General features: G+C 74.4%; 180 protein-coding genes and 1 pseudogene (2 of these 181 running past the window's edge). 46 read left to right on the forward strand and 135 right to left on the reverse strand.

Going from position 1 to position 230,686, the window contains the following annotated elements:
- Positions 1–142: the final stretch of an HAD family hydrolase gene (locus B9L22_RS01565; RefSeq protein WP_086148979.1), read on the forward strand. The gene continues 833 nt to the left of window position 1, outside the view; only the last 142 of its 975 coding nucleotides appear in the window; its start codon lies beyond the left edge, outside the window; the stop codon is at positions 140–142.
- 44 nt (positions 143–186) lie between these two features.
- Here B9L22_RS01565 and htpX read toward each other — a convergent pair whose 3' ends face one another.
- From htpX to B9L22_RS01720, 31 genes are all read right to left on the reverse strand, one after another.
- Positions 187–1,071 carry a zinc metalloprotease HtpX gene (gene htpX, locus B9L22_RS01570; RefSeq protein ID WP_086148980.1) on the reverse strand — a complete coding sequence of 295 codons (885 nt, stop codon included), beginning with the start codon at positions 1,069–1,071 and terminating at the stop codon, positions 187–189.
- A 232-nt stretch (positions 1,072–1,303) separates the two neighbouring features.
- A complete protein-coding gene (locus B9L22_RS01575) occupies positions 1,304–2,716 on the reverse strand; it encodes an FAD-dependent oxidoreductase (RefSeq protein WP_034653179.1) in 1,413 nt (470 codons plus the stop codon).
- 216 nt (positions 2,717–2,932) lie between these two features.
- Positions 2,933–3,406 (reverse strand): LpqN/LpqT family lipoprotein, encoded by a 474-nt coding sequence (locus B9L22_RS01580; protein ID WP_051876672.1) that lies wholly within the window; start codon positions 3,404–3,406, stop codon positions 2,933–2,935.
- Between the two features lie 131 nt (positions 3,407–3,537).
- Positions 3,538–3,810 (reverse strand): WXG100 family type VII secretion target, encoded by a 273-nt coding sequence (locus B9L22_RS01585; protein ID WP_021482523.1) that lies wholly within the window; start codon positions 3,808–3,810, stop codon positions 3,538–3,540.
- Positions 3,811–3,945: 135 nt separating this feature from the next.
- The gene (locus tag B9L22_RS01590; RefSeq protein ID WP_086148981.1) at positions 3,946–8,415 is read right to left on the reverse strand and encodes an FtsK/SpoIIIE domain-containing protein; all 4,470 of its coding nucleotides are present in this window, start codon (positions 8,413–8,415) and stop codon (positions 3,946–3,948) included.
- Positions 8,416–8,518: 103 nt separating this feature from the next.
- The gene (locus tag B9L22_RS01595) at positions 8,519–9,220 is read right to left on the reverse strand and encodes a hypothetical protein (RefSeq protein WP_043654136.1); all 702 of its coding nucleotides are present in this window, start codon (positions 9,218–9,220) and stop codon (positions 8,519–8,521) included.
- Positions 9,217–11,010, reverse strand: a complete 1,794-nt coding sequence (locus B9L22_RS01600; RefSeq protein WP_086148982.1) for a serine/threonine-protein kinase — start codon at positions 11,008–11,010, stop codon at positions 9,217–9,219. Before B9L22_RS01600 ends, B9L22_RS01595 begins: the two co-directional genes overlap by 4 nt.
- Positions 11,007–12,707: an FHA domain-containing protein gene (locus B9L22_RS01605; protein WP_086148983.1), complete on the reverse strand. Its 1,701-nt coding sequence runs from the start codon at positions 12,705–12,707 to the stop codon at positions 11,007–11,009. Before B9L22_RS01605 ends, B9L22_RS01600 begins: the two co-directional genes overlap by 4 nt.
- Positions 12,704–13,561 (reverse strand): PP2C family serine/threonine-protein phosphatase, encoded by an 858-nt coding sequence (locus B9L22_RS01610; protein WP_021483309.1) that lies wholly within the window; start codon positions 13,559–13,561, stop codon positions 12,704–12,706. Before B9L22_RS01610 ends, B9L22_RS01605 begins: the two co-directional genes overlap by 4 nt.
- The gene (locus B9L22_RS20665) at positions 13,558–15,180 is read right to left on the reverse strand and encodes an RDD family protein (RefSeq protein WP_086148984.1); all 1,623 of its coding nucleotides are present in this window, start codon (positions 15,178–15,180) and stop codon (positions 13,558–13,560) included. Before B9L22_RS20665 ends, B9L22_RS01610 begins: the two co-directional genes overlap by 4 nt.
- The gene (locus tag B9L22_RS01620; protein WP_086148985.1) at positions 15,177–17,678 is read right to left on the reverse strand and encodes a transglutaminase family protein; all 2,502 of its coding nucleotides are present in this window, start codon (positions 17,676–17,678) and stop codon (positions 15,177–15,179) included. Before B9L22_RS01620 ends, B9L22_RS20665 begins: the two co-directional genes overlap by 4 nt.
- Entirely contained in the window at positions 17,678–19,021 is a 1,344-nt protein-coding gene (locus tag B9L22_RS01625; protein WP_233139585.1) for a DUF58 domain-containing protein, read from the reverse strand. Before B9L22_RS01625 ends, B9L22_RS01620 begins: the two co-directional genes overlap by 1 nt.
- An 83-nt stretch (positions 19,022–19,104) precedes the next feature.
- Positions 19,105–20,079, reverse strand: coding sequence for a MoxR family ATPase (locus tag B9L22_RS01630; RefSeq protein ID WP_061269450.1), 975 nt, complete (start codon positions 20,077–20,079; stop codon positions 19,105–19,107).
- 47 nt (positions 20,080–20,126) lie between these two features.
- The gene (locus tag B9L22_RS20670) at positions 20,127–26,141 is read right to left on the reverse strand and encodes an Ig-like domain-containing protein (RefSeq protein ID WP_304441578.1); all 6,015 of its coding nucleotides are present in this window, start codon (positions 26,139–26,141) and stop codon (positions 20,127–20,129) included.
- A gap of 354 nt (positions 26,142–26,495) precedes the next feature.
- A complete protein-coding gene (locus B9L22_RS01640) occupies positions 26,496–27,500 on the reverse strand; it encodes a polyprenyl synthetase family protein (RefSeq protein WP_034652106.1) in 1,005 nt (334 codons plus the stop codon).
- Positions 27,501–27,565: 65 nt separating this feature from the next.
- Positions 27,566–29,335 (reverse strand): NADH-quinone oxidoreductase subunit NuoN, encoded by a 1,770-nt coding sequence (gene nuoN, locus B9L22_RS01645; protein WP_086148987.1) that lies wholly within the window; start codon positions 29,333–29,335, stop codon positions 27,566–27,568.
- Entirely contained in the window at positions 29,332–31,002 is a 1,671-nt protein-coding gene (locus B9L22_RS01650; protein WP_086148988.1) for an NADH-quinone oxidoreductase subunit M, read from the reverse strand. The genes nuoN and B9L22_RS01650 overlap by 4 nt, the downstream gene beginning before the upstream one ends.
- Before the next feature lie 13 nt (positions 31,003–31,015).
- Positions 31,016–33,046, reverse strand: a complete 2,031-nt coding sequence (nuoL, locus tag B9L22_RS01655) for an NADH-quinone oxidoreductase subunit L (RefSeq protein ID WP_228485244.1) — start codon at positions 33,044–33,046, stop codon at positions 31,016–31,018.
- Positions 33,047–33,059: 13 nt separating this feature from the next.
- The gene (gene nuoK / locus B9L22_RS01660; RefSeq protein ID WP_086148989.1) at positions 33,060–33,359 is read right to left on the reverse strand and encodes an NADH-quinone oxidoreductase subunit NuoK; all 300 of its coding nucleotides are present in this window, start codon (positions 33,357–33,359) and stop codon (positions 33,060–33,062) included.
- Entirely contained in the window at positions 33,359–34,237 is an 879-nt protein-coding gene (locus B9L22_RS01665; RefSeq protein WP_081599926.1) for an NADH-quinone oxidoreductase subunit J, read from the reverse strand. Before B9L22_RS01665 ends, nuoK begins: the two co-directional genes overlap by 1 nt.
- Before the next feature lie 47 nt (positions 34,238–34,284).
- The gene (gene nuoI, locus B9L22_RS01670) at positions 34,285–35,016 is read right to left on the reverse strand and encodes an NADH-quinone oxidoreductase subunit NuoI (protein WP_086148990.1); all 732 of its coding nucleotides are present in this window, start codon (positions 35,014–35,016) and stop codon (positions 34,285–34,287) included.
- Positions 35,009–36,421: an NADH-quinone oxidoreductase subunit NuoH gene (gene nuoH / locus B9L22_RS01675; protein ID WP_086148991.1), complete on the reverse strand. Its 1,413-nt coding sequence runs from the start codon at positions 36,419–36,421 to the stop codon at positions 35,009–35,011. The genes nuoI and nuoH overlap by 8 nt, the downstream gene beginning before the upstream one ends.
- Complete coding sequence (locus tag B9L22_RS01680) at positions 36,418–39,102, reverse strand: NADH-quinone oxidoreductase subunit G (protein ID WP_086148992.1); 2,685 nt, start codon at positions 39,100–39,102, stop codon at positions 36,418–36,420. Before B9L22_RS01680 ends, nuoH begins: the two co-directional genes overlap by 4 nt.
- Positions 39,102–40,469 carry an NADH-quinone oxidoreductase subunit NuoF gene (gene nuoF / locus B9L22_RS01685; RefSeq protein ID WP_086148993.1) on the reverse strand — a complete coding sequence of 456 codons (1,368 nt, stop codon included), beginning with the start codon at positions 40,467–40,469 and terminating at the stop codon, positions 39,102–39,104. The genes B9L22_RS01680 and nuoF overlap by 1 nt, the downstream gene beginning before the upstream one ends.
- Positions 40,466–41,350 (reverse strand): NADH-quinone oxidoreductase subunit NuoE, encoded by an 885-nt coding sequence (nuoE, locus tag B9L22_RS01690; RefSeq protein ID WP_076403192.1) that lies wholly within the window; start codon positions 41,348–41,350, stop codon positions 40,466–40,468. Before nuoE ends, nuoF begins: the two co-directional genes overlap by 4 nt.
- A complete protein-coding gene (locus tag B9L22_RS01695; protein WP_074808817.1) occupies positions 41,347–42,726 on the reverse strand; it encodes an NADH-quinone oxidoreductase subunit D in 1,380 nt (459 codons plus the stop codon). Before B9L22_RS01695 ends, nuoE begins: the two co-directional genes overlap by 4 nt.
- Entirely contained in the window at positions 42,723–43,499 is a 777-nt protein-coding gene (locus B9L22_RS01700) for an NADH-quinone oxidoreductase subunit C (protein ID WP_086148994.1), read from the reverse strand. The genes B9L22_RS01695 and B9L22_RS01700 overlap by 4 nt, the downstream gene beginning before the upstream one ends.
- A complete protein-coding gene (locus B9L22_RS01705) occupies positions 43,496–44,047 on the reverse strand; it encodes an NADH-quinone oxidoreductase subunit B family protein (protein WP_086148995.1) in 552 nt (183 codons plus the stop codon). Before B9L22_RS01705 ends, B9L22_RS01700 begins: the two co-directional genes overlap by 4 nt.
- A 57-nt stretch (positions 44,048–44,104) precedes the next feature.
- Complete coding sequence (locus B9L22_RS01710) at positions 44,105–44,467, reverse strand: NADH-quinone oxidoreductase subunit A (RefSeq protein ID WP_021481795.1); 363 nt, start codon at positions 44,465–44,467, stop codon at positions 44,105–44,107.
- Positions 44,468–44,588: 121 nt separating this feature from the next.
- The gene (locus B9L22_RS01715) at positions 44,589–45,890 is read right to left on the reverse strand and encodes a geranylgeranyl reductase family protein (RefSeq protein WP_233139588.1); all 1,302 of its coding nucleotides are present in this window, start codon (positions 45,888–45,890) and stop codon (positions 44,589–44,591) included.
- Positions 45,891–46,283: 393 nt separating this feature from the next.
- Positions 46,284–46,979, reverse strand: a complete 696-nt coding sequence (locus B9L22_RS01720; RefSeq protein WP_086149607.1) for a demethylmenaquinone methyltransferase — start codon at positions 46,977–46,979, stop codon at positions 46,284–46,286.
- A gap of 63 nt (positions 46,980–47,042) precedes the next feature.
- Here B9L22_RS01720 and B9L22_RS01725 point away from each other — a divergent pair, with 63 nt between their 5' ends.
- On the forward strand, positions 47,043–48,410 hold the full coding sequence (locus tag B9L22_RS01725) for an isochorismate synthase MenF (RefSeq protein ID WP_085388432.1): 1,368 nt from the start codon (positions 47,043–47,045) through the stop codon (positions 48,408–48,410).
- Positions 48,411–48,604: 194 nt separating this feature from the next.
- Here the strand turns inward: B9L22_RS01725 and B9L22_RS01730 are convergent, their stop codons facing one another.
- The 6 genes from B9L22_RS01730 to B9L22_RS01755 form a co-directional block, all read right to left on the reverse strand.
- Positions 48,605–50,254 (reverse strand): S1C family serine protease, encoded by a 1,650-nt coding sequence (locus tag B9L22_RS01730; protein ID WP_086148996.1) that lies wholly within the window; start codon positions 50,252–50,254, stop codon positions 48,605–48,607.
- A gap of 95 nt (positions 50,255–50,349) precedes the next feature.
- Positions 50,350–52,236, reverse strand: a complete 1,887-nt coding sequence (gene menD / locus B9L22_RS01735; protein ID WP_086148997.1) for a 2-succinyl-5-enolpyruvyl-6-hydroxy-3-cyclohexene-1-carboxylic-acid synthase — start codon at positions 52,234–52,236, stop codon at positions 50,350–50,352.
- A complete protein-coding gene (locus tag B9L22_RS01740; RefSeq protein WP_086148998.1) occupies positions 52,233–53,231 on the reverse strand; it encodes an o-succinylbenzoate synthase in 999 nt (332 codons plus the stop codon). Before B9L22_RS01740 ends, menD begins: the two co-directional genes overlap by 4 nt.
- 71 nt (positions 53,232–53,302) lie before the next feature.
- Complete coding sequence (locus B9L22_RS01745) at positions 53,303–54,022, reverse strand: DUF1345 domain-containing protein (RefSeq protein ID WP_051028631.1); 720 nt, start codon at positions 54,020–54,022, stop codon at positions 53,303–53,305.
- A 34-nt stretch (positions 54,023–54,056) separates the two neighbouring features.
- Positions 54,057–54,668, reverse strand: a complete 612-nt coding sequence (locus B9L22_RS01750; RefSeq protein ID WP_051028633.1) for a TetR/AcrR family transcriptional regulator — start codon at positions 54,666–54,668, stop codon at positions 54,057–54,059.
- A gap of 32 nt (positions 54,669–54,700) precedes the next feature.
- Entirely contained in the window at positions 54,701–56,194 is a 1,494-nt protein-coding gene (locus B9L22_RS01755; RefSeq protein WP_086148999.1) for a PLP-dependent aminotransferase family protein, read from the reverse strand.
- 66 nt (positions 56,195–56,260) lie between these two features.
- On the opposite strand from B9L22_RS01755, the gene B9L22_RS01760 reads away from it, so the two are divergent.
- Together B9L22_RS01760 and B9L22_RS01765 are read left to right on the forward strand one after the other, a co-directional pair.
- Complete coding sequence (locus tag B9L22_RS01760) at positions 56,261–57,190, forward strand: DMT family transporter (RefSeq protein ID WP_086149000.1); 930 nt, start codon at positions 56,261–56,263, stop codon at positions 57,188–57,190.
- Between the two features lie 23 nt (positions 57,191–57,213).
- Positions 57,214–58,221 (forward strand): 1,4-dihydroxy-2-naphthoyl-CoA synthase, encoded by a 1,008-nt coding sequence (locus tag B9L22_RS01765; protein ID WP_086149608.1) that lies wholly within the window; start codon positions 57,214–57,216, stop codon positions 58,219–58,221.
- A gap of 10 nt (positions 58,222–58,231) precedes the next feature.
- Here the strand turns inward: B9L22_RS01765 and B9L22_RS01770 are convergent, their stop codons facing one another.
- On the reverse strand, positions 58,232–58,489 hold the full coding sequence (locus B9L22_RS01770) for a hypothetical protein (RefSeq protein WP_034655574.1): 258 nt from the start codon (positions 58,487–58,489) through the stop codon (positions 58,232–58,234).
- A gap of 131 nt (positions 58,490–58,620) precedes the next feature.
- Positions 58,621–59,691 carry a DUF3048 domain-containing protein gene (locus B9L22_RS01775; RefSeq protein ID WP_143317007.1) on the reverse strand — a complete coding sequence of 357 codons (1,071 nt, stop codon included), beginning with the start codon at positions 59,689–59,691 and terminating at the stop codon, positions 58,621–58,623.
- 95 nt (positions 59,692–59,786) lie between these two features.
- Here B9L22_RS01775 and B9L22_RS01780 point away from each other — a divergent pair, with 95 nt between their 5' ends.
- Positions 59,787–61,127 (forward strand): AMP-binding protein, encoded by a 1,341-nt coding sequence (locus B9L22_RS01780; protein ID WP_086149002.1) that lies wholly within the window; start codon positions 59,787–59,789, stop codon positions 61,125–61,127.
- 80 nt (positions 61,128–61,207) lie between these two features.
- Positions 61,208–62,077 carry a 1,4-dihydroxy-2-naphthoate polyprenyltransferase gene (locus tag B9L22_RS01785; RefSeq protein ID WP_086149003.1) on the forward strand — a complete coding sequence of 290 codons (870 nt, stop codon included), beginning with the start codon at positions 61,208–61,210 and terminating at the stop codon, positions 62,075–62,077.
- A gap of 85 nt (positions 62,078–62,162) precedes the next feature.
- On the opposite strand, the gene B9L22_RS01790 is transcribed toward B9L22_RS01785, so the two are convergent.
- Complete coding sequence (locus B9L22_RS01790) at positions 62,163–62,549, reverse strand: DUF4229 domain-containing protein (protein ID WP_086149004.1); 387 nt, start codon at positions 62,547–62,549, stop codon at positions 62,163–62,165.
- A gap of 31 nt (positions 62,550–62,580) precedes the next feature.
- On the opposite strand from B9L22_RS01790, the gene B9L22_RS01795 reads away from it, so the two are divergent.
- On the forward strand, positions 62,581–63,045 hold the full coding sequence (locus B9L22_RS01795; protein ID WP_086149005.1) for a PLD nuclease N-terminal domain-containing protein: 465 nt from the start codon (positions 62,581–62,583) through the stop codon (positions 63,043–63,045).
- Positions 63,046–63,250: 205 nt separating this feature from the next.
- On the opposite strand, the gene ccsB is transcribed toward B9L22_RS01795, so the two are convergent.
- The 6 genes from ccsB to B9L22_RS01825 form a co-directional block, all read right to left on the reverse strand.
- On the reverse strand, positions 63,251–64,282 hold the full coding sequence (gene ccsB / locus B9L22_RS01800; RefSeq protein WP_086149006.1) for a c-type cytochrome biogenesis protein CcsB: 1,032 nt from the start codon (positions 64,280–64,282) through the stop codon (positions 63,251–63,253).
- Positions 64,279–66,207 (reverse strand): cytochrome c biogenesis protein ResB, encoded by a 1,929-nt coding sequence (locus tag B9L22_RS01805; protein ID WP_086149007.1) that lies wholly within the window; start codon positions 66,205–66,207, stop codon positions 64,279–64,281. The genes ccsB and B9L22_RS01805 overlap by 4 nt, the downstream gene beginning before the upstream one ends.
- Before the next feature lies 1 nt (position 66,208).
- Positions 66,209–67,003 carry a cytochrome c biogenesis CcdA family protein gene (locus B9L22_RS01810; RefSeq protein WP_061269149.1) on the reverse strand — a complete coding sequence of 265 codons (795 nt, stop codon included), beginning with the start codon at positions 67,001–67,003 and terminating at the stop codon, positions 66,209–66,211.
- Between the two features lie 56 nt (positions 67,004–67,059).
- Entirely contained in the window at positions 67,060–67,623 is a 564-nt protein-coding gene (locus tag B9L22_RS01815; protein WP_086149609.1) for a TlpA disulfide reductase family protein, read from the reverse strand.
- A 211-nt stretch (positions 67,624–67,834) separates the two neighbouring features.
- Positions 67,835–68,506 (reverse strand): histidine phosphatase family protein, encoded by a 672-nt coding sequence (locus tag B9L22_RS01820; RefSeq protein WP_086149008.1) that lies wholly within the window; start codon positions 68,504–68,506, stop codon positions 67,835–67,837.
- A gap of 71 nt (positions 68,507–68,577) precedes the next feature.
- On the reverse strand, positions 68,578–69,105 hold the full coding sequence (locus tag B9L22_RS01825) for a MarR family winged helix-turn-helix transcriptional regulator (RefSeq protein ID WP_082774794.1): 528 nt from the start codon (positions 69,103–69,105) through the stop codon (positions 68,578–68,580).
- Between the two features lie 162 nt (positions 69,106–69,267).
- Between B9L22_RS01825 and B9L22_RS01830 the strand changes: the two genes are divergently transcribed.
- Entirely contained in the window at positions 69,268–69,819 is a 552-nt protein-coding gene (locus B9L22_RS01830; RefSeq protein ID WP_009862579.1) for a YceI family protein, read from the forward strand.
- Between the two features lie 120 nt (positions 69,820–69,939).
- On the opposite strand, the gene B9L22_RS01835 is transcribed toward B9L22_RS01830, so the two are convergent.
- Both B9L22_RS01835 and B9L22_RS01840 read right to left on the reverse strand, forming a co-directional pair.
- The gene (locus tag B9L22_RS01835) at positions 69,940–70,614 is read right to left on the reverse strand and encodes a redox-sensing transcriptional repressor Rex (protein ID WP_021482510.1); all 675 of its coding nucleotides are present in this window, start codon (positions 70,612–70,614) and stop codon (positions 69,940–69,942) included.
- Between the two features lie 56 nt (positions 70,615–70,670).
- Complete coding sequence (locus tag B9L22_RS01840; protein WP_232322615.1) at positions 70,671–70,961, reverse strand: glutaredoxin family protein; 291 nt, start codon at positions 70,959–70,961, stop codon at positions 70,671–70,673.
- A gap of 49 nt (positions 70,962–71,010) precedes the next feature.
- Between B9L22_RS01840 and B9L22_RS01845 the strand changes: the two genes are divergently transcribed.
- On the forward strand, positions 71,011–71,883 hold the full coding sequence (locus B9L22_RS01845; RefSeq protein WP_076403236.1) for an HAD family phosphatase: 873 nt from the start codon (positions 71,011–71,013) through the stop codon (positions 71,881–71,883).
- A 94-nt stretch (positions 71,884–71,977) separates the two neighbouring features.
- On the opposite strand, the gene B9L22_RS01850 is transcribed toward B9L22_RS01845, so the two are convergent.
- Together B9L22_RS01850 and B9L22_RS01855 are read right to left on the reverse strand one after the other, a co-directional pair.
- Positions 71,978–72,076, reverse strand: a complete 99-nt coding sequence (locus B9L22_RS01850) for a 30S ribosomal protein bS22 (protein WP_003792170.1) — start codon at positions 72,074–72,076, stop codon at positions 71,978–71,980.
- 185 nt (positions 72,077–72,261) lie between these two features.
- Positions 72,262–73,488 carry an acetoin utilization protein AcuC gene (locus B9L22_RS01855; protein WP_086149009.1) on the reverse strand — a complete coding sequence of 409 codons (1,227 nt, stop codon included), beginning with the start codon at positions 73,486–73,488 and terminating at the stop codon, positions 72,262–72,264.
- Between the two features lie 199 nt (positions 73,489–73,687).
- Between B9L22_RS01855 and B9L22_RS01860 the strand changes: the two genes are divergently transcribed.
- On the forward strand, positions 73,688–75,064 hold the full coding sequence (locus tag B9L22_RS01860) for a TrkH family potassium uptake protein (RefSeq protein ID WP_086149010.1): 1,377 nt from the start codon (positions 73,688–73,690) through the stop codon (positions 75,062–75,064).
- 173 nt (positions 75,065–75,237) lie between these two features.
- Positions 75,238–75,942: a TrkA family potassium uptake protein gene (locus B9L22_RS01865; RefSeq protein WP_043655776.1), complete on the forward strand. Its 705-nt coding sequence runs from the start codon at positions 75,238–75,240 to the stop codon at positions 75,940–75,942.
- Between the two features lie 458 nt (positions 75,943–76,400).
- Here the strand turns inward: B9L22_RS01865 and B9L22_RS01875 are convergent, their stop codons facing one another.
- Positions 76,401–76,991 (reverse strand): transcriptional regulator, encoded by a 591-nt coding sequence (locus tag B9L22_RS01875; protein ID WP_086149012.1) that lies wholly within the window; start codon positions 76,989–76,991, stop codon positions 76,401–76,403.
- Positions 76,992–77,068: 77 nt separating this feature from the next.
- Here B9L22_RS01875 and B9L22_RS01880 point away from each other — a divergent pair, with 77 nt between their 5' ends.
- Complete coding sequence (locus tag B9L22_RS01880; protein WP_086149610.1) at positions 77,069–78,394, forward strand: MFS transporter; 1,326 nt, start codon at positions 77,069–77,071, stop codon at positions 78,392–78,394.
- 57 nt (positions 78,395–78,451) lie between these two features.
- Here B9L22_RS01880 and B9L22_RS01885 read toward each other — a convergent pair whose 3' ends face one another.
- From B9L22_RS01885 to B9L22_RS01990, 21 genes are all read right to left on the reverse strand, one after another.
- Entirely contained in the window at positions 78,452–79,144 is a 693-nt protein-coding gene (locus B9L22_RS01885; RefSeq protein ID WP_086149013.1) for a hypothetical protein, read from the reverse strand.
- A gap of 280 nt (positions 79,145–79,424) precedes the next feature.
- On the reverse strand, positions 79,425–81,434 hold the full coding sequence (locus B9L22_RS01890; RefSeq protein WP_086149014.1) for an Ig-like domain-containing protein: 2,010 nt from the start codon (positions 81,432–81,434) through the stop codon (positions 79,425–79,427).
- Entirely contained in the window at positions 81,431–83,680 is a 2,250-nt protein-coding gene (locus B9L22_RS01895) for a glycoside hydrolase family 127 protein (protein ID WP_086149015.1), read from the reverse strand. Before B9L22_RS01895 ends, B9L22_RS01890 begins: the two co-directional genes overlap by 4 nt.
- A 212-nt stretch (positions 83,681–83,892) precedes the next feature.
- Positions 83,893–86,469 carry an immunoglobulin-like domain-containing protein gene (locus B9L22_RS01900; RefSeq protein WP_143317009.1) on the reverse strand — a complete coding sequence of 859 codons (2,577 nt, stop codon included), beginning with the start codon at positions 86,467–86,469 and terminating at the stop codon, positions 83,893–83,895.
- Between the two features lie 122 nt (positions 86,470–86,591).
- The gene (locus tag B9L22_RS20370; RefSeq protein WP_158097130.1) at positions 86,592–91,529 is read right to left on the reverse strand and encodes a family 43 glycosylhydrolase; all 4,938 of its coding nucleotides are present in this window, start codon (positions 91,527–91,529) and stop codon (positions 86,592–86,594) included.
- Positions 91,530–91,759: 230 nt separating this feature from the next.
- On the reverse strand, positions 91,760–94,174 hold the full coding sequence (locus tag B9L22_RS01915) for a family 43 glycosylhydrolase (RefSeq protein ID WP_086149017.1): 2,415 nt from the start codon (positions 94,172–94,174) through the stop codon (positions 91,760–91,762).
- A gap of 152 nt (positions 94,175–94,326) precedes the next feature.
- On the reverse strand, positions 94,327–97,224 hold the full coding sequence (locus tag B9L22_RS01920) for a family 43 glycosylhydrolase (RefSeq protein ID WP_086149018.1): 2,898 nt from the start codon (positions 97,222–97,224) through the stop codon (positions 94,327–94,329).
- Between the two features lie 156 nt (positions 97,225–97,380).
- Positions 97,381–101,559: a beta-L-arabinofuranosidase domain-containing protein gene (locus B9L22_RS01925; protein WP_086149019.1), complete on the reverse strand. Its 4,179-nt coding sequence runs from the start codon at positions 101,557–101,559 to the stop codon at positions 97,381–97,383.
- 223 nt (positions 101,560–101,782) lie between these two features.
- Positions 101,783–105,664, reverse strand: a complete 3,882-nt coding sequence (locus B9L22_RS01930) for an alpha-L-arabinofuranosidase C-terminal domain-containing protein (RefSeq protein ID WP_158097131.1) — start codon at positions 105,662–105,664, stop codon at positions 101,783–101,785.
- A 263-nt stretch (positions 105,665–105,927) separates the two neighbouring features.
- Complete coding sequence (yjfF, locus tag B9L22_RS01935) at positions 105,928–106,905, reverse strand: galactofuranose ABC transporter, permease protein YjfF (RefSeq protein ID WP_086149613.1); 978 nt, start codon at positions 106,903–106,905, stop codon at positions 105,928–105,930.
- A gap of 83 nt (positions 106,906–106,988) precedes the next feature.
- Entirely contained in the window at positions 106,989–108,047 is a 1,059-nt protein-coding gene (locus tag B9L22_RS01940; protein ID WP_086149020.1) for an ABC transporter permease, read from the reverse strand.
- On the reverse strand, positions 108,044–109,582 hold the full coding sequence (locus B9L22_RS01945) for a sugar ABC transporter ATP-binding protein (RefSeq protein ID WP_086149021.1): 1,539 nt from the start codon (positions 109,580–109,582) through the stop codon (positions 108,044–108,046). The genes B9L22_RS01940 and B9L22_RS01945 overlap by 4 nt, the downstream gene beginning before the upstream one ends.
- A 235-nt stretch (positions 109,583–109,817) precedes the next feature.
- Entirely contained in the window at positions 109,818–110,837 is a 1,020-nt protein-coding gene (locus B9L22_RS01950) for an ABC transporter substrate-binding protein (protein WP_031315144.1), read from the reverse strand.
- 381 nt (positions 110,838–111,218) lie between these two features.
- On the reverse strand, positions 111,219–112,727 hold the full coding sequence (gene araA, locus B9L22_RS01955) for an L-arabinose isomerase (protein WP_021479858.1): 1,509 nt from the start codon (positions 112,725–112,727) through the stop codon (positions 111,219–111,221).
- Positions 112,728–112,852: 125 nt separating this feature from the next.
- A complete protein-coding gene (locus B9L22_RS01960) occupies positions 112,853–113,611 on the reverse strand; it encodes an L-ribulose-5-phosphate 4-epimerase (RefSeq protein ID WP_086149022.1) in 759 nt (252 codons plus the stop codon).
- The gene (locus B9L22_RS01965; RefSeq protein WP_086149023.1) at positions 113,608–115,269 is read right to left on the reverse strand and encodes a xylulokinase; all 1,662 of its coding nucleotides are present in this window, start codon (positions 115,267–115,269) and stop codon (positions 113,608–113,610) included. Before B9L22_RS01965 ends, B9L22_RS01960 begins: the two co-directional genes overlap by 4 nt.
- A gap of 113 nt (positions 115,270–115,382) precedes the next feature.
- Entirely contained in the window at positions 115,383–116,435 is a 1,053-nt protein-coding gene (locus tag B9L22_RS01970; protein WP_034655503.1) for a LacI family DNA-binding transcriptional regulator, read from the reverse strand.
- Between the two features lie 35 nt (positions 116,436–116,470).
- A complete protein-coding gene (gene proC, locus B9L22_RS01975) occupies positions 116,471–117,346 on the reverse strand; it encodes a pyrroline-5-carboxylate reductase (RefSeq protein WP_086149024.1) in 876 nt (291 codons plus the stop codon).
- A 79-nt stretch (positions 117,347–117,425) separates the two neighbouring features.
- A complete protein-coding gene (locus B9L22_RS01980) occupies positions 117,426–118,166 on the reverse strand; it encodes a hypothetical protein (RefSeq protein ID WP_143317014.1) in 741 nt (246 codons plus the stop codon).
- A 151-nt stretch (positions 118,167–118,317) separates the two neighbouring features.
- Positions 118,318–121,494: a family 43 glycosylhydrolase gene (locus B9L22_RS01985; RefSeq protein WP_086149026.1), complete on the reverse strand. Its 3,177-nt coding sequence runs from the start codon at positions 121,492–121,494 to the stop codon at positions 118,318–118,320.
- Between the two features lie 511 nt (positions 121,495–122,005).
- Positions 122,006–122,542 carry a potassium channel family protein gene (locus tag B9L22_RS01990; RefSeq protein WP_086149027.1) on the reverse strand — a complete coding sequence of 179 codons (537 nt, stop codon included), beginning with the start codon at positions 122,540–122,542 and terminating at the stop codon, positions 122,006–122,008.
- Between the two features lie 84 nt (positions 122,543–122,626).
- Here B9L22_RS01990 and B9L22_RS01995 point away from each other — a divergent pair, with 84 nt between their 5' ends.
- Positions 122,627–124,090 (forward strand): DNA repair protein RadA, encoded by a 1,464-nt coding sequence (locus tag B9L22_RS01995; protein ID WP_086149028.1) that lies wholly within the window; start codon positions 122,627–122,629, stop codon positions 124,088–124,090.
- 72 nt (positions 124,091–124,162) lie between these two features.
- Here B9L22_RS01995 and B9L22_RS02000 read toward each other — a convergent pair whose 3' ends face one another.
- On the reverse strand, positions 124,163–126,625 hold the full coding sequence (locus tag B9L22_RS02000) for a VWA domain-containing protein (RefSeq protein WP_198947178.1): 2,463 nt from the start codon (positions 126,623–126,625) through the stop codon (positions 124,163–124,165).
- Positions 126,626–126,817: 192 nt separating this feature from the next.
- Here B9L22_RS02000 and disA point away from each other — a divergent pair, with 192 nt between their 5' ends.
- Both disA and B9L22_RS02010 read left to right on the forward strand, forming a co-directional pair.
- Positions 126,818–127,903 (forward strand): DNA integrity scanning diadenylate cyclase DisA, encoded by a 1,086-nt coding sequence (disA, locus tag B9L22_RS02005; protein ID WP_034654928.1) that lies wholly within the window; start codon positions 126,818–126,820, stop codon positions 127,901–127,903.
- A gap of 37 nt (positions 127,904–127,940) precedes the next feature.
- On the forward strand, positions 127,941–128,663 hold the full coding sequence (locus B9L22_RS02010) for a class I SAM-dependent methyltransferase (protein ID WP_086149029.1): 723 nt from the start codon (positions 127,941–127,943) through the stop codon (positions 128,661–128,663).
- Positions 128,664–129,214: 551 nt separating this feature from the next.
- On the opposite strand, the gene B9L22_RS02015 is transcribed toward B9L22_RS02010, so the two are convergent.
- A complete protein-coding gene (locus tag B9L22_RS02015) occupies positions 129,215–133,867 on the reverse strand; it encodes a discoidin domain-containing protein (RefSeq protein ID WP_233139599.1) in 4,653 nt (1,550 codons plus the stop codon).
- A gap of 640 nt (positions 133,868–134,507) precedes the next feature.
- On the reverse strand, positions 134,508–135,347 hold the full coding sequence (locus B9L22_RS20135; RefSeq protein WP_086149030.1) for a hypothetical protein: 840 nt from the start codon (positions 135,345–135,347) through the stop codon (positions 134,508–134,510).
- Positions 135,348–135,575: 228 nt separating this feature from the next.
- Between B9L22_RS20135 and B9L22_RS02025 the strand changes: the two genes are divergently transcribed.
- Complete coding sequence (locus B9L22_RS02025) at positions 135,576–136,472, forward strand: A/G-specific adenine glycosylase (RefSeq protein ID WP_086149616.1); 897 nt, start codon at positions 135,576–135,578, stop codon at positions 136,470–136,472.
- Positions 136,473–136,479: 7 nt separating this feature from the next.
- Here B9L22_RS02025 and B9L22_RS02030 read toward each other — a convergent pair whose 3' ends face one another.
- The 4 genes from B9L22_RS02030 to B9L22_RS02045 form a co-directional block, all read right to left on the reverse strand.
- Positions 136,480–138,453 (reverse strand): glycoside hydrolase family 127 protein, encoded by a 1,974-nt coding sequence (locus B9L22_RS02030; protein WP_086149617.1) that lies wholly within the window; start codon positions 138,451–138,453, stop codon positions 136,480–136,482.
- A 110-nt stretch (positions 138,454–138,563) separates the two neighbouring features.
- A complete protein-coding gene (locus tag B9L22_RS02035) occupies positions 138,564–139,454 on the reverse strand; it encodes a carbohydrate ABC transporter permease (RefSeq protein WP_086149031.1) in 891 nt (296 codons plus the stop codon).
- 1 nt (position 139,455) lies between these two features.
- Positions 139,456–140,466, reverse strand: coding sequence for a carbohydrate ABC transporter permease (locus tag B9L22_RS02040; protein ID WP_086149032.1), 1,011 nt, complete (start codon positions 140,464–140,466; stop codon positions 139,456–139,458).
- Positions 140,467–140,617: 151 nt separating this feature from the next.
- Positions 140,618–141,895 carry a sugar ABC transporter substrate-binding protein gene (locus tag B9L22_RS02045; RefSeq protein ID WP_233139600.1) on the reverse strand — a complete coding sequence of 426 codons (1,278 nt, stop codon included), beginning with the start codon at positions 141,893–141,895 and terminating at the stop codon, positions 140,618–140,620.
- On the opposite strand from B9L22_RS02045, the gene B9L22_RS20140 reads away from it, so the two are divergent.
- The gene (locus B9L22_RS20140; RefSeq protein WP_198947236.1) at positions 141,888–142,145 is read left to right on the forward strand and encodes a hypothetical protein; all 258 of its coding nucleotides are present in this window, start codon (positions 141,888–141,890) and stop codon (positions 142,143–142,145) included. The two genes, B9L22_RS02045 and B9L22_RS20140, sit on opposite strands and share 8 nt — an antisense overlap.
- Before the next feature lie 110 nt (positions 142,146–142,255).
- Entirely contained in the window at positions 142,256–143,287 is a 1,032-nt protein-coding gene (locus tag B9L22_RS02050; RefSeq protein ID WP_086149034.1) for a LacI family DNA-binding transcriptional regulator, read from the forward strand.
- Here the strand turns inward: B9L22_RS02050 and B9L22_RS02055 are convergent.
- Together B9L22_RS02055 and B9L22_RS02060 are read right to left on the reverse strand one after the other, a co-directional pair.
- Positions 143,280–143,915 carry an amino-acid N-acetyltransferase gene (locus tag B9L22_RS02055; protein ID WP_086149035.1) on the reverse strand — a complete coding sequence of 212 codons (636 nt, stop codon included), beginning with the start codon at positions 143,913–143,915 and terminating at the stop codon, positions 143,280–143,282. The two genes, B9L22_RS02050 and B9L22_RS02055, sit on opposite strands and share 8 nt — an antisense overlap.
- Positions 143,916–143,940: 25 nt before the next feature.
- Entirely contained in the window at positions 143,941–144,891 is a 951-nt protein-coding gene (locus B9L22_RS02060; RefSeq protein WP_086149036.1) for a sugar-binding transcriptional regulator, read from the reverse strand.
- Positions 144,892–145,121: 230 nt separating this feature from the next.
- Here B9L22_RS02060 and B9L22_RS02065 point away from each other — a divergent pair, with 230 nt between their 5' ends.
- The 5 genes from B9L22_RS02065 to B9L22_RS02085 all read left to right on the forward strand — a co-directional run bounded on the left by B9L22_RS02065 (position 145,122) and on the right by B9L22_RS02085 (position 151,482).
- On the forward strand, positions 145,122–146,870 hold the full coding sequence (locus tag B9L22_RS02065) for a glycerol-3-phosphate dehydrogenase/oxidase (RefSeq protein WP_061266713.1): 1,749 nt from the start codon (positions 145,122–145,124) through the stop codon (positions 146,868–146,870).
- Positions 146,871–147,059: 189 nt separating this feature from the next.
- A complete protein-coding gene (locus tag B9L22_RS02070; protein ID WP_233139602.1) occupies positions 147,060–147,806 on the forward strand; it encodes an MIP/aquaporin family protein in 747 nt (248 codons plus the stop codon).
- A 136-nt stretch (positions 147,807–147,942) separates the two neighbouring features.
- Positions 147,943–149,460, forward strand: a complete 1,518-nt coding sequence (glpK, locus tag B9L22_RS02075) for a glycerol kinase GlpK (protein ID WP_021482287.1) — start codon at positions 147,943–147,945, stop codon at positions 149,458–149,460.
- 151 nt (positions 149,461–149,611) lie between these two features.
- On the forward strand, positions 149,612–150,121 hold the full coding sequence (locus tag B9L22_RS02080) for a pyridoxamine 5'-phosphate oxidase family protein (RefSeq protein WP_086149037.1): 510 nt from the start codon (positions 149,612–149,614) through the stop codon (positions 150,119–150,121).
- 53 nt (positions 150,122–150,174) lie between these two features.
- Positions 150,175–151,482, forward strand: a complete 1,308-nt coding sequence (locus B9L22_RS02085; protein WP_198947180.1) for an alpha/beta fold hydrolase — start codon at positions 150,175–150,177, stop codon at positions 151,480–151,482.
- Positions 151,483–151,546: 64 nt separating this feature from the next.
- On the opposite strand, the gene B9L22_RS02090 is transcribed toward B9L22_RS02085, so the two are convergent.
- Complete coding sequence (locus tag B9L22_RS02090; RefSeq protein WP_143317016.1) at positions 151,547–153,109, reverse strand: hypothetical protein; 1,563 nt, start codon at positions 153,107–153,109, stop codon at positions 151,547–151,549.
- 298 nt (positions 153,110–153,407) lie between these two features.
- On the opposite strand from B9L22_RS02090, the gene B9L22_RS02095 reads away from it, so the two are divergent.
- On the forward strand, positions 153,408–156,035 hold the full coding sequence (locus B9L22_RS02095) for a LuxR C-terminal-related transcriptional regulator (protein ID WP_086149039.1): 2,628 nt from the start codon (positions 153,408–153,410) through the stop codon (positions 156,033–156,035).
- A gap of 12 nt (positions 156,036–156,047) precedes the next feature.
- Here B9L22_RS02095 and B9L22_RS02100 read toward each other — a convergent pair whose 3' ends face one another.
- Positions 156,048–156,662 (reverse strand): hypothetical protein, encoded by a 615-nt coding sequence (locus B9L22_RS02100; RefSeq protein WP_021483189.1) that lies wholly within the window; start codon positions 156,660–156,662, stop codon positions 156,048–156,050.
- Between the two features lie 283 nt (positions 156,663–156,945).
- Here B9L22_RS02100 and B9L22_RS02105 point away from each other — a divergent pair, with 283 nt between their 5' ends.
- Positions 156,946–157,896, forward strand: a complete 951-nt coding sequence (locus tag B9L22_RS02105; RefSeq protein WP_086149040.1) for a hypothetical protein — start codon at positions 156,946–156,948, stop codon at positions 157,894–157,896.
- 138 nt (positions 157,897–158,034) lie between these two features.
- Entirely contained in the window at positions 158,035–159,429 is a 1,395-nt protein-coding gene (locus B9L22_RS02110) for a hypothetical protein (RefSeq protein WP_086149041.1), read from the forward strand.
- Positions 159,430–159,501: 72 nt separating this feature from the next.
- On the opposite strand, the gene csrA is transcribed toward B9L22_RS02110, so the two are convergent.
- The 32 genes from csrA to B9L22_RS02270 all read right to left on the reverse strand — a co-directional run bounded on the left by csrA (position 159,502) and on the right by B9L22_RS02270 (position 186,948).
- Positions 159,502–159,741: a carbon storage regulator CsrA gene (gene csrA, locus B9L22_RS02115; RefSeq protein WP_086149042.1), complete on the reverse strand. Its 240-nt coding sequence runs from the start codon at positions 159,739–159,741 to the stop codon at positions 159,502–159,504.
- A 69-nt stretch (positions 159,742–159,810) separates the two neighbouring features.
- The gene (locus B9L22_RS02120) at positions 159,811–160,662 is read right to left on the reverse strand and encodes a hypothetical protein (RefSeq protein ID WP_143317018.1); all 852 of its coding nucleotides are present in this window, start codon (positions 160,660–160,662) and stop codon (positions 159,811–159,813) included.
- Positions 160,634–162,679: a flagellar biosynthesis protein FlhA gene (locus B9L22_RS02125; RefSeq protein WP_233139788.1), complete on the reverse strand. Its 2,046-nt coding sequence runs from the start codon at positions 162,677–162,679 to the stop codon at positions 160,634–160,636. The genes B9L22_RS02120 and B9L22_RS02125 overlap by 29 nt, the downstream gene beginning before the upstream one ends.
- Before the next feature lie 127 nt (positions 162,680–162,806).
- Complete coding sequence (locus B9L22_RS02130; protein WP_086149045.1) at positions 162,807–163,940, reverse strand: flagellar biosynthesis protein FlhB; 1,134 nt, start codon at positions 163,938–163,940, stop codon at positions 162,807–162,809.
- Positions 163,940–164,692, reverse strand: coding sequence for a flagellar biosynthetic protein FliR (locus B9L22_RS02135; protein ID WP_043657044.1), 753 nt, complete (start codon positions 164,690–164,692; stop codon positions 163,940–163,942). Before B9L22_RS02135 ends, B9L22_RS02130 begins: the two co-directional genes overlap by 1 nt.
- 6 nt (positions 164,693–164,698) lie before the next feature.
- Positions 164,699–164,974 (reverse strand): flagellar biosynthesis protein FliQ, encoded by a 276-nt coding sequence (gene fliQ, locus B9L22_RS02140; RefSeq protein WP_021482560.1) that lies wholly within the window; start codon positions 164,972–164,974, stop codon positions 164,699–164,701.
- A 2-nt stretch (positions 164,975–164,976) separates the two neighbouring features.
- Positions 164,977–165,819 (reverse strand): flagellar type III secretion system pore protein FliP, encoded by an 843-nt coding sequence (fliP, locus tag B9L22_RS02145; RefSeq protein ID WP_076403290.1) that lies wholly within the window; start codon positions 165,817–165,819, stop codon positions 164,977–164,979.
- Positions 165,816–166,427, reverse strand: coding sequence for a flagellar biosynthetic protein FliO (locus B9L22_RS02150; RefSeq protein ID WP_086149046.1), 612 nt, complete (start codon positions 166,425–166,427; stop codon positions 165,816–165,818). Before B9L22_RS02150 ends, fliP begins: the two co-directional genes overlap by 4 nt.
- Positions 166,428–166,432: 5 nt before the next feature.
- On the reverse strand, positions 166,433–167,137 hold the full coding sequence (gene fliN, locus B9L22_RS02155) for a flagellar motor switch protein FliN (RefSeq protein WP_034652790.1): 705 nt from the start codon (positions 167,135–167,137) through the stop codon (positions 166,433–166,435).
- Between the two features lie 3 nt (positions 167,138–167,140).
- A complete protein-coding gene (locus tag B9L22_RS02160) occupies positions 167,141–168,040 on the reverse strand; it encodes a flagellar motor switch protein FliM (RefSeq protein ID WP_233139603.1) in 900 nt (299 codons plus the stop codon).
- Positions 168,041–168,106: 66 nt separating this feature from the next.
- The gene (locus tag B9L22_RS02165) at positions 168,107–169,000 is read right to left on the reverse strand and encodes a flagellar motor protein MotB (protein ID WP_086149047.1); all 894 of its coding nucleotides are present in this window, start codon (positions 168,998–169,000) and stop codon (positions 168,107–168,109) included.
- Positions 169,000–169,773 (reverse strand): motility protein A, encoded by a 774-nt coding sequence (locus tag B9L22_RS02170; protein ID WP_021483317.1) that lies wholly within the window; start codon positions 169,771–169,773, stop codon positions 169,000–169,002. Before B9L22_RS02170 ends, B9L22_RS02165 begins: the two co-directional genes overlap by 1 nt.
- Positions 169,774–169,776: 3 nt before the next feature.
- Positions 169,777–170,088 (reverse strand): flagellar FlbD family protein, encoded by a 312-nt coding sequence (locus B9L22_RS02175; RefSeq protein WP_034652796.1) that lies wholly within the window; start codon positions 170,086–170,088, stop codon positions 169,777–169,779.
- A gap of 217 nt (positions 170,089–170,305) precedes the next feature.
- Positions 170,306–171,487 carry a flagellar hook protein FlgE gene (locus B9L22_RS02180; protein WP_086149048.1) on the reverse strand — a complete coding sequence of 394 codons (1,182 nt, stop codon included), beginning with the start codon at positions 171,485–171,487 and terminating at the stop codon, positions 170,306–170,308.
- Positions 171,488–171,502: 15 nt separating this feature from the next.
- Complete coding sequence (locus tag B9L22_RS02185; protein ID WP_233139604.1) at positions 171,503–171,991, reverse strand: flagellar hook capping FlgD N-terminal domain-containing protein; 489 nt, start codon at positions 171,989–171,991, stop codon at positions 171,503–171,505.
- 13 nt (positions 171,992–172,004) lie between these two features.
- Complete coding sequence (locus B9L22_RS20605; RefSeq protein WP_086149049.1) at positions 172,005–173,573, reverse strand: flagellar hook-length control protein FliK; 1,569 nt, start codon at positions 173,571–173,573, stop codon at positions 172,005–172,007.
- An 11-nt stretch (positions 173,574–173,584) separates the two neighbouring features.
- Positions 173,585–174,301, reverse strand: a complete 717-nt coding sequence (locus B9L22_RS02195) for a C40 family peptidase (protein ID WP_086149050.1) — start codon at positions 174,299–174,301, stop codon at positions 173,585–173,587.
- 2 nt (positions 174,302–174,303) lie between these two features.
- On the reverse strand, positions 174,304–174,738 hold the full coding sequence (locus tag B9L22_RS02200; RefSeq protein WP_043660553.1) for a flagellar FliJ family protein: 435 nt from the start codon (positions 174,736–174,738) through the stop codon (positions 174,304–174,306).
- Complete coding sequence (locus B9L22_RS02205; protein WP_233139790.1) at positions 174,738–176,021, reverse strand: FliI/YscN family ATPase; 1,284 nt, start codon at positions 176,019–176,021, stop codon at positions 174,738–174,740. The genes B9L22_RS02200 and B9L22_RS02205 overlap by 1 nt, the downstream gene beginning before the upstream one ends.
- Before the next feature lie 95 nt (positions 176,022–176,116).
- Positions 176,117–176,767 (reverse strand): FliH/SctL family protein, encoded by a 651-nt coding sequence (locus B9L22_RS02210; RefSeq protein WP_086149052.1) that lies wholly within the window; start codon positions 176,765–176,767, stop codon positions 176,117–176,119.
- Positions 176,757–177,878, reverse strand: a complete 1,122-nt coding sequence (gene fliG / locus B9L22_RS02215; RefSeq protein ID WP_086149053.1) for a flagellar motor switch protein FliG — start codon at positions 177,876–177,878, stop codon at positions 176,757–176,759. Before fliG ends, B9L22_RS02210 begins: the two co-directional genes overlap by 11 nt.
- Entirely contained in the window at positions 177,875–179,503 is a 1,629-nt protein-coding gene (fliF, locus tag B9L22_RS02220; protein WP_034652806.1) for a flagellar basal-body MS-ring/collar protein FliF, read from the reverse strand. Before fliF ends, fliG begins: the two co-directional genes overlap by 4 nt.
- A 2-nt stretch (positions 179,504–179,505) precedes the next feature.
- On the reverse strand, positions 179,506–179,835 hold the full coding sequence (fliE, locus tag B9L22_RS02225) for a flagellar hook-basal body complex protein FliE (protein ID WP_086149620.1): 330 nt from the start codon (positions 179,833–179,835) through the stop codon (positions 179,506–179,508).
- 5 nt (positions 179,836–179,840) lie between these two features.
- Positions 179,841–180,233 carry a flagellar basal body rod protein FlgC gene (locus B9L22_RS02230; RefSeq protein WP_021482578.1) on the reverse strand — a complete coding sequence of 131 codons (393 nt, stop codon included), beginning with the start codon at positions 180,231–180,233 and terminating at the stop codon, positions 179,841–179,843.
- Position 180,234: 1 nt separating this feature from the next.
- Entirely contained in the window at positions 180,235–180,579 is a 345-nt protein-coding gene (locus B9L22_RS02235; protein ID WP_021482579.1) for a flagellar basal body protein, read from the reverse strand.
- 232 nt (positions 180,580–180,811) lie between these two features.
- Positions 180,812–181,129, reverse strand: a complete 318-nt coding sequence (locus B9L22_RS02240; protein ID WP_051028518.1) for a hypothetical protein — start codon at positions 181,127–181,129, stop codon at positions 180,812–180,814.
- A complete protein-coding gene (gene fliS / locus B9L22_RS02245) occupies positions 181,119–181,541 on the reverse strand; it encodes a flagellar export chaperone FliS (RefSeq protein WP_021483132.1) in 423 nt (140 codons plus the stop codon). The genes B9L22_RS02240 and fliS overlap by 11 nt, the downstream gene beginning before the upstream one ends.
- Before the next feature lie 26 nt (positions 181,542–181,567).
- Positions 181,568–182,944 carry a flagellar filament capping protein FliD gene (fliD, locus tag B9L22_RS02250; protein ID WP_143317021.1) on the reverse strand — a complete coding sequence of 459 codons (1,377 nt, stop codon included), beginning with the start codon at positions 182,942–182,944 and terminating at the stop codon, positions 181,568–181,570.
- Positions 182,945–183,055: 111 nt separating this feature from the next.
- Complete coding sequence (locus tag B9L22_RS02255; protein ID WP_085388479.1) at positions 183,056–183,913, reverse strand: flagellin; 858 nt, start codon at positions 183,911–183,913, stop codon at positions 183,056–183,058.
- A 230-nt stretch (positions 183,914–184,143) separates the two neighbouring features.
- Positions 184,144–184,998, reverse strand: coding sequence for a flagellin (locus B9L22_RS02260; RefSeq protein ID WP_086149055.1), 855 nt, complete (start codon positions 184,996–184,998; stop codon positions 184,144–184,146).
- Positions 184,999–185,121: 123 nt separating this feature from the next.
- A complete protein-coding gene (locus B9L22_RS02265) occupies positions 185,122–185,994 on the reverse strand; it encodes a flagellin (protein ID WP_086149056.1) in 873 nt (290 codons plus the stop codon).
- Positions 185,995–186,147: 153 nt separating this feature from the next.
- A complete protein-coding gene (locus tag B9L22_RS02270; RefSeq protein WP_086149057.1) occupies positions 186,148–186,948 on the reverse strand; it encodes a sigma-70 family RNA polymerase sigma factor in 801 nt (266 codons plus the stop codon).
- Between the two features lie 205 nt (positions 186,949–187,153).
- On the opposite strand from B9L22_RS02270, the gene B9L22_RS02275 reads away from it, so the two are divergent.
- From B9L22_RS02275 to fliW, 4 genes are read left to right on the forward strand one after another with little or no spacing between them, the layout of a single operon-like run.
- Positions 187,154–187,642 carry a flagellar protein FlgN gene (locus B9L22_RS02275; RefSeq protein WP_021483253.1) on the forward strand — a complete coding sequence of 163 codons (489 nt, stop codon included), beginning with the start codon at positions 187,154–187,156 and terminating at the stop codon, positions 187,640–187,642.
- 12 nt (positions 187,643–187,654) lie between these two features.
- A complete protein-coding gene (flgK, locus tag B9L22_RS02280) occupies positions 187,655–189,076 on the forward strand; it encodes a flagellar hook-associated protein FlgK (RefSeq protein WP_086149058.1) in 1,422 nt (473 codons plus the stop codon).
- 29 nt (positions 189,077–189,105) lie between these two features.
- Complete coding sequence (flgL, locus tag B9L22_RS02285) at positions 189,106–189,978, forward strand: flagellar hook-associated protein FlgL (protein ID WP_021483277.1); 873 nt, start codon at positions 189,106–189,108, stop codon at positions 189,976–189,978.
- Positions 189,978–190,343 carry a flagellar assembly protein FliW gene (gene fliW / locus B9L22_RS02290; RefSeq protein WP_021483278.1) on the forward strand — a complete coding sequence of 122 codons (366 nt, stop codon included), beginning with the start codon at positions 189,978–189,980 and terminating at the stop codon, positions 190,341–190,343. The genes flgL and fliW overlap by 1 nt, the downstream gene beginning before the upstream one ends.
- A 217-nt stretch (positions 190,344–190,560) precedes the next feature.
- Here the strand turns inward: fliW and B9L22_RS02295 are convergent, their stop codons facing one another.
- The 12 genes from B9L22_RS02295 to B9L22_RS02350 all read right to left on the reverse strand — a co-directional run bounded on the left by B9L22_RS02295 (position 190,561) and on the right by B9L22_RS02350 (position 202,008).
- Complete coding sequence (locus B9L22_RS02295; RefSeq protein WP_086149059.1) at positions 190,561–191,049, reverse strand: hypothetical protein; 489 nt, start codon at positions 191,047–191,049, stop codon at positions 190,561–190,563.
- A 31-nt stretch (positions 191,050–191,080) separates the two neighbouring features.
- Positions 191,081–191,443 (reverse strand): response regulator, encoded by a 363-nt coding sequence (locus B9L22_RS02300; RefSeq protein WP_021482435.1) that lies wholly within the window; start codon positions 191,441–191,443, stop codon positions 191,081–191,083.
- Positions 191,440–191,910 carry a chemotaxis protein CheX gene (locus B9L22_RS02305; RefSeq protein ID WP_043658113.1) on the reverse strand — a complete coding sequence of 157 codons (471 nt, stop codon included), beginning with the start codon at positions 191,908–191,910 and terminating at the stop codon, positions 191,440–191,442. Before B9L22_RS02305 ends, B9L22_RS02300 begins: the two co-directional genes overlap by 4 nt.
- Entirely contained in the window at positions 191,907–192,290 is a 384-nt protein-coding gene (locus tag B9L22_RS02310) for a response regulator (protein WP_021482437.1), read from the reverse strand. The genes B9L22_RS02305 and B9L22_RS02310 overlap by 4 nt, the downstream gene beginning before the upstream one ends.
- On the reverse strand, positions 192,287–193,099 hold the full coding sequence (locus tag B9L22_RS02315) for a protein-glutamate O-methyltransferase CheR (protein WP_021482438.1): 813 nt from the start codon (positions 193,097–193,099) through the stop codon (positions 192,287–192,289). Before B9L22_RS02315 ends, B9L22_RS02310 begins: the two co-directional genes overlap by 4 nt.
- The gene (locus tag B9L22_RS02320; protein ID WP_086149060.1) at positions 193,096–194,148 is read right to left on the reverse strand and encodes a chemotaxis response regulator protein-glutamate methylesterase; all 1,053 of its coding nucleotides are present in this window, start codon (positions 194,146–194,148) and stop codon (positions 193,096–193,098) included. The genes B9L22_RS02315 and B9L22_RS02320 overlap by 4 nt, the downstream gene beginning before the upstream one ends.
- A gap of 64 nt (positions 194,149–194,212) precedes the next feature.
- Complete coding sequence (locus B9L22_RS02325; RefSeq protein ID WP_086149061.1) at positions 194,213–195,820, reverse strand: methyl-accepting chemotaxis protein; 1,608 nt, start codon at positions 195,818–195,820, stop codon at positions 194,213–194,215.
- 47 nt (positions 195,821–195,867) lie between these two features.
- Positions 195,868–197,484, reverse strand: a complete 1,617-nt coding sequence (locus B9L22_RS02330; protein WP_086149062.1) for a methyl-accepting chemotaxis protein — start codon at positions 197,482–197,484, stop codon at positions 195,868–195,870.
- Between the two features lie 56 nt (positions 197,485–197,540).
- Positions 197,541–197,954, reverse strand: a complete 414-nt coding sequence (locus tag B9L22_RS02335) for a chemotaxis protein CheW (protein ID WP_061266653.1) — start codon at positions 197,952–197,954, stop codon at positions 197,541–197,543.
- On the reverse strand, positions 197,951–200,302 hold the full coding sequence (locus B9L22_RS02340) for a chemotaxis protein CheW (protein WP_198947220.1): 2,352 nt from the start codon (positions 200,300–200,302) through the stop codon (positions 197,951–197,953). Before B9L22_RS02340 ends, B9L22_RS02335 begins: the two co-directional genes overlap by 4 nt.
- Positions 200,303–200,483: 181 nt before the next feature.
- On the reverse strand, positions 200,484–200,699 hold the full coding sequence (locus B9L22_RS02345) for a hypothetical protein (RefSeq protein ID WP_043653789.1): 216 nt from the start codon (positions 200,697–200,699) through the stop codon (positions 200,484–200,486).
- Positions 200,700–200,751: 52 nt separating this feature from the next.
- Positions 200,752–202,008: a hypothetical protein gene (locus tag B9L22_RS02350; protein WP_086149064.1), complete on the reverse strand. Its 1,257-nt coding sequence runs from the start codon at positions 202,006–202,008 to the stop codon at positions 200,752–200,754.
- A gap of 162 nt (positions 202,009–202,170) precedes the next feature.
- Between B9L22_RS02350 and B9L22_RS02355 the strand changes: the two genes are divergently transcribed.
- Complete coding sequence (locus B9L22_RS02355) at positions 202,171–203,241, forward strand: hypothetical protein (RefSeq protein WP_086149065.1); 1,071 nt, start codon at positions 202,171–202,173, stop codon at positions 203,239–203,241.
- A 22-nt stretch (positions 203,242–203,263) separates the two neighbouring features.
- Here the strand turns inward: B9L22_RS02355 and B9L22_RS02360 are convergent, their stop codons facing one another.
- Positions 203,264–204,760, reverse strand: a complete 1,497-nt coding sequence (locus B9L22_RS02360) for an XRE family transcriptional regulator (protein WP_086149066.1) — start codon at positions 204,758–204,760, stop codon at positions 203,264–203,266.
- Positions 204,761–204,876: 116 nt separating this feature from the next.
- On the opposite strand from B9L22_RS02360, the gene B9L22_RS02365 reads away from it, so the two are divergent.
- The 3 genes from B9L22_RS02365 (at position 204,877) to B9L22_RS02375 (ending at position 208,253) form a co-directional block, all read left to right on the forward strand.
- Positions 204,877–206,817 carry a phosphoenolpyruvate carboxykinase (GTP) gene (locus B9L22_RS02365; RefSeq protein ID WP_086149067.1) on the forward strand — a complete coding sequence of 647 codons (1,941 nt, stop codon included), beginning with the start codon at positions 204,877–204,879 and terminating at the stop codon, positions 206,815–206,817.
- A gap of 126 nt (positions 206,818–206,943) precedes the next feature.
- Positions 206,944–207,585 carry a PRC-barrel domain-containing protein gene (locus B9L22_RS20145; protein WP_086149068.1) on the forward strand — a complete coding sequence of 214 codons (642 nt, stop codon included), beginning with the start codon at positions 206,944–206,946 and terminating at the stop codon, positions 207,583–207,585.
- Positions 207,582–208,253 carry a hypothetical protein gene (locus B9L22_RS02375; RefSeq protein WP_086149069.1) on the forward strand — a complete coding sequence of 224 codons (672 nt, stop codon included), beginning with the start codon at positions 207,582–207,584 and terminating at the stop codon, positions 208,251–208,253. Before B9L22_RS20145 ends, B9L22_RS02375 begins: the two co-directional genes overlap by 4 nt.
- Positions 208,254–208,257: 4 nt before the next feature.
- Here the strand turns inward: B9L22_RS02375 and trpS are convergent.
- Positions 208,258–209,392, reverse strand: a pseudogene (gene trpS, locus B9L22_RS02380) (tryptophan--tRNA ligase).
- A gap of 208 nt (positions 209,393–209,600) precedes the next feature.
- On the opposite strand from trpS, the gene B9L22_RS02385 reads away from it, so the two are divergent.
- The gene (locus B9L22_RS02385; RefSeq protein WP_369824782.1) at positions 209,601–210,473 is read left to right on the forward strand and encodes an SMP-30/gluconolactonase/LRE family protein; all 873 of its coding nucleotides are present in this window, start codon (positions 209,601–209,603) and stop codon (positions 210,471–210,473) included.
- A 16-nt stretch (positions 210,474–210,489) separates the two neighbouring features.
- On the opposite strand, the gene B9L22_RS02390 is transcribed toward B9L22_RS02385, so the two are convergent.
- Together B9L22_RS02390 and B9L22_RS02395 are read right to left on the reverse strand one after the other, a co-directional pair.
- Positions 210,490–211,344, reverse strand: a complete 855-nt coding sequence (locus B9L22_RS02390) for a fumarylacetoacetate hydrolase family protein (RefSeq protein WP_086149070.1) — start codon at positions 211,342–211,344, stop codon at positions 210,490–210,492.
- Between the two features lie 38 nt (positions 211,345–211,382).
- Positions 211,383–212,387, reverse strand: a complete 1,005-nt coding sequence (locus tag B9L22_RS02395) for a C-terminal binding protein (RefSeq protein WP_086149071.1) — start codon at positions 212,385–212,387, stop codon at positions 211,383–211,385.
- Positions 212,388–212,457: 70 nt separating this feature from the next.
- On the opposite strand from B9L22_RS02395, the gene B9L22_RS02400 reads away from it, so the two are divergent.
- Both B9L22_RS02400 and B9L22_RS02405 read left to right on the forward strand, forming a co-directional pair.
- A complete protein-coding gene (locus B9L22_RS02400; protein ID WP_086149072.1) occupies positions 212,458–213,270 on the forward strand; it encodes an SDR family NAD(P)-dependent oxidoreductase in 813 nt (270 codons plus the stop codon).
- 48 nt (positions 213,271–213,318) lie between these two features.
- The gene (locus tag B9L22_RS02405; protein ID WP_086149073.1) at positions 213,319–213,651 is read left to right on the forward strand and encodes a nuclear transport factor 2 family protein; all 333 of its coding nucleotides are present in this window, start codon (positions 213,319–213,321) and stop codon (positions 213,649–213,651) included.
- A gap of 187 nt (positions 213,652–213,838) precedes the next feature.
- Here the strand turns inward: B9L22_RS02405 and B9L22_RS02410 are convergent, their stop codons facing one another.
- Genes B9L22_RS02410 through B9L22_RS02425 form a run of 4 tightly spaced genes read right to left on the reverse strand, consistent with a single transcriptional unit; the run spans position 213,839 to position 218,407 of the window.
- Positions 213,839–214,654, reverse strand: a complete 816-nt coding sequence (locus B9L22_RS02410; protein ID WP_086149074.1) for an SDR family NAD(P)-dependent oxidoreductase — start codon at positions 214,652–214,654, stop codon at positions 213,839–213,841.
- A 20-nt stretch (positions 214,655–214,674) separates the two neighbouring features.
- Entirely contained in the window at positions 214,675–215,940 is a 1,266-nt protein-coding gene (locus B9L22_RS02415) for an enolase C-terminal domain-like protein (protein ID WP_233139607.1), read from the reverse strand.
- On the reverse strand, positions 215,937–216,734 hold the full coding sequence (locus tag B9L22_RS02420) for an SDR family NAD(P)-dependent oxidoreductase (RefSeq protein ID WP_086149075.1): 798 nt from the start codon (positions 216,732–216,734) through the stop codon (positions 215,937–215,939). The genes B9L22_RS02415 and B9L22_RS02420 overlap by 4 nt, the downstream gene beginning before the upstream one ends.
- A complete protein-coding gene (locus tag B9L22_RS02425; protein ID WP_086149076.1) occupies positions 216,731–218,407 on the reverse strand; it encodes a hypothetical protein in 1,677 nt (558 codons plus the stop codon). Before B9L22_RS02425 ends, B9L22_RS02420 begins: the two co-directional genes overlap by 4 nt.
- Positions 218,408–218,555: 148 nt before the next feature.
- Here B9L22_RS02425 and B9L22_RS02430 point away from each other — a divergent pair, with 148 nt between their 5' ends.
- The 9 genes from B9L22_RS02430 to B9L22_RS02470 all read left to right on the forward strand — a co-directional run.
- Entirely contained in the window at positions 218,556–219,245 is a 690-nt protein-coding gene (locus tag B9L22_RS02430) for a GntR family transcriptional regulator (RefSeq protein ID WP_086149077.1), read from the forward strand.
- Between the two features lie 61 nt (positions 219,246–219,306).
- Positions 219,307–219,909, forward strand: a complete 603-nt coding sequence (locus B9L22_RS02435) for a HEAT repeat domain-containing protein (RefSeq protein WP_086149078.1) — start codon at positions 219,307–219,309, stop codon at positions 219,907–219,909.
- A 162-nt stretch (positions 219,910–220,071) separates the two neighbouring features.
- Entirely contained in the window at positions 220,072–221,136 is a 1,065-nt protein-coding gene (locus tag B9L22_RS02440; RefSeq protein WP_086149079.1) for a GNAT family N-acetyltransferase, read from the forward strand.
- A gap of 448 nt (positions 221,137–221,584) precedes the next feature.
- Positions 221,585–223,855: a peptidase C14 gene (locus tag B9L22_RS02445; RefSeq protein ID WP_198947181.1), complete on the forward strand. Its 2,271-nt coding sequence runs from the start codon at positions 221,585–221,587 to the stop codon at positions 223,853–223,855.
- Between the two features lie 86 nt (positions 223,856–223,941).
- Positions 223,942–226,161 (forward strand): peptidase C14, encoded by a 2,220-nt coding sequence (locus B9L22_RS02450; protein ID WP_198947182.1) that lies wholly within the window; start codon positions 223,942–223,944, stop codon positions 226,159–226,161.
- 411 nt (positions 226,162–226,572) lie between these two features.
- Complete coding sequence (locus tag B9L22_RS02455; protein WP_086149080.1) at positions 226,573–227,994, forward strand: Gfo/Idh/MocA family protein; 1,422 nt, start codon at positions 226,573–226,575, stop codon at positions 227,992–227,994.
- A 103-nt stretch (positions 227,995–228,097) separates the two neighbouring features.
- Complete coding sequence (locus B9L22_RS02460) at positions 228,098–229,372, forward strand: sugar ABC transporter substrate-binding protein (protein WP_034652420.1); 1,275 nt, start codon at positions 228,098–228,100, stop codon at positions 229,370–229,372.
- A gap of 73 nt (positions 229,373–229,445) precedes the next feature.
- Entirely contained in the window at positions 229,446–230,402 is a 957-nt protein-coding gene (locus B9L22_RS02465; RefSeq protein WP_081895826.1) for a carbohydrate ABC transporter permease, read from the forward strand.
- Positions 230,399–230,686: the 5' portion of a carbohydrate ABC transporter permease gene (locus B9L22_RS02470; RefSeq protein WP_232422954.1), read on the forward strand. The gene runs 633 nt beyond the window's last position; only the first 288 of its 921 coding nucleotides appear in the window; it begins with the start codon at positions 230,399–230,401; its stop codon lies off the right edge, out of view. The genes B9L22_RS02465 and B9L22_RS02470 overlap by 4 nt, the downstream gene beginning before the upstream one ends.

A 230,686-nucleotide genomic window follows, 5' to 3' on the forward strand; every position in this document is an offset into this window, starting at 1 on the left:
CGTCGCGAACGCGCACCCCGACGTGCTCGCGGCGGCGACCGACCGCACGGGCTCGAACGACGACGACGGCGTCGCGCGCGTCCTGCTCGACGCCGTGGAGGCCCTGCGCCACGCACCCGGGAGGACGTCGACGGCCCGCTGAGCGCGGCCACCGGGCTCCAGGCCCCGCACTCCGGGGCGCGCCGGTCAGTGGTACGTGATGCCGCCGTAGCCCGGGCCGTGTCCGGCCATCGCCTCGAGACGCTTGACGCGCTCCGCCATCGGCGGGTGGGTCGCGAACATCTTGCCGACGCCCGCGCCCCGGAACGGGTTGGCGATCATGAGGTGCGAGACGTCGACGAGGTCGCGGTTCTGCGGCAGCGGGGCGCGCTGCGTCCCGGCGTCGAGCTTGCGCAGCGCGGACGCGAGCGCGAGGGGGTCGCCGGTGAGCTTCGCGCCGTCCTCGTCCGCGTCGTACTCGCGCGTGCGCGAGATCGCGAGCTGCACGAGCATCGCCGCGATCGGCGCGAGGACCACCATGGCGATCGCCGCGAGCGGGTTGCCGCCGCGGTCGCGATCCCCGCCGAAGATCAGCAGGAACTGCGCGAGCGACGTGATGACCCCGGCGAGCGCGCCCGCGACCGACGACGTGAGGATGTCGCGGTTGTACACGTGCATGAGCTCGTGCCCGAGGACGCCGCGCAGCTCGCGCTCGTCGAGGAGGCGCAGGATGCCCTCGGTGCAGCACACGGCCGCGTTCTTCGGGTTGCGACCCGTCGCGAACGCGTTGGGCGCCTGGGTGGGCGAGACGTACAGGCGCGGCATCGGCTGGCGCGCCTCGGTCGAGAGCTCGCGCACGATCCGGTACATGGCGGGCTGCTCGAGCTCGCTCACCGGGCGCGCGTGCATCGCGCGGATGGCGATCTTGTCGGAGTTCCAGTAGCCGTAGAACGTCGTGACGAGGCCGATGCCGACGAACACCCACAGCAGGTTCGCGCGCGCGCCGAACAGGGCCCACAGGCCCAGGACGATGGCCCACATGACGCCGAACAGGCCTGCCGTCTTGAGACCGTTGAAGTGCTGACGCCCCACGCTGTGCTCCCTTCCGCGCCCCGGGCCCGCCCGCGCGGTGTGCCGGGCGCCCGACGGGCGCCGACCCTGCCGACGCCCACCTGGATGAACGCCCGAGGCGACCGTCCCGTTCCCGGGCGGGGCGACGGCGTCGGGCACCCGCGGCGAGGGAGGCCCCGGACCACCCCCGGGACGACGACGGCGCCCCACCCGGTGCGGGTGGGGCGCCGTCGGGCGTGCGGCCGGGGCCGGGTCAGCCGGCCTGCGACTGGCCGCGCGCGACGCGGATCATGTCCTCGCGCGGCACGACCTTGATGCGCTCGCGTCCGTGCGGCTCGCCGAGCGAGCGCTCGTAGGCGTCCAGGAGCTCCCAGCCCGACCACTCGATCGGGTCGACGCCGCGCTCGCGCAGGAAGTCCAGGACGGCCTCGGGCTCGCCGAGCGGTGCGACGCGGCCCGCCGTGAGGTCGGCCGCCGCGACGTCGCCGCCGTCGCCCGCGCCCGTGACGTCCTCGACGAGGTGCCGGACGGTCTCGGACGCGTCGGACTTCGTGTGCCCGATGAGGCCCACGGGACCGCGCTTGATCCAGCCCGTCGCGTAGACGCCGGGGAGGTGCTCGCCGTCGATGTCGACGACGCGGCCCTCGCGGTTGGGGATGACGCCCTTGAGCTCGTCGAAGGGGATCTCCGGGAGCGGCGAGCCGAAGTAGCCGACCGCGCGGTACACGGCCTGGACGGGCCACTCGTGGAACTCGCCCGTGCCGGACACCGTGCCGTCGCCGTTGAGGCGCGTGCGCTCGGTCCGCAGCGCCTCGACCTTGCCGTCGCCGAGGACGGCCGACGGCGCGTGGAGGAAGTGCAGGTGCAGGCGGCGCGACGCCGTGTTCTCGCTCGGGTCCTTGAGGGTCCAGTCGGTGAGGGTCTTGACGACCTGCTTCGTCTGGTTCGAGGAGCTGATGGCGGCCATCGAGCCCTCGTCGAACTCGAAGTCCTCCGGGTAGACGATGACGTCGACGTCCGGGACGTGGCCCAGCTCGCGCAGCTCGAGCGGCGAGAACTTGGCCTGCGCCGGGCCGCGGCGGGCGAAGACGTGCACGTCGGTGACCGGCGACGCCTTGAGCGCCTCGTAGACGTTCTGCGGGACCTCGGTCGGCAGCAGGTCGTCCGCGTGCTTGGCGAGCACGCGCGCCACGTCGAGCGCGACGTTGCCGGCACCGAGGACCGCGACCTGCTGGGCCTCGAGCGGCCACGTGCGCGGGACGTCGGGGTGGCCGTCGTACCAGGACACGAAGTCCGCCGCGCCGTAGGAGCCCGGGAGGTCGATGCCCTCGATGGGGAGCGCCGCGTCGCGGATCGAGCCGGTCGAGAAGATCACCGCGTCGTAGTACTGGCGCAGGTCGTCCAGCTTGAGGTCGACGCCGTAGTCCACGTTCGCGAGCAGGCGGATGTCGCCGCGGCTCAGCACCTTGTGGAGCGCGACGATGATCTGCTTGATGCGCGGGTGGTCCGGCGCGACGCCGTAGCGCACGAGGCCGAACGGCGCGGGCAGGCGCTCGAACAGGTCGATGCTCACGTCGAGGTCGGTCTTGGACAGGATGTCCGCGGCGTAGATCCCGGCGGGACCAGCGCCGACGATCGCGACGCGCAGTGGACGGATGCTGCTCACAGGACAGGGCGCCTTCCGGTCGAGGACGGGGGTCTCTCCCGCGCGGCCGACGGGCCGTTCCGCGTCGACCGGTGGGTACCGGCCGCAGGAGACCTCTCGATTGTACGACTGGGGTGAGGGTTGCCTCACTCGGGCCCTCTCCTCCGTGACCAGCCTGACACCGGTCTCGCCTGCTGGATACCCCGTCTTGCGGTCCGGGCGAATGTAACGCCGGGGTCAGCGGTCGACGCGGAGGCTCTCCTGGACCGCGCGGATCTCCGCCGCGGCCCACGGGTGCTGGGTCAGCGTGCACGTCCCCGTCGTCTGCACGAGGTCGGCCACGGGGCCGCGCGGGACCACGACCGTGCGCACCGCCTGCACGAGGACCGTGCCCCCGCCCCCCTTGAACGACGCCTCCAGCCAGCGCCCCGGCAGGCCGTCGACGTCCACCTCGCCGCCGTCGAGCTCGCGCAGTCGCGGCATCGGCCGGAGCTTGCGGAGCACCTCGGCGTGCGCGTCGTCGAGCGTCTGCTCCGCCCGGATCCGCGACACCGTGACGATGACGTTCGGGTTGAACTCCCCCGGGTCGACCTCGCGGCCGAGCGCGAGCGGCAGGCCCACGTGCGGGAGCGGGACCCACCTCTCCGGCGCGACCACGCGCACCCCGACGGGCGCGGGGAAGTCGTCGCTCGGGTAGCGCAGCTCGGTCATGCGTCAGGTCCTCTCGTCGGGGGTGGGCGCCACCGGGCGCGTCAGCAGTCTCGCACCCGAGCCCGGGCGCGCGTACGCCGAGGGCGCGGGACCCTCTCGGGGTCCCGCGCCCTCGGCGGAGCTCAGCCGGATCAGCTGTTCGAAGCCTGCTCCTGCTGCTGCGCGTTCTGCGTGGCCTTCTGGCCCGCGTCCGTCAGCGTCTGCGCGACGTTGTTCAGCTGCGTCTGCGCGGCCGGCCAGTCGCTGCCCTTGAACTGCTGGGCGTCGGGGCCCTCCCACGGCACGCTCTGGATCTGGGAGTTCAGGTTCTGCATCGTCGTCCGGATCTCGTCCGCCTTCTGCTGCAGCGTCTGACCGAGCCCACGGAGCTCCTCGACGTTCGCGCCCCACATGCCACCAGCCATGGTGTTCTCCTTCTGTGTCTCGACCCCCACCCTGCGTGGACGTCGTCCCGTTGTCGATGGCAGTACTCAACCATCGGCCCACGAGCGCCGTCGATGGGGAGGTGTCCCCATGAGGTGCCCGTGGTCGTCACGTCGCTACCGCGGGAGCGCGACGTGCAGCTTGCGCGCCCTGCCCGAGACCACGAGGAAACCGCGTCCCGGCGGGAAGTCCGCGCGGCGGATGCGGCCCAGCCCCGTCCCGAGCAGCGTGTCGCCGTCGAGGTCGCCGGGCGTCAGGAGCAGGCCGGTGCGGCCCGCCTTGAACGGCTGCGCGATCGCCCACGCCTGGCCCCACGTCGAGGACTCCGCCTCGCCCACGACGAGCTGCTCGGCCCGCGTGGCGGCCCGCACGAACGCGACGAGCGGCTGCTCGGCCGGGGTGCCGGTGAACTCGGTCACCGACTCGACCAGCACCGTGAGCGTGCCCGGGCGCAGCGACCCGCCCTCGATCGCCTGGGTGAGCGTCTCGAGGAGCGTCACGACCTCCTCGGGCGACGTCGCGACGGTGTCCCACGCGTCGAGCGCCGAGATGCTCGTGCGGCGCGGCGAGAGGTACACGACCCGGCCCGCGCGCGCCCGGCGCACGGCCTGCGCGATGGTGACGAGCGCCGTCGTGCGGCCGCCCCCGGGAGGGCCGGAGAGCATGAACGTGCCGCGCGCGGGGAGCCCCACGGGCGCGATGTCGAGGTCGTCGAGGCCGATCGTCGGGCGCCCGCCCGTGACCTCGGGCAGCGACTCGAGCGCGAAGCCGTCCGGCAGCCGCTCGACGCCCGGCGCCTGCGGGATGCCGAGGCGCGTCATCGCGTCGCGGAGCTTGCCGAGCTCGCGCGCCTGGAGCGCGACGTTCGGGTCGCCGCCGAGCACCGCGACCTGGACCTCGTTCTCGTCGAGGACGCCGCGCCCGGGCGGGGACGTCAGCGACAGCACGTCCTTCGGGACGCCGAGCGTCAGGTAGTCGTCCTCGCTCGCGAGGCGCAGCACGAGCCGCTTCTGGATCGTCGAGCCGAGCGACGTCGGGACGGACGCCGCGCGGTCGCCCGCGACGACGACGTGGACGCCGACCTGGCGCCCGTCGGTCGCGACGGCCGTGAACGCGCCCCACACGGGGAACGCGTGCGCGGGCCGGAACTCGTACGACTCGCGGAACGCGCCGATGCCGTCGACCAGCAGCAGGATGCGCGGCTCGTCGGGCGCGCCGGCGAGCCGGCGGTACTCGTCGAGGCTGCCCGCGCGGACGGCGGCGTAGCGGGCGGACCGCTCGTCGACGAGGTCGCGCAGGGTGCGCAGCAGGCGCTGGACGCGCTCCTCGTCGTCGCCCGAGATGACGGCGCCGACGTGCGGCAGGTCCTCGAGCATCCGCAGGCCGCTCGCGCCCGCGTCGATCGCGTACACCTGGACGGGGCCGCCGCGCGCGGTGATGGCGGCCGAGACCGCGATCGTCCGCAGCGTCGCGCTCTTGCCCGAGCCGCCCGTGCCGTAGATCGCCATGTTGCCGTCGCGGTCGGGCTCGTAGAACACCGTCGGCTGGGCCTGGGACTTCGGGTCGTCCTCCACGCCGAGCAGCAGCATGGTGTCGGTGCGGGGGTTGGGCAGGCGCGCGAGGTCGTACGTCGGCGCGAGCTCGGCGAGCCACGGCTTGCGCGGCATCGGGACGGCGGCCTCGGTCGCGGCCCGCGAGATCGTCGCGACGACGCGCGCGATGTCGTTGGGGCCCGGGTCGGTGACCTCCTCGACCTCGGGCTCCGGGAGCTCCCAGCGCACGCCGGTGCCGAACGACATCTCCTGGACGTCGATCCGGGAGCGCTCGGGGCGCGACGTCGTCCAGCCGCCGGCGTAGCCGGTCTGGAACGGGGTGATCCGGCCGGGGCCGGTCTTCACGGCGCCGCGGCCCGGGATCGACGGGTCGAAGTGCGCGGCCATGGGGATGCCGAGGATGTCCGTCGAGTCGTCCTCGTCGGCCATGCGCAGCGCGACGCGCAGGTTCGTGTTGGCGCGCAGGTTGTCCTTGATGACGCCCGCGGGACGCTGCGTGGCGAGGATGAGGTGCAGCCCGAGGGACCGGCCGCGCTGGGCGACGTCCACGACGCCGTCCACGAACTCGGGGACCTCGTTGACCAGGGCCGCGAACTCGTCGACGACGATGAGCAGGCTCGGCGGCGCGTCCGGGTCGCCCGTGCGCTCGAGGGACGCGAGGTCCTTGGCCTTCTTCCGGTTGAGCAGGTGCTCGCGGTAGCGCAGCTCGGCCCGCAGCGACGTGAGCGCGCGGCGCACGAGGTGGGGCGAGAGGTCCGTGACGAGCCCGACGGTGTGCGGCAGGTTCACGCAGTCCGCGAACGCGGCGCCGCCCTTGTAGTCGACGAAGAGGAACGTCACGCGGTCCGGGCTGTGCGCCGCGGCCATGCCGAGCACCCAGGACTGGAGGAACTCGGACTTGCCCGCGCCCGTCGTCCCGCCCACGAGCGCGTGCGGGCCCTGCGTGCGCAGGTCGAGGTAGAGCGGCTCGGTGCCCGAGTGGCCGACGAGCCCGCGCAGGTTGGTCGGCGCCGAGCGCCGCACCGGCGGGGAGCCGTCGCGCGGCGTGAGCGACCCGTTCTCGCGCCACGCGTCGATGAGCCGGCTCGGATCCTCCGCGAGCGCCGTGCCCGCGAGCGCGAGGTAGGAGACCGAGCGCGGGAGGTCGGAGTCGTCGTCGACGGGCGCGCCGACGTCGACCACCGGGGCCAGGATGCGCGCTACCTCGTGCGCCGTCGCGAGGTCCACCGTCTCGCACGCGACGGGGAAGGTCAGGCGCCCGACCCGGACCTCGCCGCTCGTCGCGCCGGCGGAGCCGCCCGGGGTGTCGACGGTGTCCACGAGCACGAACGTGCGGCACGCGGCCGGGAGCTGCTCGACGGACGGCGCGACCCACACGACGTGCACGCCCGCGTCCGCGCCGCGCTCGACGAGGCGCGTGAGGCGCGAGCGGTCGACCGGGGCGTCGTCCTCGACGAGCACGACGACGGTCGGCAGGACCGGCTTGGGGGTGTCCTCCCCCTCCTCGGGGTCGATCGGCCCGCGCAGCTCGGCGTGCGTGCCGAGGTCGGCGCCGCGCAGCTCGACGAGGTCCTCGAGCCGGGACAGGAGCGACTGCGCGGCCCCCGGGTTGTCGGCGAGGTGCTCGCCGCCCAGCGGGCTGTGGGCCGACCCGGTGTGCGGGAGCCACTCGAGCCACTCCCAGTCCGCGCGCGAGCGCTGCGACGTCACGGCCGCGAGCACGAGCTCCGACGGCGAGTGCAGGCCCGCGAGCTGGACCAGCACGCCGCGCGCGACGGCGTCGACCGCGGCGCCCGCCCCCGCGACCCCGAGCGCGCCGTCGGTCCGCAGGCGCGCGACGACCGGGACGCCGGAGATCGTGGCGCACTGCGCGTGCAGCTTCTCGAGCTCGTTCCAGTACTCCGGCAGCGTGTTGTTCTCGTTCGGCTGCTCGAGCTGCGTGCGCGCGGGCGCGGAGCCGAGACCGATCCGGACGGAGAGGAACGCGTCGTGCTCCGGGCGGTGCGTCCACAGCAGGCCGCCGAGGCGCCGCACCGCGTCGACCGTGTCGGCCACCGAGGGCGCCTCGGACAGCCGCACCGCGCGCTCGACCGCGTGCGTGCGGTCGATCGTGTCGCGCATCGCGACGACGGCAGCCTCGAACTGCTCGCGCTGCGCCTTGAGCTTGCGCCGCGCCTGCACCTTCTGGTCGAGGTAGTTGCCGAGCATGAGGATCGGGCTGAGCCCGATGAAGACGATCGACAGGACGTTGCGCGTGACGGAGTAGAGGATCACGCCCATGAGGAGCGGCGCGACCATCGCGAGGTAGGGGAACCGCTGCGGCTCGGGCGGCTGCGGCGGCTTGGGCGCGCGCAGCTTGCGCTCGCCGAAGCGGGCCACGACGCGCGGGGACCGGTTGAACTCCACGACGGGGCTCGTCGGCGCGAGGCTCGTCGTGCGGTGCAGCGCGACGACCGAGACCACGGTCGAGCCGATCGTCACGGTGTCCGCGGACGTGAGCGTCGAGCGCAGCATGCGCTGACCGCCCATGACCAGGCCGTTCGCGGAGTTCGTGTCCGTGATCTCGATCGTCTCGCCGACCGTGATGCGCGCGTGCCGCTTCGACACCTGCGGGTCGCTCAGGCGGATGTCCATGTTGCGGTCGCGCCCGAGGTAGCTCGTGCCGACGGGCAGCGAGAACTCGCGCCCCGCGTCGGGGCCCTCCAGCACGCGCAGCACGGCGACCGCGGCCCCGCGGTCCTGCCCGGGCGAGTCGAACTGCTCGGAGACCCGCACGATCGAGACGGTCGACCCCGAGCGCAGGCCCGCCTCGACGAGGTCGCTCGTCGGCGACAGCACGCGGCCCTGGCCGCTGCCCGACGGCGACGTCCCGACCTGCAGCGTGAGCCGGTCCGGGACGGCGGTGCCCGCGCGCGTCGGGTCGCCCGCGAACAGCGCCTCGGCGACGTCGCGCACCGACGCCGTCGCGTCGGCCGTGACGGCGACGTTCGTCGTGCTGGCGTCGGGGCGGTGCAGCGTGAGCTTGATTCGCACGGGAGTTCCTCGTTCGGGTCCGGGTGGTCAGCGGCGGACGGCGAGCGGTCGACGGGCGCGACCGACCGGAACGCGCGGCGCGCGCTCGCAGGAGCGGGCGGGCTCAGCCGTCGTCGGTCAGGTCGAGCAGGGGCAGGTCGGCCGCCGTCACGAGGCGCGACGCCACGGCGTACTCGACGAGGCGCGCCCGGCGGTTCGTCGCGAGCGCGCCGGGCCCGCCGCGCAGGCCCTTGACGCCGATCCGGTCGAGCTTGTCGCACACGTTGTCGAGCTTGCGGTTGAAGCGCGTCGTCGCCCAGCCGAGCCGGGCCGCCGCCGCGGCGGATGACGGGATCTCCGACAGGCCCGTGCCGTCGCGCCGCAGCATCGGCTCGGCGAGCGCCACGATGAGCTGCTTCTGGCTCGTCGTGAACGTGATCATGCCGATCGTCGTCGCGCCGCCCGCCTCCGGGTCCTCCGAGCGGATCTCCTGGTAGGGCGCGCCGCGCAGCTGCGCGGTGATCTCGTACGTCGTCGGCCCCGCGGTGAACACGATCGACGTCGTCGGGAAGACGATCGGCAGGCGGTTGCCCGGCGAGAGCCACGACTGGACGCCGCCGCCCGAGTCGCACACCGTCGCGGAGATGAGCGACCCGACGTTGGCGAGCCACCAGATACCGCCCTCGTGCGCGATGCGCAGGAAGCGCCGGTGCAGGTACGGGTTGTCCTCGATCGCGAGGTCCCCGTCGCGCCCGATGTCGAACGGGTCGCCGTCGGTGGACGGGCGGAACCACTCGCCGCAGAACTCGACCGCCAGCTCGCTCATGCCGCCTCCCCCGTGACGCACGTCTTCTGCGGCGTGGCCGAGACCTTGCCGTCCCGGTCGACGATGACCTCGATGCAGACCTGCTCGCCGGGCTTGGCCCGGAGCTCGACCGACGTCTTGTCGAAGTTCTCCTTGAACGGCGTCTCCTCGATCGGGTCGATCTTGCGCCACCAGAAGGAGTCGTCCTCGAGCGCCTTGTCCGAGTCGTAGGCCCACGTGAACGTCGCGACCTCGCGCGCCGGGTCGTAGGTGCCGACGAGGTCGTTCACCGGGGGCACGAGGTCGCCGAGGTTGTCCGACGGGACGAAGTCATCGTCGGGCGCGGTCGAGCTCTCGCCGCCCGCGGTGGTCTCCGTGTCGTCCGGCGTCGCGTCGGGCCGCAGGAGGAAGAAGCCCCCGACGGCGACCGCGACGCCGACGACGCCCGCGACCGTCGCCCAGAGCGCGCCGCGGCCGGAGCGCTGCTCCTGCGGGGACGCGTCGTCGGGTACCTGGTCCGGCCCGGCGGTCCGGTGCACGGTGTCCTCGACGGGCGGGGTCCCCCAGCCACCGGGACGCCGCGGGCCGGGGTACAGCCGCGAGGGGTCGGTCAGCTCCGCGACGGGCGCGCCGCTCTGCCCGACGGCGGTCGTCGGCACCGTGCCGGACGTCCCCGCCGAGGGCCCCTGGTCCCACGCGGCGGGCGCGTACGGCACCTGGGGGCGGTACGGCCCCGGCTGCGCGGGCGCGGTGCCCGGTGCGACGGTCTGCCCCGGCCACGCACCGGGCGGGGCGGTGTGCAGCGGGGTCGTCGGCTGCGTCGGACGGCCGGGCGCCACGGGCCCCGCGGACGTCCCGGTCCCGGACGGGTCGATCGAGACGACCTGGCGCAGGCGCGTCCCGGCGTCGTCGTCCGGCTCCTCCTCCTGGACGTGGCCCGAGTCGTCGAGCAGGTCGATCGGCGTCACCGCGTACGACAGCTCGTTCTGGACCTGCTGGAGGGCGCGCGCGAACGCGAGGACCGTCGGGTAGCGCGACGCCGGGTTCTTCGCCATCGCCGTCGCGAGCACGCGCTCGAGCGAGGCCGGGACGTCGGTGCGGCCCGTGGGCGGCAGGGGCGAGCCCTCGATGCGCGAGATGAGGTTCGCGCTCGAGTTCGACCCGCCGGGCACCTCGAACGGCGTGCGCCCGGCGAGCAGCGTGTACGTCGTCGCGGCGAGCGCCCAGACGTCGGTCGCGATGCCGCTGCGCGGGGGCTCCGCGAACGACTCCGGCGGGGACCACGGGATGGACATGCCCTCGGCGCGCGCGGCGTCGTCGACCGTGGACGAGATGCCGAAGTCCGTGAGCGCGGGGTGCCCGTACTCGGTGACGAGGATGTTCGCGGGCTTGATGTCGCGGTGCAGGATCCCGGCGCGGTGCGCCGTCTCGACCGCACCGGCGATCTGGACGGCCGTGCGCAGCGCCTCGGCGACGGGGAGCCGCTCGGTGCGGTAGCGCGCGCCGAGGTTGGGCCGCGAGCAGTACTCCATCGCGAGGTACGGGCGGCCGTCGTCCGCGATGTCCGCCTCGTACATCGTGACGATCGACGGGTGCGTCGAGAGCGTCGCCATGAGGTCGGCCTCGGCGTCGAACGCCGCGCGCTGCGAGTGGCTCGACCACTCGTGCAGCAGCACCTTCACCGCGACGCGGCGGCGCGGGCGCTGCTGCTGGTACAGGAAGACGTCCGAGAACCCGCCCGAGCCGATGAGCGAGACGTACTCGAAGCCGCGGATCTCCGGTGGTGGGGACGGTGCGCGCTTGCTGCTCACCGGATCCCCTCGAACCGCAGGGTCACGCCGTCGCCCAGGTCGGCGACGTCGCCGTCGACGACCAGGACCGGCTCGGACGGGTGCAGGCGCCGCGGCGGCTGGCCGCCGCGCAGGAGCGTGGTCCCGTTCGTCGTCGCCATGTCGCTGACGAGCACGTGCCAGCCCTCGAGCGTGATCTCCAGGTGCGAGCGCGAGATGTCCTGCTGCGGGCTCGGCACCGTGACGAGGCGCGGGAGCTCCGCGGCCTGCGTGCGCGGCGAGCGCGGGCGACGGCCCACGACGACGGGCCGGTCGAGCTCGAGCGTCTGGCCCGTCGAGACCACGACCCGGCCGAGCGGCGGGCGCACGGCGAGCTCGGCGTCGCCGTCGAGCGGGGCGTCGCACACGGCGCACGTGTCGCGCGACGGCGGGTTCGCGTGCCCCTCGGGGCACGTGCGCGCGAGGATCTGCTGCTGCCCCGGTGCGGGCGGCGGGCTGAAGGACGGGACCGGGGGCGGCACGGGTGCGTCCTCGACCGCCGGCTCCTGGGCCGCCGCGCGCAGGTCCGCGATCGCCGACGACAGCACGGTGTGGCCGTCGTGGTCGAGCCCGGCGACGGGCGCGGGCTCGTCGTCGGGCGTGACGGTCGCCGCCCGGTGCGCGGCGGCGGGCGTGGCGCCCGTCCACTCGCGCGGGACGCCCGCGATGAGGCCGTCCGGTGCGGGCGGCGGGGCGGGCACGGGCGCCTCGTCCGCCGGCGGGGCGGGGACGGCCGGGACGGGCGGCGCGGGCGGCACCGTGGCCGACGGCGCGGGCTCGTCGGCCTCGTCCGTCTCGTCGTCCTCCGCGGAGCGGACCGCGGCGTCCTCGACGGTCCGCAGGATGGTGGAGCCCCACAGGTGGGCGTAGTCGTCGTCCTCCTCCGGGGGCGCCTCGGAGACCGGCGCGGCCGGCTCCACGACGGGCGGCGGCTCGACGGCGTCGGGCTGCGGCGCGATCGTCTCCTCCGGGAGCCGGAGCGTCGCCCCGAGACCGCCGAGGACCGTCGTCGCCGACGGCACCGCGGGCGCCTCGGCGAGCGTCGCGGTCTCCGCGGCGGCGTGGCGCGCACCCGGACCGGGCTGCGAGGCCCGGTCCTCGGGGGCGCTCGCCTCCGAGGTGACGAGCCGGTCGTCGTCCGGCCCGGGGTCGGAGCCGAGGTCCTCGCCGCCCGACGCGACGGGCTGCTCGGGGCGCTCGACGAGCGGCCACGCGACCGCGGACGCGAGCACCACGCCCGACTCGAGCGGCACGGAGAGCGCGTCCCCGAGGAGCGGCCCGCCGGGAGGTGCGGGCTCGACGGGCACCACGCCCGCGTCCGCCTGGACGAGCAGCTCGACGACGTCGTCCAGCACCCGCTCCGACCAGGTGGTGACGCCCTCGCCCTCGACCTGGACGCGCTCGCCGCCGTCGAGCTCGAGCGTGACGGAGAGGCGGCCGCGCGCGGCCACGTGGACGCGACGGCCGGTGACGACCGCGACGACGAACGGCGGCACCGTGCGCAGGCTCGAGCCGAACGCGCCCGTGAGGACCTGGAGGACCTCGACGACGCCGGCGTCGGTACCGAGCTGGTCCCACACCTGCTCGACGAGCGCGGGCTCCACCGGTGCGGGCAGCACGACGACCGCGCCGCCGCGCACCACGGTGCGTGCCGTTCCGGTGACGTAGCGCAGCGTCACGTCAGACCCCCGATCTGCAGACGAACATCCCTGGGCAGCGTGTCCTCGTCGACGACCGGACCCGGCGCCGCCACCTGGTCCCGCGGCGTCGTGCTCCCGCCGCTCGTGTCGTCGGACACGCCCGTCGCGTCGACGACGACGACTGTGATGTTATCCCGGCCACCGGCCGCGATGGCCTCGTGGACCAGCCGCTCGGCGGCGGCCTGCGGGTCCGGCGTGGCGAGCAGGACCTCGGCGATCCGCTCGTCGGACAGCTCGCCGGTGAGGCCGTCGGAGCAGACGAGCACGCGGTCGTGCCGCTCGATGGGCAGGTACCAGAAGTCGGCCTGCGGGGCGTTGCGCGAGCCGAGCGCGCGCGTGACGACGTGGCGCCGCGGGTGCGTGAGCGCCTCGGTCGGGGTGAGGAGACCGGCGTCGACCATCTCCTGCACCTCGGAGTGGTCGACGCTCACCTGCTCCAGGCGGCCGCCCGCCAGGTGGTAGGTGCGCGAGTCGCCGACGTTCACGACGAGCCAGTACGGGTTGCCGTCCTGCTCGGAGACGACGACGCCCGTGACGGTCGTGCCGGCGCCGCGCCCCGGCTCGGTGACGATCGCCTGCACGTTCTCCTGCGCGACCGCGATCCGGGTCCGCACCTCCTCGGGCGTGACCACCTCGAGGTCGGCGAGCGGGCGCAGGGCCTCGACGGCCGTCGCGCTCGCGACCTCCCCGGCCTCGTGCCCGCCCATGCCGTCCGCCACGAAGAAGACGGAGCGCGCGGCGAGGAAGCGGTCCTCGTTGAGGAGGCGGCGGGCGCCGCGGTGCGACGCCGCGCCCCAGGCCAGGTGCACCTCGGCGGGCTGGTCGGTGGTCACGAGACTCCCGGGTGGACGACGAGGCGACGGTCGCCCACGTGGATGGTCGCGCCGATGGGGACGCGCACGCGCGTCCCCGGCTCGGCGACGCGGGGCGGGGATCCGGGCACCGAGACGACGGTGCCGTTCGTCGAGCCGCGGTCGGTGAGCCACAGGCCGCTCGGGTCGACGCGCAGCTCGGCGTGCGTCTTGGAGACGGAGCGCGTCGGGTCGTCGAGGGCGACGAGGGTCCACGGGCCGTCGTCGGGCGCCTGGGGGTTGCGGCCCACGAGGGTCGGGCGGTCGACGGTGCGCCGCTCCCCCGACTCGAGCTCGAGGACGACGGCCACGTCGGGCGCGGGGTCCATCGCGCGCACGTCGCGCGCGGACATCCGGGTGCTGTCCCACTCGGGCTCGGCGGCCTCGGGGCCCGCCGCCGGGGTGGCGGACCGCGCAGCAGCCGGGGCGGGCGTCGGCACGGGCGCGGGCGCCGGCACCGCGGCCGGCGGGGGCGCGGCGGGCGGCGGGGCGGACGTTCCGCTCCCGACGCCGGGGACGCCCGTGATGAGACCGCCCTCGGTGGGCGCGGGCGCGGGCGTGGACGGGAAGGCCCACGGGTCCGGCACGGGCGCGGCCGGCACCGCCCCGGACGCCTCGCCCGGGCGGGCCGGCGAGGCGGGAGACGGCGGCGGCGCGAACGACGCGGCGGGGGTCGCGGCCGACGGCGCGGACGGGCGCCCGGCGTCGGGCGCCGGGTACGACGCCGGGTGGCCGCCCGGGGCGGCGGGGTACGCGCCGGGGGCGGCCGGGGCGCCGTACGCCCCGGCGGGGCCGCCCGCCACGAGCGAGGCGACGCCGTCGTACCCCGAGGACGTGGGGGCGACGCCGCGCACGTCGAGCACGAGCGACCGGCCCGCCTTGTCGTGCCAGCCCTGCGACCGGCCGGAGGAGTCGAAGCGCGGGCTGAGCAGCACGACGAGGATCCCGCCCAGCGGCACGACGCCCACGATGATCCAGCGCAGCGCCGCGCGCCCGAACCCGACCGGCCCGCGCGTGCGCGCGTCCACCGTGCGGATGCCGGTCGCGAGGTTGCCGAGCGTCTTGCCCGTCGATCCCTCCCAGAACCAGACGCCGACCCACCACGCGAGCGCGAGCACCGCGGCCACGACGTAGACCACGAGGATCTTGCCGAGCAGCGCGGCGGCCTCGTCCTGGGTCACCGTCTGCACGCTGCCGAGCGGCGCACCCACGACCGCGAGACCCGCCACGAGGACGACGAGCGCGACGACGGCCGGCACGGCCGCGTCGACGAGGTACGCGAGGAACCGGCGGCCGGTCCCGGCGAAGGGCGCGGCGGCGAGGGACGACGGCGACGCCCCGGCCGAGACCGGGACGAAGGCCTTCTGCGTCGCCGCGTAGACCTCGGGCTCGGTCGTCGTGTCCGGCGCCGAGTGCGCGACGGCGGCGTACGGCAGGTCCGGCCCACCGCGGCCCGCGACGGCCTGGACGCCGCCGACCGGCCCGGCCGACGGCGCGGCGACGGGCCGGCCCGTCCGCGGGAACGGCTGACCGCACACCGCGCAGAACGCGGCCCCCGGGGACTGCGCGGACCCGCAGGCGGGGCACGTCACGTCGCTCATGACTCGTCTCCCTGTCGTCTCGACGGCCCCGACGACGACCCTGCCGCCGGGGGCACGGCTCCACCCCGCGCACCGGCGCGGCGGCCGGGCAGCCACCGGCGCAGACCCGCGGAACCGGCGCCCGCACGCACGGACCGCAGCGAGAGCGCGGCGCGCACCCGCGCGCGACGGTTCACGGAGGAGCGTAGCCCTCCGACGACGGAGTCGACGTCCGCCCAGAACGCCTCGATCTCCTGCTCCGTCGGCTCCCCGGTGCCGAACACGGTCGCGTCGGCGCGGTGCGCGAGCGGGATGGTCGCCGTCGCGCCGTACGCCTGCGCGAGCAGCCCGGCGCCCTCGCGGCGCGTCGAGCCGGCGGGGACGGGCGTCCCGAGGTCGGTCGCGGCGTCGAGCACCTCGCGCCAGCCACCGCTCACGCGGTCGACGGGCCGTTCCGCGGTGCGGCGCCGGGCCCGGCGCCGCGCCTTGTAGGCGAGCACGAGCACGACGGGGAGCGCGAGCAGCGCGAGGGGCACGACCACGGCGACGCCGATGAGGACGGCCTGGCCCCAGTCGAACCCGTCGCTGTCGGCCTTCTCCTTCTCCTCGTCGTCGATCTTCCCGGCCTCGGCCTCGGCCGGCTCCTCCGGCGGCTCCGGGTCCTCGAGGATCGGGGGCTTGGGCACCTGGAGGCTCTTCGGCTCGGGCTGGATCTTGTTGTCCTCGTCCGGGATCGCCGTGATCGGCACCCAGCCGTGCCCGACGAACGGCACCTCGGCCCACGCGTGCACGTCGGTCCCGGTCGCCGTGTACGGCTCGCCCGGCTCGAGCGGGTTCTTGTCCAGGTCGGGGTAGAAGCCCATGACGACGCGCGCCGGGATGCCGGCCTGGTTGGCCATGAGCGCGAGCGCGACGGCGAACTGCTCGTCGTCGCCCACCATCTCCTCGTCGGCGAGCAGCGTGTCGATGCGCTCCGCCGAGTGGCCCGGTCGCGACGGCGGCTGCGTGTCCAGCCCGCTCGAGAAGATGCCGCTCGCGACGAGGCCGTCGCGCAGCGCGTAGAGCTGGTCGACGGGCTCGGTCTCCTCGCCCATGAACTGCGCGGCCTTGCCCGCGAGCGACGCGGGCAGCACGCCCTTCGGCGGCGTGGGGACCTGCACCGACTGGTCGATCGCCCCCGCGCGCAGGTCGTCCTCGGTGGGCTCGGCCGTGACGAGCGCGTCGAGCGTGTAGGTGTCGCCCGGGCGCAGCCCGGCGGTCGACAGCGCCGTGCCGGTCGTGCCGTTGTAGTACGTCGTGTCGGCGAGCTCGCGCGCCCGCTCGCCGGTGTAGGTGATGCCTGCGAGCTGGCCGACGTCCGGCACCCACACCCCGGTGTAGTCGCCGACCTGGACGTCGAGGCGCGTCGGCGTGCCGGGCGCGACCGTCGCGATCTCCTGGCCCGCGCGCGTGTAGACGCCCGAGCCGGGCAGCCCGCTCGAGACGTCGTAGACGACGCCGTTGTAGGTGTCGAGCGCGGCGAGGCGGACCTTCGCGCCCGGGGGCAGGCCCCGGACGGTGAACAGCTCGTCCTCGCGCATGTCCTTCGCGTACTTGCGGAACGCCGTGAGCGGGCTGACGTACTGGTGCAGGTCGAGCGGCGGGACGACCGTCTCGCGCAGGACGGTGCGCGGGTCGTCGGGCAGGAGCGCGGGGGCCGCGAACGCCGCCGCGACGCCCCCGACGACGAGCATCGCCGCGCCCGTGCGCACGCGGTGCCACCACAGGCGCCGGGTCGCGGCGCGGCTCGCCTCCGTCGTGATCTGGTGCGCGCCGAGCCGCGCGGCGGTGACGCGCCACCCCGCCCAGAGCAGGCCGACGCCGCCGAGCACGAGGCCCTGTGCGACCGGGTACGCCGCGATGACGGTCCCGAGCAGGATGACCGCCACGAACGCGACGGCCACGGGCACGAGCGCCCACGCGGCACGACGCGCGCGCCACGCGATCGTGCCCGCGAGGAGACCCGTGACGAGCATGAGCAGGTACGGGACGACGGCGAGGTGCGGGAACGAGTGCAGCGGCGGGACGGTCGTGACGAACTCCTTCCAGCCCGTCACCGCCCCCCGCGCGAGGTCGGCGATCGTCGTGAGCGACGGGAGCACGCCCCCGATCGCGTCGGCGGGCAGGGCGAGCAGACCGCCCAGGAGGAGGTACGCGAGGACCGCGACCGGGAGCACGGTGTAGGCCGCCCAGCGCCGCCAGGCGCCGAGCCACGCGACCGCGAGGCCGACGACGGCGCCCCCCGCCGCGGGGAGCAGGTAGCCCGAGGAACCCCAGACGGGACCGAACCCGACGACCGTGGCGCCGAGGACGAGGACGAGCGCGAGCGCGTCGACGGCGCCGAGCACCGTGAGGGCGCGCGGGGTGTCGGCGCCCCGCAGCCGGGTCGTGTTCCGCTGCGACGTGCCGGACGAGGGCGCCGGCGTGCCGACCGGCGTGGCGCGGCGCGAGCCGCGCGTCGTGGTGCTGGGAGCGCTCATCAGTCGTTCAGCCTCCGCAGGGCGAGGGGGAGCTCGCCGAGCTCGCCGATGGTGAGGACGACGAGCTCCGCGATCGCGTGCCGGCTGAGGGACGCGCCGGGCACGCACTGGATCGCCATGACGCGCACGTCCTGCGACAGGCGCGCCGACGCCGCACGGAGCTCCGTCGGGGTGACCCGGCTCCCGACGATGAACGCCACGACGGACGCGTCGGTGATCGTCAGGCCCGCGACGCGCGCGACGTCGACGAGGGACGTGCGCTGCGACTGCGTCTCCACGCGCGCGAGGTCGTCGAGGAGGCGCGTGCGGTGGTCGCCGCGCAGGTTGCCGTCGTTGACGAGGACCGTGACGCCGCGGTCCTCCTTGATCGCCTGGAGCCCGAGGGACCCGCACGCGCTCACGGCGAGCTCGAACTCGTCGTCGTGCGCGTAGTCCTCGGCGCGCGTCGAGAGCAGCACCGCGAGGTGCGAGCGCCGCGTCTCCTCGAACTGGCGCACCATGAGCTGGCCCGTGCGGGCCGTCGTCTTCCAGTGGATGTGGCGGCGGTCGTCGCCGGGCACGTAGTCGCGCAGCGCGTGGAACGACACGTCGGAGTTCGAGATGTCGGTGGTCACGCGGCCCTCGAGGTCCTTGAGGAACCCGGTCGACGAGCCGGACAGGTTCTTGACCCGCGGGTGGACGAAGAGCTCCTCGGGCTCGGTCCACACGACCTCGCGCCGCAGGAGCCCGAGCGGGTCGGCCCGCACGGAGCGCACCGGGCCGACGGAGATGACCGACCGCCGGTGGGTCGGCACGGTGAAGATCTCCTCGTGGCTCCCCTGCGGGCGCAGGCGCGGCACGGGGAACGTCGCCATGCCCTGCCCCACGGGCAGCTCCATCACGGACGGGAGCAGCGGGCGGGCGGAGTCGTTGCGGACGTCGAGCCGGCCCACCGCGCGGTCCCCCACCGTCACGCGCTGCTGCGCGAGGTCGAGCACGACGGCGTACCGGAAGCGCCCGAGCACGAACGCGACGGCCGCGAGCAGCGCGACCGTGAGCAGGACCGCCACGACGAGCAGCTCGAGCCACGACAGCGCGAGCCCGGCCCACCAGGCCGCGACCGTGACGACGAGCGCCGCCCAGCCGAACGGGCTGACGGCGGACGTCACCGGCCGGACCGCCCGCGCGGCGGGCGCGAGCGCACGCCCGACCGGCGCGGTGACCCGCGCGAGGGGTGCGGCCAGGGGGCGGAGCAGCCCGGCGAGGGCGGACCCCGCGCGGGGTGCGCCCGGGCGGCCGCCGCTGGCGGTGCGGCCGGAGCGGGCGCTCGGGCGCCCGCTCGTCGGGCCGGGGGTGGCGTTCATGGGCATGAGCTCTCGGTCGGTGCGGGCCGTCGGTCCGCCGGCGGCGGGACGGCGTGCGGCCGGCGTGCGGGACGCCGGTCGCGTCAGGCGCTGCGGCGCTCCTGCGGCGCCGCGACGTCGGCGAGCAGGCGGCCGAGCACGGCCTCGTTCGTCGCGCCCGCGAACTCCGCCTCGGGGTCGAGCACGAGGCGGTGCGCCCACGTCGGCTGCGCCAGCTCCTTGACGTCGTCCGGCAGGACGTAGTTGCGCCCGTGCGCGGCGGCCCACACCTTCGCGCAGCGCACGAGGGCGAGCGCACCACGGACGGAGACGCCGACGCGCACCTCGGGCGCGTTGCGCGTCTCCTCGGCGAGCCGGGAGACGTACTCGAGCACCGCGCCGTCGACGTGCACCCGCGCGCCGAGCTCGGCCATCTCCGTGACGGCCTGCGTCGTGATGAGCGGCTGGAGCGTCTTGCTCCGGTCGCGGACGGACGCGCCCGAGAGGATCTCGACCGTCGAGGCGTGGTCCGGGTAGCCGATCGACGCCTTCATGAGGAAGCGGTCGAGCTGCGCCTCGGGCAGGCGGTACGTCCCGGCCTGCTCGATGGGGTTCTGCGTCGCGATGACCATGAACGGGCGGCCGACCTCGTGGCCGACGCCGTCGACCGTGACCCGGCCCTCCTCCATGACCTCGAGGAGCGCGGACTGCGTCTTGGGCGAGGCGCGGTTGATCTCGTCCGCGAGGACGATGGACGCGAAGATCGGGCCCTGGTGGAACTCGAACTTCCCCGTCTTCTGGTCGTAGATCGTCACGCCCGTGACGTCGGACGGCAGGAGGTCCGGGGTGAACTGGATGCGGTTGTTCGTGCCCTGGACGCTCGCGGCGAGGGCGCGCGCGAGCGAGGTCTTGCCGGTGCCGGGCGCGTCCTCGAGGAGGATGTGCCCCTCGGAGAGCATGCACGTCAGGGTCAGGCGCACGACGTGCGCCTTGCCCAGGACGGCCTGGCCCACGTTGCCGACGAGGCGGTCGAAGGTCTGAGCGAACCAGGTGGCCTGCTCGGGGGTCATGGTGGTCATTCGTCGCTTCCGTTCGCTGTGCTGTCCGAGGTGGGGCGCGGGCCGCGCTAGTACCACGTCATGGTGTTCGTGCTCCCGATGGTCGTCTCGATCCGCGCCGAGCCGCCCGGCTGGCCGTAGACGCACTGCTGGCCGCCGGAGTAGTTCCCGTTGCCGTCGGTCTGCAGGGCGCGGCCCTGGGCGTCGCGGCTGTAGTTGCCGGACCCGATCTGCGACCCGCCGCCGTAGCACGTCACCCGGAACGCGGTGTTGGCCGGGCCGTCCTTGATGGTGAGGTAGAGCTCGGCGCACGACGAGTGGGTGCAGTATCCCGGCCAGTTGCCGTCGGGGAGCTTGTGGTTGCTCCCCTTGCTCACCGTGAGGACGGGCTCGGGCTTCTTGTCGGACGTCGCCGACCTGCACGTCTCCTTCGCGGCGCCCTCCGTCGGGGTGACCCGGACGCAGATCTCGCGCGTCTCGGAGTAGCCGACCGAGAGGCTCCCGGAGCCTTCCTTCTGGGTGGACTGGACCGCGCCGCGCACCTGCACGGAGTACCCGCGCCCGTTGCCCGCGGTCGACCAGCTGTACGTGATCGAGCGGTCGCCGCCGTTCATCGACACGACCGGCGCCGGGATGGGCCCGTAGGGCGACTCCTCGTTCGCCGTCGCCGCAGCGCCAGGCTCGCGCGCGCCGTCGACCCCCGCGACGGCGCGTACCGCGATCCGGTACGGCTTGCCGTTCGACAGCCCGGCGACGACCTTGTTCGCGCCGAGCGCCTGCCAGCCGCCGCCGGCGTCGTACTGGTAGGTGATCTCGTCGGCCCGCACGCCGTTGCCCGACGCCGCGCCGAACGACAGCTGGATCTCGCCGTTCGTGCCGTTCGCGTCGGCGCTGAGGTTCGACACCGCGCCCGGCTTCGCGAACGCGCGCACCGGGTCCGACGCGGGCGAGAACTCGGCGTCGCCGAGCTTGTCCGTCGCCTTGTTGTGCGCGCGCACCCGGAACGCGTAGCCCGTCGTGTCCGCCGGGACGCCGACCGTCGCGGACGTCGCGCCGCCGGCGGCGGTCGCGGTCTGCACGACGCTCCCGCCCCGCAGCGCCTCGATCGTGTACCGCGTGATCGGTGCGCCGTTGCCGTCCGGGGCGCCCCAGGAGACCTGCATCTGCGACGTGTCGCCGATCGACGTGCGCTGCACCGCCGGCTTGGCGGGCGCCGCCGGCTTGCCCGCGGGCGTCTCGGCCGCCGAGTAGTCGCCCCAGTCCGAGGGGTCGGGGGCGAGGTTCACGGCCTGGGCGCGCACCTTGTACGCGACGCCGTTCTGCAGGCCGTCCCACGTCACCGACGTCCCGGTGAGGGCCGTCTTCTGCACGGCGCCGCCCGGCGGCGCGGGCGAGATCTCGAGGTTGACGGCCTGGATCGGCGAGCGGTCGGTGTAGGTCTTGTTGGTCCAGGTGACCGTGAGGGACTGGTCGCCGAACTCGAGGGTGGGTGCGGCGGGCGGGTCGGGCTTCTCGTCGGGTCGGGCGACGGCGGAGGCCGGGGAGGCGGGTCCGTCGCCGACGGCGTTGGTCGCGTAGACGGTGAAGGTGTACTCGACGTTGTTGGTCAGGCCGTCCAGGGTGCAGGTGGTGGTGCCGCAGGCCTTCTCGTAGCCGTTCTGGGAGCGCACGGTGTAGCCGGTGATGTCGGCGCCGTTGTTGTTCGGCGGGTCCCAGGTGAGCACGACGGTCTTGGAGCGGACCTCGACGACCTGCGGGGTCGAGGGCGCCTCCGGCTTGCCCAGGACCTTGAGCTGGACGCGGCCCTCGACCTCGCGGTCGGGGTCCTTCGTCGCGTCCTGGATCCGGTACCGGACGACCATGACCCCGACGAAGTCGTCGCGCGGGGTGACCGAGACCTGGTCGCCCGCGACGGAGGCGGTGCCCTGCCCCGTCTCCACCACGGCGTCGACGAGGGTCAGCGGCCGGTCGGGGAACGGGTTGGAGTCGTTGGCCAGGACGGGCACGGTGGTGGCCTTGCCCTGGTGAGCGTCGTCGACGGTGTCGGGGTTGGCGCGGGCCAGGGGCCGGGTCGAGGCCACGACGGTCAGGGTCGCGGTGCCCTCGACCGGGGGGTGCTCGCCGTCGGTGACGGTGATCGGGACCTGCACGACCGAGCCCTTGGGCACGTCCGGGGTCGCCTGGGCGCGCAGCGTGGTGCCCTCGACGGACACGGTCACGCCCTGCGCCTGGCCGGTGGCCTTGAAGGTCAGGGGGTCGCCGTCGGGGTCGGTCGCGAAGCGCGCGAGGTCGATCGAGGCCTCCTCGCCCGCCGCGACGTCGAGCGTCGGGGTCGACAGCTCCGGCGGCAGGTTCTCCGGCGGGAGCACCTGGACGGGGATCGTCAGGACGTTTGTCCGGCCCTCCGGGTCGTCCGGGCCCGACCCGTCCGTCACCTCGAACGACACCGACGCCGGGCCGGTGTAGTCCGCGTCGGGCGTGTAGACGATCTCAGTCACGGACGGGACCTGCCGGTCCCCCTCGGTGACCTTGACCTTGTCCTCGGTGGTCAGGCGCGGGGAGCGGCCCTCCACGACGAGCACGTGCTGGGTGAGGTCGATCGGGAGCGACTCCCCCGCCAGCACCTCGAGCTGCGTGCCCGGCCGCAGCGTGGGCTTCTGGTCGGTGAGGCCGGGGACCTTGACGAAGGCCTTGGCGGTCAGGCCGTCGATGTCGGTCGCGGTGTAGGTGATGACCTGGCGGCCCTCGGTGAGGGTGACGGTGAGCTCGCCGTCGGGGGTGACGCTCGCGGTGGTCGCGTCGGTGGTGACGGTGAGCTCGCTCGCGGCGCCGTCGGGGTCCTCGTCGTTGTCCAGGACGGGGACCGTGACCTCGGTCTTGCCCAGGATGTCCTCCACGGGCACGGTGTCGTCGCGCGCGACCGGGGGCAGCAGGGGCGCGTTCGCCGAGACGTTCACGGTGACCGCGCCGGTCGCGCGGGCGCCGTAGGTGTCCTGGATCTGGTAGTAGAACGTGTACGAGCCGTCCTGGTCGGGCGAGGTGAGCACGATGCGGTCGGCCACGACCTCGGCGTCCAGGTCGTGGGTGTCCTCGATCCCGCCCGGGACCAGGCCGACCTGGTCGCCGTCGGGGTCGGTGTCGTTGGCCAGCGCCGCGACCGAGACCGTGCGCCCCGGACGCACCGTCACCTCGTCGTCCACCGCGACCGGCGACTGGTTGCTCTCGCCCGGCCGCGCGATCCCCACCCGCACGGTCCCGGTCGCCGTCGCCCCGCGGGCGTCCAGGACCGTGTACGTGAAGGTGTCGAGGCCCGTCGCGTTCTTGGAGGCCGCGTACTCGAGGAAGCCCTCGACGACGCTCGCCGAGCCCTTCGCGGGCGGCGCCGCCACCCCCGTCACCTGGACGGAGTCGCCGTCGGGGTCGATGCCGTCCAGCGGGACCGCGATGCGCACGCTGGACCCGGACAGCACCCGGGCCTCGATCTCGCGCGGCTGCGGCGGGGCGTTGTCCTCACCGTCACGGATCCGGATCGTGACCTGGGCCGAGTCCTCCTGCCCGTTGACGTCCCGCACCCGGTAGATCGCGTACGCCGTGCCCGCCTCCGAGCCCGCCTTGAACCGCAGCGTGTCCTCCGACACGAACGCCTCACCCAGCGCCGGGTCCACGTCCTGCTCCAGCTCGGGCTGCAGGAACAGCTCCAACCCGTCCGGGTGCGTGTCGTTCTTCAGCACCGGGACCGTCACCACGTCCCCCGCGTGCACCGTCACCTCGTCCGCGACCGCGTTCGGAGGCTGCAACCGCGTCGGCGCCGGCACCGGCACCACCCGCACCTCGCCCACGGCCGACTCCGTGCCGTTCGACACGGTGTAGGCGATGCTGACGGGGCCGTCGAGCCGCCGCAGCTCCGTGACGCGGAGCATCTGGTGCCCCAGGACGGCCACGGAGACGCCCGCGTCCGCCGGGACCGAGACCGACTGGACCACCAGGACGCCGCCCGCCGGGTCGGTGTCGTTGGCGAGCACGTCGACCAGGGTCGAGCCGCCGGTGGGCAGCAGGGCCGTGTCGGTGACGACGATCGGGGCGCCCTCGGCCTCGGACGGCGGCAGGACGTCCACCCGCACCAGGCCCGTGGTCGCGTTCGGGCCGTCGGTCACCTGGTACGTCAGGTCGTAGGAGCGCGGCTCCATCGAGAGGAACGTGAACGTGCCCGCGTCGTAGTTCGGCGTGATCTGCGCCGGGGCCGACTCCGACACCGACGCCAGGCGCAGCTCGTCCCCGTTCGGGTCGGTGTCGTTGCGCAACGGCTCCACCGTCACCGGCTGCCCCGCCGGGACCACCACGTGGTCGCTCACCGCGACCGGCGGCTGCGGACCGGGCACCACGTCGACCAGCAGCTTGCCCTCGAACACGCCGCCCTGACCGTCCGCCACGGTGACCGCGACGATCTTGCGGCCCGTCGAGCCGCCGCCGTCGCGCAGCTCGACCGTGCCGTCGGGGCGCGAGCGCACGTCGTCGCCCGCGACCGTCGCGGCCGCCGACGCGAGGTACAGGTCGTCGCCGTCCGGGTCCTTGAAGTACGGCAGCACCTTGATCGACGCCGTCCCGCCCTGCTCCACCCGGACCACGGGGTCGCCCGTCTGCTCCGGCGGAGCGTTCTCGCCCCAGGGCGAGACGCGCAGCGACACCGAGGCCTCCGCGGTCCCCCCACGGCCGTCGGAGACGGCGTAGCGGAAGGAGCCCTCCCCGGTCGCGTCCTCGGGGACCACGGCCTGGAGCGCGGCGCCGCCCATGATCGTCTGCACGGTCGCGTTCGACGGCGAGTCCCCGACGAGCGACGCCGTCATCACGTCCCCGTCCGGGTCCACGTCGTTGCCCAGCACCGGCAGGATCGTCGTGCGCCCCGGACGCACCCCGAACGCGTCGTCCTTCGGCTGCGGCGGCCGGTTCGGCTGGGACCGGTCCGCGATGAACTGGTCCACCTGCTCGGGGTTCGTCAGCTCCGCGTCGGCCTCCTCGCCCTCGGCCTCCTCGGGCATCTGGACGTCCCAGTCGTCGACCTTCTGGTACTCGTCCGCCGCCATCCACAACGTCCCCGCCGACAGGTCGTTGAGCACGATCACCTGCCGGTTCACCCGGTACTCCAGGCGAGCCTGCGGGTCGATCCCCTCCAGGCGGGTGTCCAGGTCACGGTCGGTGCCCTCGCAGTCACGGACCACCTGGCCGGTCGAGGCCCACGCCCCGTACGTGCACGACCCGAGCTGCACGGGCGCCGCCGGGCGGCCCTCGGCCGCGCGGCGGACCGCGTCGCCGCCGGCGAGCGGCTGCGTGACGAGACCGCGCGACGTCGCGACCACCACGTCGTCGGACGCCGCCGAGGGCTGCTGCAACCGCGCCTCCGCGCCGTCGTCGAGCGCCACGGTGCGTCCGCCGGGCAGCACGAGCTGCGACGCGGAGCGGTCCAGCACGACCGGCTCGTCGCCGACCGCGGTCACCTCGACCTCGGCACCCGACCCCACGGGCAGCGTGGTGGACGCCGGCTCCCCCGAGACCGCGCCGCGCGCCGTCGTGCGGACCGTCCAGAGCGTCCCGGTCGACGGGACCGCGACGAACACCGTGCCGTCCTGCGCGACGACGACGTCCCCGTCGCCCTCGACCTCGACCGTCGGGTCGAGCTCCTCGGCGTCGAACGAGGTGGCGCCGTCGAACGGCAGGACCCACAGCAGGCCCTCCTCACCGTCGAGGATCGCGGTCGTCGCGCCCCCGGAGGCGACCTGCGCCCCGGCCGGCAGCCGCACCTGGCCGTCGAGCTTGAGGTGGGCGACGTCCACGGGCGAGGCGGTCCCGGTGCCCGCGTCCTCGAGGAGCACGCGGCCCGCGTCCTGCTGCACGTCGAACGACGCGCTGCCCGCGTTGAGCGTGCCGTCCATCGCCTGGGACTCGTAGTTGAACCGCCCCACCAGGCCGGCCGACGTCTTCGTCACCCACACGCCCGAGTCGTTGAGGTCCACGTCCGCCGTGGCCTCGCCCTCGGTGAACAGCGCGAGTCCCACCAGCGCCGTGGAGAACACCGACACGGTGCTCACGGACGCGACGGTACGGCGATGCTCACGCAGGCGCGCCAGGAAACCCACAAGTCCTCCGAGGTGCCGGATCGGGAGGCGACCGGTCCCCTTCGCCGGCCCCCTCGATCTCGCACTTGCCAGGCGGCCCCACCGATCGCGCAACCGAGGATAACGGGAGGGCGAGTGAGATCCGACACCCGTCCCATGGGGAGAACTCCCCTCTCGGTCCGCGCGCCCCGGGCCCACCGGCGCGGACCGCCGTCGGGTGTGCCGCTACCGGCCGGGCCGGACGGGTGTCCCGGGCAACCGGCCCGGGCACCGGGACGGCCCCGCGCCCACGGCACCCGCGACCGGAAAGTTCACCCTCTCGGCGGGTCAGGCGGCGCGGTCCGCCAGGGCCTCCGCGAAGGAGCGCAGCGCGTCGCTCACCGGCCCGGGGGGCAGCGTGTCGAGCTCGTCGACGGCGGAGCGGGCCCACCGGACGGCGAGCGCGCGCGTCTCGGCGAGCACCTCGTGTCGGCGCAGCGCCGCGACGGCCGCCGCGAGCGCGGCGTCGTCGGTCAGGTCGGAGTCGAGCAGCTCGACGAGCGCCGCGTCGTCCTCCGTCGCGGTGCCCTGCGCGATGCGCGCGCGCAGCAGGAGGACCGGCATCGTGGGGACCTTCTCGCGGAGGTCGGTGCCGGGCGTCTTGCCCGACTCGTCGCCGGAGGACGCGAGGTCCAGGACGTCGTCGGCGAGCTGGAAGGCGACCCCCAGCCGCTCGCCGTACGCCGCGACCGTCTCGACGACGTCGGCCGGGCAGCCGGCGAACATCGCGCCGAGCCGTGCGGACGTCGACAGGAGCGACGCCGTCTTGTCCGCGAGGACCTCGAGGTAGTGCTCGACGGGGTCGTCGCCCTCGCCCGGCCCCGTGGTCTCGTGGAGCTGGCCGAGGCAGAGCCGCTCGAACGTCCGCGCCTGGATGAGCACGGCCTCCGGGCCGAGCGCCGCCACGGTCGACGCGGCGCGCGCGAAGAGCAGGTCGCCGACCATGATCGCGACGGAGTTGCCCCACACCGCGTGCGCGGACGGCGCCCCGCGCCGCACGGGCGCGGAGTCCATGACGTCGTCGTGGTAGAGCGACGCGAGGTGCGTGAGCTCGACGACGACGGCCGCCTCCGCGACCTCGGGGCGCGTCCCGTCCCCGAGCTCGGCCGCGAGCAGCGTGAGCAGGGGGCGCAGACGCTTGCCCCCGGCGTTCACGAGGTGCCGCGACGCCGAGTCCGCGAGCGGGTCGGCGTGCGCGACGGCGGCCCGGAGCCGGGTCTCGACCTCCGCCAGGCGCTCGGTGAGGGCGGCCGCGAGCTCGGGGTCCGAGATCGGGATCGCGGTGGTCGTCACGGGAGCGGTCCGCTCGCGCGGGCCGCGGGGCCCGGCGGGCGCGGAGGGGACGGGAGGCACGGAGGTCACGGGACGAACTTAACCGCCTCGGCCGCCAGATCGAGAACCGGGGAGGGGAACACACCGAGGAGGAGCACCCCGATCGCGCACACGGCGATCGCCACGGTCGTCGGTCCGGTCGACCGCACGACGGTCACGCCGGTGCCCTCGGAGGCCTCCGCGCCGCCGTCCACGCCGCCGGACGGCGCCGTGAAGAACATCAGCACGATGAGGCGGACGTAGAAGAACACCGCCACCGCCGAGGCGAGCACACCGACCACCGCGAGCACCCACGTGGAGCCGCCGCCCTGCCCGTCGGGGCCGGCGATCGCCGCACCGAACGCGGTGAACTTCGCCACGAACCCGGCGGTCAGCGGGATGCCCGCCATGGAGAGCAGGAAGAGCGAGAAGACGCCGGCGAGCCACGGGCTGCGGCGCCCCAGACCCGCCCACTGGGCGAGGTGGGTGGCCTCGCCGAGCACGGCGACGGGCTCCCGGGACGAGCCGTCCGTGACGTTGTCCGCCGCGTCCGAGCCGTCGGCTCCCCCGGCGCCCGCCCCGACGGTCGCGGGCACCCGCTCGCGGACGGGGGCCGTCTCGCGGACGAGCGTGACGACCGCGAAGGCGCCGACCGTCGCGAGGCCGTAGACGAGGAGGTAGAACACCGTCGCCCGCAGCGAGAGCTGGGAGAACCCCAGGACGCCGACGAGGATGAAGCCCGCGTGGGCGATCGACGAGTACGCGAGGAGCCGCTTGACGTCGGTCTGGACGGCGCCGACAACGGTCCCGACGACCATGGTGAGCAGCGTGACGATCCACAGCGCGACGAACAGGTCCTCGCGCGTGGCCGGCGACGACTGCGCCAGACCGAGGCTCACGACGTACAGCACGCGCAGGAGCGCGCCGAACGCCGCTGCCTTGGTGCACGCCGCCATGAAGCCGGTGATCGGCGTCGGGGCCCCCTGGTAGACGTCGGGGGTCCACGAGTGGAACGGCGCGGCGCCGATCTTGAACAGCAGCCCCGCGAGGATGAGCAGGGCACCGACGACGACCAGCCCGGGCATGCTCGCGAGCGGGCCCTCGGGCGTCGCGAGTGACCGGTACACCTCGACGAGGTCCACCGAGCCGGCGAACCCGTAGACGAGGGCGACGCCGAACACGAACAGCGCGGACGCGAACGCGCCGAGCAGGAAGTACTTGAACGACGCCTCCTGCGACAGCAGACGGCGGCGCCGGGACATCGCGGACAGCACGTACAGCGGGAGCGAGAGCACCTCGAGCGCAACGAACATCACGAGGAGGTTGCCCGTGGCGGGGAAGATCATCATGCCGCCGACGGCGAACAGCACGAGCGGGTAGACCTCGGTCTGCTCCAGCCCCTTGCGCCGCGTGAGGTCCTCGTACGGCGAGCCGGGGACGGCGGCCGCGGACGGCGCGAACGCGTCCTGGCCGGTCGACGTCCGGTCGGCGATCACGAGGATCGCCAGGAACGCGAGCAGCACGACGATCCCCTGGATCGCGAGCCCGAAGGGGTCGATGACCATCGACCCGCCGAGCACCCGCACGCCGTAGGCGGCGCCGTCGGTGCCCTGGACGGCGGGGTCGCGCCACAGCACGACGACGAGCGCGAGCGCCGCGGCGGTCGCGAGCAGGGCCAGCACGACCTGCACCGTGCGCCGGACGCGCGCCGGGACGAACGCCTCGACGAGCACGCCGACGACGCCGGCGCCGAGCACGACGAGGACCGGGGCGAGGTACAGCCAGTCGACCGTGGGGGCCACGAAGGAGTCGTTCACGACTCGCTCCCTTCGTCGGAGCTACGAGTGACGGACGTGCCCGGGCTCGAGGAGGCGACCTGCTCGGTCCCCGCGGCGAACGGGTCGGAGCGCGGCGGGTCCTCGACGCCCGCGACCGCGAGGTCGGAGAGCGTCACCTCCGCGGGCTCGCGCACGAGGTCGAGCGCGGGCGCCGGGTAGAACCCGAGGACGAGGAGGGCGACGAGCAGCGGCGCGACGACCCACTTCTCGCGCGCGCCCAGGTCGGGGAGCCGGTCGAGCCCCTCGCGCGTGCCGCCCGTGAAGATCCGCTGGTAGGTCAGCAGCACGTAGAGCGCGGCGAGCACGACGCCGAGCACCGCGACGAGCGCGGCCCACGGGCTGCGCGCGAACGTCCCGACGAGGACCATGATCTCGCTGACGAACGTCGACAGGCCGGGCAGCGACAGCGCGGACAGGCCCGCCACGAGGAACGTGCCCGCGAGCACCGGGACCACCTTCTGCAGACCGCCGTAGTCCGCGATGCGCTGCGAGCGCTCGGGGTGCCGAGCGACGAGGAAGCCCGCGAGGAGGAACAGGGCCCCGGTCGAGATCCCGTGGTTGACCATGTAGAGCGACGAGCCGGACACGCTGAGCGACGTGAACGCGAAGATGCCGAGCACGATGAACCCGAAGTGCGACACCGACGTGTAGGCGATGAGCCGCATGAGGTCGCTCTGCCCGATCGCCATGAGCGCGCCGTACAGGATCGAGACCACGGCGAGCACGACGACGACGGGCGCCGCCCACCTGCTCGCGTTCGGGAACAGCGGCAGGCACAGCGTGAGCATCCCGAACGTGCCCACCTTGTCCAGGACGCCGACGAGCAGCGTGGACGTCCCGGCCGGCGCGTGCTGCGCGGCGTCGGGCAGCCAGGTGTGCACGGGGAAGAGCGGCGCCTTGATGGCGAACGCGAGGAAGAAGCCGAGGAACAGCAGCCGCTCGATCGTGACCGGCATCGGGTTCTCCGCGAAGTACCCGACGAGGTTCGTCGTGAGGAACGCGTCCTCGGGCCGCGCGCCCGTGGCCGGGTCGATCGGCACCTGGACGTAGAGCGCGATGACGGCCGCGAGCATGATGAGGCCGCCCGCGAGCGAGAACAGCAGGAACTTCACCGCGGCGTAGCGCCGCCGCGCCCCGACGCCGAACCCGCCGATCATGAAGTAGACCGGGATGAGCATGGCCTCGAACAGCACGTAGAAGAGGAACACGTCGCGCGCGACGAACACCGCGACCATGAACGCCTCGAGGAGCAGCACGAGCGCGAGGTAGTGGCGCAGGCGGCGGACGTCGCCGTCCTGCTCCTTCCACGCGGCGAGCACGACGAGCGGGACCAGCAGCACCGACAGCGCGACGAGCGCGAGCGCGACGCCGTCGGCGCCGACCGCGTAGCTCGCCCCGATCTGCGGGATCCAGCGGTACGTCTCGGCGAGCTGGTGGGTACCGGCCGCGGACGTGTCGAACGCGGTGAACGCGCCGACGAGCAGGCCGAGCTCGACGAGCGCCGCGCCGAGCGCGATGCCGCGCACGGCACGCAGCGCGCCCGCACCGACGCCGCGCGTGCGGGCCGCGGCCGTGAGCCACACCGCCGCGGCACCCACCAGGGGCCAGGCGATGAGCAAGGACAACCAGGGGACGGAGGTGGTCATGGGTGTCTCCCTCTCAGCTCGCGGAGCCGGTGGTCAGGGCGAGGACGACGGCGACGACGACCACGAGGCCGCCGAGCATCGTCGCGCCGTACGAGCGCACGTAGCCGTTCTGCCACCCGCGGAGCCACTCCCCCACCTTGCCGACGAGGCCGGCCAGGCCCATCCAGCCGCCGTCGACCATCTCCTTGTCGGCGTAGACGAGCGAGCGCGTGAGGTACTGGCCGGGACGCATGAACACCGTCTCGTTGACGTCGTCCTGGTACAGGTCGCGGCGGGCCGCGCGCGTGAGCACGGAGCCGCGCGGGGCGCGGACCGGGACGCTCGACATCGCGTACTGGCGCCACGCGAGGGCGGCGCCCGCGAGGACGAGCAGGAGCGTCAGCGCGATGAGCGACCAGACGGGCAGCACGGGCTCGTGGTGCTCGGCGTGCCCCGTGACGGGCTCGAGCCACGTGACGAAGCGCGAGCCCGCGGCGAGGATGCCGCCCAGGGCCACCGACCCGACCGCGAGGACGATCATCGGCCACGTCATGAGGCGCGGGGACTCGTGCGGGTGCTGGACGGGACCGTCCTGGGGGCCGAGGCCGTCCACGGAGCCGCTGCCGTCGTTCCAGCGGCGGCGACCGGAGAACGTCATGAAGAACAGGCGCGACATGTAGAACGCGGTGATCCCCGCGCCGAGCAGCGCCACGCCGCCAAAGACCCACGCCCGCCACGGCTCGCCGTCGACGGGGACGAACGCGGCCTCGATGATCTTGTCCTTGCTCCAGAAGCCCGAGAACGGCGGGATCCCGAGGATCGCGAGCCAGCCCATCATGAAGGTGATCCACGTGACCTTCATGTAGCGCGCGAGGCCGCCGAACCGGCGCATGTCGACCTGGTCGTCCATGCCGTGCATGACGGACCCCGCGCCGAGGAACATCCCGGCCTTGAAGAAGCCGTGCGTCACGAGGTGGAAGATCGCGAACGCGTAGCCGATCGGGCCGAGCCCGGCGGCGAGGATCATGTAGCCGATCTGCGACATGGTCGACGCGGCGAGCGCCTTCTTGATGTCGTCCTTCGCGCAGCCGACGATCGCCCCGAAGAGCAGCGTCACCGCACCCACGATCACCACGACGAGCTGCGCCGTCGGCGCGCCCTCGAAGATCGGCGCGGACCGCACGACGAGGTAGACGCCCGCCGTGACCATGGTCGCGGCGTGGATGAGCGCGGAGACCGGCGTCGGGCCGGCCATCGCGTCCCCGAGCCACGCCTGGAGCGGGAACTGCGCCGACTTGCCGCACGCCGCGAGCAGGAGCGCGAGGCCCGTCGCCGTGAGCAGCGCGGTCGAGGCCTCCGGCACGCGGGCGAACACCGTGCTGAAGTCGAGCGCGCCGAACGTCGCGAACATGAGCATCATCGCGACGATGAGGCCGATGTCGCCCACGCGGTTCATGACGAACGCCTTCTTCGCCGCGACCGCGTACGCCCGGTTGTGGTTCCAGAACCCGATGAGCAGGTACGACGCGAGGCCCACGCCCTCCCAGCCGACGAACAGCAGGAGGAACGAGTCGGCGAGGACGAGGACGAGCATCGCCGCGATGAACAGGTTGAGGTACGCGAAGAACCGGCGCCGGTCGCGGTCGTGCGCCATGTAGGCGACCGCGTACACGTGGATGAGCGTCCCGACGAACGTCACGAGGAGCACGAAGGTCAGGGACAGCGGGTCGATCCGCAGCCCGACGGCGAGGTCGAGCCCGCCGGACGCGATCCAGTCGAACAGGCGGTAGTCCACGACGCGCTCGTCGACCGGGAGGCCGAGCATCGACACGAAGAGGACCAGGCCCACGACGAACGCCGCGGCGGACATGAGCACGCCGAACCAGGCGCCCCAGCGGTCGCTGCGGCGGCCCGCGAGCAGCAGGACGGCCGCCCCGACGAGCGGGAGCAGCACGAGCAGCGGTGCGGCGAGGAACGCGCCCGGGACCGTCTCGGTCGCGGGCACGACGTCGGTCGCGGTCAGCAGTCCGCCCGCCGACGGCAGGGCGGGAAGGAGCATCGTCATCGGTGCCGGCCCCTCAGCTCTTGAGCAGGTTGACGTCGTCGACCGAGGCGGACCGACGGGTGCGGAAGATGGACACGATGATCGCGAGGCCGACGACGACCTCCGCCGCCGCGACCACCATGACGAAGAACGCGAGGACCTGGCCGGTCACGTCGCCGTGGATGCGGGCGAACGTGACGAACGCGAGGTTGGTCGCGTTGAGCATGAGCTCGACGCCCATGAACACGATGATCGCGTTGCGGCGCAGGAGGACCGTCGCCGCGCCGATCGCGAAGAGGATCGCGGCCAGCACGAGGTAGTGGGTGAGCTCCATCAGTCCTCTCCTCCCGGGGTCGCGCCGGGCACACGGGACCGGCCCGGGTCGTCGGGACCCCCGACGTCGCCGGCGGGCGGCTCGCCCTCGGGCTGCTCGGCCGTCGCGGCCTGCACCACGCGCTCGTTCGCGTCCTGGGCCCGCAGCGCGGGCAGGGCACGGTGCGGCTCGTGCTCGACGAGCACGTCGCGCTCGGCCTCGAGGATGGTGCCGGCCGAGCGCTCCTGGCCACGGATCCGCAGGATGCGGGACACCGACTCCTCGATGGGCCGCCCCTGCGGGTCGAGGGCCGGCGTGTCCATCGCGTTGTTCTGCGCGTAGACGCCGGGCGCGGCGAGCGGCGTGAGCCGGCCGCCCGACGGCAGGGCCGCGACCTTCGCGTCCGCCTGCTCGCGCTGGCCGACCTTCGGGGTGAGGCGGCGCCGGTGCGTGAGCACGAGCGCCGAGACCGCGGCGGTGATGAGCAGGATGCCCACGACCTCCATCGCGAACACGTAGTCCGCGAAGAGCACGCGCGCGAGCGCCGTCGGGTTCGTCACCGCGTTCGCGGCCTCGAGACCGACCGCGGGCGGGAACGCCGCCTGCGAGACGACGCCGACCAGCACGGCCCCGAGCCCGAGCCCGAGCAGCACGCCGATCCAGCGCTGGCCGCGGATCGTCTCGACGAGCGAGTCCGACGCGTCGACGCCGACGAGCATGAGCACGAAGAGGAACAGCATCATCACGGCGCCCGTGTAGACGACCACCTGGACGACGCCGAGGAACGGCGCCTCCTGCGCGATGTAGAGGATCGCGAGGTCGACCATGACGAACATGACCGCGATGGCGGCGTGCACCGCCTTGCGCGCGAAGAGCAGCGAGAGCGCCGCGAGCACCATGAGGGGGGCGAGGACCCAGAAGAGGACCGCCTCGCCGCCGCCCCCGATCACCGCGCGCCCTTCCGGGCCGACTGACGGGCGGACCGCCCGGACGGCTGCGTGACCCGCCGGACCTCCGGCTCGCGGCCCGCCGGCTCCGGCGGGAGCGTCGGGTCGTCCGGCCGGTGCTCGCGCACCCACTCCACCTGCTCGGCCACCGGGCCGCTCACCTCTCCGCGGTAGTACTCGGTGTCCGACGTCCCGGGCACCATCGGGTGCGGCGCGGAGAGCATGCCCTCGCGCAGCGGCGCGAGGAGATCCTGCTTCTCCCAGATCATGCCCTCGCGCGTCGGACCGGCGAGCTCGTACTCGTTGGTCATCGTCAGCGCGCGCGTCGGGCACGCCTCGATGCACAGCCCGCAGAAGATGCAGCGCAGGTAGTTGATCTGGTAGACGCGGCCGTACCGCTCGCCGGGCGACATGTGGCCGCCGTCGGGCAGGTCGGCGTTGTCCGCGCCCTCGACGTAGATCGCGTCCGCGGGGCACGCCCACGCGCACAGCTCGCACCCGATGCACTTCTCGAGCCCGTCGGGGTACCGGTTGAGCTGGTGCCGGCCGTGGTAGCGCGGCTTGGGCGGCACCTTCTGGCGCGGGTACTGCTCCGTCACGGTCGGCCGGAACATCGAGGAGAAGGTCACGCCGAACCCGGCGACGGGCGCGACGAGCTCGCGAAAGCCCTTCGCCTGCGGGCGGCGGACCTCGTACTCGCCCGGCCGGTCCGGCTTCTGGTCGTCAGCCACGGTCGACCTCCTTGTCGTGCGGTGTGTCGCGGGGGGCACCGGCACCCGGTGCGGACGTCCTGGCCGCGCCCGCGTCGTCGGGCACGAGGGCCCGACGGCGCGGCGAGGGCGGGAGCGACTGGCCGGGCAGCGGCGGGACGGGGAAGCCGCCGGCGAACGCGTCGAACGGCTCGGGCGCGCCCCCCGCGGTGCGCGGAGCGGCGCCGGGTGGCGCCTTCTTCTCGGGCCAGAACCAGACGACGACCACGACGACGAGGGCTATCGCGACCGCGATCCCGATGAACACGCGCAGGTCCACGTCGAGGAACTGGCGCACGGCCTGGGCGACGGCGAGCAGCACGAGCCACGCGAGCGCGAAGGGGATGAGGACCTTCCAGCCGAAGCGCATGAACTGGTCGTAGCGCAGGCGCAGCAGCGTGCCGCGCACCCACACGAAGAAGAACATGACGGCCCAGACCTTGACGAGGAACCAGAGGATGGGCCACCAGCCCTCGTTGAACATCCCGTCGTTGATCGCCGAGAGCGGCCACGGGGCCCGCCACCCGCCGAGGAACAGCGTCGTCGCGACCGCGGAGACGTTGAGCATGTTGATGTACTCCGCGAGGAAGAACCACGCGAACTTCATCGACGAGTACTCGGTCATGTACCCCGACACGAGCTCGCCCTCGGCCTCGGGGAGGTCGAACGGCAGGCGGTTCGTCTCGCCGACCATGGAGATGACGTAGATGACGAACGCCGGCAGGAGGGGGAGGAACCACCACAGCTGCGTCTGCGAGTCGACGATGCGCGAGGTCGACATCGACCCCGCCATGAGGAAGACGGAGACGAGCGACAGACCCATCGCGAGCTCGTAGCTGATGACCTGGGCCGTCGAGCGGACCGACCCGAGCAGCGGGTACGTCGAGCCGGACGACCAGCCGCCGAGCACGATCCCGTACACGCCGAGCGACGCGCACGCGAGGATGTAGAGCGTCGCGACCGGGAAGTCGGTGAGCTGGGCGGGCGTCACGTAGTCCGTGAACGGGATCTGCACCTCGGGCCCGAACGGGATGACCGCGAACACGAGGAGCGCGCAGAACACGGAGATCATCGGCGCGAGCAGGTAGACGAACTTGTCGGCCGCCTTGACGGTGATGTCCTCCTTGAGCAGGAGCTTCATCGCGTCGGCGAGCGACTGCAGCAGGCCGAACGGGCCGTGCCAGTTCGGGCCGGGCCGCACCTGCATGCGGGCGACGACCTTACGCTCGAACCAGATCGCGAACAGCACGCTCGTCAGCAGGAAGACGAGGATGAGGACGGCCTTGACGAGGTACGTCCAGCCGTTGTCCTGCGAGAAGTTCGCCGTGATGCCGGGCACCGCCGGCGTCTCGGTGGCCAGCGCGTGGAGCGCGTGCAGGCCGCTCATGCGCCCTCCCCTCCGTCGGTGGTCCCCGGCTCGAGCCGGACGAGGTCGCCCGGCACCGCGCCGAGCGTGGCGTGCACGGACGACCCCGGCGAGCGCAGCGGCAGCCACACCACGTGGTCGACCATGTCGGTCACCACCACGGGGAGCGTGACCGCGCCCCGGTCGGTGACGACCCGCACGAGCTCGCCGTCGAACACGTCGACCGCAGCGGCCGTGGCCGCCGACAGGCGTGCCACGGGGCGCTTGGCCGTGCCGGCGAGGTACCGCTCGCCGTCCTGGCCGCGCGCGTCGTCGAGCAGGAGGCGCCAGCTCGCGAGGACCGCGGTCCCGGGCGCGACGGCGGGCGGCTCGGTCGCGTCGACCGTGGGCGCCGCGGCGCGCGCGCCGTCCCAGGCGCCGTCGCCCACGAGCTGCTCGAGCTCGGCGCGCACGGCCTCGAGCGTCGGCAGGCCGAGCGGGGCGCCGGCGGCGTCCGCGAGCGCGTCGAGCACGCGGTGGTCGGGCATCGCGGTCGAGGCGAGCGCGGCCGGGAACGGGCGCACGCGCCCCTCCCAGCTGACGAACGCCCCGGCCCGCTCCACGGGCGGCGCCACCGGGAGCACGACGTCGGCGTACTCCGTCACCGCCGAGCGCCGCACCTCGAGCGAGACGACGACGTCCGCCGCCTCGAGCGCGCGGCGCGCGTGCGCCGGGTCGGGAAGGTCGTCGAGCTCAAGCCCGCCCACGAGGACGCCCGCGAGCTGGCCGACCGAGAGCGCGTCAAGCATCTCCCCCAGGTCGCGGCCCGGGGCCGTGGGCAGCCCCGCGGGGTGGTCCTCGGTGGTCGCCGCGCCCCACACGGTCGCGACGTCCACGCGGGCCGCGGCGTCGGCGACCGGGCGTCCGCCCGGCAGGAGGTTGGGCAGCGTGCCCGCCTCGACGCCGCCGCGCTCGCCCGCTCGGCGCGGGACCCAGGCGAGGCGTGCGCCCGTCGCGGCGACCGCGCGCAGCAGCGCGCTGTACCCGCCGGGCGTCGTGGCGAGCCGCTCGCCCACGAGGACGACCGCCCCCGGCTGGCGGAGCGCGTCGCTCGCGTCGGCGAGGACGTCGTCGGTGCCGCTCGCCTCGTCGAGCGTGCGGACCCGGTCGCCCGCGGCGATGCCGTCGAGCCACTCGGCCTCGGTGCCCGGGGCGGCGGGGAGCAGCGTGCCGTGCATGCGCTGCACGCCGCGCGACGCGAACGGCGCCACGGAGAAGACGCGGACCCGGTGCCGCAGCGCGCCCTTGCGCAGGCGCAGGAACGCGACGCCCGCCTCCTCCTCGGCCTCGAGGCCGACGAGCAGGACCGCGGGGGCCTTCTCGAGGTCGGGGAAGGTCACGCCGAGACCCGTGCCGGCGACCGCGTGCGCGAGGAAGTCCGCCTCCTCCGCACTGTGCGCGCGGGCCCGGTGGTCGACGTCGTTCGTGCGCAGCCACGTGCGCGCGAGCTTGGCGTACGCGTAGGCGTCCTCGACCGTGAGCCGCCCGCCCGGCAGGACGCCGACCCCGCCCGCGTCGCGGGCCCGGGTCAGGGCGTCGGCCGCGACCTCGAGCGCCTCGGCCCACGAGGCCGGGCGCAGCTCGCCGCGCGTGACGGTCCCGTCCGGCGCGACCTCGCGGTCGCGCACGAGCGGGTGCGTGAGACGGTCCGGCGCGGACTGCCACGTGAAGGCGAAGCGGTCCCGGTCGGTGATCCACTCCTCGTTGACCAGCGGGTCCTCCCCCGCGAGGCGGCGCAGCACGACGCCCCGGCGGTGGTCGACGCGGATCGCCGACCCGGACGAGTCGTGCTCGGCGACCGACGGCGTCGAGACCAGGTCGAACGGGCGCGACCGGAAGCGGTACGCCGCCCCCGTGAGCGCGCCGACCGGGCATATCTGCACGGTGTTGCCGGAGAAGTACGACGCGAACGGGAGGCCCGCCTCGTCCTCCAGGGCCAGGCCCACCGGGCGGTCGCCGGGCGCCTCGCCCGCGGGCGGCGCGAAGTCGAGCACGGCCTCGTCGAAGCGGCCGATCTGCTGCGCGGCGCCGCGCTTCTGCAGGTCGATGAACGCGTCGCCCGCGATCTCCTGGGAGAAGCGCGTGCACCGCTGGCACAGGACGCAGCGCTCGCGGTCGAGCAGGATCGTCGTCGAGACGGCGATCGGCTTGGGGAACGTGCGCTTGACGTCGACGAACCGGCTCGTCGCGCGCCCGTTGCTCATCGCCTGGTTCTGCAGGGGGCACTCGCCGCCCTTGTCGCACACCGGGCAGTCGAGCGGGTGGTTGATGAGCAGCAGCTCCATGATCCCGTGCTGCGCCTTGTCGGCGACCGGGCTCGTGCGCTGGGTCTTCACCACCATGCCCGGCGTCGCCTCGAGCGTGCACGACGCCTGCGGCTTCGGCATGGGCCGCACGTTGCCCTCGCGGTCGGGCGCCGCGACCTCGACGAGGCACTGGCGGCACGCCCCGGCGGGCTCGAGCAGCGGGTGGTCGCAGAACCGCGGGATCTGGATCCCGATCTGCTCGGCCGCGCGGATCACGAGCGTGCCCTTGGGCACCGACATCTCGATGTCGTCGATCGTGAACGTCACCTGGTCCGCGGGGGCCGGGGGCTTGGCCGCGCCGCCCGAGGGCGCGACGGCCGAGGAGCCGGTGCCCGGGGCGGGGGTCGTGGTCGTCATCAGTGCACTCCTGCCGTCAGGACGCGGGCCGGGCGGGGCGTGTAGTCGAAGAGCGCCGAGGCCGCCGGGTCGAACGGGCAGCGGTGCTCCGTGATGTGCGCCTCGTACTCGTCGCGGAACAGCGCGATGCTGCTCGTGACGGGCGACGTGGCGCCGTCGCCGAGCGCGCAGAACGCGCGGCCCAGGATGTTGTCGCACGTGTCGAGGAGCAGGTCGAGGTCGGCCTCCGTGCCCTGGCCCGCCTCGATGCGCGCCAGCACCTGCTTCATCCAGTACGTGCCCTCGCGGCACGGCGTGCACTTGCCGCACGACTCGTGCGCGTAGAAGTCGGTCCACCGGCTCACGGCCCGCACGACGCACGTCGTCTCGTCGAAGAGCTGGAGCGCGCGCGTGCCGAGCATCGAGCCCGCCGCCGCGACCGACTCGTAGTCGAGCGGGGTGTCGAGGTGCGCGTCGGTGAACAGCGGCGTCGACGAGCCGCCCGGCGTCCAGAACTTCAGCGCCTTGCCCCCGCGCATCCCGCCCGCGAGGTCGAGCAGCTCGCGCAGCGTCGTGCCGAGCGGGGCCTCGTACTGCCCCGGCCGCGTCACGTGGCCGGAGAGCGAGAACAGGCCGACGCCGGCCGAGCGCTCCGTGCCCATCGAGGTGAACCAGTCCGCGCCGCGCGCGACGATCGACGGCACGCTCGCGATCGACTCGACGTTGTTGACGACCGTCGGGCGCGCGTACAGGCCCGCGACCGCGGGGAACGGCGGCTTGAGCCGCGGCTGCCCGCGGCGGCCCTCGAGCGAGTCGAGCAGCGCCGTCTCCTCGCCGCAGATGTACGCGCCGGCCCCGGCGTGGACCGTGACGTCGAGGTCGAAGCCCGACCCGAGCACGTCCTTGCCGAGGTAGCCGGCCTCGTACGCCTCCTCGACCGCGCGCAGCAGGCGGCGGTACACGTGCAGCACCTCGCCGCGCACGTAGATGAAGGCGTGCCGGCACCCGATCGCGTACGACGTGATCGCGACGCCCTCGACGAGCGCATGCGGGCTCGCGAGCATGAGCGGGATGTCCTTGCACGTGCCCGGCTCGGACTCGTCCGCGTTGACGACGAGGTAGCGCGGGCCGCCGTCGGGCGCGGGCAGGAAGCCCCACTTCATGCCCGTGGGGAACCCGGCGCCGCCACGGCCGCGCAGGCCGGACGCCTTGACCGTCGCGACGACGTCGCCCGGGTCCTGCCCGAGCGCGGCGCGCAGGCCCGCGTAGCCGCCGCGGTCCAGGTAGGACGCGAGCGTCCAGGACCGGTCCGCGTCCCACGTGTCCGACAGGACCGGGGTCAGCGGGTCCGGCGCCGGGCGGGTCTCGGTGCTCTGCTGCTCGCTCATGCGTCCGCTCCCTTCGACGGGTCGGGCTTCGTGCCGGGCGACTCGGCCTTGCCGCCGGGGTCGACGTCGGCGTCGGTCGTCGGCTTCCGCTCGGCGCTCGACTGCGCCTCGCCGGCGTCGGGCGCACCGCCGGCGGGGGCGCCGCCGTCCGGGGCCGCCTCCGCGTCCGTCTCGCCGGCCGGGGCGGTCCAGCCGTGCTCGCGCGCGAGCCGCAGGCCGGCGAGGGTGGGCTCGCCCGCGCCGACACCCTCGTCGGCGCGGCCGTCGGGGAAGCCGGCGAGCACGCGGCTCATCTGCTTGAACGTGCACACGCTCGCCGCGCCGCGCGTCGGGGCGACGGGCTCGCCGGCACGGAGCCGGTCCACGACGTCCGTCGCGCTGCCGGGGGTCTGGTTGTCGAAGAACTCCCAGTTGACCATCATCACGGGCGCGTAGTCGCAGGCCGCGTTGCACTCCACGCGCTCGAGCGTGATCGCGCCGTCCTCGGTGGTCTCGTCGTGCCCGACGCCGAGGTGGTCCGACAGCTCGTCGAAGATCGCGTCGCCGCCCATGATCGCGCAGAGCGTGTTCGTGCAGACGCCCACGGTGTAGGTGCCGTTGGGGTGGCGCTTGTACTGCGTGTAGAACGTCGCGACGGCGGAGACCTCCGCCGCGGTGAGCCCGAGCTGCTCCGCGCAGAACAGGATGCCGTCGCGCGACACGTAGCCGTCCTCGGACTGCACGAGGTGCAGCATCGGCAGCAGCGCGGAGCGGGACTCGGGGTAGCGCGCGACGATCTGCGCGGCGTCGGCGGCGAGGCGCGCCGTCGTCTCCGCGTCGTACCCGGGACGGGCGCGCCCGGCGGGCGTCCCGTCCGTCGCAGGTCCGGCGTCGATGGTCATCGGTCCACCCCTCCCAGCACCGGGTCCAGGGACGCGACCGCGACCACGACGTCGGCCACCTGGCCGCCCTCGCACATCGCCGCCACGGCCTGGAGGTTGTTGAACGACGGGTCGCGGAAGTGCGCCCGGTAGGGGCGCGTGCCGCCGTCGGACACGAGGTGCACCCCGAGCTCGCCGCGCGGGTGCTCCACGGTCTGCCACGCCTGCCCCACGGGGACCCGGAAGCCCTCGGTGACGAGCTTGAAGTGGTGGATCAGGGCCTCCATCGAGGAGCCCATGATCTCCTTGATGTGCTCGAGCGAGTTGCCCTGGCCGTCGCTCCCGATCGCGAGCTGCGCGGGCCACGCGATCTTGCGGTCGCCGACCATGACGGGCTGGCCCGCCGTCGCCTCGAGGCGGTCCAGGCACTGCGCGACGATGTGCAGCGACTGGTAGCACTCCTCGAGCCGCAGCACGACGCGGTCGTAGCAGTCGGCGCCCGTCGCGGTCGGGACGTCGAAGTCGTACGTCTCGTAGCCGCAGTACGGGTCGGACTTGCGCACGTCGTACGGGTGGCCCGTCGAGCGCAGCACCGGCCCGGTGACGCCGAGCGCCATGCAGCCCGCGAGGTTGAGGTGCCCGACCCCGACGAGGCGCCCCTTGAAGATGGGGTTGGCGAGCATGAGGTCGCCGAGCTGGCCGAGGTAGCGGCGCACGAGCGGGTCCGCCCGGCGCACCTGCTCGACGAGGTCCGGCGGCACGTCCTGCGCGACGCCGCCCGGGCGGACGTACGCGTGGTTCATGCGCAGCCCCGTGACCGCCTCGAAGATCCGCAGGATCTCCTCGCGCGCGGTGAACGCGATGGTCATGACGGTCGTCGCGCCCATCTCGTTGCCGCCCGTGCCGAGGCACACGAGGTGGGACGCGATGCGGTTGAGCTCCATCATCAGCACGCGGATGACGCTGGCCCGCTCGGGCACGTCGTCCGTGATGCCGAGGAGCTTCTCGACCGCGAGGCAGTACGCCGTCTCCTGGAACAGCGGCGCGAGGTAGTCCATGCGGGTGCAGAACGTGACGCCCTGCGTCCACGTCCGGAACTCCATGTTCTTCTCGATGCCGGTGTGCAGGTAGCCGATGCCGCAGCGCGCCTCGGTGACCGTCTCGCCGTCGATCTCGAGCATGAGGCGCAGCACGCCGTGCGTCGACGGGTGCTGCGGGCCCATGTTGACGACGATGCGCTCCTCGCCGAGCGCGGCGGCCGCGACGGCGCTCTCCGCGATCTCGGCCCAGTCGCCGCCGGACGCCTCGAAGCTCGGGACGCCGGGATCGAAGTCGCCGACGGGCGGACGGGTGGCGTGCGGGGCGCCGCCGGGGGCGCCGGTGGTGTGCGTGCTCACGAGTACGACCTCCTCGTGTCGGGCGGGGGCACGGTCGCGCCCTTGTACTCGACGGGGATCCCGCCGAGCGGGTAGTCCTTGCGCTGCGGGTGGCCCGGCCAGTCGTCGGGCATCTCGATGCGCGCGAGCGACGGGTGGCCGTCGAAGACGATGCCGAAGAAGTCCCACGTCTCGCGCTCGTGCCAGTCGTTCGTCGGGTAGACGGACGTCGTGGTCGGCACGTGCGGGTCCGCGTCGGGCACCGACACCTCGAGCCGCAGCCGCCGGCCGTGGGTGATCGAGGTCAGGTGGTAGACGGCGTGCAGCTCGCGGCCGACGTCGTGCGGGAAGTGCACGCCGCTCACGCCCAGGCTCAGCTCGAAGCGCAGGTCCTGGTCGTCGCGCAGCGCCCGGCACACCTCGACGAGGTGGTAGCGGTGCACGTGCAGCGTCAGCTCGGCGTGCGCGCCGGGCGGGTCGACGACGACGCGCTCGACCGCGGCGTCGAACCGGACGCCGGACGCCTCGAGCACCTCCGTGAGGACGTCCACGACCTCGTCGAACCAGCCGCCGTAGGGGCGGGCGCTCGCGCCCGGCATCGCGACGGGCTGCACCAGGCCGCCGTAGCCGGACGTGTCGCCCGAGCCGTGGACGCCGAACATGCCCTCGCGGACCTCGACGACCTCGAGCGTGCGGGGCGCCCCGGCACCGGTCACGAGGTCGGCCGACCGGGGGCCGTTCACCTCCTCCGGCTGCGGCACCGGCGTGCCGGCGCCGCTCTTCTCGTCCGTCACCGCAGCAGCCCCTTCATCTGGAACGTGGGCGTCGCCTCGAGCGCCGCCGCCTCTGCGGCGCGCGCCGCCTCCTCGCGGTTCACGCCGAGCGGCTCGTGCTGGATCTGGTCGTGCAGCGCGAGGATCGCGTTGATGAGCATCTCCGGCCGCGGCGGGCAGCCGGGCAGGTAGATGTCCACCGGGACGACGTGGTCGACGCCCTGGACGATCGCGTAGTTGTTGAACATGCCGCCGCTCGACGCGCACACGCCCATGGACAGGACCCACTTGGGCTCGCTCATCTGGTCGTAGACCTGCCGCACGACCGGCGCCATCTTCTGGCTCACGCGCCCGGCCACGATCATGAGGTCCGCCTGGCGCGGCGACGCGCGGAAGACCTCCATGCCGAAGCGCGACAGGTCGAACCGCGACGCGCCCGCCGCCATCATCTCGATGGCGCAGCACGCGAGGCCGAAGGTCACGGGCCACAGCGACGCCTTGCGCAGGTACCCCGCGAGGTCCTCGATCGTGGTGAGCAAGAAGCCCGAGGGAGCTTCCTCGATCCCCATGGTGTCTCTCCTAGTTCTCTCGCCGGTGCCCGCCGGGGCCCCCGCTGGGTGCCACCGTCAGTCCCACTCGAGGCCGCCGCGGCGCCACTCGTAGACGAACGGGACGGTGATGAGCGCGAGGAACGCGAGCATCGCCACCAGACCGAACGTCGCGAGCGTCGCGAAGTCGACGGCCCACGGGTAGAGGAAGACGACCTCGATGTCGAAGACGATGAACGTCATCGCGACGAGGTAGTACTTGATCGGGAAGCGCCCGCCGCCGACGGCGTGGGGAGTGGGCTCGATGCCGCACTCGTAGGCGTCGAGCTTGGCGCGGTTGTACCGCTTGGGGCCGATGACCGCGCTCGCGGCGACGCCGCCGAGCGCCAGCACGGCGGCCACGCCCATGAGGACGAGCAGCGGGACGTACGGGTTGGTCATCGTCGACTCCTCGAGTGGGGGCTCGGGACGGGTCTCCCCGGACGACGTCGTCCGGGTCCGCGGTCAGGTGGTGCGAGTGCCGGCGCTGCGTGGTGCGCGGGTGCCGGCCCACCTCGTGGGCTCATGACGATGGCACCACCCTGGTCAGCCCGGCGATGACGCGGTCGACCCAGTCGCCGCCGCGGGGCTCGTAGCAGTCCGACAGGAGCTTGAGGACGAACCGCATGACGACCGGGCGCGGGAGCCCGTAGCGCGTGCAGATCCGCATGATCTCGGGGTGCTCGATGAGCTTCACGAAGTACCGGCCGAGCGTGTAGTAGCCGCCGAGCTCGCGCCGCATGAGGCGCGGGTACGTCTGCAGCGCGCGCTCGCGACCGCCGTCGGTGAGCCGCGCGCGCGACTGGGCGACGACGTCGGCCGCCGCCCGCCCGGCCTGCATCGCGTAGGCGATGCCCTCGCCGTTGAAGGGGCTGACCATGCCGCCCGAGTCCCCGACGAGCAGCACGCCGCGCGTGTACAGCGGCGTGCGGTTGAAGCCCATGGGCAGCGCCGCGCCGCGCACCGGGGCGAGCCGGTTCTCCTCCGTGAACTCCCACTCGGCGGGCGCGTTGCGCATCCAGGTGGCGAACAGGTCCTTGTAGTCGACGTTCGCCGCGGACTGCCGCGCGGGCGTCGAGCTCACCGAGCCGAGGCCGACGTTCGCCGTGCCGTCGCCGAGCGAGAAGATCCAGCCGTACCCCGGCAGGAGGTTCGACTCGCGGGGCGTGCCGTCCCACAGCTCGAGGTGGGACTCCATCCACGGGTCGTCGTGGCGGGGCGTGCGGAAGTAGGTGCGGACGGCGACGCCGATCGGGCGGTCCTCGCGCCGCGCGAGGCCGAGGGCGAGCGCGAAGCGGGACGAGACGCCGTCGGCCGCGATGACGACGGGCGCGCGGTAGGTGACCTCGTCGCCGGCGCGCCGGCCCTTCTCGTCCACGGGGCGCGCCGTGACGCCGACGACGCGGCCCGTGCGCTCGTCGAGGACGGGGCCGGTGACGGCGGTGCGCTCGAGCAGCTTGGCGCCGGTGCGCTGCGCGTGCTCGGCGAGCGTGCGGTCGAACGAGTGGCGCGCGCGGGCCATGCCGTAGCTGGGGTACGACGCGAGGTCCGGCCACGCGAGCTCCCAGGAGCGGCCGCTCGCGACGACGCGCAGGCCGCGGTTGCGGATCCAGCCGTCCTCGGCGCGCGTGGGGACGCCCATGCGCACGAGCTCGGCGACCGCGCGCGGCGTCAGGCCGTCGCCGCAGATCTTGTCGCGCGGGAACGCCGACTTCTCGAGGAGGAGGACGCTCAGGCCCGCGGCGGCGCAGTAGTGGGCGGCCGCGGAACCGGCCGGGCCGGCGCCCACGACGATCACGTCGGCGTCGTCGAGCCTCGCGCCCACCGTGCTCACCTCGCCGTCCCGTCGTCTCGGTCCTCGTGCGGTGCTCCACCGTGACCCGGCTCGGGACACGATGCACCCACAGCCCTTGTGAAGTCGGTCACAATGGACACCGCCACTCTAGTCACTCCGGACGGGAGATGTGTAGCAAGGCGACCCTTCCCTGGGAGATCCTGTGACGAAGGTCCCGGCACCTGCCGACGCCCGACCCTGGGGACGAGGACTCGCGGGCAAGGGGGCCGGCGCCGCGATGGCCTAGCCTCCCGCGCGCCCGCGCCGCCCGGGGCACCGTCGTCCCAGGTCAGCGCCGCGCACGCGTGCCGACGCGACCGCGTGCCGCCGGAGTCGCCGAGAAGGCCCCGCGCGGGACGCGCGCGGCCTCGTCCTGGTGTGGCGTCAGGCCGGGCGCACGCCCCGGTGCAGCGCGACGATCCCGCCGGAGAGGTTGCGGTAGGCGACCTTCTCCCAGCCCGCGCGCAGCAGGAGACGGCCCAGGCCCTGCTGGTCCGGCCACGCGGCGATCGACTCGGCGAGGTACTCGTACGACCCGCCCTCGCGCGTCACCGCCGAGGCGATGCGCGGCAGCGCCTGGACCAGGTACTCCTGGTACAGGACCCGGAACGGCGCCCACGTGGGGGTCGAGAACTCGCAGATCACCACGCGCCCGCCCGGCCGCACGACGCGCAGCATCTCGCGCAGCGCGCCCGCGGTGTCGACGACGTTGCGCAGCCCGAACGAGATCGTCACCGCGTCGAACGTGCCGTCCGCGAACGGGAGCCGCGTCGCGTCCCCGGCGACGAACGGGAGGTCCGGGCGACGCTCCTTGCCGACCTGGAGCATGCCGATGGAGAAGTCGCACGGGACGACGCGCACGCCGTCGTCGGCGAACGGCTCCGAGGACGTGCCCGTCCCGGCCGCCAGGTCGAGCACCTTCTCGCCCGGCAGCGCGCCGACCGCGCGGACCGTCGCCCGGCGCCACGCGCGGTCCTGCCCGAGCGACAGGATGTCGTTGGTTAGGTCGTACCGTGAGGCGATCCCGTCGAACATCGACGCGACCTCGGAGGGCTTCTTGTCCAGGTTGGCACGGGGCATGGCGCCCATGCTTCCACGTCCCCGCGCCCGCGGTCGCACCGCCGCGGCTTACGCTGGGAGGCGATGAGCGCAGAACCGTCGGCCACGGCCGCACAGCCCCACCCGCTGGTCGTGAGGACCACCCGGATCCCCGACCTGCCCGGCGGTCTCGACGCCCTCGTCGACCTCCTTCCGGACACGCGGCCCCTCGCGTGGGTGCGCCGCGGCGACGGGATCGTCGGCTGGGGCGAGGCGCTGCGGCTCGAGACGTGGGGGCCGGGCCGGTTCGCCGACGCCGAGGCGGCGTGGCACGAGACGCTCGCGCGCGCGGTCGTGCGCGACGAGGTGGGCCTGCCCGGCACGGGCCCCGTCGCGTTCGGCTCGTTCGCGTTCGACGACTCCGCACCGGGCGACGACGCGCACGACCCGGTCCGGGCCGGCGGGGTGCTCGTCGTGCCGCGCGTCGTCGTCGGGCGACGCGACGGCCACGCGTGGCTCACGACGGTCGACACCGCCGGCTCCCTGTCCTCCTCCCCCACGGACGCCCTGCGCCGCACGCCGCGCGAGCCCGTGCGCGCGCCGGGCGCGGTGGCCTGGCACGACGGCGCACTCGGTGCCGACGACTGGGCCGCCGTCGTCGCGGAGGGCGTCGAGCGCATCCGCTCGGGCGCGCTGGAGAAGGTGGTGCTCGCGCGCGACGTCGTCGCCCACACGAGCGAGCCCGTGGACCCGCGCTGGCTGCTCGCGCGCCTCGCCTCCGCCTACGAGGCGTGCTGGACGTTCTCGGTCGACGGGCTCGTCGGCGCGACCCCCGAGCTGCTCGTCCGCAGCGAGAAGGGCCTCGTGACGTCCCGCGTGCTCGCCGGCACGATCCGGCGCGGCGGCCTGTCCGACGACGAGGCGCTCCTGCGGGCCGCGCAGCTCGCGCGGTCGTCGAAGGACCTGGAGGAGCACGAGTACGCCGTCCGGTCCGTCGCGCAGGCGCTCGCCCCGTTCTGCTCGTCGATGAACGTCCCCGACTCGCCGTTCGTGCTGCACCTGCCGAACGTCATGCACCTCGCGTCCGACGTGACGGCCGTCCTCGCCCGCGGCGCGAGCGCGCCCGGGGCGTCGGGCGGCGCCGCAGCGGGGCCGACGAGCCTGGCGCTCGCGGCCGCGCTGCACCCGTCCGCGGCGGTGTGCGGGACACCGACGGTCGTCGCGCGCGACCTCATCCGCGAGATCGAGGGCATGGACCGCGGCCGGTACGCCGGCCCCGTCGGGTGGCTGGGCGCCGACGGCGACGGCGAGTGGGGCATCGCACTGCGCTCGGCCGAGCTGTCGGGCACCGACCCGCGCTCCGTGCGGCTCTTCGCCGGGTGCGGCATCGTCGCGGCGTCCGACCCGGCCGCCGAGGTCGCCGAGTCCGAGGCGAAGCTCGAGCCGATGCGCTACGCGCTCGGCGACGCCTGACGTCCCCACCGCCCCGCGTCCGTACCCCGGCGGAAGACCCCCGACGAGAGCCCCCCGGACGACGACGACGAGCGGCCGGCACGGAGATCCGTGCCGGCCGCTCGGTGCGGTGGGCCGCCGGGGCGGGGACGTCCCCGACGGCCCACCGTCCCGCCACGGTCAGAGGAGGTGGCGGGACGGGGTGCGGGGCCGGGTCAGCCCTGGCCGCCGAAGAACCAGTCGAACGGGTTCGGGACGTTGCCCGGGTCGGTCGGGTCACCCTGCTGACCCTGGTCGCCCTGCTGGCCGCCCTGGTCACCCTGGCCGGGGAGCTGACCCTGGCCGTCCTGGCCCGGCGTCTGCCCCTGGCCGTCCTGCGACCCCTGGCCGGTGGTCTCGTCGTCCGCCGGGCGCGTCGCGAGGGTGACGTCGAGCTCGAGCGTCTTGCCGTCGCGGACGACGGTGAGCTTCGACTCGGCGCCCGCGGCCCGCTCGCGCACGAACGCGGTGAGCGACTCCGCCCCGCCGACCGGGTGGCCGTCGATGGCGACGATGACGTCGCCCGAGCGGATGCCCGCGTCGGCGGCCGGCGAGCCGTCGGTGACCTCCTGGACCTCGGCGCCGCGGCGCGTGACGCCGTCGGCCGTCGCGGTCGCGTCGGCGAGCGTCACCCCGAGGAACGCGTGCTCCGCGGTCCCGTTGTCGACGAGCTGCTGACCGATCGTCTTGGCGAGGTTGACCGGGATGGCGAACCCGAGGCCGATCGAGCCGGACTGGCCACCGCCGCTCGACAGCGTCGCGATCGACGACGTGATGCCGATGACCCGGCCCTGCGCGTCGAACAGCGGGCCGCCGGAGTTGCCCGGGTTGATCGCGGCGTCGATCTGGATCGCGTTGGTGACGACGGACGTGCCGCCGCCCTCGCCGGACGCGGAGACCGGGCGGTCGACGGCCGAGACGATGCCGGTCGTGGCCGTGTTCGCGAGGCCGAGCGGGTTGCCGACCGCGAGGACCGACTCGCCGACGGTCACGTCGTCGGAGTCGCCGAGCGTCGCGGGCTGGAGGTCGTCGGGGGCGTCGACGAGCTGCACGACGGCGAGGTCCGTCGCCGGGTCGAGCCCGACGATCTTCGCGTCGAACAGGCGACCGTCGCTGAGCGTGACCTGGACGGTGTCGTTCTCGGCGCCGGACACCACGTGGTTGTTCGTCACCACGTGGCCCTTGTCGTCGATGATGACGCCCGAGCCCTCGGCCCCGCCCTGCGGGGTCTGGACCTGGATCGCCACGACCGACGGCGCGACGGCCTTGGTCACGGCCTCCCAGTCGGGGTTCTGCGACGACGAGTCGGCGACGGGCGCGGCCGACGTCTCGTGCTGCTGGCCGACGTCGGCGAGCGACGCGGAGTCCTGGTCGGCGCCGAACGCGCCGGTGAGGCCGGCGGTGCCGACGCTCGCGAGGAGCGCCGCGGCGGCCGCGGCGCTGACGACCGGCACCCAGGTGCGGCGGCGCTGCGGGGCGCCGCTCTCCCCGGCGGTGGCCGGGGCCGGAGGTGCGGGCGGCGGGCCGAAGCTGCCGGACGGCGCGTGGGCGCCGGGGGCGGACGTGCCCTGCGCGGGTCGCGCGTACGGGTTCGCCGGCGCAGCGGTAGGCGTGTGCCCCGCGGGTGCGGTGGCATGGCCCGTCGGGGCGGGCTGCGGCGTCGTGAGGTGCTGCACGGGGTGCGGCGGGAGCGGCTGCGTCGGGTGGCCGGTCGGGTGCGCCGACGGCTGGGCCGGTGCCTGCTCGCCCGCGGTCGCGGCCGGCAGCGGCTGCGTGGCGTCGGGCGTCGGGACGGGGGTGGGCTCGGTGCCCGGGGTGTTCGTCATGGTGGGCCTCCTTCTTCTGCCCACTACTTCACACCGCCGCGCTTGAACGACGCTTGAACGAACCTGGGAGTCTGCTGCGAGTTTTTCCGCGCCCCTCAGCCGCCCGAGGACAGCCCCGCGCGCACCGCCGCCCGGACGTCGTCCGCCAGGACCAGGCCGTCGCGACGGCGGTCCGCACGCCCGATACGCACCTCGACGACCTGGACGCCGTGGCTCGGCGCCGCGAGCACGTGCCGCAGCGAGGGGACGTCCTGGACGAGCTGGTGGTCCACCCCGTACCCGGCGCACAGCGGCGCGAGGTGCGCGCCGTGCGGCGTCGCGAAGACGCGCTCGAACGTGCGGCGCGCGCCCTCGGACGACTCCCCCAGCGCCCCGGGCTCGAGCCCCGCGAAGATCGCGCCGCCGTCGTCGTTCACGACGACGAGCTGGAGGTCCGCGTGCGGCTCGTCCGGTCCGCGCAGCAGCCCGCCGACGTCGTGGAGGAAGGTGAGGTCGCCGAGCAGAGCGCGGGTGCGCCGGTGGCCACGACCCGTCGCGAGGGCCGCGCCGAGCGCCGTCGACACGGTGCCGTCGATGCCCGCGAGCCCGCGGTTGGCGAGCACGCGCGGGCCGGGCCCGTCGAGGCCGAGCACGAGGCCCAGGTCGCGCACCGGGCTCGACGAGCCGACCACGAGCAGGTCGTCCGGGCCGCCCGCCGCGGCGAGCGCGCGCGCGACGCTCGGCCCGTCGGTCCGGGCCCCGTCGGTCGCCGCCGCGACGACGGCCGCCGCCGCGGCCGACGCCGCCTGCCAGCGCTCGGCCCAGCCCGTGGCGGGCGCGGGCTCGAGCCACCCTGCGGGCACCACGGGGAGCACGGTCGAGGCGTTGCGCGCGGCGTCGGGCCAGGGTCGCGAGCCCGGAGCCACGACGGTCACCGCGACGTCCCCGCGCCCGAGCAGCCGCTGCACCGGGCGCGAGAGCGTCGGCCGCCCCAGCACGACGACGTGCTCCACGTCGTCCGCGAGCGCGTCGACCCCGAGCACGAGCGGGTGCGCGACGACGAGACGCGGACCGCCCGCCGCCCCGGACGACGGCTCGGCGAGCAACGGCCAGCCGCGCGCCTCGGCGAGGTCGCGCGCGACGGGACCCGCGCCGTCGCCCGCGACGACGACCGTCCGCTCGCCGGGCACCGGCAGCGCGACGGGGGCGACCGGCGTGCCGAGCGGCTCCGTGACGTCGCCCGGCGCGACGGCGGTCGGCACAACCGCGGAGGCGGCCGGCACGACGACGACCGGGCGGACACCGGGGAGGTCCGGGTCGGGTGCGGCGGGCGCGGTGGGCCCGGCGAGCGCGGCGTCGGGAGGGGTGCCGGGCAGGCCGACAGGCACGAGCGGCTCGCGGTACGCGAGGTCGAGGTGCACCGGGCCGGGGTGCCCCGAACGTGCGCCCACGGCCTCGGCGAGCGCGCGCGCCGCGACGGCGAGGAGGTCGCGGACCTCGCCCGGGCGGCCGTCGGGCGCCGGGACGTCCGCGGCGAACCGCGTCGCGGGGCCGAAGATCCCGGCCTGGTGGGTCGTCTGGTTCGCGCCCGTGCCGCGCAGCTCGTGCGGCCGGTCGGCGGTGAGCAGCACGAGCGGGACGCCCGTGTGGTGCGCCTCGAGCACCGCGGGGTGCAGGTTCGCGACAGCCGTCCCCGACGTCGTGACGACCGCGACGGGCCGGGGCAGCGCGACGCCGCCGCGCACGAGCGGCCCCGCCCCGCGCGAGAGCCCGACGGCGAGGAACCCGGCCGCGCGCTCGTCGACGCGCACGTGCAGCGTGAGGTGGCCGAGGTCGGCCGCCGCCGCGAGCGCGTACGCGAGCGGGGCGCTGCGCGACCCGGGGGCGAGCACGACGTCCGCGACGCCCTCGAGCGCGAGGCGGTGCACGAGCGCGAACGCGCTGCGCACCGCGGGCGGCTGGGCGTCCAGGCCGTCGAGCAGCGGGTCGGGGGCGGCGCTCATCGCACGCTCCCGGCGGCCACGAGGCCGGCGACGCGGTCGAGCCGCGCGCGCCACCGCCGGTCGGTGCCCGGGTCGGGCGCGGTCGCGGCGAGCGCCTCCGCGCTCGGCGCGGGACGCGTCACGGGCAGGGCCCCGTCGACGGGCACGAGCGGCGCGGCCACGACGTCGGCGGCGAACAGGTTCACGGTCGCGAGGCCGCACGCGTACGGCAGCGCGGGGAGCACGGCGGCGAGCGCGACGCCCGCGGCGATGCCGACCGACGACTCGAGCGCCGACGACACGACGACGGGCAGCCGCACCTGCTCGGCGAGGTCGAGGCACGCGCGCACGCCGCCGAGCGGCTGCACCTTGAGCACCACGACGTCGGCCGCGTCGGCGCGCACGACGGCGAGCGGGTCCTCGGCGCGCCGGATCGACTCGTCCGCGGCGACGGGGACGGCGGTGTCGCCGCGCTGGCCGCGCCGCACGGCCGCGAGACCGGCCACGTCGGGGCACGGCTGCTCGACGTACTCGAGGCCGCCCGCCGCGCGGTCGAGGTGCGGGAGGCGGCGCAGCGCCTCGTCGGGGTCCCAGGCGCCGTTCGCGTCGACGCGCACCCGACCGCCCGGGCCGAGCGCGTCGCGCACGGCCTCGAGGCGCGCGACCTCGGCGTCGAGGGGCTCGAGCGTCCCGTCGGGCCCGCGCTGCGCGACCTTGACCTTGGCGGTGCGGCACCCGCCGGACGCGGCGACGAGCTCCCGGGCGCGGTCCGGCCCGACCGCCGGGACGGTGACGTTCACGGGGACCCGGTCGCGGACGGGGGCGGGCCAGCCGTCGTCGGCCGCCTCGCGCGCGGCACGCAGCCAGGACGCGGACTCGGCGTCGTCGTAGTCCCAGAAGGGCGAGAACTCGCCCCAGCCGGCGTCTCCGCGCAGGAGGACGCCGTCGCGTGCGTCGAGCCCGCGGAACCGGGTGGTGAGTCGGGTGCGGTAGACGACGGCGCGGGAGTCGGGCACGCGCCCAGGCTATGCCACGCGTCGTCGTCGGCCCGCGGCACCGACGCGGGCACGGCCGCGGCGCGCGGCCCTCACGCGTTGACGAGCACCACGACGACGAGCGCGACGATCACGGCGTTGAACGCGAACGCGACGACGGCGTGGGTCGTGACCATCCGGCGCGTGACGGAGTCGAGCACCGTGACGTCGGCGGTCGAGAAGGTCGTGCTCACACCCGCGGCGAGGTACACGTAGTCGGCGTAGGCGCGCGGTCCCTCGCCGGGGAACGCGAACCCGAGGCCGTCGCCGGCCGCGACGTCGCGGCGCGCGTAGTGCACGGTGTGGGACACGAGCACCGCGACCCACGACACGACGATGACCGCGACGCCGAGCACGGTCAGCGCGGGGGCCGCGGCCCACGCGACGCCCTGCGCGAGCGCGAACCCGACGAGCAGCGCCATGACCGCGAACTGGACGGACCACGCCGTCGACCCGCCGCCGAGGAGCAGCGTGCGGACGCGGCCGCGCCCGTCGGGGTGCGCGCGCAGGAGGGCCCGCTCGAGCTCGGGGCCGCGGCGCCCGGCGAACGCGACGCACGTCAGCGTGCAGGAGAGACCGGCGAGCACGACCCACACGAGGAGGCCCGCCGCCACGGGGACGGTCCGGTCGTCGAGGCCGAGCGGGCCCTCCGCGAGGAGCACGACGACCGGGCCGGTCACGAGCGCGACGACGGTCGAGACGAGGGTCCGGGTGGTCTCGGGGACGAGGCGGTCGCGCAGGGCGGGTCGGGCGGTGGACGGGCGTCGGGTCATGGGCCGCGAGGCTACCCGGCGGCGGCGCCCGACCTCAGCGCGGTCCGGGTGCCACGAGCTCGCCGACGAGGCGGACCGCGAGCGCCCGCACGTCGCGGCCCTCGCTCAGCGCGCTCACGGCGGCGCCGTCGACGACCGCGACGAGGAGCGACGCCGCGACGTGGCCGAGGCCCCGCACGGCGAGGAGCTGCGCGACGGCGTCGTCGAGCCCTTGCCGGCCCTTCCCGTAGGCCCGGGCGAGCGCCGGGTAGCGGCCCGCGCCGACGAGGTGCTCGTAGAAGCCCCGCAGCTCGCTCTCCCCGCCGGGCGGCAGGACGGCGTCGACGAGGACGCGCGCGTCCTCCCGGGCCCGGTCCCCGCCGCGTGCCGCGCGCTCCGCGGCGCCGTGCGCGTGCTCCGCCCAGCCGGTGACGATGAGCTCGCCGGCCGCGCCCATGAGGTCGTCGAGGCCGGTGAAGTAGTAGGTGGTGGCCGCGAGGGGGACGTCGGCGCGCGTCGCGACGGCGCGGTGGGTCACCGCCGCGGGGCCGTCCTGGAGGATGAGGTCCGCGGCGGCGCGGACGATCGCGTCCCGGCGCGCGACACCGCGCGCCTGGCGCCGCGGTGCGGGTCGTCGGTCGGCGGTCTCGGTCGGCGTCGTCCCCACCCGCACACCGTAGGGCACCGGCCGCGCGCTCGTCAGGCGGGCAGGCGTCCCGCGCCCGCCGCCCGCAGCGCGTCGACGACGCGCGCGACGTCGGGCTCGCGCACGCGCGCCGTGCCGACGACCACGCCGTGCTCGGTCGGCTCGACGCGCTCGACGCCCGTCCCGCTCAGCGGCTCGACGGGGACGCCGGCCGCGCGCAGCCCGTCGACCGCCGCGTCCTCGGCCGCCGGGCCGGGGAGCGGGACGACGAGGTGGAGACCCGCCGCGACGCCCCCGACCGTGACGCCGGGCAGGGCCTCGCCGAGCGCGGCGAGCAGCGCGCGGCGCCGCCGCTGGTAGACGACCCGGGCCCGGCGCAGGTGCCGCTGGTACGCGCCCGAGCCGAGGAGCGCCGCGAGCGCCGCCTGCTCGGGGACGGACGTGCCGAGGTCGGCGTGGCGCTTCGCCTCGACGAGCGGCCCGACGACGCGCGGCGGCGCGACGACCCAGCCGAGCCGCAGCGCGGGCGACAGGAGCTTGGAGACGGACCCGAGGAGCACGACCCGCTCGGGGTCCAGGGGCTGCACCGACGCGACGGGCCGGCGGTCGTAGCGCAGCTCGGCGTCGTAGTCGTCCTCGAGCACGAGGCGATCCCCCGCGGCGGCCCACGCGAGCAGCGCACGACGGCGCGCCGGGGCGAGCACGACGCCGAGCGGGAACTGGTGCGCGGGCGTCACGAGCGCGGCGCGCGCGTCCTCGGGAAGCAGGTCGGTCCGCAGCCCGTCGGCGTCGACGGGCACGCCTGCGGGCCGGGTCCCCGCGTCACGCAGGAGCTCGAGCGCGCCCCGCGACGACGGGTCCTCGACGGCGACCGTGACGGGCCCTGCCCCTGTCCCTGTCCCTGTCCCTGTCCCTGGCCGTGACCCCGGCCCGGGCGCCACCCGGCCCGCGGCGAGCAGCCGTGCGAGCAGCGCGAGCGCCTGGGCGACGCCGCTCACCACGACGACGTCGTCCGCGGTCACGTGCGCGCCGCGGCTGCGGCGCAGGTGCTCCGCGAGCGCCTCGCGCAGCGCGGGCAGCCCCTGGGGGTCCGGGTACCCGAGGTCGGCGTCCGCGAGCCCGCGGACGCCGTCGCGGACCGCGCGCGCCCACGCCGCCCGGGGGAACAGCGCCGGGTCCGGGGTCCCGACGCTCACGGGCCGGGGGCCCGCCGTGCCGTAACGGGTGCTCCCGGTCCCCGGGCCCCGCGCGGGCGGTGCCCCTCGGAGGGACGGCACCGCGGGGAGCGCCGCGACGACGACGCCCGACCGCGGCCGGGACACGAGCAGCCCTTCGCCCACGAGCACGTCGACCGCCGTCGTCACCGTGCCGCGCGAGAGCCCGAGCGCGACGGCCGCGTCCCGGCCCGACGGCAGGACCGTGCCCGCCGCGACCCGCCCCTCGACGACCGCCGCGCGCAGGCCGTCCTGCAACCAGCGGCCGACGTCGCGCGCGGGGCGCGGTCCGAGCACGAGCAGCAGGGCCTCGGGCGCGAGCCGGGTCGTCATCTGGCACAGTGAACCAGGCGCGACCTGGCCCTGCACCCTGGTCCACGACGCTCCTACCGTCGAGGCATGACACCCGCACCCGAGCGTCCCGGCAGCCTGCGGACCGGCGACCTGCGCTGCGCCGCGGGCATGGCGATCGTCGGCTCGTCGTTCGTCGCGTCCGCGGCCCTCGCCGGGTTCCCGGTGCTGGGCGGCCAGGCCGCGCGCTACGCCGTCGCCGCGCTCGTCCTGCTCGCCGTCCTCGCCGTGCGCCGGGTCCCCTGGGTGCTCCCCTCGCCGCGCGCGCTCGGGCGCCTGACCGCGCTCGCGGCCACGGGGCTCGTCGGCTTCAGCGTCCTCGTCGTCGAGAGCGCGGGCCGCGCCGACCCGTCGCTCGTCGGGGCCGTCGTGGGCGCCTCGCCCGTCGTCCTCGCGGCCGCGGGGGCACTACGGGCCCGACGGCTCGCGGTCCGCACCCTCGCGGCCGCCGTCGTGGTGACCGCCGGGGTCGTGGTCGTGGAGGGCGGCGGCGCGGGCGACCCCGTCGGCGTCGCGCTCGCGCTCGGCGCGCTCGCGTGCGAGGTGTGCTTCTCGCTCCTCGCCGTCCCCCTCCTGCCGACGCTCGGCGCGCTGCGCGTGTCCGCCTACGCGTGCGTCCTCGCGGTGCCGCAGCTCGCCGTGCTCGGGCTCGTGCGGCAGCAGGTGTCGGGGAGCCCGTTCCTCGCGGTGCCCGACGGCGCCGAGCTCGCCGCGCTCGCGTACCTCGCCGTCGTCGTCACGGCCGTCGCGTTCCTCCTCTGGTACTCCGGCCTCGCGACGATCGGGCCCGCGCGCGCCGGGCTGTTCGCGGGCCTGCTGCCCGTGGCGGCGCTCGTCGCGTCGGTCGTGCTCGGGTTCGAGGAGCCGACCGCGCGGTCGGTCGTCGGGACGCTCGTCGTCGGGACGGGGCTCGTGCTCGGGCTCGCCCCGGCGCGCGCACGCCGCCCGCTCGCGCACCGGCTACCGTGGCGGGCGTGAGCAGCACCGACCCCACCCCCGCCGTGCCCGACGACGCGAGCCGCGCCACCGCCGGCCGGGAGCACGCCCTCCCCCGCCAGGTCTCCGAGACGTTCGACCCCCGCGCCTGGCGCGAGGTCGACGGCTTCGAGGCGCTCACCGACCTCACCTACCACCGCGGCGTCGAGCGCGACGCCGACGGCGCCGTCGTGCGGGACCTGCCCGTGGTCCGCGTCGCGTTCGACCGGCCCGAGGTGCGCAACGCGTTCCGGCCCCACACCGTGGACGAGCTGTACCGCGTCCTCGACCACGCGCGCATGACGTCCGACGTCGGGACCGTGCTCCTCACCGGCAACGGGCCCTCGCCCAAGGACGGCGGGTGGGCGTTCTGCTCGGGCGGCGACCAGCGCATCCGCGGGCGCTCCGGGTACCAGTACACGACCGCGCCCGACGGCGGCGGGGACGTGCACACGCGCGACGCCGTCGACCCGGGCCGCGCGGGGCGCCTGCACATCCTCGAGGTGCAGCGGCTCATCCGGACGATGCCGAAGGTCGTGGTCGCGGTCGTCAACGGCTGGGCCGCGGGCGGCGGGCACTCGCTGCACGTCGTCGCGGACCTGTCGATCGCGAGCCGCGAGCACGCGCGGTTCAAGCAGACCGACGCGAACGTCGGCTCGTTCGACGGGGGCTACGGCTCGGCGTACCTCGCGCGGCAGGTGGGCCAGAAGCGCGCGCGGGAGATCTTCTTCCTCGCGCGGGAGTACTCCGCGCAGGACGCGTACGAGTGGGGCGCGGTCAACGAGGTCGCGGACCACGCGGACCTGGAGGCGCTCGCGATCGAGTACGCGCGGGTGATCGCGACGAAGTCGCCGCAGGCGATCCGGATGCTGAAGTTCGCGTTCAACCTCGCGGACGACGGGCTCATGGGGCAGCAGGTCTTCGCGGGCGAGGCGACGCGGCTGGCGTACATGACGGACGAGGCCGTCGAGGGGCGCGACGCGTTCCTCGAGCGGCGCGACCCGGACTGGGGACGCTTCGGCTACTCGTTCTGACGGCCGCTGCTCAGGAGCCGCCGACGAGGCTCGTCAGCATCTCGAGGAGGCCGCGGCCGACGAACGCCGCCGCGACGGCGAGGCCGAACAGGAGCCCGACCGAGACGACGACCGGGACGGCCGAGCGGGCGGCGCCCGGCTCGTCGTCGCGCGACGTGCGCGGCGCGTACGACGGCGGGAGCGAGGTCGGGGCCGGGCGCTGCGGGGTGCCCTCCGACGGGGTGCGGGGCTGGGACGGGTGGACGGGGTGCGGGACGACGGTTGCCATGACTCCACGGTGCCGCCCGGGACCCCTGCCGCGCGTCGGCCCCGCGGCTCGACCTGCGCGGCGGACGGTCCCCCTCGGGGCGGAGCGGTCGTACGCCGTGGGGAGGACGCCGTCCGCCCGACGGCGGAGGGTCAGCCCACCGTCCAGCTCCCGGACCCCGTCGGCACGAGCTCGATCCACGACGCGCCCGGCTCGAGCTCGACGGGTGCGCCGTCGGCGCCGCTGAGCACGAGCGGGGCCTCGACGCCCTCCTTGGACCACGTCACCGCGACCTGCTTGCCGCCGCTCGCGACGACGCCCTCGCCCGTCCCGACGAGCTGCGTCTCGGGGACCGGCACCCCCGCCGGGTCCTTGAACGGCGTGTCCACCATCGTCGCGGCGAGCAGCACGACGTTCGTCGCCGACAGCCGCACCTCGTCCGCGGAGACGGCCGGGCGGTCGCCCTCGCTGCGCACGTAGCGGCCCTCGCCGCCGTCCCACTCCCACACCGCGCGGCTCGCGTGCGTGAGGCGCACGTCGAGCCGGGTCGCCGCGTCGCCCGCGACCGTCGCGGTCGCCGTCCCGGGCTCGCGGGCGAACACGAACTGCGCGGGCGGCGGGGACGTGCGGTCGTCGTCGGCCTGGGCCCAGAACGCCTCCGGGCTGCCGTACACGTTGTGCGGGGCGCGCCGCGCGCGCGTGGTCGTGAAGCCGTCGTCGCCCTCGTCCATGACGACCGACTGGACGCCCGCGGCACCCACCGCGTCGATGAACGGCTGCTGCCCGCCGGTGTACGCGAGGACGCCGTGCAGCGGCGCGACGATCGCCGGGTCCATGGGACGCACCGAGCGGACGGGACCCACGCTCTCGGGCACCTGCGAGTGGTAGACGGCGACGAAGCGCGTGATGCCGCCCTCGACGACCTCCTCCCACACGACGTCCGCCTGCTCGAGCCCGGTCTGCGGGCGCGCCTGGGGCGCGTTCTCGATCTTCACCGCGAGCGCCGGCCGGTCCGCGACGTCGTCGGCCGCGACGCCCGTGAGCGGCCACACGAGGGGGACGTCGGGCGTCGGAGGCACCCCCTTGGTCCCGGACGCGTCCGGCTCGACCGTCGTGGTGCTCGGCGCCGTCGGCTCGCCCGCGCACCCGGCGAGCGCGACCACCACCGCCGCCACGACCGCGGCGAGCGCGCTGCCCCGGACTCCTCGTCCCGTCCTCGTCACCCTCGACCTCCCGACGGCCCGGGGCCTCTGCCCGTGCCGGCACCACGACGGACCTGTGTCCTCGGCCACGGTACGACCCGACCTAGGCTGATCCGGTGAACCGCGCCGTCGTCCCCGCCGATCTGGACGCCCTCGTCGCGGCGGTCGGGGCCGCGCTCGACGGCGACGGCCCGCCCGTCGCGCCCGTCCCGCTGCTCCCCCGGCCCCCGGGCTCCGGGCCGGCGCCGACGGGCGTGCCCGCGGGCACCGCTCTCGTGCTGCGCACGTCGGGCTCGACGGGCACGCCCCGGGAGGTGCTGCTCGGCGCCGACGCCCTGCGCGCGTCGGGCGCCGCGACGCACGAGCGGCTGGGCGGCCCGGGGCACTGGCTCCTCACGCTGCCCCCGACGCACGTCGCGGGGGTGCAGGTCGTCGCACGGGCCCACGCCGCGGGGCGGGGCCTCACGGTCGCGCCCGCGGGCGAGCCCTTCACCCCGGGCGGGTTCGCGGCGCTCGTCGCGCGCGCCCCGCGCGGCGAGCGGCGGTACGTCTCGCTCGTCCCGACCCAGCTCCACCGCCTCGTCGAGGCGGCCGACGCCGGGTCCGCCGACGGCGCCGCGGGACTCGACGCGCTCCGCTCGCTCGACGCCGTGCTCCTCGGCGGCGCCGCGACGCCGCCCGCGCTGCTGCGCCGCGCGCGGTCCGCGGGGGCGCGCGTCGTCACCACGTACGGCATGACGGAGACGTGCGGCGGCTGCGTGTACGACGGCGTCCCCCTCCCGGGCGCGCGCGTCCGGCTGGTCCCGGCGGGCGACACCGAGGGCGAGGGTGCGGGCGTCGTCGAGCTCTCCGGCCCGTTCCTCGCGGACGGCTACCTGGACGAGCCGGCCACGACCGCGGCCGCGTTCCGCACCGACGACGACGGCACGCGCTGGTTCCGCACGAGCGACCTCGGGCGGCTCGACGGCCCCGCGGACGCGCCGGTGCTCACCGTCCTCGGCCGCGCGGACGACGTGATCGTCACCGGCGGCGTGAACGTGGCCCCGGCCGCGGTCGAGGCCGTGGTCGGCGAGGTCGCGGGCGTCGGGGAGGCGTGCGTCGTGGGGGTGCCGCACCCCGAGTGGGGACAGGAGGTCGTCGCGGTCGTCACGCTGGTGGGCGCGCAGCGCGACGACGGTGCCGCTACGGGCACGTCGGGCACCGTGAGCACGGCGGGCACGGCGGGCACGGCGGGCACGGCGGGCACGGCGGGCACGGCGGGCGCCGGGGGCGCGACGAGCGCACCGCCCGAGCTCGTCGCCGCCGTGCGGGACCGCGTCGCGGATAGGCTGGAGCGGGCGGCCGCACCCCGCCGCGTGCTCGTCGTCCCGGACCTCCCCCGGCGCGGGCCCGGCAAGGTGGACCGCGCCGCGGTGGCCCGGATCGCCGTCGGGCACGGGCGCACCCCGCCCGGCTGAGCCGGCCGGACCACTCCCGGCACGACCGAGCCGCACGACCCGAGACTCACGACCGAGACGCACGACCGAGACGGAGCACCATGGCCAGCACCACCCAGTGGGTCGCGGGCGCACGCCCGCGCACCCTCCCTGCCGCCGCGACGCCCGTCATCGTGGGCTCCGGCGCCGCGGCCCAGGTGGACGGGTTCGCGTTCTGGCCCGCGCTGCTCGCCCTCGGGGTCGCGCTCGCGCTCCAGGTCGGCGTGAACTACGCCAACGACTACTCGGACGGCGTGCGCGGCACCGACCTCGACCGCGTCGGCCCGCTGCGACTCACCGCGTCCGGGCTCGCGCGGCCCGCGCAGGTGCGCGCCGCGGCGTTCGCCGCGTTCGGCGTCGCGGGCCTGCTGGGCCTCGTCCTGTGCGCGGTCACGGGCCACTGGTGGCTCCTGGCGGTCGGCGCCGTCGCGATCCTCGCCGCCTGGTACTACACGGGCGGGCGCAACCCCTACGGCTACCGCGGCCTCGGCGAGGTCGGGGTGTTCGTGTTCTTCGGCCTCGTCGCGACGCTCGGCACCACGTACACGCAGGCCGGGGTCGTCACGTGGCCGTCCGCGGTCGGCGCGGTCGCCGTCGGGCTGCTCGCGTGCGCGATCCTCATGGTCAACAACATCCGCGACATCCCGACCGACGTCGTCGCGGGCAAGCGCACGCTCGCGGTGCGGCTCGGCGACTTCCGGGCGCGCCGCGCCTACGTCGCGATGATCTGGGTGCCGCTCCTGCTGGCGGTGGTGTGCGCGTTCGCGTCGCCGTGGGCTCTCGGCACGCTCGTGCTCCTGCTGCCCGCCGCGCTCCTCACCGTCCCGGTGGTCGCGGGCGCGCGCGGTCCGCTGCTCGTCCCGGTGCTCGCGGGCACCGGCCTGTTCGAGCTCGGCTACGGCGTCCTGCTGGGGGTCGGGCTGGCGCTCTGAGCGCGGACCCGCTCGGGGCCGGCGGGCTCGGGGCGGGCGGGCTCTGGGCGGGCGGGCTCGGCCGGACCGGCTCCGGCGTCCCAGGTCAGCGCGCCGGGGAGGCTCCCGGGCGGCCGGTCGCGTCGGCCTCGGCCTCTGCCTCGGCCTCAAGGCGGGACGTCCCATCCGCCGCGGCGGGGTCCGCGGACCCGGCGGCAGCCGCGGCGTCGTCGACGGCCGCGTCCTCGGCCGCCGCGTCGTCCTCGATCTCCCGGGAGAACCGCTCGCCCGTGCGGGCGCGGTGCTCGGCCCGGGCGGCGAGGTAGCGCGAGGCCGCCTCGCGGGGCTTGCTCAGCGTCAGGTACGACAGCATGAGCGCGACGGCGGCCGCGACGAGCACGAGCAGCCAGCCGCGCAGGCCGGCGAACCAGAGGGCGCCGAGCGCCACCGCGAAGAGGAGCAGACGCAGGACGGAGTAGACGACGACAGGCACGACTCCAGGGTACGGCCCGTAGGCTGGAGCCATGCTCCGCGTCCTGCTCCCGCTGCTCGCCGTCGGTCTCGCCGTCTACGCGCTCGTCGACCTCGCCTCGAGCGACGAGGACGAACGCGGCGGCATCCCCAAGGGGCTGTGGGTCGTGCTCATCATCCTCCTGCCGTTCCTCGGCCCCATCGCGTGGATCCTCGTCAAGCGCTCGGCGTCGCGGTCCGGGGCGCGCTCCCGCCCCGCCGGCCGCCCCGGCCCCGGCTCGGCCCCCGGGGGCGCGCGGCGTCGGCGCAACGCGCCCGTCGCGCCCGACGACGACCCCGAGTTCCTCTGGCGGCTCGAGCAGCAGCAGCGCCGCCAGGCACGCGACGACTCCCCGGCGCCCGCCGACGACGCTCCGGCCACGGGCGCGACCCCCGGGGACGACCGCACCGACGACGGCGACGCGCGCCGCCCCGGCGCGAGCAACCCCTCGGAGGACGGCGACGACGCGACGCGCTGAGGCGCCTGGCGCGACCCGGGGCTCCCGCGACGACGATGCTCGCACCGCCGAGTCCGCGACACCACGCCGCTCGCACCGCCCAGCCCGCAGCACCACGAGGCTCGCGCCACCCAGCCCGCAGCATGACGAAGGGGGCCGCCGTCCGGATCGGACGGCGGCCCCCTTCGTCGTGCCGCGCCGCGTCGTGGTGCTGCGCGACGGTCGGTCAGTCGCCCGGGTTGAGGCCCGAGTACGAGTGCTTGCCGTTGAACAGCAGGTTGACGCCGGTGAAGTTGAAGAGCACGCACGCGTAGCCGACGATCACGAAGTACGCCGCGCGGCGGCCGGACCACCCGCGGGTCGTGCGCGCGTGCAGGTAGGCGGCGTACACGATCCAGACGACGAAGCTCCAGACCTCCTTGGGGTCCCAGCCCCAGTAGCGGCCCCACGCGTGCTCGGCCCAGATCGCCCCGCCGATGATCGTGAACGTCCACAGCACGAACGCGACCGCGTTGAGCCGGAAGCTCAGCGCCTCGAGCTGCAGCGCGCCCGGCGTGGAGTCGAGCCAGCGCCACCCGCGGGCCCCGAGGAACGCGTTGCCCGAGTCGCGCGAGTCGCGCAGGAGCTGGAGCACCGAGGTGACGAACGCGACGGTGAAGATGCCCGTCGCGATGATCGCGACCCCGACGTGGATGACGAGCCAGTAGGACTGGAGCGCCGGCTGCACGCCCGTCGCGACGACGAAGAACGCGTTCTGGGCGAGCACGAGGAACAGGACCGACAGCCCCGTGACGAACGAGCCCAGGAAGCGCACGTCGCGCTTGAGGGAGACGGCGAGGAACGCCGCGAGCGCGACGAACGTGCCCACGAGCGTGAACTCGTACATGTTGGCCCAGGGGGTGCGCCCGGCCGCGACGCCGCGCGTGACGATCGCGACGAGCAGCAGCGCGGTACCGAGCCACGTCAGCGAGACGCCGATGTTCGCGGCCTTGCGCGACGGCGGCGCGTCGTCCGCCGGGTCCGCGTCGGCGGCGTCCGTCGTGCCGGGCCCGTACGGGGAGGCCGACGAGGCGCCCGCGGCGGCGAGCACCTCGGCGCGGTCCGCGGAGCGCTCGCGCGCGCCGGCCCGGGCGTCGGCCCGTTCGAGGTCCGCGCGGCCCGCGAGGCGCGCGAGGTCGATCGCGAACGCGACGAGCGCGACGGTCAGCGCGGTCGCTGCGGCCCAGACGAGGTCCTGGCTCAGCTCGGCGAGGGTCATCGGTCAGCCTTTCGTGCGCGGTCGCGCGCGGTCGGGTCCTGTGCGGGACGCCCGGTGGGGCGGGTGCCGTCCGCCGGGGCACGCCCCGGCGACGAGGTGAGGTCGCCCTCGTCCGATGGTGCCACGCCCGGGACCGCGGCGAGAAGCGAGTCGACCTCGCCCTGCAGCCCGGCGTCGTCGCCCCGGGCGAGCCCTGCGACGGCGACGACGGTCCGCTCGCGCGGGGCGTCGTCGCCCGTGCCGGGCACCTCCTCGCGCCACGCCCGCACCCAGACGCGGCGGCGGGGCGTGAAGAGCGAGACGGCGAGGCCCAGGAGGGCGCCGAGCGAGAAGACGAGCACCCACGTCAGCGACGGGTCGTGCCGCAGGTCGAGGGCCACGTAGCGCGGCAGGGAGTCGAACGTGATGGTGCCGAGGCCGTCCGGGAGGTCGACGGTCTCGCCGGGCGCGACGAGGATCTTCACGCGCTCGCCGTCCTCGTCGACCGACGGCGTGAGGTCGTCGGTGTCGAGGCGGTAGACGTTCTGGGGCAGGCCCTCGTCGAGGCCCAGGTCGCCCCGGTACACCTCGAGCACGAGGAGCGGGTTGATGGGCTGCGGGTAGATCGAGGCCGCCGTCTCGCCGTCCTCGCTGATCTCGGCCGTCGGCAGGAAGTACCCGACGAGGCCGATCTGGTCGAGGCCGTCCGACACGTCGGGCACCTTGATGACGCCGCGCGACGTGTACATCGTGTCCTCCGGGAGGAACGGCACGCGGCCCGAGAACGCGGTCTCGCCGTCGGCGTCGCGCACCGTGACCTCGGGCGCGAACCCGTTGCCCTGGAGGTAGATCTTCGCGCCGCCCGCGGTGAGCGGGTGGTTGACCTTGATGGTCTCCTCGTGGCGGGCGCCGTCGGGGTCGCGCACCGTGACGAACGCCGTGAAGTCGCGCGACTGGGCGAACGCGGCCGCGTCGGCCGCGAACTCCGACTCGAACGCGTCGAGCGTCATGGAGAACGGGACGAGCGACGACGGGCGGAACCAGGCGCCGTTCTCGAACGTGTCGTAGTCGACGACCGCGTTCGCGAACCCGCGGCCCTCGGTGACGATGGCCTGGCCGCGGTAGTGCAGGAGCTGGCCGGTCGCGACCGCGACGAGCAGCCCGACGAGGGACAGGTGGAACAGCAGGTTCCCGGTCTCGCGCAGGTACCCGCGCTCCGCGGAGACCGTCCGCGCGGCGGGCCGGGCGGCGGCGCGTCCGCGGGCGGGCGTCGCGTCCTCGGCGCCGGTGTCGACGCGGAAGGTCGGGAGCCAGGACAGGCGTCCGCGCAGGTGCGTGCTCGCCGCCTCGACGACCTCGTCGGGCCTCGCGTCCGTGACGACGCGGCCCTGTGCGGGGAACCGGTCGAAGCGGCGGGGCGTACGCGGCGGGCGGGAGCGCAGCGCCTGCAGGTGCGCCTTGGTGCGCGGCAGGATGCACCCGACAAGCGAGACGAACAGCAGGATGTAGATCGCCGAGAACCACACCGACGCGTAGACGTCGAAGAAGCCGAGACGGTCGAGCCACTCCCCCGTCGTGGGGTTCTCCTGGAGGTAGCGCAGCACCGCCGCCGGGTCCTGCGGGCGCTGCGGCAGGACCGACCCGGGCACCGCGGCGACCGCGAGCAGCATGAGGAGCATGAGCGCGACGCGCATGCTCGTGAGCTGGCGCCAGGTCCAGCGCAGCGCACCGCGCCACCCGAGCGACGGGAGCGCCGGGCCGCCGTCGCCTCCCGCGCCGCCCCTCCCGCCCGACGGCGTCCGCTCCCCCGGGCCGTCGCCCGCGGAGAACGCGTCGTCGATGCCCTCGGGGCGGTACCCCGTCCGCACGGTCGTGCCGGCCTTCTCGGCCTTCTCGACCTGCTCGGTCTTCTCGGTGTTCCCGGGCTCCCCGGTCCGCCGGCTCATCTCACACCACCGTCACGTATCCGCCGATCCAGCCCTGCAGCGACGTCGTCCACGTCGTCCACAGGCCCGTGACCAGCGCCAGACCGATGAGCACCAGCAGCCCGCCGCCGATCCGCATGATCGCGAGACGGTGCCGGCGCAGGAACCCGAGCATGCGCTGCGAGCTCTGCAGCCCCAGCGCGATGAGGAGGAAGGGCACGCCCAGCCCGAGGCAGTACGCGACGCCGAGGATCGCGCCGCGCCCCGCCGACGCCTCGCTGAGCGACAGCGCCTGGACGGCGACGAGCGTCGGGCCGAGGCACGGGGTCCAGCCGAGCCCGAACACGATGCCGAGCAGCGGCGCCCCCCACAGCCCGGCCTGCGGGCTCACGTGCAGGCGCCGCTCGCGCTGGAGGAAGGGCAGCGCGCCGAGGAACGCGAAGCCCATGAGGATGACGACCACGCCGAGCACGCGCGTGATGACGTCCTCCCAGCGGACCAGGTGCACGCCGATCGCGCCCGCCGCGAACATGAGCGCCACGAACACGAGCGTGAACCCGGCGACGAACAGCCCGACGCCCGCGAGCACGCGGCCTCGGCTCGGTGCCGCGACCCGGGTGGCCGTCGTCGTGCCCCCGGACGCCTTGCCCCCGTCGCCGGTGGTGGCCGCGGCCATGCCCGAGACGTAGCCGACGTACCCCGGCACCAGCGGCAGCACGCACGGGGACGCGAACGAGACGAGGCCCGCGATGACCGCGACGGGCACCGCGAGCAGCATCGAGCCGCTCCACACGGTCGTCGCGAAGGTGTCGCCGATGCTCGACGCGGCCGCCGCGGGGACCGCGGCGGCGAGGGGCGTGAGGACGGGCACGGTCAGCTCTCGGCGAGGACGTCGTCGACCAGGGCGGTGAGCGTCGAGCCCTCGACGAGCCCGATGACGCGCGCCGCGACGCGGCCCTCGCGGTCGAGCACGACGGTGGACGGCACGGCCTGGAGCGGGACGGTGCCCGAGAGCGCCGCGACGACCTCGCCGGAACGGTCGTCGATCGACGGGTAGGGGACGTCGAACCGGCGCTGGAACGCCTGGGCGGCGCCCGCCTCGTCGGTCGTGTTGATCCCCAGCACCTGCACGCCGTCGTCGGCGAGCGCCACGAGGTCGGGCGCCTCGGCCCGGCACGGCGCGCACGCCGCGTACCAGGTGTTGAGCACGACGACGTCCCCGAGCCACGCGCTCGTGTCGACCTGCTCGCCCTCGTAGTCCGTGCCCGTGAGCGCGACGACGTCGCCGCGCTCGTCGGCGTCCCACGTGCGGACCGACCCGTCACCCGAGACGAAGCCCTGCCCCACGACGTCGGTCGAGGCACCGGAGTCCTGCGCGCACGCCGCGAGACCGAGGGTCGCGGCGAGCACGACGGCGCCCGTCAGCGCGCGGCGCACGGGTCGCCGACGCGACGGCAGGGCAGCGGCCCGCGCCTCGACGGAGAGGGGGCGCGCGGCACGCGCGCGCGAGTCGGCGGTCACGACGGCATCACGGGACGCACCCTGCCCGCGCTTCCTGAACGGGACCTGAGAGACGTGACCTCCGCCACGCCGGAACCGTGCAGTTCGGGCGCGACGGCCGTGGCGACAGCGCTGGACATGACCGACGTCACGCCCCGGAGACGCTCGCCGCGCCCGGGAGGAGGTCCGCGACCGGCTCGGTGTAGTGCAGGCCGACCAGGCGGTCGTCCTCGAAGTGCAGCGACGTGAGCGACGCGAGCGAGCACTCGCGCTTGCGCGGGTCGTGCCAGAGCCGGCGGTTCTCGAAGCTCAGGCGCGTGAGCCACACCGGGAGCTGGTGGCTGACGAGCAGCGCCTCGTGCCCGGCCGCCTTGTCCCGCGCCTCGGCGACGGCGGCCCGCATGCGCGCGACCTGCTCCACGTACGGCTCGCCCCACGAGGGGCGGAACGGGTTCCACAGGTAGGGCCAGTGCTGCGGGTGCCGCAGCGAGCCGTCCCCGACGCCGAAGGTCTTGCCCTCGAAGTGGTTCGCGGCCTCGATGAGCCGCTCGTCCGTGCCCAGCTCGAGCCCGAACGCCTCGGCGGCGGGCGTCGCGGTCTCCTGCGCGCGCTGCAGCGGCGAGGCCACGACGACCGTGAGGTCGGCGCGGGGGCGCGACGTGCCGTCGGGCCCGGGCTCGCCCGCGAGGTGCGCGGCGACGCGGCGGGCCATCTCGTGGCCGCGCTCGGAGAGGTGGTAGCCGGGGATCCGGCCGTAGAGGACGCCGTCGGGGTTGTGGACCTCGCCGTGGCGCAGGAGGTGGACGATGGTGGAGACCATGCCCACCAGTGTCCCGCACTCGGGGCGAGCGCACGCCACCGCGGGCCGGCGCGACGGGCCACGACGGGTGGTCAGGCGTCGCGGTCGGCCTTGCACGCCTCCGCGACGGCCGCCATCGCCTCGCCCAGCGCCCGGAACTGCTCCGGCGTGAGGACGTCGACCAGGTACCGGCGCACGGCCGCGACGTGGGCGGGCGCCGACGCGACGAGCACGCGGTAGCCCTCGCTCGTCATCGCGCAGTTCACGCCGCGGCGGTCGCCCGAGCTCGCGGAGCGCCGGACCAGGCCGCGCGCCTCCATGCGCGCGACGGTGTGCGTCACGCGGCTGCGCGAGCGGGCGAGCCCGTCCGCGAGCGCCGACATGCGCAGGGTGTGGTCGGGGCTCTCGGAGAGGCGCACGAGCAGCTCGTACTCGTTGAGCGACACCTCGGACCGTTCCTCGTGGTCCCGGCCGAGCGCCTCGATGAAGCGCACGGTCCCGTCGAGGTACGCGCGCCACAGGCGCTGCTGCTCCGCGTCCAGCCAGCGCGGCTCGGCGGCGGGGGCTGCGGGGGTGCGGACGGTGCTCGCCGTCGGGGTGTCGACGTCGTTGCGGGTCATGGGTCCTCGGCGGTGCGGGAGGGGCTGGGGCGTGGGGGCGTCGGAACATTGTTCCACCCCACGGGAATAGACGGACCGAGGGGTGCTGTTGATACGCTCGTTCCGAAGTTGAACGTTCAACCACTTGGTCCGCCAGGACCCCGACCACCCGCAGGAGCACCCATGGCCTCGTCGCTGCCCGCCGGCCTCACCGCCGGTACCTACGCCCTCGACGCGTCGCACTCGCAGGCGTCGTTCACCGTCCGCCACGCCGGGATCTCGAAGGTCCGCGGCACCCTCGCGATCACCGACGGCACGATCACCGTCGGCGACGACCTCGAGTCGACGTCCGTGACCGCCCAGCTCGACGCCGCGTCCGTGAGCACGGGCGACGAGAACCGCGACAACCACCTGCGCAGCGCCGACTTCTGGGACGCGGAGAACAAGCCGACGTGGACGTTCACGTCGACGCGCATCACAGGCGACGGCGACGACTACGTCGTGGCCGGCGACCTGACGATCAACGGCGTCACCAAGCCGGTCGAGCTCGAGACGGAGTTCGCGGGCACCGCGACCGACCCGTTCGGCAACCCGCGCGCCGGCTTCGAGGCGACCACCGAGATCTCGCGCAAGGAGTTCGGCCTCACCTGGAACGCCGCGCTCGAGACCGGCGGCGTGCTCGTCGGCGACAAGATCAAGATCGCGCTCGACGTCTCGGCCATCAAGCAGGCCTGACCGTCGCCCCGGGCACGTCCCGGGCGAGACCGGCACCCTCCGGCAGGGGTGCCGCCCCGAGGGGCCGCGTGCACCGGCACGCGGCCCTTCGTCGTCCCCGGGTCCGGGCGCCGGGGCCGCTCAGCGCTCCTGCGACGCCGCGAGGGCGCGGGCCTGCGAGTGGAACGCGAGGATCTGCAGCTCGCTGCCGACGTCGACGCCGCGCACGTCGACGTCCGCCGGGACCTGGAGAGCGCGCGGCGCGAAGTTGAGGATCTCGCGCACCCCCGCCGCGACCACGCGGTCCGCGACCGCCTGCGCGTGCGCCGCGGGCGTCGCGAGGACGACGATCGACACCTTCTCGCGCTCCACGACCTCCTCGAGCGCGTCGACGTGCTCGACGACGAGGCCCGCCGCCCGCGTCCCGACGACGTCCGGCGACGCGTCGAGGAGCGCCGCCACGTGGAAGCCGCGCTGCTCGTAGCCCGAGTAGTTCGCGAGCGCGTGCCCCAGGTTGCCGATCCCGACGATCGCGATGCGGTGCTCGTCGACGAGGCCCAGGGCCTCGGTGATGTACTGCGCCAGCGAGTCGACGTCGTAGCCCACGCCGCGCGTGCCGAACGAGCCGAGGAACGACAGGTCCTTGCGCAGCTGCGCCGGGCCCACGCCGGACAGCTCCGCGAGCTCGACCGACGACGTCGTCCCGACGCCCCGCGCCACGAGGTCCCGCAGCGCGCGCAGGTAGGACGGGAGCCGCGCCACCGTCGCGCTCGGGATCCCCGGCGCCGTCACCTCACCGACTACCTGCTCAGCCACCGTCACTCCGTCGTCCAGGGACCGTCCTCGTCGACGGTCACGCTCCACGGGAGGAATCATCCCAGGTCCGCGCGCGGCGCCGAAATCCGGGCCACCGCACGCGCCAGCCGGCGCGCGTCCACGCGCCAGAAACCCTGCTGCACCCCGCCGACCGTGACGACCGGCACGTACTCGCCGTACTGCTCGCGCAGGGCCGGGTCCGTGCCCGGCGCGTCCAGGTCGACCTCCGCCCACGCGACGCCCGCCTCCGCGCACACGGCCTCGACGACCGTCCGCGCGTCGTCGCACAGGTGACAGCCCGCGCGACCGAACAGCAGGACGGGGGCCGGGGCGTCGGAGGTGCTCACGCCTCCCAGGGTACGAGGCCCCGGCAGCCCGACCGCCTAGAGTGGAGGCATGGCGACGTCTCCCGGCCCGGGCCCCGACCCGACCTCCCGGCCGACGCTCCCCGAGGAGGCGCCCGCGCGCGCCCCCGGTCCGCCGCACCGCACCGCCGCGTTCTTCGACGTCGACAACACGATCATCCGCGGCGCCTCGTCGTTCCACCTCGCGCGCGCCCTGTACCAGCGCGAGTTCTTCTCGACGCTCGACATCGTGCGCTTCGCCGTGCACCAGGCCCGGTACCTCGTGTTCGGCGAGAACAAGCAGCAGATCGACCGCATCCGGTCGCGCGCGCTCGCGCTCATCGCCGGGCGCTCCGTCGCCGAGGTCACCGCGATCGGCGAGGAGGTCTACGACACCGTCCTGTCGCTGCGCATCTATCCCGGCACGCGCCGCCTGCTCGACGAGCACCTGGCGGCCGGGCACCAGGTGTGGCTCGTCTCCGCGACCCCCGTCGAGATCGGCGAGCTCATCGCGCGCCGGCTCGGGACGACGGGCGCGCTCGGCACCGTCGCCGAGCACGAGGACGGCTTCTACACGGGACGGCTCGTCGGCGACATGATGCACGGCCGCGCGAAGGCCGCCGGGGTGCGGGCGCTCGCCGAGCGCGAGGACATCGACCTCGAGGCGTCGTACGCGTACGGCGACTCGCTCAACGACGTGACGATGATGGAGGCCGTGGGGCACCCGTGCCCCATCAACCCCGACGCCCGGCTGCGCCGCCACGCGCAGGACGTCGGCTGGCCCATCCGCGAGTTCCGCGGGCGGCGGCGCCGCGTCGCCCGCAGCAGCGTCCGCACCGCGAGCTGGGCCGGCGCCGCCTGGGCCGCGGCGCTCGTCCTGCGCTCGGTGCGCCGCGCCGTCGACCGGCGCATCGCCCGCCTCTGACCCCGCCCGAGCCGCGCCCGGAGACGCGTCGAGCCCGGTCCCTCGGGAGGGGCCGGGCTCGACGACGGGTCGGCGCGTCAGGACGCGCGCGACGTCACTTCTTGTTGCGACGCTGGTGACGCGTCTTGCGAAGCAGCTTGCGGTGCTTCTTCTTGGCCATGCGCTTGCGGCGCTTCTTGATGACGGAGCCCATACGGTCCTCGCAATGCTCGAGCGGCGTGTCGGTCGGCGACCGGTCGACCGGCCGCGGGTGGTCCACGGTTGATCGGGGCCCCGGCGACCACGAGGGCGCCGCAAGCCGACCAACACGAGAGAAATCCGCCCCCTAGCCTACCCGCTCGCGCCCGTGCCCCGGTACGCGACCGGTCGCGGGGCGTCTCAGTCGAAGTGCGCGTCGAGGCCCAGCAGCGGGAAGACGGCCCGGCGCGTGGCCGCGACGGCGCGGTCGACGTCGTCGTCCGGGTCGTACCCGCTGCTCCACCGCCGGACCTCGACCTCGGGCCCGAACGCGAGCGGCGCGTCGAACCCGGCGACCTCCGCGACGCGCTCGCGCCACTCCGCGGGCAGGGGCACGCCCGCGGTGACGGGCCGGTGCACGACCTCCCCCACGACGGCCGACCACACGAGCGGCACGACGCGCGCGATCGCGTACCCGCCCCCGCCGAGCGCGAGCCACCGCCCGTCGGTCAGCTCGTGCGCGAGCCCGTGCATCCAGGTGGTGGCCGTGCGCTGCGCGTCGACGGACACGTCGAGGTCGGACAACGGGTCCTCGCCGTGCGCGTCGCACCCGTGCTGGGTGACGAGCACCTCGGGGCGGAACGCGCGCAGCACGGGCGGCACGACGGCGTCGACCGCGCGCAGCCAGCGGGCGCCGTCGGTGCGGCGCGGGAGCGCGACGTTGACCGCCGTGCCCTCGGCGCCGGGGCCCCCGAGGTCGGTCGGGTGGCCCGTCCCGGGGAAGAGCGTCGCGCCGCTCTGGTGGACGGAGACGGTGAGGACGCGCGGGTCGTCCCAGAACGCCTCCTCGACGCCGTCGCCGTGGTGGGCGTCGAGGTCGACGTACGCGACGCGCTCGACGCCGTCGTCGAGCAGGCGCCGGATCGCGACGGCCGCGTCGTTGTAGACGCAGAAGCCCGACGCCGCGCCCGCCTTCGCGTGGTGCATGCCGCCCGCGACGTTCACCGCGTGCCGGGTGCGGCCCGCCGCGATCTCGCCCGCCGCCTCGTACGAGCCCGCGACGATCCGCGCGGCGGCCTCGTGCATCCCGCGGAAGACCGGGTCGTCCTCGGTGCCGAGGCCGCGGGCCGGGTCGGGCGTGCCGTGCTCGGACGCCGCGCGCACCGCCGCGACGTAGGCGGGCTCGTGCACGAGCTCGAGCACGTCGTCGGGCGCGGGCTCGGGCCGCACGACCCGCAAGCCCGCGTCGTCGTCGAGCAGGCCGAGGGCGCGCACGAGCCCCATCGTCAGGTCGAGCCGGGCCGGCGCCATCGGGTGGCCGGGACCGAAGTCGTAGCCGAGGAGCTCGGGGCTCCACACGACACAGGCTCCGGGCGTCGCAGCCGCCCCGGTCGGGGCGGGCGACGACGTCGGGTCGGTCGTGGGCATGGCTCACGGTAACGCCCGACGGCGCGCCCCCGCCCCACCGACCGCGCGCCGGACCGCGCGGGGCCGCCGGTCCGGGCCACCGCGAGCCCCCGGTGCGGCGTCCGGGCCCGCGAGCGGGCATGATGTCCCGGCGCCGGAGCGGCGACATGACGGGCCACCGGGCCCGTGGCAGAGTGGCGCGAGTGGTGAGGGAGGCTCCATGCCGACGAGCATGACCGGGCGCCTGTTCCGGGGGCGGGAGATCGTCGACCGCCTCGCCCGGCAGTCCCCCGCCCGCCTCGCCGTCACCGTGTTCGCCGCCGTCATCGCCGTCTTCACCGCCCTGCTCATGGCGCCCTGGGCGACGGCGAGCGGCCGGTCCGCGCCGTTCGTCGACGCGTTCTTCACCGCCACGTCGGCCGTGTGCGTCACCGGTCTCGTCGTGGTCCCCACGGGGACCTACTGGTCGGGGTACGGGCAGGTCGTCATCCTGCTCGGCATCAAGATCGGCGGCCTCGGCGTCATGACGCTCGCGTCGATCCTCGGCATGGCCGTGTCCCGGCGCATCGGCCTCACGCAGAAGCTCCTCACCGCGTCGGAGACGAAGACGACGCGCCTCGGCGAGGTCGGCTCGCTCGTGCGGGTCGTCATCATCACCTCGACGTCGCTCGAGCTCCTCATCGCGCTGCTCCTGCTGCCACGGTTCATCGTGCTGGAGGAGACGTTCGGCGAGGCCGCGTGGCACGGCATCTTCTACGGCATCTCCGCCTTCAACAACGCGGGGTTCATCCCGACGGAGCACGGCCTCGCCCCGTACGTCGGCGACTGGATGCTGTGCCTGCCGATCATCCTCGGCGTGTTCATCGGCTCCCTCGGCTTCCCCGTCATCCTCAACGTCATGCGCAACCGCCGCCGCGCCTCCAAGTGGAGCCTGCACACCAAGCTCACGCTCACGACGAGCGCGGCGCTCGTCGTGGTGGGCACGGTGCTCTTCGCGGCCGTCGAGTGGGGGAACCAGCGGACCCTCGGGCCGCTCGACCTCGGCGAGAAGCTCCTCGCGTCGCTCTTCGCGGGCGTCATGCCACGCTCCGGCGGCTTCTCGACCGTGGACACCGGCGGCATGCACGAGGCGAGCTGGCTCATCACCGACGCGCTGATGTTCGTCGGTGGCGGCTCCGCGTCGACCGCGGGCGGCATCAAGGTCACGACGCTCGCCGTCATGCTCATCGCCATCGTGTCCGAGGCGCGCGGCGACCGGGACATGGAGGCGTTCGGGCGGCGCATCCCGCGCGACACCCTCCGGCTCGCGGTCGCGGTGTCGTTCGTCGGCGCGACGGCGGTGCTCCTGTCGAGCCTGCTCCTGCTGGAGATCACCGGCGAGACGCTCGACGTCATCCTCTTCGAGACCATCTCGGCGTTCGCGACCGTCGGCCTGTCGACCGGCATCACGCCCGACCTGCCCGACGCCGGGAAGTACGTCCTCATCGCGCTCATGTTCGTCGGGCGCACGGGCACCATGACGTTCGCCGCCGCGCTCGCGCTGCGCGACCGCCGCCGCATCGTGCGCTACCCCGAGGAGCGCCCCATCATCGGGTGAGCAGCCCCGCCCGGCGCGACCGCCGTCGGGCCGGACGCGACCGCCGCACGAGACCTCACCGACACGCCAGACACCGCACCACCGGACCGACGAAAGGCCCCACCGTGACCGACCCGTTCACCCGCGCCGCCGACGGGAAGGACGGCGCGTCCGCGGACCCCGTCGCCCAGCGCATCGTCGAGCGCGGCCGCGCGGAGCGCGCGCGCCGGGACGAGGCGAAGGCCCCGCGCAAGGACGCGGGCGTCCTCGTCATCGGCCTCGGCCGCTTCGGGACGGCGATCGCCGCGACCCTGGACCGTCTCGGGCAGGACGTGCTCGCCGTCGAGCGCGACCCCGACCTCGTCGCCCAGTGGAGCGGGCAGCTCCCGCTCGTCGAGGCCGACGCCTCCAACCCGGTGGCGCTCGAACAGCTCGGCGCGCGCGACTTCCCCGTCGCGGTCGTGGGCGTGGGCACGTCGCTCGAAGCGAGCGTGCTCATCACCGGCAACCTCGTCGACCTGGGCACGCCCCAGATCTGGGCCAAGGCGATCTCGGCGGAGCACGGGCGCATCCTCCAGCGCATCGGCGCGCACCACGTCGTGTTCCCCGAGGCCGACGCCGGCTCGCGCGTCGCGCACCTCGTCTCCGGGAAGCTGCTCGACTACATCGAGGTCGAGGACGGGTTCACGATCGTCAAGATGCGGCCGCCCCGCGAGGTGCAGGGGTTCACGCTCGCGCAGTCGAAGGTGCGCGAGCGGTACGGCGTCACCGTGATCGGCGTGAAGTCGCCCGGCGAGGAGTTCCTCTACGCGACCCCCGAGACCCGGATCAGCGCGAACGACCTGCTCATCGTGTCGGGTCACGCCGACCTCCTGGAGCGGTTCGCCGCTCGGCCGTGAGGGTCGGGTCGGGTTCGATCGGGTTTACAGCCCGCGGGTCGGGTCCGCGGTGGGGTCGGACCGTGCGCTCGGACTGGCGCACCGTCGCCCTGGTCCTCCGGGCGGAGGTCTGAGGAGTGCGCCTTGACGTCCTTCGCGCACGGTCCGACCCCACCGCTCGTCCTGGCCGTCGCCCTGATCTTCCGGTCGGAGGTCCAAGAAGTCCACCTTGACGTCCTTCGCGCACGGTCCGACCCACCGCTCGTCCCGGCCGTCGCCCTTCGTCCCGTGGTCCGGGTCCGGGTCCGGTGGTCCTGGGCGGTCGGCCTGGCGCCGTCGTGCCTCGGGGGTCCGGGGCTGTCGTGCCGCGAGGAGGCCAGGAGCGCCCGGGACCTTCCGCGCGCGGTCGAACCGGCGTAGGCCGACCGGCTGTCAGGACGGCGGGCGGCCCGACGGCCGGCGGTTCCGACGGCGGGCGGTCAGGAGGGTGGGCGGTGCAGGACGAAGAGGCCTCGGTGCAGGGGGCGGTCGTGGCGGTCGGCGTCGGTCGCGACGTACTCGTCGAGGACGGAGAGGATGCGGCGGTCGAGCTCGGCGACGTCGTCGTCGGAGAGGTGCAGGTAGAACGCCGCGGAGGTGGTGACGGCGTCCGGACCGGCGGCGAGGGCGTCGTCGAGCGCCGCGGCGACGGGGCCGAACCGTGCGCCGGGCGCGGCGTCGCGCAGCGGGTCGTCGAGCCACCACGTGGCGCCCGTGGCCCGGTAGGGCCGCTCGAGCGCCCCGCCCGCCCCCGTGCGGACCTCCGCGGGCTCGAGCAGCCCGGCGCGCACGAGGAGCCGGACGTGGTGCAGCGTCGTGCCCGGCGGGACGCCGAGGTGGTCGGCGAGCTCCTTGTTCGTCATCTCGCGCGTGCCGCACTGCCGCACGATGCGCTGGCGCAGCGGGTGCGCGAGCGCCTTCGCCTCGAGGGCCGTGGGCGGACGGCGGCCCGGGACGTCGGGGGCGTGCGGCCCGGGGGCGGGCCCGGCGGTGGGATCCGGGATCGGCTCCGGGGTGGGCTCGGGGGTCATGGGCTCATCGTACGGACCTTCGATCGAGAGTGGTCGATCGATTGGGGTTTCTCGATCACTGTGCCATGCTGGGCGACATGGCCTCTCGACCCGGGCGCCGTCGCCCCGCCGCCGCACCGCTCGGTGCGCCGTTCCGGCGCCTGTGGGCCGCGTCCACGGTCTCGAACCTCGCGGACGGGGTGCTCAAGGTCGCGCTCCCGCTCGTCGCGGTCCGGTACACCGAGTCGCCGGCGCTGGTCGCGGGGCTGACGTTCGCCCTCACGCTCCCGTGGCTGCTCTTCGCGCTGCCCGCGGGCGCGCTCGCCGACCGTCTGGACCGGCGGCTCGCGATGGTCGGGGCCAACGTGGCGCGCGCGGTCCTCGTGGTCGCGCTCGCGGCCGTCGCGCTCGTGCCCGACGCCGGGAGCGTCGCCGTGCTCTACGTCGTCGCCTTCGCCGTCGGCGTCACCGAGACGCTGTACGACACCTCGGCGCAGTCGATCCTCCCGCAGGTCGTGCCGCGCACCGCGCTCCCCCGCGCCAACGGGCGCCTCTACGCGGCGGAGCTCACCGCGAACCAGTTCGTGGGGCCACCCCTGGGCGGGCTGCTCGTGGCCGCGGGCGCCGCCGTCGCGTTCGGCGTCCCCGGGGCGCTCTGGGCGCTCGCCGTGGTGCTGCTGCTCGGGCTCCCGGGCACGTACCGGACCGTGCGCACGACCCGCACGACGCTGCGCGCGGACGTCGCCGAGGGCCTGCGATTTCTGTGGCACGACCGCATCCTGCGCACGCTCGCGATGATGGTCGGCGGCATCAACTTCGCGAGCAACGCCGCGTTCGCCGTCTTCGTGCTCTACGCCGTCGGCCCCGACTCGCCGCTCGGCCTGTCCGAGCCGGCGTACGGCGTGCTCCTCACCGCGACGGCGGTCGGGGCGTTCGCGGGGTCGTTCGTCGCCGAGCGCGTCGTCGGGACGATCGGGCGCGCACGCTCCCTCGCGCTGACGATCCTGGGCACGGTCGCCCTCGTCGGCGTCCCCGCGGTGACGACGAACGCGTGGGTGATCGGCGCCGTCTCCGCCGTCGGCGGTGCCGGGATCGCCGTGTGGAACGTCGTGACGTTGTCGCTGCGCCAGCGCATCACGCCCGACGCCCTGCTGGGCCGACTCAACTCGTGCTACCGGCTCCTCGCCTGGGGGACGCTGCCCCTCGGCGCCGCGGTGGGCGGCCTGCTCGGTGAGCTCTTCGGGCTGCGCACGGTGTTCGTAGTCATGGCGGCGGTGTCCGGCGCGACGCTCCTGGGGATGCTCGTCGTCGACGACCGGGCGATGGACGCCGCCGAGGCTGCCGCGGACGCACGGGACGCCGACGCACGCGCGGCTGAGGCCGCGCGGCCTGGCGCCGAGGCGGAGCCTCGGCCGGAGAGCTGACGCTGCGGTCGCGCCGGAGGGGCGCGCCGACGAGGTGCGCCCGGAGTGGTGCGCAGCTCAGGCCGCGCCGCTGCCTGCCCGACGGCGCAGCGCCGCCCCGGCGAGGACCGCCGCCCCGGCCAGCGCCGCGACGAGGCCCAGGCCCGCGCCCGTCGTCGCCAGGCCCGGGCGCGAGGAGGCCGGCCCGCCGCCCGCCGCCGCACCACCCGAGCCGCCCGCTCCCCCGGACCCGGCGGACGGCGTCGTCCCGGGCTCGTGCGGCTCGCCGGGGGCGGCGAGCACGAGGAACGGCTCGGACACCACGTCGGCGCCACCCGCCGTCGGGACGAGCCGCACGTGGTGCTCGCCCGGCGTCGTGCCGGCGGGGATCGTCGCGACGAAGAGGAACGCCCCGTCGGCGTCCGTCGTGACGGTGCCCAGGAGCACGGGATCGCTCTCGAGCCAGACCTCGTGGACGGCGTGCGGCGCGAGGCCGGTCCCGCGCAGCTCGAGCCTGCCGCCGACGACGAACGGCCCGGAGCCGACGACAGCCACGCGCGGCGCCGTCGGCACCGCGCGCTCGGTGATCTCGACGCTGACGCGCACGCCGTCGGCGGGGTCCGTGACCGAGATCGCGACCGGGGTGGCGGCCGGGGCGGCGGCCGCTGCAGGGAGGGTGGTCGGCGTCGTCGCGCCGGCCGTGCCCGCGGGCACGACGAGCGAGCCGGCGAGCACGAGGGCGGCGAGCAGCCTGCGGGTGGTCGTCGTCACGCGGGGAACCTCTTCGTCCGGCCCGGGGCGGGCACCGCTGGGTCGCCCCCGAACCCGACTGGACGGGCGTCCAGTTCACGGACATCCTGCCATCCTGGACGCCCGAACTGAACACCCGTCCAGTTTGTTCACCCACGCGTCGCACCCCCGTCGACAAGGCGGGCACGGCTCGGCCCCCGCCGCTCCGCGGAGCGACGGGGGCCGAGCCGGACCCGGGCGGTGCCGGCACACCGCCCGGGGGCCTGTGGGTCGCCCGTCCTGCCGGGACCGGGCGCGCGGGTCAGCCGCAGTCGAGCGCGTCGAACGGCGCGTCGACGGTGGCGGTCACCTCCTTGCCGTCGACCGTGGCGGACGCGGTGGCGGACGCCGTCCCGGCGGGGGCGGACGTCGCCCGGACCGCGAACGACTGGTACGCGTTCGCGCCGGGCGCCACGTCCGCGAACGCCTTCTCCCCGTACGACGTCGCGAGGGTCACCGCGACCGGGACCTCCTCGCCGTTCGTCGCACGGACGGCCACATACACCCTGCCCGCCAGGCAGCGGGGCGTCGCCTCGACCACGAGGTCGAGCTCGGGCTCGCCGCCGAGGGCGGGCAGCACGACCTGCTGCCGCGCTTCCTCGTTGCCCGCGGCGTCCGTCGCGGCGAACTCGATGACCTGCGGCTCGTCGGTGAGCGCGCGCGTGAACGGCTCGGTGTAGGTGCCCCAGAACGTGCCGGGGCCCTCCCACTGCACCTTGTCCACGCCCGAGCCCGCGTCCGTGGCGGCCAGCGTGATCTCGACGCTGCTGCCGACCTCGCGCAGCGTCGCGACCGTCACGGGCGCGACGCTGTCGACGCGGAGCTCGCGCGAGCCCGTCCCGACGTTGCCGGCGGCGTCCGTCGCGCGCGCCTCGACCGTGCGCACGCCGTCCTCGTCGACCGCGAACGGGCCGTCGTACGGTGCCCATGCGCCGCCGTCGACCGAGACCTCGACCGCCGGGGCGGGGTCGCGGTTGTCGGAGGCCACGACCGTGACGGTCGGGTGCTGGACGTACCAGCCCGACGTCGCCGGGCCGGGCTGGGCGGTCACGGTCACGGTGGGCGGGGTCGTGTCCTCGCCGGTGTCGGGCGCGACGACGAACACGACGGCCTCGGCCGGCACGTCCGTCCCCTCGACGTCGCCGTCGACGAAGAACAGCCGGTCGGGCTCGGCGTACTCCGCGGGGTCGACGGCGTCCCACGTCACCGGGATGCGGCTGTCCTTCGACGCGTCCTCGTACTCGGCCGTGACGGTCGCCGGGAGCGCCGGGGCGGTGCCCGCGAGCGTCACGACGCTCACGTTGTCCACCGTGATGACGTCCCCCGGCTCGCCGTCGCGCACGTGCACCGTGCCGCTCACCGGCTCGACGAGCTCGTCCGACGTCCCGCTGACCTCGAACGCCCCCGCCGCGGCGACGTCCTCGGCCGTGACGTCCTCCCAGTCGACCGCGACCGTCTCGACACGACCGTCGGTGAAGATCGCGTCGATCTCGGCCGGGAGGTCGGGCAGGACTCCGACGTCCGTGGGGATGTGGACGGGCGAGTGGTCGATCGGCCCGTTCGGGTCGACCGGCTCGGGCTCCTCGACGCCGCCCGTGCCCCAGACCTCCCACTCGGAGACCCCGACGGCCGAGTACGTCGTCGCCGTGGTGCCCCGCAGCGCGTCGAACGTCGCGCGCAGGCGCGTCGTCGTCACCGCGTCGAAGGTCGTCTCGTTGGTCTCGAGACGCTGTGTCGGGTAGCCGCTCGGGTTCGGGACGTCGACGAACGCGCCGGCGTCGGCGTCCCAGTACTGGAGCGTCCACGACGCCGGGACGCGCACGTTGTCGCCGTTCGCGTCGGTGCCGTCCGACCAGAACCGGACGACGGAACGGTCCACCGTGACCGGCGCGGGCCAGGAGTACTCGAGCCACTGCGTCGCGGGGCGGTCCCCGCTCCACGTCGCCCACGTCGCGTCGTGCGCTCCCCCGGTGCTGACGCCCGCGCCGTCGTTCACGGCCTCGACCTTGTTCCACGACGCGGTGTAGCTCGCCTCGGGCGTGCCGATCAGCGCGACGTTCGACGGCGCCTCGTCGGCCGCCGCGGTCAGCCCCTCGGTCCCCGGACCGCCGACCGCGGCCCACGCCCCGACCCCCGCGCCCGTGAGGGCCAGGGCGAGCGCGGTCACGGTGGCGACCATGCGCCGTCGGGCACGCGGTGCCGCCGGCCGGTCCTCGAGCGGGATGAGCACGGTCGAGCCCGCGACCCGTGATGAGCTGGTGCGCGCGCTCATGCCAGCCTCGCCTTCCCTGCCGTGACCAGGACCTTCTGACCGTCGCGGCGGCTCAGGAGGCCGTCCGCGGTGAACTGCTCGACCGTGCGCTGGACCTTCTGGAGGAACGCTGCGCGGTCGGCGAATCCGCCGTCGCCCCACACGACGTCGAGGAACGTCGTCCCGTTCGGCCGCGCGGCGTTGGTGACGCCGCTGTCGAGCCCGGCGAAGACCACGCGCGGCTCGGAGCGCTCGACGTACATGTGGTACTGCGTGTCGTCGCCCGACCATGCGGGCTCGAACGTGAGGTCCCCGAGGCGGAAGTACCCGTCCCCGAGGTCCGTGAAGGCGCCCTCGAGCGTGCCGTCCAGGCCCATGTGGGCGTAGAGCGACAGCTTGAGGTACTCGCGCGACGCGCTGCGCGCGAGCAGGACCGTCGGACCGTTCTCGATGCTCTGGATCGCGGGGTTGTCGATCGTCGGCACGGCGCGGATGCTCAGCGGCATCGTCACCTCGACGACGTCGCCGGGCGACCACGAGCGCGACACGCTCACGTACGTCCCGGGTACGGCGTCGAGCTCCTGCTCCACCCCGTTGACCGTCACCGTGAAGCCCTTGCGCACCCAGCCGGGTACGCGCAGGCGCAGGTCGAGCTGCCCGGAGCCGTTCACCGTGAGCCGGGTCGCGCCGACCTTCGGGTACTGCGTCTCCTGGACGACCTCGAAGCCCTTCTCCTCCCACGTCAGGGTGGAGGCGAGGTAGAGGTTGACGTACAGCACCTCGCCGTCGACGGACCGGAAGTAGACCGAGTCGCGGTACTTCACGTGGTTCTCGAGGCCCGTGCCGCCGCAGCACGTGCCGGTGTTGCCGTACTCGCGGCGCGTGCCCGGGTTGACCCCGTACATGTACGTGACGTCGGGGCTCGTCGTGGACTGCGTGTTCTTCTTCGAGCCGACGATGTGGTTGAGCAGGCCCCGCTCGTAGTACTCCATGTACTTCGGGTCGAGCGAGTGGAAGTACAACAGCCGCGAGAGCTTGAGCATGTTGTACGTGCCGCACGTCTCGGCGTTGCGCGCGCCGATGTCGCCCGCGACCGTGCTCGGCGGGCCGAACAGCTCGCCCTCGCCGTGCCCGCCGTGCGCGTAGGTGCGCCCGGGCACGACCATGCCCCAGAAGCCCTCGACGGCATGGCGGTACCGCTCCTCGCCCGTGAGGTCGTAGACCTTGAGGTAGCCGGGGAACTGCGGGATGTGCTGGTTCGCGTGCTTGCCGTTGAGCGTGTCCGTGCCCGCAGCGCTCGCGTCGACGAGCGTGTTGAGGTCGAACAGCTTTGCCGTGGCGACGTACGTGTCGTCGCCCGTGATCGACGCGATGTCGGCCAGCACCTCGTTCATGCCGCCGTACTCGCCCGCGATGTAGATGCCCCACATCCGGTCGAGCTGCGCCTGCGGCAGCACGGAGAGCCGGCTGTGCACCCACGCCGCCATGGACGACGCGAGCGCGAGCGCCTGGTCGCTGCCCGCCAGGCGGTACGCCTCGAGCAGGCCGGCCATGATCTTGTGGCACGTGTAGTAGGGCGCCCAGATCTCGCCGTACGGCGCGTACTTCTCGAGCTGGCTGAACTGCCACTCGCCGTAGGCGGCGAGGAACCCGGGGTGGCTGAACCGGCCCATGGCCGCGAGCGCCGTCTGGACCTCGCCGAGGCCCTCGACGATCTGGTCCACCTTGTCGCGGAACACCGTCTCGCCCGTGCTCGCGTACGCGAGCGCCACCATGGACAGGAAGTGCCCGCCGTAGTGCCCGCGCAGGAGGTTCGCGGTCTGGGTGTTCGCCCGGCCCGGGTAGTCGTCGGGGCCCCACGGCTGCTCGTTGGCGTGGCCGAAGCCCTCCCAGCCGCCGGGCGCCGACGCGCCCTGGGTGTCGATCCCGGCGTTGCGCCGGAACACCGCGAGGACGCGGTCCACGGGGTACTCGCGCGCGAGGTGGAGGATCTGGTCCTGCGAGCGCGTCGCGACGCTCGGGGCGAGGGTCACGTCGGACATCGGGAACGGCTCGGCGGCCCAGCCGTCGAGGGAGACCGAGCGGTCGAGGGACCGCAGGAAGGCCCGGCTGACGGGCGGTCCGCTCGGGACCGTCAGCGCCGGGACCGGGGGCGCGGCGAGCGCGCTGCCGCCGCCCGCGAGCGCGACGGCGCCGGTCGCCCCTGCGGCCAGCGCCCCGAGCCGCAGGACGGCTCGTCGCGAGTAGCTGGTGTCGTGCACGTGCATGAGCTGTCGCTCCTTCTCACTCGTCGTCGAGTGGTGGAAGCGTCGTCGGCGGCAAGGAGGGAAGCCCCGCGTCCGACGCTCGTGCTGGTTCCGCCCGGCCGCCACGTCGCCGAGGGAGAGCTCTGGTCCGTCGAGGGAGAGGCGTGGTCGTGACCACGCCTCTCCCTCGCGGTACCTCGCCTCTCCCTCGGCGGGGTGCGACCTCGCGGGTGTCAGGCGCAGTCGAGCGCGTCGACCTGCGCCTCGCGCGTGGTCGTCACCTCCTTCCCGTCGAGGGTCGCGACGCCGGTCACGGTGACGGTCCCGGCCGGGACCGCCGTCGCGCGGGCGGCGAACGACTGGTACGCGTTCTTCCCCGGCGCGACGTCGGCGACCGTCTTCTCGCCGTACGGCGTCGTGAGCGTCAGCGTGACGGGGACGTCCTCCCCGTTCGTCGCGCGGACCGCGACGTACGCCTTGCCCGCGAGGCAGCGCGGCGTGGCCTCGACCGGGAGGTCGAGCTCGGGCGCCGGAGGCTGCTCGCCGTACGCCGCGAGGAGCGCGGCGTGCTCGGCGGCCGTGATCGGCAGCACGGTGCCGTGGCGCGGGCTGCTCGGCAGGTGGGCGTCGACCGACGTCCACACGCCCGAGTCGAGGTCGGTGGACTCGAGCGGCAGGTAGCCCTGGCCGCCGTGGTAGCTCGGCTGGTCGACGAAGAGATACCACTTCTCCTCGGTGTTCGACTTGAAGACGGTCGGCCCCTCGCCCGCGGTGAGCGTGCCGCCCCACGGGTTGGGCTGGCCGTAGCCGATCTTCTCGGCGACGAGGTCCCAGTCGGTCGAGCGCAGGTCCGTCGACTTCTCGAGGCGCGGGATCATGTACGCCTCGTCCTTGGTGAACCGGTAGTACGTGCCGTCGTGCTCGACGATCGACGAGTCGATCATCCCCAGCCCGTTGCCGCGCTTCTCGTCGATCCACACCTGCGGCTCGGAGAACGTCACGAAGTCGCGCGTCGTGGCGTACATCATGCGCTGGTAGGAGTCGGCGATGCGGCGGCCGTCGGTCGACGTCGTCGGGTAGAGCGCGGAGGCCCAGTAGACGATGTACTCGCCGCGCTGCGCGTCCCAGAACGCCTCGGGCGCCCACGTGTTGCCCGCGTACGCGCTCGACACGGTGACCATGCGCTGGTCGGACCAGTGCACGAGATCGGTCGACTCCCAGATCATCAGCGCGCGCGACCCGCGCTCCTGCGCGTTGCCGAAGTTGTTGCCGCCGTAGATGCGCAGGTCGGTCGCGAGGAGGAAGAACCGGTCGCCCTCGGGCGAGCGGATGATGAACGGGTCGCGCAAGCCCTTCTCGCCGAGCGTCGACGTGAGCACGGGCTCGCCGTCGTTGAGCTCGACCCAGTCGAGCGGGTCGTTCCCGTTGCTCGCGCTGAAGTACACCGACTCGCCGTCCGCGGTGCTCTCCCCCTCGAAGTACGGGAAGAAGTAGCCCTCGTAGTCGGCCGCGGCCGGCAGCGGGCGGACCGTCGCGTCGTAGGTGTGCGTCGCGGTCGCGCCGTCCTTCGTCGCCGTGACGGTGAGCCGCACGACGGCGGCCGGCTCGCCGTGGGCGGGCCGGGTCACCTCGCCCGTGGCCGAGACGGTCGCGGGGTCGGAGCTCTCCCACGTGAGGGCGGAGCCGTTGGCCCCCTCGGCGGGCAGCGTGAGGTTGCCGCGCACGTCGTCGAGGTGCGGCACGACGACGTGGCTCGCGTCCCACGCCACGGCCTCGGCGGGAGCGAGGTGCGCGAGGACGGTGACCTCGAACTGGGCGGTGCGCGCGACCGCGCCGCGCGTGACGAGGGCCGTGAGCGTCACGGTCGCGTCGTCCTCGCCCGCGGCGGGCCGCGTGACCTTCCCCGTGGCGCCGACGACGCCCGCGTCCGACGACGTCCACGTGACGATCGAGCCCTGCGCGCCCGTGGTGGGCAGCACGAGGTCGGCGGTGACGGCGCTGGTGTCGCCGAGGTCGAGCGCGGCGAGGTCGGCGTCCGCGGCGGCCGTGGAGGTCCGGGCCGCGAGCTCCGCCGCCTCGGCCGAGCTCAGCGCACGGTCGTAGAGGCGGAAGTCGCGCACCTGGCCCTTGAGGTAGCGGTCACCGGAGTAGAGCGAGCGGCCGACGTAGTTCGCGGTCGTCTGCCCGCCGCCGATCTGACCCGGGTCGGTCGTGACGTTCGTCGCCTGCTTGACCTGCACGCCGTCCTCGTAGAGCGTCGCCGTCGTGCCGGAGAGCGTGTACGTGAGCGTCTTCCAGACGCCGCGCTGGAGGTTCGCGCCCTTGGTGACGGTCTGCTCGGTGGTCCAGCTCCCGGTCGCGATCGACGTGCGGTACGCGTTGCCGGTCGTGAACAGGTAGCCGTTGCCGTTCGACCCGCTCGTGTTGCCGAGCCCGTAGACGAAGTACGGCGTGCCCTGGTCCTGGCTCACGAGCACGTCGAGGCTCACGGTGGCGTCCGTGAGGCCCGCGAGCAGGTGGTCGGGCAGGTCGACGTAGTCGTCGGTCCCGTCGAGCGTCGTGCCGTCGGCCGTCGTCGTGCCGCCCACCACCGTGGCCGGGCCGAACGTCGAGCCCTCGGCGCGGTTCGCCGTCGTGCCGCCGGTCGTGCTCGCGGCGTCGAGCGGGTACCACGCGACGAGCCCGTCGTCGGTGGGCCCGCCGACGTCTGCCACGGCGGGCGCCGCGACGGCGGCGGCGAGCGTCGTGGCGGCGAGCGCCCCCACCAGCCCGGCGGCGAGCGCCGAGCGTGCTCGATGTGTCAGGTCCATGTCGTCCTCTCCTCGTCGAGATGCAGGTGTGTCGCGAGGTAGAGCCCCGGTCCCGCGAGGTAGAGGCGTGGTCGTGACCACGCCTCTACCTCGGCTCACCGGGGCTCTACCTCGGGGGATCGTCAGCCGCAGGGGTGGGCGTCGTAGGCGACGTCGTAGGGCGTGGTGACCGGGGTGCCGTCGAGCACGGCCGTGCCGGTGACCGTCACGGTGCCGGCCGGGACCGACGTCGCTCGCGTCGCGAACGACTGGTAGGCGTTCGCGCCCGGGGCGACGCCCGCGAACGTCCTCGTGCCGTACGGGGTCGTGAGGGTGACGTCGGCGGGCACGTCGCCCGCGTTCGTCGCCCGTACCGCGACGTAGACCTTGCCCGCGAGGCATCGCGGGGTGGCCTCGACGGTCAGCTCGACCCGGGGCGCGGGGGCGACGTCGACCGGGTCCACGCTCTCGAGCGTCGGCACGACCTTCTGGATGAGGCCGTCCTCGCCGAACGTGAGGCGGTCGATCGTCGTCTCGCGGTTCGTCCCGTTGCCGCCCGGGATCGCGAACCGGTGGTACGCGATGTACCAGTCGTCGGTGCCCTCGACGTTGAGGATCGAGCTGTGCCCGGTCCCGAGGATGCCCTGCGAGGCGTCCTTCTCGAGGATCACGCCGCGGTACGTCCACGGGCCGTCGATGCTGTCCGACGTCGCGTAGCCGACGCGGTAGCTCTCCGAGCCCGTGTCGTCGATCGAGTACGTGAGGTGGTAGACGCCGTCCCGGTAGTTGAGGAACAGGCCCTCGCGGAAGTCGGTCAGGCCGGGGATGCGCCGCAGCGTGTCCTGCTTGATCGACGTCATGTCGTCGTCCAGCTCCGCCATGACCGGGCCGTTCGACGGCCCGCCGTTGCCCCACAGCAGCCAGTACTTCCCGGTCTCCGGGTCGCGGAACGCGGCCGGGTCGATGGCCTGGCCGGACGTGACCGCCTCGCCGTTCGTGATCATCGCCGTCGGCTGCGCGGTGAACGGTCCCTCAGGGCTGTCGGCCACCGCGACGCCGATCGTCTTGCGGTCGTACGTCGGGTTGTGGCCGGAGAAGTAGAACCAGTACTTCCCGTCCCGCTCGATGATCGTCGGCGCCCACGCGTTGCCGGTCGCCCACGGGACGTTCCCGTTCGCGCCGTCGAGCGTGAGGAACGGCTGCTCCGAGCGCTCCCACGTCACGAGGTCGGTGGACTTCCAGACGTAGAAGTCCTTGCCGCCCCAGCCCGGCGTGCCGTCGGTCGTGGCGTAGAGGTAGAACGTGTCGCCGAACTGCGCGATGTTCGGGTCGGCGTACGTCCCGGGGAGCACGGGGCTGCCCATCTGCTTCGCCTGGACCGTCCACGTGCGCGACGACCCGTCCGGCCCGGCCACGGTGTACTCCACGGGCTGCGTGAGGTCCTGCACCGAGCCGTTCCCGGGCGTGACGGTCGCGCGCGGCGAGACCGTGAGCACCGGCGCGAGCGCGGAGACGTCCGTGCCCGGCACGACGGCGAGCGTCACGGTCGAGCTCGCCCCGTCGACGATCGCGGGGACCTTGAGCGCGTCGAGCTCGGCGCCCGTGACGGCCGTGTGGTCCGCCCCGACCTGGTAGACCTCGTCCGCCGTGAGCGCACGGTCGTAGACCCGGAAGTCGCGCACCGAGCCCTTGAGGTAGCGGTCGCCCGAGTACAGGGAGCGGCCGATGTAGTTGGCGAGCGTCGAGCCGTTCCCGATGTCCTTCGGGTCGATGGTGACGCCGGTCTGGCGGCCCACCTCGACGCCGTCCTCGTAGAGCACGGCCGTCGTGCCGGACAGGGTGTACGTGAGGTGCTTCCACACCCCGCGCTGGAGGTTCGCGTTCTTCGTGACGGTCTGCTCGGTGGTCCAGTTCCCCGTCGCGATCGACGTGCGGTACGCGTTGCCCGTGGTGAAGAGGTACCCGTTCCCCGCCGTGCCGCTCGTGTTGCCGAGACCGTAGACGAAGTACGGCGTCGCCTGGTCCGTCGCGACCTTGACGTCGAGCGCGACCGTGACGTCGGTGAGCCCGGCGAGCAGGTGGTCGGGCAGGTCGACGTAGTCGTCCGTCCCGTCGAGCCGGACGCCCTCCCCGGTGCCGGAGAAGGCCGCGCCGTTGGTCAGCGTCGCCGGGCCGAACGACGACCCGGGCGCGGTGTTCGCCGCCGCCGTGCCGCTCGTCTCGTCGAACGCGTACCGCACGACGAGCCCCGGCACGTCGGCCGTCACCTCGACCGCCACGTACGCGGTGCGCGACCCGTCGGCCGTGGTCGCCGTGACGAGCGCGTGGCCCTCGCCGACGCCCGTGACGACGCCGTCGGCCGAGACCGTGGCGACGTCCGCGTCGTCCGACGCCCACGTGATCGCGCGCGCCGTCGCGTTCGCGGGCGTGACGGTCGCGGTGAGCTGCCGCGTGCCGCCGACGCCCACCTCGAGCGACTCGGGGGTGACGCTGAGGCCCTCGACGGGGACGACGTCGTCGGTCACGGTGACGACCGCGCGGGCGCGGACGCTCACGCCGCCGCCGAGCGTGCCCAGCACCGCGAACGAGCCCGCCTGCGCGTACGACGCCGGGTCGACCGCGTCCCACGTGACGTCCGCCGAGCCCGTGGAGCCGTCGGCGAAGCGTGCCGTGACGCTCGCGGGCAGCACCGGCGCGGAGCCGGTCTGGACGGTCACGGCGACGTCCTCGACGGACTCGACGAACGCGTCGGGCTGGTACGTCCGCAGCAGGCGGTCGTACTCGGCCTGCGTCACGGGGAGCACCGTGCCGTGGCGCGGGCGCGACGGCATCTCGTAGTCGGTGGACATGGTCCACTCGGCCGCGTCGAGCGAGGTCGACTCGAACGGCACGTAGCCGCGGCCGCCGAACTCGTCGATGAAGAGGTACCACTTCTCCTCGGTGTTCGACTTGAAGATCGTCGGGCCCTCGCCCTGGTTGATCCCGCCGCCGAGCGAGTTCGCCTTGCCGATGCAGTCAGTGATGAAGTCGTAGTCCGTCGAGCGCAGCTCGGCCGCCTTCTCCGCGAGGATGAACTTGGAGCACGGCGTGGACGACGTGTTGTTCCGCTCGTCCTTGGTGAACCGGTAGTACTGGCCATCGTGCTGCGTCACGGTCGAGTCGATGACCGAGTAGCCCGGGTCGACCCACACCTGCGCCTCGCTGAACGTCACGAAGTCGCGCGTCGTGGCGTACATCATGCGGTTGTACGTGTTGCCGGTGTGGTCCGGGTCGTCCTCCGCGTAGAGCTTCGAGGCCCAGAACACGACGTACGCGCCGATCGTCTCGTCGTAGTACGCCTCCGGCGCCCACGTGTTGCCCGCGGTGTCGGGCGAGACCTGCACGAGACGCTGGTCGGTCCAGTTCACGAGGTCCGTGGACTCCCAGACCATGATCGACTTCGAGCCCGTGCGCTGGGACGCGTCCCAGTTCCCGTTGCCGTAGATCTTGAGGTCGGTGGCGATCTGGTAGAACTTGTCGCCCTCGGGCGAGCGGATGATGAACGGGTCCCGCAGGCCCTTCTCCCCCAGCTCCGACGTGAGGACGGGCTGGTTGTCGTTGAGGTTCTGGTACTTCAGCGGGTCGTTGCCCTGGCTGAGCCCGAAGTAGACCTGCTCGCCCGTGGCGGTGCCCTCGCCCACGAAGTAGGAGAACAGGTAGCCCGCGAGGTCCTCCTGCTCGGGCAGCGGCGGCACGTGCGCCGCGAGCTCGCGCGTGGCGGTGGCCGTGCCGACCGCCACCGTCGCGGTGAGGGTCACGGTCTCGGCGTCCTCGCCGTGCGCCGGGCGCGTCACCTCGCCCGTCGGGGTGATCGTGCCCGACGACGACTCCCACGTCACGCTCGCGCCGTGCAGCCCCGTGGTGGGCAGCGTGAGGTTGCCGCGCACGTCGTCGAGGTTCGTCACCTCGAGCGCGGCGGCCGCGGCGTCGGCCTTCGCCTGGTCGCCGTCGCCCGGCAGGACCGTGACGTCGAACGTGCGGGTCGCGGTCGCGCCGCGCAGCGTCACCGTGGCGGTGAGCGTCGCGGTCGCGGGCTCGTCGCCCGCGGGGCGCGTCACCGCGCCACTCGCCGAGACGACGCCCGCGTCGGAGCTCGACCACGCGACGGCGGAGCCGCCGACGCCCTTCGCCGGGAGCGCGAGGTCCGTGCCGACGGCGCTCGTGTCGCCGAGGTCGAGCGCGGCGGCGTCGGCCGTGACGGCGTCCTGCGCGGCGTCCGACGCGAGGTCGGCGACCTCCTGCGCGGTGAGCGCGCGGTCGTAGAGCCGGAAGTCCTTCATGCGCCCCTTGAAGAGGTTGTCGGCCGCGTAGGCCGACTTCCCGAGCGCGTTCGCGGTCGTGGTGCCGCCGCCGATCGCGCCGGGCGTGATCGTCACCGCGGTGTTCTGCCCGACCTGCGTGCCGTCCTCGTACAGCCGCGCCGTGCCGCCCGCGAGCGTGTAGGTGACGGTCTTCCACACGCCGCGCTGGAGGGCGCCCGCGGGGGTCTTGGCCGTGTTCTGCTCGCGGCCCCACGCGAGGTCGGAGATCGTCGCACGGTAGTTCGCGTTGCCCGTCGAGAACAGGTAGCCGTTCCCGGACTGCGGGGTCCCGACCGCCGGGTTGCCGAGGGTGTAGAAGAAGTAGTTGCCGCTCAGCGACGTGTCGACCCACACGTCCGCGCTCACCGTCACGGCGTCGTAGCCGGCCAGGAGGTCGTCGGGCAGGTCCACGTGGTTCGCGCCGCCGAACGTGAGCCCCTGTCCCGCGCGCCACCCGCCGCCCGAGCCGACGAGCGCGGCGTCGAGGCCGTGACCCGACGCGTCGTGCGCGACGGCGCCCTCGGTCTCGTCGAGCGGGAGCCAGAGCCGCAGACCGTCCGTGGTCGGCTCGGCCGCGGCGGGGACCGGTGCGGGCGCCGCGGGCATCGGGCCGGCGGCCGCCGCGCCCACGGGCGCGAGCGGGGCGACGAGCGCGAGGCCGAGCAGCGCCGCGAGCGAGCGGCGTCGGCGTCGGGCGCGGGGCTCCGCGGGCGTCGGGGGTGGTTCGTGGCGTGAGGTCATCGGTGACTCCTCGTCGTCGTGCCCGGCGTCGGCGCCGGTCGCGGGTCCGCCGTCGGACGCGCGTGTGAACGCTAACATGTGAACGCAAACATGCCTAGGGACCCCGGGACCGACAACGATGTCGAAAAGCGCGTGAGGGCTCCCGGGCGCACCCGGACGCCGACGCCGACGGCGGCCCGCACCACCGGGTGGGGTGCGGGCCGCCGTCGGGCAGTGCTGGTCGTCCGGTGTCAGCCGCAGGACAGGTCGCCGTAGGCGGCCTCGTGCGCGGTCTCGACCGTGGCGCCGTCGAGCACCGCGGTGCCCGTGGCGGTCGCGACCCCGGCCGCGATCGACGCGGACCGCGTGGCGAACGACTGGTACGCGTTCGCCCCCGGCGCGACGTCGCGCACGACGCGCGTGCCGAACGGGGTGACGAGCTCGACGTCGGCCGCGACGTCGGCGAGGTTCGTCGCGCGCACCGCCACGTAGGCCTTGCCCGCGAGGCAGCGTGCGGACGCGGTCACGTCGAGCTCGACGGCCGGGCCCGCGGCGTCGGCCGCGAACTCCCACGTGTCCACCTCGACGAGGTCGACGCCCGCGGGGCCGGCGAACGTGAAGTACACGTCGTGGACGCCGCTCACGCCCTCGAGGGCGGCGGTCACGTCCGCCCACTCGCCCACGGGGGTGTCGAGGCCGAGCGTGCCGACGACGGCACCCTCGCGGTCGTCGAGGCGCACCTCGACGGTGGCGCCCTCGACGAGCGGCTTGACGCGCGCCGTGACGCTCGCGGCACCGTCGCCGAAGTCGACCGACGACAGCGCCGACCAGTCGCCGGCGTCGACGTCGCGGACGACGAGGTTCGGCGCCTGGTCGCCGAACTGTGCCGAGCCGCCGTCGACCTTCGCGGTGGTGAGGCCCTGCTGCCACGCGAACGTCTCCGCCTCGAGCACCTGGAACGGGTCGAGGTCCTTGACCTGGTCCACGCCCGCGTAGTCGCCGACGACCTGCTGGACCGTGCCGTCCGCGTTGAACGTCAGCTCCTGGATGTGCGGGCTGCGGTAGCCCTGCGTGGTGCTGCCGTTGATGCGCTTGTTGAGCGTGGGCGCGTGGTACGTGAAGTAGTACTTGCCGTCCAGCTCGAACACCGACTGGTGGTTGTTGCCGCCCGTGCCCGCGCCGAAGAACTGCGACTGGTTCGGGAACATCACGCCGGCGTACGTCTCCTTGGGGAACGACATCGGGTCGTCGGAGATCATGTAGCCGATCTGCCCGCCGCCCGGGTACCCCGGGAGCGTGGCCTGGTTGCCGCCGAAGTCGTTGCCGCCGAAGTGCGACGAGTACGACAGGTAGTACTTCCCGTCGCGCTCGAAGACCTGCGCCGCCTCGAACGCCACGGGCGCGTCCACGACGGCCGCCGTGCCCTGCGTGGAGACCATGTCGTCGCCGAGCTCGATGACGCGGATGTTCTTCGGGTTGTTGAACCGCTCCGCCGCGGGCATCGACGTCGACGCCGGCCCGCCGCCGAAGTAGAGGTACGCGCCGTCGTCGGTGACGAGCGGCGCCGGGTCGAACTTCCAGGCCACGGCCTCGGCGCCCGGGGTGCGCCCGTCGATGAGCGTGCTGTCGCGCTCGCTCGTCCACGGCCCGAGCGGCGAGGCGCCCGTGATGACGTTCGACGACCCGCCGCCGTTGGCGTAGTAGAGGAAGTACTTGTCGACGCCGTCGACCGTCTTCTTCGCCATGCCCGGCGCCCACGAGTTGTTGGTGAAGGGCGCGACGCCCTGCGGCCCCGCGACCTGGATCTCGCCGTGGTCCGTCCAGTTCACGAGGTCCTCGGACGAGATGAGCGTGATCTGGTTGATGCTGCCGTAGTTGATCTGCGGCGAGACGCCCGTCACCGGGTCGGGCGCGTAGCCCTGGGTGTCGTTCGTCATGTACATGTACACGCGCCCGTCCTCGACGAACCCGAACCCGTCGGCCCCGAACTTGTGGGAGATGAGCGGGTTGTGCTCGCCGGGCAGCTTGCCGAGCACCTCGATCGTCTTCGACGGCGGCCCAGGCGGGGCCGCGCCGACGACGGAGACGTCGTCGAGCACGAAGTCCATGAGGTGCGTCGCCGGGTCGGCGGACGGGTTGCTCGTCCACGGCGTCTCGAAGAACAGCCGCGCGGTGCCGACGTTCTGGTCGGCCGGGATCGTGAACCGGCCGTCGAGCGTCGCCCACTGGCCCTTGGTCGCGGTGACGCTCACCAGGTTCGTGTACGACCCGCCGCCGTAGTGCATCGTGGCGAAGAACTGCTTCGTGGCCGGGGCCGCGGCGGCGTCGTACCGGATCTTCGCGGTGAGCTCGTACGTCTCGCCCGCGCGGACCTTGCCGCTGAGGTCCTGCATCGGACCGGAGCCGGTCGTCGCGCGCTCGGTGGTCAGGGCCGCGGCCTCGCCCGCGAACGCCTGGTCGGTGGTCGACAGCACGGCCTTGTCGGTCGCGTTGCCGTTGTTGACGAACCAGCCGGTCGTGCCGTCCTCGAAGCCGCCGTTGACGACCAGCTCCTCGTCCGCGGCATACGACGGCAGCGCGGCGAGCGACGCGGAGAGCAGCGTCACGAGCGCGGCCCCGGCGACGGCGCCGCGGAGGCGACGTCGTCTGCGGTGGTGCGTGTCCATGGATCCTCCTCGATCGATGTGGGTGTCCTGCGCGTCCGCGCGCCTCGCGCGGACGGTCGTGCCCGACGGCGGTCCCCCGCCGTCGTCCTGCGTCCTCCCTCCTCTGGCGCCGACCCGGCGCGGCCTGCGCGGCCCGCCGGGTCGGGCGCGGGTCAGCGGCCGAACGGCACGGTGCGGGTCGTCGTCGCGGCGTCGGTCGAGCGCGTGACGGTGACGGTGACCTCGCCGGCCGGCGCCTGCGACCGTCTCGTCGGGAACGCGTGGTAGGCGCTCGCCCCCGGTCGGACGTCGGCGAACGTGCGGCTGCCGTACGGCGTGGTGACCACCACGTCCACCGGGACGTCCTCCTCGTTCACGACGCGCACGGCGACGTAGTCGGTGCCGGCGAGCGCGCGCAGGCTCGCCTCCGCCGCGAACGCGACGTCCGGGGACGTCGTCGGCTCCAGCGACGCGACGGCGAGCGCGAGCGCCCGCGCGGGGGCGTCGGCCTGGTTCTGCGTCGACGGCGCGGTCGTCGACCTCGCCCAGGCGAGGGCCTGCTCGACGGCGGCCCACGACTCGGCCGTGTGGTCCGCCGGGTCGAGCCCTTCGGCCTCGGCGACGACGGCGTCGAGCGCCGTCCGGTCGGCGCCGCCGTCGGCGTCGAGCACGTCGCTGAGGAGGAAGTGGTCGAAGTCGACGTGCCCGCCGGTCTGCTCCTTGGCGTAGGAGAAGAGGCCGAACCGGTAGCCCATGAAGTGGGACAGGCTCCAGTCCATGACGAGCGGCCCCTGGCGCGGCCCGAGCGGCTGCCAGGTGCGCCCGTCGAGGCTGTAGGAGTACTGCACCCAGAGCTGGCCGCCCGGCGAGGCGAAGTCCGCGTCCGCCTTGAGGTGCACGTCCGTGCGCTCGCCCAGCGGGACCTGCGACCCGGGGACGAACGACTCGACCGCCTCGCGGTCGATCGTGTCCGTGAACGGCTGGAGCCGCGTGACGAGGCCGAGCGTGCGCTCGCCGTCGACCTGCTGGACGCCCGCGTACGCGAAGCTGCGGCCGTAGACGGCCAGGCCGGCGACGTCGCCGTCGAGCATCCCCGACACGTCGAGGCGGGTCTCCGCGGAGGCCGTCGGCCCGAAGGTGCGCTGGCCGAGCGTGTTGCGTGCCTCCTCGAGGTAGGTGAGGTCGCGCCCGGGCGCCTTGGTGTACTCCGCCTCGCCGGTCACGACGTGCCCGTTGGTCAGGCGCAGCCAGCCCTCGCGCTCGGTGAGGGACCAGTACCGGTTGTCCGGCGCGTGGTTCCACTGCCAGGCGAGGTCGAGGTCCGAGCCGTTGTACGACACCTCCTCGAGCGTGGGCGTCTCGACGGTCGGCGCGCGGCCGACCACGGACACGTCGTCGAGCAGGTACTCGACGCTCGACGACGGCGGCTGCGGGTTGCCCCACGGCGTCTCGACCGCGAGCTTGAAGGTCCGGACGTCCGCGTCCTGCGGGACGGTGTAGGTGCCCCGCACGGTCGTCCACGCCCCCGGCGTGGCGTTCGCCCACGCGAGCGTGGTGACGCCCGCGCCCCAGTCCCCGACGAGGTTGAAGCGGACCTGCGCCGGCCCGGAGGCGTAGCGGACCCGGGCCGAGACCTCGTAGGTCACGCCGGCCTGGATCTTCCCGCCGAGCTGCTGGTTCGGGCCGGAGCCGTTGAGCGTCCGGCCCGCGACGCGCAGCGTGCCCGTGCCCGACGCCGCGCCGCTCGTCTCGCGCGACAGCGTCGCCCCGAACTGCGCGGCCCACGGCGCGGTCCCGGCGTCCTCGAACCCGGGGTTGGCGACGAGCTCGACGCCGAGCAGGGACTCGTCGTACGTGGGCGCGTCGGGGACCTCCCAGACGGTGTCGCTGAAGGCGCGGTGCTCGGCGTCGTTCGCGAAGTCGTCGGAGGCGACGATGCTCTTCAGCCGCTCACGGCGCTCCGTCGCCGGGTCCAGCGCGATCGGCTTGGCGAAGGTGTCGCCGACGCGGACGACGCCGTCGTCGCCGAACGTGGGCCAGCCGTCCTCCCACGTCGCGGGGATGAGCGCGGGGATGCGGCCGAGAGGGTAGGTGTCGCGGAAGAACATGCCCCACCACTCGTAGCCGCCCGCGCCGTCGGGCACCTCGACCAGCCCGCCCTGCGCGAAGCCGTCCGAGTTCAGCGCGCTGCGCGCCTCGTACGGGTTCGACCCGTCGGCGGTCTCGTAGCGGCCCAGCAGGTGCGGGGAGCGGAACAGCACCTCCTGCCGGTTCTGGCCGCTGGGCCACGTGATGATCGCGACGTAGTACTCGCCGTCGATGTAGTGCACCTGCGCGCCCTCGAACAGCCCGCCCACGAACGGCTCGCCCGCGTAGTCCGCGGCGCGGATGATGTTCGGGAAGTCCGCCTCGATCGCGGTGAGGTCGTCGTTCAGCCGGACGGCGCTCGTCGCGCCCGAGCCGTAGAAGATGTAGGGCGTCCCCCCGTCGGCCTCGTCGAAGAACAGCGACGGGTCGTGGAACCCCCGGCCGAGCGCGGTGCGCTCCCACGCGCCGTGCTCGACGTCGTCCGTGCGGAAGAGGTACGACCCCCCGAGGTCGTTGGTGTTGAACACCACGTAGAACGTGCCGTCGCGGTAGCGCAGCGAGGACGCCCACTGCCCGTTGCCGTAGCCGTTCTTGCCGTTGCGCAGCGACGACACGTCGCCGACGCCGAGCCGGTCGTAGACGTAGCCGACGATCTCCCAGCTCACGAGGTCGTACGACTTCATGATCGGGGCGCCGGGCGCGAGGTGCATCGTCGTGCTGATCATGTAGTAGAGGTCACGGCCCTCGTCGTTCTCGGCCGCGGGGACGCGCGTGACGCTGATGTCGGGGACGTCGCTGCGCAGGAGCGGGACGTCGTAGGTCCCGTCGCCGCGGTCCGTCGTGGTCAGCCCGGTGAGGGCGGTCGCCGCAGGGGGCTCGTCGTCGGCCGTCGCGGTGGCGTGCGCCGCGGGCAGGCCGGCCCCGAGCGCCAGCACCCCCGCCACGATCGTCGCCGCGGCTCGCCGTCTCCGGTGCCTGCTCATGTCGTTCCTCCTCGTCGAGGTCCTGCTGCTGTCATGGGTTCATGCCGGGGATATCGATGTCGGTACCGATATCGACTGACGCCGCGTCGCCGCGGTGCGGCGTCCTCGCGGCCCGTCGGACCGACCGCGAGGACGCCGGTGCGGCGCGCGGGTCGCTCAGCCGCAGGTGCGCGGCTCGATGTCGACGTCGTGGGTCGTGGTGACCGGGGCGCCGTCGAGCACCGCCGTCGCGGTGACCGTCGCGGTGCCGGCGGGGACCGCCGTCGCGCGCGACGCGAACGACTGGTACGCGTTCGCGCCCGGGTCGACGCCAGTGGACGACCTCTCCCCGTACGGCGTCGCCAGGGTGACGTCCACCGGCGTGGCGCCCGTGTTCGTCGCCCGGACCGCCACGTAGGCCTTGCCGGCGAGGCAGCGCGACGAGACCTCGACGTCGAGCGGGACGACGGCCGTCGCCCCCGGCACGATCTCGACCCGGTAGGTCGTGGCGGTCTCGTGGTCCTGCGCGACGCCGACGACCTCCACGGTGCTGGCGCTCCCGTCTGCCGGGAGCGCCAGGACGCGACCCTGCGTGTCGTCGATCAGCACGCCGTCGACGCGGACCAGGCCGCTCGGCACGTGCGGGTCGGCGTCGAGCACGACGCTCGTCGTGCCCGCGGGGACGGTGAGGGTGTAGTCCGTCACCGCCGGGTCGAACGCAGGGGCGAGCGACCCGGTGTCGAACGCGAGCGCCGCGAGCCCGGGCGTCGCGTCGTACGACGCCGCGCGGTCGACCCGGACGCCGAACACGCCTCCGGCCCAGCCGCCCGTCGCCTGGAAGCGGACGGTGACCACGGGGATGCGCTCGCCGTCCTCGTCGAGCACGTACTCCCCCGCGCTGTCGACCTTCCAGCGCGTGCCCTCGCCGATCTCGAGGTACTTCGCCGGGAGCTGCGTCGTGTCGACGTAGAACCCCTGCTCGTCCTTGGTCGGGGCGTTCGCGACGGTGGTGATCGTCTTCAGCTTCTCGTCGTCGACGTACACGTCGAACACGCGGCCCTGGTCGCCCGAGTAGAGCGTGACGCCGAGGTGGTTCGACGCCGAGGCCGGGTCGATCATGAGGTCGTAGCTGAACCAGCCCGTGCCGTTCGCGTGGCGGAACTGACGGCCGGAGAACGTCCCGACCGACGACCCGCTCTGCTTGAGGTTCTTCGCGTTCTCGAAGTTGTTGTCGTCGAAGCTCGTCAGGCTGTCGACGGTGCGGTCGGCGTCGCGCAGCTCCTGCTTGGCGCGCAGGATGCGCTCCTGCGACGCGGCCGAGTCCGGCTCGTCGAGGTGGAGGTACAGCCCGTACGTCACGTCCCAGTTGGTGTGGTGGGGCGTGAAGACGAGGTCGCCGCCGTCGGCGGTGTTCCGCAGCACGAGCTGGACCCGACCCTCGGCGTCGTCCTCGACACGGACGAGGTTCTCCGCGATCCGCTCCTTCCACTCGTCGGCGCCCATGTTCGCCGCCGTGATCGTCGTCTGGGCGTCGGCGTCGCGCGTGGACGAGCGGACGAGGATGCCCGTGCCCTGCCACGCCGGCTCGGGGACCTCGCCGAGGTTCGCGGAGAGGACGACCGGCCCGTACCGGAAGGCCACGAAGTACGGGTTGTCCGGGGTGTCGACTACGGACGCCGCCATCGGCATCGTGTACCGGACCACGTCGCCCGCGGCGACGGGCAGCACGACGTACCCGCGCGACACGTGCGGCTCGACGGCGGCGCCGTTCACCTCGACCGCGGGCTCGCCCGCGATCCACGACGGCACGCGCAGGCGCAGCGTCGCGTCCTCGGCGACCGCACCGCCGTCGAGCGCGTCGACGCGGAAGGTCACGGTGTCCTCGTTCGGCAGGTTCGCCTCCTGCGTGAGCCGCAGGTTCTGCTCCGCGTGCTCGACCGTCGAGGAGAAGAACATGTTGACCCACACCGAGCCCTGGCCGGTGAAGTAGATCGAGTCGCCGAGCTTGGAGAAGCTCTCCATGCCCGTCCCGGTGCAGCACCAGAACTCGGTGAACGGCAGGTTGTAGACGCGGTGGTAGCCCGACGCCATGGGGTTGAAGTACGTCGTCGTCCCGGTCTCCGGGTTCTGCGACGCGAGGATCGTGTTGATGAACGCGTTCTCGTAGTAGTCCGCGTACCGCACGTCCTTGCTCAGCGTGAAGAGCTCGCGCGCGAGCTTGAGCATGTTGTACTCGTTGCACGTCTCGGCCGTCTCGGCGTTGCGCGCGGTGCCCTGCTCGTCCGCGCGCTCGTGCAGCGACCCGGGCGCGTGGAAGTGCTCCGCCTGGCTGTTCGCGCCGGTGACGTAGGTGTGGTCGCGCACCACGATGTCGAAGAAGTTCTCCGCCGCCGCGAGGTACATCGGCAGGTCGTCCTTCTCGGCGGGCGTGAGCAGGTCGTAGTAGGCGGGGTTCTGCGTGAACACCTGGTAGCGCTTGAGCGCGCCGAGCAGCTTGGGGATCTGCGTGTTGGCGTGCTTGCCCGGCAGCACGTCCTGGCCCGCGGCGAGCTGACGGAAGAACGTCACCTCGTCGAACGCCTCGGCCGCCTCCTTGATCCGGACGTCGCCCGTGAGGTCGAACAGCTCGTACAGCGCCTCGTTCATGCCGCCGTACTCGGTGCGCAGCATGACGTCGGTGCTCGGCAGCTTCGCCACGCGCCCCTGGACGTAGAGCCCGAACTCGGTCGCCACGGCGAGCGCCTGGTCACCGACGGGGCCGTCCACGTGCTCGGCGACGTCGAGCAGCCCGGCGAGCACCTTGTGCAGGTTGTACCAGGGCACGATGACGTTCTCGTCCGACGTCCCGGTGCCCTGCACCTGGTCGAGGATCGACTCGCGGAACGCGGAGACGTAGCCCGCTGAGCCGGGGTGCGCGGCGGCGTACGCGTCCTGCACGCGCGCGAGCCCGCCCACGCCCTCCTCGATCTCGGTGAACAGCGCGTCCTTCGTCGCCTCGTCCTGCGTCGAGGACCACGACATCGCGAGCGCCGAGAGGTAGTGGCCGAACGCGTGGCCGCGGAAGTTCACGGCGTTGCTGCGCTCCCAGCCGCCGTACCCGGCGGCCGTGGTCGGGGTCAGCCCGCCGACCTTGTAGAACTCGTAGAGGAACGTCTCGGAGTCCAGGCTCAGCAGGTACTCGTGCTCCTTCGCGGCGGCGTTCTGGAGGAAGTCGTCGGAGAGCAGCACCGACGGCAGCGCGGTCTCCTCGAGCGGCGTCTCGTCGACGAGCGCGGGCACGACGACCTCGAGGTCGCGCGTCACCGGCTCGCCGTCGAGGTAGCGCACCGTCGCGGTCAGCGTGACGTGCGTGTCGTCCTCCCCGATCGCGGGCCGGACCACGGTCCCGTCGGTCGCGACCACCTCGGGGTGCGACGACCGCCACGTCACGGCCGACCCGCGCGAGCCCGTCGCCGGGAGCACGAGCGCGACCGTCGCGCGCTCCGGCAGGGACAGCGCGTCGGCGTCGTCCTGCGCGATCGCGTCGCGGTCCACCGTGCGCCCGCTCTCCTCGTACAGCCCGACGACGTCGCCCAGGTCCGCCACCGCGTCGTACAGGCGGTAGTCGTCCAGCGCGGCCTTGAGGTAGGCGCCGTTGTACTGGGGCCCGTTGAACCCGATCGTCTTCGGCAGCGCCGGGTCGGATCCCAGGACCCCCGTCGCGTCGCCGGCGACCGCGCTGGCCACCGTCGACGGGACCTGCTCGCCGTTGCGGTAGAACGCGACGGCCTTCGTCGCGTGGTCGTACGTGACGACGACGTGCGTCCACTCGTCCGCGGGGAAGAACGCCGCGCGGTCGGAGCTCGCGACCCGCACCTTGTACGGCTGGCCCGACGCCGGCCCCACCGACAGCGCGAGCGGCACCGTGTCCGACTCGGACGACAGGTACCAGCCGTCGGAGTTGTAGGCGCGCTTGTTCCACGTGACGACGTGCTCCCCGGACAGCTTCCCGCTGGGCTCCACCCAGAACGAGAGCGTCAGGTCCTCGGGCTGGAGCGCCGTCGACGACCCGAGGTCGAGGTACGTGCTGCCGCTCAGGCGCAGGGCCTGCCCCGCCCCGTCGACGCCGTCGACGTAGGAGAAGCCGGTCGGAGCGGAGCCCGTGTGGCCGCGCAGGGCCACGGGGTGCGCGAGAGGGCTCGCGTCGGCGACGTCGCCGTCGAACGCGAGGTCGAGGACGGGCGCGGGCAGGGCGTCGGCCGCGACGGCGGACGGTGCCCACGCGGTCACGGCGAGCGCGGCGGCGGCCGCCACGGCCGCCAGCCGGGCCACGCCGCCGGGTCGACGGCGGACGCCGTCGGTCGGTCGGGGGTGCATCGGTGCTCCTCTGGTCGGCGCGGGCGTCGTCGCCCGCGCGTCGAGACGTGCGGTGTCGTGCGATGTCGTGCGGTGGCGGCCCGCGCGGGGAGCGCGGGCCGCGCCCTCGTGGCCCGCCGGACCGGCCACGAGGGAAGCGTGCTCTCGCGAGGTAGAGCCAGCGGTCGCGAGGTAGAGCCCGGGGGCTTCTACCTCGCGACCTGCGGTTCTACCTCGGCGTCGTTCAGCCGCAGTCGAGCGCGTCGTAGGCGACGTCGACGGTCGCGGTGACCTGCTCGCCGTCGAGCGTCGCCGTGCCCGTCACCGTCGCGGTGCCGGCCGGGGCCGACGTCGCGCGCGCCGCGAACGACTGGTACGCGTTCCTGCCGGGCGCCACGTCCGCGAACGCCTTCTGCCCGAACGGCGTCGCGAGCGTCACCGAGACCGGGACGTCCTCGCCGTTCGTCGCGCGCACGGCGACGTACGCCGTGCCCGCCAGGCAGCGCGGCGCGACCTCGACCGCGAGGTCGAGCTCGGGCTCCGTGTCGGCCGCGTGCAGCCGGACGAACGTGATCGAGTGCGCGGGGAACTCGTAGGAGAACTCCTCCCCCACGCCCGTCAGCGTCCGCTCCACCGGGACGACCCGCTCCGGGTCGGCCTTGGTGTTGGTGTCCGACGGCGCGCCCACCATCTCCGTGACCGTCGCCTGGTCCGCGATTCCCTCAGAGCCCTCGACGTGCACCTGCGTGCGCGCGGCGGTGGCGGTGGGGTTGACGACCTTAACGACGACGTCACCTGTCTCGTCGTCGCGCGTGACGACCTGGTAGAGCGACTTGGTCGACGGCTGCTCGTAGGACATCTGGAGCTCGCCGTCGAGGTAGAGCTCGATCGTCGAGCCCTCGACGACGACCTTGACGTGGTACGGCTGCCCGGCCTCGATGCTGTGGTTCTCCACCGCCTGCACCTCGTTGGCGCTCCCGCCCGACGCGCGCTGGAGGGCCTGGCGCGTGTTGTTCCACCCGCCGAGGTTCCACCAGTAGTAGTCGTTCGGACCGCCCGCGGCGAAGCCGACGAGGAAGCCCTCCGCGCCCGACGTCTTGCGCGCGTCGAGCTCGAGCGTGTAGCTCGACCAGTCCTTCGCGTACGCGCCGGCGACGATCGACCGGGCGTCGGTGACGTTCGTCGCCGACTGGACGTAGGCGCCGTCCTGCGCCGCCCACGTGCCCGACTGCGGCTCCCACTGCGACGCGCCGGACTCGAAGTCGTCCGCGAAGAGCACCTCGCCGCTCGCGTTGTCGGTGACGCGCACGTTGTCGTACTGCGCGGCCGTGTTCCACGTGGAGAGGAAGACGCCGCCGTCGAGCGTCGCGTCGGCGGGCGCCGGGCCGGAGTGCGTGCTGGGCACGACCTCGTCGCCCGCGTTCGCGGAGAACAGCTGCTGGACGTAGTAGTTCACCGAGCCCCAGGACTCGTCGTTGTCGAACCAGATCGCGTCGGGCGACCACTGGACGTACGACTCGTTCGCGAGCAGCGGCGCGTACGACGCGAGCCGCACGACGTCGGAGTTGCGCTCGAGGCCCGTCATGAAGGCGGCCTCGGACAGCGCGTTGGCGAACGTGTTGCCGCGCGACGCGTACTCGCCGAGGAACACGTGCGGCCCCTCGCGGTCGTAGGAGTCGTAGCGCTCGTCGTTCTCGAGGAACCACTGCGGGTCGTTGTAGTAGTGCTCGTCGACGAGGTCGACGTCCTGCTCGCGGTTGAACTCCCAGAGCTCGTCGAAGCGCTGGCCCGTGTCGTCCGGCCCGGAGTTCGAGATGAGCTGGACGTCCGGGTAGGCGGCCGCGATCGCGTCGCGGAACGCCGGGAAGTTGGCCTCGAACGTCTTCGTGTTCTCCTCGTTGCCGAGCCCGACGTACTTCAGGCCGAACGGCTCGGGGTGGCCCAGCTCGGCCCGCACGGCGCCCCACTCGGTCGTCACGTCGCCGTTGGCGAACTCGATGAGGTCGACCGTGTCGTCCACCCAGCGCTGGATCTGCGCGGGGTCGGTCATCTCGGGGATCGTGCTGCCGCAGCCGTTGGCGCCGACCGACACCACGGGCAGCGGCGTCGCGCCGAGGTCCTCGGCGAGGAGGAAGTACTCGAGGTACCCGATGCCGTAGGACTGGTTGTAGCCCCAGAAGTTCCAGTTGGTCGCGCGCTCCTCGACCGGGCCGATCGTCTCCTTCCACTGGTACGTGCGGCGACGGTCGGTGAAGCCCGACTCCTCGTACGTGCGGAACGTGCCGACGTTCGTCACGCAGCCGCCGGGGAAGCGCAGGAACTGCGGGTCGAGCGCGTCGATCTTCTCGGCGAGGTCCTTGCGGAGCACGGACTTCCCGTTGACCGGGCCGACCCACGTGTCCTGCGGGAAGAGCGACACCTGGTCGAGCGCGAGCGTGCCCGCCGCGCCGGAGAGCAGCGCGAGCCGCCCGGCGTTCGTCGTGCCGGTGGCGGTGAGCGTGACGTCGTACCTCTTCCACGCGTCCGAGCCGTCGACGGCGACCTGGCCGGTCGCGTATGCCGTGGTCCCGGCGGCGTCCTCGACGCGCACGGTGACGGTCTGCGCCGTCGCCGACCGCGCCCAGACGGAGAAGTCGTACGACTCCCCCTCCTCGACGAACAGCCCCGTGTTGTACCCGGCGTTGCGCACCCCGGCGCCCGCCCCGGTCGTCGTGAGGTTGAGGTAGGTGCGGTTCGTCGCGTTGAGCCGCCCGGCGTCGTTCACGACCTGGGTCGTCGCCGTCGCGCCGCCCCGGTTCGCGGCGCTCCACGCCGTGAGCCCGGTGAACGACCCGTTGTCCTGGTTGTTGAACTCGAACGACCGGTTGCGCACGAGCTCGGCGTACAGGCCGCCGTCGGCCGCGTAGTTGATGTCCTCGTAGAAGATGCCGTACAGCTCGTCGCTCATCTGGGTGCGCTCGCCCGCGAGGTCCACGGTGATCTCGTGGTCCGCGCTCGTGGCGGGCGTGATCGTCAGCTTCGTGGCCGCGTCGCGCGGACCGAGGACGAGCGCGCCGTCGGACGCGCGCACCCCGGCGTAGCGCTCGGGGTCGGCCGCGCTGCGCAGCCAGACCGTGCCGCCGCCCGCGTCGGTGAGCCGCAGCGCCGTCGCGTCCGCGCCCGCGGCCCCGAGGGAGAGCCGGGACGCGCCGGAGACGACGACGGGCCGGTCGCCGACGGCGAGCGTCACCGGGGACGTGCCCTCGGTGCCGTCGACCGCCGTCGCGGCGAGCGCGACGGTCGTCGCGGGGCGCTCGTCGTCGAGGGCGAGGCCGTCGTCGGTCGCCACGAGGTACCGGGCGTCGCCCGGGCCCGCGAGCGTGAACGTGCCGTCGGGCACCTGGTCGGCGCCCTCGGCGGCCTGGACCGCGACGTAGTCGAACGCCGCGGTGTGCGCCGCGCCGCTCTGCGCGGCGAGCGCGTAGAGGCCGACGTGCGTCGTCGGGAAGTCGACGGTCACGGAGCCCGCGGGCTGCCACGCGGTGCCGTCCCAGAAGCTCGTGGCGATCGTGTCGCCGGTGCGCTGCATGCGCAGCGTCTCCCCGGTGGAGCCCGGGCGGTCGGTGAAGGCCGCCGCGCTGAAGACGCCGCCGGTCTCGACGTCGTTCTCGATCGCGCGGCCCGACGGCGAGAGGCTGCCGACGAAGGTCAGGCCGGACCGCACGTAGTTGTCCATGTCCTGCCACGCGACGAGACCCGCGCCCTGGTAGACGGAGGCGACGGGCGCCTCGAGCCGGGTGACGACGGTGAAGTCGCCCGCCGGCACGTCGAGCAGCACGACGTTCTTCGCGCTGTTCGCGTCCTGGTACGTGTCGCCCGGCTGCGAGGTCAGCGTGAGCTTCCCCCCGCCGACGGACAGCGCCTCGGGCACGGGGTTGACGACGGTCCAGTCCGGGCCGAGCGCGGCGCCGTCGAACGTGTCGACCCACGCGCCGTCGGGCAGGTCGGGCTCCGCGGCGGCGGCCGGCAGCGACGTCGCGAGCGCCACCGTGCCGACCATGCCCGCCACGAGGGCGACCGCGACGGACCGGCGGCGGGCCGGTCTGCGCCGGGGCGTGGGGAGGGACGGGTGAACAGACGTTTCCATAGGGCTTCCTCTCATCGTCGAGAGACACGCACCATTGCGTGTGAGCGTTCACAAGTTCGGCCCGAGCCTAGTGTGAGCGCTCACATTCTACAAGGGCGGCGTCATGACACCGCCGGTCGGGCATACGCCCGAACGACCCAGGGGTGCCGGCCCCCGTCCTGCTCCGGTGACCCCGGGCCGTCGGCCCGGGCAGACGGCCGCGGCACCGGCCCCGCGCCGCGGACGTCACGAGGACGCCCGGGGCGGAGGCCGGTGCCGCCGGCTCACCTCCGCCTGACGACGAGGACGCGCTGCAGGATCACGAAGACCAGCAGCAGCACGCCGATGACGATCTTCGTCCACCACGAGCTCAGGGTGCCCTCGAACGTGATGATCGTCTGGATGAGGCCCAGCACGAGCACGCCGAGCACCGACCCGAGCACGAAGCCCGTCCCGCCCGTGAGGAGCGTGCCGCCGATGACGACCGCCGCGATCGCGTCGAGCTCCATGCCGACGCCCGTGAGCGAGTAGCCGGACCGCGAGAACATCGCGAACAGCAGGCCGCCGATGCCGGCGCACGTGCCGCTCACCACGTAGACGAGCACCTTGGTGCGCGCGACGGGCAGGCCCATGAGCATCGCCGACTGCTCGCCGCCGCCGATCGCGTAGACCGTGCGGCCGAACTGCGTGTAGTGCAGCACGTAGAACGCGATCGCCACGACGACGAGCGCGATGATGACCGCGGTCGTCAGGCGCCAGCCGTCGCCGATCTCCTGGCTCCAGCCCGCGAGCGCGACGAACGACTCGTTCGTGATCGGGATGGACTGGAGGCTGATGACGTAGCACAGGCCGCGCGCGAGGAACATCGCGGCGAGCGTCGCGATGAACGGCTGGATGTCGAACACGTGGACCATGAGCCCGACGGCGAGCCCCAGCACGGTGCCGATGAGGACCGCGATGAGGAGCACCACCGCGACCGGCCACCCGCTCTGGAGGAGCGACGCCGTCGTGATGCCCGACAGCGCCACCACGGCGCCCACGGAGAGGTCGATGCCGCCGGTGAGGATGACGAACGTCATCCCGACCGCGAGCACGATGAGGAACGAGTTGTTGATGAACAGGTTCGAGACGACGCGGGCCGAGAGGAAGTTCTCGTACCGGCTCCCGCCCACGACGAGCATGAGCGCGAGCACCGCGAACGTGCCGAGGACCGGGAGGTAGCGCCGGTCGAGGCGCACGCGGCTCGTGAGTCTCTCGGTCATGGTCGGTCGGCCTCCGGGGGCGGCGGTCTCGGCGCCCCGGGGGTCGGGCGGCGAGGTCGGGGCAGGGGTCTGCACGGCGGACATCAGGCGCTCACCTCCGCGGCCGCGGCGGCCGTCGGGGCCGCGCGACGTCGTCGGGCGGCGACCAGGTCGCGCACCTTCGGGGACTGCGCGAGGCAGACCGCGATGACGACGATCGCCTTGAACAGGGGCGTGACGGACGGCGAGATGCCGAGCATGGTCACCGTGAGGGTGAGCGTCTGGATGATGAGGACGCCGACCAGGGTGCCGGAGAGCGAGAACTTCCCGCCCGCGAGCGACGTGCCGCCGATCACGACGGCGAGGATCGCGTCGAGCTCGATGAAGAGCCCGGCGTTGTTGGCGTCGGCCGCCATGGTGCTCGACGAGATCATGAGGCCGGCGAGGCCCGCGAAGAGCGCGCAGACCGCGTAGACGGTCCAGATGATGCTGCGCGCCTTGACGCCCGCGAGTCGGCTCGCCTCGGGGTTGATGCCAACCGACTCGATGAGCATGCCGAGCGCGGTGCGCCGCGTGAGCAGCGCGACGGCCGCGAAGACGAGGCCGGCCAGCACGACCGCGACGGGGATCCCGAACCAGAACCCGGACCCGATCGACTTGAACGGTGCGCTGTTGACCGTCGTGATCTGGCCGCCCGTGATGAGCATCGCGACGCCGCGGCCCGCGGTCATGAGCACGAGCGTCGCGATGATGGGCTGGATCCCGAGGACGGAGACGAGGAAGCCGTTCCACACGCCGAGGACGAAGGACAGCGCGAGCGCGATCCCCACGGCGACGAGGACGGTCGTCAGGCTGTCCGGCGTGGGCGACGACGCGATGAAGCTCAGCGCGACGGCCCCGGAGATCGCGACCACCGCGCCGACCGACAGGTCGATGCCGCGCGTCGCGATGACGAGGGTCATGCCGAGCGCGACGAGCAGCAGCGGCGCGCCGTTCTTCAGCAGGTTGACGAGCGACCCGAAGAGGTGCCCGTCCTGCAGCCTGATGGACAGGAAGCTCGGCCGGTTGACCGTGTTGACCGCCAGCAGCACGACCAGCGCGACGATCGGCCAGAAGAGCCGGTGCTGGACGGCGCGCTGCCAGGCGGGTGCCGTGGTGCTCATGACTCCTGCCCTCCGCTCGCGATGAGCTCGACGACGTCCTCGACCGTGACGTCCTCGTCGTTGGTGATCTCCGCGACCTTGACGCGGTCGCGCATGACGGCGATGCGGTGGCTGAGCCGCAGCACCTCCTCGAGCTCGGCCGAGATGAACACGACCGACATGCCCTCGCCCGAGAGCTGGGCGACGAGCTTCTGGATCTCGGCCTTCGCCCCGACGTCGATGCCGCGCGTCGGCTCGTCCAGGATGAGCAGCCTGGGCGCCGTCGCGAGCCAGCGCGCGAGGAGCACCTTCTGCTGGTTGCCGCCCGAGAGGTTCTTGATGAGCGCGTCCGGGTTGGCGGGGCGGATCGCGAGCGCGCTGATGTACTTCTCGACGATCTCGTCGACCTGCTTGCGCGGCAGGCGCCGCGCCCACCCGCGCTCGGCCTGGAGACCGAGCACGATGTTCTCGCGGATCGTCAGGTCGCCCACGATGCCCTCGGCCTTGCGGTGCTCCGAGGAGAACGCGATCTTGCGCTGCATCGCGGAGCGCGGCGTGCGCAGCCGGGCGAGCGCGCCGCCGACGCGGACCTGGCCGCTGTCCGCGCGGTCCGCGCCCGCGAGCAGCCGGGCGAGCTCGGTGCGGCCCGAGCCGAGGAGGCCCGCGAGCCCGACGACCTCGCCCGGGTAGACGTCGAGGTCGAACGGCTGCACCGACCCCTTGCGGCCGACGCCGAGCGCCTGGACGAACGGCGTCGCCTCGCGGTCGGCGACCGAGCGCTTGGGCGCCTCCTCGAGCTCCTCGAGCACCTCGAGCGAGGTGCCGATCATCTTGGAGACGAGCTCGAGGCGCGGCAGCTCGGCGGTGACGTACTCGCCGACGAGCTTGCCGTTGCGCAGCACGGTCATGCGGTCGGAGATCTCGTACACCTGCTCGAGGAAGTGCGAGACGAAGAGGATCGCGACGCCCTCGTCGCGCAGGCGCCGCACGACGGCGAAGAGCTGCGCGACCTCGTCCGCGTCGAGGCTGGACGTCGGCTCGTCGAGGATGAGCACCTTGCACTCGACGACGAGCGCGCGGCAGATGGCCACGAGCTGCTGCACGGCGAGGGAGTGGCTCGAGAGCGAGGACGCCGGGTCGATGTCGAGGTTGAGGCGCGCGAGCATCTCTCCCGCCCGACGGCGCGTGGCCCGCCAGTCGATCGCGCCGAGGCGGCGCGGCTCGTGGCCGAGCATGATGTTCTCGGCGACCGAGAGGTTCTCGCAGAGGTTGACCTCCTGGTACACCGGCGAGACGCCGGCGGCCTGGGCCTCGCCCGGGCCGGAGAACGTGTGCTCGGCGCCGTCGACGAGGATGCGACCGGAGTCGATCGAGTAGACGCCGGTGAGCGCCTTGATGAGCGTCGACTTGCCGGCGCCGTTCTCGCCCATGAGGGCGTGGACCTCTCCGGGCCGGAGCGTGAGGTCGACTCCGTCGAGCGCCTTGACGCCCGGGAACTCGATCGAGATCCCGGTCATCTCGACGACGGGCCGACCGTCGGGGACGGCGGTAGTCATGGGTGACCTTCCGTGCAGCGGTGGCGGCGGGGCTGCCGGGCCCCGGGGCGCCTCAGGACGCCGGCGGCGTCGGCATGCCGGCGGTGGTGCGTCGGCCGCGCGCCGGGGAGCCGTGCTCTCCCGGCGCGCGACCCGTCCGTGGTGGCGGGGCCGGTCGGCGTCGACCGGCCCCGCCGGGGCGGTGCGGAGCGGGTGCCCGGAGGTCCGGGCCGACCGCTCGGCGCGCGCGGTGCGCTCAGTACTCGCGCGTCGGGAGCGCCTCGATCGCCTGCTCCTGCGTGAAGGACTCGTCCTTGACGACGATGCGCTTCTCGACCTCCTCGCCCGCGACGACCTTCTTGATGATGTCGGCCAGGTCCGGGCCGAGGAGCGGGTTGCACTCGACGATGAAGTTGATCTTGCCGTCGGCGAGGGCCTGCATGCCGTCCTTGACCGCGTCGACGGTGACGATCTTGATGTCCTCGCCCGGGACGAGACCGGCGGCCTCGATGGCCTCGATGGCGCCGAGGCCCATGTCGTCGTTGTGCGCGTACACGAGGTCGATGTCGTCGTGCGCCTGGAGGAAGCCCTCCATGACCGTCTTGCCCTCGGCACGCGTGAAGTTGCCGGTCTGCGAGTCGATGATCGTCACGTTGGGGTTGTCCGCCGTGGCGTTCTCGAAGCCGGTCTTGCGGTCGATCGCGGGCGCGGCGCCCGTGGTGCCCTGGAGCTCGACGACGTTGATGGGCTCGGTCGCGAGGTTCTCGGAGACCCAGTCGCCGGCCATCTCGCCCTCGAGGACGAAGTCGGAGCCGATGAACGACTCGTAGAGGGTGTCGTCCTCGGAGTCGACCGCGCGGTCGGTGAGGATCACGGGGATGCCGGCCTGCTTGGCCTCCTCGAGCACCGCGTCCCAGCCGGACTCGACGACCGGGGAGAACGCGATGACGTCGACGCCCTGCGCGATGTAGGAGCGGATCGCCTGGATCTGGTTCTCCTGCTTCTGCTGCGCGTCGGAGAACTTGAGGTCGAAGCCGTTCTCGGCCGTGAGCGTGTCCTGGATGGACTTGGTGTTCGCCGCGCGCCAGCCGGACTCGGCGCCGACCTGCGAGAAGCCGACGGAGATCGTGTCGCCGCCACCGCCGCCGTCGCCGCCCGCGTCGTTGCTGCTGCCGTCCGTGCTGCCGCCCCCGCTGCTGCACGCCGCGAGCGCGAGGACCGCCACGCCGGCGAGGACACCCGTCAGACGCGTGCGCGCCTTGGTCGTGCTGAACATGCTCTCCTCCTTGAGATGCGACCTCGGCGCCGTGCCGAGGACCGTCGGGTCGTGCCAGCCCCTCATCGGACTGTTGACTCTTGTTGATACATGTTTGCTTGTGTCAATGTCTAGCGGTGTCAGGGCCGCTCCCGCAAGCCCCCACTCGGCATTCCGCATCACCGTTCGGTAACCATTCCGGTCACCGCTCGGCACTGCGACGTGCTCGAGCTGCGGAGCCAGGCGAGGGGCAAGACCCCGGGCCCGCGGATGTGATCGCTCACAGCCTCCCGAGAGACGATGTTAGCGCTCACACGGCTCCAGGGGAAGCCGCCGCCCCGTCACGGTTCGGTCACGGCCGGTGGCCGGGACGGGACCGTGCACGGACGGCTCCCCCAGGCGTCAGAGGCCCTGCGCGAGGCGGTAGTAGACCTGGTTCCACCGCACCTGGTCGCGGAAGCCCCGCCGCGTCGTGCTCTCGTCGATGACCAGGAGCTCCGTGCGCGCGATGTCCGCGAAGACCTCGAACGCGTCGATCCCCGCGGCCGTGGAGAGCACCGTGTGGTGCGCGCCGCCCGCCGTCAGCCAGGCCTCGGCGGACGTCGCGAAGTCCGGCCGCGGCTCCCACACCGCACGTGCCACCGGCAGGTGCGGCAGCGGCGCGCTCGGCGGGACGACGTCCACGACGTTCGCCGTGAGCCGGAAGCGGTCGCGCATGTCCGCGAGGGACACGACGACGCCGACGCCCGGGTCGGCGTCGAACACCATGCGGACCGGGTCCTCCTTGCCGCCGATGCCGAGCGGGTGGATCTCGACGCGGGGCGTCGAGGTCGTGAGCGACGGGCAGATCTCCAGCATGTGCGCGCCGAGGATCTTCTCGCTGCCCGGGGTCAGGTCGTAGGTGTAGTCCTCCATGAGCGACGCGCCGCCGGGCAGCCCCTCGCCCATGACCTTCGCGGCGCGCACGAGCACGGCCGTCTTCCAGTCGCCCTCGGCCCCGAACCCGTAGCCCTTGGCCATGAGGCGCTGGACGGCGATGCCGGGGAGCTGGCGCAGGTCGCCCAGGTCCTCGAAGTTCGTCGTGAACGCCTTGGCGCCCACGGACTCGAGGAACGTCTCGAGCGCGATCTCCTGCCGGGCCGCGTACCGCAGCGAGGCGTGCCGGTCGCCGTCCTTGCGCAGCTCGGGGACCACGTCGTAGAGGTCCTCGTACTCGGCGACGAGCGCGTCGACGTCGGCCTCCGAGACCTCGTCGACCGCGCGCACGAGGTCGTTCACGCCCCACGTGTTCACGCTCACACCGAACCGGAGCTCGGCCTCGGTCTTGTCGCCCTCGGTCACCGCGACGTTGCGCATGTTGTCGCCGAAGCGGGCGAGGCGCAGCTCGTGCGTCGCCGCCCAGCCGGCGGCGCCGCGCACCCACGAGCCGACGCGCGCGGTGACGGCCGGGTTCGAGACGTGCCCGACGACCGTCGTGCGCGCCACCCCGAGCCGCGTCGCGACGTACGCGTACTCCCGGTCGCCGTGCGCGGCCTGGTTGAGGTTCATGAAGTCGAAGTCGATCGTGTCCCACGGCAGCTCGACGTTCGCCTGCGTGTGCAGGTGCAGGAGCGGCTTGCGGAGCTGGTCGAGGCCGCCGATCCACATCTTCGCGGGGCTGAACGTGTGCATCCACGTCACGACGCCGAGCACGCGGTCGTCGGCGTTCGCGTCGAGCATCGCGCGGCGGATCGCGCCGGCGTCCTTGAGGACGGGCTTCCAGACGACGGTCGCCGGGACGTCCGGCGACGCGTCGAGGGCGCGCGCGACCTCCTGCGACTGCTCGGCGACCTGCCGCAGCGTCTCCTCTCCGTACAGGTCCTGGCTGCCGGTGAGGAACCAGATCTCGCGGTCCGCGTAGGGCTTGCTCATGTCGGTCCATCTCTCGTGTCGTGGGCGAGGGCCGCACCGCTGCGGTCCCGTCCCGGTGGTCGTGCTGCGTGTCGTGCCGGTGCGCCGCCGGGCCCCGGGGGAACCGGGTCGGAGCGGCCCGCCGGTCAGCGCGCGGGCTGCTGCCCGTAGACGTGCTGGTAGCGCGCGTAGAGCGCGTCGACGTCGTCCTGCGCGATGCGCGTGGGCTCGCCGAGCTGGCGGCTGACGTGCACGGTGCGGGCGACCTCCTCGCACATCACGGCTGCCTTGACCGCCGCGCGCGCGTCCTTGCCGATGGTGAACGGCCCGTGGTTGCGCATGAGGACCGCGGGGCTGCGCGACCCGCGCAGCGTCTCCACGATGCCGCGCCCGATCGAGTCGTCCCCGATGAGCGCGAACGGTCCGACGGGGATGTCGCCCCCGAACTCGTCGGCCATCATCGTCAGGACGCACGGCACCGGCTCGCCGCGCGCGGCCCACGCCGTCGCGTAGGTCGAGTGCGTGTGCACCACGCCGCCCACCTCGGGCAGGTGGCGGTACACGTACGCGTGCGCCGCCGTGTCCGACGACGGCGACCGGTCGCCCTCGACGAGGGCCCCGTCGAGGTCGCACACGACCATCGCGCCGGGGGTGATGTCGTCGTACGCGACGCCCGACGGCTTGATGACGAGCAGGTCGCCCGCGCCGTCGGGCCGCGTGGCGTCCCGGACGCGCTCGGACACGTTGCCCGCGGTCCACACCACGAGCTCCCAGCGGGGCAGCTCGGCGTGCAGCGCGGCGACGCGCTCCTTGGCGGCGTCGACGGCGTCGCGCAGGTGCGCGGGTACCGCCGGGACGGCGGGTCGCGCGGCCGTCGCGTCCGCGGACGGGGTGGGCGTGCTCATGCGGGGTCCTCTCCTCCGGTGCGGGTGGGCAGCGCTGTCACGGCGGCGCGCTCGACGGCGAGCCCGGCCGCGTACCGCTCGAGGTACGCGGCGAAGCCGGCGACGTCCGCGGGGTCGGGCTCGACCGTCACGGTCTCGGCCGCCGCGAAGACGTGGTCGCGCAGGTAGTCGCCCAGGCCCGCACCCACGTCGGCGCCCGGCGCGCGCTCCCCGGCGCAGGCGCGCGCGAAGGCCGCGAGCACCGCGATGCCCCAGGCCCCTCCCTCGCCCGCCGTGCGCCCCACGCTGACGGGCGCGCCGATCGCCGCTGCGAGGAGCCGCTGCGCGACGCCCGCGGTGCGGAACATCCCGCCGTGGGCGAGCATCCCGTCGATCCGGACGCCCTCCCGCGCGAGCACGCGCATGCCGAGCGCGAGGGTCCCGAAGGCGCCGTACACCTGCGTCCGCGCGAAGTTGGCGAGCGTCAGGCGGCTGCCGGGCGTGCGGACGACCAGGGGGCGCCCCTCGTCGAGCCCGGTGATCGGCTCCCCCGCGAGATAGTTGTAGGCGAGCAGCCCGCCGCCGTCGGCGTCGCCGTCGAGCGCGGCGCGGAACAGCGCGCCGAACACGTCGTCCGGGCGCGCGTCGCTGCCGACGGCCGCGGCGAGCTCGCCGAGCAGGCCTGCCCACGCCTCGAGCTCGCTCGCGCCGTTGTTGCAGTGGACCATCGCGACGAGGTTGCCCGCCGGCGTTGTGACGAGGTCGAGCTCGTGGTGCACGGCGGCGAGCGGGCCCTCGAGCACGACCATCGCGAAGATGCTCGTACCCGCGCTGACGTTGCCCGTGCGCGGCGCGACGGCGTTCGTCGCGACCATGCCCGTGCCCGCGTCGCCCTCGGGCGGGCACAGCAGGACGCCGGGCTCCAGCGACCCCGTGGGGTCGAGCCACGCCGCGCCCTCGGCGGTCAGGCGCCCGGCGTCCTCGCCCGCGACGAGCACGTCGGGCAGCAGCTCGGCGAGCTTCGGCCCGGCCCGGTGGGTCGCGGCGCGCTCGTCGACGAGCGCGAGCAGCGCGTGGTCGTAGTCGCGCGTCGCCGGGTCGACCGGGAACATGCCGGACGCGTCGCCGACGCCGAGCACGTGGCGGCCCGTGAGGCGCCGGTGGACGTACCCGGCGAGCGTCGTGAGCGACGCGACGCGCGCCGCGTGGGGCTCGGCGTCGAGGATCGCCTGGTACCAGTGGGCGACCGACCAGCGCAGCGGGACGTTGTACCCCAGCAGCTCGGTGAGCTCGGTGGCGGCCGGGCCGGTCGAGGTGTTGCGCCACGTGCGGAACGGGACGAGCAGCTCGCCGTCGGCGTCGAACGCGAGGTAGCCGTGCATCATCGCGGAGACGCCGAGCGCCCCGTACGTCGTGGGTCGCACGCCGTACCGCTCCTCGACGTCGGCCACGAGGCGCGCGTAGCACTCGCGCAGCCCCGCCTCGACGGCGTCGAGCGGGTACGTCCACGTGCCGTCCTCCAACCGGTTCTCCCAGGCGTGGCTCCCGCTCGCGAGCGGCGTGCCGTCGCCGTCCACCAGGCACGCCTTGATCCGCGTCGACCCGAGCTCGATCCCGAGCGCGGTGTCCCCCGCCACGACGGCCGCCCGACGGCGCCCGACCTCGTCCTGCTGCACCATTGCTGCTTCTCCTCGTCGCGGCGTCGCGCCTCGGTCGTTGAGTGTCCTTCGAATGTTAGCGCTCACAACCGGCGAGGCCAACTCTCTCCGCGCTCGCCCGCGCGAGCGCGCGGTCAGTCGCGCGGCGTGCCCGTGCTCTCGCGCACCATGAGCTCCGGCGGGATCGAGACGGGACGGACCGTCGCGCCCGCCAGCGCGTCGATCATCATCCCCATGCACCGGCGGCCCAGGGACCCGAACGGCTGGCGCACCGTCGTCAGCGGCGGGATGAAGTGCCCGGCGCCCGCGACGTCGTCGAACCCGACCACCGAGACGTCCGCCGGCACCCGCACGCCCTGCTCCCAGAACGCGCGCAGCAGGCCGAGCGCGAGCTGGTCGTTGCCCGCGAACACCGCCGTCGGGCCATCGCCCGCGCGGACCGCGGCCGCGAGCTCGCGCCCGACGGCGTACCCGCGGTCCGACGACCAGTCGCCCCGCACCGGCTCGGGCACCGGCGCGCCGTGCTCCTCGAGCGCGGCGCGCCAGCCCGTCTCGCGCTCGCGCGCGTCGAACCAGTCGAGCGGCCCGGACAGGTGGAGCACCGTGCGGTGGCCCAGGCCGAGCAGGTGCTCCGTCGCGACGCGCGCACCCAGGCGCTGGTCCACGGCGATGGACAGGATCGCCCCTGGCGCACCGAGCGCACCGGGCGCAGGGCGCACGACGTCGGTCGCCTCGCCGTCCGCGGGGAGGTCGCGCGCGGCGATCATGATGACGGGGACCGGCGCGCGGAACGAGTCGACCGCCGCCGCGACGTCCGTCTGCGGCGCGATGACGACGATGCCCTCGACGCCCTGGTCCATGAAGTGCTCGAGCACGCGGTGCATCGTGTCGGCGTCGTAGCGCCGGATCGTCGCGACGCTCACGAAGTAGCCCTGCTCGCGCGCGGCCTCCTCGACCGCGATGAGGGTCGACGTCGGCCCGTACAGCGCGGAGCCGGTGGTGACCACGCCGATCGTGCCCGAGCGCATCGTCACGAGGGCGCGCGCCGCGCTGTTGCGGCGGTAGCCGAGCGTCGCGATCGCGTCGAGGACGCGGTCGCGGGTCTCGGGCCGCACGCTCGGGTGGTCGTTGAGCACGCGGGACACGGTCTGGTGCGAGACGCCGGCGAGCCGCGCGACGTCCGACATCGCGGGCGGGCGCGTGCGGGGCGAGGGCCCGTCGCTCACGACCCCGCCCCCTCGGTCCCCGCGCGCGGCGCCGGGGCGTCCGCGAGCGCCGCCGCGAGCTCGGCCGAGCGGTCGCGCGCGGCCTCGAGCGCGTCGAGGAACGCGGCGCGCACCCCGCCGGCGTCGAGACGGCGCAGGGCCGCGACCGTCGTGCCGCCCGGCGAGGAGACGCGCTCGCGCGCGATCGCCGGGTGCTCGCCCGTCTCGCGCAGCATCGTGGCCGCGCCGTGCACGGTCGCGGTCGCGAGCTCGAGCGCCGTCGCGCGCGTCAGGCCGAGCAGCACGCCCGCCTCGGCGAGCGCGTCGATCACGTAGAAGACGTACGCGGGACCCGAGCCGGAGAGCGCGCCGACGGCGTCCTGGTTCTTCTCCGCGACGCGCACGACGAGGCCCGTCGCGGCGAGCAGCCGCTCGACGAGCGCGACGTCGTCGTCGTCCGCGGCGCTCCCGCCGCTCACGGCGCTCACGCCCGCGCCCACGACGGACGGCGTGTTCGGCATGACCCGCACGACCGCGGTGCCCGCGGGCAGCCGCTCCTCGTAGAAGGCGGTCGGGAGGCCGACGACGACGCTCACGACGACCGTGCCCTCGCCCACCGCGTCGTGGACCTCGGCGAGCAGCGCGGCCACGTCCTTCGGCTTCACCGCGACGACGACGACCCCGGCCCCGCGCACGGCCTCGACGTTGTCGCGCGTCGTCCGGACGCCGTGGCGCGCGGCGAGCTCGTCGGCGCGCTCGGGCCGGCGGACCGTGGCGACGACGTCGTCGGGTCGCCACCCCGACGCGAGCGCACCCGCGAGGACGGTCTCGCCCATGACGCCCGTGCCGAGGACGGCGAGCCGGGGCGCGGGCGGGGTCGGCAGGTCGGTCATGGGCGATCAGCTCCCGGAGGTCGGTGAAGGGCATTCTTGCGCACCCGGCGGGTGCGGGCCGCCGCGAGGGCCCCGGTGCTCAGAGCGGGAAGGCGGCGTAGACGTCGGCCACGACGTCGGCGGGCCCCGTCGCCTGGAGGACGGCCGTGTCGTTGCGCCACGTGACAGTGGCCCGGCCGTCGCCCGCGTCGGTCACGGCGTACCGGCCCGCGACCTCCCCGGCGACCTCGACGTCGCCCTCCTCCGTGGGCGTGCCCGCCGCGGCGACGAGGTCGTCCGCGGCGGCCTCCGCCTCCGCGGACGTCGGCCACTGGCCCGCGACGACGGTGACCCGGGTCGCGTCGTCCCCCTCGCCGTCGGCGTACTCGAGCTGGTACGCCTCCAGGGCGCGCGCGGCGGTCCACGCGTCCGTCGCCGAGTCGCTGCGGAGCACGAGGTCGAGCACGGTGTCCGGGAGCGCCTGCGCGAACGCGGTCGTGCCGGTGCGTGCCACGGGCTCGAGCGTCGGCGTGGGCGGGTCGGCCGTGACGGTGACCGTCGGCTCGGGCTCCGCCGCGGCGTCCGAGCGGGCGAACCCCGGCCACACCCACGCGAGGAGCGCCAGCACGAGGCCGACGACGACCAGGAGGCCGACCAGCACGACGAGCCGGCGGCGCCGGTACACCGCCGCCGACGGGGGGCGGGAGTGCCGCCGGTCGCGCGCGCCCGTCGCGTCGGCGGGACGGCGGGGACCCGACGGGCCCGACGCGCCCGCCCTCGGCCCGGGGCGCGCCGGGGTGGCGGCCCGTCCTGGCGTGCCCCCGCCGGGCGGCTGGCTCATCGCGCGCACCTCTCTGCTCCCGGTGGCCCTCGTGGGCCGCCGATCTTCCGGGCCCGTGGCCCCGCGGCCCAGCGTAGGACGCGCGCGTGCCCGAACCCCCGCGGTGGCGCGGGGTGTCGGGCACGCGCCGGACGGGTTCACCCGCCCGTCGTCACCGTCCTCCGCACCCCAGCCCGGCGTGCTCCGCCGTCGTCTCCGACGTGACCGCCGCGCCGTCGACCGTCGCGGATGCCCGGACGACGACGCCGCCCGCCGGGACGTCCGCCGCGCGCACCGCGAACGACTGGTACGCGCTCCGCCCCGGGGCGACGGCGGGGAACTCGCGCGTGCCGTAGGGGGTCTCGACGACCAGGTCGACGGGGCCGTCGTGCTCGTGGCTCGCGACGACCGCGACGTACGCCTTCCCGGCGAGGCAGCGCGGCTGCGCCGTCACCGTGACGGGGAGGTCCGGCCCGGGGCCGCCCGTGCCCGGGTCGTCCGCGAACACGCGCCACTCCGTGACGGCGACGGCGGAGTACGTGCTGCCGTTGCCGTTCGCGGTGAACGTCGCCCGCAGCCGCGACGTGGTGACCGGGTCGAAGGTGACCGTGTTGAAGGCGGTCGTGCTCGTGCCGTACCCGGAGGGGTTCGCCACCGGGGCCCACGCCTGCGCCGCCTCGTCCCAGTACTCCAGCGCCCACGCGTCGGGGCGGACGACGCCGTCCCCGGTGCCCGGGTTCGAGTCCCGCCAGAACTTCAGCTCGGCGCCCGTGAGGCGGACGGGCCGGGGCCAGTCGTACCGGACCCACTGGGTGGCCGGGCGCGTCCCGGACCACGTGCCCCAGATCTGGGCCTGGCTCGGGTTCGCCGGGTCGGCCCCGTCGTTGAGGGCGCCCAGGCTGTTCCACCCGGCGGTGTACGACGCGCTCGCCGTCGCGATCGACGCGACGTTCCCCGTGAGCGGGCCGGAGACGTCCGCCGGGACCGTGACGACCTTCGGCGTCTCCGCGTTGCCCGCGGCGTCCACCGCGCGGAACGACACGCGGTGCTGGTTCGTGTCCGGCGCCGCCACCGGACCGTCGTAGGTTCGCCAGGCCCCGGTGCCGATCGCGTACTCGACGCGCGAGACGCCGGAGGTCGCGTCGGTCGCCGTGACCGTCACGGTGCGCGCCGCGGCGTCGAGCACGCCGCTGCTGACCGGCGCCACCCGGTCGATCCGCACGTCGAGCGACACCTCGTCGGAGAGGTTGCCCGCGCGGTCCGCGGCCGTCGCCACGACGCGGTGCTCGCCGTCCCCGGTCACCGCGACCTCGGCCGTCCGCACCGGGTCCGTGACGACGGGCGCACCGTCGTCGACACGCGTGGTGAGCACCACGCGCCCGCCCGAGTCGTCGGTGCCCTCGACGCGCACGCGCACGTCCGAGCGGAACCAGCCGCCGCTGCCTGCGCTGCCGAGCGGCGTGAGGGTGAGCGTCGGGGGCGTCTCGTCGCCCGGTGCCGGCTCCGCCGGGACCACCGTGACGTCCGTCGTCACCCGTCCGCCCGCGTACCCGAGCACCGACCCGTCCACCGTGAACGAGCCCGGGGCGGCGACGTCGTCGGCCCCGACGGGGTCCCAGAACGCCGGGACCTGGAGCGTCTCGCCGCCGGGGTAGGTCACCGGGACGGTCCTGGGCAGGTCCGTCTCGCCCACCTCGACCGTCGCGCCGGGCGCCTCGACGGCGGCGGGCTGCTCCGCCAGGACCTTCCACTCCTCGACGGCCACCGCCGAGTAGGTGCTGCCGTTCGTCGAGGCGTCGAGGACCGCGCGCACCTGGGTCGTCGTGACCGGCTCGAACGTCGTCTCCTGGAAGCCGCTCGTCCCGGTGCCGTAGCCGCTCGGGTCGCGCACGTCGACCCACGCGCCGCCGTCGGCCGCGTCCCAGTACTGGATGCGCCACGACGCGGGCGCCGCGACGCCGACGCCCGTGCCCTGCGGCTGGTCGTTCCAGAACTCGATCTGCGAGCCGGCGACCCGCACCGGCTGGTCCCACGTGTACTGGACCCACTGCTGGGCCGGGTTGTTCCCCGTCCACGTGCCCCACATGTCCGGGGGCAGCGGGTTCGGCCGCACGATCTCGTCGTTGAGCGCCTTCTTCCAGTACTGCGTCGGCACGGGCTCGTTGGAGACCGTGACCGTCGCCTCCTGCGCGACGTTCGCGCGCGGGGTCGTGTCCCGGACCTTCTCCGGCGTCGTGACGACCTGCTTCATCCGCGGCGGCGACTGCGTGTCGTCCCACTCGACCCGGTCGATCGCGACCGAGCGGCGGAAGTGGTTGCCGCCCTCGGCGTCCGCGGTGTGGTACGCGATCCACCACTCGCCGTCGAACTCGAGGATGCCCGGGTGGCTCGTGGTGGAGGACACCGGGGCGAGGACCGTGCCGCGGTACGTCCACGGACCCTCCGGCGACGACGCCGTGCCGTACGCGATGCACGCGTGGTAGTTCGCCGGGGTGCAGGCCGACGCAGGCCCGGCGTTGTTCCCCGCGTACGCCAGGTAGTACGTGCCGTTGCGCTCGAACGCCCACGCGGCCTCGAAGAAGCCGGTGAGGCCCGTGACCGTGCGGACCTGGCCGACCGGCGTCCTCATGTCCCGGCCCAGCTCGAGCATGCGCAGGTTCGAGAAGCTGCCCCACCAGACGTAGACGCGGGCGTCGTCGCCCTCGCCGTCCACGAGGACCGTCGGGTCGATGTTGTGGATCGTGTTCGGCGTCGGGACGCGCTGGGAGATGATCGGAGCGCCCACGTGGTCCGTCCAGGGGCCCGTCGGGGACTCCGAGACCGCGACGCCGATGCCGAACGCGTCGCTCGCCGGGCTGTCCGCCTCGTGCACGGGGACGTACCAGTAGTAGCGCCCGTCCACGCCCTGCACGACCTGGCCCGCGTAGGCGCGCCCCGGCGTCGCCCAGTCGAAGACCTCCTCCGGGCGCATGAGGGACGGGTGGTGCGTCCACTCCCCCGCGTCGACGTCGCTCGTCACGAACGCACCCCACTCGTTCATGATGAAGTCGTTCTGCCGCGGACCGGCCTCGTCGTGGCCGGTGTAGACGTAGAGCTGGTCGGTGCCCGTGTCGTTGCCGGGCGCGCCCGCGGGCACGACGAGCGGGGCCGGGTCGGCCGAGTAGTAGCTCCCGTCCCCGAGGATCGGGTTCTCCGTGCTCGTGAACGTGGAGGGCTCCGCCGCCGCGGCGGGCGGGGCCGTGCTCGCGGCGATCCCGGTGAGCGCGAGGGCGCCGCCCACGACGCTCGCGACGACGCCCCGCGCGGGGCTCCGCCCGCGGGACGGCCGGGTGCTGGTCCTGTCGGTCATGGGCTGGTCTCCTGACGGTCGGGCCGCGTCGGTGCGGCCTGCGGGTCCTGCGTGGAGGTCGTGCGCCCCGGGAGTTCCCTCGGCCCCCGGGGCGCACGGTCGTGGAGCCCGTGCCGGCGGGCAGGGCGGACGGTCCGACGATCAGTACCGGCGTGCGGGGACGGCGGTGACGCCCCCGCGGGCGGGGGTCGGACGCGTCACCGCCGGGCGCCGCCGTGGCGGTCCGGTGGTCAGGTGCCGGGCGGGCCGAGAGCGGCCCGCACCGTGGCGGTGCGTCGTGCGGGCCGCCCTCGCGCTCGCGTCGTCACGGGCGTCCACCTCTCGTCGTCGAGCCGGTCGTCGTGCCGACCATGCCACAGGCAGAAACCGCTTCGCAATGGTTTTCGGCCCGTCGGTAGAGGGACGAGCGCACGCCTCCGCGCGGAAGTCTCTGAGGATCCCAGGAAAAGCCCGGGATTCCGCGGCGCGGACGCCCAGTCGCCGGGACAAGGAGAGCCCTGCGGAGGAAACGTCAGTCGGGGCGGTTTTCGGTGCGCTCCGCGCGCTCGCGGTGCTCCGCCCGGGCGCGGGCCCGCGACGTGGCGATGGACACCAGGACGCCGACGACGACGAGGTCCAGCACGATCTGGACCATCGCGACCATCTTGGCGGCCTCGCCCGTCGGGTGGACGTCGCCGTAGCCGACCGTCCCGAGCGTCACGACGGCGAAGTACAGGGCGTCGGTCCGGTTCTCGATCCCCACGAACTGGTCCGCGAGGAGGTAGTAGACGAGGGCGAAGAACGTCACGACCGGCAGCAGCAGGCCCATGACGGACTGGACCCGCACGCTCGGCGTCTCCCACGCGCGGAGCTGGCGCCGCACCTGGACCACGAGGAGCCCGCACAGCAGCGCCAGCCCGACGCCGAAGGAGACGAGCTGGACCACCTCGGGCGCGTCGTCGTCGGGCAGCGGCACGCCGTAGTAGACCGTGAGGCACGCGGCCGTCGAGGTCACCGTGAGGATCGGCGTCCACCACGGGCTGTCGTGCGGGAGGCCGCGCTTGCGCATGGGCCCAGCATCCCGCGCCGACGCCCGCTCGTCGCGGCGTGCGGCGGCGTGCCGGTGTCAGGGGCGCTGGCTAGGTTGGGGCGCGTGACGTCGTCGACCACCGCGGCCCGCTCCGCGGCCGCCAAGCGAGCCCGCCCCGCCTACCGCTGCAGCGAGTGCGGGTGGACCACCGCGAAGTGGGTGGGCCGGTGCGGCGAGTGCCAGGAGTGGGGCACGGTGACGGAGGACGCCCCGGCCGCCTCGGGCCCCCGCACCACGGCCGTGTCCCCCACGCGCTCCCCCGCGCGCCCCATCGGCGAGATCAGCGTCGAGGCCGCGCGCGCCACGCCCACCGGCGTGTCCGAGTTCGACCGCGTGCTCGGCGGCGGGATCGTGCCGGGCGCCGTCGTGCTCCTCGCCGGGGAGCCGGGCGTCGGCAAGTCGACGCTCCTGCTCGCCGTGGCGAGCAACGTCGCCGCGGGCGGCTCCGACCTGCCGACGGTCCGGCCCGCCGGAGACCGCGCGCCTGCGGAGCCCGCGCGCCCCGCGCCCGTCCCGCGGCGCGTCCTCTACGTCACGGGCGAGGAGTCGGCCGGGCAGGTGCGCCTGCGCGCCGAGCGCGTCGGCGCCCTCGCGCCCGGCCTGCTGCTCGCGGCCGAGACGGACCTCGCGACCGTCCTCGGGCACATCGAGGCCACGGAGCCCGACCTGCTGGTCGTCGACTCCGTGCAGACCGTCGCGTCCGCGCAGGTCGAGGGCGCGCCCGGCGGCGTGAGCCAGGTGCGCGAGGTCGCGGCGTCGCTCATCGCCGCGGCGAAGGCCCGCGACCTGCCCGTGATCCTCGTCGGGCACGTCACGAAGGACGGCTCGGTCGCCGGTCCGCGCACGCTCGAGCACCTGGTCGACGTCGTGTGCCAGTTCGAGGGCGACCGGCACTCGCGCCTGCGCCTCGTCCGCGCCGTGAAGAACCGTTACGGGCCCACGGACGAGGTCGGCTGCTTCGACCTCACCGAGAACGGGATCGTGGGGCTCGCCGACCCGAGCGGCCTCTTCCTCTCGCACACCGGCGCGGGCGTGCCGGGCACGTGCGTCACCGTGACGCTCGAGGGCCGTCGGCCGCTCGCGCTCGAGATCCAGTCGCTCGTCGTGCCGAGCTCGCTGACGAACCCGCGCCGCACCACGAGCGGCGTCGACTCGAGCCGCCTCGCGATGATCCTCGCCGTCATGCACCGGCACGCGGGCGTGCGGCTCGTCGACCAGGACGTCTACGCGTCGACCGTGGGCGGCGCCAAGGTCACCGAGCCGGCGGCCGACCTCTCGATCGCGCTCGCCGTCCTGTCCGCGCGGGAGGACGAGGCCCTCCCGCAGGGCACCGTCGCGTTCGGCGAGGTCGGCCTCGCCGGGGACATCCGCCCCGTCGCGGGCCTCGACCGCAGGCTGGCCGAGGCCGCGCGGCTCGGCTTCACGCGCGCCGTCGTGCCGCGGGGGTCGTTCCCGCGCCCCGTCGAGGGCATGACGATCCACCCGGCGCGGCACCTCGGCGAGGCGGTCGAGCTCGCGCGGAGCTGAGCGCGCGGGCCGCGGCCGGGCAGCCGCCGAGCAGGGCCCGCTCGGGGCCCGACGGCCGCCCCGCCGCGGTGGTCAGCCCCCGAGACCGGCCGAGCGACGCCGTCGCACCAGCAGGACCGTCCCCGTGCCGGCGGCCACGGCCAGCCCAGCCAGCACCGTGAGCAGCGCGACGCTCGCGCCCGTGGTCGCGAGCGGGCCGCCGCCACCGGGGGCGGGTGCGGCCGTGGCTCCCGGCTCGGAGGGCTCGGGCGCCGGCGTCGTGGGCGCGGGGTCGTCGTCGTTGGTCACGGTGCACGTCACGGCGTCGTCGGGCCCGACGACGACGACGTCGTCCTCGACCGCGAGCGCCGCACCCTCCCCGTCGGCGCACTCCCACCCGAGCGTGGTGTAGCCGGCGGGCCCGTCCTCGGCCAGCGCGTACGACCCCTCCTCGACGGGCACCGCGGTGACGTCGTCGCTCCCCGAGGCCCCCGTGACGACGAGGTCGCCGGTCTCGGGAGACCCGGACGCCGTGAGCGTCCAGTCGGCGGGGGCGGCGGTGCCGCCGTCGTCGTTGACGACCTCCTTGACCAGCGTGAGCATCGGCGGGCACACGACCTCGTTCGTCACCTCCACCTCGCGCGTCGGCGACCCCGCCGTCGTCGTGAAGGGCAGCGCCTCGTCGACCGCCTCGCCGTCGACGGACGTCACGCGCGCACCGGTGAGGACGCAGCCCGCGGGGAGGGTCGTCGTCTCGTCCACGACGACCTCCTGCGCGCCCCCGTACCCGCCCCGCTCGGCGCCCCACGGCTGGGCGCTCGGCCCGGTGCCGTCGGGCCCGGTGAGCGTGAGCGCGGCCTCCAGGCCCTCCGGCTGCTCGCCCTCGGCGAAGGCCTCGCCGCGGACGACCCACGTCTTGTCGACGACGACCGCGGACTGCGGCCGGTTGCGGATCGTGCAGCTGACGAACCCCGACGGCGGGAGGTCGACCGTGAAGCCGGTGGCCCCGGAGCTCTCGACCGCGACCGGGGCGTCCTGCGCGAGCTTGTCGACGCACACGGCGTTCGCGCCGGCGGCGGTGACGAGGTCGTAGCCGTCCTGCTGGGTCTCCGCGACGGTCAGGGTCGCGGTCTGGGGCTGGCCGCCGTAGTCGACGTCGAACACCACGCTGCCGGTGCCGTCGTCGGGCGTCGCCTGCGTCGGCGGCGTGACCGTGACCCCGGTCGTCGTCGTGCCGGCCGAGATCTCCCACCCCGGTCCCGCGGGCACCGCGCCCGTCACGTCCTCACCGAGGTTCTCCGCGGGGACGAGCTCCTTGGTCACGGTCAGCCGCGACGCGCAGCCCGAGAGGAGCACGTCGCGGAGCGCGGACCCCGCGGACTCGAAGTCGGCCAGGTCGAAGTAGTCGGCCGACCCCGGGTCGCCGCCCTCGTAGAAGGTCTCGCCGGAGAGCGCCCGCAGGTTGAGGCGCGTCACGTCGTCGATCCCGCTCCCGACGCCGAGCGCGAGGAGCCGGGATCCCCGCGCCTTGACGGCGTCGGCGGAGTAGATCCCGTTCTCGACGTCACGGAAGTGCGTGGTGCCGCCGCTGCCGAGCAGCGGGTCGGCGCTGAACCGCGTCGGGTTGCCGTCGGTGAGCAGGACGACCACCTGGTAGTCCGGCGCGGCCTGCGCGACGGCCCACAGCGCCTGGTCCCAGTTGGTCCCGGACCCCGTCGCCCAGTCCGCGTACTGGGCCTTGAACGCGTCCGCGCCGCCCTGCGTCGAGACGGGGACGAGCGTCGGGGCGTTCCCGCCGTTCGTCGCGGGCGACGTCCCGTCGAACGAGAAGACCGCCATGCGCGACGGCGTCCCGACGAGCGCGTCCGCGATCGAGTCGGTCGCGGCCTTGAGGTTCGTCACCTGGCTGCCCAGGGACGCCGACAGGTCGAGCACGAGCGCGACGTCGACCCCGCACTGCGCGGAGAACGCCGGGTTCGTGCGCGACTGCTGCCACACCCCCTCCGAGTCCGTCTCGGGGCGGCCGCTGCCTGCGCTGCCGAACATGAAGGGCGGCTCGGCCGCCAGGGAGCTGTACGTCTGGCCCGCCTCGAGCGGCGGCGTGAGGAACTCGTACGGCCGGGCGACGGAGCCCGACCCGCTCCCCGCTCCCGTCCGCAGGGTCGGGTTGGTGTACCACCCGGCGGGCGCCGACAGCTGGCGGACGAGGAACCGCGCCCCGGCGTTCGCACCCCCCGGGCCCGTGGCCGGGACCACGAACGAGCAGTCCCCGTCGGCGTCGGAGGTGCACAGCGCCCAGGGCTGGTCGACCGGCTCGGGCGTCGCGCCCTCGGTGTACAGCCCGAGCACGACGCCGGGCAGCGGGGCGACCTCCCGGGTCCCGACCCGGTCCCCGCCGACGCGGACGGTCACGACGGCCTCGCCCTCCCCGGGCTCGGGTACCTCGGCCACGGCCGAGGTGCCCGTGGCGAGAGCCGCGAGGCCCACGAGGACGAGCGTCGCGGCGCCCGCCGCGACGGACCTCCCGACCTGTGCGAACGACCGACGACGGTGCACGTGCCCTCCCCAGCCGCTCCGGTGACCTGTCTCGACCACCCACTCTGACGGAGCGGTCCGGAGGCGGCCACCGGTGCGCGCGGCGCCCGGACCCGGCACGCCCACGACGCCGAGACCGGATCGTGACCGCTTTGTGGCGCGGCGCCGGGGTTTTCCGGAGGTGCGGAGGGGCTCGCAGCGTAGGATTCCCCCGTGGCCAACTCCCCCGCGCACCCCGACGAGCTGCTCCGGGAGACCCTCGCCGCCGTGGCACCGGGCACCGAGCTCCGTGACGGTCTCGAGCGCATCCTGCGCGGCCGGACCGGCGCGCTCATCGTGCTGGGCCTGGACAAGGTCGTCGAGGAGATGTGCTCGGGAGGCTTCCAGCTCGACGTCGGGTTCTCCGCGACGCGGCTGCGCGAGCTGTCGAAGATGGACGGCGCCGTCGTGCTCGACCGCGACGCCAACCGCATCCTGCGCGCCGCCGTCCAGCTCCTGCCGGACCCGACGATCGAGACCACCGAGTCCGGCACGCGGCACCGCACCGCCGAGCGCGTGGCCAAGCAGAGCGGCTTCCCCGTCATCTCGGTGAGCCAGTCGATGCGGATCGTCGCGCTGTACGTCGGCGGGCAGCGCCACGTCCTGGAGGACTCCGACACGATCCTGTCGCGCGCGAACCAGGCGCTCGCGACCCTCGAGCGCTACCGCGCGCGCCTCGACGAGGTGTCCGGCACGCTGTCCGCGCTCGAGATCGAGGACCTGGTCACGGTGCGCGACGTCTGCGCCGTCGTGCAGCGCCTCGAGATGGTCGCGCGCATCTCCGAGGAGATCGCCGGCTACGTCATCGAGCTCGGCACCGACGGCCGCCTCCTCGCGCTCCAGCTCGACGAGCTCATCGGCGGCATCGGCTCGGACCGCGAGTTCGTCATCCGGGACTACGTCGACCTGGGCCGCAAGGACCGCTCGCTCGCGGAGGTGCAGAAGGCCCTCGGGGGCCTCGACTCCACGCAGCTCCTCGACCTCGGCCAGATCGGCCGCGTGCTCGACCTGCCGGGCGGCGGCGACGCGCTCGACGCGGCCGTCGCGCCGCACGGGTACCGCCTCCTGTCGAAGGTGCCGCGCCTGCCCGCGACGATCATCGACCGGCTCGTGGCGCACTTCGGCGGCCTGCAGAAGCTCCTCGCCGCGAGCATCGACGACCTCATGACCGTCGACGGCGTCGGCGAGCAGCGGGCCCGCGCGGTGCGCGAGGGCCTGTCCCGGCTCGCGGAGTCGAGCATCCTCGAGCGCTACGTCTGACGCTCCGACCGTCCGCACGACGCACACGGAGGGGACCGTGGACCACGTCGACGAGTGGTCGGCACTGGCCGACGCCTGGGCGCGCTGGTGGGCGCCCGCCGCCGAGCCCGCGCAGCGGGCGATCCTCGACGCCGCGGGCGTCGGGCCGGGGTCCCGTGTGCTCGACGTCGGGTGCGGCACGGGCGAGCTCGTCGCCCTGGCCGTGGCCCGCGGGGCCGAGGCGGCCGGGTGCGACGCCGCCGCCGGGATGGTCGACGTCGCCCGGCGCCGCAGCCCGGGCGCGGACCTGCGCGTCGCGCAGGCGGAGCGACTCCCCTGGCCGGACGACTCCTTCGACCTCGTGACGCTCGTCAACGCGCTCGCCTTCACCGACGTCGCGAGGACGCTCGTCGAGTGCCGCCGCGTGGGTGGGCTGGTCGCCGTCGCGACGTGGGCCGAGGACGAGCTCAACGACCTCACCGTGCTCGAGCGCGCGGTCGCGGGCGAGGACCACGAGCCGAGCGACGAGAGCCGCGAGGAGGGGCACCTCGGCGCGCTCCTCGCGGAGCACGGCTTCACGCCCGTGACGGAGGGCGTCGCGGACGCGCCGATGGTGCTCGCCGACGCGGACGACGTCGTCGCCGCGATCATGTTCGGCGAGTCGGACGAGCTGCGCGCCGAGCTCCGCCCCGACGTGCTCCGCGCCGCGCGACCGTTCCGTCGTCCCGACGGGTCCTACCTGCTGCGCAACACCTTCCGCTGGGCCCTGGCCCGTCGCTGACGCGCGCCCGACCCGCCGAGGGAGCCCTGGTAGCGCGAGGTGGAGCCGTGGTTGGCCGAGGGAGAACCCTGGTCGTGCGAGGTAGAGCCCTGGCCCGCCGAGGTAGAACCCTGGTCCGCTGAAGGAGAACGTCCATCGACGACGGATGGCCGCGATCCCACAGTCGAAGACCGTGGTGCTCTCGTTCTCGCTGGACGTCCAGGGCGTTGCACATGCGGATCCGCGATCCCGGGCGGTCGCCCGGGCGAGCCAAGACCAGGGCGAGACGACGCCGGGCGGGGTGGGTGGTGGTGCCGCGTCGTGGCGGGCCTGGCGGGAGCCGCGAGGAACGAGCGGCGGATGGTAGACGCGGCACCACCACCCACCCCGCCCACCCCACGCAACCACACGCCGTCGGGCAGCGTGACCGCGGCTCTACCTCGCACGACCACGGCTCTACCTCGGCGGACCAGGGCTCTACCTCGGCGGACCACGGTTCTCCCTCGCAGACGGGTCTCGCCCCGGTCCGTGGGGACGGACCGGGGCGAGACGGTGGTGCGACGCGCTGCGGGTCAGCCGCAGGAGCGCGCGTCGTACTGCTCGGTGACAGTCGTCGACCTCCCCTCGGCGTCGGTGGCCACGACCGTGACCTCACCGGCCTCGACGGAGGACGCACGGGTGGCGAACGACTGGTAGGCGTTCTTCCCCGGCTCGACACCGTTGACGGTCTTGGTGCCGAACGGCGTGTCGAGGCGCACCGTGAGGGGCGCGTCGTCGTCGTTCTGCGCGCGGACCGCGACGTAGACCTTGCCGGCGAGGCAGCGGGTCTCGGTCGTCACCGTGACGGCCGGGCCCGCGGGAGCGCCGTCGCCCACGGTGAGCGTGAGCGTCGTCGTCGTGGTGCCGGCCGTGCTGACGTAGTCCGGGAGGACGAGGTCGCCCCGGACGACGTACACGCCCGGCGTCTCGACGACGCTCTCGTCGAAGTCCCACTCGACCCCGACGGCCTGGTTGTCGCGCGAGCCGTCGTTGTAGGAGACGAGGACCTTGGTGGGCAGCCACGGCTGCTCGCCGACGTCGACGCTCTGCTCGAACTGCTCGGCGCCCTGGATGGAGATGCCGCCCTGCGAGCTCTCCGGCCGCACGTACACCTGGGCCTCGGCGATGAGGCCGTAGGTCGTGTTGGTGCCGTAGATGGTGAACGGCTCGACGTTGGTCTCGGCGACCATGGCGGGCGTGATCGGCTGCCACGTGAACTCGACGGCACCGCGGCGCCCGCTCGAGTACACGACGTCGAGCGTCGAGGGGAGCTCCGGCACCTCGCCCGTGACGGTCCGCAGGATCACAGGGCTCGCCACGGAGTCGACGGTGTCGCCGTTGACGCGCCACCGCAGGATGCCGGTGCCGGCGCCGCCGGTCTGCACGCCCGTGATCCGGACCCGCAGGTAGCTGGCCTCGACGGGCTCGAACTCCAGGTGGTTGTACGCGTTGCGCTGGAGCGCGCCCGCGTACGTGGAGCCCTCCGTCAGGGTGACGGGCGTCCAGTCGGTGCCGTTCTGCGAGTGCTCGACCGTGTACGTGTCCGCACGCGGCATGCGCGTCCCGCCGTTGTCGTCGTACCAGTAGATGTCGGTCGACGCGACGAGCACCGGCGACTCCCACGCGTACCGGATCCACGCGGCGTTCTGCGCGCTCGTGCCGTTCGCAGGCTGTCCCCACGTGCCCCAGCCGTTGCCCGCACCGGGGTTCGAGCTCGCGGGCGTCGAGGGCTCGTTGACCCGGAGCGGGTTCTCCCAGGAGGCGGACCCGCTCGTCGTGACGGTCGCGAGCGTCCCGAACTCGGCGGACGTCGCCTTCTCGGTGAGCTCGACCTCGACGTCGCGCTCGGTCGTGAGCTCGCCGTCGGACGCCGTGAGCCGGAAGGTGTACACCCCCGGGGCCGTGCCCGTCACCGTCGTGGTGAGGGCGTCGGCGGCACCGAAGATGACGCTGGCCCCGTCGGGCGCGGAGACCGTCGACCACCCGTAGGTGAGCGTCCCGTCCTCCGGGATGCCGTCGTCGGTCACCGTGCCGACGAGCGTGGTGGACAGGTTCCCGTCCTTCGACCGGTCGACGTTCACCCCGACCGCCGGGGCGTCGTTGACGACCTCGGGCACCTCGCGGCCCGAGTCGAAGACCTGGATCTCCGAGATCGCCGTCCAGGACGACGGCGTGTTCGTGAACGCGACCCGGACCTTGTCCGCCGTCACGGCCTCGAACAGCGCCTCGTTGAACTTGGGCCCGGGGACCTTGGGCGCCTTGAACGCGTCCGGCACGGTCGTCCAGCCGCCGGACCCGTCGGGCACCTGGACCGAGTACCGCAGCGGCTCGCGGTACCCGCCCGCCTGCCGGTCGCTGACGAACCAGACCTTGACGTTGTCGAACGTCGTCGGCTCGCCCAGGTCGAGCTCCACGTAGCCCGTGTCGCCCTCCGTGCCGTAGTTGCCCCAGAAGGGCTCGTTGGCGGTGCTGCCGTCCGTGACCGCGTCGAGCGACACGGGCCGCTCGGTCTCCTTGATCGCGCCCGGCGTGTAGTTCATCGAGCCCGTGCTCCAGCCCGGCGTGTGGAACTGGCGCCACGGCGTCGGGCGCGCACCCTGCTGGGTGGCCGACGACGACAGCTCCGCGCCGCGCGCGAGGTTGTCGGCGTCCTCCGTGAGGTCGATGCCGGCCGTCCTCAGGTACGACACGACGCGCTCGTCCTCGATCGGGGTGTCCACGGCCGTGGGCACGTCGGCGCCCTCGTCGGCGACGACCTGGACCGCGAGACCCTCGTCCGACTCCACGACCTCGTTCGCCGCCGGGTCGTAGACGAACCGGCCGAGGCCGTCGGCCGCGGCCTTGCGCTCACCGTCGACGAAGAGGCTGTAGCCCTCGCCGAGGCCGTAGTGCGAGCCGTCCTCGTCCCAGACGATCGTCACGTCCTTGCCGTGGTACCGCAGGTTGTTGACCATGAAGTGGTCGTACCCGAGGTCGATCGGCCAGAGCTCGATCTTGTCGTCGGACCGCGGCTGGATGCCGCCCATGTCCTCGACGTAGATGTAGTTCATGTTGCCGAGCATCACGTGGTTCGGGTTGTTGCGGTTGAACGTCTGCGTGCTCGCGTTCCAGTTCGAGTAGTACTCGGCCTGGTTGGGGACGAGGGTGTCGCCGTTCGGGTAGATGCTCCACGCCATCCAGTCGAGGAGCTTCGCCGCGTACTCGGGCGTGACGTAGGTGTGGTCGGGGTCGTAGTGCCGCAGCGCGGACCGCACGCCCCGGTACTGGACCGTGAAGTTGATGTTCGAGAAGTTGTTCGACCCCCCGATGCCGTACTTGGCCCGGTCGTACTGGTTGGCCGTGTAGAACGGGAAGATCGGGAAGTTGTCCCCGTACCGCAGGAAGCGGAACCCGTCGACGTACGTGTCGGCGTCCTCGACCGGGATGAGGTTCTCGGCGTAGATGTCGTAGAGGTTCGACTCCTTCGCCGGGATGAGGTCGCGCTCGGCCTGGCTCAGCGGGTTCTGGTTCCCGCCCGACGTCGCGCCGTGCGACGTCCCCGCGAGGAACATGCGCGTCTCCTCGCTCCACAGCCGCCCGAGGATCGCGTCCCGGATCTCGTCGGCGGTCTGCCCCATCTCTGCGACCTTCTCCGGGTCCGCCCCCGCCATCGCGTAGAGCTGGCGGGCGGCGTCGAACGCGCCCCACACGTACGCGGACTCCGGGCGCTCGATCGTCCGCGCGCCCGGCGCCCCCGCGTCGACCTTGGGGTACCCGAAGCTGATCGCGTCGGAGTCGTTGCCCGGCATGTAGTTGGTGTCGTACGCGATGAGCTTGTCGTCGTTGCCGTCGTAGTGCTCGAGCTGCCCGGTGCCGTCGCCCTCGAAGTACGTCGCGAAGCGCTCGGCGACCGCCGGACCGCCGCCGTGCACGTTGTACGCCTCGAGGCCCGCGGTGCCGAGGTACTGCGAGTAGTGGTTGTTCCAGCTCGTGTGCCCCGGGCTGTCGAGGAACGCCGACGCCCCGGAGAGCTCACCGATGTTGAGGATCTGCCCGTACCCGAGGTACGGGTTGCGGATCCACTTGGTGTCCTGCAGGTGCATGGGCTGCGTGAGCGCCACCGAGTTCTGGTAGAGGTTCACGCCCTCGATCGTCGTCGGGTACTGGTACACGTAGCCGGGCTCGTTCGCGTCCAGGCTGTTGTACCGCTCGCCCCACCAGCGGTAGACGATCGCCTTCTCGATCGCCTCGTCCGGGACGTCGATGTACGGGATGTCCTGCGCCCACTGCCGGTTGAACTCCGTGACGCCGGTGCGGAACGCCTCCGCGGGGGTCAGCGCGGCGTACTCGTGGAAGCTCTCCACCGACTCGGGGAGCGTGTCGCTGGACAGCACGCCGAGCACGGAGAGGTCGACCGAGCCGCCCGCCGGCACCGTGACCTCGCGGTCGAGGTTGGTCCCCGTGCGCTCGAACCCCGGGGCCTTGAGCCCCACGGTCACGGTGGACCACGGCGTGTCCACGAGCCCGTTGTTCGACCCGCTCGTCAGCGTGCGGGTCCCCGTGAGCTCGTCGGCCGCGTCGGCTGCGGCCGTCGCGAGCGGCGAGGACGCGCGCACCGTGAAGGTCACGTCGCTCGCGCCGGGGTTGGTGAAGGTCAGCGCGGACAGCGCCACGTTGTCGTACGTGATGAGCTTCTTGAGGTCCGCGACGACGCCCGTCGTCCCGACGGTGTAGCGCGCCTTCGCGTGGCTCGGCGCGTTGAAGCGCTGCGCCCCGACCTCGGTGATCGTCTGCCCGGGCACGGTCACGGTGTAGAGGTTGCCGAGGTTGTTCGGCCCGCCCGCGAACGCGGAGCCCGCGAACCCCATGACCGCCCAGTTGCTGTTGCCCCGCAGGTAGAGCGACCGGCCGCGCGTCTGGAGCACGCTGTTGCTCGCCGTCCCGCTCACCCCGAGCACGCGGTCGAGGTAGTAGTCCGTGCCGCCCGCGGCCAGGTCCTTCTCGAAGATCGACCCGTGCATCGAGCCCGCGGTCCACGGGACGCCCGGCTCGAGGGCGGCGGCGACCTGGTCCAGGTTCCTGTAGACCGGGTCGCCGATGTCCATCGAGTCCGTCGTGCCGTCGGTGTAGACACCGATGTCGCTCTCGTTCCCCGGCACCACGTCGGCCTGTGCCGCCGGTGCCAGTGCGACGCCGGTGGCGGCCATCGCACCTGTCATCGCCGAGGCGACGACCCTTCTCCACGCTCTCCCCGACATCACCAAGTCCTCTCCATCGGGAACCGGAACAGGTCCGGGACGACGACGGCACCACGCGTCGCGCGGGTGGACTGCTTCGTCCGCCCGCCCCGCTGCGGGACGCGTGAACCCGATCGTCGTGCCGGCTCGCGCCGCACCGCGGAAGTCCCGTACCCGGGGCTCGTGGCCCCCGCTCCCTCCGCGATGAGGTCGCCAGTCGCGAGCCAGTCAACCAGCCAGGAGCGCCCACCGCAATGGTTTTCGGTCTCGACTTCGCGGCGCCGCCGGGTCAGCGCACTGCGACCCTGCTGGCGCATATTCGTTCTGCCCGCTGCAATATGGGATGCTGCGACGCCATCTCATCGACCGGCAGAGCCATCGACACGACCAGCCTCCGAAAACACCCTTCCATCCGTTTCGCCGAGGTGACCCGCACGGGGGAGGCCGCCCCGCCCCCTCGCGGGCGGAGCGCCGCGGGTACCGCGAGGACGGAGCAGCGAGGAAGAGGGGCACGGGCGAGCACAGGGCACAGGGAGGAGCGGGGAAGGTCCGGCCGGCAGCGGGTCGCAGGGTGCGAGGAGCGCGACGTCGCCGCGCAGCGGGCTCGGCCCTACGCCCCGTCGGTCGTCGCGTCCGGCGGCGCGGCGCCCTCCGCGGGCGCCGTCCCGTCCGCGGGAGCCGTCCCGTCCGCGGGCGGGGTCCCCTCGGCGGGAGGAGCGGTCCCGTCCGCCGGGGTGGTGCCCTCAGCGGGTGCGGTGCCGTCGGCCGGTGCGGTGGTCTCGGCCGGGTCCGGCGTGGGGGCGGGCGGTGCGAGCAGGGTGAAGGTCACGGGCTCGCTCGTCGCGCCGTCGACGCCGGCGATGCTCACCACCGCCGTGTACGTGCCGGGGTCGACCTCGGGCTGGTCGGGCGCGCAGCCCTCGACCGAGCGGTGGCGGTCCCACCGCACGAGCCGCGACGGGTCCTCGTCGCCCGTGCTCATGAGGAGCAGGCGCTCGGTGGACCCGCAGTGGGCCGACGACCACACGAGCTCGTCGCCCGAGTAGACGAGCACCTGACGGCCCGCGTCCGACCCGTCGACGAGGCACGGCCGCCCGCCGGACTGCCGGACGGTCACGTCGAGCTGCACGGCGCGACCGGGCTCGTACTCCGCGGCGTTCGTCGTCACGGCGAGCTCGAGCGACGCCGCCGTGCAGTCGCGGGGCGGGCCCGCGGCCTCGGGCGTGGGGGGCGGCGACTTGCCCTCCTGCGCGCTCGCGTCGCCGCTCAGCAGCGGCCCGACGGCGCGGACGGCCACCTGGCCGAGCAGCACGAGGCCGACGACGAGCGCCACGAGGAGGAGGAGCGCGACGAGCCGACGCCGCACCAGGGCGGCGCGCGTGGGCGCGCCCGGCCCGGTGCTCGGGCGGGTGCTCGGCCTCGGGGTGCGGTCGGTCCGCGGCGTGCTCACGGGTCCTCCGTCGTGCTCGTGCTGGTCGGGACCACGCTAGCCGTGGGGGCGCCCCGCGGGACCGGTGCCGCGCCGACGGCGGCCCAGGTCGGGGCACAATGTGTGCGGCCCGACCCCGACCCTCCCGAGGACCCACCACCCGTGCCAGCCCCCGCCCCCCGCCCGGCGCGCGCCGACGGCCCCGCCCGCACGGCACCCTCGACCGCGCCCTCGACCGCGCTCTCGGCCATGGCCGGGGACCCGCACGCGGGGCTGCGCGACGCCGTCGGGCGCTGGTTCGGCGAGACGGCCCGCGACCTGCCGTGGCGGGCCGCGGACCGCACCGCGTGGGGCGTGCTGGTGAGCGAGGTGATGCTGCAGCAGACGCCGGTCGTGCGCGTCGAGCCGGCCTGGCGGGCCTGGATGGAGCGCTGGCCCGAGCCGGCCGACCTCGCCGCCGCGCCGACCGCCGACGTGCTGCGCGCGTGGGGCCGGCTGGGCTACCCGCGGCGCGCGCTGCGCCTGCAGGAGTGCGCCCGGGCGATCGTCGAGCGGCACGAGGGCGAGGTGCCCCGCGGCGAGGAGGCGCTGCGCGCCCTGCCGGGGGTCGGCGAGTACACCGCCGCGGCGGTCACCGCGTTCGCGCACGGGCGCCGCGCGGTCGTCGTCGACACGAACGTGCGCCGCGTCCTGGCGCGGGCGGTCGGGGGCGTCGCGCTGCCCGCGCCGTCGTACACGGCCGCGGAGCGCGCGACCGCCGCCGCGGTCGCCCCGCCGGACGACGACGACGCGGTGCTGTGGGCGGCCGCGTCGATGGAGCTCGGCGCGCTCGTCTGCACGGCGCGCGCGCCCCGGTGCGGCGTCTGCCCCGTCCGCGACGCGTGCGCGTGGCGGCTGGCCGGGCGCCCCGGCGACGAGCACGCGGCCCGACGCCGAACGCAGGCCTGGGCCGGCACCGACCGGCAGGCGCGGGGCCGGGTCATGGCGGCGCTGCGCGACGCGCCGGGCCCGGTGCCGCGCGGCGTCGTGGCCGAGGTGTGGCACGACGCCGCGCAGCTCGACCGGTGCGTGGCGAGCCTCGTCGAGGACGGGCTCGTCGAGCAGGTCGACGGGCCGGGCGGGGTGCTCTACCGGCTCCCCGCCTGACCCGCCGTCAGACGGTCGGGAGCCACACGCGCATCGTCGACGGACCCCGGCCCGCCCAGTCGTGGTACGGCACGAGCCGCACGTCGACGGGCTCCGCCGGGGCGACCGCGGCGCGCGCGGACCCGGTCCGTCCCGGGGCGCCGCCGTGCAGGGGCGCGTACGGCCAGTGGCCGGGCGCCGGGTCGACGAGCAGCCCGCGGACGACGACGTACCCGTCCTCCTCGCGCGGCGCGACGGCGACGTCGACGCGCAGGTCGGCGACGTCGCGGCCACCGGGCAGGTCCACCGACTCCACGCACAGCACCTCGGGGCCCCGCTGCACGGCCACGCACCCGCGCACGGCGTCGATCCGGTCGTCGGGCACGAGGAACCGGGGCGCCACGTCGAGGTCGAGCGTGACGACGCTCCCCGGTCGCAGGTCCGGCACCGCGACGGTGCCCGCGGGCACGTGGCGGGCGGGGCCGTCGTCGACCACGAGCAGCCCCGAGCCCGACCACGCGGGGACGCGGAGCGTGAGCGCCCACCGCTCCGGCGCCTCGACGACGCGCACGCGGACGCGGCCCGTGGCCGGGTAGTCGGTCTCGACGTCGAGCGCGACCGGCTCTCCCGACGGGAGCGTCGCGCGGACCTCGCTCGGTGCGTACTGGTGGAGCTGCACCCCGCCGTCGTCGACGGTGGCGAGGTACCCGGCGAGGCTCGCGAACGTGCGCGCGACGTTGGGCGGGCAGCACGACACCTCGAACCACGGCGCGCGCAGCGACGACTCGGCGCGCTTGCTCACCTGGTCCGGCGCGGCCGGCTCGCCCGGGACGCGCTGGTGGAGCGTGTTCGCGTAGTAGAAGGCGCGGCCGTCGTGCGCGGGCGACGTCGCGACCACGTTGAACAGGGCGCGCTCCACGACGTCGGCGTAGCGCGCGTCGCCCTGCGCGAGCAGGAGGCGCCACGCGACCATGACCGACCCGATCGACGCGCACGTCTCCGAGTAGGCGCGGTCCGGCGGCAGCACGAAGTCGTCGCCGAACGCCTCGTCCTGGTGGTGCGACCCCTGCCCGCCGGTGACGTAGGTGCGCGCGGCCTGCGTGCGCTCCCACTGCCGCGCCACGGCGGCGACGAGCTCGTCGTCCCCGGTCTCCACGGCCACGTCGACGGCCCCTGCGGCGAGGTAGTTCGCGCGCACCGCGTGGCCCCGGAACACCGTGGCCTCGCGCACCGGGACGTCGTCCTGGTAGTACGAGCGGCCCCACTCGATGTCCGCGAGCGTGCCGTGCCCACGGCGCTCGACGAAGAGCGCCGCCTGGCGCACGTAGCGCGGCTCGTCGAGCGCGCGCCCGAGCTCCGCAAGCGCCACCTCGACCTCCGCGTGCCCGCACACGCCCTGGATGCCGTCGGGCCCGAACGTCTCGCACACGTGGTCGGCGGAGCGCCGCGCGACCTCGACGAGGAGGTCGTCGGGGTGGCCGGTGCGCACGCGCGCGACGGCCGCCTGCAGGAGGTGGCCCTGCACGTAGAGCTCGTGGCCCCACTCGAGGTCCGTGTACCGGGCGGGCTGCCCCGGGTGGCCGAACCTCGTGCACAGGTACCCGTCGGGTGCCTGCGCCGCGGCGACGCGCTCGACGATCGCGGCGAAGCGGCGCTCGAGGGCGTCGTCGGGCCGGCGCCCCAGCTCCCAGGCCATCGCCTCGAGCAGCTTGTACACCTCGGAGTCGCTGAACTCGCGGCCGCGCCGCGTCGTCGCGACGTCGCCCCGCACGACGGCGTCGAAGTTGCCGAGCCAGCCCTCGGCCTCGAGCCAGTGCTCGATGTGCGCGAGCGTCGCGGTCCGGTTGACCTCCTGGCGCTCGCCCCAGAACCCGCCCGTGATGCGCACCTGCGCCAGCCCGAGCGGCTGCAGCCGCCCGGTCGCGGGGACGACCGGGCGTCCGCCGTCGGTCGGGCGGGCACCGGTCCCCGTCGTCCGGGGCACCGTCGGGGTCGTGGTCATGGCAGCACCTCCCGAGGCGACGGGGTCGCCTCGTCGTTCGTCGGGGACGACGCCGGACGGCGTCGGATCGGTAGGCCGCAGGGCGGGGTCGAGGTCGGGGACGTGCGTCGTCATCCCTTCAGCGCCCCGGACATGAAGCCGCGCACGTAGTGGCGCTGGAGCAGCAGGAACAGGACGATGCACGGCGCCGCGAGCACGACGACGCCCGCCTGGGTCGCGCCGTAGTCGACGATCCCCATGACCTGCTGGCGCATGTTGGCGACCGCGAGCGGCAGCGGCGCCTTCGTCGAGTCGGTGATGAGGATGAGCGGCGCCACGAAGTCGTTCCACGCGGCGAGGAACGCGAACAGGCCCACGGTGATGAGCCCGGGCTTGACCGCGGGGACGAGCACGCGGCGCAGCGCCCCGAAGGACGAGCACCCGTCGACCATCGCCGCCTCGTCGAGCTCACGCGGGACGGACTCGAACGAGATCCGCATCATGAACGTCGCGAACGGGAGCTGGAACATCGTGAGGACCAGCGCCAGGCCGAGCAGCGAGTTCTGCAGGTGCAGCGTGTTGAGCAGCACGTAGAGCGGGATGAGGAGCGTCGCGTACGGCACCATGAGGATCGCGAGCGTCACGAGGAACAGCACGTCGCGCCCGGGGAACCGGAACCGTGCGAACGCGAACCCGCCGAGCAGCGAGACGGTCAGCGTGAAGAGCACCGTGAGCCCGGAGACGACGACGGAGTTCCACAGGTACTGGCCGATGCCGGCCTGGTAGCCCGCGAGCGTCACGTAGTTGCCGAAGCCCCAGCCGTCGACCTGGTTGCTGCCGGGCTGCGGCGAGAACGACGCCACGCCGGCCCACACCAGCGGGAAGAGGAAGACGATCGCCAGCCCTCCGGTGAGCACCCAGTACGGGGTGCGCGTGAGGATGCCCGCGATGCGGGCACGAGGAGCCGGCGCGGGACGTGCCCCGGGTGCGGGGCGGGCGGGGGCGGTTGCCGTGACGGCCATGTCACTTCTCCTCGGGTGCGCGCATGCCACGGACCTGCGCGACGTTGATGAGCACGAGGGCCGCGAGCACGATGATCGACAGCGCGGCGGCCACGCCCAGGTCGTTCTGCCCCTGGAAGGCGATGTTGTAGATGAGCTGGACGACGGTGATGGTGCTGTTGTCCGGCCCGCCCTTGGTGAGGATGTAGAACTGGTCGAACGCGAGCAGCGACCCGGTGACGCAGAGGATCGTGCAGAGCGCGAGCGACGGGCGCAGCAGCGGGACGGTCACGCGCGCGAACGTCTGCCACCGGTTGGCGCCGTCCATGCGGGCCGCCTCGTACACCTCGTGCGGGATGCCCTGCAGCCCCACCATGAGCAGCAGCATGTAGAAGCCGGCGAAGCGCCAGACGATGAGGAACACCGTCGACCAGAGCGCGCCGTCGGGCGACCCGAGGAACGAGACGGGCTCGTCGACGAGCCCCAGGCGCTCCAGCAGCGGCGAGATCGGCCCCACCTGCGGCGAGTACAGCGCGTAGAAGAGCAGCGACGCGGACGCGAGGCCCAGCGCGCTCGGCACGAGGATGGACGTGCGCAGGAAGCTCTTCCACCGGCTCGACTCCTGCACCAGGAGCGCGAACCCCAGCCCCAGCGCGATGAGGAGCACGGTGGCGATGGCCGTGTACTTCAGGGTGAAGACGACGGAGTCCCAGAAGAACCGGTTCTCGACGGCGTCGCGGAAGTTGTCGGGGAAGTTCACGCCGCGGTTGCCCGCCAGGAGCGGCCAGTCGGACGCGGACATCTTGCCGACGAGCAGCACCGGCAGGACGAAGAGGACGAGGACGAACACGGCCGTCGGCGCGGCGTAGGCCCACCCGCGGGCGGACTGCGACCGACCGGGCCGACGGCGGCGCGCGGCGCCCGCGGTCCCGGCGGCGCGGGGCGGTCGGTCGTCGCTCGGGACGGGCCCGCGGGCCGCCGGGCCGTGCGGCACGGGTGGTGGCGGCGTCGAGGGCGCGGACTGCACGGACATGGCTGGTCTCCTGGGACGGGGGCGAGGGAAGCCGGACCGGGCTCGCCGCCGCACGGCCTGCGGGCGGCGGCGAGCGCTGTGGTCGACCGGGTCGGTGGTCGGGCGGTGGACCCGCGGGAGGTCGCCGGCGGCGCCGGGACCTCCCGGGGCCTCACTGCGACAGGACCGCCGTGATCTCCTCGTTGTCCGGCTCGATGCTCGCGCCGTCGCCGAACACGGCGTTGCGCACGAGCGTGAGCCACGGGCTGTTCGGCGCGTTGAACGCCTGCTGGAAGTTGCGCGCGACGGGCGTGCGGCCCTGGCTCGCAATCTCGTTGATCGTCATGACGCGCGGGTCGGCGGACGAGAACTCGTTGTCGACCAGGTCGGCACGGGACACGACGTCGCCGTTCTTGGCGAGGACCTGCACCTGGGCGTCCTCGGACATCATCCAGGACAGGAAGTTCCACGCCTGGTCCGACTTCTCGCTGTCCTTGGAGATGCCGATGCCGTCGCCGCCGACGAAGGTCGACCCGCCGCCGTCGGGTCCGGGGATCGGCGCGACGCCGACGTCCACCGTCTCGTCGGCCGTCGACAGGAGCGTCGCCGGGTACGGCATGACGCCGATCTTGCCCTCCTGGAAGGGGGCGACCCACGTGGCACCCGTCTCGTCGCGCGTGCCCGCGCCGACGGCGTCGGAGTCGACGAGGTCCTTGTAGACGGCGTACACGTCCTGCGCGGTGTCGCTCGCCAGGAGCGACTCGGCACCGCCGTCGCCGAGGACCTCCTCGTCCGCGGCCCAGATCGACGGGAACCACGTGAAGACGAGGCACCCGCCGCAGTTGCCGCCGAAGAACGTGCCGTCCACCCCGCCACCGAGCGCGTCGACGGCCTTGGCCTGCTCCGCGAACTCGGCGAGCGACGTCGGCGGCGCCTCGGGGTCGAGGCCCGCCTGCTCGTAGAGGTCCTTGTTGTAGAAGAGGACGGAGACGTCGAGGACGAACGGGAGGATGTACTCCTGGTCCTCGTACGTGCCGGCCTCGAGGTGGCCCGGGTTGATCTCGTCCGCGAAGTCCAGCTGGTCGATGCGCCCGGTGACGTCCTGGTAGAGGCCCTGCTCGACCCAGTTCGGCACGTACACGATGTCGGCCGCGAACAGGTCCGGCAGGCCGCCGCTGCCCGCGGCGGCACCGACCTTCGCCACGTAGTCGTCGTTGGGGACGATGGTGAGCTCGACCTGGTTCTCGTGGCTCGCGTTGTACGCGTCCACCAGGAGCTTCGCCTGCTTCTCGAGCGGCGCGCGCGTCCACAGGGTGAGCGTGCTGCCGTCGTCGACGCCCTCGACGCCTCCCTCGCCCGTGCCGCCCGTCGCGGCGTCGTCGCCGCCGGAGGCGGACCCGCACGCGGCGAGCCCCAGCGCGACGAGGCCGGCGAGCGTCGTCGTGGCCACGGACCTCTTCCACGAGGTCCCGCGGTGGTGTGTCATCTCGTGTCTCCTCGTACTCGTCTTCGAGCCGTTGCACCTGCGCCCCGTGCTCGCGCTTCGGGCGAACACGTTTTCGGTCACGGTGTCGCGCTGCGGCGCGCTCCACGTGGCCGACCCTCCCCTCAGGCGGCTAGTGTTCGATGTCCTGGCGTCGACCGTGAGCGGGGTGCTCGCGTCGTCGCTGGTGCCGAAACTAACCGAAAAGGTTTTCTGAATGTATGGCAGCGCGATAGCCTCGTCAAGCAGGGCAGCGGGTTACAGTTCGATCACGGCTCGATCGTCGAGAGCGCAGCGCAGCGCACCGGCAGGAGGGGGAACGGCCTCATGACGACCCAGAGCGGGAGCGCCTCGCCGCGCGCGGCGACCCTCACCGACGTCGCACGGCTCGCCGGCGTGTCCATCGCGACCGCGTCGAAGGCGATCAACGGCCGCGACCAGGTCAAGGCCGAGACCCGCCTGCGCGTCCTCGAGGCCGCCGAGCGCCTGTCGTTCGCGCCCAACGCGCTCGCCCGCGGACTGCTGAAGGGCCGCACGGGCACGGTGGGCCTCCTCACGAGCGACCTCGAGGGCCGGTTCTCGATCCCGGTCCTCATGGGGGCCGAGGACGCGTTCGGGGCGGGCCGCGTGTCCGTCTTCCTGTGCGACGCGCGGGGCGACGCCATCCGCGAGCAGCACCACGTGCGTGCCCTGCTCTCCCGGCGCGTGGACGGCCTCATCGTCGTGGGGTCGCGGACCGACCCGCGCCCCCCGCTCAGCGCCGACGTCCCCGTCCCGGTCGTCTACGCCTACGCGCCGTCGGAGGACCTCTCCGACGTCTCGATCACCGCGGACAACGTGGGCGCGGGCCGCCTCGCCGTCGAGCACCTGCTCTCGTGCGGGCGCCGCCGGGTCGCGCACGTCTCGGGCGACCCCGGGTACAAGGCCGCGCAGGACCGTGCGGCGGGCGCCGAGGCGGCGGTGGCCGCCGCCGGGCTCGAGCTCGTCGGCGGACAGACGTACTTCGGCTCGTGGAGCGAGGGCTGGGGACGGGGCGCGGCGCGCATGATCGTCGAGCAGCACGGCGACGTCGACGCGTTCTTCTGCGGCTCCGACCAGATCGCTCGCGGCGTGCTCGACGCGCTGCGCGAGCTCGGCCGCGACGTGCCGGGCGAGGTGTCGGTCATCGGGTTCGACAACTGGGAGGTGCTCACGACGAACGCCCGCCCCCAGCTCACGAGCGTCGACATGAACCTCGAGCGGCTCGGGCGCGTCGCGGCGCAGCGCCTCTTCGCCGCGATCGACGGCACGGTGCGCCCGGGCGTCGAGGAGCTCCCCTGCCGCGTGGTGACCCGCGCGTCGACGGTCCCGATCAGCTGAGCACGGAGTCCGCGGCGACGCCGCTGCCGCTGTCGTCGACGTCGTCGAGGTCGAGCAGCATGCGCGTGTTGCCGAGCGTGTTGGGCTTCACGCGCGCGAGGTCGAGGAACTCCGCGACGCCGTCGTCGTGCGAGCGCAGGAGCTCGGCGTACACCTCGGGGGACACGGGCGTCCCCTCGATGGTGCGGAAGCCGTGCGCGCGGAAGAAGTCGACCTCGAACGTCAGGCAGAACACGCGCCGCAGGCCGAGCGCGCGGGCGCGGGCGACGAGCTCGACGACGAGCGCGTGCCCGACGCGGTGCCCGCGCCACGCCGGGTCCACCGCGAGCGTGCGGATCTCCGCGAGGTCGTCCCACATGACGTGCAGCGCCCCGCACCCGACGACGCGCCGCGCGTCCGCGCCGTCCGCCGCGTCCGGGTCCGGCACCTCGGCGACGACGAACTCCTGGACCGCCTCGTAGTACCCGACCATCTCCTTGGCCAGGAGGATGCGGTCCTCGGCATAGGGCTGCACGAGCGCACGCACCGTCCGCACGTCCGCGGGCAGGGCGGGACGGACACGGACGGCAGAGGTCGTGGGCACCGCGACACTGTACGCGCGCGGAGCACCCGCTGCATAGTCATGCATCAGGACGCATATCTGCGCTCTGCGCTCAGGAGCCCCCGACGAGGTGGGCCGCCGTGATCTCGTCGACGACGAGGTCGGTCACCACGCCCGCGCGCAGGGCTGCGCGCAGGGGCGCCACCTTGTTGTCGCCCGCGACGGCGCACACCCGCCGCGGCACGCGCCGCAGCTCCTCGGGGGCGGGCCCCGTCGCGCGCTCGTTGAGCGCGATGTCGCGGTAGGTCCCGTCGGCGCGGAGGAACACGGTGCAGACGTCGCCGACGACACCCTCGGCGTCGAGGACCGCGATGTCGTCCGGGTCGAGGTACCCCGCGGAGTACACGTGCGAGGGCACGCCGCCCGCGACGGCCCCGACGGAGAACAGCGCGATGTCCGCCCGGTGCTGCACGTCGAGCACGCGGCGCACGGACCGCTCGCGCCACATCGCGCGCTTCGTCTCCGCGTAGTCGAAGAACGCGGGCACTGGGAAATGGTGCACGTGGGCGTCGAACGCGCTGCCGAAGCCCGCGATGAGGTCGCCCGCGTAGTGCACGCCCGACGTCCGCGTGTTCGCCGCCCCGTTGAGCTGCACGACGGCGCTCCCCCGGGTCGGCTTGCGCGGCAGGTGCCGGGACACGGCCGAGAGCGTCGTGCCCCACGCGATCCCGAGGATCATGTCGGAGTCGAACCACGTCGACAGCAGGCGCGCTGTCGTCAGCGCGACCTGCTCGAGCCGCTCGACCTGCGGCGCCTGGTCGGGCACGGGGACCACGTAGGCGTCGATCCCCCACGTGCTCGCGAGGTGCTGCCCGAGCCCCGGCCCGCGGCTGCGCGCGGGCCGCAGCGAGATCTCGACCAGCCCCGTCTCGCGCGCCCGCTTCACCAGCCGCGACACCGTGGACCGCGACGTGTGCAGGTGCTTGGCGATCGCCTCCATCTTCATGTCCTGGAGGTAGTACATCGACGCCGCGCGCAGGACGTCCTGCTCCCGATCGACCATCGCGGTCTCCTTCCCGTCACCCCCATTCTGCACGTTCGTGCACCACGGTTGCGCGGGCGTTCGCCGCGTGGTGGTCTGGAGCGTGTGCCTCAGCGCCGGAGACCCCGGTGCACGCACGGCGGTTCCCGCTCGCGCACCCTGGTCGGGCGTGGGACCGTCGCTGTGAGCGCACCGTGGGCGCGATCGTCCCGCGGCGTGCCGCAGCACCGAGGGACGAGAGAGGAAGACGGATGGCATCCACGAGACTCACCGCGGACTCCCGGCGGCAGGCGCTCGCCGCGCTCGAGGCCAGCACCAGCGCGGACGCCGAGCTCGACGTCCTCGTGATCGGCGGCGGGGTCACCGGTGCCGGGATCGCGCTCGACGCGGTCACGCGCGGGCTCTCCACCGCGATCGTCGAGGCGCAGGACTGGTCGGCGGGGACGTCGAGCCGGTCGAGCAAGCTCGTGCACGGCGGTCTGCGCTACCTGCAGATGCTCGACTTCCACCTGGTCAAGGAGGCGCTCACCGAGCGCGACCTCCTGCTCAAGGAGATCGCGCCGCACCTCGTGCGCCCTGTCCCCTTCCTGTACCCGCTCGAGCACCGCGTGTGGGAGCGTGCCTACGTCGGCGCGGGCATCGCGCTCTACGACACGCTCGCGAGCGTCGCGCCCGGTCGCCGCGCGATGCCGCTGCACCGGCACCTGTCGCGCAGCCGCATGGAGAAGAAATTCCCCGACCTCGCGCACGACGCGGCCGTCGGTGCCGTCCAGTACTGGGACGCGTCGGTCGACGACGCCCGCCTCGTCTCGACGCTCGTGCGCACCGCGGCGTCGTACGGCGCGCACGCGGCCTCCCGCACGCAGGTCGTCTCGCTCACCAAGGGCTCGACGGGCGCCGTGAACGGCGCCGTGCTCCAGGACCTCGAGACGGGCCGCGAGATCACCGTCCGGGCGCGCGCCGTGATCAACGCGACCGGCGTCTGGACGGAGGACACCGAGGCGCTCGCCGGCAGCGAGGGCGGCCTGCGGGTCCTCGCGTCCAAGGGCATCCACATCGTCGTGCCGCGCGAGCGCATCAAGGGCCAGGTCGGGCTGATCCTGCAGACCGAGAAGTCGGTCCTGTTCGTCATCCCGTGGTCCCGGTACTGGGTGATCGGCACGACCGACACCCCGTGGGAGCAGGAGCTCCAGCACCCCGTCGCGACCGCGGCCGACATCGACTACGTGCTCGAGCACGCGAACGCCGTGCTCGCCCACCCCCTCACGCGCGACGACATCATCGGCACGTGGGCGGGCCTGCGGCCGCTGCTCCAGCCGGGCACCAAGGAGGGCACCAGCTCCGCGAAGGTCTCGCGCGAGCACACGGTGGCCTCCCCGACCCCGGGCCTCACGGTCATCGCCGGCGGCAAGCTCACCACCTACCGCGTCATGGCGAAGGACGCGGTGGACTTCGCGATCGGCCAGCGCGCGAGCGCCCTGCCGTCGATCACGCACAAGATCCCGCTGCTCGGCGCCGTCGGCCTCGACGCCGTGCGCCGCCAGGCGCGGCCCTGGGCGTCCCGGTACGGCTGGACCCCGGCCATGGTCGACCACCTCCTGCACCGGTACGGGTCGAACCTGCGCGAGCTCGTCGAGCTGTGCGAGGCGCAGCCGGACCTCGCCCGCCCGCTCGAGCACGCGCCGGCCTACCTGCGCGCGGAGATCGCGTACGGCGTCTCCCACGAGGGGGCGCTGCACCTCGAGGACCTGCTGCTGCACCGGACGCGGCTCAACTACGAGGTGCCCGACCGGGGCCTCGCCGCGCTGCCCGAGATCGCGGCCGTCGCCGCCGAGATCCTCGGGTGGGACGACGCGACGCGCGACGCCGAGATCGCGAGCTACACCGCCCGCGCGGAGGCCGAGGCCGCCGCCGAGCAGGAGCCCGACGACGCGTCCGCCGAGCGCACCCGGCTGGAGGCGCCCGACGTCGCGCCGCTCCAGCCGCTCCGCACGACCTGACAGCTGCACATCGCCGCGAGCGAGCCCCGGGTGCCGACCGTCGGGTCGGCCCCCGGGGCCCCGCACACCGACCCCACGGGGCGCCACGCCGACGGCGGACCGACCCGAGGACCCGGCGCTCAGGTGCGTCGGGACGGTTGAGACAGAGAAGTCCACCACGAAAGAGAGAGCACGATGGATCAACTCCTCATGAACGCCTTCTGGTCCGAGATACTCGGCACGGCGACACTGATCCTCCTCGGCGCGGGCGTCGTCGCGAACGTCGTCCTCCCGAGGACCAAGGGCTTCAACGGCGGCTGGCTCCTCATCAACTTCGGATGGGGCCTCGCGGTCTTCGCCGGCGTCTACGTGGCCTACAAGTCGGGTGCGCACCTCAACCCGGCCGTGACCATCGGCCTCTTCACCGCCCAGGAGCCGTTCTTCTCCGTGACCGGCCCCGAGGGGCTCGTGACGGCGACCATCGAGCCGACGGTCGGCAACATGTTCCTGTACTTCGGGGCCCAGATGATCGGTGCCTTCATCGGCGCCGTGCTGGCGTTCCTGGCGTACAAGAAGCACTTCGACGAGGACGCGCCCGGCGCGACCAAGCTCGCGGTGTTCTCCACCGGCCCGGAGATCCGCTCCTACGCGTGGAACTTCGTCACGGAGGTCATCGCGACGTTCGTGCTCGTGTTCTTCGTCGTGGCGTCCGGCAAGACCCCGTCCGGCCTGGGGCCGCTCGCGGTCGCGCTCATCGTGGTCGGTATCGGCGCGAGCCTCGGTGGTCCCACCGGCTACGCCATCAACCCTGCCCGTGACCTCGGTCCCCGCATCGCGCACGCGGTGCTGCCGATCCGGGGCAAGGGCTCGAGCGACTGGGCCTACGCCTGGGTCCCGGTCGCCGGTCCGCTGGTCGGCGGCGTGCTCGCCGGCCTGCTCGGGGCCGCCTGGGTCTGACCGACCCGGACGACCGGACCTCTCCCCCGCGTGACCGGGGAGCCGGGGGCCTCCCCGGTCACGCGACCCGCGCCGTCGGGCGCCGGGCACCTACGCCGCAACCACACCCACACCGACGTGAAGGACTGAACGCACCATGGCCGACTACGTTCTCGCCATCGACCAGGGGACCACGAGCTCCCGGGCCATCGTCTTCAACCACTCCGGGGAGATCTACTCCACCGGGCAGCTCGAGCACGACCAGATCTTCCCGCGCGCGGGGTGGGTCGAGCACAACCCCGAGCAGATCTGGAACAACGTGCGCGAGGTCGTCGGTCTCGCCCTCACCCGAGGCAACCTCACGCACGAGGACATCGCGGCCGTCGGCATCACGAACCAGCGCGAGACGGCCGTCGTCTGGGACAAGACGACGGGCAAGCCCGTCTACAACGCGATCGTCTGGCAGGACACGCGCACCCAGAAGATCGTCGACGAGCTCGGCGGCGACGAGGGCCCCGAGAAGTACAAGTCGATCGTCGGCCTGCCGCTCGCCACCTACTTCTCCGGCCCGAAGATCAAGTGGATCCTCGACAACGTCGAGGGTGCGCGCGAGAAGGCCGAGAAGGGCGACCTGCTGTTCGGCAACACCGACACGTGGGTGCTGTGGAACATGACGGGCGGCACCGAGGGCGGCGTGCACGTCACCGACGTGACGAACGCGTCGCGCACGATGCTCATGGACCTCGACACGCTCTCCTGGCGCGAGGACATCGCCGCGGACATGGGCATCCCGCTGTCGATGCTCCCCGAGATCCGGTCGTCGTCCGAGGTGTACGGCCACGGCCGTCCCCGCGGTCTCGTCCCCGGCGTCCCGATCGCGGGCATCCTCGGCGACCAGCAGGCGGCGACGTTCGGCCAGGCGTGCTTCGAGGTCGGCCAGGCCAAGAACACGTACGGCACCGGCAACTTCCTGCTGCTCAACACGGGCACGGAGAAGGTCATGAGCAAGAACGGCCTGCTCACGACCGTCTGCTACAAGATCGGCGACGCGCCCGCGGTGTACGCGCTCGAGGGCTCGATCGCCGTGACCGGCTCGCTCGTGCAGTGGCTCCGCGACAACCTGGGCATGTTCGAGGACGCGCCCGACGTCGAGTGGCTCGCGGGCAAGGTCCAGGACAACGGTGGCGCCTACTTCGTGCCGGCGTTCTCCGGGCTGTTCGCGCCCTACTGGCGGCCCGACGCGCGCGGCGCGCTCGTGGGCCTCACCCGGTACGTCAACCGCAACCACATCGCGCGCGCCGCGCTCGAGGCGACGGCGTTCCAGAGCCGCGAGGTCGTCGACGCGATGAACGCCGACTCGGGCGTCGACCTCACCGAGCTGCGCGTCGACGGCGGGATGGTCGCCAACGAGCTCCTCATGCAGTTCCAGGCCGACCAGCTCGGCGTCGACGTCGTGCGGCCCAAGGTCGCGGAGACGACGGCGCTCGGTGCCGCGTACGCCGCGGGCATCGCCGTCGGCTTCTGGAAGGGCGAGCAGGACGTCATCGACAACTGGGCCGAGGACAAGCGCTGGAGCCCGTCGATGGAGTCCGGCGAGCGCGAGCGCCTCTACCGGAACTGGAAGAAGGCCGTGACGAAGACCATGGAGTGGGTCGACGAGGACGTGGAGCAGTAACCCGTCCCGGGACCACCCGCCGAGGGGGTGGGGTGCACGGCGTCGCGGCGCCGGGCACCCCACCCCCTCGTCGTGCTCCCACGGGGCGAGTGGCGCGCGTCGTGCCTAGCGTCGAGGTGCCGCGCCCCGCGGCCCGACGACGGGAGACGACATGACCGGCACGCACCACGAGCAGCCCCACGCGAGCTCCGACGAGGTCGCCACGGTCCGCGAGCTGATCAAGGACGAGAAGATCGCCATGCTGACCACCGTCGCGACCGACGGGAGCCTGGTGAGCCGGCCGATGGGCGTCCAGGCCGTCGACTTCGACGGCGACCTGTGGTTCTTCGCCGCCGCCGACTCGCACAAGGTCGCCGAGATCGCGCGGGACTCGGCGGCGAACGCGGCCTTCTCGGGCTCGACGTCCTGGGTCTCCGTGTCCGGGCGCGCCGCGGTCGTCCGCGACCGCGAGAAGATCCGCGAGCTGTGGAACACGGTCGCCGACGCCTGGTTCCCCGACGGCCCGGACACGCCCGGCGTGGTGCTCGTCCGGCTGCACGCCGACTCCGCGGAGTACTGGGACTCCCCCGGCGGCCGCGTCGCGACGCTGTTCAGCCTGGTCAAGGCGAAGGTCACCGGCTCGCGCTACGACGGCGGGGAGAACGAGACCGTCGAGCTGTGACGCCCACCGCCGTCCGCCGAGGCCGCAGCGTGCGGCGCGGCTAGGGTGGCCGGGTGAGCGTCGCCCGCGAGACCGCGTACACCCTGCCCGGCATCCACGTCACCGACCGCGAGCTCGAGGTGCCGCTCGTGTGGGACGACGACACCGACCCCCGCCGCCTCACGCTGTTCGTGCGCGAGCTCGTCGACCCGGTGCGGCGTCACGACGACCTGCCGCTGCTCGTGTTCCTCCAGGGCGGCCCGGGCGGCAAGGGGCCCCGTCCCACCGGGCCGGACGGCTGGGTCGGCACCGCGCTCGCGACGCACCGGGTGGTGCTGCTCGACCAGCGCGGCACCGGCCGGTCCTCGGCCGTGCGCGGGGCGGCGCTCGCCGCGCGCGGCCCGGGAGCGGCCCAGGCCGAGTACCTCTCCCGCTTCCGGGCGGACGCGATCGTCGCCGACGCCGAGCACGTGCGCCGGACGGTGTACGGCGGGCGGCGGTGGACGTCGCTCGGCCAGTCCTACGGCGGCTTCCTCACGATGACGTACCTGTCGCGGGCGCCCCAGGCGCTCGCTGCGTGCTACGTGACGGGCGGGCTGCCCGGCCTGACGGCGGACGCGCGCGAGGTGTACCGCCGCACCCAGCCGCGCGTCGTCGCGAAGAACGCCGCCTACCGGGAGCGGTACCCGGACGACGCGGCCCGCCTCGCGCGCGTCGCGGACCTTCTCGCGGCCGACGACATGCGCCTGCCCGACGGCGACCGGCTCACCGTGCGCCGGCTCCAGTCGCTCGGCACGGACCTCGGGATGAAGCCCGGCCCGGAGCGCATCCACTGGCTCGTGGACGAGGCGTTCGACGCGGACGCGCCGGACACCCTGACGGACACGTTCCTCGCGGAGGTCGCGGCGGCGACGTCGTTCCGCACCAACCCGCTCTACGCCGTGCTCCACGAGTCGATCTACGCGCAGTCGGGCACCGGCCCGACGGCGTGGGCCGCCGAGGCGGTCCGCGCCGAGGAGCCGGCCCTCGACCCGGCGGCGCGACCGCTGCTCCTCACCGGCGAGATGATCTACCCCTGGATGCTCGAGGAGATCGCCGCGCTCCGGCCGTTCCGCGCGGCGGCGGAGGCGCTCGCCGCGCGCGAGGAGTGGCCCGACCTGTACGACCTCGACGTCCTCGCGCGCAACGAGGTGCCGGTCGAGGCGGCGGTGTACTTCGACGACATGTTCGTCGACGCCGGGCTCTCGCTCGAGACGGCGGCGCGCGTGGGCAACGTCCGCACGTGGGTGACGAACGAGTTCGAGCACGACGGCCTGCGCACGGGCGACGTCCTCGCGCGCCTGGTCGAGCGGCTCGGCGCCCGCGGCGGCCCGCGCACCTGAGGCGTGCCGCGCCTGGCCGGCTGGACGGGGCGGGGCGCCAGGCCCCCTGACTCCTGGTGGACAGTCAGGCCGTCTGGTCGCGGCGCGCGCGCAGCACCCACGCCCCGGACGCGAGCGCGCCGCCCAGCACCAGCGTGAGCAGGTCGAACCCGGCGTCCCCGCGCGGCGGGGCCGGTGGCACCGCGGCGGGCGCCCCGCTCGCGGCCACGACGACGGCGCGCGACGGGTCCGCCGTGCCGACCACCGGCGCCAGGTCGAGCGCGGGCCCGCCCGCCGTCGTCGGCGCGGACGCGTCCGGTGTCGCAGCGGGCGCCGGGGCGGCCGGAGCAGGCGACGCGGGCGGGGCGGCGGGCGCCTCGGGGACGGCCGGCCCGTCGAGCACGAGCTCCCACGACGTCTCGCCGACGAGGACGTAGCCCTCGAGCGCGCGCGCCGTCACGGTCACCGTGCCCCGGGCGGGATGGCGGCCCGGGGCGAGGACCCGCTCGTCGAGGACGAACTCCACGCCGTCGGCCCGCGGCACCTCGACCGCGGCCGCCGCACCCCGGCGCGCGGCGACGACCACGGGCGCCGGCGCCCGGACCTCGGTGAGACCGGAGAACACGAGCTCGACGGCGCGCGACCCGTCCGACCCCGGCAGCACCGGCTCCGCCTCGCCCTCCGCCGCGAGCCGCAGGCCCGCGGCCGGGGAGAGCGTCAGGACGACGCGCGCCACGTGGTCGAGGTACCCCTCGACGGCGTGCGTGCTGCCGGGCGGGAGCACCGCGCCGGTCGCGTCGCGGACGACGAGGCCCTCGGCGTCGGGCACGGTGTACGTGTCCGCCATACCGGGGCCGTCCTGCGCGGCGGGGAGCACCGCCGTGACGACGGGGAGCAGCTCCGTGACCGCCTCGGCGGCGGTCCGCCCGTCCGGGAGCTGCAGCACGTGGCCGTCCTCCGCCACGGCCGTCGCCCGCAGGACGCCGCCGTCCCGCGGCGCCTCGACGGTCCGGTACCCGTCGGCCAGGACCACGGTGCACGCCATCGGCTCGCCTCCCAGGGACCAGCGCACGCCCTCGACCACCGGCACGAGGTAGACCGCGTCCCCGGCCGCCGCACGGACGAGGACCGGCGGCAGCACGACCACGCGGGGCGCGGGCTCGCCGTCGGGCACGGTGGGGTCGGGGCCGGGGGGCGTCTCGTCCTCCTCCGGAGCCGCCGGGTCGGGAGCGGGGACGGAGGGAGACGCGCCCTCCTCCGGCGCGGCCGACCCGGGCGCGGGAGGCTCCGGTCCGTCCGGCACGGGAGCGTCGGGCGCGCCGGGCACGGCAGGCACGACGGGCCCGACGCCGATGGTGCCGGCGCCCGCGCCGGCACCGGAGTCCATGCCCGCGCCGGGGTCCGTGCCCGATGCCGCGTCGGGGCCCGTGCCGTCGGCCGCAGCGGTGGACGTCGCCGCACCCGCGGCACCGGGCCGGCCGTCCTCCGCGACCCGCGCGAGGGTCTCCGTCGTGACGGGCGCGACGCCCGGGTCTGCCGCGGCGCGGGCGACCGGGGCGGCGTGGGCCGTCGCGGACGCGCCGACCAGGACGGCGCACACCAGCACCGCGGCGAGCGCGGTCCGCGGGCGGGCCCGGTGCACAGACATGGGCGTGCGGCTCCTCTCCGGTCGCGTCCGCGGGTGGACGCGCCCGAGACCCCTATGCACGCCACGGCCCACGCTGTCCGCATCGTCCCCGCGCGTCCGGTTTCGTCCGGGGTGGCGGGAGCCGCGGGCGACGCGGTTCGAGCGCTTCACCCGCCTTCCCCGAGAACCGGCGCACCTCCTCGCCTAGGGTGAGAGCGGATCACGGCGCGGTGCCGGCTCTCGGGGCGGAGCCGTGGCCGGACGCGGTTCGCCGCCGTCCGTCCGCCCGCCCGTGGAGCGGGGGAAGCACGGAGGCAGCATGTCGGTGACGGACACGACGACGTTCCGTCTGTACGGGGCGCCACGCCCCCCGCACACCGAGCTCGTCCGCGAGCGCCTGCTCGACCGGCTCGAGGTGGACGCCGCGCTCCGCGTGGTCCGCGGCCCGGCGGGTGCGGGCAAGACCTCCCTCCTCGCCGAGTGGTCCCGACGCCGGGCCACGCCGGGTCTCTGGCTGTCCGTCATCCCGGAGATGTCCCGGACGGACCTCTGGCGCGCGGTCGCGCGACGTGCCGCGCGGGCCGGGCTCGAGGCGTTCGAGGCCGCGCTGGGGCCGGCGGAGCTCGCCCCCGAGGACGTGCCCGGCCGCCTGGCCGACGCGTTCCTCGCGGTGCCCGGAGAGGTCGTGGTCGTCATCGACGACTACCAGGACGTCACGGACGCCGCGGTCCACGACGACGTCCTCGACCTGCTGCGCCTGTGCCCGAACCTCTCCGTGGCCGTGGCCACGAGCACGGTCTCCCCCCTGGAGGCCGCCTCGGTCGGGCTCGAGCTCGACCGGACCGTCATCACGGCGGACCAGCTGCCGCTGACCCGGGACGAGACGGCCCGCATGCTGCGCCAGGCGGGCGTGGACCTCGACCCCGCGGAGGCGCACGTCCTCACCGGCGGCCAGCCGCTGTACCTGCGGGTCGCGATGCTCGCCGCGGAGATGGCCGGTTCCCACGGGACACCGGCGCACGTCCAGGTCGCCGACGAGCTGCTGCGGGCCGCGCTCGAGAAGCAGCTCGAGGGCACCGAGCGCCCTCGGCTCGAGCAGGTCCTGCGGCGGTGCGCGGTCGCGGACGTCCTCACCGCCGACCTCGCCGTGGCGCTGACGCGGGAGCCCGCGGCGCCGCAGCTGCTGTGGATGCTCGAGGAGCGCGGGCTGGGCGCGTGGGAGCGACGTCCCGCGGGCCGGGTCTTCGTCCTGTTCCCGGTGGTGCGGACGTTCGTGGCGGAGCGCGTCTGCAAGGAGCACCCGGACGAGTGGGGGCTCGCCCAGCTCGCCGCCGCGCGCTGGTACCTGACGAACGGCTATCCCGTCGAGGCGCTGCGGCACGCGGTCGGCGCGGGCGACCTCGCGCTCGCGTCCTCGGCCGTCTCGCGGTACTGGGGCGAGCTGCTCGAGCCGCAGGCGCTGCCTCGCCTCGACGTCCTCAAGAGCCTCCCGCAGACGGACCTGCGGCGCTGGCCGCTGCTCGCCGGGGCCCTCGCGATCCACCACGACAGCGTCCCCGGGGAGCGGACCGAGGCGATCGAGACGTACCAGCTGACGCTGGCCGCCCTGCGCCCCCGGGCGAGGACGACCTCGACGACGGAACGCGTCGTCCTGGACGTGCTCGAGAGCGTCGCGCTGCGCTCGACGAACGCGACGCAGCGCGCGCTCGAGCCGGCGCGCCGGGCTCGGCAGACGCTCGACGAGCTGGGTGTGGACGAGCGCCGCGAGCTCGTCCGCGAGCTGCCCCGGCTCCGCGCCGAGGTCGCGATGTCGTTCGCACGGGCGGGCGCGGACGACGAGGCGCTCGCCACGCTCGAGGACCTCGGCGGCTCCCCCGCCGTCGACCCGCGCACGCTCTACGGCCTGTCGCTGCGTGCGCTCGTGCTCGCGCTCCGCGGGGACCTGCCGGAGGCCGTGCGCGACCTCGAGGTCATCGAGGCGTCGCCCCACGCCGAGGTCCGCGCGGGGCGCGACGACCACCTGTACCGCATCGCCCGCGCGATCGTGTGCCTCGAGCGCTTCGACGCCCGCGGCGCCCAGGCCCACCTCGACGTGCTGCGACCGCACCTCGCGACGCTCGAGACCCGCCCGGTCGTCGCCACGGTCCAGGCGTACGTCGACCTGGTGTCCTTCGAGCCGGCCCTGGGCATCGAGCGGCTGCGCCGCTACATCGAGTCCGAGCGCGGCCGCCGACGCATCTCCGCGGGCGACATCGACCACCTCGACTACGTGAGCGGCCTGCTCGGGCTCGCGCGCGGCCAGGTCGGCGCGGTGCACTCCTGGCTCAAGGTCGCCCCGGCGACGTCGTCGCTCACCTGGCTGCTGCGGGCCCACGCGGCGCTGCTCACCGGCCGGTGGTCCACCGCGCGGGACGTGCTCGTCGCGCACACGCCGCCGCGGACCGCCGCGCCGCGCCTGCGGGCCGCGCACGCCGTCCTGCTCGCCGCCGCGCTCACGCACGCGGAGGAGGAGACGCAGGCGCGCGACGCCCTGGACAAGCTGGCCGGCGTCGCGGAGGACCGGCGGCTGCGGTTCGCCCTCGCGCTCCCCGCCCGGCACGACCTCCTCACGCTGGTCGAGCTCGCGGCGCGGAGCAAGGACCAGACGGCGCAGCGCCTCATCGGGGACGCGGAACCCGTGCCGGAGCTCTTCGCCGCGACGGCCGACCTCCCCCAGCCCCTGTCCGACCGCGAGGTCGTCGTCCTCGACACCCTCATGCGGCACGCGACCGCGGTCGACATCTCGCGGAGCCTCACCGTGTCCGTGAACACGGTCAAGAGCCAGCTCCGCTCGATCTACCGGAAGCTCGGCGTGCGCCGGCGCGAGGACGCCCTCGCCCGCGGGATCGAGCTGGGACTGCTCCCGGCCCAGCGTCCCCTGCCCGCGAGCGGCACCGACGGGCGCTGAGGCCCGGGACGGTCAGACGAGGTCGTCGACGATCTTCGCGGACGCGCGCATCTCTGCGCGCGCGAGGTCGTCGTCGATCTCGCGGCCCGCGGCGATGAGCGCGGCGCGCGGCAGCCACGAGAAGACCACGAGGACGGGGTAGCTGTCCTCGCCCACGTACACGCGGCGGCGCCAGGCGGCCCACGCCACGGCGCGCGTGAGCGTGCGCACCGGGTCCTCGAGCTCGTTCGCCGCGTGCGCGGCGTTCTCCCAGCCGTGCTGCGCCTCGCTCATGACCCGCGCCCCGCCGTGCCCGAGCGGCCGGGCGAGCGCCGCGAGGCCGATGTCCTCGGCGATCACGACGGCCTCCGACGGGACCAGGTCCAGGCCGTCCCGGTACGTGCCGAACGTCGCGGGGTCCAGGTGGCGCCACGGGTCGTCGTCGGGCAACGAGTCCAGGAGGTCGGTGAGGGCGCCGGCGAGGAGCGTCACGGCGCGCAGCGGGTGCGCCTTCGCCTGCGCGCGCATCGCGGCCATGGTCGCGAGCCGGTCGTCGGGGTCGATGAGCGGCTCCACGAGGCCCACGGCCCAGATGGCCCAGGTCGTGTCGTCCCACGGCGCGCCGGCGCCGTCCTCCTCCGGGGTCACCGCGACACCACCCCGCCCGGGGCGTCGGCGGCCCGGCACGGCGACGCCGTCGAAGCGCAGGACGCTGCGTGCACCCGGTCCACCTCCTGATCTCGTCCTGCCCTGTCCAGCCGGCGAGCCCGTCGCCGAGGACAGCATCCCACCGTGGCGACGTCCGCGAAACACCCGCGGCGGGCGAAGCGTGCGGAGATCACCCGCTGCCCGGGGCACGTGAGGGTGAAGTCCGGTGTGAAAGACGGTGTCCCGCGCGCCAGGAGCCCCTCCGGGTCCGCATGCTTGGACCGTGACCGACCGGACCCTGCTCGACCCGCGCCCGCAGCGGGTGCGCGACGCGCGTCCCGTGCGCGCCGTCGACGAGGGCCCGCAGGAGGACGACGACCCCGGGTCGCTCCGGGACGAGGTCGCCCGCGTCGTCGCGATCGAGGACGACGACCGGTACCGCGCCGAGGTCTCGGCCCTCCTCGCCGCCCACGCGACGCAGTGGCGCCGGATCGCGGCGCGCCTGTGCCGCACCAACTCGGTGCCCGCGGCCCAGCACCTCGACGACGTCGCGGCGATCGTCGTGGAGACCGCCTGGGAGATGCTCGAGCGGTCCCGGCGCGACCCGGCGTACCTGCGCAGCATGCGCTCGTTCCTCGCCATCGTCGTCTACACGGCCCGGCCCCGGGTGCGCTCGTTCCTCGACCACGCGACCGCGCCGGCGTCGGGCATGGTGGCCGCGCAGCGTCGCCGCCGCGAGCTCGCGCGCACGCGGTCGGAGCTCGCCGCGCTGCGCGGCGCGGCGCCCTCGGTCGAGGAGGCCGTCCGCGCCACGAACGAGCGCCTCGGCGCCCACCGGGCCGACGTCGTCCGGCAGGGCATGGTCGTGACGGAGGCCGACGAGCTCGTGCTGCGCGGCGCGCTGTCGTTCGACGAGGCCCTCGACTCCGCGCGCACGACGGACGCGCACGCGGACTGCGTGCTGCACGCGGTCGAGGTCCCGGCGCTCGTCCGCTCCGTCGTCGACGCGGCGCACGCGGAGGACCCGGTCCGCGGACGGGTCGCGGCGCTCTGGATGTCCGAGGCGTACGGGGGCGGCGGCCCGCTCCCGGGCCACGACACGGTCGTGTGGATCGCCCGGACGCTGGGTCTGCCCCGGCACCGGACCGTCGCCCACATCGACCGGGTCCGGGTGCTGGCGGCGCAGCACCTCCGGGACATCGGCATCGTCCTCGACGCCGTGGACAGCGTGTGAGCGCGAGCGTCGCTCCACGACCCGCACCTGCCGGGAGGCCCGCGGCGTACCGCGGCGAGCAGGAGAACCGCACCGTGGCGCGCACGGGGACCAGGGGGCGGCCGCAGGGCGGGCGCAGGAGCACGGGGGCAGCAGGACATGTCTGACGAGGGACCCGGGTCTCGACGCTCGGTCGTCGAGGACGCACGCGTCGTCGCCGCGACGGTGCCGGAGGGCGAGCGCGAGCGCGCGGTGGCCGGCCTCGTCGCCGCGCACGCCGTCGGGCTCGCGCGCGACGCCCGGCGGCACGTGCGCGCCGCGGGGGTCTCGGGGACGGACCAGGTCGCCGCGCTGCGGGCGGTGACCGACGCCCAGCGCGCCGTGCTCGACGACCTCGTCGCCGGTCGCCGTCCGCTCGAGGGTCGCGCCTGGTCGCCCACCGTGCGCTTCGAGGCCCTCCGCGCCGTGCGCGCGCTGGCCGCGGAGGGCGCGGTCGCCGTCCCGCCGTACCGCCACCGCCTCGCGGCCGACCGCGCCGCCCTGCTGCTGCTCCGCGAGGCCGCCGGCGTCGTGGACCGTAGTCCCGCGCCGCGGGAGGTCGTCCGCACGGGCGCCGTGGCGGCGGGGCTTCCGCCCACGCCGCACCCGCTGGACGAGGCCACCGCCTCGCGCCCGCTCCCGACGTCCCGGTCGGCAGCGACGGTCTCGCCGGTGCGCACCCCCGCACGCCGGGAGCGTCGCCGCGTGCCCGGGGTGCGGGGACGCACGCGCTCCAGCGGCCCGGGCCGTCCCGTGCGCTGGGGCGCCGCCGCGGTGCTCTCGGCCGCGACGCTCGCCTTCGGGGTCGTCGTCGCGCCCGCGCAGGACGAGGGCGGTGGTGGCCCGGGCGTCTCGGCACGGCCCGAGCAGGTGCTCCTGGGCAGGACCCCGGGGACCGGCTCGACCGCGTGGGCGCCGCTCGACGGCGCCGGCGCCGCGTCCGTCCGCCTCGACCTGTCCTCCCCGGTGCTGACGGGCCTGGCGCCGTCGACGGCACCCGCCGTCGAGCTCGTCGACGAGCCGGCGGACGAGCCGGTCGGTCCGCGGGTGGACGACGCCGTCGACGCGCCCGCCGACGCGCCCGCCGCCGAGCCCGTGGTCGAGCCGCTGCCCGTGGTCGTGCCGGCCGCACCGGGCGCGGCCGTCCCGGAGACGCCCGCGCCGGCTCCCGCCCCCGCCTCGGGAGCGGCGCCGGCACCCGCACCGGCTGCCACGCCCCAGCCCGCACCCCCGGCTGCGGCGAAGCCGTCGCCGAAGCCCCCGCCGAAGCCCGCGCCGGCCGTTCGTCCCGCACCGACGCCCGTGCCCGCGCGACCGGGGCCGCCCGTCACGCGCCCGGCTCAGCCGAAGCCCGACCGTCCCGCACCGCGGTCCGACGAGGCGCGCGGCTCGTCCCGGCCGGGGACGGCGAAGCCGCAGCCGCAGACCCGCGACGACCGGCGCACCGACAAGGACGCGGGCCGGCAGGACCGCGGCCACGGCGGCGGCCGCGACGGGCGCGGGGGCCGCGGGTAGCGCTCGGCGGGCCTCCCAGCGGGACGGGCCCCCGACGGCTGCTCTCCGCCGTCGCGGGCCCCGTGCGGCGCGTCAGGAGCCCGCGTCGAGCCCCAGCAGCGCGCGGGCGCGCGCCTCGCTCCCGGGCGCCCCGAGCGCGGCGGCCCGGTTGTCCGCGGCGACCTGGTCGACGATCTCGGCACGGTGGACCCGCACCTCGCGGGGCGCGTCGATCCCGACGCGCACCCCGTCCCGGCCCACCGACACGACCGTGACCACGACGTCGTCGCCGACGAGGATCCGTTCTCCCACCTTGCGTCCCAGCACCAGCATCGCCACGTCCTCCTGACGTCCCGCGTGTCATCCTGACCGTTCGGAGGACCTATGCGGGCGCGGCCCGGGTCAGCCTGCGGGCCGCAGCTCGGGGAGCCCGAGCGCGAGCACGGAGTCGGGCGTCGTCGTCAGCTCGCGCCCGACCACGACCATGGCGCGGACCAGCACGAGGCGCTGCACCTCGGCGACCCAGCGCTCGGTGTCCGCGGGCTTGCGCGAGGCGTCGACCACCACCGCGACCTGCTCGGCGCCCAGCTCGTCGAGGACCCGCGCCACCCCGACCGCGTCCACGCGCACCCCGACGGCCACGACCGTGGCGCGGGCCGCACGAACCCCGCGGGCGCGCGCCTCGGTCGCCGCGCGCCGGTCGTCGACGCGCACCGTGTCGCCGTCGGTCGCGCTGCCCGCGCAGGCCGTGAGCAGGCCCTGCCGCTGCGCCAGCGCGCGGGCCGCCGGGACGACGTCCGCGGCCAGCCCGACGAGCGCCACGAGGTCGCCCGGCGCCGCGCGCGGCAGCGGCGACACGGGCGCGGGCGGGGCGGTGACGGCCGCGGGCGGCGGCTCCGCCGTCTCGGCCACGAGCTCGTCGAGCAGCGCCGCGAAGTCGTCGCCGCGGGTCGAGACCTCGACCGCGGCCGACGGCGCCGGGCGCAGCGCGTCGCCCTCGTCGGCGTCGTCGAGCAACGCCGCGATGCCCGCCCGGCGGGCCGCGGGGAACCGGACCGGCCCGACGGCGGTCCGGGGCGGCGCGTCGCCCACCTCGACGACCGCCTCGTAGTGCTGCCGCCCGAAGAGCCCCTTGAAGCCGCCCGTGATGACCCGCTCGGCGGAGACGATCCGCGCGTCCGGGCCGTGCAGGCGCCGTGCCTGGGCGAGCACGGCGTCGAGGGACTCACCCTCGAGCCGCAATCGCCGGGGCATCGTTCACCACCCCGACCGTCTCGATGAGCGCGTTGCCCGCCGTCACCTCGGTGTACGACAGCACGGCGAGGTCGGGCACCTGCGTCGCGACGAGGCGCCGGACCGCCGCGCGCAGCGACGGCGCGCACACGAGGACGACGTCCTCGCCGGTGGCCCGGGCCGCCTGCACGCGCTCGCCCACGGACGAGCGGAAGGCGTCGAGGCGCGCCGGGTCGACGACGATCGCGGTGCCCTGGTCGCCGCCGGGCTGGCGGCCCGCGAGCATCGCCTGCTCCAGGGCGGGGGCGATCGTCACGACCCGGATCGTGCCCGCGACCGTGTGCCGGGCCGGGATCGCCGGTCCGAGCGCCGCGCGCGCCGCCTCGACGAGGTGCTCGGGGTCGGTCGAGCGCTTGGCGGCGAGCGCGAGCGCCTCGTAGATCCGGGGCAGGTCGTTGACGGCGACCTGCTCCTCGAGCAGCCCCTGCAGGACGCGCTGGACCTCCGCGAGCGACAGCAGGGCCGGCGTGAGCTCGTCGACGGCCGACGGGTTGGTCCGCTTGACCTCGTCGGTGAGCACGCGCACGTCCTCGCGGGACAGCAGCCGCGCCGCGTTCGCGGCGATGAGGGCGGACAGGTGCGTGACGAGCACGGAGACCCGGTCGATCACCGTGGCGCCCGCCATCTCGGCGCTGTGCCGCATCTCCACCGGGACCCACTTGCCGTCCATGCCGAACACCGGGTCGACGGTCGCCAGCCCGGGCAGCGCGGCGAGGTCGTCGCCGAGCGCGAGGACCTTGCCGGCCGGCGCCTGGCCGCGACCGGCCTCGACGCCGGCGATCCGCACCGCGTAGGTCGACGCCGGGAGCTCCAGGGAGTCGCGCGTGCGGACGGGGGGCACGACGACCCCGAGGTCGGTCGCGATCTTGCGCCGCAGCGCGCGGACCCGTCCGAGCAGGTCGTCGTGCGCGCCGGTGACCAGGTCGACGAGGTCGGGCGCGAGCAGGATCTCGAGCGCGTGCACGCGCATCTGCTCGAGGAGGTCCTCGGTGCCGTCGCTGCGCGTGGTCTCCTTCTCGATCTGCTCGGCCGCGGCGCGCGCCACCTCGGCCCGCCGCTGGCTCGCCTTGATCTGCTGGGCCGCGATGATCAGGCCCACCCCGAGCACGAGGAACGGCAGCTTCGGCATGCCCTCGATGAGCGCCATGGCGAGCGCCGCGACGCCCGCGATGGCGAGCGCCTGCCGCGACTGGACGAGCTGGCTCGACGCCTGCGAGCCCACGTCGCCCTCGCCGGAGTTCGAGCGCGTGACGATCATGCCGGTGGCGACCGCCATGAGCAGCGCGGGGACCTGGGTGACCAGCCCGTCGCCCACCGTGAGGATGGAGTACGTGTCGACGGCCTCCATGGCCGGCATGCCGTGCATGACGACGCCGATCACGATGCCGCCCAGCAGGTTGATGAGCGTGATGACGATGCCCGCGATGGCGTCGCCCTTGACGAACTTCGACGCGCCGTCCATCGCCCCGTAGAAGTCGGACTCCGCGGAGATCTCGGCGCGGCGGGCCCGCGCGTCCTGCTCGCTGATGAGCCCCGCGTTGAGGTCGGCGTCGATCGCCATCTGCTTGCCCGGCATCGCGTCGAGCGTGAAGCGCGCCCCGACCTCGGCCACGCGCTCGGCGCCCTTGGTGATCACGAGGAACTGGATGACGACGAGGATGAGGAACACGACCATGCCGATGACGAGGTTCCCGTCGACGACGATGTGGCCGAACGCGCCGATGACCTCGCCCGCGTAGCCGTCCCCGAGCACGAGCCGCGTCGAGGCGACGTTGAGGCCCAGCCGGAACAGCGTCGCGACGAGCAGCAGCGACGGGAACACCGAGAAGTCGAGCGGCTTCTTGACGAACATCGACGTCAGCAGGATCACGAGCGACAGCAGGATGTTGACGATGATGAGCACGTCGAGCAGGGCTGCGGGGATCGGCACGACGAGCAGCAGGACGATGCCGACGACGCCGAGCGGCACGGCGATCATGGCGAGGGATCGGTTCTTCACGCGGAACGCTGGTCCTTCCGGGTCCGGGGCGTCGGCGGCTGCTGACGCGACGTCCTATGCAGGTCGTGTCCGCCGCAGCGCGCGCCGACGGCTGCGCCGGGCGGGGTCATGCGGCCCGCGCGTCGTCGGCGGCGGGCCACTCGCCCGGTGCGATCGCGGGGCGGGCCATGCGGTGCGGGACGGACGAGGCCGCCGCGCCGCGGCGCGTGAGCGCCATGACGAACGCGAGGACGCGCGCGACGGCCATGTAGAGCTCGACGGGCACCTCCTGCCCGACGTCGCACGCCCGGTGCAGGGCGCGCGCGAGCGGGACGTCGCGGACCATCGGCACCCGCGACTCCTCGGCCTTCTCGCGGATGCGGGCGGCGACGTGGTCGGCGCCCTTCGCGACGACGCGCGGCGCGGAGCGCCCGGGCTCGTACCGCAGCGCGACGGCGACGTGGGTCGGGTTGACGACGACGACGTCCGCGTCGGCCACGGCGGCGATCATGCGGTTGCGCGTCATCGAGCGCGCCATCGACCGGCGCTGCGACTTCACGAGCGGGTCGCCGTCGGTGCTCTTGTTCTCGTCCTTGAGCTCCTTCTTGGTCATGCGCGTCTTCTTGCGGTTGCGTCGCGCCACGACGAGCACGTCGAACAGCGCGAGCGTGAGGCCCGCCGCCGTCGCCCAGACCAGGAGCGAGCGCACGCCGGAGCCCGCCGCCTCGAGCAGCGAGGCGATCGGTAGGCCGCCCGCGGCCAGGAGGACCGGCATGAGGGACTGGACGACCGCGTAGAGCACGACGCCGACGACCGTCGTCTTGAGCAGGGCCTTGGCGCCGTTCCACAGCGCCTGCGCCCCGAACATCCGCTTGAGCCCGCTCATCGGGTTGAACTGGTCGGCCTCGGGCCTCAGCCGCTTCAGGTGCAGGCCGCCCTGCGCGACCGACGCGAGCAGCACGGCGACGGCGATCGCCCCGAGGAGCGGCAGCATGGTCGGCACCACGGAACCGAGCGCGTCCTGCGCGAGCCGGAGCGCGACCGCGGGCTCGGGGTTCTCGATCACGGTGCGCAGCGACAGCACCTGGTCGGTCGCGGCCCGCGCCGCGGCGCTCACGGTCAGCGGGATCACCGCGCCGGCGATGCCGACCCCGACCCAGGCCGTGAGGTCCTGGGACTTGCCGAGCTGGCCCTTGGACCGGACCTCCTTCATCTTCCGGTCGGAGGCCTGCTCGGTCTTCTCCTCGGTGGAGTCGGCCATCAGCCCACCCCGCCCATGCGCTCGACGGCCTCGGCCGTGAGCACCGAGACGACGTGCGGCAGCGCGACGAGCACGGTCCCGACGAGCGCGAGCGTGAGGAAGATCTTCAGCGGGAAGCCCATCGCGAACGCGTTGAGCGCGGGGGCGACCCGGTTGACGAGGCCGAGCCCGGCGTCGGCCAGGAAGAGCACGACGACGATCGGCCCGGCGATCTGCAGCCCCGCCACGAAAGAGCCGGTGAGGGCCTCGACGAACGACGCCGCCGGGACGCCGGCCAGGCCGCCCACCGGGACGGCCTCGTACGAGCGGGCGAGGCCGAGCACCATCAGCTGGTACGCGTCGGAGACGAACATGAGCACGACCGCGAGGAGCGCGAAGAGGCGCGTGAACTGCGACCCGTTGACGTTCGTCTGGGGGTCGTACGCCATGCCGAGCGAGAACCCGCCGAACAGGTCGAGGTGGGCGCCGGCGGCGGTGATCGCCGAGAAGACGACCATGACGAGCGTCCCGAGCATCGCGCCCGTGACCGCCTCGGCGACGAGGTGCGCGAGGAACGTCGCGGTGCCGGTCGCCTCGTACCCGGGGGCGGCACGACCGGAGACCACGAGCCCGAGCGACACCGCGAGGATCGCGCGCACCTGGCGCGGGATGGCGTGGTGCGAGAACGGCGGCGCGATGGTCATGAACGCGGCCATGCGCACGCCCGCCAGCATCGTCGCCTGGAGCCACGCGAGGTCGATCTCGAGCTGCACGGGACGTCAGCCCCCGTTCAGCAGCGACGGGATGAGGTCGAACATCTCGTGCGTGAACGTCACCATCTCGCCGATCATCCAGTTGCCGCACACGACGAGCGCGACGGCGACCGCGAGCGCCTTGGGGACGAACGACAGCGTGATCTCCTGGATCTGCGTGACGGACTGCACGATCGAGATGGCGAGCCCCACGACGAGCGACGTGACGAGCACGGGGGCCGCGAGCTTGGCGGCGAGGACGAGCGCCTGCGTGGCGACGTCGAGGACGGCGGCGGTCTCCACGGTCAACCCATCCCGTACGAGCCGATGAGCGACGTCGTGATGAGACCCCACCCGTCGACGAGGACGAAGAGCAGCAGCTTGAACGGCAGCGAGATCATCGTGGGCGGCAGCATCATCATGCCCATGCTCATGAGGGCCGCGGCGACGACGAGGTCGATGACGAGGAACGGCACGAAGACGACGAACCCGATGATGAACGCGGCGCGGAGCTCCGAGATGACGAACGCGGGGACGAGCGTCGTGAGGGGGACGTCGACGGGGGTCGCCGGGTTCTCGAGGTCGGCGGCGCGCGTCATGAGCGCGAGGTCCTCCTCGCGCGTGTGGGCGAGCATGAACTCCCGCAGCGGCACGGCGCCCGCGTCGAGCGCCTGGCTGAAGGTCGTGGTGCCGTCGAGGTAGGGCTGGACCGCGGCGTCGTTGATCTCGCCGAACACCGGCCACATGACGAACAGCGAGAGGAACAGCGCGAGCCCGGCGAGAACCATGTTGGGCGGCACCGTGGCGGTGCCCAGCGCGTTCCGGGTCAGGGCGAGGACGACGAAGATCTTGGTGAACGACGTCATCATGAGCAGCAGCGTCGGCGCGAGCGACAGCAGCGTGATGCCGACCAGCGTCACGAGGGACGACGACGGCTCGCCGTTCGGCCCGTTGATCTCCACCGAGAGCGTGGACCCGCCGTCCTGCGGGTCGACCGGCTGGGTGGGCGGGGCCGGGTCGGTCGGGTCGACGACCGCGGCGCCCGCGTGGGGCGCGAGCAGGACGGTCGCGACCGCGACGAGGAGCAGGACCGCCCCGACGAGCACCGCGACGCGCAGCGCGCGGCGCGACGGGAGGGCGCGTGTCACCGGGCACCTCCTCGCACGACCCGCGCGGCCTTGCGCCACGTGTCGGGCGCGAGGAAGGTGCGCAGGGCGCTCGTCGGCGCGGCCGGCGCGACGACGACGGCGGTCCCGGGGGTCCCGACCCGAGGCCCCGAGACGGCCGGGGGCGCGGCCGCGGGCGCGCCGGTGGGCACGTCGGCGGGAACCGAGCCGGGCTCGCCGTTCCACGCCGGGGCGTCCCCGTTCGCGGGCGGCTGCGCGAGCCACAGCCGTGCCGCGGTGACGGCGTCGTCGAACGACGGCTCGTCCGAGGTCGGGGCACCGGGCGTCGCGTCCGCGGCGGTGACCGCGGTGACCGCGGTGGGCGGGACGTCGGACGGGACGGGAGTCGGGCCGTCGATGACGGTCACGGACGACTCCGTCACGCCGAGGAGGTATCGCCGACCCCCGGCCTCGAGCAGGACCGCGGCGCTCTTCTGCGACAGCCCCTGGCGCGCGACCACGGTCAGCTGCTCCTGGCGCCCGCGCGGCGCGGAGCGCGAGGTCTTGCTCGCGACGCGGTACGAGACCCACAGGAGCCCGAGCACGACCGCCAGCGAGAAGGCGACGCGCAGCACGGTGGTGACGTCCATGCCGGTCAGTCGTCCGCGTCGAGGATCTTGGTGATGCGCACCCCGTAGTCGCCGCCGTCGACGACCACGACCTCGCCCTTGGCGATCGTGCGGCCGTTGAGCTGCACGTCCGCCGGCGCCCCGGCGGACCGGTCGAGCTCGACGACGGCGCCCGGCTCGAGGCTGAGCACGTCCCGCACCGGCATCCGGGTGCGGCCCACGATCACGGAGAGGCGCATCTCGACGTTGGAGATGCGGGCGAGCCGGGCGCCGGTCACGGCCTCGTCGGGCAGGCTCTGCAGCGCGCGGCGCGTGCGCACGACGAACCAGCCCGCCGTCGGGCCGTCGTCCGTGGAGAGCTCGAACACGACGGACTCCGGGTCCTCGAAGAGCGCGGTCGCGTCGGCGACGCGCACCTCCCCGAGCACGCCGACGCCGGTGGTCGCCCCCGCGGCCTCCAGGGCGGGGCGCAGGACGTCGGTGACGTCGAGCGCCGCCTCCTGGGAGGCGTCGGCGAGCGCGTCCTGGTCGATGAGGGCGAGCGCGAGGTCGGTGCCGGAGTCCCCCACGTACGAGGCGACGACCGCCCGTGCGGCCTGCGGGCCGACGGGGGCGCCGCCGCGCAGGGCCGCGCGCAGCGGGGTGCTGGTCGGGACGAGCTCGACGAGCGCGTGGGCGGCGGCGGACGCGGCCTCGACGACGGACTGCTCGACCGGGGTGGCGGTGCTCATGGGTCAGTTCTCCTCGGTGGTGACGATGCGGCAGGCGAGGCGGGAGCCGGACGAGCCGACGGCGCCGCGGGCCAGGACGTGGCCGTCGACGATGACGTCGAGCGGGCGGGACTGGGCGTGGGGGACGTGCACGACGTCGCCGACGGCGAGGTCCAGCACCTCGGTCGGCGTCATGGACGCGCCGGTGAGCTCGACGGTGACGTCGACGAGCGAGCGCGCGACGTGCTGGCGCGTGCGCCGGGTCGCGTCGGCGGGGTCGTCCGCCGGGTTGGCCTCGCCGAGGTGCGGCAGCAGCGCGACCGACGGCACGGCGAGGGTCGCCCGGCACGCGCGCTCGCCGACGCGGAGGTCGAACTCGGCGACGATCATGAGCTCGGCGGTCGGGGCGGCCTGGGCGAACTGCGAGTTGTGCTGGATCGACGCGATCCGCAGCGGGTTCTCGAGCAGCCGGCCCATCGAGTGGCGCAGGTCGCGCAGCGTCTCGGTGAGCAGCGACGTCACGAGCGTGCGCTCGACGTCGGTGAACTTGCGGTCGACGACCGGGATGCTCGGTCCGGCGCCGAGCATGTGGGCGATCCACGTGAGGGCGTCCGTGTGCGGGAACTGCAGGACGGCGCGCGGGCCGATCCCCTCGAGCTCGCACACGACGAACGTCGTCGTCACGGGCAGCTCGGCGACGTAGTCGTCGTAGGTGCGCATCGCGACCGCGGCGAGGTTGACCTGGCTCACGACCCGCACGCGGGCCGTGAGCTGCGTGCCCCACTGGCGCGCGAAGCTCTCGAACGCCATCTCGAGGATGCGGTGGTGCTCGCGGACGAGCGTCGTCGGGCGGCGGAAGTCGTAGACCTCGACCTTGCGGCTCGGTGCGGGCTGCTGGACCCGCTCGGGTGTCGTCGTGCTCACGACCGCTCCTATGCGGGCGCGCACGACGCGAGCCTGCGCGACGTCGCGCAGGCTCGACGGGCCGCGTCACTCCCCCGGAGCGCCCGCCTCTCCCGCCGTCTCCGCGGCCCGCGCGAGAGCCCGCGCGTCCGCCTCCGCGGCCGGGACGTCCGCCGCGCTGAGCTGCCCCGAGAGCACCTGCGGGATGAGCGCGCGCACGGCCTCCGGCGCGGACGAGAGCACCATGATGTCGACGCGGCGGTTCGTCGCGAGCGCCTCGGGGCTCGTGCCCTCGGCGAGCGGGCGCGCCGAGCCGAAGCCCACCGCGGCGATCCGGTGCTCGGCGAGACCGTCCTGCTCGACGAGGTGGCGCAGCACGGCGGTGGCGCGCGACGACGACAGCTCCCAGTTCGACGGGAAGACCGACGTCACGGTCGAGGTGTAGTCCGCGTTGCCCTCGATGCGGATCTCGTGCGCGGTCGGCGCGAGCGCCGGGCCCACGACGTCGAGCACCGCCCGCGCCTCCTGCGTGAGGTCCGCGCTCCCGGGCGAGAAGAACGTGTCCGCGGACACGAGCCGCACGGTCAGCCCGCGCTCGTCGATGTCGAACCGGACCGTGTCGGACCGCCCGTGCGCGGCGAGGTCGCGGGCCATCGCGTCGCGCAGCGCCGCGAGGTCCGACACCTCGTCGAGCGCGCGCTCGAGGTCCGTCTCGACGTCGACCGGCACCTCCGCCGGGTTCTCGACGACCTCCTCGACGACCGCGGCGTCCTCGACGTTGCCGAAGCCCTCCGCCAGGGAGGACTTCAGCTCCTGGTACTTGCCCTGGTCGACCGAGCTGATGGCGAACAGGACGATGAACAGGCACATGAGGACGGTCACCATGTCCATGTACGACACCATCCAGCGGCCGGAGCCGCCCGTGTCGTGCCCGCCACCGCCGCCCCCGCCGCCGTGCCCGCCCCTGCGACGCCGCGCCATCAGGCGGCCTTGTCCTCGGGCAACGACCACTCGGGGACCATCGTCTTGAGCCGCTCGTCGATGACCCGGGCGCGCGAGCCCGCCTGGATCGACATGTAGCCCTCCAGGAGGACGTGGAGCCGCTCGATCTCGAGGTCGGACAGGCGCTTGAGCTTCGCGCCGATGGGCAGCCAGATGAAGTTGGCGGAGAGGATGCCCCACAGGGTCGCGATGAACGCCGCGGCGATCATGTGGCCGAGCTTCTCGGGCTCGGACAGGTTCTCCAGCACGTGGGTCAGCGAGACGACGGTGCCGACGATGCCGATCGTGGGGGCGTAGCCGCCGATCGCGTTGAAGAAGTCGTACGCGACGGCGTCCTCGCGGGCCTTGGTCTCGATCCGCTCCTCGAGCAGGGTGCGCAGCTGCTCGGCGTCCGAGCCGTCGGCGAGCGACTGCAGCGCGCTGCGCTGGAACGGGTCGTCCGTCTTCTGGGACTCGGCCTCGAGGGCGAGCAGGCCGCCGTCGTTCTGGACGATCTCCGCGGCCCGGACCACCTCCTCGATGGCCTCCGCGGGACGGGGCGCCTTGCCCGTAAACGCGCGCGGCAGCGTCTTGAAGGCCCGGACCGAGTCCTTGAGCGTCCCCGACGCGACGGCGGCGAAGATGCTCGCCCCGAAGACGAGGATGATCGGTGCCGGGAGCAGGATCGAGGTGATCTGCGACCCCTCGAGGTACACCATCGCGATGAGCGAGCCGAACGCGACGAGGATGCCGATGATGGTTGCGGGGTCCATGGCCTACTTCGTCCTCGTGTCGGGCAGGGGTGCGAGGGCGACCGGGCGGTCGCCGGGGGCGGGGGCGTCGTCGGGCGCGGACCGGACGACCTCGAGCGGCGCGCGCTCGGCGGGGGCGGGCAGGGAGCGCGCGAGCGCGAGCACGCGCGCCTTGTGCTCCTCGACGAGGCGGATCACGACCTCCATGGGCTCGGTCACGATGTAGCGCGAGCCGTCGATGAGCGTCACGCGCGTGTCCGGGTTGGTCTCGACGCGGGCCACCAGGTCCGCGTTGATCGCGATGCGCTCGGAGCTGAAGCGCGTGAGGACGATCACGGCTCTCCCTTCGGGTGGGACGGGTCCGGGTCAGGTGCGGACGGGTTCGGGACGGAGGTGCGGGTCGGAAGGCGGTGCGGGGTCCGGTGCGGGGTTCGGTGCGGGGTTCGGTGCGGGATTCGGTGCGGGGTTCGGTGCGGGGTTCGGTGCGGGGTTCGGTGCGGGGTTCGGTGGGGTGCCTCCCGGTCGGGCCGGGAGGCACCCCACCGCGCCCGGGTCAGCGCTTGAGGTTGACGAGCTCGGTGAGCACCTCGTCGGACGTCGTGATCACGCGCGAGTTCGCCTGGAACCCGCGCTGCGACACGATGAGGTTGGTGAACTCCTGCGAGAGGTCGACGTTCGACATCTCGAGAGCGCCCGCAGTGATCGAGCCGAGGCCCGGGTCGCCCGCGGCGCCGACCAGCAGGTCGCCCGAGTACTGCGTCGCCGCGAAGAGCGAGTCGCCCGCCTTCTCGAGCCCGCCGGCGTTGGTGAACGTCGCGAGCGCGACCTGGCCGAGGACCTCGGTCCGGCCGTTCGAGTAGCGGCCGACGATCGAGCCGTCGCCGGAGACGGAGTACGACGTGAGCGACCCGGCGGCCCCGCCGTCCTTGCTCGCGACGGCGACGTTCGACAGCCCCGCGTACGAGGTGAGCCCGTCGAGGCCGACCGTCACGCCGCCGACGGCGAGGGACCCGCCGCCCGTCAGGGCGCCGCCCGTGAACGTGAGGGCCTGCGGGCCGGCGAGCGTGGCGCCGGTCGCGCCGTCCCGGGCGCTCACGGACCAGCCGCCGCCCGCGGCCGTGAAGACGAGCGAGAGCTTGCTCGCCCGGCCCGCCGCGTCGAAGACCTCGACGTCGCGCACGAGCTCGGTGCCGTCCGCGGCGTCCGAGGGCAGGTTGCCCCCGAACGTCACGCCCGTGGTCGCGCGGGGCGGGATGACGTCCCCGACGGGGATCGTGAGGTTGCCGAGCGGGCTGCTCGTGTTCACCACGCCGTCGGTGGCGGTCCAGCCCTGGACGAGGTCGCCGCTCGCGTTGACGAGCCGGCCCGCGCCGTCGAACGTGAACCCGCCGTTGCGCGTGTAGTACGCCTGGCCACCCCGCTCGACGACGAAGAACCCGTCGCCGTCGATCATGAGGTCGGTCGGGACGCCCGTGGTCTGCGCGGCGCCCTGCGTGAACTGCGTCGTGATGGCGGCCGTCGTGACGCCGAGGCCGATCTGCGCGGGGTTCGCGCCGCCGACCTGCTGGTCCGGCGCGACACCCGCCGCGACGAGCTGGGACAGCGTGTCCTGGAACTGGGTGCGCGAGGACTTGAAGCCCGTCGTGTTGACGTTCGCGATGTTGTTGCCCGTGACGTCCAGCATGTTCTGGTGGGCGCGCAGGCCGGAGATTCCGGTGTTGAGGGAGCGGAGCACGAGAGTCCTTTCGGGTCAGGCGGCGGAGCTGCCGTGGTCGTCGGTGGCGCCGTCCGTGGCTGCCGGGGTCCCGGTGGCATCCGTGCTGACCGAGGAGGTGACGGCGGAGACGTGGTCGAGGTCGACCGTCACCCCGCCGATCGTCACGGTGGGTACCGCGTCGCGGTACGACACCGCGGTGGCGGTGCCCGTGTGCTCGACGCCGTCGGCGTCGAGGTAGGAGACCTTGTTGCCCAGGAGGTCGGCGGCCGACTGGCGCATCTGGAGCGCGAACGACTCCTCGACGAGCCCGGTCATCCGCGTGAGCGCCTCCATCATGGCGAGCGACGTCGTCTGCGAGACGATCTCGCCGGTGTCCATGGAGCTGGACGGGTCCTGGTTGCGCAGCTGGGTCACGAGGAGCCCGAGGAAGAGCTCGCTGTCGTACTCCTGCTTGGGCGCGCGCACGCTCTTCGTGGCATACATCGATGCCGGCGCCGGCGCGCTCACGGGTTCGACGGGCACGTGGTTCCTCTCCTCAGACGAGGACGTCGAGGCGCCGGGCGGCGCCGTACGTCCTGCCGACCACTGTCGGCTCGGTCTCGGGCTCGGTGGCCCCTCGGTGCGGGCGGGCCGGGCCGTGGTCGCGCGCGCCGGGCTCCTGCGGGTCGCGACGTGCGCCGGACCCGTCGGCGGTGGCACCGCGGCCGTCCCGACCGTCCCGACCATCCACAGCCGCGGCCGGTGCTCCCGCGTCCGCGACGGTGACCGACGACGCCCCGCCCGCGATGCCCGCGAGGTCGCGCCGCAGATCGGCGACGATGGCGCGCAGCGCCTCGCGGCCCGTGTCGTGCGGCGCGTAGAGCTCGATGCGCAGGTCACCGCCCGCGACGTGCGCGCGGACCGTCACGGGCCCGAGGTTCTCCGGCGTCACGGAGAGCGTGAGCACGTGGTCGCCGTCACCCGCCTCGGCGAGCCGGACGACGGGCCCGGTGACCTGGGCGTGCAGCGGCTGTGCCGGGTGCGACGCCGCCGCCGGGGCGGTCACCGCGGGCGCGCCGGCGGCGGCCGGTGCGGCGGGGGCCCCGACGGGGGCGGCGGCGAAGAGCTCCGCGGAGGCCCGCGGCGCGGCGTCCGGCGCGAGGGCCGTGCCCTCCGGGCCGGTCGGGGCCGGGGCCGTCACGCCGTCCGCCTCCCCCGGCGCTGGGCCGACGGCGACGCCCCCGGGGCCGGTCGGCGCACCCGGCGCGGCGGGGACCGGCGCACCCGGCGTGGCGGGGACCGGACCCGGCGGCGGGGTCGTGCTCGTCCCGGCCCCGGGCCCGGCGCTCGCCAGGGGTCCGGCCGTGGCGACGGCCTCTCCGGCAGCACCGCTCGCCCGCGTCGCGGCGGGCACGGTCGCCGGGCCGACCGCCGTCGCCGTCGCGTCGGACGACCACGGCGCACCGGTCGGCGTCCAGGCCTCGCCAGGCCCGGCCGCCGAGGCTGCACCGACCGCCGAGGCTGTACCGGCCGCCAAGGCTGTGCCGGGTGCGCCCGGGCGGTCGCCCGTGGCCGGGGCGGGCGCGTCCGGCGCCGCCGTGGCGTCGTCCGACGGCGCCGCGCCCGCCGGGCCGTGCGCGTCGCCGGCCGCCGCGTCGTCCGCGACGGCGGCAGGCGCCGCGCCGTCGGGCGTGGCGGTGCCGGCGAGCGCGCCGTCGAGACCGACGGGCGCCGCGTCAGGGAGCACCGGCAGGCCCGGCAGGCCGACGGGCACGGGCGGCCCGGCGGGCTGGTCGTCCGCGGCGGTGGCGCCGTCCGCCGAGGAGTCGGCGCCGGGGGCCCCGGTGGCTGCGGGCCCGTCGGTCGAGGGCCCGTCGGTCGAGAGCCCGGCGGTCGAGGTGCTGTCGGTCGAGGACCCGGCGGTGGTCGCGCCGTCGTCGACGGCCCGGTCGGCAGGGGCGCCGCCGGGAGGCCGTGCGGGCTCGGGGCGGCCGCGGGCCGCCTCGCCGAGCGCGGCGTCGAAGCTGCGGCCGAACGCGTCGGCCGACGCTCCGGACGCCGCCCGGGGCCGCGCCGTCGTGGCCGGTGCCGGAGCCGCGACCAGGGCGTTCGTGGTCAGGGTCATCGTGGTCCTCCTCAGCCGATCACGCGGCGGATGGTCGTCACGGAGGCGTCGGTGACGTCCGTGATCTCGACGGTGCGGCCGGGCTTGGGCGCGTGGATCATCTGCCCGTCGCCCACGTAGATGCCGATGTGCTTGCCTCCGCGCTGCACCACGAGGTCGCCGGGTCGCGCCTCGGCGAGCGAGCCGACCTCGGTCCCCTGGCGCATCTGGTCGCGCGCGACGCGCGGCAGGTCGACGCCGTGCGCGGAGTACACGAGCTGGACGAGGCCCGAGCAGTCGAGGCCGCCCTCGCCGAGGCTCTCGCCGCCCCACACGTACGGCACGCCGAGGTACTGGCGCGCCGTCTCGACGACCGACCGTCCCGCCACGCCGTCGGTCGCGCCGTCGGGCGCGGTCGCCGGGCCGGCGGGCGCCGCAGGGGCCGCGGGCACGACGGCCGCCCCCACCGCAGCGCCCGGCGACGCCCCCGCCCCGAACAATGCGCTGCGCGCGAGCTCGTCGGCGCCCGTCGCCCCGGACAACGTGCCGAGCAGGCGCCCGACCACGTTCGAGCCGGTGCCCGCCGCGCCCGTCGTCGGCAGCGCCGAGAGCGCCGAGAGCGCCGACGCGAAGTCGGTCGCGCTCGTGGACGACGACGTCGGCGTCGACCGGCCGGGGGCGGTCACGACGTCGTGCAGCGCCACGATCTCCGTGCGGATCTCGCCCACGCGGGCGAGCGCCTGGGTCATGCTCACGTCGTCGACCCCCCGGCCGTCGTGCGCCGCGCGGCCGAGGCGATCTCGTCGAGCGCGGCCTGGTCGGCGCGCCCTTCCGCGCGGGCCGTCTCGGCGTCGTGCCGCTCCTCGAGCTTCTCGAGGCCCAGCGCGGCGGCGCGGGCTCGCGCGAGCTCGGCGCGCGCCTCGTCCACGGCGTGCGCGCGCACGCGCTCCTCGGACTCGAGCACGGAGAACAGCGCGCTCGCCGCGGCGCGCGAGGCCGCGAGACCGGACAGCGCCGCGCTCGTCGTCGGGCGCTCGGGCGAGGCGTCGAGGTAGGCGGCGAGACCGCCCGCCTCCTCCACGGTGCGCGCGAGGTCCGCGTGCGCTCCCGCGAGCGCCGCCTTGGCGCCGTCCTCCTCGAGGCGACGCAGGCGCAGCACGCCCGCGAGCCGGAACTTCCCCGCCATCACTCTTCCCCTCCGGCCAGCACCTGGGTGAGCCGCGTGAGGCGCGCCCACGACTCCTCGGCCGGCGTCCTGTCGGTCATGACCTGCTGCAGGAAGGCGTCGATCGCCCCCTGGTGCTCGAGGCTCGCGTCGACGAGGGGGTCGGTGCCCTTCTTGTACGCCCCGATGTCGAGGATGTCCTGGGCCTTGCGGCGCGCCGCGAGGACCCGGCGCAGCGTGAGCGCGACCGACCGCTGCTCGGGCGTGGTCACGCGCGACGCGACGCGCGAGACCGACGCGAGCGCGTCGACCGCCGGGTAGTGGCCCGAGACGGCGATGGACCGGTCGAGCACCACGTGCCCGTCGAGGATCGAGCGCGCCTGGTCGGCGATCGGCTCGTTGTGGTCGTCGCCGTCGACGAGGACGGTGTAGATCCCGGTGACGGAGCCCGTCGCCGCGGTGCCCGCGCGCTCGAGCAGGTTCCCCATGAGGGAGAACGTCGACGGCGGGTAGCCGCGCGTCGCGGGGGGCTCCCCCACGGACAGCCCGATCTCGCGCTGCGCCATGGACACGCGCGTGAGGGAGTCCATCATGAGGACGACGTGCGACCCGGCCTCCCGGAACGACTCGGCGATCCGGGTCGCCGTGAAGGCTGCGCGCCGCCGCATCATCGCGGGCTCGTCGGACGTCGCGACGACGACGACCGACCGGGCCAGGCCCTCGGGGCCGAGGTCGTCCTCGAGGAACTCGCGCACCTCGCGCCCGCGCTCGCCGACGAGCGCGATGACCGACACCTCGGCGTCGGTCCCGCGCGCGACCATCGACAGCAGCGAGGACTTGCCGACGCCGGAGCCGGCGAACAGCCCGATGCGCTGCCCCCGGCCGAGCGTGGTGAGCGTGTCGAGGACCCGCACGCCGGTCTGGAGCGGCGTGTCGATGCGCGCCCGCTCCATCGCGGCGGGCGCGTCCGCGTCCACGGGCACGCGGGGCGCGCGCCCGAGCGGGCCGCGCCCGTCCACGGGGCGGCCGAGCGCGTCGACCACGCGGCCGAACAGCCCGCGCCCGGTCGGGACGAGGACCCCGGTGCCGCGCGTGCGCACCGGGTCGCCCGCGCGGATGCCGGAGAGCCGGCCGAGCGGCATGCAGCGCGCCCTGCCCTCGGCGGTCGCGACGACCTCCGCGTCGAGGGGGTGCGGGCCGTCGCCGACGTGGACGAGGTCGCCGATGCCGCAGCTCAGGCCCGCGACCTCGAGGCTCAGCCCGACGGCCGACGTCACGACGCCGACCCGCTCGGGCCGTGCCACCGCGACGAGGGAGTCGAGCGCGGGCGGGCGGGAGTGCGGGCGGGTCGCGCCCGCCGCGGTGCGGGTGCTCGGGACGGCCGAGCCGACCGGGGCCGTCACGACGACCCTCCGGACGCGCCGGGCCCGCCGTCGGGCGTGAGGTCGGGCCCGACGTCGAGCAGCGCCAGCTCGGCCCGCGCCCGGTCGACGGCGGCGCGCACGCGCGCGTCGAGGAAGCCGTGCTCGAGCTCCGCGACGGCGTCGCCGCGGTCGAGGGACGCGTCCGCGACGAGGCGGACGTCGTCGACCCCGGCCTCGGTCAGCAGGCTCACGTCGTCGGGGTGCAGCCGGACGGCGACGACCGCGCCGTCGGCGACGGCCGTCGCGCGCGCGAGGGCCGCGCGGGCGGCCCCCGGCCGGTCGGTGAGCTCGTACCCGAGGACCGACCCCGCGAGGTCGAGCGCGCCCCGGACCGTGGCGTCCTGCGCCGCGGCGACGACGGGGACCGTCCGCTCGCCGAGCGCCCGGGCGGCCTCGCGCAGGACGGCGACCGCGCGCGCGGTCCGCTCGTCGCGCTCGGCGGTGCGCCGGGCATGGTCCGCCTCGAGCGCGGCGCGCAGGCGCTCCGCCTCGTCGCGGGCCGCGCGGGCCCCGGCCGCGTAGCCGGCGGCGTACCCGCGGGCCGACGCGGCCGCCTCGACCTCGGCGACGCGGTCGCTGCGCAGGACCGGCACGGCCCGCGGCACGAAGGAGGCGTCAGTAGACAAGCTCGTCCCCGTCCGTGCGGTGGATCGTGATCTTCTCGTCGGCCTCGAGGTTGCGGACGACGCGGACGATCTCCGCGCGCGCCTCCTCGACCTGGCTGATGCGCACCCCGCCCAGCCCGGCGACCTCCTCCTCCAGCAGCGCCCGGTTGCGCTCGGAGATGTTCTTCGTGATCGTCTCGACGACCTTGGCGGTCGTGCCCTTCATGGCGAGCGCGAGCACCGACATCTCGACGCCGCGCAGGATGATCTGCACGTCGCGCGCCTCGAACGAGGCGATGTCCTCGAAGGTCAGCATGCGCGAGCGGACCTCCTCGGCGAGCTGCGGGTCGCGGGCCTCGAGCCCTTCGAGGACCGCCTTCTCGGTGGCCCCGTCGGAGCGGTTGATGATGTCGACGAGCGGCTGGACGCCGCCGAGGATCTCGACCGGCTGGCGCGGGGTGATGCTCGCGCCCATGCGGGTGCGGAACTGCTCCGACACGATCTTCACCGCGTCGGGCGACGCGGTGCCCATGGTCGCGAGCGCCTGCGCGACGTCGGTGCGGTAGTCGTCGGCCAGCTTGGCGAGCACCGCGGACGCGACGCCCGAGCTGAGGTGCGCGAGGACGAGCGCGACGGTCTGCGGGTGCTCGCCGTCGAGCAGGGACACGATCTGTCCCGGCTCGGTGCCGTCGAGGTACTCGAACGCCTTGCCCTGCATGCTCGCGACGAGGCGCTCGACGACGTCGGCCGCCCGGTCGGCGCCCATCGACGCCTCGAGCAGCCCGACGGCGAAGTCCTTGCCCCCGCGCGGGCGCGGCGTGCCGGACAGCGCCATGTCGTAGAACTCGTCGAGGGCCGCGACCGCCAGGTCCTCGTCCACCACCTGGGTGCGCATGATCTCGGCGGCGACCTCGGAGGCCTCCTCCTCGGAGAGCAGCGACAGGACCGTCGCCGCCCGCTCCTGGCTGAGCTGCATGAGCACCAGGGCGACCTTCTGCACCCCGCTCATCGCGGCGACCTTGCGCGCCGCCTCGGTCGCGAGGGCCGCGGCGGCGGGGTCGAGGGCGGCCGCCAGGCCGGCGGCGCCGGTGCCCGCGGGCGCCGTCTCGGGCGGTGCCGTCGTGACGCTCATCGCTGCGCCCCCGCCCGGTCCTCGGCGAGCAGCACCCGCAGGTACTCGGCCGTCTTGTCGGGGTCGGTCGCCGCGAGCGCGTCGATCTCGGCCCGACGCTGGTCGAGGCTCGTGAACCGCGGGGTCGGCGGCTGGATCTCCGGCCGCTCGGGCACGGGCTCGAGCTCGCCCTGACCGCCGCCGGACAGGAGCGCCGGGTGCTCGTCGTCGCGGTCGAGCTCGTGCAGGGTCGTCATGCGGAGGTCCTCGAGGTCGACCGTCTCGCGCCGCTCGCGGCGACGACGGGCGCGCCGTACGGCCACGAGCACGATCACCAGGGCGATGAGCACCCCGGCGACGACCGCCGCGGTGCGCAGCATCTGCGCCCGGCTCTCGGCGGCGGCCGCCTCCTCCGCCGCGGCGAGCGCGGCCTGGGCCGACTCCGCGGCGCCCGTGTCGAACGGCAGGACCGCGACCTCGACGGTGTCCCCGCGCTCGGCGTCGATGCCGGCGGCGGCGGAGACCATCGCGGTGATCGCGGCCGTGTCCATGCCCCGGGCCACCTCGGCGTCGAGCGCGACGGACACGGCCTGCCGGGTCAGCGCGCCGGCGGGCGTCGTCGTGGTCTCGGTGACCTTGTCGATCGCGTTGTTGCGCGTGGCGTCCTCGGACGTGTAGCTGCTGTCCGCGCCGGCGCCGCCCGGGACGGCGATGTTGTCCGGCCCGAGCACCCCCGCCGTACCCCCGGCCCCGCCGGTGTACTCCTCGGTCGTCGTGGACTCGTTGAGGACGGGTCCGCCCTCCGGGGTGCGGAACGTCTCCTCGAGCCGCTCGGAGCTCGCCACGTCCATCTGGGCGGTGACGGCGACGGTCGAGTTCCCCGCGCCGACGACGCGGTCGAGCATCGCCTGCACCTGCCCGGAGACCTTCTCCTCGTACTGCCCGGCCTGCTCGCCCGACGACCGCGCCCCGACGCCGACCTCGGAGAGCACCTCGCCCTGCGCGTCGACGACCGCGACGTCGGTGGGCGCCATGCCGTCGATCGACGCCGAGACGAGGTGGACCATCGCCTCGACCTGCTCGGTCGTGAGCTTCTGGCCCCGGGCGGGAGCGACGAACACCGACGCGGTCGGGGTGCCCTGCTCGGCCGCGAAGACCGTCTCCTCGGGGATCGCGAGCTGGACGGTCGCCGTCTCGACGCCGTCCATCGCGGAGAGGGTGCGGGCGAGCTCGCCCTCGAGCGCGCGCTTGTACGTCACGTCCTGCTGGAACTCGCTCGACGTGACGCCCATCTCGTCGAGCAGCGAGTAGCCGCCCGTCGACTCGTCGGCGGGCAGGCCGGCCGTCGCGGCCGCGAGCCGCTGCTCGTAGACCCGCTCCTCGGGCACGAGCACCGTGCCGCCGCCGTCGGTCAGCTCGTAGGGCACGCCCTGCGAGCGGAGCTGGTCGACGATCGCGGCGGCGTCCGCGCTCGACATGCCGGAGAACAGGGGCGTGTAGCTGGGGCGCGACGCCCACGACACGAGCGCGACGATCCCGACCACGAGGATCGCGAGCGCGAGCAGCGCGAGCGTGCGCTGGGCGATGGTGAAGTCGCGGACGGCGCCGAACGCGCGGCCGAACGTCGACCTGATCTTCTCGGGCATCGTCAGGCCTGCATCCTCATGATCTCGTTGAACGCGTCGACCGCCTTGTTGCGCACGGCGGCGACGAGCTCGAGGGTCGTCTGGGCACGGGTGGAGGCGATGGTCGCCTGGTGGACGCTCTCGAGGTCGCCCGTGACGGCGGCGATCGTCAGCTCGTTCGCGGCGCCCTGGAGCTGCTGCGTGCTGTCGACCGCGCCGCCCAGCACGTCGGCGAAGGCGCTCGCGCCCGCGGCACCGGTCGACCCGGGCGCGGCGGCAACGGTCGCGGAGAGGCTCTCGACGCCGGTGAGGTACCCGGTGCCGGTCGTGGCCTCGACGGAGGGGATGGACATGAGGATCACTTCCCGATCTGGAGTGCTGCTTCGTAGGCCGTCTTCGCGCGGTCGATCACGGCGGCGTTCGCCTGGTAGCCGCGCTGGGCGAGGATGAGGCTCCCCATCTGCTCGGACATGTCGATGTCCGGGTAGCGCACGTAGCCGTCCTCGTCCGCGAGCGGGTGGTCCGGCTCGTACGTGAGCCGGCCCTCCGCGCTCCCCCACGCCGCCCCGGCGACGTACGCGCCGGGGTTCTTCTCGCCGCCCTCGGTGGCGAGGACGTAGCGGGCGCGGAACGCCGCGTCGTCGGTCGACGTGACGGTGTTGACGTTGGCGAGGTTGTCCGCGACGGCGTCGAGCCACTTGCGGTGCAGGGTGAGGCCGGTGCCGGCGATGCCGAGAGCGTCGTAGGTCATGTCAGGCCGTCCGCATCGCCGCGCGCAGGGCGGCGGCCTCGCCGCCGACGGCCTGGGTCGCGAACTGGTAGCGCAGGACGGTGTCGACGTTCGAGACGGTCTCGGTGTCGAGGTTGACGTTCGAGCCGTCGAGCCGGGTCGGCTCGAGCGAACGGTCGACGGTGAAGGCGGTGCGCCGGGCGTCGCCGTCGGCGACGGAGGCCGCCAGCGCCTCCTCGAACTGCACCCGCTTCGCGGTGTAGCCCGGGGTGTTGATGTTGGCGACGTTCTCGGCGATGGCGCTCTGCCGGGCGGACAGCCCGTCCAGCGCGCTCTGGATCGCTACGGAGGTGACGGAGTCGAACACGGTCGCGGATTCCCCACGTCGTCGGTGTCGGCCGTCCGATGGCCTGCGGGGGGAGCGGTCCGTGCTCACCCTGAGCCGACGACGGCCGAGGGGCCGCCGCCGTGCGTCGTGCACGCGCAGCGGGGACGCGTGCTGCGCGGTCGGTCGTGTGCTCACCCGACCCCTATGCAGGGTCGCGACGCGTGAGCCGCACTCGCCCGGGAGCGCCGCCGGGCCGGAGGTGTCGCGAGGGTCAGGCGCTCACGTCGAGGTACGCCGCCGCGGTCGAGTCGTGGGCGCGCGGCACGCACGTCAGGGCACGGGAGTGCCGCCGGTTCTCCACGATGGCGGCGTGCAGGCGGTCCACCACGTCGGCCTGGCGGACCAGGACCTCGAGCGCGCGGTCCACGAGCTCGGCCGGGAGCCGCCCCAGCCCGGTCGGAGGGGTCCACGCGGCCAGGTGGGCGACGGCCGTCTCGCCGGCGTGCTCGCCCGCGACCGACGCCATCGCGTCGAGCTCGTCGAGGGCACGGGCCCAGGCCGTGAGCGTGCCCGCGCGGTCAGGCGACACCGGTCGCTCCGCCGCCGTGCGCCGCGGCGCTCCCGTGCCCGGCGGGCAGCACCTCCGCGGCCTGGCGCCACGTCTCCTGGAGCGGCACGACGATCTCGAGGACCTCGTGCGTGCGCCCGATGTCGCGGTGGACGTTCGCGGCGACCAGCGCCTCGTGGACGTAGACGTAGAGGGCCATGAGGTCCTCGGCACCGTCCCAGACCGTGGTGTCGAGCGAGCCCATGAGCTCGGCCACGATCGCCTGCGCGTGCAGGAGCTGCTCGGACGCGGCGGCCCACCGCTCCTCGCCCTGCGCGGCCTCGGCCCGGCGCAGGTCGAGCACGAGACGGTCGTAGAGCAAGGTCAGCAGGCGCGCGGGGGACGCGGTGAGGATGGCGTCGCGCCCGTAGGCGCTCCGGGCGAGGTGGGTCACGGCGGTTCCTTCGCGGGAGGTGCGGCTCAGCGCTTCGAGGACGAGGAGGGCATGAGGGTCGCGAGCTGGCCCGTCAGCCACTGCTGCTGCGAGTCGAGCTTGGCGAGCTGGACCTCCATGACGGTGTACTGCGCGGTGAGGCGCTTGAAGCGCTGCTCGAGCCGCTGGTCCCACCGGGCGATCTGGTCGTCCAGGCGGGTGGCCTGGGTCTCGCGGTTCTTGACGGACGTCGTGAGGAGGCCGTCGTACTTGTCGGAGAGCATCTCGGAGGCCTTCTGGACGCGCGTCGCGACCTGCTTGAACGTGCTCATCGTCTTGTCGGGGTCGGCGGCGAGGGCCGCCGAGAGCTTCTCGGCGTCGAACGTGACCTCGCCGTAGCGCGTGATCTCGATGCCGATCGACGACAGCGACGCCCCGTCCACCGGGTCCGTGACGGCGCCGAGCAGCGACTGGCGCGCGTTGCGCACGACGGACTCGCCGGCGAGCGTCGCGCCGGAGGTCGAGCCGTCGGACCCGATCGTCACCTTGGTCTGCGTCCCGATGCGCGCGAGGATCGCGCTCACGGCGTCGACGAGGCTGCGGACCTTGTTCGCGCGCGCCTCGGGGTCCTCGCCGACGGTGACCGTCACGGGGTCGGCGGACGCCTTCGAGACGGTGACGTCGATGCCGGGGAGGAGGTCGGTGAACGTGCTCGACGCCGAGGTGACGGTCTGCTCGGCGGCGGTGCCGGCCCAGAGGCGCACCACGGAGTCGGCGGCCGCCGTGACGGTGGCCGCGCCGGGAGCGGCGAGCAGGTTCGTCGCGGTGCCGGCGTCCACCTCGGCGGCTGTCCCGGCGTGGAACGAGAACGCGCCCGCGGCGCCCGTCGCGGCGCCCGTGAGCTGGAGGCGGTAGAGCTTCTCCCCCGTCGCGGCGTCGGTGCCCGCACCGACCTTGACCGCGGTGACGCCCGCGTCGGCGCGGTTGATCGCCGCGACGACGTCGTCGAGCGACGTGGAGGCCGCGGTCAGCTCGGTGTGCTCGCCCGCGGCGTCCGTGAGGGTGAAGCGCGTGGTGGGCGCCGTCGTGAGGGTCGCGGTGACCGACTTCTGCGCGGTGGCGACGGCGTCGACGACGACGTCGATGCTCCCCGGGGAGGCGCCGGCGCGGGCGGCGACCGAGACCGCGTCGGACGAGCCCTTCGCGGTGAAGAGCGCGAGCGCGTCGCCGGCGGTGAGCTCCTTGGCGAGCTTCGCGAGCGCGGCCACGCGCGTGTTGAGGTCCTGGAGCGCGGTGATCTCGGAGCGCTCGGCCTTGACCTTGGCCTGGAGCTGCTGCTGCGGGATCGACTCGACGGCGATGAGCTGCTTGACGAGGTCTGCCGTGTTGAGACCGCTCGACAGCCCGGTGAAGGAGATGCCCACGCGGATCACCTCCAGGTGTGGGACGGGGGACGTGCTGGGGACGTGGTGCGGAGAAGACCCGGCGGACGGCGCGGAGGGCGGTCCGTGCCGCCCGCCGGGTGGCCGTCAGGGTCAGCCGAGGAGCTGGAGGACTCCCGAGCTGGCCTGGTTCGCCTGGGCCAGCATCGCGGTGCCGGCCTGGGACAGGATGTTGGTGCGCGAGTAGTTCATCATCTCCTTGGCCATGTCGACGTCGCGGATGCGCGACTCGGCGGAGGTCAGGTTCTCCGTCGCGACGTTGATGTTGGAGATCGCGTACTCCAGACGGTTCTGCGTCGCACCCAGGCCCGAGCGAGCCGTCGACACGGCCTTGAGCGCCGTGTCGATCGTCTCGATCGCCGCCTGCGCACCGGCGGCGGTCGCGACGTTGAGCGACGTCCCGCCGTTGGTGGCGTCGTAGACGCCGGCCTCGATGATGCCCTGCAGGTCGTTGGTGGTGAGGTCGATCGAGATGGTGTTCCCACCGCCGGCACCCTCGGCGCCGACCTGGACCGTGAGGTCCGTCGCCGTCGACTTGAGCAGGTCGATGCCGTTGAAGTTCGTCGAGTCGACGATCCGGTCGAGCTCGTCCGCGAGCTCGCCCAGCTCCGAGCTGATGGCGGTGCGCGCGTCGGCGTTGTTCGTGTCGTTCGCCGCCTGCACCGACAGGTCGCGCATGCGCTGCAGGATCGACTGCGCCTCACCCAGCGCACCTTCCGCCGTCTGCACGACGCTGATGCCGTCCTGCGCGTTGCGCGCCGCGACGCTGTAACCGTTCACCTGGGCCTTGAGACCCTCGGCGATCGACAGACCCGCGGCGTCGTCCGCCGCACGGTTGATCCGCAGACCCGAGGACAGCTTCTCCAGCGACTTGCTCTGGCTGTTCTGGGTGCTCGTGAGGTTCCGGTACGTGTTGAGTGCCGAGACGTTCGTGTTGACGCTGAAGCCCATGATGAGTCCTCCGTGAGACGGGCGAGTGGATGATCCCCCAGCCCATCCATGGGCCGGTCACCGAGCACTCTCGGCAGCCACCATCACGTCGTGGGGGGCGACTTTCGACGAGCTCCCCGTCCCGTCGGGGCGCTCGCGGTGCGCACAGCACGACGGCGCCGCACCGGGTGCTCCGGTGCGACGCCGTCGGTGGGGACGGCCGCGCGGGACCGGCCGCGCGGCCGTCAGGGTCAGCCGAGGAGCTGGAGCACTCCCGAGCTGGCCTGGTTCGCCTGGGCCAGCATCGCGGTGCCGGCCTGGGACAGGATGTTGGTGCGCGAGTAGTTCATCATCTCCTTGGCCATGTCGACGTCGCGGATGCGCGACTCGGCGGAGGTCAGGTTCTCCGTCGCGACGTTGATGTTGGAGATCGCGTACTCCAGGCGGTTCTGCGTCGCACCCAGGCCCGAGCGAGCCGTCGACACGGCCTTGAGCGCCGTGTCGATCGTCTCGATCGCCGCCTGCGCGTTCGCCGCCGTGTTCACCGTGAGGGAGCTGCCGCCCGCGGCGGCGTACACGCCCGCCTCGATGACCGTCTGGAGGTCGTTGGTGGTGAGGTCGATGGTGATGGTGTTGCCGTCACCGGTGCCCTCGGCGCCGACCTGGACCGTCAGGTCGGTCGCGCTGGACTTGAGCAGGTCGATGCCGTTGAAGTTCGTCGAGTCGACGATCCGGTCGAGCTCGTCCGCGAGCTCGTCGAGCTCCGACTTGATGGCGGTGCGCGCGTCGGCGTTGTTCGTGTCGTTCGCCGCCTGCACCGAGAGGTCGCGCATGCGCTGCAGGATCGACTGCGCCTCACCCAGCGCACCTTCCGCCGTCTGCACGACGCTGATGCCGTCCTGCGCGTTGCGCGCCGCGACGCTGTAACCGTTCACCTGGGCCTTGAGACCCTCGGCGATCGACAGACCCGCGGCGTCGTCCGCCGCACGGTTGATCCGCAGACCCGACGACAGCTTCTCCAGCGACTTGCTCTGGCTGTTCTGGGTGCTCGTGAGGTTCCGGTACGTGTTGAGTGCCGAGACGTTCGTGTTGACGCTGAAGCCCATGATGAGTCCTCCGTGAGACGGGCGAGTGGATGATCCCCCAGCCCATCCATGGGCCGGTCACCGAGCACTCTCGGCACCCACCGCCTCCTCGTGGCCAGTGACCTGCGTCACTTTTCGAGAGCCTCAGGAGCCTCCGCCCAGGAGCTGCAGCACCGACGACGGCGCCTGGTTGGCCTGGGCGAGCATCGCCGTCCCCGCCTGCGCGAGCACGTTCAGGCGCGCGCCGTCGCGCAGCTCCTGGGCGAGGTCGGCGTCCCGGATCCGCGACTCCGCCGCGCGCAGGTTCTCCCCCGTGCTGCCGGCGACGCGCGCCGCGTGGTCGAGCCGGTTGATCGTCGCGCCCATGCGCGAGCGCTCCTCCGAGACGCGCGAGATCGCGCGGTCGATCGCCTCGACCGCCGCACGCGAGGTCATGTGCGCGAGCTCGGGGTACCCCGCGCCGGTCAGGCTCACGCGCAGGTCGCCGTCGCCCGCGACGAGCACCGACGACACCGCCCACGTCACCCGCGGGAGCTGGACGGCGATCGTCGAGGCGGCGTCCCCCTCGGCACCGACCTGGAAGGTCACCGTCGGCTCGCTCGCGAGGAGGAGCTGGTCGGCGAAGGCCGACTCGTTGTGGGTCCGGCTCACCTCGCGCGCGAGCGCCGACAGCTCGTCCTCCATCGCGGCGCGCGCGTCCGGCCCGTTCGTGTCGTTCGCGGCCTGGAGCGCGAGCTCGCGCATGCGCTGGAGCATGCTCTGGATGCCGCCGAGCGCGCCGTCCGCCGTCTCGAGCATGGCGACAGCGTCCGCCGCGTTGCGCTGCGCGACGGCGCTGCCGTTCGCCTGGGCCCGCAGGCCCTCCGCCGTCGTCAGGCCCGCGGAGTCGTCCGCAGCGGTGGTGATCCGCAGGCCGGACGCGAGCCGCTCCGCCGACGCGCCCTGCTCGCGCTGCGTCGTCGCGAGGCGGCGGTACGTCGTCGTCGCCGCCACGTTCGTCACGATCGAGAGACCCATGCGTGCGCTCCTGTCCCGCGCGGCCCCGGGCGGGCCGGCTCGTCCGGTACCGGCCCGTCACCTCGACCGGCCTGCTCCTGGGGACTGTCGGACGCCGCGGCCCGACGGTGGCCGACGTCGGCCACACACCGGTCGACGCCGTCGCGCCCCGGGTCACGACGCCGCGGGCACCGCCCACGCGGACCGCTGCGTGGCGCCGCCCGCGACGCGCTCGCCCATCGCAGCGAGGTACTCCCGCCGGCGGGCCGTGAGCGGCGCGGCCGGGCCCTTCGCCTCGCGGCCCGAGTAGTGGGCCTCGAGCCCCTCGCGGAGCAGGCGGACCGCCTCGATCCGCGCGTGCGAGACGGTCGAGTGGCTGATCCCCAGCTCGGCGGCGAGCTCGCCGACGCTGCGCCCCGCGAAGTACACCTGCTCGACGACGTGCCGCAGCTGGTCCGGCAGCGCCGCCACCGCCTCGCGCACCACGTGCCGTTCCTCGACGGACAGGACCTGCTCCTCCGGGGTCGGCGCCTCGAGCGCGACGTGGTCGTAGGTGGTGTCCTCCATCGCCACGATCGAGCGGCCGGCGTCGTCGCGGGCCGCGCGCACGTCCGCGACCCCGACGCCCATCGCCTCGGCGACCTGCGCGTCGGTCGGCTCGCGGCCGAGGGACGCGGTGAGCGACGCCGTCACGGCCGTCAGCGCCTTGATGCGGCGGCGGGCCGAGCGCGGGGCCCAGTCCTGCGAGCGCAGCTCGTCGGCGAGCGCCCCCACGATGCGGCGCCGCGCGTACGCGCCGAACGGGACGCCGCGGGTCGGGTCGAAGCTCGTGGCCGCCGTGGTGAGGGCGACGGCGCCGACCGACGCGAGGTCCTCGCGCGAGAGGTGGTCGGCCCGCGCGCACAGGTCGGAGACGAGGAAGCCGACGAGGGCAAGGTTGTCGACGACGAGAGCGTTGCGCTCGGAGAGGTTCACGCCGAAGCACCTTTCTGCTGGGGCGGGCCCGGTACGGCACCGGGAGACGCGGGTGAGGCACGCGGTGGCACCGCGTCCTGACCTCTCCCATGCAGCGGGCGCGGGGATCAGCCGCCACATGCGCGCCGTGCGTGCCGACAGTGGGTCTCGAGCGGGCGCTGCCCGCCGCCCCGACCGACCACCGCGCACACAAGGGAGAGCCACGTTGGGCCCTCAGGAGCTGTCGACCCTGCTGTGGCGAGAGCGCGAGCTGCTCGAGATGCTGCTGTTCAAGCTCGAGGAGGAGCAGCTGCTCCTCACCGCCGGCCGCACCCGCTGGCTCGCCCACGCGAACCGCGAGGTCGAGACCGTGATGGAGAAGGTGCGCGAGGCGACCCTCGTGCGCACCGTCGCGTCCGAGACCGTCGCGGCCGAGTGGGGCCTGGCGCCCGACGCCACGCTGCGGGAGATCGCCGCGGCCGCCCCGGCCGCGGGGCCCTGGCGCGAGATCTTCGAGGGCCACCTCACGGGCCTCACGGAGCTGACGGTGCGGATCAAGACCGTCCGCGACACGAACACGCAGTTCGTCAACCACGCGTCGCGCTCCACGCAGGAGACGCTCGCGACGCTCGGCGGCGAGCCCCGCACCTACGACGCGACCGGCGCCACCACGGACCGGTCCGACGTCGCCCGCCTCTTCGACACGGTGCTGTAAGGAGTCCCGCCCATGAGCTCGTTCTCCATCCTCAACACCGCCTTCCGGGGCATGAGCGCCGCCCAGGCGGGCATCGACGTCACCGGTCAGAACGTGGCCAACGTCAACACGCCGGGCTACACGCGCCAGCGCGTGCAGCAGTCGGCCACGGCCCCGCTCACCGAGATGGGCCTGGGGCGGCTCTCGCAGTCCGCGCGGTCCGGCCAGGGCGTGACGATCGACGGCGTCGCCCGGCTCGGGAACCTCTTCCTCGAGTCGCGCGTGCGCCAGACGGCGTCCGCCGACGGGTACGCGAGCGTGCGCGCCGCGGCGTTCACGGCCGTCGAGGACATCCACGGCGAGCCCTCGGACACCGGGCTGTCCGCCGCGCTGCAGTCGTTCTGGGGCGCGTGGCAGGACGCCGCGAACTCCCCGGGCAAGGACGCCCAGGCCTGGGTCGTGGTCGAGGAGGCCGGCGCCGTCGTCGACCGGATCGTCGACGGCCGCGCCCGCGTGGAGACCGCGTGGGGCCAGGCGCGCACGAGCGCGGGCTCGCTCGTGGCCGAGATCAACACGGTCGCCGACAAGATCGCCGCGCTCAACACCCGCATCCTCGACGCCTCCGGCCAGAACGGCTCCGCCAACGAGCTCGTCGACCAGCGCAACCAGCTCGCCGCCGACCTGGCGCGCCTCGCGGGCGCCCAGACGAGCACGAACCCCGACGGCACCGTCAACGTGCTCCTCGGCGGGAACCTCCTCGTCGACGGCCACCACGTGAACGAGGTCCGGCTCGTCGGGTCCTCGACGCTCGACGGCGCGGCCGACGACGCGGTGCGGCTCGAGTGGTCGCACCGCCCGGGCGCGGCCGTCGGGCTCGAGGGCGGCGAGCTCGCCGGGCACCTGTCGGCCCTCGCGCCGGTGTCGTCCGGCGGGATCTACGCCCAGGCCGCGGCGGGCTACGACGCGCTCGCGTCGGCGCTCGTCACGCAGGTCAACGCGCTGCACACGACGGGCCTGACGCCGTCGGGCACGCCGGGCGGCGCGTTCTTCGCGATCGAGCCCGGCAGGTCGGCGGGCGCCGGCCTGCGGGTCGCGGTGACCGCGCCCGGCCAGGTCGCGACCGCCGCCGTCGGGGCGGGGTCCCTCGACGGGTCCGTGGCCGACCGCATCGCCGCGCTCGGGAGCGCCGGCGGCGGTCCCGACGCGGTGTGGTCGACGCACGTCACGCAGCTCGCCGTGAAGTCGAGCTCGGCCGGCTACGACGCGAAGCTCGCGACCACGGCCTCCACGGCGGCGTTCAGCGACCTGCTCTCGCACTCCGCCGTCTCGCTCGACGAGGAGACCGTGAACCTCATGCAGTACCAGCACGCCTACCAGGGCGCGGCCCGCGTGCTCACCGCCGTCGACGAGATGCTCGACCACCTCATCAACCGCACCGGCCGCGTCGGGCTGTAGCCCACGACCAGGTCCGCAAGGGGAGAACCGTGCGCATCACCAACCAGATGCAGGCCTCGTACGTCACGAGGAGCCTGCAGTCCAACCTCGCGAGGATCGCCGAGCTCCAGGAGCAGGGCACCTCGGGGCGCAAGCTCACGCGCGCCTCGAGCGACCCGTCGTCCGCGGCGGACGCCCTCGCGATCCGCGGCCGCCTCGCGGCCGAGCAGCAGTACGACCGCAACATCGCGAACGGCGAGGGCTGGCTCGCGACGCTCGACTCGACGCTCGGCACCGTGACCGACATCGTCCAGCGGGTGCGCGACCTCGTCCTCCAGGGCGCGTCGGACACGACGTCGACGGAGGGCCGGGAGGCCGTCGCCGCCGAGCTCGTCGAGCTGCGCGACGAGCTGCTGCGCCAGTCGAACTCCACGTACCTCGGGCGCACCGTCTTCGCCGGGACCTCGGACGAGGGGGTCGCGTTCCGCGACGACTACTCGTTCACGGGCGGCGGGGCGTCCGTCGAGCGCCGCATCGGCGTCGACTCGACGGTCCGCGTCGACATCGACGGCGCCGCCGTCTTCGGCACCGGGTCCGGCTCGGTGTTCGCCCTGCTGGACACCGTGGCGGCCGACCTGCGGGCCGGCAACGGCAGCGGCGGCCATCTCGCCGCCGTCGACGCACGGCTCGACGCGGTCCTCACCCAGCACACGACCGTCGGCGCGCGCCAGAACCAGCTCGAGCGCGCCGCCGACACCAACCTCGGCAACCGCACCTCGCTCGAGACGCGCCGCGGCGCCATCGAGGACGTCGACCTCGCCGAGCTCGCGATCGACCTCCAGCTCAAGCAGGTCGCCTACCAGGCGACCCTGAGCATCGGCGCCACCCTCCTGCAGCCCTCCCTCCTGGACTACCTCCGCTGATGACCACGCTCACCTTCGTCACCCCGCCCCCCGGCCTCGCGGCCCGCCGGTTCGAGCTGCTCACCGAGCAGGGCGACGGCGTCTACACGCTGTCCGCGCTCGACACCCCGGGCGTCGAGATGCTCGTCCTCGACCCCGGCCGCTGGGTGCCCGGCTACTCCCCCGCGATCCCGTCGTCCGACCTCGCGCGCATCGGGGCCGAGGACACCGACCCGCTCGTGCTCGTCGTCGCGAGCGTGCGCGCCGGCGGCGTGCACGCGAACCTCATGGCGCCGGTGCTCGTGCACCCCGACACGGGCGCCGCGGTCCAGTCCGTCCTCGACGGCCAGGGGCTCGACCTGCGGCGGACCCTCGTCACCGCCTGACGTCGCGGACGACCGCGTCCCCACCCCGACCACAGCCACCCCGGCGCCGCTCACGGCACCGGGGTGGCTGTCCGTCGTCGTGCCGTGCCGTCCGGTGCCGGGACGCGCGCCGGGGCGGGCACCGGGGACGAGCACCGAGCCGGGGGGACGACGAGAGGCCGGGCCCGGGGCGTGCGCCCCCGGCCCGGCCTCCGCACGGGTCTCGGTCCCGTCGCCGTCAGGCGAGGACCACCGTCAGCGCCCCGCCGCCGTAGCCGGCGATCTCGATCTCCGCGTCGAGCCGGCGACCGGTGCTGCGCAGGAACGACACGGGCGCGCCGGGCAGCGGCCCGCGCGTCGAGTCGAACACCTCCGCGAGCTTGAGGTGCGGCGCGTCCTCCGCGTTGAAGAGGGCGGCGGTGACGTTGAGGACCTCGGACAGGTTCTCGAGCAGGACGTCGCTCAGCGTGCCCTCGGCCGCCGCGTCCTGGGCGGGGCCGGGCGGCACGAGGCCGATCGAGGCGCCGAGGTGGGCGCCGAGCGGGACGTCGACGGCGACGACCGCCTCGACCTGCGCCCGGTGGCTGACGTAGGTCGCGGCGATGACGCCCGGTCGCGTCTCGGGCGTCATGAGCGCGCTCGCGCGCACGGCCGTGCACCCGCGGCCGACCAGTCCCGCGTACAGGTCGCGGATCTCCTTGAGCTCGGGCAGGGGGGTGGTGGTCACAGGGGGCTCCTCCGGGGGGACGTGCGTCGGGTCAACGGACGTGGGGACGCAGGACGTCCTCGAACGTGTCCGCGTCGAACGGCTTGGCGATGAGGAACAGGGCGCCCTCGGCGTCCGCGAGCTCGCGCATCTGCGGCGAGCCCTCCGACGTGACGAAGCCGAACGGCACGGTCGACCCGGCGGCGCGCAGCGCGCGCAGGACGTCGATGCCGTTCATCTCCGGCATGTTCCAGTCGGACAGCACGAGGTCCGGCTGCTCCGCCTGGGTGAGGGCGAGCGCCTCGGCGCCGTCCCCGGCCTGCAGGATCTCCCAGTCCTTGAACCCGGCCTGACGCAGGGTCCGGACGACGATCTGCCGCATCACGCGGCTGTCGTCCGCGACGACGACTCTCACAGCTGTTCTCCGTCCTTCGAGGTCCACAACGAGATGACGAGGGGTTCGCCGCGCCACAGCAGCGCCTGCGCGTGGTCGGCCGCCCGCGCGACCGCCGGGCCCGTGGTGTCGACCACGGGCAGGGTGAGCGACGAGCCGCCGTCGAGCATGCCCTTGAGGTTCCCGCCGACGACGTTCGCGACCTCGCCGAGCGCGTCGCGCACGTCGTCGAGGCCCACGGTCTCGTCGTCGTCCAGCTGGAGGAGCGCGCGCGCGATGCGGTCCGCGGTCGGGCGGGCGGTCACGACGAGCGTGCGCCACGAGGTCGGGCCGACGATGTCGACCCACGCGTGCACGGGGTCGGGGATCGGCGCCCCGAGGGCGTCGACGGGCTCGAGCAGGCCCGGCTCGCCGTCGACCATGGCGGCGAAGAGGTCCTGGGCGATGGGCAGGACGCTCCGGGTGAGCGTGTCCCGGGTGTCGATCATGCGAGCTCCTTGGTCGGCAGGAGCCCGAGCATGTCGAGCTTGCCCATGAGTGCGTCCGGCGTGAACGGCTTGATGAGGTACTCGTGGGCACCGGCGGCGAGCGCGCGCACGATGCGCGACTGCTCGGACTCCGTGGTGATCATCATGAGCGTGAGGTCGCGCCACTCGCGGCGCGCGCGCACGGCCTGCACGAACTGCAGCCCGTCCATCACCGGCATGTTCCAGTCGACGCACGCGAGGTCGAAGCGCTCGCCCGCCTCGAGCAGGTCGAGCGCCTGGCGCCCGTCACCCGCCTCGGCGGTCTCGAAGCCGAGATCCCTCAGCGTCGTGGCGACGATGCGGCGCATCACGCGGGCGTCGTCGATGATCAGCGCTCTCATGCGCTGCCTCCTCGGAGTCGGTAGATGGAGCCCTGCGTGACGTCGACCCGTTCCCACGCGGGATCGACGCCGACGGTGGTCTCGGCGGCCCCCAGCAGGAGGAAGCCGCCCGGCCGCACCCGGCTGCGGAGCCGGGCGAGGATCGACTGCTTGGTCGGCATGTCGAAGTAGATGAGCACGTTGCGCAGGAAGACGATGTCGAACATCCGCGGCCCGGGCGGCGCCGTGAGCAGGTTGTGCTGCTGGAACGTGAGGTTCTCCCGCAGCGCCGGGTCGACCTCCCACTCGGCGCCCACGCGCCGGAAGTTGCGCACGAGCATGGGCGCGGGCAGGCCGCGGTTGATCTCGAGCTGGCTGTACCGGCCCGTCCGCGCCCGCTCGACGACCTGCGCGTTGATGTCCGTCGCGAGGATCCGGTAGCTCCGCACCCGCTCCTCGCGCAGGACCATCGCGATGCTGTACGGCTCCTGGCCGGTCGAGCACGCCGCGGACCAGATGCTGAGGTCCGCGCCCGCGAGCTCCGGCAGGATCGCCCGGCGCAGGGCGGTGAACGGCGAGGTGTCGCGGAACCAGGACGTCTCGTTGGTCGTCATGGCTTCGACGACCCGCACGGTCTCCGCCGGGGAGCCGCCCCGCAGGTAGCGGCGGACGTAGCTGTCGACGGCGTCGGGACCCTGCAGGCCCTTCTCGCGCGCGAGCGGCCCGAGCCGGGCCTCGACGAGGTACTCCTTGCCCGGCGCGAGCTGGATCGCGCTGTGCTTGCGGACCAGGTCGCTCACGTAGGCGAACGACTGGGTCGAGACGGTCATGCGTGCGCTCCTTCGGCCGCACCGGCGATGGCGCGGGCGACCTGGTCGAGGGGAAGGACCGCGTGGGCGTGCCCCGCGGTCGTGACGGCGCCCGGCATGCCCCAGACGACCGAGCTCTGCTCGTCCTGGGCGAGCACGTGGCCGCCGGCGCGGGCGATCTCCCCCGCACCGTCGCGGCCGTCGGAGCCCATCCCCGTGAGGACGACGGCGAGCAGGTCGCCGCCGAGCGTGCGGACCGCGGAGCGGAACAGGACGTCGACGGCGGGGCGCGTGAAGTTGACGGGGGGCCCGTCCGTGACGAGCGTCGTCAGGCCCGTGCCCTGGCGGCCGAGCTCGAGGTGCCGGCCGCCGGGCGCCAGGTAGGCGTGACCGGGACGGAGCACCTCGCCGCCGGCGGCCTCGACTACCGTCGTGGGTCCGGCGCGGTCCAGGCGCTCGGCCAGCTGCCGCGTGAACACCGGCGGCATGTGCTGGACCACGAGCATCGGGACGGGCAGCGGCGTGGTCAGGGACGACAGCACGGCCCGCAGCGCCTCCGGCCCGCCCGTGGAGGAGCCGACGACGACCGCGCGCACCGGTCGGGCCGGGGCGGGACGCCGGACCGCGGTCGTCGTCCCGCCGGACCGCGCCGTCGGGGCGGCGGGCGCGCGCGGGACGAGCGCCTTGATCTTGGGCGTGAGCTCCAGGCCGACGCGCTCGAGCGCGGTCTGGACCGACCCGCTCCCGCTCGGCTTGGTGACGTAGTCCGTGGCTCCGGCCGTGAGGGCGTCGAGCGTCGCGGCCGCCCCGCGCTCGGTGAGCGTCGAGAACATCACGACGGGCATGCGCCGGCCGGCCGCGCGGAGCGCCCGGACCGTCTCGATGCCGTCCATGACGGGCATCTCGATGTCGAGCGTGACGACGTCGGGATCGAGCTGCTCGACCTTCGCGAGGGCGAGGCGGCCGTCGGCCGCCGTGCCGACGACGGTGATCTCGGGGTCCCGGTCGAGCGTCTGCGCGACGAGGCGACGGATCACGACGGAGTCGTCGACGACGAGCACGCGGATCATCGCCGACCTCCTCGGGCGCGGCGCGCGCCGGCTGAGCGGGGTGCGAGCGTCATGGCCGGCGGTCTCAGAGCCGGAACCGGGAGACCTGGGCGTCGAGCAGCTCGGAGACGTGGGCGAGCTCGCCGACGGCGACGTTGAGCTGCTCCATCGACCGGGCGCTCTCCTGCGCGCCGGCGGCGATGCCGGTGATGTTGCCCGCGATCTCGCTCGACCCCGTCGCCGCCTCCTGCACCCCCCGCGACATCTCGTTCGTCGTCGCCGTCTGCTCCTCCACCGCCGACGCGATCGTCAGCTGGTAGTCGTTGATCCGCCCGATGATGTCCGCGATCTCCCCGATCGCCTCCACCGCACCCACCGTGTCCCCCTGGATCGCCTCCACCCGACGCGCGATGTCCTCCGTCGCCTTCGCCGTCTCCTGCGCCAGCTCCTTCACCTCGCTGGCCACCACCGCGAACCCCTTGCCCGCCTCACCCGCACGAGCCGCCTCGATCGTCGCGTTCAACGCCAACAAGTTCGTCTGCTCCGCGATCGACGTGATCACCTTGATCACGTCACCGATCTCCTGCGACGACGTCCCCAGCTTCTGCACCGTCTCGTTCGTCGCCGCAGCACGCTCCGTGGCCTTGTTCGCCACCTTCGCCGCCTCGTTCGAGTTCTGCGCGATCTCCCGGATCGAAGCCCCCATCTCCTCCGCACCCGCAGCCACCGTCTGCACGTTCTGCGACACCTGCTCCGCCGCCGACGCCACCACACCCGACTGCGCCGCCGTCTCGTCCGACGACGCCGAGAACTGCGCACCCGCCGCAGACAGCTGCTCCGTCGCCGCAGCCACCGCCTCCGACGTCCCCGCCACCTCCGCGATGATCCCCCGCAAGTTCTCCTGCGCACTCGTCAACGCCGCAGCCATCTGCCCCAGCTCGTCACGGCCCACCACCTCCGCACGCACCGTGAGGTCGCCGTCGCCCAGCGCGGTCAGGCTCCTCGACACCGCACCGATCCGGACGGCGATGCCGCGCGCCACGACGTAGGACAGCGCGGTCGCCGCGAGGGCGCCGAGCACCGCGACGAGGATCGTGGCGAGCAGCGCCCGAGCCGCGAGCGTGTCCGTCTCCTCGGCGAGCTCCGCCGCCTGCTCGCCCTGGGACACCGTCTCGACCTGCATCGCGTCCAGGACCCCCGTCGTCAGGGGGCGGACGGTGTCGTCGAAGTACGCGGCGAAGCCCGCGGTGTCACCCGCGTCCGCCAGCGGGAACAGCTCGCCCTCGGCCGCCGCGTAGTACGCGTCCAGGGCGGCGACGAGCGCGTCGACGTCGGTCTGGCTCACCGCGTTCGGACGGTACGCCTCGATCTGGGCCTCCAGGTCGACCTTGCGCTCCACCAGCTCGTCGAGGAGGCTCGCCCGGGTCTCCGCGTCCGCGATCCCGTACTGGACCACGCGGGCGCGGTCACCCTGGAAGGCGCGCTGGATCTCCGTGAGCTGCTGCAGCGGCGTGACGTTGCCGCGGTACATCTCGTCGGCGTCCGATCGCAGCTGGCGCATCGAGACGAGCGCGACGGCCGTGATGACGGCGGTCACCACCACCATCACGAGGACCGACGTGAGGATCTTGACGAGGACGGGGCGGTCCCCCCACAGGCGTCGGGGCGCGTCCTGCTGCTGGTTCGTGGTCATCGTGGTCGTCTCTCCGCGTGGGTGGGTGGGTGTCAGGGGTCAGCAGGTCAGTAGGTGAACCGGGAGGCGCGGCCGCGCAGCTCGGCGGCCATGCGCGCGAGCTCGGCGATCGACCCGTTCATCTGCTCGACGGCCTGGGCCGTCGACGAGGCGCCGGCGGCGATGCCGGTGATGTTGCCCGCGATCTCGCTCGACCCCGTCGCCGCCTCCTGCACCCCCCGCGACATCTCGTTCGTCGTCGCCGTCTGCTCCTCCACCGCCGACGCGATCGTCAGCTGGTAGTCGTTGATCCGCCCGATGATGTCCGCGATCTCCCCGATCGCCTCCACCGCACCCACCGTGTCCCCCTGGATCGCCTCCACCCGACGCGCGATGTCCTCCGTCGCCTTCGCCGTCTCCTGCGCCAGCTCCTTCACCTCGCTGGCCACCACCGCGAACCCCTTGCCCGCCTCACCCGCACGAGCCGCCTCGATCGTCGCGTTCAACGCCAACAAGTTCGTCTGCTCCGCGATCGACGTGATCACCTTGATCACGTCACCGATCTCCTGCGACGACGTCCCCAGCTTCTGCACCGTCTCGTTCGTCGCCGCAGCACGCTCCGTGGCCTTGTTCGCCACCTTCGCCGCCTCGTTCGAGTTCTGCGCGATCTCCCGGATCGAAGCCCCCATCTCCTCCGCACCCGCAGCCACCGTCTGCACGTTCTGCGACACCTGCTCCGCCGCCGACGCCACCACACCCGACTGCGCCGCCGTCTCGTCCGACGACGCCGAGAACTGCGCACCCGCCGCAGACAGCTGCTCCGTCGCCGCAGCCACCGCCTCCGACGTCCCCGCCACCTCCGCGATGATCCCCCGCAAGTTCTCCTGCGCACTCGTCAACGCCGCAGCCATCTGCCCCAGCTCGTCACGGGCCTCCACCTGCGCCCGCACCGTGAGGTCGCCCGAGGCGAGCGCGCCGAGCGCGTGCTGGACCGTGCCGGCGGAGCGCCGGATGCCGTTCGCGACGCGCACGCCCACGACGACCGCGAGCAGCAGCCCGACGGCGGCGACGACGATCATGAGGAGGAAGGCCCGCGTGGCCTTCGCCGCGGCGTCGTCCGCGACGGTGTCGAGGTAGGCGTACACCGCGTCGCCGGACGCCGCCAGCGAGGCCCGGTAGGACTCGATGATCTCGTCGTTGGCCGCCTGGATCTCGGGCGTCACCGCCTTGGCCTCCACGGCCGGCATGAGCGTCGCGTCGCGGAAGGCGAGCCACTCGGCCCAGCTCGCCTTGAACGCGTTCCAGTTCGGCTCGTCCACCCCGTCGGCGGCCAGCACCGCGTCGATCACGCCGATCTGCTCCTCGACGAGGGCGTCCGTCGCAGCCATCTGCTCCACGGTCTGCTCGCGGGCCTCGCCCTGGACGATGTCGTACTGGTAGGTGAGCCGCCACGCCTCCTGGGCACCGTGGTCCACCTCCGCGTTGCTGCGCAGGAGCGAGCTCGCGACGCTCGCGACCGACGCCGTGTCGTCGGACGTGGACCGCAGGCTCTGCAGGGCGAACCCCACGACGAGGACGAGCACGACGGCGAGCACGCCGAGCGCGGTGAGGATCTTCGTGCGGACGGAGAAGTCGGCGAAGCGACGCCGGCGCGCGGCGGGCCGCGGGGTCTCGAGCGTGGACATGAGGAGCTCCTGGGGACGTGGGGACGAGAAGAGGAAGGGGGGCGAGCCGGTCGGGCTCAGGACGCCGCGGCGTCGACGTCGAGCGCGAGCAGCAGCCGGTCGGAGAGCTTGTACGCGCCGCGGATCACGGCGCGCAGCTCCTCGGGGAGCGTCTGGGGCGGCGTCTCGAACTGGTCGGCGTCGACCTCGAGCACGTCGCCGATCGTGTCGACGAGCAGGCTCACGGTCTCGTCGCCGACGAAGACGACGACCATCATCTGGTCCGCGTCGTGGGCCGTCATGCCGAGGCGACGCCGCAGGTCGACGGAGAGCACGACCTGCCCGCGGAGGTTGACGAGGCCCCCGACGTCGTCGGGCGCGAGCGGAACGCGCGTCCGGGCGCGGCCCGGCAGCACCTCCTGGACGCGGTCGACGGGGATCCCGCAGAGCCGGTCGGCCAGCGTGAACGTCACGAGCTGCTGCGTGGTCATCGGGCACCTGCCAGCGACAGGTCGTTCTCGGCCGTCGCGTCGTCGAAGGGGTCGAGGTCGTCGTAGAAGCCGGGGTCTGCCGCCTGGACGGCGCTGCGGACGTCGAGCAGCTCCGTCACGCGGTCCTTGAGCACGGTCGACCCGGTGAGCCCGTGGCCGTCGATGTCGCTGCGCCGACGCGCGTCGTCCTCGACGATGTCGAAGATCTCCGTGACCGCCATCGCGATGCTGCGCCCCGCGCGGGTGTACACGACGATGTCGAGCTCGTCCGCGGGCGGGCCGCCCGCCGCGCCCAGGAGCTGGTCGAGCCGGACGAGCGGCAGCAGCGCGCCGCGGTACTGGAGCACCTCGCGCGAGCCGACCTGCTCGATCGTGGCGGCGCGGATCCGTTCGAGCCGCGTCACCGCGGAGAGCGGGATCGCCACGCGGCGGTCGCCCGCCCCGACGACGAGCATCTGCTCGACGGTCGTGGCGCTCTCCGTCGTGTCCTGCGCGTACGCGCGGGCCATGTCCGCGGCGTCGGACGTGAGCACCTTGCGGGCGATCGCCTGGAGGTCGAGGATGAGCGCCACCCCGCCGTCGCCGAGCACCGTCGCCCCGGAGTACATGCCGATCTGCTTGAGCCGGTTCGCGAGCGCCTTGACGACGATCTCCTCCATGTTGAGGACGCGGTCGACGATCACGCCGAAGCGCTGGTCGTCGGCCTCGACGACCGCGATGACGCGGCCCTCGGACTCCGGGTCGAGCCCGAGCACCTCGGAGAGCGACAGCAGCGGGAGCAGCGTGCCCCGCAGCCGGAAGACGGGGGCGGTGCCGACGTGCTCGATCTCGCCGTGCTGGTCGCCGAGGGCGACGAGCTCGAGGAGGCTGACCTGCGGGATCGCGTAGACCGCGCCGCAGCACATCACCGTGAGGGCGGGCATGATCGCGAGCGTCAGCGGGATCCGCATGCGCCACGTCGTGCCGGTCCCGACCGTCGACTCGACGTCGACCGAGCCGCCGATGGCCTCGATGTTCGTGCGGACGACGTCCATCCCGACGCCGCGCCCGGACACGTTCGTGACCTTCGCCGCCGTCGAGAAGCCGGGCAGGAACAGCAGGTCGAGCAGCTCGGACGGGGCCATCGCGGCGACGTCGCCCGCCGTCCGCAGCCCCTTGGTCACGGCGGTGCGGCCGACCTTCTCGGGGTCGATGCCCGCGCCGTCGTCCGTGATCTCCACGACGACCTGGCCGTTCGAGTGGTACGCGCGCAGCGTCACGAGCCCCTGGGGCCGCTTGCCGGCGCGGCGCCGGTCCTCGGGCGCCTCGATCCCGTGGTCGACGGCGTTGCGCACCAGGTGCGTCAGCGGGTCCTTGACCGCCTCGAGCAGGGAGCGGTCGAGCTCGGTGTCGCCGCCCGTCATCTCGATCCGGACGTCGCGACCCAGCATCTTCGCGAGGTCGCGCACGACGCGCGGCATCTTGGACCACACGTGCTCGATCGGCTGCATGCGCGTCTTCATGACGCCCTCCTGCAGCTCGGACGCGATGAGGCTGAGGCGCTGCGCGGACCGCTTGGTCTCCTGGTCCTCGCCGGCGCCGGCGATCCGGTCGATCTGGTTGCGCACCAGCACGAGCTCGCCGACCTGCCGCATGAGCGTGTCCAGGAGGTCGACGTCCACCCGGATCGAGCCGTCCGCGGCGTTGCGGGTGTGCGGCTCGGGCTCGGGTGGCGGCTCGGGCGCGGGCGCCGGTCCGACGGCGGGTGCGGGCGCCGGCTCGGCAGCGAGCACCGGGACGGTCCGGGGCGTGGGAACCGGCTCGGGTACGGGCGCCGGCTCGGGTGCCGTGCCCGCCGCGGGCGTGGGCTCCGGCTCCGGCTCCGCCTCCGACTCGGGTGCAGGCTCGGGGTCGGTCTCGGGCGCGGTGCCGGCCGCGGCGTCGGGCGAGGTACCGCCCGCGACGGCGGTCGCGAGGTCCGGCTCCGGCGCCGCCGTGCCGTCCTGGACCGCGACGATGCGCGCGACCATCGGGTCGACGTCGAGGTCGTCCCCGGCACCGGACTCGACCTTCGCGAGGATGGCGCGCAGCGTGTCGACGAGCGCGAGCAGCACGTCCGCCGTCGGCTGGTCCATCGCCCGCTCGCCGTCGCGCAGCTCCGACAGGAGCGACTCGCCCACGTGGGACACGCGCTCGAGGTTGCCGAACCCGAGGAAGCCGCTCGTGCCTTTGATGGTGTGCACGGTGCGGAAGATGCTGCTCAGCAGCGCGCGCGACGACGGGTCGCTCTCGAGCGCCACGAGGTCCTGGTCGAGCTGGTCGAGGTTCTCGTAGGACTCGACCAGGAACTCGTGGACGATCTCGTCCATCTCGTCCACGTCCGTACCTCCCCGCCATGTCTGGCGTGTGTCTGTCTCGTCGCCGGTGTCCGGCGTGCGGCCCGGGTACCCCCGCGGGTGCCCGGGTGGCCGACCCGTTCGGCACGGGCGGTCACGGCGTACTCTCGGTACGCGCTGCCGCCTCGTGGGGTGCGGGTCGTCCGGGGTCGTGTCAGGCGGTGGCCTTCTGCGCGGCGCGGTTCACGAGGCCTGCGGCCTCCGGGCGCGTCATGCCCTGCAGGACGAGCTCCTCGACCAGCGAGGCGATGAGCTCGTGCACGTCGCGCGGGTTGAGCGGCGAGCCGGACCGGCGCCGGGCGAGCTCCTTGTTCAGCGGGGCGCAGCGTTCGGCGATGGTCGTGCGCGGGCGTGCCGGGACGGCGGCCATGGGGTCTCCTCTCGGTGCCTCGCGGGCGAGGCGCGTCGGTGGTCGTGAGGTCCTATGCGACGAGCGAGCGCTTCTGGCCACCCGTGCGGGCCGCGGCCACCAGGTCCGCCAGCGCGCGGCGCACGGCGAGCGGCGTCGCGCCCAGCGGGGCGCCGGGCAGCGCCGCGGCCGTCGTGAGGGCGGCGAGGTAGCGCGCCGCGTCGCGCGTCGTCTCGCTGGTCCCGCGCTCGGGGTCCCACGCGGAGCGCGCCTCGTGCTCGTGCTCGAGGAAGACGGCGGTGAGCTCGGCGACCCAGACCGCGTCCACGCCGCAGCCCGCGACGGCCTGCTTGACGGCGACGCGGGTGCGGGAGACGGCGGGCCGGCCGGGGCGCGCGCGGTCGGCGAGCGCGTCGCGGACGAGCAGCTCCGCGATCCGCGCGCCGTACTCGTGGTCGGCGACGGTCTGCAGCCGGTCGCGGTCGAACGCGGCCCAGAGCCGGCCGAGCAGGACCGCGCGGCGCTCGTCGGTCGGGGCGAGGAGCCCGACGACGGACCGCAGCGCGAGGTTCTCGTCCTCCTCGACCCACCCGAGCATCCGGGCGCGCACGTCCGGGTCGAGCGGGCGGTCGAGCTCGGGCAGGTCGAACGCCTCGCGGATCGCGCCCGCGTCGATCTGCGTGCGGAGCACGCCGCGCTGCCGTGCGGCCGCGCTCACGTGCGTCTCGTAGAGCTGCTCGAGCTGCGCGGAGCGCCCCGCGTCGACGACGTCGGTCGCGGGGTCGGGGACGACCGGCAGCTCGTGCAGGAGGCCGGCGAGCCGGCCCTCGTCGTCGACCGTGCCCTCCAGCAGGTCGGTCGACACGATCTGCCCCACCCGGCGCGCGCTGCGCACGGTGCGCAGGAGCGTGCGGTGCATGAGCGTGTAGTCGCCGAGCGCCTGGCGGATGGAGCCGGCCGCGCTCGCGCCGTCGGCGAACACCTCGAGGTCGAAGAACTTGGTGCCGTTGCGTCCCGTCGAGTCGCCGGTCGCGCCGTCGGCGCTCGGGAGGTCGAGGAGCTTGCGGGTGTAGAAGTCGACGGCCGCCTCGACCATGTCGTCGTGCAGGAACCGCGCGACGTCGTGCCGGTGGCAGTACCGCAGCGTCTCGGACGGGATGATCCCGGTCCGGAAGACGGCCTCGAAGACCGCCATGCGGGCCTCGCGCTCGGGGAGCGCACCGGCGCGCACGCGCAGCGCGAGGTCGGTGGTGAGGCGGTCGAGCTCGTCGCTCGCGCGGTCGTGGGTGCGGGGGGCGGGGACGTCGGTGGCGACGGTCGAGGTGTGCATGGCGAGGGTGTGTGCGGCGCCCGCGCGAAAATCGGCCGCTCGCAGCCCCGCAGCGCTGTGATGTCCGTCACACCATGGCGGGCGGCGGGCGAGGTGGCCCGCGCAGGTTGGCGCACGCCCCCGCCGCATAGGCGTGGAGACCACCACGACGAGAGGACCCCTGTGGAGCACAGACGCCGGACGTTCGACGCCGGACCGGGAGCGGGCCTCCTGCTCCCTTCCTCCGCGATCGAGACGGTGGCCCGCCTGCACCGCTGGCAGGCGTTCGCCGGCCTGGCCGACGGCGAGGTGCTGCTCTCGCCCCTGTCCGCGTCACCGCTCCCCCTGCCGTGGACCGTGCCCGCGGGCCGGCGGCGGTGGGCCACCGTGCGTCCCGAGGCGATGTGGCACCCGCTCCTGTGGCTGCCCGAGCGCCTGAGCACGCCGCGGGTCCTGCGCGACCCGGTGACGGGCGAGACGTGGGGCGAGACGTACGACGAGTGGGCGCTGCGCGTCGTGCTCGAGCTCACCGAGGCGGGCCCGGTGACGCTCGACGGGCAGGAGTGGGTCCTGCTGCACGACCCGGCGCACGACCGGTTCGTGCGCCCCGCCGGGCCCGAGGACCACGACCTCGTCCCGCTGTTCGACGTGACGACCGGGACGTGGCTCGACGTGCTGTCGACCGTGGGGCTCGACGTCGACGACCGCGCGCACGTCGCCCGGGTCGAGGCGTGGCTCGCCGGCGCGGCCGACGCCGCGCTCGACGCGGTGGACCTCGACCGGCACCTGCAGGCCGAGGGGCGCGACCCGGCGTGGTCGCTCGACCGGGTGCACCGGCCCCTCGCCGGGCCGGGCGAGTCCCGGACCTACGTCGAGGACCTGCGCGACGCGTCGTCGGCCCTCGTGGCCCGCGAGCTCGGCGAGCGCGCCGCCCGCCTGGGGCGCGGCCGGGCGACCGCGCGCGAGCTCGGCCGGCAGGTCGGCACGCTCGCGCGCATCGCGTCGACGCTGCTCTCCCCGCGCGAGCTCGTCGCCGAGGACCTCGGGCTCGCGCTGTCGCTCGTCACCGCGAGCGCCGAGCGGGCGACGACGAGGCGGGCCGCGCTCGACGCCGTCGCGGACCTGCGCATGGTGCTCGGCCCGGTCGCGCAGGCGGCGGCCGTCGGGCTCGACCGCGTCGCGCTGCGGTCGGAGATCGAGACGGCGCAGGTGCACCGGCAGGTCGCGGCGCTCTCGGGCCGGCCGGTCGCCTGAGGCGCGCTCGCCCGGCGCCCGGTCAGGCGTCCCGCGGGGCGTGCTTCGCGAGGAACGCGTAGACCTCCGTCGCGTCGACGCCGGGGAACGCGCCGCTCGGGAGCGCGGAGAGCACGTGCTGGTGCATGCGCGCGCTGGGCCACGACGCGTCCTCCCAGCGCGCGGCCGCGTCCGCGGCCGGGCGGCGGCAGCACGACTCGTCCGGGCACGACGACTGCCGCCGCACCGTCGTGTCCCGGCCGCGGAACCACTTCGCCGAGGCGAACGGCACCCCGACGGCGATGGAGAACTGGCCGGACGTCGTCGTGCCGGTCTGCGTGGAGCACCAGAACGTGCCCGCGGGCGTGTCGGTGTACTGGTACGACTCCTGCGCGCGGTCGCGGCGCGTGAACGCCTCGCGGGCGGCCCACTTGCGGCACACCATCTGGCCCTCGATCGAGCCCGTGACGTCGGCGGGCAGGGGCAGGCCGTCGTTCTCGTAGCCGCGGAACAGGGCGCCGTCGTCGCCGACGCGCAGGAAGTGCAGCGGGATGCCGAGGTGGACGGTCGCGAGGTTCGTGAAGCGCTGCGCGGCGGCCTCGTGGGTCACGCCGAACGCGTCGCGCAGGTCCTCCACGGCGAGGTCCTTCTCGCGCTTGCGCCGCTCCAGGAAGTCGACGGCCGCGCTCTGCGGGATGAGGCAGCACGCCGCGAAGTACGTGATCTCGACGCGCTGGCGCAGGAACTCGGCGTACGAGCGCGGCCGCTCGTGCCCGAGCACGCGGTGCGCGATGGCCTGGAGCGCGAGCGAGCGCAGCCCGTGGCCGCCGGGGATCGACGCGGGCGGCAGGTAGATGCGCCCGTTCTCCAGGTCCGTGACGGTGCGTGTCGAGTGCGGCAGGTCGTCGACGTGCCAGATGGTGAAGCCGAGCTGCTCGGCCATGCGCGCGACGGTGCGGTGGGTGAGCGCGCCGACGGTGTACCCGGCCTTGCGCGTCATCTCCTCGGCGAGCGCCTCGATCTCCGGGTAGTAGTTGTCGCGCGCCTGGCGCTCGAGGCGCAGCTCGGTGTTGGCGCGGCGCGCCTCCTCGGGGGTCGCGACGGCCTCGGTCGCGCGGCGCTGGAGCTCGGCGTGCAGGCCCACGAGGTTCTCGAGCACCGGCAGGGGCAGCTTCTGGCTCGCCTTCACGGCGGGCAGCCCGAGGCCCGCGAACAGGGGGCCGCGCTGGGCGCGGTCGAGCGCGATCTCCAGCGCGGCGCGGCGCGACGGCGGCTCGTCCGTGAGCAGGTCCGCGACCGGGACGTCGAGCGCCTGGGCGAGCTGCTGGAGGAGCGACAGCCGCGGCTCGCGGCGCCCGTTCTCGATCATCGACAGCAGGCTCGGCGCGGTGCCCACGGCCTCCCCGAGCGCGTCAAGGGTGAGGCCGCGCGCCGTGCGGAAGTGCCGCACGCGCCGGCCGAGCGTGATGAGGTCCGCCTGGGCCGTGGGCTGAGGCTCGGGACGGTCCCCCGGGCGGCTGGACGACGTCGTGCTGGCCATGGCTTGACAATACGTCAAGATCAACGAATCTTCACAGCGTTCTGGGGCGAAATCCACGCCAGTTCCGCGTGAGGCTGGAGGCACAGCACCGCCCACCCGCCGAGCGAGGAGAACCCATGACCACCGCCGCAGGCCCCCGCCAGACCCGCCGCACCCGCCAGGCCGCGCTGCTCGACGACGTCGAGACCGACCTCGCCGGGCTGTCGACGGACCGGTCGCCGGGGCAGCGAGGCGGCACGGCCGACCCTCGTCCGCGCGACACGCGCGCCTGGGTGCGGGAGATCGCGACCCTCACCGAGCCGGACGCGATCGTCTGGTGCGACGGCTCCGCGGCGGAGAAGCAGCGCCTGACCGACCTCCTCGTGGACGCCGGGACGCTCCTGCCCCTCGACCCGGAGCTGCGCCCCGGGAGCTACCTCGCGCGCTCCGACCCGAGCGACGTCGCGCGCGTCGAGTCGCGCACGTTCATCTGCTCGCGCGAGGAGGTCGACGCCGGCCCGACCAACAACTGGCGCGAGCCGGACGCCATGCGCGCCGAGCTCCGCGGCGTGTTCGAGGGCTCGATGCGCGGCCGCACGATGTACGTCGTGCCGTTCTCGATGGGCCCGGTGGGCGGCCCCCTCTCCCAGGTCGGCATCCAGGTCACCGACTCGCCGTACGTCGTCGTCAGCATGGGGATCATGACGCGCGTCGGGACGGCCGTCATGGACCTCATCGACGCCGGTGCCGCGTTCGTGCCCGCCGTGCACTCGGTGGGCGCGCCCCTCGTGGACGACACCGGGGCGGTCTCCGAGGACGTGCCGTGGCCGTGCAACGACACGAAGTACATCGTCCACTTCCCCGAGACGCGCGAGATCTGGTCGTACGGCTCCGGGTACGGCGGCAACGCACTCCTCGGCAAGAAGTGCTTCGCGCTGCGCATCGCGTCCGCGATGGCGCGCGACGAGGGCTGGCTCGCCGAGCACATGCTGCTCATCCGCGCGACGTCGCCCGAGGGCCGGGCCTACCACCTCGCCGCGGCCTTCCCGTCCGCGTGCGGCAAGACCAACCTCGCGATGCTGCGACCGACGATCCCCGGCTGGACCGTCGAGACCATCGGCGACGACATCGCGTGGCTGCGGCCCGGCCCCGACGGCCGCCTGCGCGCGATCAACCCCGAGGCCGGCTTCTTCGGCGTCGCGCCCGGCACCGGCGTCGAGACCAACCCCGCCGCCGTCGAGACGTTCGCGCGCGACACGATCTTCACGAACGTCGCGCTCACCGACGACGGCGACGTCTGGTGGGAGGGCCTGACCCCCGAGCCGCCCGCGCACCTGATCGACTGGACCGGCCAGGACTGGACGCCCGACGCCGGCCGCCCCGCCGCGCACCCGAACTCGCGGTTCACCGTCTCCGCGGCGCAGTGCCCGACGATCGCCGACTCCTGGGAGGACCCCGACGGCGTCCCGATCGACGCGATCGTGTTCGGCGGGCGCCGCGCGACCAACGTCCCGCTCGTCGCGCAGGCGTACGGCTGGGAGCACGGCGTCTTCATGGGCGCCACCATCTCCTCCGAGCAGACCGCCGCCGCCGAGGGCACCGTCGGCGCGCTGCGTCGCGATCCGTTCGCGATGCTGCCCTTCTGCGGCTACAACATGGCCGACCACTGGGCGCACTGGCTCCGCGTCGGAGCCTCCCTCGACCCCGAGAAGCGCCCCAAGATCTTCCAGGTCAACTGGTTCCGCAAGGACGCCGACGGCCGGTTCCTCTGGCCCGGGTTCGGCGAGAACGCGCGCGTCGTCGCGTGGATCGCGGCACAGGTCGACCGCTCGCGCGGCGTCCGGACCGACAGCGGCGCCGTGAAGAGCCCCGTCGGCCTGCTCCCCGCGCCCGGCGCGCTCGAGCTCGGCGGCCTCGACCTGGACGACGCCGACCTCGACGCCCTGTTCGACGTCTCGCCCGAGCAGTGGCTCGCCGAGGCCGAGCTGACCGCCGAGTTCTTCGACACCTTCGGCAACCGCGTGCCCGACGAGCTCTGGGCGCAGCTCGCGCGCCTGCGGGACAGGCTGGGGGCCTGACGCCGAGCGCCGCCGCACGCACCCGACGTCCCCGGGTGCGTGCGGTGGCGCTCGCTCGCACCATGAAGTGGTCGGCTCCAGCAGACGGGCCCCCTCCCTGCTGCGGCTCCGACCGAAGGACTCCCCATGATCAGCACGGACCAGATCGAGCGACTGCTCGCCGGAGGAACCGTCGTCACGGAGGACGGCGAGAAGATCGGCAAGGTCGGCCAGGTGTTCGTCGACGACCGCACCGGCGAGCCCGACTGGGTCACGGTGAAGACCGGCCTGTTCGGCACCGGCGAGTCGTTCGTCCCGCTCGCCGAGGCCGACGTCCAGGGGGACGAGATCCGCGTCCCCTTCGGCAAGGATCGCGTCAAGGGTGCCCCGCGGGTGGACGACGCAGGGGGCCACCTCTCCCACGAGGAGGAGGACGCGCTCTACCGCTACTACGGGCGCGACACCTCCGACGCGGCGCGCGGGGGCGGCGAGCGTGACAGCGAGCGGCCCGGCCCGGACGACCGGTCCGCGCAGGACGTCGGGGCCAGGGGTGACGATCCGGACGATGGCGCCGCCGACGAGGGCGACGTCGTCGGCAGGCACGCCGCCGGGCCGGCGGACGACCTCGCTGCCTTCCCGGCGGACCCGGCCCCCACCGGCGAGCAGGCGCCCACGAGGATGCGGCTTCGCCGGTACGTCGTCACCGAGTACGTCGAGGAGACGGCGCCGGACGAGGAGGGGCCGGACGACGCCCGTCGCGAGACCTCCGGAGAGGACGGTCAGTCATGAGCACCAGCTACGGGTCGACCCGGCCCGAGAACGACCCTCCGGCACGCGAGCCCGGCGGGTCCGCCGACCGTGCTGCCGACCCCGCGACGGGCGGTGTCGCACCCGACCGGGAGGCCGTCGTCGCCCGGGAGAAGGAGCAGTACGGCGGCATCAAGATCGGTTCCGCCTTCTTCGGGTGGCTCACCGCCACCGGGACGGCCGTCCTGCTCACCGCGCTGGCCGCCGCCGCGGGGGCGGCCTTCGGCCTGTCCGGGACCACGGACGCGCAGGACGCCGTCGAGCAGGCGACCGAGAACGCGGAGACCATCGGCATCGTCGGCGGCATCGTGCTCGTCGTCGTCCTGTTCGTCGCCTACTACTGCGGTGGCTACGTCGCGGGCCGCATGGCGCGCTTCGACGGCGCCAAGCAAGGCCTCGCGGTGTGGCTCTGGGCGGTCGTCATCGCGATCGTGCTGGCGCTGCTGGGGCTGGTGGCGGGCAGCCAGTACAACGTGCTGTCGCAGCTCAACACGTTCCCGCAGATCCCGGTGAGCGCGAACGACCTCACGACCGGCGGCGTCATCGCGCTCGTCGCCGCCGCCGTCGTGAGCCTCGTGGGCGCCGTTCTCGGCGGTATCGCGGGGATGCGGTTCCACCGCAAGGTGGACCGCGCGGGCATGGGCGGATGACCGCTCAGTAGGCCGTGCCCATGAGCTCGCGGACCTCGGCGAGGGTGCGGTCCGCGGTCGCGTTGGCGCGGGCGTTGCCCTCGCGCAGCACGTCGAGCGGGTCGGGCCCGTCCCCCGCGGCGAGGGCACGACGGCGGGCCCGCAGGGGACGCAGGTGCTCGACGAGCGCCTCGGTCACCACCTGCTTGAGGCGGCCCGCCCCGGCGGCACCGACCTCGTCGGCGAGCGTCTCGGGCGTCGTCCCGGCGGCGAACGCACCCAGCGTGAGGAGGTTCGCGACCTCGGGCCGGCGCTCGGGCTCGTAGGTGACGTGCCGCTCGGAGTCGGTGCGGTGGCGGCGGACGAAACGCGCGGTGGCGTCCTCGTCGTCGCGCAGCTCGAGCGCGTTGCCCGCGGACTTGCTCATCTTGCGCCCGTCGGTGCCGAGCACGGTGGGCGCGGGGGCGAGCAGGACGTCGGGCTCGGGGAAGTAGGGCTGCGCGGCGGCGTAGCGCTGGTTGAAGCGTCGTGCGACGGTGCGCGTGAGCTCGACGTGCGGGAGCTGGTCCTGCCCGCCGGGCACGAGGTTGCCGTGGCAGAAACAGGATGTCGGCGGCCTGGTGCACCGGGTAGGTGAACAGCAGGCCGCTCATGGGGCGGCCCTGCCGTGCGGCGGCCGCGACGGCCTCGGCCTTGACGGTCGGGTTCCGCTCGATCTCGGCGGTCGTCACGAGGCTGAGGAACGGCAGCAGGAGCTGGTTGAGCGCGGGGACCGCGGAGTGCGCGAAGACCGTCGTGCGGGCGGGGTCGATCCCGGCCGCGAGGTAGTCGAGGACGACCTCGCGCACGGTGGCGCGCAGGTCCCCGGCGTGGTCGCGGTCGGTGATGACCTGGTAGTCGGCGACGACGAGCACGACCTCGACGCCGTCGTCCTGCAGCCGGACGCGGTTCGCGAGGGTGCCGAGGTAGTGCCCGAGGTGCAGCGCGCCCGTCGGGCGGTCGCCGGTGAGGACGCGGAAGCCGGACGGGTCGGTCGCGAGCCGGGCCTCGATCTGCGCGGACCGCTCGCGGGCCGCCGCGACGGACGCGGTCGACGCCGACAGCCCGGACGGCGTCGCGGACGAGAGGGCCGACGGCGCGGGGTCGAGGGTCGTGGTCATGGTGCTCTCCTTCGGTGGGGAGCCACGCACCACGCCCGGTCGAGGACCGGACCGGCCCGGACATGACGACGTCCCGGCTGCGGCGCGCAGCTCGGGACGTGGGCAGGACTGGTCACGGCTGCGGAGGCAGCCACCACCAGCTCTGCGTGATCATGCGTCCACCCTACGCCCGCCGCGCGGGGCGACGGCCCTCGGCGAGAATGGTCGGATGCCTGAGATCTCCGTCGAGAACGTCACCGGTCCCGTCGCCTACCACGCGGAGGGTCCGGTGTGGTGGCCGGGCTGGGGCGGCCTGCGGTACGTGGACATGCTTGCGGGCGACCTCCTGACGCTGCGGCCCGACGGCGGCGTCGACCGCCTCCACGTGGGCGACCACGCGGCCGTGGTGCGGCCGCGGACCGGGGGCGGGTTCGTCGTCGGGCTGGCGCGGTCGGTCGCGGTGGCGGACGGCGACGACGCCCCGGTCCGCACGATCGCGACGCTCGTCGACGACCCGGCGATCCGCCTCAACGAGGGGGCGGCGGCGCCCGACGGCGCGTTCTACGTGGGCGGCCAGGCCGAGGGCGAGCGGCCCAGCGCGCTGTACCGGGTGGAGGCCGACGGGTCCTCGCGCGTCGTGCTCGACGGCGTCGAGGTGTCGAACGGGCTCGGGTTCGCGCCGGACGGGTCGCGGGCCTACTACGTCGACTCCGCGACGCGGCGCATCGACGTGCTCGACGTCGTCCCGGCCGCGGAGGACCCGCGCGGTCTCGTGCGGCGTCGCCCGTTCGTGGAGATCGACCCCGACGACGGCATGCCGGACGGCCTCACGGTCGACGCGGAGGGCGGCGTCTGGGTGGCGCTGTGGGGCGGCGGCGCGGTCCGGCGCTACTCCCCCGACGGCACGCTCGGTGCCGTCGTGCCGCTCCCGGTGTCGCAGGTGAGCGCGTGCACGTTCGGCGGCGACGACCTCGACCGGCTGTTCGTCACGACGTCGCGCCAGGGGCTGGACGACCCCGACGCGGACGAGGCCGCGTCGGGGTCGCTGTTCGTGGCGGACCCGGGGGTCCGGGGGCTCCCGGCCCTGCCGTTCGCGGGCTGAGCGGCGCCGCGGGTGGTCAGCGGACGGCGTCGCGCACGCGCTGCTCGGCGCGGCCCAGACCGTCGATCTCGAGCGTGACGACGTCGCCCGCCCGCAGGTAGGGGAAACGCCCGGACAGGGCGACGCCCTGCGGGGTGCCGGTGTTGATGAGGTCGCCCGGCTCGAGGACCATGTACTGCGACAGGTGGTGCACGAGGTACGCGACGTCGAAGATCATGTCGGCCGTCGTCGAGTCCTGGCGGGGCTCGCCGTTGACCCAGGACCGGAGCCCGAGGTTCTGGACGTCCACCTCGTCGGCGGGGACGAGCCACGGGCCGAGCGGGTTGAACGTCTCGCAGCTCTTGCCCTTCGACCACTGACCGCCGGAGACCTTCATCTGGTAGTCGCGCTCGGAGACGTCGTGCGACAGGACGTAGCCCGCGACGTGGTCGAGCGCCTCCTCCGGGGACGACAGGTAGCGCGCCCGGCGACCGATCACGACGCCGAGCTCGACCTCCCAGTCGACCGTCGTCGCGCCGGGCGGCACGAGCACGTCGTCGTGCGGGCCGACGACCGTGTTCGAGTGCTTCCAGAAGACGATTGGGACGTCGGGCGGCGTCGAGCCGGACTCGGCGGCGTGCTCCGCGTAGTTCATCCCGATGCAGACGACGGCCGTCGGCCGGGCGACGGGCGCGCCGACGCGCAGCTCGTCGGCGCCGTCGAGCACGGGCAGCGCGCCCGCGGCGAGCGCCGCGCGGACCCGGCCGACGCCGTCGGCTGCGAGGAACTCGCCGTCGATGTCGCGGGTGAGCGGGTCGAGGGAGTGCACGACCCCGTCCTCGCGGACGGCGGGACGCTCCTGGCCGAGGGGGCCGAGTCGGACGAGCTGCACGGGTGGGTCTCCTAGGTCGGGGCGGGTGGCGCGGGTCTTCAGGCGAGGGCGCGCGCGTGGTCCGGGTTGACGATCGACGGCACGGGGCGGCCCGCGAGGAAGTCGACGGCGTTGCGCGCGGCGTGCACGGGAAGGTCCTGCATGGCCTCGGGCGAGAACCACGCGGCGTGCGGGGTGAGCAGCACGTTGTCCAGGGTGCGCAGGCGCGAGTCGGCGGGCAGCGGCTCGGTCGCGTAGACGTCGAGCGCGGCCGAGCCCACGTGGCCGGACGCGAGCGCGTCGGCGAGCGCGTCCTCGTCGATGAGCGGCCCGCGGCACGTGTTGACGACCCGCACGCCCGGCTTCGCGGCGGCGAGCGTGCGGGCGTCGAGCAGGTGGCGCGTCGACTCGGTGAGCGGCGCGTGCAGCGTGATGACGTCGGCGCGCGCGACGGCCTCGTCGATCCCCACGGCCTCGTGCCCGTCGGACGCCACGGCCTGCGGGTCGACGAACGGGTCGTGCACGAGCACGCGGTAGCCGAGCGCGCGGGCGGAGCGCGCGACCTCGGAGCCGATCCGCCCGTACCCGATCACGGCGACGACGGTGCTGGACAGGCGCGCGGCGTGCTGCGCCGTCGGGGCCCACGTGCCCGCGCGCAGCGCGCGGTCGTAGGCGACGAGGCCGCGGTCGAGGGTGAGGATCATCGCGACCGTGTGGCTCGCGACCTCCTCGATGCAGTAGGTCGGGGTGTTCGCGACGGCGACGCCGCGCTCGGTGGCGGCCGCGACGTCGACCATGTCGTAGCCGATGCCCATGCGCGAGACCATGCGCACCCCGCCCGGCCCGGCGACGGCGTCGAGCACGCGGGCCGTGATCGGGGCCCACTGCACGACGAGCGCGGAGGGCGCGGACCCGCTCGCGGCGGCCTCCTCGACGGCGGCGATCACCTCGTCCTCGGTGCGCGCCGCGGCGCGCACGGCCCGCAGCCCGGCGGCGGTCAGGGTGTCCTCGCACGCGGTCCCGGGCAGGTCGCAGTCGGTGATGACGACGGTGTCGGCTGTCATGCAAGGAATGCTATAGCAAATAGCACCCCCGACCAACCCTCGGGTCGGTCGGATGCTATAGCGTGGGCTCATGACCCTTGCCCCGGACGGCGCCCGCCGCCGCCTCGCCCTCGTCACCGGCGCCAGCTCCGGCATCGGCGCCGCCACCGCCCTCCAGCTCGCGCGCGACGGGCACGACGTCTGGCTCACGTACACCGGCGGCGAGGCCGGCGCGCGCGCCACCGCCGCCCGCTGCGAGGAGGAGGGCGCCGCGACCCGCGTCTCGCGCCTCGACCTGCGCGACACCGCGTCCGTCGAGGCGCTCGTCGCCGAGGTCACCGACGCCTGGGGACGCCTCGACGTGCTCGTCAACAACGGCGGCGTGTGCCCGTACCGCGCGCTCGACGACATCGAGCTCGACGAGTGGGACCTCGTCATGGAGACGAACGCGCGCGGCACGTTCGTGCTGTCGCGGGCCGCGCTGCCGCTGCTGCGCGCAGACCGGCCCGAGCCCGCGGGGGCGACCGTCACGCCCGACGAGCGGACCGCGCGCGACCGCGCGATCGTCAACCTCTCGTCCATCGCGGGCGAGCAGGGCGCGCTCAAGACCGGCGTGCACTACGCCGCGAGCAAGGCCGCGATCCTCGCGATCACGCGCTCCTTCGCGCGCATCCTCGCGAGCGAGGGCATCCGCGTGAACGCCGTGACGCCCGGCCCCGTGACGAGCGCCATCACCGACCAGCTCGCCCCCGACGCCCGCGCCGGGCTCACCGCGTCCATCCCCCTCGGGGACTTCGGCACGCCCGACGACGTCGCGTGGGTCGTCGCGTCCCTCGCCTCCCCGCGCGCCGGGTTCGTCACCGGCGCGACGTACGACGTCAACGGCGGCGTCCGGATCGACTGACCGCCGGTCCGTCGCGACACTCGCCCACCCCTGCCCGAGGAGGCACCCATGAGCACGTCCCCGTCCGCCGTCGTCACCGCCCAGGTCGACGCCTTCAACGTCCGCGACCTCGACGGTTTCTGCGCGACCTACGCGCCCGACGCCGTCGTGAGCGGCGTGACCCCCGAGCCGATCGTCGGCCGCGACGCCCTGCGCGCGTTCTACGCGGGCCGGTTCGAGGACACCGCGCTGCACTGCGTCATCGACGCGTCCGTGACGTTCGGCGACCGCTGGCTCGTCGCGCGCGAGCTCGTCACCACGTCGAACGGCACCGGCGAGACCGTCGCGACGTTCGAGGTCCGCGACGGCCTCATCACCCGCGCGAGCATGGTCAAGGGCTGACGCCCTGGCCGCGTCCTCCCCGTCGCACGGGCGTAGCCGCCCAGCGGTCCCGTGGGTCCTCCGCTCGGTCGCCGCCGCGAAGACGGGACGAGAGGCGAGAAATGGCCCCTGTCGCCAGCCTGCCAGGGGCCACAACTCACTTCTCGCATCGACGATGCGGGGGCTCGTCGGGTTCCTGTACCCCAGGTCAGGTAAGGCCGTAGCGCGCGTCGAGGTCGGGGTCGTGGGGCGGGTTGCCGAACGACGCGGTCCAGGCGCCGTCGGCGGCGATCGACTGGCCGGACACGTAGCAGGCCTCGTCGGACAGCAGGAACGCGACGAGCGCCGCGATCTCGGCGGACTCGGCGATGCGGCCGAGCGGCGGGCCCTCGGCGAGGGCGCGCTCCTCGGCGGCCGGGTCGGCCGCGCGGGCGATCTGCGCGTCGAGGTGCGGGGTGCGCACCCCGCCCGGCGCGACGGTGTTGGCGCGGATGCCGTACCGCCCGTACGTCACGGCGACGGAGCGCGCGAGCGCGTCGATGCCGCCCTTGGTCAGCTCGTAGGCGGCGTGGTCGGCGAACGCCGCGCGGCCGTGGATCGAGCCGATGTTGACGATCGACCCGCCGCTCACCTGGTCGGTGAACGCCTCGACGGCGGCGGCGCAGCCCCAGAGGTAGCCGAGGCCGTTGATCTCGACGACGTCGCGCGCGTCCTGCTCGACCTGCGTCGCCCGCTCCGGGTCGGCGAGCGCGTGCAGCGGCGTGCGGACGGTGATGCCCGCGTTGTTCACCCATCCGGCGAGCGGCGCGAGGTCGCGCGCGGTCCGCGCGGCCTCGCGGTGCGCCTCGCGGTCGCGCGAGTCCCCCAGCACGACGGCGGCGCACACCCCCTCCTCGACCGTCCCCGAGCCCGGGGTGCGCTCCAGCCCGACGACGGTCCACCCGTCGGCGGTGAGGCGCGCGGCCACGGCGCGGCCGATGCCCTTGCCGCTGCCGGTGACGACGACGCTGCGACGCTCGCTCACGGGTCCAGCCGAAGGTCCGGTCACGGGGCTGCCTCCAGGTCGAAGCGGTCGGGGTCGAGCGTGAAGCCCAGGCCGGGCACGTCGGGCGGGGTGGCGTGGCCGCCGTCGAACACGGGACCGCCGCGCACGAGCAGCGGCGCGGGGTCGTAGGGGTTGCCCGCGGGCGAGCGGTCGAACGTCTCGACGCCGATGCCCGCCGCTCCGCCCAGGTGCACGCTCACCTCGGGGTACACGTGGCTGGACACGACCTTCCCCCGCGCCGCCCACGCGCGCACGAGCGGGTCGGCGGCCGTGATGCCGCCGATCGCGACGACGTCGACGCGCGGCACGTCGAGCGCGCCCAGCGCGTCGAGCCGGGCGAAGACCTCGGGGTCGGTGACCTCGTCGCCCACGGAGAGCGGCAGCCCGGACGCGTCGCGGACGCGCGCCGCGCCGGCCGCGTCCTCGGGCAGCAGCGGGTCCTCGAGCCACGCGAGCGCGGGCGCGCTCTCCCCCGCCGCACCCGTGACGCCCCACCCGTCGAGGTCCGCGAGCGCCTCGTCGGCGTCGCGCCAGCCGAAGCCCACGTCGACCACGACGCCGCTGCGCCCCGCGACGGTCGGGCGGCCGGTGACGTCGGGCAGCTCGGCGCGCAGGATCGCGAGCAGGTCGCGCATGAGGGCGCGGTCGGGCGAGCGCGAGATCTTCAGCAGCGGCCACCCGGCGCGCGCGTGGGCGAGCACCTCGTCCGCGACGTCGCGCGCGGTGCGGCCGGGCGTCGGGTAGGCGGCGACGAGGATCGTGGGGCGTGGCGCGGCGGACGTCGTGTCGCCGGGCTCCGCCGCCGACGGGTGCGTCGACCCAGGAAGGTGCGGGCCGTCGTCGAGCAGGGACCACACCGGACGCCCGGCGAGCCGGCCCGCGAGGTCCCACAGCGCGACGTCGACCAGGCCGATCGCGCGCCGCACAAGACCCACGCGGCCGACGATCGCGGACCCGCGCAGGGCCGCGTCCCACGCGGCGCCGACGCTCTGGCGCGCGGCGACGCCGTCGGACGCGACGACCTCCCGGCCCACCACGTGCGGGGCGACGAGCCGGTCCACGAGCTCGGCCATGGGCGCCTCGCGCGTGAGCGCGTACGACTCCCCGGCGACGGTGCGGCCGTCGTCCGTCTCGGCGACGACGCGCACGCCGACGTACTCGCGGCGCTCGACCGTCATCGCGCCGAGGCGCAGCGGCTGCGGCAGCGGGACGACCGTCGTCGCGGTGCGGACGGCGACGACGCGCGCGGCGGTCCCCACGCTCACTCCGGCTTCTTGGCGAGCGGCACGCCGTAGTCGACGAGGAAACCGCCGTCGACGTAGACGGTCTGCCCGACCATGTACGCGGCCTGGTCGGACACGAGCCAGCTCACCGCGTTGCCGATCTCCTCCGGCTGGGCGAGCCGGCGGGCGGGGATGCGCGCGAGGATCGTCTCCTCCGAGAGCGTGCCCTGGGCGACGCCCTGGCGGAACACGCCCGTGTCGATGTACCCGGGCGCGACGGCGTTGACCCGCACGCCGCGCGCGGCCCACTCGGCGCCCGCGGTCGCGGTGAGCCCGATGACGGCGGCCTTGGTCGTGGAGTACGGGGCCCGGCCGGCGGAGCCGCGGGCCGAGACGGACGAGATGTTGACGACGGCGCCCCGGCCCGCCGCGAGCATGTGGCGGCCCGCGGCCTGGAGGCACGCGAAGACGCCGTGCAGGTTGACGTCCACGACGGCCGACCACTCGTCCCACGTGAGGTCCTCGAGCGCGCGGTGGCGCTGGATGCCCGCGTTGTTGACGAGCGCGTCGATCCCGCCGAACGCCGCGGCGAGGTCGTCGAACGCGGCGCGCACGGCGGCGTGATCGGTGACGTCGAGCGGGGCCCAGACGAGCCCGGCCGCGTCGGGGACGGCACCGAGGTCGAGCGCGGGGAGGTCGTGCTGCACGACGTCCGCGCACACGACCCGGAACCCGTCGGTCGCGAGACGCTCGGCGACGGCACGGCCGATGCCGGCCGCTCCCCCGGTGACGACGGCGAGCGGGACGCGCGGGGCGTCGGGGGCGGGGGTGGTCACTGGTCCTCCTCGGGGACGGGACGGGTCGGGGGCGCGGCGGACGTCGGTGCGGCGGGCGTCGGTGCGGCGGGTGCCGCGTCGCCGGGGGGCCAGGTGGCGGCATCGGCGAGCACGTCGTCGACGACGGCGCACGCGTGCCGCTCCAGGCGTTCGAGCGAGCCCGGTGCGAGCGGCGACTGCCACGCCTGGTAGGCGCCGACGTCGTACGCCTCGCGGGTGGGCAGGTAGACGAAGCCGGGGCCGTTCGTGAGGTTCGCGACGACGACCGGCCGCGTCCCGGCATGGGCGCGCACGGTGCGCTGGAGGCGCGAGTACGCCTCGCCCGGGTGCGCGACGAGCAGCGCCTCGCCGACGCGCCACACCCACGTGGGGTGCTGGACGGTCGGGCCGGTGACGTAGCCGTCGCGCAGGTTCCGCGCGCGGCGCAGACGCTCCTCGCGCGAGCGCGGGTCGATGTCGGCCCACTCGGCCTCGAGCTCGTCCCACGTCGGGAGGTCGCGCAGGTCGAGCGTGACGGGCTCCGTCACGGCGGCGAGCGTGCGGGCATCGGGCCGTGCGTCAGGCTGGGCGTCGGTGCCGGTGCCGGGGCCGGGGAGCGCGGCCGAGGGCGCGGGCTCCCAGACCGCGAGCGGCGCGCCGGACTCGACGACGTGGGTCAGCTCCAGCTCCGTGCCCGGCGGCGGGAGCTCCGCGAGCGCCGCGAGCACGGCATGGCCGAGCGACGTGCCGTGCCGGTCCGCGACGACGGTGTCGCCCGTGTACTGCTCGCGCGGCGCGAGCTCGCCCGACGCGCCCTGGAGGAACGCGACGGGGGCGCCCGTCTCGCGCTCGACGAGGTCGCGCATCGCGCCCACGTAGTCGGGCGAGACGAGCCGGTTCTGCCAGGCGAGCGTCGTGGGGTGGCACGCGTAGTTGACGATCGTCGCGAGGGTGACGTCCTCGCCTGCGGGCGCGGCGCCGTCGGGCCGCGTCTCCCCGGCGGGCGCCGGGCGTGCGGTGAGGCGCCCGACGACGACCGTGTCGTCCGCGGGGTCGGCGCCGGGCGAGCGCGGGGTGCCGGCGTCGGGGTTGAAGCCGACGAGCGGCCGGGGCGGCGTGCTCTCCGCAACGGCTCCCGCGGCCGTCCCCGCGTCCCCGGCCGCGCAGCCGTCGAGCAGCGCCTCGCGGTTCGACGCGAGGCCGCAGCGGCCGGTCGTCCACTCGAGGGTCGCGGGCCGGAGGGACGCGATCGCCTCCACGGCGGCGTCGGCCGCTGCGCGCGCGAGGTCGTGCAGGTAGGCGACGCCGCGGTCGCCGCCCGCGAGGTCCGCGTCGCCCGAGCAGAGGACCGGCCCGGCGTGCGTGTGGGAGAGGGAGACGAGCAGGCGCTCGACGGGCAGCCCGGTCGCGTCGAGGACGGTCGCGCGCAGGGTCGCCTCGTCGTCGACCCGGCGCCACCAGGTGCCGTCGATCGTCACGAGGACGAAAGGCTCGGAGGCCCCGGGGTCGGGGCGCTCCTCCGCGAGCGCGACGGCGGTCAGTGTCATCGCGCGGTGGGCGCCCTCGGAGACGTCCCAGTCGGCCGGGCCCCAGTTGCGCGCCCGGATACCCGGGGCGGGCGTGACGTCGCGGACGGCGACGCCGGCCAGGCCGACGAACGCGGGGACGGGGGCCCGCGTGTGCAGGGCGACCATCGCACCTCCTCTGGGCTCGGGAGTGCCGATGCTATAGCATGTAGTCCGGTCGGGACGCCCCCGGGACGGCACCGTGGCCGCTATCCTTCAGCGGCGCCCCACCCTCGACGATCCGAGCCCGCCGCCCCCACGACACCACGGAGAAACCATGGCGCTCAAGAGCGTGCCGGACCAGAACGTCGCCGACCGCGTCACGGTCGAGCTGCGCGAGGCGATCTTCAGCGGCGACCTCGCCCCGGGTGAGCGGCTCGTCGAGCGCAAGCTCGCCGAACGCCTCGGCACGAGCCACATCCCGGTGCGCGAGGCACTGACGCGGCTGACCCAGGAAGGCCTCGTCGAGCGGCTCCCCCACCGCGGCGCACGCGTCGCCGCGCTCACGAGCCGCGACCTCGAGGAGATCTCGAGCCTGCGCACCCTGCTGGAGCAGTTCGCCGTCGTGCGGGTCCAGGACGCCTGGGACCCGGCGAAGGAGGCGAAGCTGCGCAAGACGGTCCAGCAGATGGTCCAGGCGGCGGAGAAGGGCAGCAACGCCCGCGTCTTCGAGCTCGACCGACGCTTCCACGAGCAGCTCTGGGAGATGGCCGACCACCGCATGCTCATGACGCTCAACGCGCAGCTCCGCAGCCGCATCACCGGCTTCCTGCGCGCCGCGAACGCCGCGCTCGAGCCCGAGGCGCGCGTCGCGCACGCGCGCACCCACGACCTCATCGTCGACGCCATCGCGGGCGGCGACCCGGGTACGGCCCAGCGCGTCATGGCCGAGCACATCGGCGAGGCCGCCGCACGCCTCGCGAGCCACACGGACGACGAGGCCGAGCCCGCCGCGGCGAACGGCTGACCGCCGCGGCGTCCGCGCCGTGCTGCGACTCTCGCGACCCCGGGCCGCCTAGGGTCGCGGGATGGACATCGTGCGCGCCGCCGAAGCGTTCGCCGCCTGGGCGCGGACGCATCCCCAGGACTTCGGCGAGTGGGAGACGGACGACCCGGAGTGGCCCGTGGCGTACGACTGCGCCCGGGCCTTCCTCAACGACCGACCCTTCCCGGAGTGGAACGACGCAGAGAAGAGTTCCTTCCTCTCTCTGCTGGCGCGTGACAACGAGGTCGAGGAGCTGGCGGACCTGCTCTCTGAGCACCCGGCGACGCTGGCCGGCGTCGCCGAGCACGTCTGCGCTGCGCCGGAGTGCGCGGAGCCCGACGCACGGTGGCAGATCGCGGCGTATCTTCCCGCCATCGGGCCTGATGCGACCTCGCTGCTCCTGACGCTCTTCGCCGACGACGACGAGTACGTCCGGCGTCGCGCGCTGCTGTCGCTCGGCACGCTCCGGGCACCGGCCGCGGAACGGTGCGCCGTCGCCGCCTGGGAGTCCGGTCTCGAGCACCAGCGGATCGTGGCGCTGCACGTCCTGCACGAGGTGGGCTCACCCCGGTTCGCGACGTACGCGGCGCTCGCGGCGGACGACCCGCGCCCGTCCGTCCGGCAGGCGGCCCGTCGGCTCGGCTGATCAGGCGGGCGGGAGCCCGGATGGCGGCACCGCCGCCATCCGGGGCGTTCGTGCGCGCCCAGCCCGGCCCGCACGGTCCGTCGCGTCGCACGCCGACGGTCGTCCCGCGACCCTACTTTTGCTATAGCATCCCGTCAACACCGGCCCGGACCCTGGACTGCCATGCACCTGCGCACCGCCACGCCCGACGACGTCCCCGCGCTCTTCGCGCTGTGGGACCGCGCCTTCGACGCGCCGCTCATGGTGCCGGTCTACGAGACGGACGACGGCCGGCTCGACCGCACGCACGTCGCCGTCGACCCGGACGACGGCCGCGTCGTGGGCTCGGTGTACTGGACCCCGCGCGAGCTCGGCGGGCCCGACGGCGGCACCCTCCGGGCGGGCGGCGTCGCGAACGTCGCGACCGCCCCCGAGGCGCGGGGCCGGGGCCTCGTCCGCGCGCTGCTCGCGCGGGCCGTCGAGCAGATGGAGCAGGACGGCGCGGACGTCGCGCTGCTGTTCACCGGCACCCCGGACGTCTACCGGTCGAGCGGCTTCGAGACGTTCGACGTGCCGCTCCGGCGCGGTGCACCGCGTCCGGTCAACGAGGTGGACACCGGGCGCGACGACCTCGACGACGACGGGCTCCCGACGGACGCCGCGCCGTCGGGCCTCGTGAGCGACGCCCCCGTGCGGACCCGCACCGACCGCCTGCCCGGCGTCCCGTGGCCCGCGTGGTCGGTCGCGCTGCGGTGGGAGCAGCTCGCCGTGCTGCACGACGCGTTCGACACCGTGGCGGACGGGCCGCGCCCCCTCGCCACCCGACGCACCGCCGAGCACTGGGAGCAGCGCATCCCGCTCTGGTACTCCGGCTCCGAGGTGTTCACCGCACGAGCCGCCGAGGGGGAGGTCGTGGGCTACCTCGTCCTCGAGCCCGAGCCGGACGTGCTGAAGGTCCGCGAGCTCGGCGTCGACCCGGCGTCGGACCGCGCGCACGACCTCGTCGACGCCCTCGCTCGCACCACGCTCCACCGTGCGCACCTGCACGGCGCCCCCGCCGTCGAGGTGCGCCTCCCCGCGCACGCCCTGACCGACCGCTTCGCCGCCGCGGTGCTCGACGCGCCCGTCGTCGCGACCGACACGACGGGGATGCTCCGGCCCGTCCGCGCGGCGGCCGACGTCGTCGCGCACCTCCGCGACGCCGCCGCGGCCGGGGTGGGTTTCCACTGGCCCGGCGACTACCTCTGACCGACTGACCCACCCCACGAGGTAGAGCCCCGGTCCGCCGAGGTAGAGCCCTGGTCACGCAACCGGGGCTCTACCTCGCGTAACCACGGCTCTACTCGCGCGACCACGGCTCTACCTCGCGCGACCACGGCTCTACCTCGGCGTCGTCGGCACGTGCGCTCCCGTCAGAAGGCACTTGCTATGGCAGTTTTCGAGGCGGCACAGCGGTCTGACCTGCGCGGATGCGGGCTCGCTTGCTCTTGACGATGCCATAGCATCCCGCTACTCTCCGAGTGTCCGGTTCACCGTCGCAACGACGCGCACGAACCCGCTGACCCCCGACCCAGCACCGGAACCGCACGACCCCCGCAGCACCGCTCCCCCGGAACACCCCGCAGCCCCGGGCCGCCGGAGCCACCGCGTCGCCCGCCCGCACGGCGTCCTCCCGACGTCACGAAGGGTGCCCCCGTTGTCCACTCCCCCATCCCAGACCCGCCCCGCGTCCGACGACACCGGCGCGACCGACCCCACGACCGCCGAGGCGGCGTCGTCGCCCTCGCGCCGCCACCTGCTGCGCGTCGCCGGCATGGCCTCGCTCGCCGCGGGTGCCGTCGCGCTCGGCACCGGCAGCGCCCATGCGACGCCCCTCGTCGGCACGCTCCCCGCGGGCAAGAACGACACGCCCGACGACGAGGTCCTCGTCGCCGCCTCCGTCGCCGAGCTCACCGGCTGGAAGGCCAAAAAGCTCGACGACGGCGCCGTCGCCCAGCTCCTCGGCCACGCGACCCCGGGCGACGGCGCGGCCCGCCTCGTCCGCTACGACGCGAGGTCCACCGCGACCCCGAACGGCGGCACCGTCCTCGCCCCCGGCGACGCCGGTGCCACCGGCCGCTGGCACACCCTGCACGCCGGCACCGCGGACTTCCGCTGGTTCGGACTCTTCGGCCCCGAGAACCCCGCCGACGACGCCCTCGACGCCCTCGTGAACGACCCCAGCATCACCCGCATCGAGGCCCGCACGGACCTCAACTTCACCCGGCGCCACACCTACACCCGCTCAAACCTCGAGCTCGACTTCGGCGGGCGCACGGTCACGACGGAGGGGATCGAGCGCAACGCCCACGACAACCCGTTCGGCGCGGTCCTGTTCTTCCAGGGTCGCGTGACGGACGAGACGCAGCAGCGCACGCTCGCCGCGACGCTCCCCGACCTCACGGACGTATTCGAGGTCGCGGACGCGGGCGCGTTCGCCGTCGGGCAGTGGTGGGCGCTGCGCTCGGACGAGCGCCCGGGCGGCGGCGGGGACGAGCGCGAGCTCCAGCGCCTCGTCCAGGTCACGCAGGTGCTCGACGCGACGCACGTGCGCGTCGACTACAAGAACGGCTGGGAGCTGCCCGCGGGGCGCGTGCTCACCTGGACGCGCGTCGAGCCCGTCGAGCAGGTGCACGTGCGCGCGATGACGTTCCACGGCTCCGGGCCCTTCGACGGCCCGGCGAACGGGGAGCTGCCCGACGACCGCGAGATGACCGGCTCGCACCCCGTCGCGTTCGAGTACGCGGTGCGCTGCGACGTCTCGGACGTGCACGGCCACCGCACGTGGTGGCCGGTGATCATGCGGCGCTGGAACACCCATTTCGTCACGGAGCGGTGCTCGGTCGCCAACCCGCCGACGGTGTTCTACGGCGGCGCCGGCTACCTCACGCAGCAGATCTACTGCCTGTACGGACGGGTCTCCGACTGCACGAGCCACAACGCGCGGCACCTCAACGACCTCACGGCGTCGGCGTACTGCCTCGTGGAGAACTGCCACGGCGACGGGGACGACCAGGGCGGCAACCCCTTCACGACCCACGGCCAGTACGAGCACGACCTCGTGTTCGTCGGCAACAGCGGGCTCATGGACATCGCCAACTCGGGCGGTCAGTGGGGCACGGCGGCCAAGCGCATCACGGTCAAGCACCACACGTGCTCGTGGTTCGTCGCGGGCACCAAGATCACGGACCTCACGCTCGAGGACGTGCACGTCGTCGCGCGCTCGACCTTCGACCCGCAGGCCACGCTGACGATCAACGCCGACGGCGCGCAGGTGCGCGGCTGCACGGCCGGCTTCTTCGCCGTCGGGCAGCGGTCGTCGCTGTCGCGGCGCCCGACGGTCGTCGAGGACTGCGCGTTCGAGCTTCCTGCGGGGTCCGTGCTGCACCAGACGCCGGTGACGAACCCCGTGCACTTCGTGCGCACCCGCATCACCGGCGTGGACGGCACGATCCTGCGCGGCGCCGGCCCCGTGACGTTCACCGACTGCGAGCTCGTCGGCGGCACGGACGACGCCCCGGCCGCGCCCGTCGACCTCGGCTCGGCGGACGTCACCGTCACGGGCGGGTCGTGGCAGGGCGTGGGGGTGCGGCTCAGCGGCGCACGCGACCAGCGGCTCGTGCTCGACGGCGTCCGGGCCGCGGGCACGACGACGGCCGGGGCCCTCGTCTCGCGCGGCACCGGCGCGGGGGCCGTGGACGTCACGCTCCGCGGCGCCGACCTGCGGGCCGCCGACGGCACCGCGCACGTCGCGCTGCGGGCGGGCGACCGCTACGCCGCGACCGGGTCGCGGTTCACGGGCGGCCGCCTCGACCTGCCCGACGGCGTGCGCGTCCTCCATGCCCGCAACGTCGAGACCGGCGTCGACCGCGCGGGGCTGCCGACCGCGGGCGACGGCGTGCTCGTCGACGCGAACCTCACCGTGTGACCCGCCCGGGCGACGCCCGGGCACCCTGTTCCCGCCTCCCCACCGACACCCGCGCCGTCGCGCCGGGCCGACGAAAGGACACCCCCATGACCCTCGAGACCACGACCGAGCCGACGACGGCCGCGACGGGCGAGGCCGCCCAGCCGCCCTCGCGGCGCAACCTGCTGCGCGTCGCCGGCATCGCCTCCCTCGCCGCGGGCGCCGTCGCCCTCGGCAGCGGCAGCGCCCACGCGGCGCCCCTCGTCGGCGCGCCGCTCGCGGCGAAGAAAGGCGACAAGCCCGACGCCGAGGTCCTCGTCGCCGCCACCGTCGCCGAGCTCACGGGCTGGAAGGCCAAGAAGCTCGACGACGGCACCATCGCCCAGCTTCTCGGCCACGCGACCCCCGGCGACGGCGCCGCCCGGCTCCTGCGGTACGACGCGAGGTCCACCGCCGCCGCCAACGGTGGCACCGTCCTCGCCCCGCAGGACGCGGGAGCCAAGGGCCGCTGGCACACCCTGCACACCGGCACCGGAGACTTCCGCTGGTTCGGCCTCTTCGGCCCCGAGAACCCCGCCGACGACGCGCTCGACGCCCTCGTGAACGACCCGAGCGTCGCCCGCATCGAGGCGCACACGGACCTCAACTTCACGCGGCGCCACACGTTCACGCGCTCGAACGTCGAGCTCGACTTCGGCAACCACCTCATGACGACCGAGGGCATCGAGGACGCCGGGCAGGACGACCCCTTCGCGGCCGTGCTGTTCTTCCGCGGGAAGGTCACGGACGACGTCCGGAAGAACACCCTCTCGGCGACGATGCCGGAGCTGCGCGACGACTACGAGGTCGCGGACTCCTCGCAGTTCGAGGTGGGCCAGTGGTACGCGGTCGAGGTCAACGCGCTCGCCGGCCGGTGGGAGCGAGAGCTCCAGCGCCTCGTCCAGATCACGCAGGTCGTCGACGCCACCCACGTGCGCGTCAACTACAAGGCGGGCTGGTCGCTCGCGAAGGGCCGCACGCTCACGTGGACGCGCGTGGAGCCCGTCGAGCAGGTGCACGTCCGCAACCTCGCGTTCCGCGGCCGGCCCGACGGCGACCAGTACACCGGCTCGCACCCGATCGCCTACGAGTACGCGGTGCGCTGCGACGTGGAGAACGTGCACGGCGTCGCGACGTTCTGGCCGCTCGTCATGCGCCGCTGGAGCACGTTCTTCCGCACGGCGGGCTGCTCGCTCACCAACCCGGCGTCGGTCACGTGGGGCGGCGCGGGCTACCTGACGCAGCAGATCTACTGCAACTACGGGCACGTCGTGGACTGCCACACGACCAACGCGCGGCACCTCAACGACTGGACCGCGTCGTCGTACGGGCTCGTGGAGAACTGCCACGGCGACGGCGACGACCAGGGCCCGTTCGTCACGCACGGCCAGTACGAGCACGACCTCACGTACGTGGGGAACTCGGGGCTCATGACGTTCGCCAACTCGGGTGCGGCCTGGGGCGGCGCGGCCAAGCGCATCACGGTGACGCGGCACGTGTGCTCGTGGTTCGTCGCACGCGTCAAGGTCACCGACCTCACGCTCGAGGACGTGCAGGTCATCCGCAAGGACGGCCTCGCGGGCTCGGGGATGCTGTGGGTCAACGCCGACGGCGTGCAGCTCCGCGGCTGCCAGGCCGACGACACGCTGATCATCTCCCAGGCCTCGGCGCTGTCGAAGCGGCCCAACGTCATCGAGGGGTCGCGCTTCGCGGTCCTGCCGGACACCGCGATCACCCAGGCGAACGTCACGAACCCGGTGCACCTCGTGCGCACGACCCTCAACGGGCTGAAGAACGCGTCGTTCGCCGGGAAGGGCCCCGTCGTGCTGGACACGTGCACGCTCGAGGCGGCCGAGGGCGAGGGCACGGTGACGGCGAGCGGCGACCTCACGGTGCGCGGCGGCGTCGTGCGCAACGTCGCGGTCGTCGCGGCGGGTGCGGCCGAGCAGACCGTCCGGCTCGACGGCGGCGCGCGGCTCGAGGGCAAGCCCGCGGGCGGGAGCTTCCTGCGCCGGGCGAAGGCGGACAAGCCGGTCACCTGGGCGCTGGACGGCGTCCGGAGCACCGCGCCGTCGGGCGACACTGGGCACGTGAACCTCGACGCCGGTATCAACAACTGGTCCGCCACGGGCTCGACCTTCGCGGGCGGGACCCTGGCGCTCGCACCGTCCGCCCTGGGCGGCGACTCGTTCGTCCTGCACAGCGGCAACGTCGAGCAGGGCGTCACCCGCACGGCGTTCCCCGACGACGGCGACCGCGTCGTCACGACGGGCAACCTCGTCGTCTGACCCGAGGGTCGGCACCACCCGGCCTCTCCTCCGCGCTCCTCGTCGCCGGACGACGAGGAGCGCGGAGCAGGCCGGCGCTCCCCCGCGCGAGGTGAGACGACGAAGGGGCCGGGGGTGGTGAGTGCGGGTCGTGGCGGGCCTGGCGGGAGCGCCGCGAGGAACGAGCAGCGCGGATGGTAGACCCGCACTCACCACCCCCGGCCCCGGCCCACGACGACCACCGCGTCGGCAGCCCGCGCCGCGGGACGAAAGGTCACAACTCCGCATCGCGTCGTGGGCGAGTTAACACGAGCGCCGATCTGGCGTAACATCGGCATGGCAGGCTTGCTATAGCAAATAGCAAACGAGGCCTGCCAGGGGCGGGAGACCCCCGCCCCGCAGGACCATCGCAACGGAGCAAGGACCGCACACGTGACCCCCACCCCCCAGCCTGTCACCGTCGCCCTCGTCGGCGCCGGGAACCGCGGACAGACGTACGCGCGCTGGATCGCCGAGCACCCGGAGCGCGCCCGACTGGTCGCCGTCGCCGACCCTCGGGCGCACCAGCGCGGGCTCGTCGTCGACCAGGCCGTCGCGGCCCAGGCCGCCGCGGCCCAGACCGGCGGTCCCGCCGACCCGGCCGTCACGCCGGCCGCCACCACCGCCGCCGCGCTCGCGGCCGACACGTCCGCGCCCGCCGTCGGCCTGGGTGCGGCGCTCCCGCAGGTCGCGGAGTTCGCCGGCTGGCAGGACCTCGTCGCCGCCGGCGATGCCGACCGGGCCGCGGGGGGCACGGGCCGGGTCGCGGACATGGTGATCGTCGCGACGCAGGACCGGGAGCACCGCGACCCCGTCGTCGCGCTGGCGCCGCAGGGGTACGCGATCCTCGTCGAGAAGCCGCTCGCGCCGAGCCCGGAGGAGTGCCGGGACGTCGTCGACGCGGTCGAGGCGTCGGGCGTGCTCTTCGGCGTCTGCCACGTGATGCGCTACATGCCGTACACGGACCTCGTGAAGTCCGTCGTCGACTCGGGCGTCCTGGGCGAGATCGTCAACGTCCAGCACCTCGAGCCCGTCGGCTGGTGGCACGACGCCCACTCCTACGTGCGCGGCCCGTGGCGCTCCGAGAAGACGTCGAGCCCGATGCTCCTCGCGAAGTCGAGCCACGACCTCGACTGGATCCGCTACGTCACCGGCAAGCGGATCGCGACGGTCGCGAGCTTCGGCTCCCTGAAGCACTTCCGGCCCGAGGAGCGGCCCGCGGGCGCGGCGGACCGCTGCCTGGACTGCCCGCTCGAGCCGACGTGCCCGTACTCCGCCCCGCGCCTGTACCTGTCGACGCTGCGCGAGAAGGGCCCGATCTGGCCGGTCGCCGTCATCACGGACGCGACCGACGAGGCGGGCGTCGTCGAGGCGCTGCGCACGACCGACTACGGCCGCTGCGTCTACGCCTCGGACAACGACGTCGTCGACCACCAGGTCGTCGCCATGGAGCTCGAGGGCGGCGGCGCGGCGACGTTCACCATGACCGCGTTCTCCGAGCAGGACCACCGCAAGACCCAGATCTTCGGCACCCACGGGTGCCTCGACGGCGACGGGGAGAAGGTCCGCGTGACCGACTTCCGCGACGGCAGCGTCACCGTGCACGACGGCGGCCACCACGGCGCCACGAACGCCGCCGACGACCACGGCGGCGGCGACTCGGGGGTGATGGACGCGTTCGTGCGCGCCGTCGCGACGGGGGACCCGAGCCACGTCCGGTCGGGCGCCGTCGAGTCCTTGCAGAGCCACCTCGCCGTGTTCGCGGCCGAGGAGTCGCGCCACCGGCGCACCGTCGTCGACGTCCCGGCGCGCTGACGCGCCGGGCCCGACGACCGCACCACTACAGCACCACACCGCCCAGCAGCACCCCCACCCCCACCCGCCCACCCGGGCGGGACCTCACCAAGGAGACACGTCGATGACCCTGCGCACGACGAAGCGCCTCTGGACCGCCGCGCTCGCGGTCGGCACGCTCGGCGCGCTGAGCGCCTGCGCCGGCGGTGCCGGCGCCGGCAGCTCCACCCCCACGCCCGAGGACGGCGCCGCGTCCGGCTCCGTCACCATGTGGACGTACCCCGTCATCGCCGACGAGGCCGCCCACAAGGCCTTCTGGGACGAGCAGGTCGCCGCGTTCCAGGAGGAGAACCCCGACGTCGACGTCAAGGTCGAGATCTACCCGTGGGCCGGCCGCGACGAGACGCTCGCGACCGCGATCGCGGGCAACAAGGGCCCCGACGTCGTCTACCTCATCCCGGACCAGATCCCGAAGTACGGCAAGTCCCTCGCGGCCGTGGACAACTACGTCACGGACCAGGTGGGCGACCTGCGCGAGAACGCGTCGAAGGCCGTCACGGTCGACGGCGCGATGCTCGGCTCGCCGCTGATCATGAACAGCAAGCCGCTCGTGTGCAACGCCGCCGCGTTCGAGGCCGTCGGCGAGGCGGGGAACTACCCGGAGACGTGGGACGACCTCATGGCGCTCGCGCCGACGTTCCAGGCCGCCGGCTACGACGTCACCAACTACTGGGGCTCGGTCGACGCGACGCTCAACGAGTCCTTCTACCCGCTGCTGTGGCAGGCGGGCGGGTCCGTCTTCTCCGAGGACGGCTCGTCGGTCGCGTTCGACTCCCCCGAGGGCGTCGAGGCGCTGCAGTTCGCGGTCGACCTCGCCGAGGGCGGGTACATCGAGAAGGACCTGCTGACGACCATCCCCGCGTTCGAGCAGACGAACACCGCCAAGGGCAAGATCGCGTGCACCTGGCAGCAGGGCCCGGCGGACGTCGCGGGCTTCTGGGGCGAGGAGAACGTCGTCGTCCTGCCGCCGCTCAAGGAGGCGGAGGCGGTCGCGTTCGGCACCGTCGGCTCGCTGTCCGTGCTCAAGACGGCCGACAGCCTCGACGCCGCGGGCAAGTGGGCCGCGTTCGCGACCTCGCCCGAGGTGAGCGCCGAGTACGCCAAGGCCGCCGGCTGGTTCTCGCCGTACGAGAGCGAGTCGGGCCTCTACGCCGACGACCCGGTGCTGTCCGCGCTCGAGGAGACGCTCCAGTACACGACGGCCGGCGAGGTCAACGAGAAGTCCCGTGAGGTCATGGGCGTGCTCGCCCCGGAGCTCCAGGCCGCGCTCATCGGCGAGAAGACGCCGGAGCAGGCCCTGAAGGACGCGGCCGCGGCGGCGAACCCGCTGCTCGGCTGACCGACGCCGCGGCGCGGGCAGCCGTCCCCCTGCTGCCCGCGCCGCGGTACCTCGCGGTACGAGAGGAGAACCCATGACCGCGACCGCCCCCACCTCGGACGGGCTGACCGCCGACGGGCCCGACCGGCGCCCGACGCCGTCGAGGCCCTCGCGCGGCACGACCCGCCGCGTCCTGGAGCGCCGTGAGGCGAGGATCGGCCTGCTGTTCGCCCTCCCCGCGTTCCTGCTGTTCCTGCTGTTCCGCTTCGGCCCGGCGATCGCCGGCGTCGCGCTGAGCTTCTTCGACTACACCATCGGCGTCGGCGCCGAGTGGACGGGCGTCGAGAACTTCCGGCGCATGGTCGACGACCCGATCTTCTGGTCGGCGCTGCGCGTCACGGTCGTGCTGAGCGTGCTCATCGTCCCCGTGTCGCTCGCGATCTCGACGTTCATGGCGCTCATGGTGCGCCGCTCGTTCCGCGGCTCCGGCTTCTACCGCTCGGTGTTCTTCCTGCCCGTGGTCACGAGCCTCGTGCTCGCCGCGACCGTGTTCACCTGGGTGTTCTCCACCAACGGCCCGTGGTCGAAGCTCATGGGGGCGCTCGGGTTCTCGACCGACTCCTGGCTGGGCGACACGCTGCTCGTGCTGCCCGCGCTCGCGATGGTCGCGATCTGGTCGCGCTTCGGCTACGGGATGCTCATCCTCCTCGCGCGCATGCAGGACCTGCCGCGCGAGCTCGAGGAGGCCGCCGCGATCGACGGCGCCGGGCCGTGGAAGCGGTTCTGGCACATCATCGCGCCGCAGCTCAAGCCGACCCTGTTCTTCCTCGCCGTCATCGAGACGACGGCGTCGTTCCAGATCTTCGACCTCGTCTACGTGATGACGGCGGGCGGGCCCGCCCGGGCGAGCTACAACCTCGTCTTCTACATCTACGACCAGGGCTTCAAGTACTTCGACCTCGGCTACGCGAGCGCGCTCGGCGTCGCGCTGTTCGTCGTCACGCTGGTCGTCGCCCTGATCCAGCGCTACGCCATCGGGAGGGACAAGTGACCGCCGTCGACCCCACCACCACCGGGCGGGTGCTCGAGGGCGCCGCGATGCCCGTGCGCCCCACCGCGACCCGCCGCCGGCGCGGCCGCAAGGGCGCGAGCGACCTGTCGCTGCGCGGCAAGGTGCTGCGCTACGTCGTGCTCTCGCTCGCCGCCGTCGTGACGATCTTCCCGTTCTACGCGATGGTCGTGCTGTCGCTGAAGCCGGCCGCCGCGATCGACTTCCCCGCGTCGCTCCTGCCGACGAACCTCACGACCGAGGCCTACGGGCGCGTGCTCGGCGCG

Origin of the sequence: Cellulosimicrobium sp. KWT-B (assembly GCF_002127155.1) — a bacterium.
Lineage (GTDB): Bacteria > Actinomycetota > Actinomycetes > Actinomycetales > Cellulomonadaceae > Cellulosimicrobium > Cellulosimicrobium funkei.

Bases quoted from the DNA above. Each gene is read 5' to 3' on its own strand.
- B9L22_RS01580 (WP_051876672.1), bottom strand. From the start codon at position 3,406: ATGACCGAGCTGCGCTACCCGAGCGACGACTTCCCCGCGCCCGTCGGG.
- B9L22_RS01585 (WP_021482523.1), bottom strand. From the start codon at position 3,810: ATGGCTGGTGGCATGTGGGGCGCGAACGTCGAGGAGCTCCGTGGGCTC.
- B9L22_RS01595 (WP_043654136.1), bottom strand. From the start codon at position 9,220: ATGAGCGAGCTGGCGGTCGAGTTCTGCGGCGAGTGGTTCCGCCCGTCC.
- B9L22_RS20665 (WP_086148984.1), bottom strand. From the start codon at position 15,180: ATGAGCGACGTGACGTGCCCCGCCTGCGGGTCCGCGCAGTCCCCGGGG.
- B9L22_RS01620 (WP_086148985.1), bottom strand. From the start codon at position 17,678: ATGAGCGCTCCCAGCACCACGACGCGCGGCTCGCGCCGCGCCACGCCG.
- B9L22_RS01625 (WP_233139585.1), bottom strand. From the start codon at position 19,021: ATGAACGCCACCCCCGGCCCGACGAGCGGGCGCCCGAGCGCCCGCTCC.
- B9L22_RS01630 (WP_061269450.1), bottom strand. From the start codon at position 20,079: ATGACCACCATGACCCCCGAGCAGGCCACCTGGTTCGCTCAGACCTTC.
- B9L22_RS01650 (WP_086148988.1), bottom strand. From the start codon at position 31,002: ATGACCACCTCCGTCCCCTGGTTGTCCTTGCTCATCGCCTGGCCCCTG.
- nuoL (WP_228485244.1), bottom strand. From the start codon at position 33,046: ATGACGATGCTCCTTCCCGCCCTGCCGTCGGCGGGCGGACTGCTGACC.
- nuoK (WP_086148989.1), bottom strand. From the start codon at position 33,359: ATGGAGCTCACCCACTACCTCGTGCTGGCCGCGATCCTCTTCGCGATC.
- B9L22_RS01665 (WP_081599926.1), bottom strand. From the start codon at position 34,237: ATGGTGCTCGCGGCGCTCTCGCTGCTCTTCGCGCGCAAGGCGGTGCAC.
- nuoH (WP_086148991.1), bottom strand. From the start codon at position 36,421: ATGAGCGGCCTGCACGCGCTCCACGCGCTGGCCACCGAGACGCCGGCG.
- B9L22_RS01680 (WP_086148992.1), bottom strand. From the start codon at position 39,102: ATGACGACCACGACCCCCGCCCCGGGCACCGGCTCCTCGGCCGTCGCG.
- nuoF (WP_086148993.1), bottom strand. From the start codon at position 40,469: ATGAGCGAGCAGCAGAGCACCGAGACCCGCCCGGCGCCGGACCCGCTG.
- nuoE (WP_076403192.1), bottom strand. From the start codon at position 41,350: ATGACCATCGACGCCGGACCTGCGACGGACGGGACGCCCGCCGGGCGC.
- B9L22_RS01705 (WP_086148995.1), bottom strand. From the start codon at position 44,047: ATGGGGATCGAGGAAGCTCCCTCGGGCTTCTTGCTCACCACGATCGAG.
- B9L22_RS01710 (WP_021481795.1), bottom strand. From the start codon at position 44,467: ATGACCAACCCGTACGTCCCGCTGCTCGTCCTCATGGGCGTGGCCGCC.
- B9L22_RS01720 (WP_086149607.1), bottom strand. From the start codon at position 46,979: ATGCCCCGTGCCAACCTGGACAAGAAGCCCTCCGAGGTCGCGTCGATG.
- B9L22_RS01725 (WP_085388432.1), top strand. From the start codon at position 47,043: ATGAGCGCAGAACCGTCGGCCACGGCCGCACAGCCCCACCCGCTGGTC.
- B9L22_RS01730 (WP_086148996.1), bottom strand. From the start codon at position 50,254: ATGACGAACACCCCGGGCACCGAGCCCACCCCCGTCCCGACGCCCGAC.
- menD (WP_086148997.1), bottom strand. From the start codon at position 52,236: ATGAGCGCCGCCCCCGACCCGCTGCTCGACGGCCTGGACGCCCAGCCG.
- B9L22_RS01745 (WP_051028631.1), bottom strand. From the start codon at position 54,022: ATGACCCGACGCCCGTCCACCGCCCGACCCGCCCTGCGCGACCGCCTC.
- B9L22_RS01755 (WP_086148999.1), bottom strand. From the start codon at position 56,194: ATGACGACCCGGCTCGCGCCCGAGGCCCTGCTGCTCGTGCTCGGACCG.
- B9L22_RS01760 (WP_086149000.1), top strand. From the start codon at position 56,261: ATGACACCCGCACCCGAGCGTCCCGGCAGCCTGCGGACCGGCGACCTG.
- B9L22_RS01770 (WP_034655574.1), bottom strand. From the start codon at position 58,489: ATGGCAACCGTCGTCCCGCACCCCGTCCACCCGTCCCAGCCCCGCACC.
- B9L22_RS01785 (WP_086149003.1), top strand. From the start codon at position 61,208: ATGGCCAGCACCACCCAGTGGGTCGCGGGCGCACGCCCGCGCACCCTC.
- B9L22_RS01795 (WP_086149005.1), top strand. From the start codon at position 62,581: ATGCTCCGCGTCCTGCTCCCGCTGCTCGCCGTCGGTCTCGCCGTCTAC.
- ccsB (WP_086149006.1), bottom strand. From the start codon at position 64,282: ATGACCCTCGCCGAGCTGAGCCAGGACCTCGTCTGGGCCGCAGCGACC.
- B9L22_RS01805 (WP_086149007.1), bottom strand. From the start codon at position 66,207: ATGAGCCGGCGGACCGGGGAGCCCGGGAACACCGAGAAGACCGAGCAG.
- B9L22_RS01820 (WP_086149008.1), bottom strand. From the start codon at position 68,506: ATGGTCTCCACCATCGTCCACCTCCTGCGCCACGGCGAGGTCCACAAC.
- B9L22_RS01825 (WP_082774794.1), bottom strand. From the start codon at position 69,105: ATGACCCGCAACGACGTCGACACCCCGACGGCGAGCACCGTCCGCACC.
- B9L22_RS01830 (WP_009862579.1), top strand. From the start codon at position 69,268: ATGGCCTCGTCGCTGCCCGCCGGCCTCACCGCCGGTACCTACGCCCTC.
- B9L22_RS01845 (WP_076403236.1), top strand. From the start codon at position 71,011: ATGGCGACGTCTCCCGGCCCGGGCCCCGACCCGACCTCCCGGCCGACG.
- B9L22_RS01850 (WP_003792170.1), bottom strand. From the start codon at position 72,076: ATGGGCTCCGTCATCAAGAAGCGCCGCAAGCGCATGGCCAAGAAGAAG.
- B9L22_RS01855 (WP_086149009.1), bottom strand. From the start codon at position 73,488: ATGCCCACGACCGACCCGACGTCGTCGCCCGCCCCGACCGGGGCGGCT.
- B9L22_RS01860 (WP_086149010.1), top strand. From the start codon at position 73,688: ATGCCGACGAGCATGACCGGGCGCCTGTTCCGGGGGCGGGAGATCGTC.
- B9L22_RS01875 (WP_086149012.1), bottom strand. From the start codon at position 76,991: ATGACCCCCGAGCCCACCCCGGAGCCGATCCCGGATCCCACCGCCGGG.
- B9L22_RS01880 (WP_086149610.1), top strand. From the start codon at position 77,069: ATGGCCTCTCGACCCGGGCGCCGTCGCCCCGCCGCCGCACCGCTCGGT.
- B9L22_RS01890 (WP_086149014.1), bottom strand. From the start codon at position 81,434: ATGAGCGCGCGCACCAGCTCATCACGGGTCGCGGGCTCGACCGTGCTC.
- B9L22_RS01895 (WP_086149015.1), bottom strand. From the start codon at position 83,680: ATGCACGTGCACGACACCAGCTACTCGCGACGAGCCGTCCTGCGGCTC.
- B9L22_RS01900 (WP_143317009.1), bottom strand. From the start codon at position 86,469: ATGGACCTGACACATCGAGCACGCTCGGCGCTCGCCGCCGGGCTGGTG.
- B9L22_RS20370 (WP_158097130.1), bottom strand. From the start codon at position 91,529: ATGACCTCACGCCACGAACCACCCCCGACGCCCGCGGAGCCCCGCGCC.
- B9L22_RS01915 (WP_086149017.1), bottom strand. From the start codon at position 94,174: ATGGACACGCACCACCGCAGACGACGTCGCCTCCGCGGCGCCGTCGCC.
- B9L22_RS01920 (WP_086149018.1), bottom strand. From the start codon at position 97,224: ATGAGCAGGCACCGGAGACGGCGAGCCGCGGCGACGATCGTGGCGGGG.
- B9L22_RS01925 (WP_086149019.1), bottom strand. From the start codon at position 101,559: ATGCACCCCCGACCGACCGACGGCGTCCGCCGTCGACCCGGCGGCGTG.
- B9L22_RS01930 (WP_158097131.1), bottom strand. From the start codon at position 105,664: ATGGAAACGTCTGTTCACCCGTCCCTCCCCACGCCCCGGCGCAGACCG.
- yjfF (WP_086149613.1), bottom strand. From the start codon at position 106,905: ATGACCGAGAGACTCACGAGCCGCGTGCGCCTCGACCGGCGCTACCTC.
- B9L22_RS01940 (WP_086149020.1), bottom strand. From the start codon at position 108,047: ATGAGCACCACGGCACCCGCCTGGCAGCGCGCCGTCCAGCACCGGCTC.
- B9L22_RS01945 (WP_086149021.1), bottom strand. From the start codon at position 109,582: ATGACTACCGCCGTCCCCGACGGTCGGCCCGTCGTCGAGATGACCGGG.
- B9L22_RS01950 (WP_031315144.1), bottom strand. From the start codon at position 110,837: ATGTTCAGCACGACCAAGGCGCGCACGCGTCTGACGGGTGTCCTCGCC.
- araA (WP_021479858.1), bottom strand. From the start codon at position 112,727: ATGAGCAAGCCCTACGCGGACCGCGAGATCTGGTTCCTCACCGGCAGC.
- B9L22_RS01960 (WP_086149022.1), bottom strand. From the start codon at position 113,611: ATGAGCACGCCCACCCCGTCCGCGGACGCGACGGCCGCGCGACCCGCC.
- B9L22_RS01965 (WP_086149023.1), bottom strand. From the start codon at position 115,269: ATGGTGCAGCAGGACGAGGTCGGGCGCCGTCGGGCGGCCGTCGTGGCG.
- B9L22_RS01970 (WP_034655503.1), bottom strand. From the start codon at position 116,435: ATGTCGGACGTCGCGCGGCTCGCCGGCGTCTCGCACCAGACCGTGTCC.
- proC (WP_086149024.1), bottom strand. From the start codon at position 117,346: ATGACCGACCTGCCGACCCCGCCCGCGCCCCGGCTCGCCGTCCTCGGC.
- B9L22_RS01980 (WP_143317014.1), bottom strand. From the start codon at position 118,166: ATGAGCCAGCCGCCCGGCGGGGGCACGCCAGGACGGGCCGCCACCCCG.
- B9L22_RS01985 (WP_086149026.1), bottom strand. From the start codon at position 121,494: ATGACCGACAGGACCAGCACCCGGCCGTCCCGCGGGCGGAGCCCCGCG.
- B9L22_RS01990 (WP_086149027.1), bottom strand. From the start codon at position 122,542: ATGCGCAAGCGCGGCCTCCCGCACGACAGCCCGTGGTGGACGCCGATC.
- B9L22_RS02015 (WP_233139599.1), bottom strand. From the start codon at position 133,867: ATGGCCGCCACCGGCGTCGCACTGGCACCGGCGGCACAGGCCGACGTG.
- B9L22_RS02025 (WP_086149616.1), top strand. From the start codon at position 135,576: ATGGCCGGGGACCCGCACGCGGGGCTGCGCGACGCCGTCGGGCGCTGG.
- B9L22_RS02030 (WP_086149617.1), bottom strand. From the start codon at position 138,453: ATGACCACGACCCCGACGGTGCCCCGGACGACGGGGACCGGTGCCCGC.
- B9L22_RS02035 (WP_086149031.1), bottom strand. From the start codon at position 139,454: ATGGCCGTCACGGCAACCGCCCCCGCCCGCCCCGCACCCGGGGCACGT.
- B9L22_RS02040 (WP_086149032.1), bottom strand. From the start codon at position 140,466: ATGTCCGTGCAGTCCGCGCCCTCGACGCCGCCACCACCCGTGCCGCAC.
- B9L22_RS02050 (WP_086149034.1), top strand. From the start codon at position 142,256: ATGACGACCCAGAGCGGGAGCGCCTCGCCGCGCGCGGCGACCCTCACC.
- B9L22_RS02055 (WP_086149035.1), bottom strand. From the start codon at position 143,915: ATGCATGACTATGCAGCGGGTGCTCCGCGCGCGTACAGTGTCGCGGTG.
- B9L22_RS02060 (WP_086149036.1), bottom strand. From the start codon at position 144,891: ATGGTCGATCGGGAGCAGGACGTCCTGCGCGCGGCGTCGATGTACTAC.
- B9L22_RS02065 (WP_061266713.1), top strand. From the start codon at position 145,122: ATGGCATCCACGAGACTCACCGCGGACTCCCGGCGGCAGGCGCTCGCC.
- B9L22_RS02070 (WP_233139602.1), top strand. From the start codon at position 147,060: ATGAACGCCTTCTGGTCCGAGATACTCGGCACGGCGACACTGATCCTC.
- glpK (WP_021482287.1), top strand. From the start codon at position 147,943: ATGGCCGACTACGTTCTCGCCATCGACCAGGGGACCACGAGCTCCCGG.
- B9L22_RS02080 (WP_086149037.1), top strand. From the start codon at position 149,612: ATGACCGGCACGCACCACGAGCAGCCCCACGCGAGCTCCGACGAGGTC.
- B9L22_RS02090 (WP_143317016.1), bottom strand. From the start codon at position 153,109: ATGTCTGTGCACCGGGCCCGCCCGCGGACCGCGCTCGCCGCGGTGCTG.
- B9L22_RS02095 (WP_086149039.1), top strand. From the start codon at position 153,408: ATGTCGGTGACGGACACGACGACGTTCCGTCTGTACGGGGCGCCACGC.
- B9L22_RS02110 (WP_086149041.1), top strand. From the start codon at position 158,035: ATGTCTGACGAGGGACCCGGGTCTCGACGCTCGGTCGTCGAGGACGCA.
- csrA (WP_086149042.1), bottom strand. From the start codon at position 159,741: ATGCTGGTGCTGGGACGCAAGGTGGGAGAACGGATCCTCGTCGGCGAC.
- B9L22_RS02120 (WP_143317018.1), bottom strand. From the start codon at position 160,662: ATGCCCCGGCGATTGCGGCTCGAGGGTGAGTCCCTCGACGCCGTGCTC.
- B9L22_RS02125 (WP_233139788.1), bottom strand. From the start codon at position 162,679: ATGATCGCCGTGCCGCTCGGCGTCGTCGGCATCGTCCTGCTGCTCGTC.
- B9L22_RS02130 (WP_086149045.1), bottom strand. From the start codon at position 163,940: ATGGCCGACTCCACCGAGGAGAAGACCGAGCAGGCCTCCGACCGGAAG.
- B9L22_RS02150 (WP_086149046.1), bottom strand. From the start codon at position 166,427: ATGGACGTCACCACCGTGCTGCGCGTCGCCTTCTCGCTGGCGGTCGTG.
- fliN (WP_034652790.1), bottom strand. From the start codon at position 167,137: ATGAGCACCGCCACCCCGGTCGAGCAGTCCGTCGTCGAGGCCGCGTCC.
- B9L22_RS02165 (WP_086149047.1), bottom strand. From the start codon at position 169,000: ATGGCGCGGCGTCGCAGGGGCGGGCACGGCGGCGGGGGCGGCGGTGGC.
- B9L22_RS02170 (WP_021483317.1), bottom strand. From the start codon at position 169,773: ATGGACCCCGCAACCATCATCGGCATCCTCGTCGCGTTCGGCTCGCTC.
- B9L22_RS20605 (WP_086149049.1), bottom strand. From the start codon at position 173,573: ATGACCCTGACCACGAACGCCCTGGTCGCGGCTCCGGCACCGGCCACG.
- B9L22_RS02195 (WP_086149050.1), bottom strand. From the start codon at position 174,301: ATGACCCAGGCGCTCGCCCGCGTGGGCGAGATCCGCACGGAGATCGTG.
- B9L22_RS02200 (WP_043660553.1), bottom strand. From the start codon at position 174,738: ATGGCGGGGAAGTTCCGGCTCGCGGGCGTGCTGCGCCTGCGTCGCCTC.
- fliG (WP_086149053.1), bottom strand. From the start codon at position 177,878: ATGAGCGTCACGACGGCACCGCCCGAGACGGCGCCCGCGGGCACCGGC.
- fliF (WP_034652806.1), bottom strand. From the start codon at position 179,503: ATGCCCGAGAAGATCAGGTCGACGTTCGGCCGCGCGTTCGGCGCCGTC.
- fliE (WP_086149620.1), bottom strand. From the start codon at position 179,835: ATGTCCATCCCCTCCGTCGAGGCCACGACCGGCACCGGGTACCTCACC.
- B9L22_RS02230 (WP_021482578.1), bottom strand. From the start codon at position 180,233: ATGACCTACGACGCTCTCGGCATCGCCGGCACCGGCCTCACCCTGCAC.
- B9L22_RS02255 (WP_085388479.1), bottom strand. From the start codon at position 183,913: ATGGGCTTCAGCGTCAACACGAACGTCTCGGCACTCAACACGTACCGG.
- B9L22_RS02260 (WP_086149055.1), bottom strand. From the start codon at position 184,998: ATGGGCTTCAGCGTCAACACGAACGTCTCGGCACTCAACACGTACCGG.
- B9L22_RS02265 (WP_086149056.1), bottom strand. From the start codon at position 185,994: ATGGGTCTCTCGATCGTGACGAACGTGGCGGCGACGACGACGTACCGC.
- flgK (WP_086149058.1), top strand. From the start codon at position 187,655: ATGAGCTCGTTCTCCATCCTCAACACCGCCTTCCGGGGCATGAGCGCC.
- fliW (WP_021483278.1), top strand. From the start codon at position 189,978: ATGACCACGCTCACCTTCGTCACCCCGCCCCCCGGCCTCGCGGCCCGC.
- B9L22_RS02305 (WP_043658113.1), bottom strand. From the start codon at position 191,910: ATGATCGACACCCGGGACACGCTCACCCGGAGCGTCCTGCCCATCGCC.
- B9L22_RS02310 (WP_021482437.1), bottom strand. From the start codon at position 192,290: ATGAGAGCGCTGATCATCGACGACGCCCGCGTGATGCGCCGCATCGTC.
- B9L22_RS02315 (WP_021482438.1), bottom strand. From the start codon at position 193,099: ATGACCGTCTCGACCCAGTCGTTCGCCTACGTGAGCGACCTGGTCCGC.
- B9L22_RS02320 (WP_086149060.1), bottom strand. From the start codon at position 194,148: ATGATCCGCGTGCTCGTCGTCGACGACTCCGTCGTGATCCGTCGCCTC.
- B9L22_RS02325 (WP_086149061.1), bottom strand. From the start codon at position 195,820: ATGACCACGAACCAGCAGCAGGACGCGCCCCGACGCCTGTGGGGGGAC.
- B9L22_RS02330 (WP_086149062.1), bottom strand. From the start codon at position 197,484: ATGTCCACGCTCGAGACCCCGCGGCCCGCCGCGCGCCGGCGTCGCTTC.
- B9L22_RS02335 (WP_061266653.1), bottom strand. From the start codon at position 197,954: ATGACCACGCAGCAGCTCGTGACGTTCACGCTGGCCGACCGGCTCTGC.
- B9L22_RS02340 (WP_198947220.1), bottom strand. From the start codon at position 200,302: ATGGACGAGATCGTCCACGAGTTCCTGGTCGAGTCCTACGAGAACCTC.
- B9L22_RS02345 (WP_043653789.1), bottom strand. From the start codon at position 200,699: ATGGCCGCCGTCCCGGCACGCCCGCGCACGACCATCGCCGAACGCTGC.
- B9L22_RS02350 (WP_086149064.1), bottom strand. From the start codon at position 202,008: ATGCACACCTCGACCGTCGCCACCGACGTCCCCGCCCCCCGCACCCAC.
- B9L22_RS02360 (WP_086149066.1), bottom strand. From the start codon at position 204,760: ATGGCCAGCACGACGTCGTCCAGCCGCCCGGGGGACCGTCCCGAGCCT.
- B9L22_RS02365 (WP_086149067.1), top strand. From the start codon at position 204,877: ATGACCACCGCCGCAGGCCCCCGCCAGACCCGCCGCACCCGCCAGGCC.
- B9L22_RS20145 (WP_086149068.1), top strand. From the start codon at position 206,944: ATGATCAGCACGGACCAGATCGAGCGACTGCTCGCCGGAGGAACCGTC.
- B9L22_RS02375 (WP_086149069.1), top strand. From the start codon at position 207,582: ATGAGCACCAGCTACGGGTCGACCCGGCCCGAGAACGACCCTCCGGCA.
- B9L22_RS02385 (WP_369824782.1), top strand. From the start codon at position 209,601: ATGCCTGAGATCTCCGTCGAGAACGTCACCGGTCCCGTCGCCTACCAC.
- B9L22_RS02395 (WP_086149071.1), bottom strand. From the start codon at position 212,387: ATGACAGCCGACACCGTCGTCATCACCGACTGCGACCTGCCCGGGACC.
- B9L22_RS02400 (WP_086149072.1), top strand. From the start codon at position 212,458: ATGACCCTTGCCCCGGACGGCGCCCGCCGCCGCCTCGCCCTCGTCACC.
- B9L22_RS02405 (WP_086149073.1), top strand. From the start codon at position 213,319: ATGAGCACGTCCCCGTCCGCCGTCGTCACCGCCCAGGTCGACGCCTTC.
- B9L22_RS02425 (WP_086149076.1), bottom strand. From the start codon at position 218,407: ATGGTCGCCCTGCACACGCGGGCCCCCGTCCCCGCGTTCGTCGGCCTG.
- B9L22_RS02430 (WP_086149077.1), top strand. From the start codon at position 218,556: ATGGCGCTCAAGAGCGTGCCGGACCAGAACGTCGCCGACCGCGTCACG.
- B9L22_RS02435 (WP_086149078.1), top strand. From the start codon at position 219,307: ATGGACATCGTGCGCGCCGCCGAAGCGTTCGCCGCCTGGGCGCGGACG.
- B9L22_RS02440 (WP_086149079.1), top strand. From the start codon at position 220,072: ATGCACCTGCGCACCGCCACGCCCGACGACGTCCCCGCGCTCTTCGCG.
- B9L22_RS02450 (WP_198947182.1), top strand. From the start codon at position 223,942: ATGACCCTCGAGACCACGACCGAGCCGACGACGGCCGCGACGGGCGAG.
- B9L22_RS02460 (WP_034652420.1), top strand. From the start codon at position 228,098: ATGACCCTGCGCACGACGAAGCGCCTCTGGACCGCCGCGCTCGCGGTC.
- B9L22_RS02465 (WP_081895826.1), top strand. From the start codon at position 229,446: ATGACCGCGACCGCCCCCACCTCGGACGGGCTGACCGCCGACGGGCCC.